Source organism: Mycobacterium sp. URHD0025 (assembly GCF_000426065.1).
GTDB lineage: Bacteria > Actinomycetota > Actinomycetes > Mycobacteriales > Mycobacteriaceae > Mycobacterium.
In genome coordinates, this window is the sequence record NZ_AUEQ01000013.1 from 1 (window position 1) to 230686 (window position 230686).

The following is a 230686-nucleotide window of genomic DNA, read 5'->3' on the forward strand; positions in this document are numbered from 1 at the left end:
CGTATCGACTCATCGGCATGAACGCCGACCTGGATCTCTATACGTTCCTCGAGGGTCAGCCGTGGCCGCGGCCCGCAGATATTCGGTGTGCTTGCACGGGGTTTCACTCCGCCAGCTTCACGGAACCACCGACGACCGCACGTTGCCGACACGCCGGCCGCCTCACCGGCCTCGCCCGCGAGAAGGCCTCGTCGGATCTGCTCCCAAAACAACGGCTTCCTCGACTGGAACAACGATCGCGCCATCACAACACTCCTCAATCAGAAGGGTGTTGCATCGACCCCTTGAAACCGCCACGCCGCGAACGACCTTGAGGTGGAAAACGGCGCAGACAAAGCCGCGCAGCCCTCAGCTGTAGATGGGCTGGCCGTCGGCCCCCAGCCGGTACTCCTCGGTGCCCTCGTCGACGCGGGCACCGTCGGCCCCGAGCGCGACTGCCACCTTGTTGCACGCGTTACGCATGACGTCGAGGGTCAGTTCGACCGCCTCGTCCTGCGAAAAGTGTTGGCGTAGTTCGTCACCTGACACCTGGGCCGGAGTCCAGATCAGCGCGTCGACGTACCGCAGCGCGGCTTTGTGCCGTTCCGAAAGGTTCGAGTTCTCGAAGTCGTCGATGCCGTCGTAGTCCGACTCGGTAGCGCCGGCCTCCAGTGCCCCGGCTTCCCGCAGCGACTTGCACAACCGGCAGTTGTGCTGACGGGCCCCACGCAGCCGCACGATCTCGGACGTCACGGGGTCCAACGCACGCATCCGTCCGACGGCAGGCACGAAGGTGTCCAGCAGATGGTCCCCCGGGTTGGTCCCGTGGTCCCAGGCGACCGGGCCGTCCGGCCAGTCCACTCCCAGCGCGCAGAGCCCGGCCCGCATCCGAGGCACGAAGTCGGCCACATAGATCAGCGTCGCCACCGTGAACACGTCAGCCCCGAGCAGATCGCAGAACGCGGCCCGCTGGGCGGTGTTGATGCCGGTGACGTCGACACTGAACTGCTCGGCGAACTCGGTCACCATCGGATCGACGGCCCCGCCGCGGGTCTCGGTCGGCAGCGGCGCCAACCCCAGCGCCGAAGCACACACTTCACGCACCGCGGCATTGATATCGGCCAGCCGCGGTGGCGACATCGCGACCAGGCCTGTCAACTCATTGAGCACATCGGCAGACACATCGGCAGTATCTACCAACGCGCCCGGCGACGTGTGGTTACCCGGACCCCGATTCCAACACCTCAAGACCGGAGGCGTAGCTCTCCTTGACGACGTCCAGATGTACCCAGCTGTCGACGACACCGACCCCGGGTAGCGCACGCACCGCATCGAGGATCTCGACCAGCTGCGCGGCCGAGAACGCCCGCACCGTGGCCAGCAAGTCGAACCGGCCCAGTGTACGGGCCACGAAGATCACCGAGCGCATGCCGAGCAGGGCCGACACCACTTCATCCCCCGCCCCGGTCAGTCGGATACCGAGGCCCAGCGCACTCTGGCGGTCCTGCCCCGAATGCCGCACGACGGCACCGATGCGCACCACCTGCGACTCGACCAACCGCACCACTCGCCGTCGCGCTCCCGCGGGCGAAAGTCCCACGCACTCGGCGAGATCCACGTAGGACGCTCTCCCGTCATCCTGCAGCGCGCGCAGCAGCGCGAGATCCAGATCGTCGACCTCGACACTGACGTCGCCGACCGGGCCGACGACGTCGCGCAGCACCTCGACGTAAGTGAGCGTGTCGACACCCACGACGCCTGCCATCGCACGCAACTCGGCGATCACGCCGTCGATGTCGCGGATCGACCCGACCCGCACTTCCGCGATCAATCCGTACGCACCGCTCGTCAGGGACAGAAACGCAACGTCGACACGCTGCGCCAGACCTGTGGCGATCGGCGTCACCGGCCCGTCGACCATCACGCTCACATGAGCCAGGGCGCCGCGACCCAGCACGGCGGGATGGACGACACCGCGGATCACTACCTGCCCGCCGTCGATCAGACGCTGTGTCCGGGCCGCCGCGGCCGATCGCGACAACCCCACGCGCTGTGCGATGTCGCGGTGGGTCAGCCGCCCGTCACCTTCGAGGAGGCTGATGATCGCCTCGTCCACCTCGTCCAACGGCCACCGCCTGAAATTCGCTGAAAATTTATTCTCACAAGGCTACCGGCAGAAAGATCGGCATTGCCATCACAGATCGCGCTTTCCGATCTGAATGACACGACGTTCAGGCATATCGAAACTTCACGGCGGTTGATCGCGATCGAATCGATTGCATGCTCCGACCTGTGGGTTTACCGTAACGCACATCACATTCGCCTCGAATGACGACAGACCTGAATGCAGCCCACCGCAGAGGAAGTGACCGCATGACCGCCCCGATCGGCCCCGTCGACGCATCCAAGATCCCGCGTTTCGCCGGTCCGGCCACCTTTGCCCGCCTGCCCCGTCTCGACCAAGTGACCAAAGCCTCCCAGAAAGCAGAGGTTGTCGTCGTCGGAGTGCCCTTCGATTCCGGCGTCTCCTACCGGCCGGGCGCCCGGTTCGGTCCCACTCACGTGCGCGAGTCCTCGCGGCTGCTGCGGCCGTACAACCCCGCCATGGACGTGTCCCCGTTCGAGCTCATCCAGGTCGCCGATGCCGGCGATATCGCGGTCAACCCCTTCAACATTCACGAGGCGATCGAGACCATCGAAGGCGCCGCCCGTGACCTCACCTCCGACGGCACCAAACTGGTGACCATCGGAGGTGACCACACCATCGCGCTGCCACTACTGCGCGCCGCCGCGGCCAAACACGGCCCCGTCGCACTGGTGCACTTCGACGCCCACCTGGATACCTGGGACACCTACTTCGGTGCCGAGTACACCCACGGCACGCCGTTCCGCCGCGCCGTCGAAGAGGGCATCGTCGACACCGAGGCCCTCTCGCACGTCGGCACCCGCGGGCCGCTGTACGGCAAAAAAGACCTCGAGGACGACCGCCGATTCGGGTTCGGCATCGTCACCTCCTCCGACGTCTATTACCAGGGCGTACGCGAGGTCGTCGACAAGCTTCGCCAGCGCCTCGGTAACCGGCCCGTCTACGTGTCGATCGACATCGACGTGCTCGACCCGGCTCACGCACCCGGCACCGGAACGCCCGAAGCCGGCGGCATGACCAGCCGCGAACTGCTGGAGATCCTCCGCGGGTTCCGTGGCTTGAACCTGGTGGGCGCCGACGTGGTCGAGGTCGCCCCCGCCTACGACCATGCCGAGATCACCGGTGTCGCCGCGTCGCACGTCGCCTACGATCTGGTGTCTCTGCTGGCCTTGGGCCCTGATGCGTAACGGCGGCGACCTCGTCGTCGAAACCCTTGCTGCGCTGGGCGTCTCACATGTGTTCGGCATTCCCGGCCAGAACGCGCTTGGCTTGTTCGACGCCATCCGGCGCAGTGACCTGACGTTTGTCAGCTCCCGGGTGGAGAACAACTCCGCGTTCGGCGCCGACGGCTACAGCCGCGTGACCGGGGAGGTCGGCGTGCTGTTCCTGTCCACCGGGCCGGGCGCGCTGACCGCATTGGGCGCGCTGCAGGAGGCCTACGCCACCGGGGTGCCGGTGCTGGTGATCGCCAGCCAGGTGCCGCGATCCGGCATGGGCTTGCGTCGCGGGATGCTGCACCAGCTCGATGATCAGAAGGCCAGCGCGGTCAACGTCACCAAAAGTGTTGCCACCGTGCGGCAGGCCGCCGAGATTCCCAGCCTGATCGCCGACGCCTACGCGTTGGCGCGCTCGGCGCCGGCAGGACCGACGTGGGTGGAGATTCCCCAGGACGTGCTGCTGGAGCCGACGACGGTGCCCCCGGTCGCCGCCCTTGACGCGACGCCGACGCAACGCACCCCGCGTGGCGAATTGGTGCGGGAGGCCGCGACGCTGCTGAATTCCGCGCTGCGACCGGTCATCTTGGCCGGCGGCGGCGTGCGGAGGTCGGTCGGCGGACCGGAGGCGTTGCTGGCATTGGCCGAAAAGCTGTGCGCCCCGGTGGTTTCCACAGTCGGCGGCAAGGGCGCCATCTCCTTCGACCACCCGCTGTCGGCGGCATCCTGGATCGAGGACCGCTACACCACCGAGTTGTTGGAAGATGCCGATGTGTTGGTGGCCGTCGGCACCGCGATGGGCGAGGTCACCAGCAACTACTTCACGTTCGCCCCGCACGGTCGGCTTGTCCACATCGACGCAGAGGCACGTGTGCTGGAGGCCAACCACCCCGCACTGGCCATCCATGCCGACGCCGCGCCGGCCATGCGTGCGCTGGCCGAGCTGATCGAAACACGTGACGACGCGCTGGGCGCCGCACGGGCCGCGGGCTTGCGAAAGGCCGTCGAAGACAGGCTCGCCGGCCAGGACGTGGCCACCGAGCTGCGACTGATGACTGATCTACGGGGCGCGGTCCCATCGGCCACCCACACTTTCTGGGACATGACGATTGCCGGGTACTGGGCCTGGTCGGTCTGGGACCCGCGAGACGGTGCCTTCCACTCCGCCCAGGGTGCAGGTGGTTTGGGTTTCGCTTTCCCGGCCGCGCTGGCCGCGGCGATCGCGACAGGCGAACGCACCTTCGCAGTGTCCGGTGACGGCGGGGGCATGTACTCGATCGCAGAACTGGCCACCGCCCGCCAGCACGACGCCAACATCACCTGGCTGATCGTCGACGACGGCGGCTACGGCATCCTGCGTGAGTACATGACCGCCGAGTTCGGCACCGCGACCGCCACCGAACTGGCCAGGCCCGACTTCGCCCGGCTCGCAGCCAGTTTCGGAATCCCCGCGTACACCGCCACACCCGAGGACGTCGGAGACATGGTGGCCGCCACGTTCGACACCGACGGCCCGGCCGTTGTCGTCCTGCCCGCAGTGCTCAAGATGTTCGCTCCCACTCACCTCTGACCGAAGGAACCACCGTGGGTAAACCAGTCGATATCGCGATCGTCGTCGTCTATCTCGTCGCGATGCTCGCCTTCGGGTTCTGGGGTAAGACTCGGACCAAGGACTCCGCTGATTTTTTGGTCGCGGGCCGGCGGCTCGGGCCCACGCTGTACACCGGCACCATGGCGGCCGTCGTGCTCGGGGGTGCGTCCACCGTCGGCGGCGTCGGACTCGGCTACAAATGGGGAATTTCGGGCATGTGGCTGGTGGTGGCGATCGCCGTCGGCCTGCTGGCGCTGAGCTTGCTCTTCGCGGGACCCATTCAGCGCCTTCGGGTCTACACCGTCGCGCAGATGCTGAGCCTGCGCTACGGAGTCGACGCGACCTCGGCTTCCGGTGTGGTCATGGCGGCCTACACCCTGATGCTGTCCGTCACGTCGACCATTGCCTACGCGACGGTGTTCAACGTGCTGTTCGACACGGGCCGAACGCTTTCGGTGATCATTGGCGGCGTGGTCGTCATGCTGTACTCGTCGATCGGCGGCATGTGGTCGATCACCCTGACCGACATGGTGCAGTTCGTGCTCAAGACCATCGGCGTGTTCTTCCTGCTGCTCCCGTTCACCTGGCACCGGGCCGGCGGATTCGACGGTATCCGCGACCGCGCCGGTGACACGGTCTTCAACCTCACCGCCATCGGAACCGACACCATCATCACGTTCTTCGTGGTCTACAGCTTCGGAATGCTGATCGGACAGGACATCTGGCAGCGGGTCTTCACCGCCCGCTCACCGCAGGTAGCGCGGTGGGGTGGAACAACGGCCGCCGTCTACTGCGTGTTCTACGGGATCGCGGGGGCATTGATCGGCCTGGCGGCATCGACCTTCATGCCTGATATCAAGGCCAAGGATGACGTGTACGCCCAGATCGCGGAAGCGATTCTGCCGGTGGGGATCAGCGGTATCGTGCTCGCCGCGGCCGTCGCCGCGATGATGTCCACCGCCTCGGGCGCACTGATCGCCACCGCCACGGTGGCTCGGACCGACATCAAACCCATGCTGCTGCGCATGCTCGGCCGTAAGCCCGAGCAAGCCGAAAACCCGGAGGTGGACGTGCATTCCGATCGCCGCTATGTCGCGGTGCTGGGTGTCATCGTCATCATCATCGCCGCCTTGCTCAACGATGTGGTCGGCGCCTTGACCATCGCCTACGACATCCTGGTCGGCGGATTGCTGGTCCCGATCATCGGCGGGTTCCTGTGGAAGCGCGCCACCGGCGCCGGCGCGTTGGCGGCGATGGCGGTCGGCACGGTCGTCACCCTGGGAACCATGGCAGTCGTCGGCGATGTGCTGGCCAACGAACCGATCTACTACGGCCTGGTGACCAGCCTGATCACGTACATCGTTGTGAGCCTGGCGACTCCGCGTACCTCCGCGCAGGTGTTGCGGGTGTGGGACGACCGCCTCAGTGGCCGCGAGCCCGTCGACGTTCCCATGGCCACGTCATGAGCGCCCACACGACTGCCACCAAGGCAGTGGCCACCAGCACGTAGACCGGCCACGGACCCATCAGATCGAGCAACGACGCAGTGGAGGGCTTGGCATTGAGGAAGCCGTAGTTGGTCCCCGCGATTCCGTTGAACGCCATGGTGACCACGGCCCATACGGCCGTTACCAACACCACCAATCGATAACTGCCCCAATCGGGACGCATCCCACGCCCCCAGGTCAAATAGATGGCCGCCCAGACCACCAGCAGGTGGATCGACCAGAACGCCAGGAATTCGTAGTGCGGGAAATCCGGGCTCTTGAGCACCGGTGAGATCAGCGCTTGGGTGCTCAGAACCAGACCCCAGTAATACGTGAGGACAAATGCCCACTGCCGCTGCGACCACAGTGCGTACGCCCCGACGACGGTCGCCAGGTCGGTCAATCGCAACGGCACCGACCGTTCGATCGACGGAGGGATGAGCGTGTAGGCGAGCATCGCGACATAAATCGCTGCCGTCAGCGCGCCGAGGATGCGGCCGAATATCCGTGATTGGTGGTCGCTCTGGCGCCGTCCGAGCCAGACCACCAGCACCGCCCCGACGGCAAATACGGCGATGGCGACCCAGTGCGACGGGCCGTACACCGTGAATTGCCGTTGAGACAGAACCACTCCTACATCATTGCGCCTGGCTCACCGAGGACATGTGGAAGTCCGGAATCCGCAGCGTCGGCATGGACGCACGGGTGGCCCAGTCACCCCATTCACGCGGCAGCGTGACCTCGCTGATGCCGGCCTCGGTGGCGCGCCGCAACAGATCCAACGGGCTCTCGTTGAATCGGAAGTTGTTGACGGCGGCGGTCACCTCGCCGTCCTCGATCAGGTAGACGCCGTCCCGGGTCAGGCCGGTGAGCAGCAGCACCGTCGGATCGACCTCGCGGATGTACCACAGTGTCGTGAGGAGCAGGCCTCGCTCGGTGCCGGCGATCATGTCGGCCAATTCGTTTGCGCCACCGGTCATCAGCAGATTGTCGGCAGGCACCGCGACGGGTGTGCCGTATTCGGCAGCCACGGCCCGCGGATACGCCAGCGCGTTGACCGCCCCGTCGCGGATCCAGTCCACCCGGCCGATGTCCATGCCGTTGTCGAAAATCGACATCCGCTCCGATGAGCTCGGCACGGCGACGAACGGTTGGCAGGCCAGCTCTCCCGCGAACGGATCGGAGTACAGCGTCAGTCCCAGATCGGTGAGCTTCTCCCCGACCCGCGTCCCGCCGGGAGCCGACAGGGCCGTGCGCCCCTCCTGCGCGCCGCGTCCGTCCATCGCCCAGGTCAGGTAGATCATCATGTCGGCCACCGTCGAGGGCGGCATGAGCGTCTCGTAGCGACCGGCCGGCAGTTCGACCGTCCGCTGCGCCCAGCCCAGCTTCAGCGACAGCTCGTCCAGCAGTGAATCGACCCGCACATCAACGTAATCAGGGGTGCTCACCCCGGCCCAGGCGCTGGCGCCGTCCCGCTTGGCGTTGATCTCGACCGACCCCGTCGGCTGGGTGTAGCGCCGGCGCAGGCCGGTCGAGGTGGCCAGGAACGTCGTCTCCATGACGTGGCGGGCATACCCGTAGAGCTGGTCGGAACCGGCGAACCCCTTGGCGAGATCGCCGGCAATGCCGGTGAACACCTGCGCGCCGGTACCCACTACCGGCGCATCCCAATCGGCCGGTGTCCCGGTGCCCGGCAACGGCGGAGCGGCGTCGCGAGCCTCGGGCGAGGCCGCAGCGGCGCGCTGAGCGGCGGCCACCAGATCCGGGATCACCGCCGGGTCCACTTCGGTGGAGCGCACCGACCCGACATGCGCCTTGTCCCCGCGGCGCGCGATCGAGATCACCGTGATGGTGCGACTGACCGTCTCACCGTTGGTGGTCATAGAGTTTCCGGCCCACCGCAGCGACGCATCGGCCCGGTCCGTGACCAACACTACGGTTTCTGCCCCCGGATCGGCTGCGGCCAAAGCGATGTCGACGACCTGCTGCGCGCCGATCATCGGCCGCCCTCCGTCCGGGTGTTCAGTACGTTGATGCCGCGGAACAGTGCGCTCGGGCAGCCGTGGCTGACCGGGGCCACCTGCCCCGGCTGGGCCTTACCGCAGTTGAAGGCGCCACCCAGCCGCCAGGTCGTTGGTCCGCCGACAGCGTCCATCGCACCCCAGAACTCGGTGGTGGTGGCCTGGTACGCCACATCGCGCAATTGCCCGTCGAGCCGGCCGTCCCGGATCCGGTAGAATCGCTGGCCGGTGAACTGGAAGTTGTACCGCTGCATGTCAATTGACCACGATTTGTCGCCCACGATGTAAATGCCGTCGGATACCTGCGAGATCAGGTCGTCAGTGCTCAGACCCTCCGGACCGGGCTGCAGTGAGACATTTGCCATCCGCTGAATCGGAACGTGGTGGGGCGAATCGGCATATGAGCAGCCGTTGGACCGGGCGTGTCCGAGTCGCGGCGCGAACACCCGATCCAGCTGGTAGCCGACGAAGACGCCGTCGCGCACCAGATCCCAACTCTGCGCCCGCACCCCCTCGTCGTCGAAACCAACTGTGGCCAAGCCATATTCCACGGTGCGGTCAGCCGTCACGTTCATCACGGGCGAGCCGTAGCGCATGGTGCCGAGCTTGTCCGGGGTGGCGAACGATGTTCCGGCGTAGGCAGCCTCGTACCCGATGGCCCGGTCGTACTCGGTGGCATGGCCGATCGATTCGTGAATCGTCAGCCACAAGTTGGACGGGTCGATCACCAGGTCGGTGGCGCCGGCGACGACGGAGGGCGCCTTGGTCTTCTCGGCCAGCAGCGTGGGCAGCTCCGCCAGTTCAGAGGTCCAGTCCCACACCTCGTCACCGGCGAGTGCCTCCCAGCCCCGCGCTGTCGGCGGGGCCAGCGTGCGCATGGTCTCGAACGACCCGGCGGCGGCGTCGACGGCCACCGCCTCCATCGTCGGCATCACCCGCACCCGCTGCTGAGTGATCGAGGATCCGAAAGTGTCGGCGTAGAAGGTCTGCTCCTTGACTGCATGCACTCCCGCAGACACATGGTCCACGCCATCGGACGCCAACAACCGGCCGGAGTACTCGCCCAGCAGCGCGATCTTGTCGGCGCCCGAGACGACGAAAGGGTCGACGCCGTAGTCGGACACCCAGGTGACATCGGCATAGACCGGTTCGTCGGCCAACTCGATGCGCTCGGCGTTCAACGGAGCCAGCGTCGTGGCCACCCGCACAGCGCGGCGGGCCGTGTCGGCCGCCACCTCGGGTGCCAGTTCGGCGTGGGAGGCGAATCCCCACGCACCGTCGACGATCACCCGCACCGCCAGACCCACCTCGCGGTTGACCACGGACATCTCCAACTCGCCGTCGCGCAATTGGATGATCTCGGTGGTGATGCGATGAATCCGCAGATCGGCATAGCTCGCACCGGCGGCGGCTGCCGCGGAAAGAGCCGCGTCAGCCAACTCGAACCGGGGCAGCTCCAGGAAGTCGGCGTCCACGCGTCGTTGAGCTGTCACGCTCCCACGGTAGCGGCGCCGCGGCGCGACCTGGTTCAGGTGGGAGCAACGCGGCGCACCCATGTCTCGACATCGCGGTGGCGCGTGAACCGGACGATATGCAGGTGGGGTAGATGCGGCCCCAGCGCGGGGAGGGTGTCGCGGAGCTTGTTCCGGGTGCGAAAACCCCAGCGCAAGATGTGATCCGGGTCGCTGAAGATCGTGCGCAGCGGCGGTTCGACATTGCCGTTCCACAACTCGACGCGGCCGAAGCGCCGGCGAAGGGTGCGACGCGTCAACTGACGCATGGACACCGGGGTCGGCAGGTCGAGCCACAGCAGCGTGTCCGCGCGCGCCAGGATCTGGCCCCGCACGGCGCGGTACTGCCATTCGATCACCCAGGAATCTCCCGCGATGAACTGTTCGACGTCGCCGATGAACGTGGGCCGGGGCTCCCACCCCGGTCCGTGATACAGACTGTCGATCTCGACGTACGGGAGGTCGAATTGGTGCGACAGCCGCGTCGCGAGCGTTGTCTTACCCGACCCCGTCGTACCGGCGATGGCGATGCGCCGCGGCTCCCAGGTCACCCGATCTTGAGCCGTCAACACCACACCGATCCTAGCGAGGCCTAACCTGGCTGGATGGCAGAGCTCAGCAGGAGGACAGTCCTGGGCGGCGCGGCAGTGGCCGCCGGCGCGGCCGCGGTGGGATTCGGCGGTTACGAATTGCTGGGCAGGCGCAGCCCGGACGTGGCCGCCCAGCCGAACATCCTTGTCGTGATGGTGGACCAGATGCGGGCGCCGCAATGGTTCCCCGATTCACAGCAACTCGGCGCACTGCTGCCGAACCTCGACCGGCTGCGGACGCGAAGCACCTCGTTCGGCTCGCACTACAGCGCGTCGAACATGTGCACACCGTCGCGCGGGGTACTGACCACCGGGCTGTACTCCCACCAGACCGGGTGCCTGTACACCGGCGAAGGTCCCACGGAGTCGACGCTGGCGGCCCGCTTCCCCACGTGGGGGACGATGCTGCGCGACGCCGGCTACCGCACCTGGTGGTGGGGCAAGTGGCACCTGGGCAGCGCGGCCGACAACACGCCCGACGGCCTGGACGTCCACGGCTTCTCCGGCGGCACGTACCCGTCACCCAACGGTGCGCCGAACCAGGGCCTGCAACAGGACCCGTCGATCGTCGATCAGTTCGCCGGGTGGTTCGACGCCCACGCGAACGAGGGGCCATGGTGCACCACGGTGTCGCTGGTCAACCCGCATGACATCTGCTGGTGGCCGAAAAATGCTCTGCCGGAAGATGTTCCGCGCCGGTTCAGTGCGAAGCCGGTGAACTTCGAGACCGCGGACGATCTGCGTCGTCGTGGGAAACCGCAGTTGCAGATCGACTACATGAACTTCATGTCTCCCCTGATGACCGGCGCGATGGACTACAGCGGGCCGGAGTCAGCCGCGCAGTGGGCGCGGTGCCTGGACATGTACCTGTGGCTGCATCAACAGGTGGACACCCAGATCGGCCGGGTGCTCGACACGCTGGCGACCCGGCCGGACATCGACGACAACACCATCGTCGTGTTCACGTCCGACCACGGCGAGTACGCCGGGTCGCACGGCCTGCGCGGCAAGGGCGCCGCCGTCTATGAGGAGAGCATCCGGGTGCCGCTCTACATCCGTGACCCGTCGGGTCACCTGACACCGGCGCCCGGCGACACCCGCACCCAGCTGACTTCCAGCGCCGACCTGGCGCCGCTTTTGATGACCATCGCCCACGGCGGTGCGAGCTGGCGGTCGGACTCCCGTTACTCCTACCTGGCGAGCCGCGCCGACATCGCCGGGATCGCCGCCGACGCAGCCGCTTCGGGCCGACCGTGGATTGCCCACGCCACCGACGACATGTCAGTGGAGGAGATGGCCGCCTTGATGAAATCGCCGCTGGCGAAGAAGTTCTTCGGCGCTTCCGGCCCACCCACCGAGATCCCGACCTCGGCGCCCAGCCACATCGTCGCCGTACGTACGCCGCAGGCCAAGCTCGGCATGTACACGTACTGGAAGCCCGGCAGTATGGACATCGACGCCTCCCGGCCCATCCATCACGAGTTGTACGACTACTCAACCGATTCCGGTGTTCAAGAGCTCGACAACCAGGCCGGCCGCAGCACCAAGCAGGCCGACCTGCAAGCTCTGCTCGACCACGAGGTGCTGCCCGAATTGCGGGCCCCACTGCCGGAGTTCCTCAATGAGGCGCAGGAGCAGGGGTTGGCGAATATGAAGGAGCTCGCCACTTTGCGCGGAGGCTGAGCCGACCTAACGGCACGGAGGCTGAGCCGACAAATAGGGCACGGAGGCTGAGCCGACCTAACGGAACGGAGCTCCTGCCGTTCCAGACACGGTTGCCGGATTTCGGGACCTCAACGGCTGACGGCCGGAAGCCGTCCCTTTCAGGACCCGCTTCCGGCCGTCGACCCGTATTCAGTTGGTGTCAGTTTCCACCGATCTCGGCTGCCGCCTGGACCACCGGTGCCGAGGGAATCGCACCGCCCAGTTGGCGGGCCGCGAAATCAGCTGCCTGGATTGCCATCCCGTTGTCCTTGTAGGAGCTGTGAGCGGCCCGGTTCAGTCCTCCGGCAGAGCAGATCGGGTCGCCGGGGGCACACAGTTGGATCGTCTTGGCGACGTAGGGCTGGCCGATGGCGATGGGCGGCGCGCTGCGGTCTGCCAAGCCCAGAACCCACTCATCCGGTGTTCCGAACAATGCCACCGCCGCGACGTGAGAGGCGATCGATGCCGGCATCGGTCCGCTGATACCCGCGGGCAGGACGTATCCGGCCGGGACGGCGCTCGAGGTGGTGTAGCCGGCCACCGCGGCGCCCTGCGAATAACCACCCAGGACGATCTTGGTCGCCGGGCACGTCGCCGCGATCGACTGGATCCGGTTGGCGGCGTCGGCGATGCCGTCGGCCGCCTCGCCGAAGTTCAGCGATGCCGGGTAGTTCACCCCGTACACGTCGATCGTCTTGCCGGGCAGGTCGGCGGTGAGTGCGTCGACGAACGCCTGTCCGGTGGCGCCGACACCCGGTGCCTCGTTGGTTCCGCGAGCGAACACCACCTCGACATCGGAACACCCGTCAGCGGCATGTGCCGAGGCGAGCGGGCCCACCAGCGAGCCGAGGACCATGGCGGCCAGGGCGAACACCGTGAAAAGCACGGACTGGGTCACCTTTGTGATCGAAGCGCCCGTTCGCGCTCTCTGCGGTTTGTTCATGGCATTCTCCCCAGTCCCTGTTAGCGGCGATTACCTGCTATAAGCGCTACGCAGCGAATTCGATTCCGGAGCGGTCAAGTGATGTACGTCATCTGAGCAAATTGCGGGTGCCGGGATTTAACACAGACATTTCGGCGTTGACGTTGTCCGCTCCGGTACCGACGTGGCGTACCGAGGTGACGAACCGCTTTAATGGCCCGATGGCCACCTCGCGTGTCCGCACCACTGCGCTGGGGTACGCACTTGTCGCCCCCAGCCTTTTCGGCGTCGTTACGTTCCTGTTGTTGCCCATGCTGGTGGTGATCTGGCTGAGCCTGCACCGGTGGGATCTCCTGGGCCCGATCGAGTATGTGGGACTGGATAATTGGTGGTCGGTTCTCACCGACTCCACGTTTGCCAGGTCGCTCGCCGTGACACTGCTGTTCGTCGTGCTGGTGGTGCCGGTCCAAACCCTGCTCGGGCTGATCGCTGCTTCCCTGCTGGCCCGCGGACTCCCGGGCACCGCGTTCTTTCGCACCGTGTACGTGTTGCCGTGGGTCTGCGCCCCGCTGGCCATCGCGGTGTTGTGGAAATGGATCCTGGCTCCCACCGACGGCGCGCTGAGCACCGTTCTGGGCCGGCAGGTGGACTGGCTCACCGATCCCGGCCTGGCGCTGCCCGTGGTGTCGGCCGTGGTGGTGTGGACCAACGTCGGTTATGTGACGCTGTTCTTCCTGGCCGGCATCCTCAACATCCCCGCCGACGTCCACAACGCGGCCCGCACCGACGGAGCCACCGACTGGCAGCGATTCCGCCACATCACCCTGCCGATGCTGCGCCCGACCCTGTTCTTCGTCCTGGTCACCGGAATCGTCAGCGCTGCACAGGTATTCGACACCGTGTACGCGCTGACGGCAGGCGGGCCGCAAGGTCGCACGGATCTGGTGGCCCACCGCATCTATGCCGAGGCGTTCGGCGCGGCCGCGGTGGGCCGGGCCTCGGTGATGGCCATCGTGCTGTTCGTCATCCTCGTCGGCATCACTCTGCTCCAGCACCTCTACTTCCGTCGCAGGATCAGCTATGACCTCACGTAACGCACTGATCTACGGGGGGCTTCTGCTCGGCGCGGTGATCACGCTGCTGCCGTTCGGGCTCGGCTTACTGACCTCGTTCACCTCGGCCGAGCAATTCGCCACCGATCCCCCGTTGTCGCTGCCCAAGCCGCCGACCTTGGAGAACTACGTCGGGCTGTCCGACGCCGGCTTCGGTCGGGCCATAGCGGTGACAGCGCTGATGACCGCCGTCATTCTGCTGGGCCAACTGGTGTTCTCGGTACTCGCCGCCTACGCGTTTGCGCGGCTGCGGTTTCCCGGCCGCGATGCATTGTTCTGGATCTACATCGCGACATTGATGGTGCCCGCGACGGTGACCATCGTGCCGCTGTACCTCATGATGGCCGAGGCCGGATTGCGCAACACGTTCTGGGCGCTGGTGCTGCCGTTCATGTTCGGCTCGCCCTACGCAATCTTCCTGTTGCGCGAGTACTTTCGGTCCATCCCCGGCGACCTGATCAACGCCGCCCGTCTCGACGGCGCCCACACCCTGGACGTGATCACCCACGTCGTGGTGCCGGCGAGCCGGCCGATCCTGGTCACCCTGGCATTGATCACCGTGGTGAGCCAGTGGAACAACTTTCTGTGGCCGTTGGTGATCACCAGCGGCAGCAAGTGGCAGGTGCTCACGGTCGCGACAGCCGGGCTGCAGACGCAGTACAACGCGCAGTGGACGCTGGTGATGGCGGCGACCACAGTGGCGATCATTCCGCTGATCGTGTTGTTCATCGCGTTCTCGCGCAACATCGTCCGCTCGATCGTCGTTACCGGGATCAAATGATCGCCGACGTCAGCGCCAGGGTTGTGAAATCGCCGCGGCAACAACCATATTGTCGATCTCGTGACGGGAGCCGGTCGTGAGGCGCTCCACCGCGCTGGCCGCGGGTCTGGCGCTGACCATGGCGGTCCTGCTCGTCGCCGCCGCCCTACTCGGCCGGACAACCGAGCCCGAGGGGCGCACCATCGTCACCGTGCGGCTGTGGGATCCGCAGGTCGCGACCGCGTACCGCGAGTCCTTCGCGGAATTCGGCAAGGAACATCCCGACATCGAGGTGCGGGTCAACACCGTCGCCTACTCGGCCTACTTCGACAGCCTGCGCACCGATGTGGCCGGCGGCAGCGCCGATGACATCTTCTGGCTGTCCAACGCCTACCTGGCCGGATATGCCGACAACGGCCGACTCCTCGACATCGGACAGACGTTGGGCGCCGGCGCCGCACAGGCCTGGGATCCCTCCGTGGTCAACCAGTTCACCCGCAACGACGCCCTGTGGGCTGTTCCGCAACTGACCGATGCCGGTATCGCGGTGTACTTCAACGCCGACCTGCTCGACGCCGCCGGCGTAGACCTCGCCGAACTGACGACGCTGCGGTGGTCGAACGGATCCGATGACACGCTGCGGTCGCTGGCGGCCCGGCTCACCGTCGACGAGCAGGGTCGCTCGGCGGGCACCGACGGTTTCGACGCCGGCCGGATCCGGCAGTGGGGCTACAACGCCGCCAATGATCTCCAGGGCATCTACCTCAACTACATCGGCTCGGCGGGTGGCATCTTCAACATCGGCGACCGCTTCGCCTTCGACAACCCGCAGGCAGCCGAAGCCTTCACCTACCTGGTCCGGCTGATCAACGACGATCGAGTCGCCCCACCGGCCTCGGCCACCAACAACAACGGGGACTTCTCCCGCAACACCTTCCTGCAGGGTCGGATGGCCCTGTTCCAGTCCGGCACCTACAACCTGGCCGCGATCGCTAACCAGGCCCGGTTCCGGTGGGGTGTGGCGATGCTGCCGGCCGGCCCCAAGGGCCGGGTCAGCGTCACCAATGGCATTGCCGCAGCGGCTAACTCCGCGACCCGTCATCCCGACGCAGTGCGCGAGGTGTTGTCCTGGATGGGCAGCAAGCGCGGCAACGAATACCTCGGGTCCAAGGGCGCCGCCATCCCCGCCGTTCTGGCCGCCCAGCCCGCCTACCACGACTACTGGAAAGCGCGCGGCGTTGATGTCGCGCCGTTCTTCCGGGTACTGCGCGGGCCACGTATCCCGGCACCCGGCGCGGCGGGGTTCCCCGCCGGATATGAGGCTCTCAAGCCGTATTTCGACGAGATGTTCCTGGGCCGCCGCGACGTCGAGACGTCCCTGGCCGACGCGCAATGGGCGGCAAATACCGCGGCAGCCCGCTGAGGGTGGGCCGCAGATCGCCCCTGATCGCACGGCGCATCGCCTACATTGGGCTGATGCCCCAGCACCCCAGTGCATCCGGCCGCCGTCGCCTGGCGCTGGCCCTGTTCGCCGCAGCCATACTGGCCGCCGCCCCGGCCTGCGCGGCCGGGCACTCCCCCAATTCCTCGGCGCCGCCGGCCGCCCCGCAGAATGACGCCGGATTCGCCCCGTCGGCGCCGGCACCCGAAAGCGGCCCGGGCATGAAGAACGCGCCGATACCGGCTGAGGTCAAGCGCGACATCGTCAAGACCGCGTCGATGTCGATCACGTCCGGCAATCCGGCGGCGGTGGCCGACAAGGCCGTGACGCTGGCAGGAGATGCCGGCGGCCGGGTCGACAGCCGCTCAGAGGATGCCGGTTCCAGTTCCGGCCGCGCGCACATCTCACTGGCCCTGCGCGTGCCGGCCGCCAAACTCGAAGGCACCCTTGACGAGTTCAAGAAACTCGGCACGGTCCAGACCGTCGAGGTCCGCGCCGACGATGTGACGTCCCAGCGGGTCGATCTCGACGCCCGCATCACCGCGCTGCAGACGTCGGTGGATCGACTGCTCGGGATCATGCGCGAAGCCAAGGATCCCGAGGCGCTGATCCAGGCCGAGAACGCGTTGTCGCAACGCCAGGCCGACCTCGACAGCCTGCGCGCTCAGCGCACCCAGCTCGGCGACCAAATCAGTTACAGCACGGTCAATCTCGACATCACCGCCGAGCAGATCGGCGGCCCCGCCCCTCAGTATCAGGGGTTCTGGGGACAGGTCGAGCGCGGGTGGCATGGCCTGGTGTCGGCCGCATCGGGGGCCGTGATGTTGTTCGGCCTGCTCCTGCCGTGGGTGGCGGCCGTCCTCATCGCGGCGGTGATCATCGTGGCCGGTGTCCGGTTGACCACGTCGTCGCGGCGGGTTCGGCGATCAGCGACGGGGCAGGCTGGTCGGCAGGACGGTCAGCTCCAGGGCCAGCGCACTGCCGCAGACCAGAACGAGGACGGCGAAGGCGATCCAATCCCGCCGCCCGGGCCGTGACGGTGCCGCCGAGATCTGACCGGCCCCGCCGCGGGCAGTGATGGCATCGCCCATCTCATCCCCGCGGCGCAACGCCACAGTGACCGCCGCGGCCAGCAGATCGACCAGATTGGCGACGCGCTGCTTGCGCCGGGCCCGAAACGTCTCGGCCGGTTCGACGGGGCGCAGCCGGTGCGCCGCATACAACGTGCGGAACTCGTCGATCAGCATCGGGAAAGCGCGCAGCGCCAACGCAATCGTCACCGCCCAGTCGTGGACCGGGATACGGATCAGGCGCAGCGGGCGGCCCAGCGTCGCCACCGCCGGAGCGACATCGGCGACGTTGGTGGTCCATGACACCAGCGCGCCCAGACCCAACAGCACGATCGACAATGTCGTGATCCGCAAGAAGTTGAGCAGTCCGCCCAGACCCAGCTGCACCGAACCGATGTCGATGAACGGGGATCCACCGGCCAGGGCCGCCAGCGCCCCGCCGATCAACAGCAGGATCCAGATGACGAACGGGATCGACGGCAGCACGCCACGGGGAATGTGCGCCAGCCGCGCGGTCACCAGGACCAGCACCGCGACGAACGCGATCGGCACCCACCCGGGATAGAACGTCAGCAGCACACCGATACCCGCAACAGCGAGCAGTTTCGTGCCGGCCCACAACCGGTGGATGACGGTGTCGCCGGGCACGGGGCGCAACAGCACGACGGGCTTCCGTTGCCCTCCTGTCGGCGCGGTCATCGGGCACCTCCGGCGGGGGTCGGGGCGAGGGCGAGCTCACCCTGATGCAGGTGCAGCGTGCGCGGGCACAGGCTTTCCAGGCCGGTGAAATCGTGCGAGATCACGACCACCGTCAGCCCGTTGTTGTGCCGCAGGTCCTCCAGGAGCCGCAGCAGACCCCGCTGGCTGGCGGCGTCCAGGCCCGCCAGTGGCTCGTCGAGGATCAGCGCGCGCGGCGAGCGCGCCAGCAGTCCGGCCAAAACGACGCGGCGCATCTGGCCGCCCGAGAGTTGGTCGATGCGGCGCTGGGCCAATGCCGCATCCAGCCCGACCATCTCCAGTGCGCGTGCGACGTGGTCATGATCATGCTTGGAGAAGCCTGCGGCCGAGGCGATTTCCCGTCCGACGGTGCTGCGCATCAATTGCAGCCGGGCGGCCTGGAACGAGATGGCCACCGAGCCCACCTGCTGGGCCACGGGAACTCCGTCGAGCAGGCAGGCGCCGTAGGTGGGAACGGTCAGCCCGGCCATGATCCAGGCCAAGGTCGATTTGCCGGAGCCGTTCAGGCCGTGCACCAGGACTCCGTCGCCTTCGTTGACTGTGAACGTGATGTCACGCAAAGCCGTTTTCGCCCATGGGGTTCCGCTGGCGTATTCGTGTCCGACCCCGGTCAACTCCAGCACCGGTGCGGAGCTCGGAGCGACGCGCGTGGTGTCCACCGGCACTGCCGAGGTCTGCACCATGTCCGTGTTGTCGGCGGTTCCGCCGTTGCCGCTGAGTTTCACCGTACGGTCGGCGGAATCGGCCTCGTCGTTGTAATGCGTGATGTGTACCAACGACATCTGGTGATGGTCGGTGAGCCCGGACAGCACATTCATCAAGGTGTCGCGGCCCTGTTGATCGACCATGCTGGTGACCTCGTCCGCGATCAGCAGCGAGGGTTCGCGGGCCAGCGCCGCCGCAACGGCAAGGCGTTGCAATTCACCACCCGACAATCCCCCGGTGTCACGTTCGGCCAGGCCGTCGAGCCCCACTTCGGCCAGGAGCCGCTCGACATCGGCAGTCGTGCCGACCGGCAGTCCCCACACCACGTCATCGGCCACCCGGGTGCCCAATACCTGGCTTTCCGGATGCTGCATCACCACCGCGGTGCCTCCGATGCGGCCCAGCCCCACGGCGCCGGCCCGCTCGATGCTGCCAGAACTGGGTTGGCGCCCGGCCAGCATCAGCATCAGAGTGGTCTTGCCCGAACCGTTCGGACCGGTCACCGCGACATGTTCGCCTGGCCGCAGTTCCATCGAAACCGGGCCAAGGGCGTCGGATTCGACGCCTGGATAGCGGAACCGCACATCGGTCAGCGTGGCCGGCACGGGGGCGATCGTCGATCCCTCGTCCTCGACGTCGGCATCGAGTTTGTGGACGTCCGGGACTCCGAGCAGCCGGGCCAGGATGCGCGACAGCGCCCACCATCCGATCATGCTGACCGAGGTGATGCTGGTGATGCCGAGGAACAGCATGAGCAGTGGCCAGTACTGCAGCATCGTGGCGAAGATCGACCGGAGCGGTTCGGCCGCCACGTCGAGAACCGGGATGCGGTCGAGCACCTTGGCGATCCCCTCGATGCCTGCGCTCAGCGAGTCGAAGATCAAGCTGCGCAGCCTCGTCAAAACCGTCAGCGCCACGACGATCGCCGCGCCGAACAAGGCTCCGGCCACCACGGCTACACCGAACGCTGTCGGGGTGCCACGGCCACGGCGCTTGACCACTCCGGTGAGCCCGCCGATGTAGGCGCAGTCGACGACGGTCATCAATCCGCCCATGCCTGCGATCAGGAAGGCGATCGTGCCGGCGGCGACGGTGGCCGCGAGCAGTACCCGCAGCCGGTACCGGTAGGCCAGCAGACCCATCGGCACGGTTCCCAAGACCGAAAGGCCGCCTGCGAACGGCACCACCACGGCGATGATCGCGGTGGCCGCACAGAGGGCCGCCATCACCGCCGCCTGCGCAAGCTCGCCGGGAGTGAGGCCGCGCCGAGGCGTCGTCGCCGGGGATTTCGCGGTCATCGTTCGATTCTGCCAGCCGCGATCGTGGGCGTAGGTTGCCCGTCGACGCTGGTTTGGCCCGGTGTGAGCGAGAGCACGCCCGGCGACTAGACTACATAGCAAATCTATGTAACATAGTGGCATGTCGACACCGACCGAGGATGCCACGGTATCCGACGACACCGAGCTCGGCGCTGATCTGTTGTCAGTCGTCGCCCGGTTGAATCGGTTGGCCACCCAGCGCGCCCGGCTACCGCTGCCCTGGGCTCAGGCCCGACTGCTGTCCACCATCGAAGACCAGGGCGAGGCACGGATCTCCGACCTCGCCCACCTCGATCACTGCTCGCAGCCGACCATGACCACGCAGGTGCGCCGTCTGGAAGACGCCGGACTGGTGTCACGCACCACCGATCCCGGCGACGCCCGCGCGGTGCTGATCCGCATCACCGAGCAGGGCCGGCAGACCCTGGATCAAGCCAGGGCGGATCGTGCCGCCGCCATCAACCCGAGGCTCGAACGCCTCACCGCCGAGGAGCGCACGACGCTGGCAGCCTCCGTCGACATCATTCGACGGTTGCTCACCGACGTCGATCAGCACCCGCTCGCGCACGAGAACTAGTTAGGAGTTACCGCCCCGATGTGGCGCCAACCCAAGGCCGTATGGGCCGTTGCCTTCGCCTCCGTCGTCGCCTTCATGGGCATCGGACTGGTCGATCCCATCCTCAAACCGATCGCCGACAACCTCGACGCCTCCCCGTCGCAGGTGTCGTTGCTGTTCACCAGCTACATGGCGGTGATGGGCGTGGCGATGCTGATCACGGGCGTGGTGTCCAGCCGCATCGGCCCCAAACGCACGCTGCTGCTGGGCCTGGTGATCATCATCGCCGGCGCCGGCCTGGCCGGGATGAGCGAAACCGTGATGCAGATCGTGGGCTGGCGCGCCCTGTGGGGCCTGGGCAACGCCCTGTTCATCGCCACGGCGCTGGCCACCATCGTCAATTCCGCGAAAGGGTCTGTGGCACAAGCCATCATCCTGTATGAGGCCGCGCTGGGCCTCGGCATCGCGATCGGTCCGCTGGTCGGTGGCGTGCTCGGCTCGATCTCCTGGCGCGGACCCTTCTTCGGCGTCTCGGCGCTGATGGCCTTCGCTTTGGTGATCACCGCCTTCCTGCTGCCTGCCACCCCGCGCGCCGAACATGCCACCACCCTGGCCGATCCGTTCCGGGCGCTGCGGCACCGTGGACTGCTGGGCGTCGCGATCACCGCACTGCTGTACAACTTCGGCTTCTTCACCCTGCTGGCCTTCACCCCCTTCCCCCTGAACATGACCGCCCATCAGATCGGGCTGATCTTCTTCGGCTGGGGTCTGGCCTTGGCGTTCACCTCGGTGGTGGTGGCCCCGCGGCTGCAACATCGCTTCGGCACGGTGCGGGTGCTGATCCTCAACCTCCTGGCCTTCACGGCGGTGCTGGCCGTGATGGCGGTGTGGACCGATTCCAAGACCGTGCTGGCATCGGGTGTCGTGGTCGCCGGCCTGTTCATCGGCATCAACAACACCCTGATCACCGAGACCGTGATGAAGGCGGCCCCGGTCGAGCGCGGGGTGGCCTCGGCCGCCTACAGCTTCCTGCGCTTCGGCGGCGCCGCCGTCGCACCGTGGCTGGCCGGCGTGCTCGGCGAGCAGGTCAATGTGCACCTGCCGTACTGGGTCGGCGCCGCCGCGGTGCTGGCCGGTGCCGGAGTCCTGGCCCTGACCCGTCCGCACCTCGTGCACATCGACGACGAAGAGCCGGCGGAGTCCGATCTCGACGAGCTGACCGACGAAGCGGCTGCGGTCACGGTGGGCAACGACAGCTGACACGACCGGGAATCCACCCCGAGCTGCTCGCCGAGATTGACGTGAGGGCGTGATCGCTCGAGATTCACGCCCCTGGCGTCAATCTCGATGCGCCAATGGCCACGCGCTACAAGGCGAACAGCAGGAACTGCGTCACCTGGGTGGGCGAGAAATTGTCGTCGCTGACAGCGATTACGGACTGCCGGCCGTCGGCGAGCTTGGGCCCCAACGTGATTCCCTCGATGTTGTCCAGCGGTGCCAGGCCGGGCGTGGTGGTCAGGTCTGCCAGCAGGGTCTTGGTCATCTCGGTGGAGCCCTCGACGACGGCAGCCCGGTAGATCCGCACTGCCACGTGGGTGCCGAAGCCGCGCTCGACCATCAGAAAGCTGCCGTCGTCGAGGGCGGCGAGGTCTGACAGTCCGTTGTCGCCGCCCGGCCCGGCAGTCACCCGGTCCAGCGGATAGGTGTACTGCCCCTCGATCGCCCCGGACTCCGCATCCAAGCGCACGACACGCGTCGACGCGCCGTGCTGCTCGTCGGGTGGCGGACCGTCGTCATAGCCGGGCCCCTCCATCGCCACCCACAGGTGCTTACCGTCCGGTGTCAGCGTCAGTCCTTCCAGCGCACTGTTGCGGCGGGCACCGTGCTCACCGGCCGACATCCGCACCGCGTCGGGCAACTCGAACTGCCCGAGGAAGCTGCCGTCGAGGGCGGCGGTCCGTACCCACGGATCGAGCAGAACCGGCGGACCGGGCCCGTCGACCCGCCGCTCCCCCTCGCTGGTCCAGTACAGGTGCTGCCTGCGGATATCGAAGGCGATGGCCTCGGGGTCGGGCGGCACCACGGGTGGCTGCACATCGATGTTCAACGGGCCGAACGGCCGCGCGTCGCGGTCCAGCCACGGATGGGTGCCGACGAATTCGACCTCACCGATACCGTTGTCCGACAGCATGATCCGTGCGGTGTAGAAACGTGCCGGATTCTTGGCAGACCGGTCGTCGCTGACGATGTAGTACAGGTCGGCGGCCGGGTCGTAGCTGATTCCGGACAACCCGCCGATCACCGTGCCGTCCAGTGTCGCGCCGGGCGCAACCAGGCGCTGACCGAGATAATCGAGGCCGGGTGCGGCATGCGCCGGCCCACATGCCGACAGCACAAGGGCGCCGGCCAACAGGATTCGTCGCAGCATCAGGTGATGGCGGCGCCGACCAGGATGCCGACGGCATAGGTGGCCGCAATCGCGACGGCCCCGAACAGCAACTGCCGCAGCCCGGCGATCGCCACGGGTTTACGGGTGAACTTCGCCGCCACGCCACCGACGATCAGCAGACCTATCCCGCCGCAGGCCAGGCCGGCCCACAACCATTCGAAGCCGAGCAGGTAGGGAATGAGCGGGATGATCGCGCCTATCGCGAACATCACGAACGACGAGCCACCGGCGACCCACGGCGACGGCTTCTCCCGGGGATCCACCCCCAGCTCCTGCACGAGATGAAAGTTCACCGCCCGATTCTCGTCGCGGTGGATTTCCTCGCCGGCCTTGGCCGCCGTTTCGGGCGTCATCCCCATTTCCTGGAGCATCGCCACGAGTTCGGCCTGCTCGGCCGTCGGGTTCTTGCGAAACGACCGGCGCTCGACATTGACCTCGGAATCGACCTGCTCGTTGGCGGTGGTCACCGAGGTGTACTCCCCCAGCGCCATCGAGAAGGCACCGGCCAACAGACCGGCCACACCGCTGAGCACGACCGTCTGCGACGAGGCGCTGGCACCGACTCCGGCGATCAGCGCGGTGTTGCTGACCAGACCGTCCATCGCACCGAAGGTCGCCGCACGCAGCCAGCCTCCGGTGACGTCGGCGTGCCGGTGATAAGCCACGTGCGGCAAGCCGGTGGGAGACAGCGATTTACCGATCGAGTCCGGCATTTCGCCAGTCTTTCGCGGCGAGGTCGGGCTTGTCCAGCAAGCGTTACCTTGCCAACCGGCGCACGCAGACCGCCGCACGCGTTACCGTCGGATATGACCTCCACTGCCGAGCACTTGCGAAACACGCTGGACGGCCGTTGGCGCGACGTCAAGAACGCCATGCGGACCACGTTGTCGGACGAGATCTTCCGGCCGCACTACACCCCCAACACCGCAATCGCCCGGGCCAAGGTGACCGAGCAGCTCAAGATCATGGCGGCGGCCGGCGCAGCCGACGACGGCTTCCGCAAAGAACACGGCGGCAACGGCAACGTCGGCGCGGCGATCACCCAGATCGAGATGCTGGCGATGAGCGACCTGTCGCTGATGGTCAAGGCCGGCGTGCAATGGGGCCTGTTCGGCGGCGCCATCGAGAATCTGGGCACCGAACGCCATCACAAGGCCTATGTGCGCCGGCTGATCGACCTGGACCTGCTGGGCTGTTTTGCGATGACCGAGACCGGCCACGGCAGCGACGTGCAATCCCTGGAGACCACCGCGACCTACGATGCGGACACCCAGGAATTCGTCATTCACTCCCCCACGCCCACCGCGCGCAAGGACTACATCGGCGGCGCCGCCGAGACTGCCAGGGTCGCAGCGGTTTTCGCACAGCTGATCACGCCGGATGGCGAAGGGCACGGGGTGCACTGTCTGGTGGTGCCGATCCGTGACGACATGGGCAACGACATGCCCGGCGTGACGACGTCGGACTGCCACTACAAGGGCGGACTGCCCGGCGTCGACAACGGGCGCATCGTGTTCGACCACGTGCGCGTACCGCGGGAGAACCTGCTCAACCGCTATGCCGATGTGGCGCCCGACGGCAGCTACAGCTCACCGATCGAGAATCCGGGACGGCGGTTCTTCACCATGCTGGGCACGCTGATCCGGGGCCGGGTCACCGTGGCGGGCAGCGCCGCGGCCGCCGCGCGGGTGGCGCTGGACATCGCCACCCGATATGCGTTGGAACGCAGGCAGTTCGAAGCACCCAAGAGCAACGAGGAAGTCCTGATCATGGACTACCTGGTACATCAACGGCGGCTGCTGCCGCTGATCGCCAAGTCCTATGCCCTGCAGTTCGCCCAGAACGAACTGGTGGCCAAATGCCATGAGCTACAGACCTCCGACGATCCCGATGCCGAGGAGCAGCGCGAACTGGAGGCCCGCGCGGCCGGGCTGAAAGCCGCCAACACCTGGCATGCCAGCCGTGCCATCCAGGAAGCGCGTGAGGCCTGTGGCGGCGCAGGCTATCTCGCCGAGAACCGGCTGATCGCGTTGCGCGCCGACACCGACGTGTTCACCACGTTCGAGGGCGACAACCATGTGCTCACCCAACTGGTGGCCAAAGAACTGCTCACCGCCTACGCCGACGACATCAAGGGCATGAGCCCGGTCGAATGGGTCCGGTTCGCGGCCAACTTCGCCGGTGAGCGGGTGCTCAAACGCACTGCGGCCGAGACCATCATCCAGACGGTCCTGGACGCCCGCCAGGACAACGAGGAGGAAGGCAGCCTGTTCAACCGGGGCACCCAGGTCAAGATGTTCGAGGACCGCGAGCAGTACATGTTGGCCTCGGTGGCGCGCCGGCTGCAGGGCAAGGCCAAGGAGATGTCGGCCTTCGACGCGTTCAACGCCGTCCAGGACCATGTGCTGCATGCCGCGCAGGCGCACATCGACCGAGTCGTCTTGGAAGCGTTCGTCGCCGGCATCGACGCCTGCGAGGACGAGACGGCCCGCGAGCTTCTCGGCGATGTCTGCGATCTGTATGCATTGTCGGTGATCGAGCAGGACAAGGCCTGGTTCATCGAGCACAGGTTCTTGTCCACCGAACGCGCCAAGGCCGTCACGCGCGGGATCAACGAACGGTGCCGCTCACTGCGCCCGCACGTCGAAACCCTCGTCGACGGATTCGGCATTCCCGAGCAGCTGCGCTACGCGGCGATGCTCGACCCCGCCGAGCTGGTCAACGGCTGAGGTGCCTCACGGTTTCGGAAGCGGGTCGACGGCAACCAGTTTGCCGTCGTCCCCGATCCGGAACCGCACGGTGGCGATACCGGTCGGCGACTTCGGCGAGTCCTGCCCCTGCTGCCACTGGTAGTTCACCACCACGGTGTCGTCGGCGTTGGTGACCACGTTGATGTAGGGCCGCGGCTCCGGAGTGGCCGGGCCGATCGGGGTCTGGCGGTCGAAGAACAGCAGCTGCCCGACGCTGTTGGGCTCGGGGTTGCTCTGCCCCACCTGCACCCAGTACAGCCGGCAGTTGCTGGTGTGGCCGGTGTTGACCTGCGTCCACTGCCGGCCCGCTTCGGGCGCGGGCAATTTGGCGATCTGATCGGCGATCGTGTCGGCGCTGGGACCATCCGACGGAGCGCAGGTATCCGGCTTCGGCGGTGGTGCCGACGGCGGACTCCAGCCGCAACCGACTGCGACGAGACCGACGAATGCGACGATGGCGATCAGCCGTGGGTGCACACCCCGAGGGTAGCGAACTGTTGCGGTTCAGCGACTGGGCTGACGACGGCGCGTCGATAGGTGACACTGTGTGCGGTCCGACGACGGATCCGCTCACTCACCGACCCCAAGGAGACACTGATGGCCTGGTTCCTCGCCATGGAAGGCCCCGCCAACAAGGCCGTGCTGTACCAACTGCAGGAATCAGTCAACGTCCAACAGCTCGCCGAGGAGATGTCCAGCGCGGCCACCCTCGATCGCGCCGTTCCAGTCCCGGCCGTGCTGGCCAACAACAGGCAACAGGTGACGGTGTACGTGCGGCCGGCGGCCTGGGGCGTGTGGACGTTCTATCAATTGTCCGAAGAGGAGCGGAAAGCGCTCGCGTCGGCCTCCAATCCACTGGTGGAGGCGCTCACCCAGGCGGCCCGTCAGGCTCAGGCCCGGTCCCAGCAATAGGCCGGGGTGTTCGAGAACTTGCTCCCCCGGATGGACTCGAACCATCAACCGCCCGATTAACAGTCGGGAGCTCTGCCAATTGAGCTACAGGGGACTACCTTCCGCGGAAGCTCCGCGGCCGAGCGTTGACTCTAGCGTACGCACCGCCGCTGTCGCCAACTCGCTCCCAGACGGGCGCGCCGAGGCTGCGGTGAGGCAGGATGGAACGCACACACCTGCTGTCCGGGAGCCACGCCGCCGTGGGAGGCCCGTGGCTGTGGGAGGCCCGTCGCATTGGGAGGAATACCGTGATCCGCTATGCCGCCGTGATCGCCGTCGGCTACGTGCTGGGCGCCAAGGCCGGGCGACGCCGCTACGAGCAGATCGCCAGTACCTACCGCGCCGTGGCCGCCAATCCGGCCACCAAAGCGGTTCTGGACGCCGGCCGGCGCAAGATCGCCAACCGGGTGTCGCCGGATCCGGAGTTCCTCACGTTGACCCCCATAGACGCGGAAACGTCGGTGTACTCCACGAAGGAGAGCACCGACGTTTCGGAGACCCGCTCGAACAGGTCGAGCTGGTAGGGCTAGCCGATTCCCTGATTGATCGAGGTACCCGGCAGCAGCGGACCGGTGGAGACCCCGATCCCGGGGCCGTTGCTTCCACCGCCGCCGACCCACGGTGTTCCGATCTGGGCGGGCATGCCGTTGGAGTAGGACAGGCACTTGCCGTCCTCCTTGCTGCCGAACCAGGCCAGGCAGGCCGGCTGGGCCGTGACCTGGACACCTGAGGTGGGCGCGGGTGCGGACGTCGCGAGGAACGCCGGGGCGGCCACCGTCGCGCCTGTGGCCAGCGCAAATGCGCCTGCAGCGACGTACCGCCGCGTCTGCGTACTGAACAGTGTCACCAGATTGGTCACCGGGTTGGCCTCTTTCCACGTGTAGGTGCCCGACTCCGGTCACCCTATCGCGATGCGGCCGATCACGCAGTCAGGTCGTCGCCGCTGGCTTGCTCGAGCAGGCTGCGCCGGTAGGACTCCATGGCCACGAGGTCACCGAACAGGGCGTGATACTCGTCTCCCTGCTCCACCGGCGACATGCGTTGCAGCTTGGACTTCACCTCGGCGATCTGACGACCTACCCAGACTTCCTGCAGGCGGGCGAGCACGCTGCTGATGTAGCGCGGTAGGTGCTCGTCGTCCTCGACGTTGATGGCCTCCACACCCAGCTCGTTGATCAGGCTGGCCGCCGCCGGGGAGGTGGTCTGCTCGCGGACCACCTCGATCCACTGGGCACCGGACTGGCCCGATGCCATGCCACCCGCCGCCTCGATCGCCGACCGCACCGCGGCGTACCCGGGGTGGGTGAAGCTCTCCACGGTCAGCGAGTCGAAGACCGGCCCGGCGATCGCCGGATACTGCAGGCCGGCCTTGAGTGCTTCGCGCTGCGGCCACAGCGTCGGATCGGTCGGATTGGGCCGGCCGATGGGTGAGGGTGACGGGGCCGCGGCAGGACGGGCCTGCCGTCCCGCGGGCTGACGCCGGGAGTCCTTGCGGCCCCCGCCGGCTTCCTCCCGCACCCGGCCGATCACCTGTGCGACGTTGTCCCAGCCGACCCAGCCGGCCAGCTGCCTGGCGTACTCGTCGCGCAGGGTCTGATCCTTGATCCGGGCCGCGATGGGCACGCAGCGCCGCAACGCGGCGACGCGACCCTCGGCACTGTCGAGATCGTGTTCGGCCAGTGCACTGCGAATCACGAACTCGAACAACGGAGTTCGTCGTGCCACCAGGTCGCGCACGGCGGCGTCGCCGGACCGCAGCCGGAGATCGCACGGATCCATACCGTCGGGAGCCACCGCCACGAACGACTGTCCTGACAGGTTCTGCTCACCCTCGAACGCTTTGACCGCGGCAGCCTGGCCGGCCGCGTCACCGTCGAACACGTAGATCAGCTCACCGCGGAAGAAGTTGTCGTCCATCATCAGCCGGCGCAGCATCGAGAGGTGCTGCTCGCCGAATGCGGTGCCGCACGAGGCCACCGCGGTGGTGACGCCGGCCATGTGCATGGCCATCACGTCGGTATAGCCCTCGACGACGACGGCCTGATGCCCCTTGGCGATGTCCCGTTTGGCACGGTCCAGGCCGAACAGCACCTGCGACTTCTTGTAGAGCACCGTCTCGGGGGTGTTGACGTATTTGGCCTGGTTCTGGTCGTCGTCGAACAACCGGCGCGCACCGAAACCGATGGTCTCGCCCGAGGACACCCGGATGGGCCACAGCAGGCGACGATGGAACCGGTCCATCGGCCCGCGCTTGCCCTCGCGGCTGAGCCCCGCGGCCTCCAGCTCCTTGAACTCGAAACCCTTGCGCAACAGGTGTTTTGTCAACGTGTCCCAACCCGACGGCGCGAAACCGCACCCGAACTGGGCGGCCGCGGCGGCGTCGAAGTTGCGCTCGGTCAGGTACTTGCGGGCTTCCGCCGCCTCATCGGAGGCCAACGCCTCGGCATAGAACTCCTGAGCGGCGGCGTTGGCGGCCAGCAACCGGCTGCGGCTGCCCCGGTCACGCTGGACATTGGTGGTCGACGAACCGGTGTAGGTGACGGTGTAGCCGACCCGGTCGGCCAGCAACTCGACCGCCTCGACGAAGGTGACGTGCTCGATCTTCTGGATGAAGGCGTACACGTCGCCGCCCTCGCCACAACCGAAGCAATGGAAGTGGCCGTGATTCGGCCGCACGTGAAATGACGGCGACTTCTCGTCATGGAACGGGCACAGGCCCTTCATCGAGTCGGCCCCGGCCCGCCTCAACTGAACGTAGTCACCGACGACATCCTCGATGCGAACCTTTTCACGAATGGCCGCGATATCGCGATCAGAAATCCGGCCGGCCACCGGCATAGTCTATGCGTGCGCCGATGCCGCGCTCACACCGTTCGCGCCACCGGTCCGCGTCGACAGTCCGGACTCAGCCGAGCGGCCGCGGCGAGCGCGCCTCGTGCACGCGTTCCAGCCGGCTCTCGGTGTAGGACGCGATCTGATCGACCACCACGCGCAGCTTGGCGCCGTCGTCGGCCGCCAGATCGAACTCGGGCGCGAACTGCGGGTCCAGGCTGCCAGGGGCCTGCGCCCACAGCGCCAGGGCCACCTCATGGATGAGCGTGCGCTGATCGGCCTGGATCTGCAGGTGCCGGTGGTCGGACATGATGAACTGCAGCGCCAGCATCTTGAGCAGCACCACCTCGGCACGCACCAGCGGCGGCACCGCCAGATCCGCATCGAAACGCCGCAGCGGCTTGTCGCCGGCCACGGCCCGGGTCCGCGTGATCGCCGCATTGGCGAACCGCCCGACGAGTTCACTGGTCAGCGTTTTCAGTGCGACCGAGGAGGCCAAGGTTCCGTCGTACTTGCCCACCGCGGCCACCACCGGCACCTGGGACAACCGTTCCGCGGCCGCCAGCAGATCGTCGTGCGTGACGCTGGGAAAGGACCTGGCGCCCAGATCCGCGAGCGAGGCCGCGGCGTCGCGATCGCCGAGCACCCGCAGGTCGATACGCCCGGAGATGACCCCGTCCTCGACGTCGTGCACCGAATAGGCGACGTCGTCGGCCCAGTCCATCACCTGGGCTTCCAGGCACGGCCGCTCGGCCGGAGCACCGGCGCGCACCCAGGCGGCGGCCTCGGCGTCGTCGTCGTAGAAGCCGTACTTCCTCCGGGTGCCGAAGCTCGGCCACGGATACTTGGCCACCGCGTCCAGCGCCGCCCGTGTGAGATTCAGCCCAGCCGAACGACCCTCGGCGTCAAGAACTTTGGGCTCCAACCTGGTGAGGATCCGGAAGTTCTGCGCATTGCCCTCGAACCCACCGAACGCTTTGGCGATCTCGTCGAGCGCACGCTCACCGTTGTGCCCGTACGGCGGGTGCCCGATGTCGTGGGCAAGCCCGGCCAGATCCACCAGGTCGGGATCGCAGCCCAGCCCGACCGCCATACCCCGGCCGATCTGGGCCACCTCGAGTGAATGGGTGAGCCGGGTGCGCGGGGTGTCACCATGCCGCGGCCCGACCACCTGGGTCTTGTCGGCCAGCCGCCGCAGCGCCGCGCTGTGCAACACGCGGGCCCGGTCGCGGGCGAAGTCGGTTCGGTGCTCGGTGTCGGTCCCGGGCAGCGCAGCACCCTTCGGCGCCTCGACCACCAGACGTTGCCGGTCGAAGTCGTCATACCAGGACTGCGTATCCGCGTTCACCGACGCACAGTCTGCCAGGAACCGGCGCACCGACACCGCAGCGCATTAGATTGACGGTCATGCGTATCGCCCGTCTGCTGTCCATGCTGCTCGCGATCCTGACCACCGGACTCCTGGTTGCCCCAAGCGCCGCCGCCGAACCGCCTCTGCGGCTGGCCACCCAACTGACCGACAATGCCGGGGCGCTGTCGGCGACACAGCGGGCCAATGTGCAACGCGCCCTCGACCGCTTGTACGAGACCAAGCGCATTCAGCTCTGGGTGGTGTTCGTCGACGACTTCTCCAACCAGAACCAGCTCGGCTGGGCCCGCAGCACCATTCAGCTCAGTGATCTGGGCGATGACGACGCGTTGCTGGCTGTGGCCACCAAGGCGCGTGCGTACTCGTTCCAGGTCCCCGACACGGTCCCGGGCGGCAACGCCCGTGCCGACGACATCCGGCGCAACAGCATCGAACCGGCCCTGCACCGCGACGACTGGGCGGGTGCGGCGATCGCCGCGGCCAACGGGCTGAGCTCAGAACCCGAATCCCCCGCCACATCAGGGATCTCGTGGCCGGCAATGCTGATCGCCCTCGGCGTGGTGCTCGTGCTGGTCGGGCTGTTGTGGTGGTGGTCGCGCCGGCGCCGGGCCAAGCGACGTCACGCCGAGTTCGAGGCCGCCAAGCGGGTCGACCCGACCGACGCGAACGCCCTGGCCACCGTGCCGCTGGAGGCGCTCGACGAGCTGTCCCGCTCGATCGTGGTCGACGTCGACAACGCTGTGCGCACCAGTGCGGCCGAGCTCGAACTGGCTGTCGAGGAATTCGGCGACAAACGCACGCAACCGTTCAGCGCGGCCCTGGCGAACGCGAAAAGTGCGCTGGCCCAAGCCTTCACCGTGCGTCAGACCCTCGATGACGATGTGCCCGAGACACCCCTGCAACAGCGCGAGCTGCTCACCAGGGTGGTGGTCTCCGCGGCCAGGGCCGACCGTGAGCTGGACGCGCAGAGTCAGGCGTTCGAGCAGTTGCGCGATCTGGTGATCAACGCACCGGCGCGCCTCGACACCATGACCCAGCAGATGGTCGATCTGACCGCCCGCATCGACCCGTCCCGACAAACGTTGGACAATCTGCACACGCAGTTCGACGCAACGGCTCTCACCTCGGTGGCGACCAATGTGGACACCGCCAAGGAGCGGCTGGCATTCGCCGATCGCAACATCACCGATGCCCGCAGCCTGGTGTCCCGGCCGGCCACCGACCAGACCGCCTTGGTGGACGCCGTACGTTCGGCCGAGTCCGCACTCGATCAGGCCCGCACCCTGCTCGTCGCCGTGGACAGCGCCTCCTCCGACATCAACAGGGCACTGGCCGGCCTGCCCGCGGCCATCACCGATATTCAGGCCGGGATCGAACAGGCGAATTCACTGCTGGCGCAATCGAGTACACCGCAGGCTGACCAGCTCGGCGCGGCCCGCGACGCGGCCAAGGAGGCCGCCGACATTGCCACGGCCAATGGCAAGGCCGACCCACTGGGCACGTTCACCCGATTGACCAAGGCCGACGCCGAACTCGATCAGCTGCTGGCCGGCGTTCACGAACAGCAGGAGGCCGCCGAGCGGCTGGCCCGGGCGCTGGAGCAGGCACTGTTCACCGCGCAGTCGCGGGTCAAGGCGGTGTCGGACTTCATCGAAACCCGGCGCGGGAGCATCGGTCCGGAGGCCCGCACCCGGCTGGCCGAGGCACAACGGCAGCTGCAGGCCGCCGAAGCCAAGCGCGCCTCGAATCCGAATGAGGCCGTAGCGCACGCGAATGGAGCGTCGAGTCTGGCGGCGCAGGCACAGGGCCTGGCCAACGATGACGTCCGGGCCGCGCAGCGGTCCTACACCTCGCAGTACGGCGGCGGAGGCGGGTCCGACATGGGTGCGGTGCTCGGGGGCATCCTGATCGGCAACATCCTGCGCGGCGGAGGCGGTTTCGGCGGCGGATTCGGTGGGGGCTTCGGCGGCGGATACGGGGGCGGCCGCGGCATGGGCCGTCCGACGTCCTACGGCGGATCGTCCCATTCCTCGGGCCGCAGCTACAGCGGAGGTGGCGGCCGGTTCTAGCCGGTTCGTTCCTGAAGGCTGACGTGCCCGCGCGGCACTGCCGAGCCATCCTCTCGCTGGAAACCGATTCCGACGGGTTCCCCGGTGTCCGTTTCGATGAACCGGTACTGACTGCTGTGTGGACGAGCCCGATGAACGTGGCCCCATTGTCCGAGCGCAGCGAGCACGGAGACGAGTTCATGCCCGGCGTCGGTCAGCACGTAGCGGCTGCGTGTCCGGTCACCGGGTTCCTGATAGTCGACAACTTGCAGAACCCCGGCCTCGACCAGTTCGGACAGCCGGGCACTGAGCACGTCGGACGCGACGCCGAGCCGCTGACGGAACTCCGAGAACCGCGACCGGCCCAGCAGTGCCTCCCGGATGATCAGGATCGCCCACCGCTGCCCCAGCACCGACATGGTGCGGGCGATCGGGCAGGCGTCGTCAGTCCACGGATCGGTGCGCATCCTCACATCATAGCTGAGTTGGTAAACCAAACTCAGCTCTGCTAGCTTGGCGACAGTGGGCCCGGCTCGTCGCCGGCCGCAGAACTCGAAGGAGATCGACATGTCCGAGACGACCGGTGGGACGCGGGTGGACGGTGCGGTGGCTGTGGTGACCGGCGGGCAGCGGGGCCTGGGCCGGTCGATCGTGGACGCACTGCTCGCCCGCGGCGCCGCCAAGGTGTACTCCACGAGCCGGCGGCCCGACACCGCGTCCGATCCCCGCATTGTGGTCGTCGAGGCCGACGTCACCGACGACGCCTCCGTCCGCACGCTGGCCGACCTCGCGCAGGACGCTACAATCGTGGTCAACAACGCCGGCCTGCTGGGCGGTCAATCGTTGCTGCGCACCGATTTCGACGAGATCCGCTCGGTCTTCGAGACGAACCTCTTCGGGGCGCTGCGCGTCACCCGCGCCTTCGCTCCCATCCTGGCCGCCAACGGAAACGCAACCGTCGCCAACGTGGCGTCGGTGCTGTCGTGGCTACCGGGATACGGCGCCTACGGATCGTCGAAGGCAGCACTGTGGTCGGCGACGAACTCGCTGCGGGCGGAGCTGAGCGCGCAGGGCACCAACGTGATCGGGGTGTATCTCGGCTACACCGACACGTCGATGGTCGCAGACCTCGACGTACCCAAGAACGACCCGGCCGACGTGGCCCGTCAGATCGTCGACGGGATCGAATCCGGGGCCGCCGAGGTGCTCGCCGATGACCTCACTCGCCAGGCCAGGGCAACCGTCTTCGCCTGATCCGCCAAACATCCGAGGAGAGTGGATATGTCGACCTATCGCGCCTATCAGGTGACCGGACAACGGCAGTTCGATCTGGTCGAACGCGAACTGGTTCCGCCGTCGTACGGTCAAGTGCGTGTGCGCGTGCTCAGCTGCGGGGTGTGCCACAGCGACGTGCTGGCGGTCGAAGGTCAGCGACCGGCGCCGGAACAACCTGTGGTGCCCGGTCACGAAATCGTCGGTGTGGTCGACGCGATCGGCGACGGAGTCCACGCCTGGAAACCCGGCGACCGGGTGGGTTTGGGGTTCCTCGGAGGCCAGTGCAACGAGTGCGAGTTCTGCCGCCGCGGCGATTTCGTGAACTGTACCGATCAGCCCAAGCCGGGCACCACCGTCGACGGCGGCTACGCGGAGGTGGTGTACGCCCGCGCATCGGGCCTCGTCCGCGTGCCCGAGGAACTGACGCCGACTACCGCCGCTCCCCTGTTGTGTGCCGGCGTCACTGTGTTCAACGCACTGCGCGCAACTGCGGCCCCGCCCGGCGCGCTGGTCGCGGTCCAGGGCATCGGCGGGCTCGGCCACCTCGGAGTGCAATATGCCAAGAAGCTCGGATATCGCGTTGCGGCGATCGCCCGTGGAGCCGAAAAAGCCGATCTGGCAAAGGTACTGGGCGCCGACCACTACATCGACAGTGCAGCCGCCGACCCTGGCGCTGAACTCAACGCGCTCGGCGGAGCCACCGCTGTCGTCGCCACCGCGGCCAGCGGCGCCTCGATGAGCCCTCTGACCGCGGGGTTACGGCCGCGGGGACAGCTTGTCGTGGTCGGGGTGGCCGCGGATCCGATCGCGGTCAGCACCGCCGACTTGATCCTCGGCGGGCGCAGCATCATCGGCAGCCTGACCGGCTCGGCGATCGACAACGAGGACAACCTTGCGTTCAGCCTCGCCAACGGCATTTCCCCGATGGTCGAGGTGATGCCGTTCGAAGATGCGCCAAAGGCCTACGAGCGGATGATGTCCGGTCAGGCCCGCTTCCGGGCGGTCCTGGAGGTCGGGGTCCAATGAGTACCACAGTCGATCACGCGAGCCGGCGGCTGTTGATCAGCCTGCCTGACGCCTACGAGGATGCCCGTGCTCGATACGAAACGCTGGTCCCCGCAGTCGACATGGCGGGCTTCGCGGCGGCATCACATTGGGACGATGTGCTGGCCGAAGCCAAAGCGCAGGCCCCGCACGGGTTCCTGCGCTACTTCCGCGGTGATGTGGCCAGCACAATGGCGGGCTCTGGCACCACCTGGCAGTCCACCGAGTACCTGATGGGCAATCACACCATCGCTGAACGCATGTACCGCCACGATCCATCGGTCATGCTGCATGCTCCGTTGCGCACGCTCCTGTACGAAGGCGCTCACGGCTCCGTCTTTGCGGTGGACCAGCCCAGCCTGTTGTTCGCCAGCTATGGCAACCCCGAGATCGCGGCCGTAGGACGGGAACTCGACGCGTTGCTGGCGACACTGATCGGCCTGCTGGGCGGTGATGTCCCCGACGAACTCACTCGATGAGACGCCGCGGACCCTCTACCCGCGAGCAGACACAAAACTGCCCCATTTCGATTGAAATGGGGCAGTTTTGTGTCTGCTCAGCGAGGAAACTCAGGCGCCCTTGAGCCGCACCGCCAGATAGTCCGACACCTTGTCCAGTGCGATGCGCTCCTGGGTCATGGCGTCGCGCTCGCGGATGGTGACCGCGTTGTCCTCCAGGGTGTCGAAATCGACTGTCACGCAATACGGCGTGCCGATCTCGTCCTGGCGGCGGTAACGCCGGCCGATCGCACCGGCATCGTCGAATTCGACGTTCCAGTTCTTGCGCAGTTCGGCGGCCAGGTCGCGGGCCTTGGGCGACAGGTCGGCATTGCGCGACAACGGCAGGACCGCGGCCTTGACCGGGGCCAGCCGCGGATCGAGCTTGAGCACGGTGCGCTTGTCCACGCCGCCCTTGGCGTTGGGCGCCTCGTCCTCGGTGTAGGAGTCGACCAGGAACGCCATCAACGAGCGGGTCAGACCGGCTGCGGGCTCGATCACGTACGGCACGTAACGGGTGTCGGCGCCCTGATCGTAGAAGGACAGGTCGACACCGGAATGCTTTGCGTGCGTGGACAAGTCGAAGTTGGTGCGGTTGGCGACGCCTTCCAGCTCACCCCACGGGTTGCCGGCGAAACCGAACTTGTACTCGATGTCGACGGTGCCGTCGGAGTAGTGTGACAACTTTTCCTTCGGGTGGTCGTACAGGCGCAGGTTGTCGCGGTTGATGCCGAGGTCGACGTACCACTGCAGCCGCGTCTCGATCCAGTACTTGTGCCACTCCGGCGCGGTCGAGGGCTCGACGAAGAACTCCATCTCCATCTGCTCGAACTCACGGGTGCGGAAGATGAAGTTGCCCGGCGTGATCTCGTTGCGGAAGCTCTTGCCGATCTGGCCGATGCCGAACGGTGGCTTCTTTCGCGCGGTGGTGACCACGTTGGCGAAGTTGACGAAGATGCCCTGGGCCGTCTCCGGGCGCAGGTAGTGCAGACCTTCCTCCGACTCGATCGGGCCGAGATAGGTCTTGAGCATCATGTTGAAGTCACGCGGCTCGGTCCACTGGCCCTTGGTGCCGCAGTCGGGGCAGACGATCTCGTCCATGGAGACGGAGTCGGGATCGACTTCAACCCCATCCTTGGCCGCCTTCTTGGCCGCGTATGCCTCCTGCATGTGGTCCTGGCGATGCCGCTTGTGGCAGTTCAGGCACTCCACGAGCGGATCGTTGAACACGTCGACGTGACCGGAGGCCACCCACACCTGACGGGGCAGGATGATCGCACTGTCCAGACCGACGACGTCGTCGCGGCCGGTGACCATGGATTTCCACCACTGCCGCTTGATGTTCTCCTTGAGCTCGACACCGAGGGGCCCGTAGTCCCATGCGGATTTGGTGCCGCCGTAGATTTCTCCGGACTGGTAGACCAGGCCGCGGCGTTTCGCCAGGTTCGCAACGGTGTCGATAATGGATGCCACGGTGCATCAGCGTAGCGACCAGCCCGCCGCCAGCGATAATCCGGCGCGACCGCGGGAGCGGTTGACATGCGATATCGCGCATGTATTCTGACCCGTAATGGAAACGATTTCCAATATCACGGTAAATCAACACGACGACGCACGCGAGCACGGCGCTGCCCCGGCGTCGGAAATGCCGCCGCGCGAGGTCCTCGACACCGCAGGCGAGCTACTGCGCGCCCTGGCCGCGCCGCTGCGCATCGCCATCGTCCTGCAGCTGCAACAGTCGGGGCGTTGTGTGCATGAACTCGTCGACGCCCTCGCCGTGCCGCAGCCGTTGGTGAGCCAGCACCTGCGGATTCTCAAACAGGCCGGGGTGGTCGCCAGCGAGCGCGCGGGACGCGAGGTGCTCTACCGCCTGGTCGACCATCACCTGGCCCACATCGTCGCCGACGCCGTCGCCCACGCCAGCGAGGAACAGCGGTGACAGGCGCAGTCCGGTCCACCCGCCAGCGCGCGGCCATCGCCGACCTGCTCAACGAGACCGAAGGGTTCCGCTCGGCCCAGGAATTGCACGACGAGCTGCGCCGCCGCGGCCAGGGCATCGGCCTGACCACGGTGTATCGCACGCTGCAAACCATGGCCACCACCGGCAGCGTCGACACCTTGCGCACCGACACCGGCGAGTCGGTCTACCGGCGCTGCTCGGAAGACCATCACCACCACCTGGTGTGCCGGGCCTGCGGCGCGACCGTCGAGATCTCCGGTGGCCAAGTCGAGACCTGGGCCTCCGACGTGGCGCGCGAACACGGCTTCTCCGACGTCAGCCACACCATCGAGATCTTCGGGACGTGCGGCGAGTGCAGCGACGGGATCCGGTGAGCACGAGGGCTCGCGCGGTTAACCCGACAGCACGCGGTAACCCAGCGTGTAGCCGATGCTCCCGGGCACCCCGTTCACCGGGATGTCGAGGAACTTCTCGTTCGGCGTGTTGACGTCGACGGCCTCGATGATCTGATCGCCCAGCGCTTGGTTCGCAGGCCCCGTCAGGCCAAAGTGAATCTGCGCGTCGCTGGTGAATCCCACGAACATCTGATTGTCGAACTCGAACAGATTTCGCTCGAGTTCGCCGTTCGGCTCCAGGTGCACGGTGGTTCGCAGGAATCGGTCCCCGTTGGGGAGAAATACGACGAAGTTCACCTGCTTGGGAAACTCCAGCGGTCCGGACAGGTCCATCAGCTTGAGAAGCGGAAACGCCATTTCAAAACCCCCTGTTGGCATTGAGTAGGTTCCTCTCCCATGCTTCAGCCCTCAGAACGTCCACGGCACGAGTAGTCGACTACCCGACTTGCGCACAGGGGGTGATGCCGGAGAAGGAAAGCGCCTGTCCTACAGCGGATTCTCTGGTTTTGACGACGCCGGGATTCAGACCCGATCGCGGGCCAGCGCGAGCACGGTGTCACGGGTCAGCGGCGCGAGTTCGATGTCGCCGGGCGCATGCAGGTCGATCCACGTCATTTCGGCGATCTCGGCCTGTGCCCGCGGCTCAGCGTCGAGACCGACCAGGTACAGCCAGGCATCGACGGAATGACCGGGCTCATTGGCCGCCGGCGCACTGTGGCGGCCGAGCTCTTCGGCTTCGGACAGCGCGAAACCGACCCCGAGCTCCTCACGAACCTCGCGGGCCAGCGCCTCGATGGGCTGCTCCCCCGGCTCGATCTTTCCGCCCGGTTGCATGAACGCCGTCGTGCCGCGCTTGCGGACCACGAGCAGTCGGTCGTGCTCATCGAGCACCACTGCGGCGACGATCCGAATGACCGGGACTGTGCCCGTCGGCTCCTCGCGCAAGCGCTCGTCGGTCATGTCATCAGGTCCCGGCGCACATCTGCACCCGTGGCCAGCACCATGAGGATCAGCGTGCGCAGAGCGTCGTCGGTCAGCCCGGCCGCCGGGAAGTTGTAGCGCAGCATCACGTCGGCGACCTTCTTGGCCGGCCGTTTCCGCGCCGCGCCTTTGGGAGTCGCGCCGTTGGTGGGTACCTCGACCAACTTCTCCACCAGCACCACCGTGCCCAGCATCGTCTTGCTGGCATGGTCGGACACGCGTTCGCGAATCTTGTTGTTGAGCGGCAGATCCCAGGCCAGTGGCTGCGTCAGCGAGACCATCTCCAGGTCCTCGGCGATCGCCACGACCCGCACCGAAGCCACCGAACCGTCGACCGTCACCGTCAGCGCCCCGTCGGGTTCCTCCACGACGGAGGACACCTCGCCGAGCGCCGAGGACAACCGCTGCAGCAGTGACATTCCCCGGTCGCTACGCTCCTGCCCGCCGGACCCCGCCATGTCAGGCCCGCCCGAAGCGACGGTTGCGGTTCACGTACTCCTCGCACGCCGCCCACAGATCGCGCCGGTCGTAATCCGGCCACAGTTTGTCCTGGAACACGAACTCGGCGTAGGCCGACTGCCACAGCAGGAAGTTGCTGGCCCGCTGCTCCCCCGACGTCCGGATGAACAGGTCCACGTCCGGGATGTCGGGGCGGTGCAGATGCTTGGCGAAAGACGCCTCACTGATCCTGTTCGGCTTGATCTTGCCCTCGACCGCTTCGGCGGCCAGTGCTTGTGCCGCCTCGACAAGTTCGGTACGACCGCCGTAGTTGACGCAGTAGTTGACCGTGATGACGTCGTTGCCGACGGTCATCTGCTCGGCGATGTCGAACTCCTTGATGACGCTGCGCCACATCTTGGGGCGTGACCCGACCCACCGCATGTTCACGCCCATGGCGTTCAGGTTCTCCCGGCGGCGGCGCACCACCTCGCGGTTGAACCCCATCAGGAACCGGACTTCCTCGGTGCTGCGCTTCCAGTTCTCGGTGGAGAACGCGTAGACGCTCAGGTGCTTGATACCCAGTTCGATGGCACCGCAGGTGATGTCGATCAACACCGCCTCGCCCATCTTGTGTCCCTCGGTGCGGCCCAGGCCGCGCTGGGTGGCCCACCGGCCGTTGCCGTCCATCACCACGGCGACATGATTGGGTACCTGATCGGCCGGGATCCGCGGCGCGACGGCCTTGGAAGTGTGCTGTGGCGGGCGGGCGAAGCGGCCGTTGGTGCCGGCCGGGATCTCCGGGAAGACGACGGGCCAGGTCGAGGTGTCCGGGAAGACCGGATAGTCCTCAGGCGCCGGGGGCAGCTGTGGGTAGGTCGACTTGCCCCGCTTCCCGTCCTTCGTCAATGCCATGGCCCATATCCTGCCTGACCAGCGTCGCGCGCTGTTCGGCGACTGTCCGATCGATCCGGTACACCCGCTCGACCAGAGGCAATGTCCGCAGCTGACGCTCCAGGTGCCATTGCAGATGCGCCGCGATCAGTCCACTGGCCTGGCTGCGATGCCCCGATGAGGAGGCTTCGGCGTACTCCCAGTCACCCTCGTGCAGCGCCGACATCAGCTCCAGTACGGGCTGCGGCGGGGTGCTGGATCCGCTGGGCCGACAGTGCACGCACACGCTGCCGCCCGCGGCGACGTGGAATGCCCGGTGCGGACCCGGCGTGGCGCAGCGGGCGCACTCGGTCAGCGCCGGCGCCCACCCGGCGATCGTCATCGCCCGCAACAGATAGGAATCGAGCACCAACTCGCGGGCCCGGCGGCCGTCGGCCACCGCACGCAAAGCGGCCACCGTGAGCCGGTGCAGGTCGGGCATCGGCGCGTGCTCCTCGCCGGCGAGCCGCTCGGCGGTCTCCAACATCGCACACGCGCTGGTGTAGCGGCCGTAGTCACTGACGATGTCGGCGGCGAACGCGTCGATGGCCTGCACCTGGGTGACGATGTCGAGGTTGCGTCCCGGATGCAGCTGCACGTCGATGTGGGCAAACGGCTCCAGCCGTGCGCCGAACTTGCTGCGGGTACGCCGAACCCCCTTGGCCACCGCGCGTACCAAACCATGGTCGCGGGTGAGCAGGGTGACAATCCGGTCGGCCTCGCCGAGCTTGTGCTGGCGCAGCACCACCGCCCGGTCCCGGTACAGCCGCATCGTGACAGTGTCGCACCATGGCGTGACAGGTTCCGTTATGCACCGCCGATATCCTCGAAAGTGATGGCCAAATCCGCGACTTCCGACTCGACTTCTCGCCCTTCTCCGACCCTTTTCCCCACCCTGACCAATCAGCTTTACCAACTTGCCAGCGGCGCAGTCACTTCTGACGAGCTGGTCCGTCAGTCCCTGCACGCCATCACCGCGAGCCAGTCCACCCTCAACGCATTCCGCGTGGTCCTCACCGAGCAGGCACTGGCCGACGCCGCGAAGGCCGACACGGCCCGCGCAGCCGGGAAGCAACTCCCGCTGCTGGGAATCCCGATCGCGGTCAAGGACGATGTCGACATCGCCGGGGTGCCCACCCGGTTCGGAATCGACGGCGAGGTGCGCGTGGCCCCCGCCGACGCGGAGGTGGTGCGTCGCCTCCGGGCCGCCGGCGCGGTGATCGTCGGCAAAACCAACACCTGCGAGCTCGGGCAGTGGCCGTTCACCGGCGGGCCGGGCTTCGGGCACACCCGCAATCCGTGGTCGCGCAAGCACAGCCCGGGCGGTTCTTCGGGCGGCAGCGCCGCGGCCGTGGCCGCGGGCCTGGTGACCGCGGCCATCGGATCCGACGGCGCGGGCAGTGTCCGCATCCCCGCGGCGTGGACGCACCTGGTCGGCATCAAGCCGCAGCGCGGACGCATCTCCACGTGGCCGCTGCCCGAGGCGTTCAACGGCATCACGGTCAACGGGGTGCTGGCTCGCACCGTCACCGATGCGGCCCTGGTGCTCGACGCCGCATCCGGGAACGCCGAAGGCGATCTGCACAAGCCGGCCCCGATCCAAGCCGCCGAATATGTCGGCCGCGCCCCGGGACCGTTGCGGGTGGCAATGTCGACGAAGTTCCCGTTCACCGGCTTCCCGGCCAAATTGCATCCCGAGATCCGCGACGCACTGCAGACCGTCGCCGATCAGCTCGGGCATCTGGGCCACACGGTGGTGGCCAAGGACCCCAACTACAGCCTGCGGATGTCGTGGGACTTCCTGGCCCGCTCGACCGCGGGCCTGCTGGACTGGGCCGATCGGCTCGGCGATGTGCCCTTCGACGACCGGACCGTGGCCAACATGCGAATCGGCCGGCTGCTGTCACAGGATGTGCTCCGCAAGGCCCGTGCGCACGAGGCGGCCGTACAACGCCGCATGTCCTGGATTTTCAATCTCGTCGACGTCATCGTCGCCCCGACCACGGCCCAACCTCCGCCGCTCACACACGAATTCGATCGGCGCGGGTGGTCGGCCACCGAACGCAGCTCGATCGCCGCGTGCCCGGTGACGTGGCCGTGGAACCTGCTGGGGTGGCCGGCGATCAATGTGCCCGCGGGCTTCACCGCCGACGGGCTGCCGATCGGCGTCCAGTTGCTGGGGCCGGCCGACAGTGAGCCGCTGCTGATCTCGCTGGCCGCCGAGTTGGAGGCGATCACCGGTTGGGCCGCCAAACAGCCCGAGGTGTGGTGGACCGCCCCGTCGCAGACCGACGCGTCACAGGCGGCCGCGGCGATCAACGCGCTCGACCGGCAGGCAGGTTAGAAGCCCAGCCGGCCCAACTGCTTGGGGTCACGCTGCCAGTTCTTGGCGATCTTGACTCGCAGGTCGAGATAGACCTTTGTGCCGAGCAGCTTTTCGATCTGGGTGCGGGCCGCGGTGCCGACCTCGCGTAGCCGTGCGCCGCCCTTGCCGATCACGATGCCCTTCTGGCTGTCCCGCTCGACATAGAGAATGGCGTGCACGTCGATGAGGTCGTCGCGGCCCGGCCTTTCCTCGACCTCTTCGATGACAACAGCCAGCGAGTGCGGCAACTCGTCGCGCACGCCTTCCAGGGCGGCCTCGCGGATGAGCTCCGCCATCAACACTTCCTCGGGCTCATCGGTGAGCTCGCCGTCCGGGTAATACGCCGGCCCCTCAGGCAGTTTCGAGACGAGGACATTGGTGAGCACGTCAAGTTGCTCGTTCGCGGTGGCGGACACCGGCACGATCTCGGCGTCGGGGCCGAGGAGTTCGCTGACGGCCATCAATTGCTCGGCGACCCTGTCCTTGGGCACCTTGTCGATCTTGGTGACGACGGCGATCAGCGTGGTTCGGGGCGCCACCGCGCGGATCTGCTGATGGATCCAGCGATCACCGGGACCGATGCGCTCATCGGCGGGGATGCACAGACCGATCACGTCCACCTCGGAATAGGTGTCCTTGACCAGGTCGTTGAGCCGCTGCCCGAGCAGGGTGCGGGGGCGGTGCAGGCCGGGTGTGTCGACGAGGATGATCTGAAAGTCCTCGCGGTGCACGATGCCGCGGATGGTGTGCCGCGTGGTCTGCGGGCGATTCGAGGTGATCGCCACCTTCTGGCCCACCAGAGCGTTGGTCAGCGTCGACTTGCCGGTGTTGGGCCTGCCGACGAAACATACGAAGCCGGAACGGAATTCAGTCATCAGTTCTCCTCGAGCGTGCATACAGATCGCGAAATCCGCTGAATCGACGATCTCAGCGCACACTCGACGGTCATGACGGGTTTCCTGCCCGGTCGGTAACGATCACCGCGGCGTCGGCGGACAATTCCCGCACCGCGGCGACACCTGCGTCGTCGGCGGCGCCGCCGACCAGCACCGCGGCCTCAAGCCCGGTGGCACCGCTGGACACCGCGGCAGCCACCGCCGCCTGCAGCGCGGTCAGCTGCAGCGCCGCCAGCGTCACCGGCGCTCCGGCATAGGTGCGTCCGTCCTGATCTCGCACCGCCGCACCCGACGATGCCTCGGCGCGGCCCATCGCACCCCGCGCCAGCACCACGAGCTTGTTGTCTTCCGCGTCGAGTTCAGTCATCGGTTTCTCGGGTCTCCTGTTTCTCGGATTCAGCTGGGCCCACCAGAACTGTGCCGACCCGCACCCGTCCACGGTGGTCGGATCCTCCCTCGGCGCGCAGCCTCAGGCCGTCCCACATGACCTCGGCGCCGGGCAGCGGCACCCGGCCCAATTCGAATGCCACCAGGCCGCCGACAGTGTCCACGTCGAGATCCTCATCGAACTCCATTTCGTAGAGTTCGCAGAGATCTTCGATCGGCAACCGCGCCGAAACCCGGTACTGCCGATCGCCGAGATCTTCGACCGGGGCCACCTCATCGGTGTCGTACTCGTCGGCGATCTCGCCGACGATCTCCTCAAGCACGTCCTCGATGGTGACCAGTCCGGCGATCGCGCCGTATTCGTCGACGAGCAGTGCCATGTGATTGCGGTCGCGCTGCATCTCGTTGAGCAGTTCGTCGAGCGGCTTGGAGTCCGGGACGAACACCGCCGGGCGCATCACCTGCGCCACGTTGGTGTCGCGGCCACCGTTGGTCGAGTAATAGGTCTGCTGGACAAGATCTTTCAGGTAGACCACGCCGACGACGTCATCAACGTTCTCGCCGATCACCGGGATGCGCGAATGTCCGCTGCGGACCGCCAGTGACGTCGCTTGACCTGCTGATTTATCGCTTTCGATCCACACCATCTCGGTGCGCGGCACCATGACTTCACGGGCCGGGGTGTCGCCGAGTTCGAAAACGGACTGGATCATCCGGCGTTCCTCGTCAGCCACGACACCGCGCTGCTGGGCCAGGTCGACCACCTCACGCAACTCGATCTCGGAGGAGAACGGGCCGTTGCGGAAGCCGCGCCCGGGAGTCAGTGCGTTACCGATCAGCACCAGTAGCCGGCTGATCGGCGTGAGCAAGACTGAAATGGCCTGCAGCGGCAATGCGGCGATCAGCGCAATGGAGTAGGCGTTCTGCCTGCCGACCGTGCGCGGGCCGACGCCGATGGCCACGAAGCTCGTCACCACCATGATCGCGGCCGAGGCCACCAAACCCCAGCTGACACCGAGATGCCCGTCCAAGAAGGACACCAGGAGCACGGTGGCGGAGATCTCGCACGTGATCCGCAGCAGCACAACAAGATTGATGTAGCGTGGGCGTTCTTCGACGACCCGGCCGAGCCGGGCGGCGCCCGGGCGTTCGTCGCGGACGAGTTCCTCGATCCGCGCGATCGAGACGGTGGACAGCGCCGCGTCAATGGCGGCGAACAACCCACCGAACCCGACCAGCACCACGGCGCCGAACAGTGGGAGCAAGCCGGTCACGGTTGATCGAAGTATCGGGACTTGTCCAGCAGCCGCTGGTCTTTCTCGCTCTGCCGGTCGGCGTGATACGACTCGACCTGATCAGCCACCCACTCTTCGAGAAGCTGGCGCTGCAACGCGAACATCTCTTTTTCCTCGTCCGGCTCGGCATGGTCATAGCCGAGCAGGTGTAACACTCCGTGCACGGTCAGTAGGGCCAACTCCTGACCGAGCGAGTGCCCGGCCTTGACGGCCTGCTGTTCGGCGAATTCGGGGCACAACACGATGTCGCCGAGCATGGACGGCCCCGGCTCAGGTGAGTCCGGCCGGCCACCGGGCTCCAATTCGTCCATCGGGAAACTCATCACATCGGTGGGCCCGGGCAGGTCCATCCACCGCATGTGAAGGTCGGCCATGGCGGCGCTGTCGACCAGCACCATGGACAGTTCAGCCGCCGGGTTCACGTCCATCTTGGCGATGACGAAACGCGCGACGCTGATCAGTTCATCCTCGGAGACGTCGATGCCCGACTCGTTGGATACCTCGACGCTCATGATCGACGGGGCCGTCCGTTCGACGACCGGCGTTGGGAACGGTTGAGCAATGCCGGCTCCTCATGTCGGGCGTAGGCGTCGACGATCTCGGACACCAGGCGGTGGCGTACCACGTCGGCACTGGTGAGTTCAGCGAAGTGGATGTCGTCGATGCCGTCGAGGATGTTCATCGCCGCCCGCAGACCCGAGATGTTGCCGCCGGGCAGATCCACCTGCGTAATGTCGCCGGTGACAACGACTTTGGAACCGAACCCAAGTCGAGTCAGGAACATCTTCATCTGCTCGGCGGTGGTGTTCTGCGCCTCGTCGAGGATGATGAAGGCATCATTTAACGTCCTTCCACGCATGTATGCGAGCGGCGCGACCTCGATTACCCCGGCACTCATCAGCTTTGGGATCAGCTCGGGGTCCATCATGTCGTGCAGGGCGTCATAGAGCGGGCGAAGATACGGATCGATCTTCTCGCTCAACGTGCCGGGCAGGAAGCCGAGGCGTTCACCGGCCTCCACCGCGGGGCGCGTCAGGATGATCCGGTTGACCTGCTTGGTCTGCAGCGCGCTGACTGCTTTGGCCATCGCCAGGTACGTCTTGCCGGTACCCGCCGGGCCGATGCCGAACACGATGGTGTGCGCATCGATGGCGTCGACGTAGCGCTTCTGGTTGAGCGTCTTGGGCCGGATGGTCTTGCCGCGGCGGCTCAGGATGTCGAGCGTCAGCACCTCTGCCGGGGACTCGTCCTCGGTGCCGGTCAGAATGGCCACGCTGTGGCGGACCGCCTCCGGACTCACCACCTGGCCGCTGGAGGCGACGGCGATCAGCTCGGCGACCACACGTTCGGCCAGCGCAACGTCGGCCGGCTCGCCGGTAAAGGTGATCTCGTTGCCCCGGGCATGAATGTCGGCGGTCAGAAGTGTTTCGAGGGCCCGCAGATTTTCATCGGCGGAGCCGAGCAGGCCCACGATGATGTCGGGCGGAACGGTGATGCTGCTGCGGACGGATTCCGATGCGGTGGCCGACGAGTCAGCGGTCGTGTCGCGGGGCGTCACGTGGAGTTTTTGCCTGCTTTCCGTGTTTTCATGACGGCTGGCTGCCGTCGTACTGTCGCCAGTTTACCGCTGGTCAATGACACGCCCCAATGATTAGGCGGGCGGCCTGCGGCCACCCCTTCATTGCCCGCCGGCGACGCCGCCGAGCCGCCTGAACGCACAGGTCAGCGCAGGGAGACACTGTGACGAGTGTGTAGCCTGCTGCGACGTCGCCGCCGTCTCAGCGCAAAAGCCTGCACATTCGCCACAGTGCGCCGAAATGAGGTGGTCGGCCGCCGGCTCCGATCTAACCAGCGAACGCGTCCACCGCGGCCTGCACCGCATCGTCGTCCGGGTCGGCATACGCTTTTCGTGACCGGCTTTCGTAGTAGAGCAACTGGCCACAGCGCTCGGCGGTACCGGGGACAGTTCCCCCGCTCGTGATCACGTTGCCGGTCTTGGCCTCGCGGAAGGTGATTTCGTATTCGACGGAGTAGTAGTCGACGGTAACTGGATTCCCGTCATCGTCGTCGACGCACGAAAGGGATTTCACCTCGCTGCCCTTCTTTCGCTCCAGGCAGGCAACCACATTGATCTTGGTGGGGTCGCCGGATTTAGCCCATTTGTTGCCGGACACCGAAAACCACATTTCGTCTACGAGCCCAAGGCCCTTGAAGAATGCCGCGACGTTGTACGGCTTGCCATACTCGGCCGCATTGGTGATGCGATCGTTGTCGCACGCATCCGAGAAGTCATGTGCCGACTGTGCGACTCGATCTTGACCCTCTTCACTCACCTTGTAGATCTCGTAACCCATGAATCCGACAAACGAGATGCCTAGAACAGCGATGACGGCGACGATCGCAATACCGAGCCCCGACTTCTTCGGCCGTATAGGCGGTCGTGCCGGGGACCAGTACGGCGGCTGCCCGTACGGGGGTTGCGGCGGCGGCCAATGCGGGGGCTGCTGCCCGTAAGGCGGCTGGCCGTAAGGCGGCTGTTGGCCAAACGGCGGCTGCTGCCCGTAAGGCGGCCGGCCGTACGGCGGTGGTGGGCCTTGCGGCGGAAAACTCACAACTGGAGCGTAATGCCTGGCCAGGCCCTCGGTTGGCGCTAAATGTCCCAGCGCGTAGTCAGTGCACCGATGGCCCCGAGCGCCACGGCTGCCGCCGTGGATGTCCGCAGCACGGTCGGGCCCAACCGGACTGCCTTCGCGCCGGCCCCGGTCAGCGCGGCGATCTCCTCATCGGCGATGCCGCCTTCCGGCCCGACGATGAGTATCAGCGAATCCGCTTGGGCCAGAGGCAGTTCGGCAAAGGGCTCGGTGGCCGACTCGTGCAACGCCAGCACCACCGCTCCCCCGGCCACAGCGTCGGCGACGCGCTGGGTCAACGCAGACGTGGAGACGACACCGTCGACGGTGGGCACATATGCGCGCCGCGACTGGCGGGCCGCCGAGCGAGCCACTGCTTCCCAGCGCCGCAGGCCCTTGTCCACCTTCGGGCCGTCCCAGCGCGCCACGCACCGAGTCGCCTGCCAGGCGACGAAGCCATCCGCGCCGGCCTCGGTCGCCAGCTCGACGGCCAGCTCCGATCGATCGGATTTGGGTAGCGCCTGCACCACGGTGACCGTCGGGCGCGCCGCCGCGATGGCGACCCGCTCGGTCACCCGCGCCGACAGCCGGCCCTTGGCGGTCTCCTCGACGACACAATGCGCCAACGTGCCTGCGCCGTCGCTCAGGTCGATCTGTTCGCCGACGCGGATGCGACGCACGTTGGACGCGTGGAAGCCCTCGTCGCCGTCGACGACGGCCAACTCGCCTGCGCCCGGCAGCGCGTCGACGTAGAAAAGCGCTGCACTCACGCCAGTCAGCTCCGTGTCAGCGGCCGGAGAACGTCTCACGCAGGCGGCTGAACAGACCACCGGAAGCCGCCGAAGCCTGTGTGGTGCGCACCTCCGCCGCGTCGCGGCTGCGGTTCTCCTTCAGCTTGCGCAGCAGTTCGGTGTCGGTGCTGTCGAGCCGCGCCGGCACCACGACGTCGATGTGGGCGTGCAGGTCGCCGCGCACCCCGGAACGCAGATGTGGCATGCCGTGGCCGCGCAACGTCGTCACCGAACCGGGCTGGGTGCCCGGGGCGATGGTCAGCTCGGTCGGCCCGTCAAGGATCGCGTCGACGGTGACGGTCGTGCCCAGCGCAGCGTCGACCATGGGCACCGAGACGGTGCAGTGCAGGTCGTCACCGTCGCGGACAAATATCTCGTGCTGCTTCTCGTGGACCTCGACGTAAAGGTCGCCGGCGGGACCGCCGCCCGGCCCGACCTCGCCCTGGGCCGCCAACCGCACCCGCATGCCGTCGCCGACACCAGCGGGGATCTTGACGCTGATCTCGCGGCGGGCACGCACCCGTCCGTCGCCACCGCACCGGCTGCACGGATCCGGGATGACCTCGCCGATCCCGCCGCAGACGGGGCAGGGACGCGTCGTCATCACCTGGCCCAGCAACGAACGCTGCACGGTCTGAATCTCGCCGCGGCCGTCGCAGGTGTCACAGGTGACGGGCGTGGAATTGCCGTTGGTGCCCTTGCCGTGGCACAGGTCGCACAGAACCGCCGTGTCCACGGTGACCTGTTTGGTCACGCCGGTCGCGCACTCCTCCAGGTCCAACCGCATCCGCAGCAGCGAATCGGCCCCGGGCCGCACCCGGCCGACCGGCCCGCGTGACGCGGTGCCACCACCGAAGAATGCCTCGAACACGTCGCCGAGACCGCCGAAGCCGCTGAACCCACCGGGCGCACCGCCGACCGATTCCATGGGATCGCCACCCATGTCCACGATGCGGCGCTTCTCGGGATCCGAGAGCACCTCGTAGGCGACCTGGATCTCGGTGAACCGAGCCTGCGCCTCCTGATCGGGATTGACGTCGGGATGCAGCTCACGTGCCAACCGTCGATAGGCGCGTTTGATCTCTGAATCGCTCGCGCCTTTGCTCACTCCGAGCAAGCCGTAATAATCGCGTGCCACGCTGACCTTGCCTGACCTTTCCGTGCCGGATGTATCCGGCTGTATTACCGAGTACCTAAGACTTCGCCGATGTACAACGCAACCGCCGCGACATTGGCGATGGTTCCCGGGTAATCCATTCGGGTGGGACCAACCACACCCATTCCGCCGTACACCTTGCCCGAACTGCCGTATGTGGTGCTCACCACGGACGTTCCCAGCATCTGTTCGGCCTCGGTCTCATGACCGATCCGCACGGTCACCTTGCCCGCTTCCTGCTGGGCTGCCAACAACCGCAGCACCACCACCTGCTCCTCCAGTGCTTCCAGCACCGGCCGCAGCGATCCGCCGAAATCAGCGGTGTTGCGGGTCAGGTTGGCGGTGCCACCCAGTAGCAGTCGCTCCTCGGTGTGCTCGACCAGCGTCTCGACCAGGACGGTCGCCGACCGGCCGACTGCATCGGCCAGGGCGCCCTGGCCGTTGAGGTGGGTGGCCAGATCGCTCACCGCGATGGATGCGGCGGAGATCGGTTTGCCTTCGAGTGCCTGCGCCAACATCTCGCGGAGCTTCGACAGGTCATGCTCGTCGATGGCATCGCCGAGCTCCACGATCCGCTGATCCACCCGGCCCGAATCGGTGATGACCACGAGCAGCAGCCGGGCCGGGGTCAGCGCGACCACCTCAAGATGGCGGACCGACGAGGTGGACAGCGTCGGGTACTGCACGATCGCGACCTGCCTGGTCAGCTGTGCGAGCAGCCGAACCGCGCGCCGCAGCACGTCGTCCAGATCCACCCCGGATTCGAGGAAGGACAGGATCGCGCGGCGTTCCGACGACGACAACGGTTTGACGTTGTCGATCCGGTCGACGAACTCGCGGTAGCCCTTCTCCGTGGGTACCCGGCCCGAACTCGTGTGCGGCTGCGCGATGTAGCCCTCGGCTTCCAGCACGGCCATGTCATTGCGCACCGTGGCACTCGACACGCCGAGGTTGTGGCGCTCCACCAACGTCTTGGAGCCGATGGGCTCCTTGGTGGCCACGAAGTCGGCGACGATGGCACGCAGCACCTCGAAACGACGTTCGTCGGCGCTCCCCACCTGTTCACCTACCCTTCGCAGCAGCGATGTCCATATTGCTCGATTCATTTTACTGATCAGCAGCGGGTTTACCGATTGCGCTGTCTCCGGCGGCGGCATTGCGCCGGACGACACCGGCGCGGGCTACGGCCCGCGAGGGTATTAGCCTGGGTAACCATGCCGATGGCAACACCGCGCGACACTGCGACGGACGCGGGCCGGCGATGATCTTCAAAGGCGTCCAGGAGGGCAAGCCGTACCCGGAGCACGGCCTGTCTTACCGGGATTGGTCTCGCATCCCCCCACGCCAGCTGCGCCTCGACGAGCTGGTCACCACCACCACCGTACTGGCGCTGGACCGCCTGTTGTCGGAGGACTCGACGTTCTACGGCGATCTGTTCCCGCACGCGGTGCGGTGGCGCGGCGACATCTATCTCGAAGACGGTCTGCACCGAGCCGTGCGTGCGGCGCTGCGGAACCGCACCATCCTGCATGCCCGGGTTTTCGACATGGACGCACTCGCGCCGAACCAGGCGTAACCGTCGTCGGTCAGTGCCCCGCCTGGCCGGCCATCGCCTCACGCAGGCTGTTGGGCCGCAGATCCGTCCAGTTGGTCTCGACATAGCTCAAGCACTCGGCGCGCCCGGCCGCGCCGAAGACCACCCGCCAGCCGGCGGGTACGTCCGCGAACGCCGGCCACAGGCTGTGCTGGTCCTCGGCGTTGGCCAGCACATAGAACGTGCCGTTCTCGTCATCGAACGGATTGGAACTCATCGAGTCTCCTCATCGAGGGGTGGTCCAGGTTCGCACCCAGCACCCGGTCGGACAACAGGCCAAGACAACTGAGATTGGGGAAGCCCGGCCCCTGCGTGAGGCCGGCCAACCCCGGAAGGAAGAGCTTCGGGTAGACGTCGGTCAGGGCCAGGTCGTGACCGATGTGCTCCTGCAACGCGTCACCGGTGAGCGGGCCGCCGAGGCCGAGCTCGAGCAGGTCCAGAGCGTCCTGGCTGAACAACGGCGCGAACCACAACGCGTCGGCGCCGGACCCGTCGATCACCAGATCGAAGCCGTGCACCGTCTCGACCGCCTCACCGCCCGTGTTCGTCGACAGGGTCAACCGGATTCGCTCGTCGCGGGCCACCGCATGCGCGACGCGCCCACGAAGATGACGGATCCGGTCGTCGGCCAGCAGAGCCTCCTGCACCCGCGCCGAGAACACCCCACGATCGGTGCGGGCCAGGGCATCCCGCCGCTCGGCCAGGGTCAGCCCCGTCCATCCGGTCGGGTCGGAGAACAAAGTGTTCTCGAAGAAACCCTCGCCTCGGGTGAACAGCGTGACCGTCGGAGAGATCACCGTGATGGTCGAGACCCGGTGGCGGAACAGTTCGTTGAGCATCGACGCGGCGGTCTCACCGCCGCCGATCACCGCGACCCGCTCGGCATTGATCAGCTCGTGCTTGCCGGCCTGATGCCAGAACTGCGCGATCGACATCACGCGCGGGTTGCCGGGCAACACCGAACGTTCGGCCTGACCCGGCCCGGTGACCATCAGACCGTCGGCAGTGACGGTGTCCTCGGCGGTGTGCAGGACCCACCGGCGCGCGTCGCTAGAATTGCCGGCACCGCCGGCGTCGGCAGAATTGCCAGCACCGCCGGCGTCGGCAGAATTGCCAGCACCGCCGGCGTCGGCAGAATTGCCAGCACCGCCGGCGTCGGCAGAATTGCCAGCACCGCCGGCGTCGGCAGAATTGCCAGCACCGCCGGCGTCGGCATCCACCGAGATCCGTTCCACCTCACCGGAAACCACGTTCATCCCGATGTCGTCGGCCACCCAGCGCAGGTACTGGCTCCAGCGCTTGTGGGTAGGCGCGGGCCTGCCGCGATCCACCCATTCGGCGAACCCGCCCGTCGCGATCAGGTAGGCCTGCCAACTGTGCCGGGTCATCCGCTCATCGAGCTCGGCGTTGCGCCGCGATACGAGGGACGACCGGTACGGGAAGCCGACATCCTTCTCGGGTCCGGTACCGAGGCGATGGTTGCCGTCGGTCCACCCGCCGACAGCCTGCCAGTTGGCGGCCACCCCGGAACGTTCGATGACGACCACGTCGGGGGCCGGCGCCCCCATCGCCCGAAGCTCGGCGGCCTTGGCGGCCACGGCGATGGCCTTGGGTCCGGCCCCGATGACAGCCAGTGTGGGAGCCGATGGGGAACTCATAGGGTCACCTCTCGCAACACCTCTCGCAACGCGTCCAGCCACATCGCCTGCAGGGTGGCGATGTCCTCGGCGGACAGAATGTCTGGCAGGGTCCGCCACTGGGTACCGAGCACGGCATCCCCGTCGCGATCGATCACCGCGGCCATGATCGTCAGTTCATGGCGCACAGCGACATTCGGTTCCGGAATCGGGGTCACACCGGTTTGCAACGACCGATCCTGCAGCAGGGCATGGTCGGAAGCATCCAGCTCGATCCGGCCCAGGTAGTTGAGCAGCACCTGCGGATCCCGATGAGCTCCCAGGCGTTCGGCGGTGTCTGCACGCAGGTAACGCAGCAGCCCGTAATCGATGGCGTCACCGGGGATCGCGGCCACCTGCGCCGCCACTCCCCGCGCGTCATCGGCGCGGAGCCGCAACGGGAAGATCATGCTGAGCAGACCCGCGGTGTCGCCGGTGTCCACCTCGTCGTGGTCGGACAGCACCGCGTCCGACCGGCCATGAGTCTCCAGCGCCAGCAGCGGCGTCGGGGTCGCCTGGCGTCGGTGCCGACGCCAATCGGTCAGCGCGCGAGCGGTTGCCGCGGCCAGCACTTCGGTCACCGGGACCGCGCCCGTCAACAGTTGGGCCGTCAGCTCGGGCTCGGCGAAGGCCATCACGATCGTCACATCGGCCATCCGGTCGGTGCCGGGATCGATCCGGCGGGCCCCGATATCGGGGTCGTCACCTTCGAACTGCTGCTCCCAGAAGCCGCAGGTGTCCAGCTGGGCCGCCCGCTCGGTCAGCAGACGCGACCACTGACGTAGCGAAGTGTGTTCCCGCACCGGCAGCGGATCACGACCGGCAGACAATGCATGCCAAGCATTTTCGAGCTCACCGACCAGAATGCGCCACGACGCCGGATCCAGGGCCAGCACGTGGGCGGTCAAAATCAACAGACCGCCCTCGGTCAGTGGGTGATGCAACCAGACCGCATCCAGCATCGAACCGCTCTGCGGATCCATGCGCTGCACCGAGAAGTCGGCATGCTCGGCCACAGCGGCGTTGAGATCACCTGAGCCCGTCGCTTCCGACAGCACGTCGCGCGGGGTGTCCGCGACCAGGGCCAGGCTGTCGCGGTCGAGTCGGGTGCGCAGCACCTCATGCCCGTCGATCACATTGCGCAACAGTGCTTCCAGCTGGGCGCGGGTGATGCCGGCAGGCAGCCGGAACACCTCGGTCTGGGCGAGCCGGCGGGGGTCGCCGTACTGGTAGAGCCACCGCCCGTTGGGCAGCAACGGGATAGGGCTCGTCTCGGGTGCGGCGTCATCGATGCACTCGACGGCGACCGCGTCGGAATCGATCGCGGCCGCGAGTTCGCGCACGGTCGCGCAGTCCAGCATCAACCGGGCCCGCAGCGCGATGCCACGGCGCCGCACGGCCTGCACCACCGACAGCGCCACGATGCTGTCCAGTCCGAGGTCGAGGAAGTCCGCCGTGACATCGACACCCGCTCCCTCCGGTGTCCCCAGGACTTCGGCGAGCACCTCGGCCAGCACCTTCTCGGTCTCGGTCGCGGGGTGCTCGACGCCCTCGCCAGAACCACCCGTGGCTACGGCCGCCAGCGCGGCGTCGTCGACCTTGCCGTTGGTGGTCAGCGGGATCTCGTCGACGGCGACGATGTGGTGCGGCACCAGATGCCTTGGCAGCGTGTCGGTCAGCATCCGGCGAAGATCGCTGACCGGGGTCGCGCTGACCACATATGCGACAAGGCGTGGCCCGCTGCGGTGCTGTCGCACCGCCACGTGGGCGTGCCGAACCCCGGGATGGCCGTGCAGTGTCGCGGCCACCTCACCGGGTTCGACCCGGAATCCCCGGATCTTGACCTGGTCATCGCTACGGCCGAGAAACTCAAGAGCATTCGAGTCCACCCGACGGCGCACCACGTCGCCGGTGCGGTACATGCGGGCACCGGGTGTGAACGGATCGGCGACGAACCGCCCGGCTGTCTCCCCCGGCCTGCCCAGGTAACCGCGGGTCAATTGCCCACCGGCCAAATACAGTTCGCCGTAGACACCGTCGGGCACCGGACGCAGCCAGCTGTCCAGCACGTAGGCGGCAGTCGATTCCGTGGGATGCCCGATGCACGGTTGGGGATGTTCGGCGATCGCAGCAACGACAGCCTCCACCGTCGTCTCGGTAGGGCCGTAACAGTTGTGCGCCGACATCCAGCTGCGCTCACACTCGGCCTGGATCCCCTGCCAGGTGGCGGTGTCGATGGCCTCACCGCCAAGTGCGAGCACCGCCAACGGCACTCGGCTGAGCAGGCCCGCGGCCCGCAGCGAGGCGAACATCGACGGGGTGGTGTCGATCATGTCGATGCCGAAGCGTCCGATGGTGTCCACCAGCGCCTCGGCGTCACGCTGCACATCGTCTCCGACGATGTGCACGGTATGTCCGTCGAGCAGGGCCGCCAACGGCTGCCAGGCCGCGTCGAAGGTGAACGACCAGGCGTGTGCCACCCGCAACGGGCGGCCGAGCCGTTTGGCCGCCGGCCGGAGCACCTGGTGGGCATGGTCGGCGGCGTAGGCCAACAGCGCCTGATGGGTTCCGATGACGCCCTTGGGTTTTCCGGTGGTTCCGGAGGTGAACACGATGTAGGCGCCTTGTCCGGGGTACACCGGCGCGGGCTCGAAGTCGGTGTCCGCCTCAGCCGCGACGCCGGACAGCAGCGCGTCGTCGACGACGAGCGGCGCCTGCCCACCTGTGCCGATCTGGCGCAGAATCTCAGCCACCCGTTCATCGGGCATCGCGGGATCCAGCGGCACGATCAGCCCACCCGCCTTGAGCACTGCGAGCATCGCCACCACGTAGTCGGGCCCGCGGCGCAACCGGATGGCGACCCGCGCCTCGGCGCACACCCCACGGTGGACCAGGTCGGCCGCCAGGCGATCGGCGGCGTCATCGAGCTCGCGATAGCTGAGTTCTCCCCCGTCCCAGCTCAATGCCACCGAACCGAGCCGCTCCTCGGCGGTGGCGCTGAAGGCAAGGTGAAAGCCGGTGTGGGATCGGGCATCACCGGCAATGGCCGGCGCGCCGGCCGGCTGCGGTTCGTCGTCGAGAGTGACGGCGACCTCGCGCAGCGGACGTTCCCAGCACTGCAGCAGCCTCTGGACGACGGCCAGCACGCGCAGTCCCAGGGCCTCTGGATCGAGCGATCCCAGTGCCCCGTCGAGGGTTTCGACCAGCACCGTGAGCCGACCATGGGTCGGATGCGCGGCGATGGTGACCGGGAAGTGCGACAGGCTCTCCAGTGCCGACGGCCGCAGTACCGCCCCGCCGAGATCGAACTCGTCGCTGCCGACCAGCCCACCGGGCGGGAAGTTCTCGTACACCAGCAGGGTGTCGTACAGCTCGCCGATGCCGCCGAGCGAACGGAGCTCGGTGTGGCTGAGATAGCTGTGCTCGCGCAGCTCGGCGGCTTCGCGTTGCAGCGCCAGGCATTGATTGCCGACCGGCAGGCTGGGGTCGAGCCGGACCCGAAGCGGCACCGTGTTGATGAACAGACCGACCATCGATTCGACCCCGGCCAACTCGTCCGGGCGCCCCGACACGGTAACGCCGTACACCACGTCGGCGCGGTCGGTGAAGACAGAAAGAATTGCTGCCCAAGCCATCTGGAACAACGTATTGACGGTGACGCCGCGGCGTCGGGCTGCCTCGAAGATGGCGGCCGACTGCTGCTCGTCGAGGGTCACCTCGGTGCGCGCCGGTCGGCCCGGCTCGGTTTCCCGCCCGGACAGCACCGGGGACAACAGTGTGGGCGCATCCATTCCGTACAGATGGGCCTGCCACCGGGCCCGGCCGGCCTGCTGATCGCGTCCGGCCAGCCAGCCGATGTAGTCGCGATACGGGCGCACCGCCGCCGGCAATGCGGTGACATCGCCTTTGGCCCCGTAAAGCGCCAGGAGCTCGCCGACGAAGACCGGCAGCGACCAGCCGTCGATCGCGATGTGATGGGCGACGATCACCAGACGCCAACGCAGCTCAGGCTTTTCGATGAGCAGAAAGCGGATCAGCGGGCCCCGACCGAGGTCGAACCGCCGGGCGCGTTCCTCGGCTTCCAGCGTGAGCGCCTGGGCGTCATCGACCTGCACATGCCTCCAGGGCAGTTCGATCGCGGACGGGACCACCGCCACCGGCCGGCTCAGGTTTCCCTGGAAGAAGCTGGCCCGCAGGTTCGGATGGCGCACCAGCATCGACTCGGCGCAGGTCCTGAGCAGCTCAGGGTCCAGTGCCCCGTCGATGTCGGCAGCCATCGCGATGACATACGGATCGGCCGCGTCGTCACCCTCGGTCAGGCCGGCCAGCGAGTACAGCCCCTGTTGCAGCGGGCTGAGCGCCAGGACGTCCTCGACGCCGGGCGGCGTTCCGGTCGTGGTCATGTCGAAGTCCCCTGGTCCTGACCCCATCCCGCGGTCAGCGAGGCCAGTTCGTCGGGCGACAGGCCCGACGCGGACATCGGCTCGTGGTGCACATCGGCGGCCTCGGCCTGGGTGCCCGCCGCGTCGATCGCTGCCGCGAGATCGGCCAGCCCGGGGTGCTCGAACACCATGCGTGCCGTCATGGCCACCCCGGTGTCGCGTGCCCGCGCCGCGAGCTGGACCGCCAGGATGCTGTCGCCGCCGAGGGTGAAGAAGTCGTCGTACCGTCCGACAGCGGAGACGCCGAGCAGATCCACCAACATGGCTGCCAGGGTCTCCTCGGTGGGGGTGGCCGGCGGTTCCGACGGTCCCGTCGCGGTGACCCGCGGGCGGGTCAGCGTGGCAGGTTCGAGATCCTCGACAACGATGAGCGCCGCACCGGCGAACTCCGCGGGTAGCGCAGACCGCACACTATCCAGAAACGCTTCGGTATCAACGTTTTCCGGCTCGACCGCCACATAACCCGCAAGCGTCGTGGTGCCGCGGGATTCCCAGTGTCGCGTCGCCGCGGCGGCGACCCCGTCGATCGCCTCCAGTGCGGCCTGCAGGCGCGGCTCACCGGCGGTGATCGGCTCGAGCCGGCCGTCGGCGGTCCAGCGTGCGCGTTCTCCGGTGCGATACAGGTGCCCGTCTCCGAAAGGATTGGGCGCGAAGCGTTTCGCAGCGATACCACGTGCTGTGCCGGCGGCCTCGTCGACCGCACCGCCTGCGTAGTACACGTCCCCGGTGACACCGACGGCCACCGGTTGACGCCATTCGTCGAGCACGTAGACCCGCGTTGCCCCCGCGGTCTGGGGCAACCCGGCCGGCGCGACCGCCTTGCGGCTCCAGTCGTCGACCAGCAGGTCACGTTCGACCGCGTCGACCACCGTGATGTCGCGCACCGTCTGCTCAGCGTCGCCGGCGAACGCGGCGAGAATGCGATGTAGCCAGCCGACGAGACGCTGAGCAGTGGCCGCCTCGTAGAGCTCGGTGCGGTAGATGATGGTGCCGCGATATCCGGCGCCGGCTTCGGCGAAGAAATTGAGCGACAGGTCGGCATGGGCCACGTCGAACGTGGGTTCCAGTGCGGTGAACCGGGTTTCACCTGCCGGTCCGGAGTCGATGACCTGCTCGGGCGGCAGATCTTCGCGCACGTGCACCACCACGCCGAACAGCGGGTTGCGCGCCAGTGAACGCACCGGGCTCACCGCGTCGACAACGCGGTCGAACGGCAGGTCCTGATGCTTGTAGGCGGCCAGCGCCATATCGCGGGAACGGCGCAGCACCTCACGCAGTGTCGGGTTCTGCGACAGGTCGTTGCGCAGCACCACGATGTTGATGAAGAAACCGATCAGTCCGTCGAGTTCGGGCGCGGTACGCCCGGCCACCGGGGTACCCAAAGCGATGTCGGTGCCCTGACCGGACTTGTGCAGCGCGATCGCGACGGCCGCCTGCAGCACCATGAATTCGGTGACCCCGAGTTCACGGCAGAGTTCGACGAGCTTGGCCCGGATGGCCGGATCGATGGTGAAGTCCAGGGCTTTGCCCTCACCCGTGGGTACCGGCGGGCGCGGGAAGTCCGGCTGGAGGCCGTTCTCGACGTCCGGATCAGCCGAGAGCCCGGCCAATTGCCTTGTCCAGTAGGTGCGTTGCTCCTCGACCCGCTCGTCGTCGCCCGAAAGGACCTCGGCCTGCCACGCCGCGAAGTCCGCGTACTGCACGGGCAGCGGGGTCCACTCGGGTGCTTTTCCGGCCCGGCGGGCGTGATACGCGGTCAGCAGATCGGTGAAAAGCACCGTGCCCGACCAATGGTCGGCAGCGATGTGGTGCACCACCAGAGACAGCACATGCGAATGCGGTGTGGACAGCATCGCCGCCCGGACCGGCCACTCGTTCTCCAGGTCGAAGCAGTGCCGCCGCTCGGCGTCGAGTTCGTCACCCACCCACTCGTCGCCGGTGCCATCGGCGCGACGTACCGGCACCGGAGCGGCGGGATGGACAACCTGATAAGGCACACCGTCGATTTCGCGGTAGGTGGTGCGCAGGATCTCGTGGCGGGCGACCACATCACCGACCGCCGCGGCCAGTGCCTCGACATCGCAGGGCCCGGTCAGCCGTGCGGCGAAGGGCACGTTGTTGACGGGGTTGGGCCCGTCGATGCGGAACTGGAACCACTGCCGGTGCTGGGCCGCGGACATCTGCGACGGCCCGTCGTGCGTCGTCGCCTCGATCGCCGGCAGGCCGGCACCGAGGCCCGATTCGCGCAGCTCGTCGACCTTGGCGGCCAGGCCGGCCACGGTGGCATGTTCGAAGACATCGGCCACCCCGAGTTCGACACCGCAGCGGGTCCGAACCGCGGCGACGAGTTTGGTGGCCAGCAGCGAGTGGCCGCCCAGGTCGAAGAACGAGTCGTCGGCGCCGACACCATCACGCTCGAGCAACTCACCGAACAGCGCGACGATCTCGTGCTCGGTCTCGGTCTCGGGCGCGCGGAATTCGGTGGCCGACTGGATCTGAGGCTCGGGCAGGGCCCGCCGGTCGATCTTGCCGTGTGCGGTGATCGGGATCTCGGCCAGCTCGACGAACGCCGACGGGATCATGTATTCGGGCAGCGCGGCACTCACCCTGGCCCGGATCCGATCGATCTCGACCCGGTCCGCGTCGGCCGCCGGCGTGATGTAGGCGACGAGGCTCTTGCCGAGCGACGGCAGATCGCTGACGACCACCACTGCCTGGCCCACCGACGGATCGACCGAGATCGCCGCGGACACCTCACCCAGCTCGATCCGGAAGCCGCGGATCTTGACCTGCTCATCGGCGCGGCCGACGAATTCGATGTCGCCGTCGGCGTTGCGCCGAGCGAGATCACCGGACCGGTACATCCGTCCACCGGGATTGAACGGGTCGGCGACGAACCGTTCCGCGGTCAGGCGCGGCCGGTCGTGATACCCATGGGCGACATGTGTTCCGCCGATGTAGATCTCACCGATCACCCCGACCGGTACGGGCTGCAGTGCGTCGTCGAGCAGGTGGATCGTGGTGTTGATCTTCGGCGTGCCGATCGGCACGATCCGCGCACCCTGCTTGCCCTGGACCTTGTAGCGGGTGCAGTTGAGCACGGTTTCGGTGGGCCCGTAGAAGTTGTCGAGCAGCGAATCGAACGTGGCGAGGAACTTGTCGGCGATCTCTCCCGGCAGCGCCTCCCCACCGATGGGTACGCGTTGCAGGGTGCGCCACTCGTTGACGCCGGGCAGTGACAGGAACAGCCCCAGCAACGACGGCACGAAGTGCATCGACGTGATGCCCTCGTTGCGGAGCAGATCGGTCAGGTAGCCGATGTCTCCCAGCCCGCCCGGCTTCGGAATCACCAGGCGGGCACCGGCGGCCAGCATGCCGAAGATCTCGCCGATCGACACGTCGAAACTCTGCGAGGCCACCTGCAGCAGCCGGTCGGCCTCGGTGACCTGGTAGTCGCCGCCGAACCAGACGAAGTACTCCGCGATCGGCCGGTGCGGCACCGGAACGCCTTTGGGCAGACCGGTGGATCCTGACGTGTAGATCAGGTACGCGGTGTTGTCCGGATACAGCGGCCGTACCCGATCGGCATCGGTCGGGTCGGTGGCCGGATAGTCTTCCAAACCGGTGACGGGTTGACGCAGAACGATCTTGGGATCGGAGTCGGAGAGGATGTAGGTGAGCCGGTCCTCGGGGTAGGTCGGGTCGACCGGCAGATACACCGCACCGGCCTTGACGATGCCGAATGCCGTGATGACGAGCTCCGGAGACTTCTCCAGTAGTACGGCCACCCGGTCCTCGGTGCCGATACCCTGCTCGATCAGCCAGTGCGCCACCCGGTTCGCGGACTCGTTGATCTCGCGGTAACTGTAGTGACGGCCCTCGTAGACCACCGCGGTGGCATCAGGGGTGCGCGCGGCCTGCTCGGACACCAGCGCCGTCAACGTGGTTGCCGGCGTCTCGAAATGCTCACCGGTGGACACCGTGCGTACCCACTCGGCGTCGTCGGCGGCCAACAGCTGCAGGTGCGACAACGGCCGGTCGGGCTCGGCGAGCGCACTGTCGAGCAGCACGGCGAAGTGTCGCAGCATCTGTGCGGCCAACTCGGCATCCATCACCTCGGTGAGATGCTCGGCCTCCACGACCGCGCCCGCGCCGTCCAGTTCGACCATGAAACCCAGTGGCAGCTGGGTGTGCTGGCCACGCAGGTCTGCGCGCTCGCACGTGACGCCGTCCGGGCAGAAGCCGCCGCCGTCGGACTCGCGGAACCCGAAACTCACCCGGGTCATCCGTTCCGCACCGTGGCGCCGGTCCGGATTCAGTTCTGCCACCACGCGGTCCAGGTTGACGCGCTGATGCGCGAAGGCGCCGATCGCGGTGTCACGCGTGGCGGCGACCAACTCGCGGAAGCCTTCCGTGCCGTTCGGCCGCAGCCGCATCGCCACCGTGTTGCCGTAGTAGCCGATGGTTTCGTCGGTGTCGCGGTTCAGCACCGGGGTGGCGACCAGGAAATCGCCGGTGTGGGTATAGCGGTAGACGAGCGCACCGAAGGCCGCCAGCAGCACCATGTACGGCGTGGCCCCGGTCTCGCGCGCCAGTGCCCCGACTCGCTCGACCGTGTCGGCGGACAACCGCACCGCGCTGCGCTGCGACCGAAAACCGGTGGGCACCACCGACCCCGCGGGCCCGGGAAGTTCCAGCGGCTCTGGTGGATCGGCCAGCACCTCACGCCAGTACGCCAGGTCGTCCTCACCGTTTCCGGCTCCGGACACCGCGATCCGCGGTGTGTCGGGAAGCGCCTCGCCGGCATAGGCACGGGTGAGGTCGGTGAAGAACACCCGCCACGAGCCGTCGTCCCAGGCGATGTGGTGCGCCACGAGCAACATCACGTGCTCGCTCGGTCCGGTCCTGATCAGGGTGATCCGCAGCGGCGAGTCGCTGCTCAGGTCGAACGCTGCGCCGAATTCCCTCTGGGCCAACACCTCGAGACGCAACTTGCGCGCCCGCTCGGACTTGTCGGAGAGATCGTGAACCGTCCATCCCGGCATCAGGTCATCGTGAACCGTCGCGGTGGGCTCGCCGTTCTCGTCAGCTCGATAGGTGGTGCGCAGGATCGGATGCCGCTGTGCCACCGCGTTCAGGGCGGCGTGCAGCCGCTCCGCGTCGATCAAACCGGCGAGCCGGTAGGACAGGCAGATGTTGAGCAGCACGCCGCTCGGGTCGAATCCCTGCACGAACCACATCCGCCGCTGCCCGTCCGACAGCACGGTCGGATCGACCGGCGAACTTCCGGTGCCCGCCGCAGCTTGCCCCGATTCGGTGCCGGATGCTGAGGCCAGGCCCCGCTCGGCAAGCCTGCGCCGCATCAGCTCCAGACGCGCGTCGGAGGTGCGGGGGGTTGCCGGATCGGCACTAACCATGTCAGTCACGCGAAAATGCTTCCTTTTCAGGTCTTTGCAAATGCTCGATCAATTCGGTGGCGGTCGCGCCTCCGAGGATGGTGGCCAGCGGCACAGATCGGCCGGTGGCCTTCTTGAGCTTCTTGCGCAGATCGATCGCCAACAGTGAGTCGACACCCAGATCCAGCAACGGCGTATCGAAATCCAGTGCGGAGGTGTCGGTGAGCTTCAACACGGACCCCAGTGCGATCCGCATCGCGCCGGTGGCTTCAGTGGCGTCGCCGTCCGGCGCCTCGACGGCATCGCTTACCGCGACGACGCTCTCGTCGGTGCTGCCCAGGAAGGTCCGCAGCCGCTCGGCATCAGCGGCGAACACGAGCGGATCGGACGGGTAATCCCGCAGACCGGCCTCGACCGCGAGGTCGGGCGCCATGGCCCGCAGTCCGGACCGCTCGACTCGGGTCACCTCGGCCGAATCGATGATGCCGTCCCCGGGCCACAATCCCCACCGCACTGCGGTGCAGTGCCGTCCCTCGGCCCGCAGTTGCGCGGCGAGCGAATCCAGTAGTCGGTTGGCCGCGGAGTAGGCAGCATGCCCGTATCCGCCCCACCGGCCGGATACCGAGGAGCACAACACGATCCGGGCATCCGGGCGCAGCGGCCAGGCCGCCGCCAGGTTGGCCAGGCCGCTCACCTTGGCCGCGAACGTATTCCGTGCGGCCGTGCCGGTCAGGTCGCGGCCTGGTGCGAGGGTGGCGGACGCGGCGGCGTGGATCACCAGTGATGCCGGGCCGATCGCCAACTCGGCGACGACCGCGCGGATCTGTGCCGGGTCGGTGAGATCGCATCGGGGCGCGAGGATCTGGGCCCCGGTGCCTGCCAGTGCAGCCATCTGCTGATCGCCGAGTCCGCTGCGGCTGAGCAGCACGATGCGTCGCGCGCCGTGGGCGGCCAGGTGGCGGGCATAGTGCAGGCCCACCGCTCCGGCTCCGCCGGTGATGACCACCTCGTCGAAGATTCCTGACTCCTCGTTCCACGCTCGCGCATCGGAGGTGTCGTCGCGCATCTCACGGCGCCATACCGTGGACCCGGAGCCGCTGTCCCGCACGGCGATATGGTCTGCGTCGGTCAGCATGGCGGTGATCGCCACGACCGCGGCGGCATGGTCGAGCGGGGCCGTCGGCAGGTCCAGGTGCCGGAAGGTCTGGTCCGGATGCTCGTAGCCGAGGCTGCGATGCATCGCGGCCAGTGCGGCCGCTTCCGGTCGCAGGCACTCGTTGCCGACCTGTTCGGCGCCCGCGGTGACCAGCCACACGTCACGGGTCGCGGGCGTGATCGCGCCGACGTAGTCGAGCAGACCCTCGTCGATGTGCCTACTCAACGCTTCCGCGGCGGCCACCGGATCGGCGATATCGGACATCGGTGCCAGCACGACCAACAGATCGGCATCGTCGGGCTCGGCCGGTGTGGCGCCGCCGACCTCGGCGACGGCATGGCGAAGTGCATCGGATGCAGCCTGCCCACCCGACAGGTCGAGCAGCGCTACCCGGCGTTGCCCGGCCGGTTCCGGGCCCCGGGCCGATTCGACCCAATGCTCGACGCCCACGGTCAATCCGGCGACCGGCGGCAGCGGTTGCGGTGTGGCCCAGAGGTGTTCGGCCCGCATAGGTGCGAATGGAAAGTCGCGTAGCCGGGCCGGCGCGTGGTTGGGCAGGTCTTCCCAACGGTAGCCGGGGTCGGCCATGGCCACCGAGACGATGCTGGCGCTGAGCCGCTCGGTGATCGGTTCGTCACGTCGGCCCGATCCGACCATCACCACCGGACCGCCGGTGAGTTCGACTGCATCGTCGAGCAGATCCCCCATGGCGAACAGCAGCGCCGGGTGCGCCGACAGCTCCACGAAGATGCGTGCACCGCGCCGGGCCGCCGTCTCGACAGCCCGGTCGAAACGCACGGTGCTGCGCAGGTTGGTGTACCAGTAATCGGTGAATGCGGTGCCCGCCTCGACCACGTCGGCGGTGGCCGAGCCGATGAACTGCACCGCGGATTCGCCGAACTGCGCCTCGGGCAGTAGCGACTCGAGCTCGGAGTAGGCCGAGTCCAGAGCGGTGGTGTGCGCCGGGAACCACATCTCGATTTCCTTGGCGAACGATCCACGTCCGGCCACAGCCGCGACTGCCGCGGCGACCGCATCGGTTTCGCCCGAGACCGCGACCGACGACGGAGAGTTCACCACCGACAGCTCGAGCCAACCCGGCGTCTCGGCAACCACTTTCGAGGCCTCGTCGGGTGTGATCCCGAGTACGGCGACGCGATAGGGCCCGGTCAACCGGTCGAGGATGGTGGCGCGCACGATCACCACGGCGACCGCCTCCGGCAGCGTGATGCTGCCTGCCACGTAGGCCGCCCCGATCTCGCCGAGACTGTGGCCCACGGTGATATCGGCCGGCACACCGCAGGAACTCCAGACCTGGGCGAGCGCCACACCGTGGACGAACTGGGCGCCCTGAATCTGCACCTGGGAAAAATCGTTGGTGACCGCGCCAGAATCCGGTTCGGCCAGAAGGTAATCCAGCGGGGACGCTGCGTCCGCGGCGTGGAACTCCGCCGCGCATCTGTCTACTTCGGCCCGGTAGACCGGCAACCGGTCGTAGGCTTCCCGGCCCATCGACGGCCATTGGCTGCCCTGGCCGGGGAACACGAAAGCGATGCGGGCCCGAGCCCCCGATGCCGATGGCCCGCCCTGAGCCCTGGTGACCAACGGATGCTCGGCGCCGCCCGCCAGTGCATGCAGGCCCGCGGTGAGTTCGTCACGATCGGCGGCCCGGACCACGGCCCGGTGGCGGCGCAGGCGCCGCGTGGAAAGCAGTGTGGCGGCGACGTCACCGGGGCTCACCTCGGGACGCGAATCGAGGTAGCGCAGGATGGCCGCGGCGTCGGTCCCGATCAATTCCTCGGCATGCGCACTCAGCAGCACGGCGGTGCGCCCGTCCGGCAAGGCGTCGGCTTCACGCGCCGCAACGATGCTTCGCTCGCACGCGTCTCTCATGCCGCCGCCTCAGGGATCTCGGGAACCGAGATGATCGCGTGCGCATTCGTGCCACTCATGCCGAACGCGGAGATGGCACCGATGCGCTGCCCGTCGACGGCGGGCCACGGGGTCAGCTTGGTGGCCAACCGCAAACCCTGGGATTCCCAGTCGATCTCCCGGCTGGCCTGATCGACATGAAGTGTCGCCGGGATGGCCGCATGCTCGGCGGCCAGGATCACCTTGGCCAGGCCGAGCCCGCCCGCGGCGGCCTGCGAATGTCCGACGTTGGATTTCACCGACCCCAGCAGTGCGCCGGCTCCCGGATCGGTGGCCCCGTATGTCTGTGACAGCGAACGTAATTCGGTCCGGTCGCCCAGCCGGGTGCCGGTACCGTGCCCCTCGATCATGCCGACATCCTCGGGTCGCACGCCGGCCTGCTCGATCGCCTTGGCGAACAACCGTTGCTGCGCACCTCCGCTGGGCGCGGTCAGGCCGGTGGTCCGACCGTCCTGATTCACCGCGGTGGAGCGAACCTCGGCCATGACGCGCCTGCCGTTGCGCAGGGCCGTCGATCTGCGTTGTAGCACGAACATCGCGGCGCCCTCGGCCCACACCGTCCCGCTCGCGTGTGCACTGTAGGGCCGGCAGTGGCCGTCGTCGGACAAGGCATGCTGTTTGGAGAACTCGACGAAGTAACCGGGAGTGCCCATCACGCAGACGCCGCCGGCCAATGCCATGTCGCAGTCCCCCGCCCGTACCGCCGCCACGGCGGTGTGAAACGCGGTCAACGCCGACGAACACGACGTGTCGACGGTCAGCGCCGGGCCGCACAGATCCAGCGTGTAGGCGATCCGGCCGGAGATGACGCCGAGCGAGGTGCCGGTGATCAGATGCCCGCTGTGATGCGAGAACTCCGACAGTGCCGGTCCGTACTCCAGACCCGATGCGCCGACGTAGCAGCCCACGTCATGCCCGGCCAGATCGTCGGGATTGATGCCGCTGTTCTCCAGCGCGCGCCACGCGATGCGCAGCCCGATGCGCTGCTGCGGATCCATGGCAACTGCCTCACGCGGCGAGATCCCGAAGAACGCGGGATCGAATGTCGCTGCGCTGGAGAGGAACCCGCCGAGATCGTGGATACGTTTGAAGCCGTCACGGCGGGATCCGTCGAACAGCTCACGTACAGACCAGCCGCGGTCGGCGGGAAAGCGGCCCAGCGCTTCGCGCTGCTCGGCCAACAACGACCAATAGTCCTCAGCGGTGTCGATCCCGCCGGGAGCCTCCAGCGCCATCCCCACGATCACCACCGGGTCAGCGGTGTCGGGTCGGATGTGTTGCCCGCTAGAGCTCATTGACCAGCTCCGCCACATCCTCGAGCTGCTCGTTGAGATAGAAGTGTCCGCCGTCGAAGATCGAGCAGGTGTAGGCCCCGGTGGTGTGGGATTCCCAGCGCCGCAACATGTCTTCACTGATCCGGTGGTCGCGGTCGCCCCCCAGCGCGTAGATGTCGGCAGCGATCGTCACGTCGGCGTCACACGCGTACCGGTTGAACGCGGCATAGTCGGCCCGCACGGCCATCAACAACAGTTCGACGAAGTCGTCATCGGCCAGCAGCGCCGGATCGGTGCCGCCGAGATCCACCATCTCAGCGAGGATCTCGGCGTCGGCGGTGGGCAGTGCGGGTGAGGCGGCCACCGCTGCGGGTGCCTCGCTGGCCGACACCCACAGGGCATCGACGGCCACACCGTTGCGTTCTGCGATACGGGCGAATTCGAAGGCCACGACCGCACCCATGCAGTGCCCGAACAGCCGGAGTGTTGGAAGGGCCGACCAGTCGGCGGCGTCGAACAGATCCTTGGCGAGCGCGCCCACCGTGGGGGCGGCCGGATGGGACAACCGATCGCCGCGTTGCGGGTATTGCATGACGTAGGCGTCGGACCCGGCTGCGGCCAGCGCCATCCCGAATCCGCGGTACGCCACTGCCGCACCGCCGGCATGCGGGAAAACCAATGTGGCTGTTGAGCTTTGGGTCCCTGGATATCGCTTCACCCAGGGCTTGACGATGATCTGGGCAGTGTCCGGCGACGTCACGACGGCACAGCGGTGTCGACAGCGGCCACCGCATCCCGACGCCGTGCGGCGAGGGCGAAGCTGTTCATCCGCCGCTCGGGGTTGCGGCGCGGCGCATCGTCGGCAACGACGATGGCCGCGCCCGCGGTCAGTGCCACCAGCACCATGAGGATCGGTGCCGCGGCACCGGCAGCCGAGAAGGCGCCGATGCGATCGCCGCCGCTGACCTCGAGCTGGGCGCTCAGTTCCACGACCGCTTCGTGAGCGGCGGCGTGAGTCACCACCGAGAATCCGTTCTCGTCGAGCGAACCCAGAAGGAGGGCGGCATCCGTCGGGCCGGAGGGCACCGGGGTGATGTCGCCCGTGCGAGCTCCGATCCGCAGCGCTTCGGAGACGGTGAGTGCAGGTAACCAATTCGGCGGTGCGTCTCCGGTGAACAGCGCCATGCGCACGCCGGTGCGCTCCAGAACCGGCTCGGCCGGGTCGGCGGTGTCGATCGGAACGCAGACGCCGCCGGCCGCGAGGATCCCCAACGTGGCGATCACCGTGTCCAGACCGGTGGGGCCCACGATGGCGACCCGGTCACCCGCGCGTACTCCGGCGACCGCGAGCGCCCCCGACACCGCGAGCGCCTGCTCCCGCAGTTGCCCGTAGGTCCACTGGGTCGTCGGTCCGAACACCGCGGTGTCGTCGGGCGCACCCTGCGCGTGAGTGAAGAAGCCCTGGTGCAGCGGCTGAGCCGCAACTGTGTGCATGGTCTGCGTAGTCGTGCGACTCACGGCGTCCACAACGACCTCCTGACGATAAGCAAAGCCTGCCCTAACTGAAGTAACTCTAACCTTAGTTGCCGAGCGCGGGTTCTGGGGTCGTGCGTGCCAACTCGGAGGCCACATCGGCGCTGTCCATGCCTGCGACCTCGAGGTACAGCTCGGAAACGAGGGCCAGACGGTCGGACCCCGCCTCCCGGCCAGACAGCAACGCAGCCATTTCGGCGACCGTTCGGGCCGCGAACACGTCGGCGACCATGACGGTCGAGGTGTCCAGCCAGTCCCGAATCCGCGCCACCAGCTGCGTCCCCAGCACCGAGTCGCCGCCGAGGGCGAAGAAATCGTCGTCGACGCCGACGCCGGACTTCCCGAGAACGTCGCCCACGATCGAGCACAGGGCCGTTTCCAGCGGACCCGACGGCGCCCGGAAACGGCTCGCCTCAGGAGCCCCGACCGCGGTGAGCATCCGCACCACCGCGGTGCGGTCAGCCTTGCCCCGGGCATAGGGAATCTCGTCGGCGACCAGAAGGACCTGCGGGATCATGTGTGCCGGCACCATCTCGGCCATCGCCGTACGAATGGCCTGAGCGACCGATTCCGCGGCCGTGCCGCCCTGATCCGCGCGCACCACCGCACCCAGAAGATCGTGGCCACCCTGGACGGGGACCAGCACCGCGACCGCCGCATCCACACCCGGAACGCGGCACAATGCGCCCTCGACCTCACCCAGCTCGATGCTGAAGCCGCTCACCTTGATCCGGTGATCAGCCCGGCCGACGAATTCCAGCGTGCCGTCGGGCCAGGATCGCACCAGGTCCCCGGTGCGGTACCACCGGCGCCCGTCGTACTCGACGAAGCGTTCTGCGGTCAGGTCGGGACGTCCGCGGTATCCGCGGGCGATACCGCGTCCGCCGACCCAGAGTTCTCCGGGGACCCAGTCAGGGCAGTCCTCGCCCCTTGCGTCGACGACGCGGCAGCAGTTGTTCGGCAACGGCACGCCGAACGGCACCGAGGTCCAGTGCGGAGGCAACGCGTCGTCACCGAATCCGACTTCGAAGATGGTGTTGTGTGTGGCGGTCTCGGTGGCCCCGCCGAGGCCGGCGAAGCGGACCCGCGGCGCCGCGGCGCGCAGCGCCCGCACCAGGTCCGGACGCACCCAGTCGCCTCCGGTGGGCACCACCCGCAAAGACGAGAGAGGACCGCCGGCGGTATCCGATGTGCCGGCGGCGACCAGCATCTCGAGCCAGCCCGTCAGGAAGTGCAGCACGGTCACCTGGTACTCGTCGATCAGCCTGACCCAGACATCCGGGTCGCGGCGCTGTTCCTCGTCGACGACCACCATCGAGCCACCCGACCGCAGGGTCCCGTAGACGTCGATCACCGACAGGTCGCATTCCAGGTGCGACAACGCCAGGCAACGATCGGCCGGGCCGACCTCGAAATGGTCGTTGATGAACTCGATGGTGTTCATCGCCGCGTCGTGGGTGATCTCGACGCCCTTGGGCTCCCCGGTGGACCCCGAGGTGAACAACACGTAGGCCAGATCGTCCGGGGTGAGGTCTACGGGCTCGAAATGCTCTGGATCACCGATGATCTCGGCATCGGTGACGGTCAGGTGCGGCAGTTCGGGATGATCTGACCCCGAACCACAGATCAGGGCGAAGTCGACGCCACCGGTGTGCAGGATGCGCGCGGCCCGATCTGCGGGCTGGTCGACACCGACCGGCAGATATGCCGCACCGACCATCGAGATGGCCAGTAGCGCGATGACCTGCTCGACACTCTTGGGGCCCAGCACCGCGACCACCTCGCCCCGGCACACTCCGCGAGACTGCAACGCTGCGGCCACGGTCAGCACCTTGTCCCGGAGCTCGCCATAGGTGAGATCGCCTGCGCCGCAGAACACCGCGGGCGCGTCGGGGGTGGCGTCGGCATTGGCGAGGAAACCGGTGTACAGGACATCACCACTGGGTGTCGAGGCCGACGCGTTCAACTCGGCCCGCACCTGGCGCTGTTGCGCGGTGGCCGCCGGCGGATCCGCGGCATCCCAGGCCGCATCATCGGCGGCCAGTCGCCGCAGTTCGTCCAGGTGATAGGCGAACATGGCCTCGGCCACGCCGGGGCGGAACGCCTCGATCCGGACATCCCAGTTGATCATCAGGCCGTCAGCGATCGGGGTGGCCTGCGCGTCGATGAGCACCTGCGGGCCCTGCGAGATGGTCCATACCGGCGCTCCGAACTGATCGGTGACATCACCGGCGAACAGGTCGCCCAGGCCCAGCGCGCTCGTGTAGACGATGGTGGCCAGCGTCTGACTACCGCGGTGGCGACTCATGTCGCGCAGCACATCGAGCCCGGACACCGAGGAATGCGCGGCGGTGGCGTGCAGAGTCTCCTGCACGACCCTGGCCCGGGCGGTGGCGGTGTGGGCGCCCGCGAGATCGATGTCGAGCAACAGCGAGGAGGTGAAGTCACCGACCAGCTTGTCGACATCGGGGTGGTAGGGCTCCCGGCCGAACATCGGCAGGTTGAGCAGGAACCGGGACTGTGTCGACCAGTGCGCCAGTGCATTGGCGTACGACGCCCCGACCGCCATGGCCGGGGTGATCCCACGGCGGTGCGCCGCCGCAAACAATGCGTCGCGGGTAGGCACGTCGAGGATCTCCCACAGCCGGATGCTGCGATGCGGGTTGCGCTGATCGGACAGCGGAACCAGCGGCAGCGCAGGCGGATCCGGTAGATCGGGCACGCGATCAGACCACCACTGCAGATCCTGGTCCGACGGCGACGGCGCCGACGCCGTCAGCCGGGCCCGGTATTCGCGGTAGGTGTAGTCCAGTGCGGGCAGCTCGACGCCGCGGTAGAGCGCGGCCAGATCGGCCATGAAATTGCGGTAACTGATGGCATCGGCGCACTGCATGTCCATGTCGACATGCAGACGCGTGCGCCCACCCGGCAGCAGTGACAAGCTCAGCTGCAGCACCTCGTCGTGCAGCATCTGATGGGATTTGGCATCCCTGGTGATCTCCAGCTGTGCTTGCGCCGCAGGCTCATCCAGGTCGCGCAGATCGTAGACGGTGACCGGCAACGGGCGGTCACCGATCCGCTGGGTACCGTCCGGCAGGATCTCGACGCGCAGCATCGGGTGGCGCGCAGCCAGTTTCGCCGCCGCTGCCTGCAGCCGCTGCGGGTCGACACCGCTCCCGTCGAATTCCACGTAGAGATGCGCGCCGACGCCGCCGAGCTGCTGGTCCTGGTTGCGGCCCACCCAGAAGGCGTGCTGGATCGGTGCCAGCGGGAAGGGTTCGCCATCGTCACCGGCGTCACCGGCGCCGCCCGAATCGGGAACGGGGTCCGCGGCCGAGGTGTCCGGAATGTGTTCGGCCACCAGGTCGATCCAGGCCGAAACGGTGGGATTGGCTGCCAGAGCGGCGAATCCGACGTTGATGCCCTGCTTACGCCAGCGGCCCGACAGCGACATCATCCGGATCGAGTCGAGCCCGGATGCGATCAGATCGGCGTCGGGATCGACATCGTCAGGGCTGACCCCCAGAAGTTCGGCGACCTCGTCGCGGACCGTCTGGGAACTCGTCGCCACCACGCTCACCATCCTCCAAACAATTAGTAAAGGCTGCCCTAACTTAGTGGAGGTTACCCTATATTCGATCTGCCGACACACTTACCCGAGGGGAGCCAGAACACCGATGACCACCGGTTTTGACCGCGAACTGGACGAACTGGCAAATGGATTCACGCCATTCCCCGAGGACCGCGCCGAGGTCTACCGCCAGGCTGGGTATTGGCAGGGCAAACCGCTGGACAGCATCTTGCGCGAGGCCGCGCAGCGCTGGCCGGACAAGCCGGCCGTCGTGGACGCCACCGGTGGCCACACCTTCGCCGAACTGGACGCGCTGGCCGACCGCATCGGCGCAGCACTCGCCGACCGCGGAATCAAACCAGGCGACCGCATCCTGGTCCAGCTGCCCAATACGCGTGAATTCGCCGTGGCCGCTTTCGGTTTGCTTCGCGCCGGGGCGGTCCCGGTGCTGTGCCTGCCCGGCCACCGCGCAGCCGAGCTGGGTCACTTCGCCGAGGTCAGCGGTGCCGTCGGACTCGTGATCCCCGACATCATCGCCGGATTCGACCATCGCGATCTGGCCGCCCAGATCGTCGCCGAACACCCACGGTTGCGCCACGTCCTCGTCGATGGCAACCCGGGCGGCTTCCAATCCTGGTCAGCCCTCAAAGAATTCGAGAATGCCGGCCCGCCGAACGTCGCCGTCGACACGAGCGGCCCGGCCGTTCTACTGGTGTCCGGTGGCACCACCGGGCTGCCCAAGCTCATTCCCCGCACTCACGACGACTACCTCTACAACGCCGCGGCGTGCGCACAAGCGTGCGAAATGGTGCACGACGACGTGTATCTGGCGGTACTGCCCGCCGGGCACAACTTTCCCCTCGCCTGCCCGGGCCTGCTCGGATCGATGACCATCGGCGCGACCACCGTCTACACCGACGATCCCAGTCCGGAATCGGCCTTCGCACTGATCAACGCCCACGGCGTCACCGTGACCGGACTCGTCAACGCCCTGGCCAAGCTGTGGACGCAAGCCTGCGACTGGGAACCGGAGCTGCCCACGTCGCTACGCGTGGTCCAGGTCGGAGGGTCACGGATGTCCCCGGATGAGGCCCGATTCATCCGTGAGGGGCTGAGTTCCGGACTGCAACAGATCTTCGGAATGGCCGAGGGGATGCTGAATTTCACCCGGCCCGGCGACCCGGTGGATGTGGTGGAGAACACCCAGGGCCGGCCGATGTCCCCGCACGACGAGATGCGGGTGGTCGATGAAGATGGTCAGGAGGTCGCGCCAGGACAGGAGGGTGAACTGCTGGTGCGGGGGCCCTACACCCTCAACGGCTACTACCGGGCCGAGGAGGCCAACGCCAGGTCGTTCAGCCCGGACGGTTTTTACCGCACCGGTGACCGGGTCCGGATCTTCACAGACGGCCCGCGGGCGGGTTACGTCGAGGTGACGGGGCGGATCAAAGATGTCATCCACCGTGGTGGCGAGACGGTGTCGGCCACCGACCTCGAGGATCACCTGCTGGCCCACCCATCGGTCTACGCGGCTGCCGCGGTCGCACTACCCGATGACTACCTCGGCGAGAAGATCTGCGCTGCGGTGGTTTTCAAAGGCGCACCGATCACCCTGGTCCAGCTCAACGAGTTCCTCGACCAACGTGGCGCGTCGGCCCATGCCAGGCCCGACGTGCTGGTCCCGATGCCGACCTTGCCGGCCACCGCAGTGGGCAAGGTCGACAAGAAGAAGGTGATCGCCGCGATCACCGGGTGAGGTCCCGTCCACCCGGACAGAATCTTATCGTTTCCATAATTTTCCCTTACTTTTCTTAGAGTTGATGTAGGCTCGGTTCTCGTACGAGGCGCCGATGTCGCGTCTGCGCTCGGAACGGAGGGGACCGTGATGGCCGAATCGGGTTCACAGGCCGTGGTTTTGGGGGCGGGCATCGCCGGCCTCTTGACCGCTCGGGTGCTGTCGGAGTTCTACGGCTCGGTGACGCTGGTCGAGCGGGATACGTTGGCCGATGGTCCGGGCCAGCGCAGAGGGGTGCCTCAGGGGCGCCATCTCCACAACTTCCTCAGCCGCGGCACCCAGGTGCTCGGGGAACTGTTCCCTGGACTCTTGACGGAGCTTGCCACAGCCGGGGCCGTCGTCGACGACGGCGATGACCTGTCGCGCATCTACGTCCACGCCATGGGCTACGAGCTCAGGCCCACAGGACGGTTGGCCGATCCGGGGCCACTGGCGGCATATCAGGGCAGCCGCCCGTTCATGGAGTTTCACATTCGCCGGCGCGTGGCCGCGCTGGGCAATGTCGTGATCCTCGACAACCATGACGTGATCGAGCCCATGATCGCCGGCAATATCGTCAGCGGTGCACGAATCATCAACCGCGACAGCGGCATCGCTACTGTGCTGGACGCGGACGTTGTGGTCGACGCGACCGGACGTGCCTCGCGCAGCAGTCAATTTCTGCAGAGTTGCGGTTTCGGCGTGCCACCCGAGATCCGGTCGCCTTCGGTCGGCGGCTACTCCAGCCAGTTGATGCACATCCCACCCGGACGTATCACCGAGCGGATGGCCTTCGTCAACCGGGGCAGCACGCTGCCCGGATTACTGCTGGTGGCCTACGAACGCGACACCTGGATGCTGGCCATCACGTGTCCGGACGAGTATGGCACCCTCGCAACCGGTTTCACCGAGATGCTGGAAGCAGCCGAGCAGCTGCTGCCCCCCAATATCATGACCGGACTCCGCGACGCGACGCCCGTCGGGCAGGTCTCGATTTCCCGCAGCACCGCCGCCACCTGGCGGCGCTATGACCGCATGCCGCACCTGCCCGAGGGCCTGGTGGTGGTCGGCGACGCCCTGTGCAATCTCAATCCCCTGCACGGACAAGGCATGACGATGGCCGCTCTGCAAGCACTCGCACTCCGGGACTGCCTGCGCACCGGCCACACCGATCTTCCTCGACGGTTCTACTGGCTGGCCGCCGAACAGATCGAGCCGGTATGGGCGGCCAATCGGGCCAATGATCGCGCTTCATCCGCCGGTGCCCCGCGCAGTGCACGTAATCGGTTGCGCAGCCGGGTCCAACACGCGGCGCTGCACGCCGCCACCAACGACATATTCGTGGCCGAACGCCTGTTTCGCGTCCGCGGCATGATCGATCCGCCCGCACATCTGCAGGACCCGGCCCTGCTCCTACGGATCCTGCTCGCCAATGTCCGCCATCCACGCCAGAAGTCACCCCCCGCAGTGAGCCGATCGCGCATCGCTTGTTCCGCGAAGAAGATGCTGAACGTGCTGGTTCCACGACGAGCCCACCGATGAGACGGGACACCCAAGATGTTGGAATCGACGTATCGCGCGGCCCGTGGTCGAGTGAGCGAACTGGCCACCGCACTCAGCGACGAACAACGTCGGACGCTCGTACCCGCGACCCCGCGTTGGACAGTGCACGAGTTGTTGGCACATCTGGTCGGAGTGGCTGCCGACGCCGCCGCCGGGCGGCTGGACGGAGTCACGAGCGACCGGTGGACAGCGCGCCATGTCGCGGAACGACGGCACAACTCAATTGACGAGCTTCTCGCCGAATGGCATCGAGTCGGCCCGACAGCGGGCGCCGGCCTCACGGACGACCAGATTCTAGGACCCAATCTGGCGGCGGACGCGATCTGCCACGAGGGGGATCTGCGTGAAGCGCTCGGACTGTCACCTGTGGACCGCCAGCACTGGCAACCGTTCCTGGAGGCGTTGATGCTGTACCTCGGCAGGCGACTGCGGCACACCACAACCCTGCTGGTTCACGACGAGCGCGGACAGCAATGGAGTTGCGGTTCAGGCCGGCCGATCACGCGGTTGCACACCGACGGCTATGAATTGCTCCGGGCCAGCTTCAGCCGCCGCTCCCGGCGCCAGATCGCCGCATGGAAATGGACTCCGGCTCCCTGCGAGCAGATGGTCGACTGCTTTGGGCTCTTCGGCCCACGCAACGACGACCAGCCGATTCCACCGTCCGTTCCAAATCCCCGACTAGCCTCCGGCTCGAACCTCACGCTCCTCCGCGGGCGCCAGCAGCTCGATGATCCTGGCCGTCACGGCCGCGGCGGTGGGATGCTCCCACAGCAGGGTCGGCGGCAATGACAGCCCGGTCTGCTTTTCGAGCTGACGACGCAGCCGCACCGTCATGATCGAATCGACGCCCAGCTCCACCAATGGCAGGTCCACGTTCACATCCGCCTCTGCGAGCCCCAATTGGCTTGCCACCGCGGTCAACACGTGGGCTGCAAGCTGTTCGGGGTCGAACTCCCCTGCGGCTGGATCGGCGATATCGTCGGGTTCCTCCTCGGGTGCCACATCCGCCAGGATGGGCACCGCCGCAGCCGCGGGCAGGACCGGAAGGACCACGACATTGGCCGTGTCCTCACGCATCGCCAGGTCCAACGCGCGCATCGCGTCGTCGGCTCCCACCGTGCCCATGCCGAGCGCATCGAGCTGGGCCGCCACGAACTCCGATGTCGAGCCCATCCCCAGACCGCGCCATGCGGTCCACGCGACGGCTGTCGTGCGGTCGCCGAGGCTGCGCCGGTGCCGGGCCATGCCGTCCAGGAACGAATTGGCGCAGCCATAGGCACCCTGGCCCGGGAAACCTGCCAGGTAACCACATGAGGAGAACAGCACCATCCAGTCGAGCTGGGCAGGCGGGAACACCTCGTGCAACGCAAGGGTCCCCTGCACCTTCGGATGCATCGCGGTGGCGAACTCGTCGGATGTCGTATTCATCAGCAGCGCACCGGCTTCCACGCCGGCAGCGTGGATGACGCCGCGCACCGGCGGCAGCGGACGCAACACGTCTCGCAGCGCGTCGGCCGATCCGGCTGCTCCGAGGTCTACTGCGGCGACGGTGACCGACACTCCGCGTTCCTCGAGTGCGGTGATCGCACGCACCGCCGCCGACTGTGTGCGGTCGGCCCAGGCCGACCGGTCCCCCAGGCCCGAGCGTGACAGCAGCACCAGGCGGCGGGCCCCCAGATCGGCCAGTCGCTGGGCCATCAGCAGACCGAGAACACCGGTGCCACCGGTGATCAGATAGGTGCCGCCCGGCGCACACTGCATCGGGCTCGCCTGCGCGGCGCCCGTCCCGGACGCGGAAAGGCGGGCGGCCAGGGCCACCCCCTCCCGGACCACCAGCACACCGTGCCCGTCCGTCGATCCCAGCGCCGCCAGCGGCAGGTGTCCGTCGGCCACGTCGACGACACCGCCCCACAGCTGTGGATGTTCGGCCGCGGCGACGCGGCCCAGCCCCCACAGCGGTGCGTGGGTCACGTTGGCTCCCTCATGGACGCCGACGGTGAGGGCCCACAGCCGCGCCGACAGACCCACGCGCTGCTGCAGGGCCAACGTCCTGGTCACCATGTCCACGGCGGCACCGGGCGAGTCATCGTCGCGCGGTAGCACCAGCACGACCGCATTTTCGCCGAGTTCGCTTGGCAGAGAGCCCAAATCGATGATCGATTCCAGCTCCGCCGGGTCTTCCACCGCCACGTACGGCACCGCGGCTGCGGTCAGATCGTCAACCGCGGCTTCCAGCCGGTCGACGTCACCGCCCACCAGTACCACTCCGCTGAGTGGCCGCTCACCACGAGCCGACACGCGATGCCACGACACCCGGTGCACGATGCGGCGGACATCCGTCGCCGACGACTCGCGGCCCGGATTCTCCAGCTCCTCGAAGGCCATTCCCTCGATGGACAACAGCACCGTTCCGGACTCATCGGTGATCGCGACATCGGTGGTGGTGGTACCCGGCCTGCGCCGCACCGACAGCGTCGCCGTCGCCGGCGGCGCGGCGTGTACCTGCACCCGTTCGATCCGGGCGGGCATCCGCAGTCGCGGCGGTCCGTCGAAGCTCGTCGAGGCGGCCGAGGTGGCCGCGTCCATCAGCGATGCCCAGGTGCTCGGCTGCGTGCCGTCGGGCTCGGAGGTGACCCGGGCCAGCAGTTCGCCTTCACCGCGGCGCAGATCCTTGATGTCCCAACCGAATCCCATGGCAGCGACGCCGAGCTCGGCCAGGGTGTCGATCACCTGGCGTGGTGCCAGCAACTCGGTGCAGCGGGCGCGGGCCGCATCGAGGTCGACACCGGCGACCTCCGCGCGGACCGGATCCACCACCGCACTGCTGTGCGTCAGCCATCCGCCGTCCTGATCTTCGGCAGCGTCGGCCAGCCGCGAGGCCAGGGTCAACTCGCGGTCGGTGAGCACCACCTGCAGATCACGGGCGCGCGCCGGCGCCACGGGCGTGCGCAGCAGCACGTCTTTCAGTGCGGCGCCCGCGCCGGAAGCCGCCAGGAACGTATTCAACAGCACTGCGGCAGGCACGATCTCGGTTCCCTGGACCGGATGGTCACCGGGATAGGGCCGGGTGTCGAAGTCGAGCCGGGTCTGCCACATGCGAGTGGCAACGGCCCCCGCCACGTCGGTACGTCCCCCGAGCAGCGTGTGGCCGGTGGCGTCGTGCACCGCACGCCCACCGGGAGCGGCGGTGGGCACCCGCCAGAAGTGACGGTGCTGCCACTGGGTGACAGGGAGGTCGGCGGCCCACGGATCAGCCTGGCCGACACCGTGATCGATCTCGGCACCGTGGCAGTACAGCGAGGCGATCGCGGCCATGACGGCCGGAGACTCGGGCGCGTCGCGACGCAGCAGCGGTACCACCGCATGGTCGTCCATACCCAGGTGCAGCAGCGTCTCGACGATCGAGTGGGACACCACGGGATGTGCGGATATTTCGAGAAACAACCGGTGTCCGTCCTCGGCTGCCGCTGTGACGGCCTCGGCGAACCGGACCTGCCCTCGCAGGTTACGTACCCAGTAGTCGGCGTCACGCGGTGCCGTGGAGCGCGCGTCGGCCAATGCCGTGGTGTACAGCGGGATCTCGGCGTCCCGCGGCGGCTCGAGCCGGGCAACGCTGTCGGCCAGGGCACCGGTCAGATCGTCCATCGCGGGGCTGTGGAATGCCACGTCGGTGTTCACCCGGCGCACCACAATGCCTTGTCCCGACCAGGATTCGCAGACCTGCTCCACCGCGTCGGTCAGGCCCGATATGACACACGATTCAGCCGAGGCGCTGATGGCCGCCACCACGTCGGTGCGTCCGGCGAGCCGCTGCTGCGCCTCGGCGAACGGCAGCCGGACCAGAGCCATCGCACCGCAACCCATCACGGCCCGGAACCCGCGGGCCCGGTAGCACGCCACGGCGGCACCCTGGCGCAGCTCGAACACGCCGGAAACCACACAGGCCGCGACCTCGCCGACCGAGTGCCCGATCACCGCGGCCGGACGCACTCCCCGCTCGCGCAGTACCGCGGCCAGACCGACCTGCATCGCGAAGGTCAGCGCCTGGATCCGATCGGTGCCGCCCAACTCGCCGCTGCTCAACGCGTCGCGCGCGGAGAACCCGAGCTCACGCCCGAAGACCTCGTCGACCTCGTCGATGACGCGGGCGAAAGCTGGTTCGGCCGTGAGCAACTCACGGCCCATGCCGGTCCAGTGCGAGCCATGTCCGGAGAACACCCACACGGCATCCCGCGCCTGGCCGCCGGGAAGTTCTCCGGTGACCAGACCGCCGCCGGACTCACCGCGCGACAGTGCGTCGAGGCCGGCGATCAGTTCATGCCGATGCTCTGCGACGACCGCGGCCCGGACCGGTTCGTGCGTACGCCGAGCCCACAATGTGGCGGCCACCGGCGCCACGTCCTGATGGCCCACGCGCAGGTGATCGGCCAGCGCTTCGGCCTGGCGGGCCAGTCGCCGCCCGGACCGCGCCGAGAGTGGCACGATCACCGGACCGCGCTTCTGTGACGTCGGGACATGTTGCGCCGGAGCCTCTTCCAGAAGAATATGCGCGATCGTGCCGCCGTAGCCGTAGCTGCACACCGCGGCCCGGCGCGGGGTGTCGCCACGCACCCAGGGTTCGACCTCGGTGGGCACCCGAAGCCCACTGTTGGCCCAGTCCACGGCCGCGGTGAGCTGGCACAGCCCGGCGGTGGGCGGGATCGCCTCATGATGCAGCGCCAGCACCGTCTTGATCAGTCCCATCACGCCGGCCCCGCCCTCCAGGTGGCCGATGTTGGGTTTGACCGAACCGATACGGCATCGGTCCTGATCAGCGCGCCCGGCGCCGTACACCTCGGCCAGCGCGCCGACCTCCGTGGGATCGCCTGTGGGAGTTCCGGTTCCGTGCGCCTCGATATAGCCGACGCCGGCTGGTTCGACTCCCGACATCGCGCATGCGCGGCGGAACATGTCCGCCTGCGCGGCGCCGTTGGGCGACATGATGCCCACCGTGCGCCCGTCCTGCGCGGTCGCACCACCACGCACGACCGCCAGGACGCGGTCGCCGTCGCGTTCTGCGTCGGCCAGCCGTTTGAGCACGACGACTCCGGCTCCCTCACCGCGGCCGTAGCCGTCGGCGGCGGCATCGAAGGTCTTGCAGCGGCCGTCGGGGGCTGTGGCTCCGGCCTCGTCGAGCACGCGGGTCAGGCCCGGTCCGATCAGCGCGCTGACGCCCCCGGCCAGGGCCAGCGATGTCTCGCCGGCACGCAGCATCTGACAGGCCTGATGCACCGCGACCAATGAGGCCGCACACGCGGCGTCCAGGGCGACGCTCGGACCGCGAAGATCGAGCAGATGCGAGACCCGGTTGGCGATTCCGCACAGTGACGTGCCGATACCGGTCCACGCGTCGATGCCGGGCAGGTCCTCCATGATCAACTTGCCGTAATCATCAGAGTTGACGCCCATCAGCACGGCGGTGTCGCTACCGGCGAGCGCCCTCGGCGAAACCCCGGCGTGTTCGAGCGCCTCCCAACTGACCTCCAGCGCCAACCGCTGCTGAGGGTCCATCACCTCAGCCTCGCGCGGTGAGACGCCGAAGAACTCGGCGTCGAATCCGGGCAGATCGTCGAGGAAGGTGCCGAGCCGGGTCACCTCGCGCAGGACAGCCGCATTGCGCGGATCACGCCGCAGGTAGGGCTCCCAACGCTCCTCGGGCACCTCGGTGACGTGGCTACGGCCCTCGATGAGGAAATTCCAGAAGTCCGTCGGCGTCGCGACGTTGCCCGCGACGCGGCAGCCGATGCCGATCACGGCGATGGGCTCGGGTGTCGCGGCGCCGGATGCCATGTCAGCAGGCGTCCCATCGGACGAAGTCTGGATAGGCTTGCCTAAATATGCTGCCGACATGCGGACAATACTGGCACACGGCCCGAGGAATCAGGGGTTTTACCCCGCACCAAGCTGTGAACTGGCTGGGAAGCCCCACCAGGGGTGATGACCAGCAGTTTTACTGGCGGAGCTCACTACTCGGCCACCGCTGCCGCCATCTCACCCGGCCCATGTCGGCGTGTTAACTCACTCACATGTCGGCACGGGCTCCTCTGCGGCGACGAGGTAGGGCGACAACGTGCCGAGCTTCTCGCACGTCTCCTCGAACTCACGGTCCGGCGTGGACTCCGCGATGATCCCGGCACCCGCCCGCAGCCAGGTGCGCCCGCCGTCCTCATACGCCGCACGTAGCGCGAGCGCCGCGTCGAGGGAACCGTCGCGCGAGAACATCGCCACCGCGCCCGAGTAGAGACCGCGCGGCAGTTCATCGTGCCGCAGGATCGCTTCGACACCCTCGGCCTTGGGAATTCCCGATGCCGTCACCGCCGGGAAGAGAGCTTCCAATGCGTCCATACGGTCCATCGACGGGTCGAGACGCGCGCCGACCGTCGACCCGAGGTGCTGCACGCTTCCACGCTCCCGGACCGTCATGAAGTCGGTTACCCTCGCCGTGCCGGGTTCCGCCACTTCGGCGATCTCCTTGAGCGAACTGCGCACCGATATCGCGTGTTCGACGATTTCCTTGGAATTGGACTCGAGATCTTCGCGCGCCGCCTGATCGTTGGCGGCGCCGCGCCCGAAGGCCCGCGTTCCGGCCAGTGGCTCGGTTACCACCAAGCCGTCCCGGTGCACTGCGGCGACGAGCTCGGGACTGTAGCCGAGCGCACGAAGAGGGCCGAGCCGCAACAGGAATGAGCGGGCCGGGTTGTTGTGCCTGCGACCCAGCCGGTACGTCGACGGGAAATCCAGCCGAAACGGTACGTCGAATCGCCGCGAGAGGATGACCTTCTGATATCGCCCACTGGTGATCTCATCGATGGCGGACGCCACGCGGTCTCGGTAGGCACTGTCGTCGTGCCGGATGTCGACGACGCTGGGAGTGCGCGTGGGCCGGACGCCTTCGGCGATCAGCCGCCGCACGACCTCCTGGTGGCTCTCGTCGCCGCACCGCACGGTGACCCGTTCAGCGGTGACCTCGATGTGCGTCCGCGGGCTGAACACCCGGGCCAGCGGGGTCTTCGGCGGCAACCGGTCTCCGAGGCCGAACTTGAACGCACCGAATTCGAATGCGACCCAACCGAATGCGGTTTCCGCGCGGGTTTCGGAATCGGCGAGCATCTGATCGACGGCTGCGCCGAGCGCCACACTGGGCCTTCCGGTCCACGAGCGGCTTTCCACCACGGCATTTTCCCTGGTTAGCCGCAGTTCATCGCTGTCCAACTCAACACCGAACTGTGCTCCGAAAGCCAGGATCCACCGGTTCCCCCGCTCGTAGACCACATAGTCCCCGCCTTCGGCTTCGGACAGGGCACGGGCGATCTCGGCGACCACATCGGCCGGGCCGATCGCGTCACCCGCCGGCAGCTCGAACGAGGCGAGAGCGGCCGAAGCGGTGCAGTCAGCTTGGGCATTACTTGTCCGCATTCGCCGAAGCGTAGCCTCGCGTCTTCCATTGCACAGACCTACGTATTTGCTACGTATCTACTACGAAGTCAACAACTTCCGCATCGGTGGCACCGATCACAAGATCACCGTGCACACAGTTGCCTCAAAGATCACTCATAGGAATACCCCCGGGGGGTCGCCCTACCCGAGAAGGTCTCGGACGACCGCGTCGGCGAGCAGCCGGCCGCGGTCGGTCAACACCAGGGCACCTGAATTCGCTTCGAGAAGCCCTTCCCGACAAAGTTTGTCAGCCTGCGCCAGTTCGCCTGCGTCCAGCAGAGCCGTCGGGAGGCCATCACGCACCCGGACCCGCAACATCACTTCCTCGACGTGCCGGTCGCGCGCATCCAGCTCCTCGAAACCGGCGATAGGCAGCCGGTTTTCGCCCAACGCCTGCGCATAGGCATTGGGGTGCTTGACGTTCCACCACCGGGTGGTGCCCAGGAAGCCGTGCGCTCCCGGCCCGGCACCCCACCATTCGCCGCCGTCCCAGTAGCCGAGGTTGTGCCGGCACTCGCCGCCCTCGGTGCTCCAGTTGGACACCTCGTACCAGTGCAGACCGGCCGCCGACAACCGACTGTCGAGCAGCTCGTAACGCTGTGCCAGGACATCGTCGTCGGGCCGGGCGATCTCACCGCGGCGCACCCGGCGGGCCAGTGCGGTGCCGTCTTCGACGATCAGCGAGTACGCCGACACGTGGTCGACCTCGGCACCCACCGCGACATCGATCGACCGCCGCAGATCGTCGTCGCTCTCCCCCGGCGTGCCGTAGATGAGGTCGATGTTGACGTGCTCGAACCCGGCGGCCCGGGCCTCCAGGGCCGCCGCCGGCGCGCGGCCCGGTGAGTGCGTGCGGTCCAGCACCGCCAGCACCTGCGGCGCGGCCGACTGCATGCCCAGGGATATCCGCGTGTAACCGGCCTCACGAAGCGTCGCGAACATCTCCGGTGAGGTGGATTCCGGATTGGCCTCGGTGGTCACCTCGGCATCGTTCGCCAGGTCGAAGTTCTCCCGGACCGCCCCCAATACCGCGGCCAGGCCTGCACCGCCGAGCAGCGAGGGTGTGCCGCCGCCCACGAAGACCGTGTCCACCGGCACGGAACCGACGGTGGCCGCGGCCAGGCGCAGTTCGATGCGCAACGCGGCCAGCCAGCCGTCCGGGCTGGCTCCCCCCAGCTCGGACGCCGTATAGGTATTGAAGTCGCAGTATCCGCACCGGGTGGCGCAGAACGGGACGTGGATGTAGATGCCGAACGCGCGTCCCGGCACGTGTGCCAACTGGGGTTGGCCGGCGAGCTCGGTGCGCATGGTCATCATTTGATTTTCCCAGACTGTCCAGCGACGACTTTTGCTCACCCTGAGCGCAAATATGGCCCGGTTAGGGCAGGTGACGACAATCGTGGCACAATGGCGGGCGTGACTGCCGCCCACAACAGCACCACCCGCATTCAGCTGGTGGCTCGTCGGCATGTCGATTTCAAGCGCGTATGTAGCTGTTGCTGTCTGCCTTAATCATGCGTTGATTTCGGAGCCCGCCCGCCCAATACATTCAGCTGGCCGCCGGATCTGCGCCGCCGGACAGCCCCACCGGCGATAAGCGCATTCCAGCGGTCGGTTCCATAAGAGGAGCCAAGTCATGACCGAGGTTCAAGCCCAGCCACGACCCGCGAAGACTCGCGATGAGGGTCAGTGGGCGCTGGGTAGCCGCGATCCACTGAACCCCAACGAGGTGTTCAAACAGGCGGATGACGCCCTCAACGTCCGCGCCCGCATCCTCGATGTCTACTCCAAGCAGGGCTTCGACAGCATCGACAAGACCGACCTGCGGGGCCGGATGCGCTGGATGGGCCTTTACACCCAGCGTGAGCAGGGCTATGACGGCACCTTCACCGGTGACGACAACGCCGAACTGTTGGAGGCCCCGTACTTCATGATGCGGGTGCGCTCCGACGGCGGTGCGCTGACCGCGAAGTCGCTGCGCACCCTGGGTGAGATCTCGATCGAGTTCGCCCGCGACACCGCCGACATCACCGACCGGGAGAACATTCAGTACCACTGGATCCGTATCGAGGATGTGCCGGAGATCTGGCGCCGGCTCGAAGAGGTCGGTCTACAGACCACCGAGGCCTGCGGCGACTGCCCCCGCGTTGTCCTGGGCTCGCCGCTCGCCGGTGAATCCCTCGACGAGGTGATCGACCCGACGCCCGCGCTGGAAGAGATCGTCCGCCGCTACATCGGCAACCCGCTGCTGTCGAACCTGCCGCGCAAGTTCAAGACCGCGATCTCGGGCCTGCAGGACGTCGCACACGAGATCAACGACGTGGCGTTCATCGGGGTCAACCACCCTGAGCACGGCCCCGGCCTCGACGTGTGGGTCGGAGGTGGCCTGTCCACCAACCCGATGCTGGCCCAACGACTGGGCGTCTGGGTGCCGTTGGACGAGGTGCCCGACGTCTGGGAGGGCGTCACCTCGATCTTCCGCGACTACGGCTACCGCCGTCTGCGCAACAAGGCCCGGCTGAAGTTCCTGGTCAAGGATTGGGGCCCGCAGAAGTTCCGCGAGGTGTTGGAGACCGAGTACCTCAAGCGCAAGCTGATCGACGGGCCCGCGCCCGAGCAGGTGCCCCACAACATCGACCATGTCGGCGTACAGAAGCTCAAGAACGGCCTCAACGCCGTCGGCGTCGCCCCGATCGCCGGCCGGGTGTCCGGCACCATCCTGACCAAGGTCGCCGATCTGGCCGAGGCTGCCGGGTCCGACCGAATCCGGTTGACGCCGTACCAGAAGCTGATCGTGCTCGACGTGCCTGACGACAAGCTGGCCGGACTGCGCGCCGGCCTCGATGCGCTGGGACTGTCCTCGACCCCGTCGCGCTGGCGGCAGAACGTGATGGCCTGCACCGGCATCGAGTACTGCAAGCTGTCCTTCGCCGAGACCCGGGTCCGGGCGCAGAGTCTGGTACCCGATCTGGAGGAGCGCCTCGCCGACCTGAACTCGACGCTGGACGTGCCGGTGACCGTCAACCTCAACGGCTGCCCGAACTCGTGCGCCCGCATCCAGATCGCCGATATCGGCTTCAAGGGGCAGATGATCGACGATGGTAACGGCCCCGAGGAGGGCTTCCAGGTCCATCTGGGCGGCAGCCTCGGCCTGGACAGCGGATTCGGCCGCAAGCTGCGCCAGCACAAGGTGCTGTCGACCGAGCTCGGTGACTACGTCGAGCGGGTCGTTCGCAATTTCGTGAAACAACGTGAGGGCAACGAGCGTTTCGCCCAGTGGGCCGTAAGGGCCGACGAGGCGGATTTGAGGTGAGTGGCAACGTGACGAACGTGACCGAAGCAGAACTGATCGAGCTCGCGGAGCAGGGCGCGGCCGAGCTGGCCGACGCGAGCGCCGAAGAACTTCTGCGCTGGACCGACAAGCACTTCGGTGGCAACTACGTGGTGGCCTCGAACATGCAGGACGCGGTGCTGGTCGAGATGGCGGCCAAGGTGCGTCCCGGCGTCGACGTGCTGTTCCTCGACACCGGCTACCACTTCGCCGAGACCATCGGCACGCGCGACGCCGTCGAGCAGGTCTATGGCGTCAACGTGGTGAACGTCCGCCCGGAGAACACCGTGGCCCAGCAGGACCAACTGCACGGTAAGGACCTGTTCGCCCGCGATGCCGCGGCATGCTGCCGGATGCGCAAGGTCGAACCGCTCGGCAAGGCGCTGGCCGGCTACACCGCCTGGGTCACCGGCATCCGCCGCGTGGAGGCACCGACGCGCGCCAACGCCCCGCTGATCAGCTGGGACGCCGCGTTCGGCCTGGTGAAGATCAACCCGATCGCGGCCTGGTCCGATGAGGACATGCAGGCCTACATCGAGGCCAACGACATCCTCGTCAATCCCCTTGTGTACGACGGCTATCCGTCCATCGGATGCGCACCTTGCACGAGCAAGCCGGTGGAGGGCGCCGATCCGCGCAGCGGCCGGTGGGCCGGCCAGGCCAAGACGGAGTGCGGGCTGCACGCCTCGTGAGGTATCTGTGACGCTCGTTCTCACAGCACACGGCAGCGCGGACCCGCGTTCGTCGGCCAATGCGCATGCCATCGGCGGGCATCTGCGTCGTCTGCTGCCCGACACCGCGGTGCGGGTCGCGTTCTGTGAACAGAACGCGCCCAACCTCACCGAGGTGCTGCCCGATGTCGAACCCGGCGCCGTGGTGGTGCCGCTGCTGCTGGGCAGCGCCTATCACGCCCGGATCGACATTCCCGGGCTGATCGCCGACTCCGGCGCCGAGGTGACCCAGGCCGATGTGCTCGGCGACGATCCCCGGCTGCTTCAGGTCGTGCGAGAGCGGCTGACCGCGGTGGGGGTGTCCCGATTCGACGCCGACCTCGGCGTGATCCTCGCCGGAGTCGGTTCATCACATCCGGCCGCGAATGCGCGCACCGCCGCCCTGGCCGGCGCGTTGGCGGAGGGGACCCGCTGGGCCGGTTCCCAGGTGGCGTTCGCCACAGGGCAGGCCCTGTCCCTGCCGGAGTCCGTCGATCGGTTGTACCGACGCGGCGCCCGGCGCCTGGTGATCGCCCCCTGGTTCCTGGCGCACGGTCGCATCACCGATCGGGTTGCCGAATTCGCCTGCGCCGCAGGCATTCCGATGGCCGAACCGCTTGGCCCGCACCGGCTGGTGGCGGCCACGGTGCTGGATCGCTACGAAGAGGCGCTAGCCGCGCGCAGTGCCGGCTTCGCCGCCTGACCCCCGTCCCCTCAGAGCCATCACGCCCCCGGTGTACCGCCCGGGGGCGTCTTCATCGCCTTGACTCCTATACCCCAAGGGGTATATTTAGGTTTATCGGTATACCCCCCTAGGTATACAGGCCGCCCACAGAGGAGTCGAACAATGAAGTTCATCCAGTACTACCTGGACTGTCTGTCCCACGCGTCGTATCTGATCGGCGACGAGTCCACCGGCCGCGCTGTCGTCGTCGACCCGCAGCGCGATGTCTCCGAGTACGTGACCGACGCCGAGAAACTCGGCATGCAGATCACTCACGTGATCGAAACCCACTTTCACGCCGACTTCCTGTCCGGTCACCTCGAGCTGGCCGAGGCGACAGGCGCCGAAATCGTGTACTCGTCAGTCGCCAAGCCGGAGTTCGACCACATGGGAGTCGAAGACGGCCAAAAGATTTCACTCGGTGAGGTGGCTCTGGAATTCCGCCACACCCCGGGACACACCCCGGAGTCCATGAGCATCGTGGTCTACGAACATACCGACGACGCGGTGCCGTACGGTGTCCTGACCGGAGACACCCTGTTCATCGGCGACGTCGGCCGGCCCGACCTGCTGGCTTCGATCGGTTTCACCCGAGATGAGCTGGCCGACAAGCTCTACCACTCGTTGCACGAGAAGCTGTTGCCGCTGCCCGATGCCACCCGCGTCTTCCCGGCACACGGCGCCGGTTCGGCCTGCGGCAAGAATCTGTCCACCGAGCTGTCATCCACCATGGGTGAGCAGAAGCAGACCAACTACGCGTTGCGTGCACCCGACAAGCAGTCGTTCATCGAGCTGGTCACAGCCGGCCAACCGCCCGCCCCAGGCTATTTCGTGTACGACGCGATCCTGAATCGCAAGGACCGCGCGCTGCTGGACGAGGAGGCGACGCCAGAGGCACTGGCCTACCGTCAAGCCACCGACGCCGTGGCGGGCGGGGCCATGTTGATCGACGGCCGCAGCCCCGAGGACTTCGCGCTGGGCCATTTGCGCAATGCGATCAACATCGGGCTGGCCGGGCGCTACGCCGAGTTCGCCGGTTCGGTGGTCAAACCCGACGCCGACATCGTGTTGGTCACCGACCCGGGCGAGGAACGGGAAGGCAAGAACCGGCTGGCCCGAATCGGATTCGACCGGGTGCTGGGTTACCTCGACAACCCGGAGCGGACGATGTTCGAGCATCAGAACGATGTGACGGTCGCCTCACGGTTGACCGCCACCGCCTTTGCCGAGCGCGCGGCGACGGTCGCGGACCTGCAGATCGTCGACGTGCGCAATCCCGGCGAGACCGAGGCCGGCATGATCCCGGGCGCGGTCAACATTCCGGTCGGTCAGCTGGCCGACCGGACCGGCGAATTGGATCCTGCCCGCCCCACCGTGGTCTACTGCGCCGGCGGCTACCGCTCGTCGGTTGCGGCCAGCCTGCTGCGCCGGCACGGCTTCACCGATGTCAGCGACATCCTCGGTGGCTATGGCGCCTGGTCGGACAGCACCCAGACCGCCTGAGCCGGCACACTGCGGCTGAGCCGCACAAACCGGCACTGCGGCCCAGCCGCACAAACCGGCACGCGCAAACCGTCTGAGAGACAGGAGAACACAACAAGCATGTCCACCCCACCCAAGCACGAGGTCCTGATCATCGGCGGCGGCACGGCCGGGATCACCGTGGCGGCCCGGCTGCTGCGCAAGCATTACACCGACGTGGCGATCATCGAGCCGTCCGACAAGCACTACTACCAGCCGTTGTGGACGCTGGTGGGCGGTGGACAGGCCACGGCCGCCGAAACCGAGCGTGCCGAAGCGTCGGTGATGCCGCGGGGTGCCACCTGGATCAAGAGCGCCGTGACCTCCGTCGACCCGGACGCCAACACGGTCACATGTGCCGATGGCGCGACCTACTCCTATGACGTTCTCGTGGTGGCCCCCGGCATCCAGCTCGACTGGAAACGCACCGACGGTCTGACCGACACGCTCGGCAAAGACGGCGTCTCGTCGAACTACGGCTTCGACCTCGCCCCGCGCACATGGGAATTCATCCGCGACACCCGGTCCGGGACGGCGGTGTTCACCATGCCGTCGGGGCCGATCAAGTGCGCCGGGGCGCCCCAGAAGATCGCGTATCTGGCCTGCGACCACTGGCGGCGCCAGGGTGTGCTCGACAACATCGACGTACACCTGGTGGTCCCGACCCCGCGGATCTTCGGCATCCCCGCGATCGCCGACAATCTGGACAAAGTCATCGCCGACTACGGCATCACACTGCACACCGGAAGTGAAGTGCGGTCCATCGATTCGGCGGCCCGTAAGGTGACCGTGACGAATACCGCCGCCGGTACCGAGACCGCACTTCCCTACGACGTACTGCACGCGGTCCCGCATCAGTCGGCACCGGACTGGATCAAGGCCAGCCCGCTGTCCACGAGCCATGTCGGCGGGGACGCCAACGGGTATGTGGACATCGACAAGCACACGATGCAGCACGTGCGTTACCCGAATGTGTTCGCCCTCGGCGATGCGGGATCGTCGCCGAACTCGAAAACCGGTGCCGCCATTCGCAAGCAGGCGCCCGCCGTCGTCGAGAACATCGGTGCGGTGTTGAGCGCACGTCCACTGCCCGGCGCGTACGACGGCTATGCGTCGTGCCCGATCGTCACATCCTCACGCGACATGCTGCTCGCCGAGTTCGACTACGACTTCGCGCTCAAACCCTCATTCCCCCTGCTCGATCCGGTGAAACCGCACCGGCCGTACTGGTTGCTGAAGAAGTACGGGCTGCCTGCCATGTACTGGAACCTGATGTTGAAAGGCGTGGCCTGATGCCCACATCGTCGATCATCGACGCCATCGAATTGAACGAACTCAGGAAGGCCGGCAACGGCCCGCGGCTCATCGATGTGCGCACCCCTGGCGAGTTCGAAACCGCCCATATCCCAGGCGCTTACAACGTGCCGCTGGACCTGCTGCAGGAACATCGGGACGAGATCGCCCAACACCTCGATGAGAACGTGGTGCTGATCTGCCGCTCCGGGCAGCGGGCGAGCACAGCCGGCGAGACCCTGCGCGGGGCCGGCCTGCCGAATGTCTCGATCCTCGACGGCGGCATGACCGTCTGGCAGGACAAGGGATTCGGCGTGCGCCGCGGCGCGCAACGCTGGGACCTGGAGCGCCAGGTGCGTCTGGTCGCGGGGTCGATCGTGCTGAGCGGCGTGCTCGGCAGCATCGCCGCGCCGAAGCTGAAGTGGCTCGCCGCGGCGATCGGGGCCGGATTGACCACCGCGGCGCTGACGAACACCTGCGCGATGGGCATGATGATGGCGAAGCTGCCGTACAACCGGGGTGCGTCCTGTGATGCCCGCAGCATCGTCGAGCAACTGATCGGGTCCGAACAAACAGCTTCCGGCGCGTTGGCATGATCGCCGTCGCTGTCGCGCTGGCCGTCGTCGTCGGGATGTCCCTCGGGCTTCTCGGCGGCGGCGGCTCGATCCTGACCGTTCCGCTGCTGGCCTATGTGGCCGGCATGGAGGCCAAGCAGGCGATCGCCACCTCGCTTCTGGTCGTCGGGGTCACCAGCGCGGTCAGCACCCTGTCGCATGCCCGCGCCGGCCGAGTGCAATGGCGCAGTGGCCTGCTGTTCGGAGCGGCCGGCATGGCCGGAGCCTACCTGGGCGGTCTGCTGAGTTACGTGGTTCCCGGATCGGTCCTACTGACCGCCTTCACAGTGGTGATGATCGCCACGGGCATCGCAATGATCAAGGGCCGCAGGGCATGCGAGCCGACAGCGCAGACGATGCCGGTCGCCAAGGTGCTGCCGATGGGGCTGGGGGTCGGGGTGGTGACCGGCGCCGTCGGAGCCGGCGGCGGATTCCTGGTGGTACCCGCGCTGGCATTGCTGGGCGGGCTGCCCATGCCCGTCGCGGTGGGAACCTCTCTGCTGGTGATCACGATGAACTCGGCCGCGGGTCTGGCCGGACATCTGAGCACGGTGCCGATCGACTGGACGATCGCCGCCGCGGTCACCGCCGCCGCGGTGCTGGGCAGCCTGCTGGGCACCCGCCTGACCTCACATGTCGACCCGGACGCGGTGCGCAGGGCCTTCGGCTGGTTCGTGTTGCTCATGGCGTCGCTGATCCTCGGCCAGGAGCTCCACCCCGCCGTCGGGCTCACCACGGCCGGCCTGACCGTGCTGGCCGGCCTCGGCAACCTCAGCTGCGCCCGGCTCGGATGGTGTCCGCTGCGATGGATCTTCGGTCCACCCGCTACGACAACATGACCCCACAGATATACCCCCGCGGGTATGATGGACAACAGCTACCGCGGGGAACCGCAACCCCGAGATCCTAGGGAGAAACCATGATCTGCGACGAAGAATCGATCGCCGCCATCCTCAACCGGCTCCGCCGCGCACAAGGACAGCTCGCGGGCGTCATCACCATGATCGAGCAGGGTCGTGACTGCAAGGACGTCGTCACCCAGCTCGCCGCGGTGTCCCGAGCGCTGGACCGCGCCGGATTCAAGATCGTGGCAACCGGTCTGCGCGAATGCATCACCGGCAACAGTGACGAGACCATGGACGTCGCCGAGCTGGAGAAGCTGTTCCTGACCCTGGCCTGACCGACCGGGTGGGCCTGACCGTCAGCTGACGGTCAGCGCCTCATCCTCGTCACTGCTCTTCTCGGAGTCCTTCTGGACTCCTTCGCGGTTCGCCGGAATCTGCTCTCCCCCGGCGATCTGCGGAACCCGTGTCGCCCGCACGTAGACCGTGTCGCCCTCACGCAACCCCAGTGCCTCGGCATCACCGCGGGTGATCTGCGCAGTGAACGGCACATGGGTTGCAGCACTGGTCAATTCGACCCGTACCTCGAAGCCGAGCATCACGATCCGGTCGATGGTCGCCCGCACCACCCCGGTGGCCTCGGCGGTGCCGTCGCCCGCGGCGACAGCCAGCTCCGGATTGCGGCCGACGCGAATGTCATGCGGGCGCACCATGATTCCGTTCAGTTCGGACACCGCACCCAAAAACGACATCACGAACGCGTTGGCCGGCTCGTCGTACACCTCGGTCGGCGAGCCGACCTGCTCGATGCGGCCCTTGTTGAGCACCGCGATCCGGTCGGCCACATCCAGCGCCTCGGCCTGGTCGTGGGTCACCAACACCGTGGTGACGTGCACCTCGTCATGCAGACGGCGCAGCCAGGTACGCAGATCGTCTCGCACCTTGGCGTCCAGCGCCCCGAACGGCTCGTCGAGCAACAACACCTGCGGGTCCACAGCCAAGGCGCGTGCCAGCGCCATGCGCTGACGCTGACCGCCGGAGAGCTGGTTGGGATAGCGGGTCTGGAAACCGGCCAGCCCGACCACTTCCAGCAGATTGTCGACCTTCTCCTTCACCTCGGCCTTGGGGCGCTTGCGGATCTTGAGGCCGAATGCCACGTTGTCGCGCACGGTCAGATGTTTGAACGCCGCGTAATGCTGGAACACGAAACCGATTCCGCGCCGCTGCGGCGGGATCCCGGTGACATCGCGACCATTGATGGTGATGGTGCCGGTGTCGGGCTGATCCAGCCCTGCGATGGCGCGCAGCAGCGTGGACTTGCCCGAGCCGCTCGGGCCCAGCAGCGCGGTCAACGAACCGGACGGCACCTCGAAGTCGATGTTGTCGAGCGCCGCGAAATCTCCGTAATGCTTGTTGGCGCCCCGAACCACGATCGCGTCGGTCATAGCTCTTGTCTCCTTCTCAGGCCTACTGTGCGGCCTTGATTCGGCGTCGGTCGAGGACCACCTGGACTACCAGGACGATCACGGCCACCGCCATGAGCAGTGTCGAGATGGCATACGCGCCGTAGACAGACTCGGCGGTGCCGCGGTTGTAGCGGTCGGCCACCAGCAGGGTCAGCGTCTGGGAGGTGCCCGGCAAGTTCGAGGACACCATGATCACCGCGCCGAACTCCCCCAGCGTGCGGGCGACGGTGAGCACGATGCCGTACGTCAGGCCCCACCGGATCGACGGCAGGGTGATCCGCCAGAAGGTCTGCCACCAGGTCGACCCCAGCGTCGCGGCCGCTTCTTCCTGATCGGTGCCGATCTCGTGCAGCACCGGCTCGACCTCACGGATCACGAACGGGACCGTGACGAAGATGCTGGCCAGCACGATGCCGGGGAACCCGAAGATGATCTTGAATCCGAGGTTGTTCTCGACGAATCCGAGCAGCCCGGCCGAACCCCACAGCAGGATCAGCGCGACACCCACGACCACCGGCGACACCGCGAACGGCAGGTCGATGACCGCCTGCAGGGCGCTCTTGCCGCGGAACCGGTTGCGTGCCAGCACCAGGGCCGTGGGGACACCGAACAACACATTCAGCGGCACCACGATCGCCACCACCAGAAGAGACAGCTGCAGCGCCGAGATGGCCGCGGGCGTACCCACCGACGTGAAGAACGCACCGATGCCCGGACTGAAGGTGCGCCAGAGGATCAGCCCGACCGGTACCACCACCAGCACCGCCACATAGGCCAGTGCCAGAAAGCGCAGCAGGTAACGCACCGACGGTGAGAGCGTCATGCCGAAAGCTCCTCGCGTTTGGCCGCCCGCGAACCCACCGCCCGCAACACGAACAGCACCACGAACGAGATCACCAGCAACACAATGGAAATGGCGGCGGCGCCGGTCCGGTCATCGTTTTCGATCAGCGTCCGGATCCACTGCGAAGACACCTCGGTCTCGCCGGGAACCGCACCACCGATCAGCACCACCGAACCGAACTCACCGATGGCACGGGAAAACGCCAGGCCCGCACCTGACAGCAACGCGGGCAGTAACGCCGGCAGGATGATCTTGGTCAGGATCGTGAAGGAGTTGGCACCCAGAGAGGCTGCGGCCTCCTCCACATCCCGGTCCAGTTCCAACAGCACCGGCTGCACCGAACGGACCACGAACGGCAGCGTGACGAACAGCAGCGCGATGCCGACACCCCACTTGGTGTGCTGCAGGTGCAGCCCGACCGGGCTGGCCGGCCCGTACAGCGCCAGCATCACCAGGCTGGCCACGATCGTCGGCAGGGCGAACGGCAGATCGATCACCGAGTCGACCAGCCGCTTGCCGGGGAACTCGTCGCGGGTCAGCACCCAGGCCACGATCAGGCCGAAGAAGATGTTCACCACTGTCACGCCGGCCGAGATGGTCAGCGTGACCCGGAATGATTCCACCGCCGCATTGGACGTGACGGCCAACCAGAAGGCGTTCCACCCGCCGCCGGCCGCCTGCCACAGAATCGCAGCCAGGGGCAGCAGCACGATGACGCTCAACCAGATCGATGCCGCCCCCACCCGCAGTGAGGTACTGCCGTAGCGACCGTGCCACGCGCCGGGGGTGGAATCCCCCGGCGCGGGCGAGGCCGATCCAGGCTCGGCTTCATCGGTCGGAGCTACAGAAGTCATCCAGTCGCCTGCTTGTAGATCTTGGTGATCGAGCCATTGTCCTTGTCGAACAACGCCGGGTCGACCGCTTTCCATCCGCCGAGATCAGCGATCGTCCACAGCTTCTGCGGGGTCGGGAAGTCCTTGGCGAAGTCAGCCGTGACCGCCGGGTCGACCGGACGGAACCCGGCCTCGGCCCACAGCTTCTGGCCCTCGGGTGTGAATAGGAAGTTCTCCAGCGCCTTGGCCTTGTCGGCGTGCGCACTGGTCTTGACGACTGCCACCGGGTTCTCGATCTTGAACGTCTGCGGCGGGTTGACGTGTTCGACGTCCTTGCCCTGCCGCTCGATGTTGATCGCCTCGTTCTCGTAGCTGATCAAGACGTCGCCGGTGCCTTGCACGAACACGTCGGTGGCCTCGCGACCCGAGCCCGGACGGGTCTTGACGTGCTCGGTCACCAGCTTGTTGACGAAGTCGAGGCCGGCCGCGGAATCCTTGCCGCCGTTGCTCTTTGCCGCGTACGGAGCGAGCAGGTTCCACTTGGCCGAACCGGAGCTCAGCGGACTCGGGGTGACCACCTCGAGCCCGGGCTGCAGCAGATCATCCCAGTCTTTGATGCCCTTGGGGTTACCCTTGCGCACCACCAATGACACCACAGACCCGAACGGGACACCCTTCGTGTTGCCGGCACTCCAATCGTCGGCCACCTTGTCGGCCTTGACCAGGCGGGTGACATCGGGCTCGACCGAGAAGTTGACGATGTCGGCGGGCTTGCCGTCGGCCACGGCCCGGGACTGGTCACCCGAGGCACCGTACGACGTCCTCACCGCGACGCCCTTGCCCTCTTCGGACGCGGCAAATGCGGGGATGATCTTGCTCCAGCCCGGCTCGGGCACCGCGTACGCGACAAGCGTCAGCGTGGTGTCGGCGCCTGCGGCACCCTGGTCACCGCCGGCGACGTCGCTGGCACCGCCACCGCAGCCGACCGCGAGCGCGCCGGTGGTGGCCAGGACTGTGGCAGCACGCCAGAACCTGATGACGTTGGACTTGTAAATGGGCACTGAGGACCTTTCTTGCGGACAGCGGACACTACGAGGTCCGTCATACGGAAAGGCGTGGGTGGCGAGGGAAGCGAGACAAGAGCATCCGGGCACAGAACCGCCACCGACACCAAACCGTGGACGGTTTGGAGTCAGCGACAACAGGCGACGTCAGCAACAGCGCGTGAACCCACGGCAATGAGAGCCAAGACATGGCTCTCAGTCTTGCCGGACGCTGAATGCATGGCGCGAAGAATAACAGAATTCCGCCGTGGTGCCCGTCGAGCGATCTGCGGCCCGGCTAGCGGGTCAGCAACCACATGACGATGACCAGGACAACCAAGATCACCAAGATCAATGTGACACGTGAGCGCGGCATACCGTTCACTCGGATTCCACCTCGTCAGCCGGCACGTGACGCAGCCGGTGCAACCCGGCGCTTCCCCAGCCCAGCGCGCCGTCGAGCACCACTGCGCTGCCGTAGGCCAGCGCCAGCACGACCGGCATCACCACAGCGGTCTGCACGACGAACGGCAGCCCGGTCAGCCACAGTTCGACACCGTCCCACCAGTTCAGGATTGCCGCCATGGGGCAAGCGTAGGCGATTGCCCGGTTCACCAGTTTCGGCGCCGACGTCACCTCCGGTTCCGCCCGTAAGATTCGCCACGCGTGTCCCGGGTAGACGGCGCCTGTATTTGCAGATGATGATGTGCGGATGGTTCTGCAACACACCGAGCCCACGGATGTCGTCGCGGCACTCGCCAAGACGGCTGACAGCGCCAAGGCGCCCGAGTCACCCTTGACGGTGACCGCCCCGGTGCCGTACTCGTCGGGCGGGGCTCTGCGGAACCCCTTCCCGCCGATCGCCGACTATGGCTTCCTCTCCGACTGCGAGAACACCTGCCTGATCTCCTCGGCCGGCTCCGTGGAATGGCTGTGCGTTCCCCGGCCCGACTCCCCCAGCGTGTTCGGCGCGATCCTGGACCGCAGCGCGGGCCACTTCAGACTCGGCCCCTACGGTGTGACCGTTCCCGCTGCCCGTCGCTATCTGCCCGGCAGTCTGATCCTGGAAACCACCTGGCAGACCCACACCGGCTGGCTGATCGTGCGCGACGCACTCGTGATGGGCCCATGGCACGACATCGAGAGCCGCTCCCGCACGCACCGGCGCACGCCGATGGACTGGGATGCCGAGCACATCCTGCTGCGCACCGTGCGCTGCGTCAGCGGCACCGTCGAACTGGTGATGAACTGCGAGCCGGCCTTCGACTACCACCGCGTCAGCGCGTCGTGGGAGTACTCCGGCCCGGCCTACGGCGAGGCCATCGCCCGCGCCAGCCGCAACCCCGACTCGCACCCCACGCTGCGGCTCACCACCAATCTGCGGATCGGCATCGAGGGCCGTGAGGCGCGCGCCCGCACCCGACTCACCGAAGGCGACAACGTATTCGTCGCGCTGAGCTGGTCCAAGCACCCGGCCCCTCAGACCTACGAAGAGGCCGCCGAGAAGATGTGGAAGACCAGTGAGTCGTGGCGGCAGTGGATCAACATCGGCGACTTCCCCGACCACCCGTGGCGGTCGTACCTACAGCGCAGTGCGCTGACGCTCAAGGGGCTGACCTACTCGCCGACCGGCGCCCTGCTGGCAGCCCCCACCACCTCGCTGCCGGAAACGCCTCACGGCGAACGCAATTGGGACTACCGCTATTCATGGATCCGGGACTCCACCTTCGCGCTGTGGGGTTTGTACACACTCGGCCTGGACCGGGAAGCCGACGATTTCTTCTCCTTCATCGCCGATGTCTCCGGCGCCAACAACGGCGAACGGCACCCGCTGCAGGTGATGTACGGAGTCGGTGGCGAACGCAGCCTGGTCGAGGAAGAACTGCACCACCTGTCGGGCTACGACAACGCCCGGCCAGTGCGTATCGGCAACGGCGCCTACAACCAGATGCAGCACGACATCTGGGGCACCATGCTGGATTCGGTGTACCTGCACGCCAAGTCGCGCGAGCAGATTCCCGAGGCACTGTGGCCCGTACTCAAGCATCAGGTCGAGGAAGCCATCAAGCACTGGAAGGAACCCGACCGCGGCATCTGGGAGGTACGCGGCGAACCGCAGCACTTCACCTCCAGCAAGATCATGTGCTGGGTGGCCTTGGACCGCGGTTCGAAACTGGCCGAGTTGCAGGGTGAGAAGAGCTACGCACAGCAGTGGCGCGCGATCGCCGAGGAGATCAAGGCCGACATCCTGGCCCGCGGTGTGGATTCCCGCGGGGTGCTGACCCAGCGCTACGGCGACGACGCGCTGGACGCGTCGCTGCTCCTGGCGGTGCTGACCCGGTTCCTGCCCTCGGACGATCCGCGGGTCCGGGCCACCGTGCTGGCGATCGCCGACGAACTCACCGAGGACGGCCTGGTCCTGCGCTACCGGGTCGAGGAAACCGACGACGGACTGGCCGGTGAAGAGGGCACATTCACCATCTGTTCGTTCTGGCTGGTGTCCGCACTCGTCGAGATCGGCGAGGTCAGCCGGGCCAAACATCTCCTCGAGCGACTGCTTTCATTCGCCAGCCCGCTGCATCTGTATGCCGAGGAGATCGAGCCGCGCACGGGCCGGCACCTGGGCAATTTCCCGCAGGCGTTCACCCACCTGGCGCTGATCAATGCCGTGGTGCACGTCATCCGGGCCGAGGAGGAATCCGACAGCTCCGGGGTGTTCCAGCCCGCCAACGCGCCGATGTAGGCCGGAGGCCGACGTTCCACAGATGTAGGCCGACGTTCCGCAGATGTAGCCGCTAGGCGATGCGGCCCGGCGCCGTAGGGGCGGCGAACTGGACGTCGAACTCGACCTCCAGCTGCGCCGGGGTCACCAGCACCACTGGGGTGAGTGCGCTCGCGGTGCCGCTGTCCGAGGACTGGGCGACCGCGGTGATCACTCGTCCGCCGAATCCGTCGGGGGTGGCCGGGATCCGCACGGTCAGCGTGGCCTGATCGACATCGGGTGCAACCCTCAGAAGGAACTCGCCACCGGGTGGCACCGCGCTGAGTTCCCGGCCGGTGCGATCGACGACAGCTCCGTGCGACACCTCGAGCGCCGCACTGTCGCTGGCCCGCAACCGGAACGGCCCGACGAGCCCCGCCCGAATCACGGCGTCGTCGGCCGACAATGCGGGAGACGTCGTGGCCCGCCGGGCCGCCCGGGCTCCGGCGGTCAGATAGTTGTAGAGGTGTACCACGCGGTCGGAGTTGGCGTACACGCCAGATCCGTTGAGCCAGAACCGGATATCGGTGATCCGGACCGATGCGTCACGGTCGGAAAGGACGGCGAGCCGGTAGTACCGGTAGCCTGTCCCGGCCCGGCCGGGCCGGGTCGAGGATACCGTGCTGCCGACTCCGAGAGTCCTGCGATGGGTGCCCCGGCCCGCGGCGACATTGAGTCCCGAGGCCGCCACGTCCTCCCACCGCACGCCGTCGTGCGACTTCTGCAGCACCAACGACACTGCGGCCGTCGATTCCAATTCGACTGTGTAGCCGCCCAGCTGGGGCGCCCGGTCGAAGTCGAACACGATGGCGTCGCCATCGGGATACGCCCTGGCCGGTTCGTTGCGCGCGCGGTTGTCCAGCGCCAGTCCGTTGGTGAACGACCAAATGGCGGCCTGAGTGGCCGCGATCGCCTCGTGTTCGGCCAGGTTGGCCGTCCCCAGCGGCACGCCTGCCGCCCGTAGCCGGCGGCTCAGTTCAGCTGTGCCGAGGGTGGGAAACGAGTTGCGGACGATCCAGTCCACCTCCGCCTCATAGGACCGGGCCCGCAGGTTGGGCACCGCCGACCACGTCGCGGCCTCATACCGCGACGGCCGGGTCGGCGCGACCCCTGCGAAGTCGAGCGAATAGGCCTCGACGTTGGGATTCAGCCTGATCAGGTCGGTGCGCGCCGAGGTGCCATCGGTGAAGACCACGGTGTCCACGGTGTGCGAATAGGTGCCCCCGCGGTACCGCGTCATCGGCGCAGGGGCGATCCGGCGCGGACGGATCCGGGTGCGCACGGCAATCGGAGCGGACGCCCCCTGGGAATCCAGTGGGAGTTCGCCGCGGACATCAGCAACAGACAGGACAGGCATGACGGGTTGACTTTCTTGAAGGCCGGATACGCGCGCATCAACGCACCGCGAGAAAGCGGGCGGACGACGCAGAGGAGGGCGTCAGAAAATCAACAACAACAACGCACGTCGAGGCAGCGCACGATGGCGACGCGCAGCGATTCGACGTGTTGCATGCGGCCCACCATACGTCAAGTCGGCAGCAATGCCCAGTTCACATCGCGGTGACGGATTTGAATCGTCCGCGTACTAAACACTGTCGTAGACAGGTTTTGGCCGTATCGTTGCGCCCCTCACTCACATTGACCAGTTGGAAGGTAGGACCCGTGACGTCCGCTCAGAACGAATCGCAGGCACTGGGCGATCTCGCCGCCCGCCAGCTGGCGAATGCGACCAAGACCGTTCCCCAGCTGTCCACGATCACCCCGCGGTTCCTGCTTCACCTGCTGAGCTGGGTGCCCGTCGAGGCGGGCATCTACCGGGTGAACCGGGTGGTCGATCCCGACCGCGTGGCGATCCACTCGGAGGAAGGCGCGGGAACCGAAGAGCCGTTGCCCGAGACCTATGTCGACTACGAGACCAATCCTCGCGAGTACACGCTGCGCTCGATCTCGACGCTGCTCGACGTGCACACCCGGGTGTCGGACCTGTACTCCAGCCCGCACGATCAGGTAGCCCAGCAGCTGCGGCTGACCATCGAGACGATCAAGGAGCGCCAGGAGTTCGAGCTGGTCAACAACCCCGAGTACGGGTTGCTGTCGCAGGTGACGCCGGAGCAGACCATCCAGACCCTGCGCGGCACGCCCACCCCCGATGACCTGGATTCGCTGATCACCAAGGTGTGGAAGACCCCGGCGTTCTTCCTGACCAATCCGCTGGGCGTGGCGGCGTTCGGACGCGAGGCAACGCGCCGCGGCGTGCCGCCGCCAGTCGTCAGCCTGTTCGGCGCCCAGTTCATCACCTGGCGCGGCATCCCGATCGTGCCCTCGGACAAGGTTCCCGTCGAAGACGGCAAGACCAAATTCATCCTGGTGCGCACCGGTGAGGAGCGCCAGGGTGTTGTCGGCCTGTTCCAGCCGGGGCTGGTCGGCGAGCAGGCTCCCGGCCTGTCGGTGCGGTTCACCGGCATCAACCGGTCGGCGATCGCGTCCTACCTGGTGACCCTGTACTCGTCGCTGGCAGTGCTCACCGACGATGCGCTCGCGGTCCTCGAGGACGTCGGAGTGGACCACTTCCATGAGTACAAGTGAGTTCCGCTCGCTGGATGCCGAAAGTGACCTTCCGGTCAGTGCGGCCGAGCTGGCCGTGCTGGCATCGCAGTTGTTCGCCACTACCTTCCGGCCGGGACCTGACACTCCCCCGGTGACAACCCCGGTCGCCCCGCGCGGGGTGGCACCGGATACCACCTCAGCGTCGTCAGCGGGCGCCGCTGCGGCCGGCCTGGCACATCCGGCCACTCCCGCCGAATTCGTTTCGGTGCCCGAGGTCTTCGTTCCGGCACCCAGTACGCCTGAGCCAGAAGGCGTTCCGGGTCTGGTTCCGGTCGCGCCCCGAGGTAGTGTGGCCAGCCCCATCGCGGCTACTGGCGGCCTGGAAGCATTCGCTGTTCCGGCGGGCCTGGTCCCGACGGTCCCCGGCGTGCTGGCAGGCGCTGCCCCGTCGGTGCCCGTCGTGCCCCGCGGATCGGTCCCGACCTGGCCGGGTGCCGTCCCGGTGGTGCCAGACCTCGGATGGTCGGATTCCCCGACCGCCTCCGAGGATGCGGACAGCTACTACTTCCTGCGATCCGCCGATCCTGTTGCAACCGAGCCGGTTCCATCTCTGCGCGACAACCACGAGATCTTCGACGTCAGCGCCATCCGCGCCGACTTCCCGATCCTGGGGGAGACTGTCAACGGCAAGCCGCTGATCTGGTTCGACAACGCCGCCACCACCCAGAAGCCGCAATCGGTGATCGACCGACTGGCGTACTTCTACGCGCACGAGAACTCCAACATCCATCGGGCCGCGCACGAACTGGCCGCCCGCGCCACGGATGCCTACGAGGATGCGCGCGAGGCGGTACGTCGGTTCATCGGGGCAGCCAAGGCAGAGGAGATCATCTTCGTCCGAGGTACCACCGAGGCGATCAACCTGGTGGCCTACGCGTGGGGCGGCAAGCATCTGGAGCCTGGGGACGAGATCGTCATCACCCACCTCGAACATCACGCCAATATCGTTCCGTGGCAGCTGATCTCACAGCAGACCGGCGCGGTGCTGAAGGTGGCACCGGTGGACGACGCGGGCAACCTACTGCTGGGCGAGTTCGAGGACCTGCTCGGACCTCGAACGAAGCTCGTTGCCGCCACCCAGGTTTCCAATGCGCTGGGCACGGTGACGCCGGTCAAGACCATCGTCGAGCTGGGGCACCGATACGGGGCCAGAGTGCTGATCGACGGCGCCCAGTCCATCCCGCACATCCCGATCGACGTGGCTGAACTCGGGGCCGACTTCTTCGTGTTCTCCGGGCACAAGATCTACGGCCCCACGGGAATCGGTGCGTTGTACGGTCGGGAGGACGTACTTGCCGAAACTCCGCCGTGGCAGGGCGGCGGGAACATGATCGCCGACGTGACCCTGGATCGGTCGCTGTATCAGGGACCGCCGAACAAGTACGAAGCCGGTACCGGCAACATCGCCGATGCCGTGGGACTGGGTGAAGCGATTCGGTACGTGGAGCGCGTCGGCATCGAACGCATCGCGGCGTACGAGCACGCGCTGCTGGAGTACGCCACCCCACGGCTGGCCGCCATTCCGGGTGTCCGGTTGGTCGGAACGGCTGACGAGAAGGCCAGCGTGCTGTCCTTCGTGCTGGCCGGGCATGAGCCGCTCGAAGTGGGCAAGGCGCTCAACGCCGAGGGCATCGCGGTACGGGCCGGCCATCATTGCGCCCAGCCGATCCTGCGCCGCCTGGGCCTGGAAACCACCGTGCGGCCATCGTTCGCTTTCTACAACACGTTCGACGAGATCGACGTGTTCATCGACGCGGTACGCCGGATCGCCGAGGGCAGCGCCTGACCTCACCGGCGCGAGCAGACGTGAAAACCCCCAAAACCCGCGCCTTTTGGGGGTTTTCACGTCTGCTCGCCGGGAGGAATCATGGTGCGCCGATCTGTGGATTCGGTGATGCCGAGCGAGCACCATCGGAGTATGAGCTACAACCGCCTCAGAGCAGACGACACTTCACGCATCAAGATCGACGTGGCGATCGGCGTTCTGGTCGCTCTGCGCGGTTGTGCACCGGATGAGGCGTTCGCCGAACTGGTGCGGGTCGTCCAGCGCACCGGTATCGGAATAGGCAGCATTGCAAGGGCTTTGGTGGATCTTGCCGGCGGCAGCTCGGGAGCCTCGGCCGAGTATGCCGAAGCGTTCAACGCCTGGGGTGAACTGCTGGCACAGGCTCGACGGAGTCCGGTCGACGCCGCTCGCTGACCACCGCTCTCCGGGGAAGCAATCTCGACAAGTTAGATTCACGGCTGGTTTATCGATTGTCCACGGCCGTCACTGGTGGCAGCGTTGCCAGGCAGATGAGCCTTCACTTGCACTGGTACCTGCCCACCAACGGCGACAGCCGCGACATCGTCGGATCCGGCGACGATTCACACCTGGCGGTCGGTCCGTCGTCGAGCAGAATCCGGCCACCGACGATCGAATACCTGACCGAAGTCGCCCGCACGGCAGAACTTCTCGGTTTCGAAGCGGTGCTGACGCCCACGGGGACCTGGTGTGAAGACGCCTGGATCACCACGGCGGCGCTGAGCCAAGCCACCACGCGGCTCAAATTCCTGGTGGCGTTCCGGCCCGGATTCCTCTCGCCCACGCTGGCGGCGCACCAGGCCGCGACCTTCCAGCGCATCTCCGGTGGCCGGCTCCTGTTGAACATCGTCACCGGTGGAGACCCGGTGGAACAGGCCAGGTTCGGTGACCACCTCAGCCACGACGAACGGTACCGGCGTACCGGTGAGTTTCTCGACGTGGTGCGCGGCGTCAGCGCCGCGCCCGCCGGGTCGACCTTCGACTTCGACGGGAAGTATTACCGGATATCCGGTGCTCGCATCGACTTCGGCGACTGGGATCCGCCACAGATCTTCTTCGGCGGCGCCTCACCGGCGGCCGAGGAGGTAGCCGCCCGGTATGTCGACACCTACCTGGCCTGGGGCGAGACACCAGCCCAGATCTCCGAGCGAGTGGGCCGGCTGAGGGCCCGCGCGGTGGAGCAGGGCCGTACCCTGCGATTCGGGATCCGTCTCCATGTGATCAGCCGGGACACCTCCGCACAGGCATGGGCCCATGCCGAGCGGCTCCTGGGCGCCATCAGCGGGGAGCGCATCAGATCGGCCCAGCAGGTACTGGCCCGCACCGAATCGGTTGGCCAGCAGCGCATGACCGCACTGCATGATGGTCGCACGGCCGATCTTGAGATCTCGCCCAACCTGTGGGCCGGTTACGGCCTGGTCCGTGGCGGCGCCGGGACCGCACTGGTCGGCAGCCACACGGAGGTGGCTGACCGCATAAGCGAGTACCACGATCTCGGCATCGATCACTTCATCCTGTCCGGGCAACCCCACGTCGAGGAAGCTTTCTGGTTCGCCGAAGGGGCGGGCGCCATCCTGCGACAGCGGGGTCTGCTGTGAGCGCGGGCCGCACCACCACCAGAGTGCTCGACACGGATGAGGACCTGACCAAGGCGCTCAACCTGTTTCGAGCCGCGATGGTGGGCTTTGCCCAGCTGGACGGGTTGCCCGCGGGGACCATTCGCAAGATCCTGGAACCGGGCCGCACGTTGGGCGCGTTCGTGGACGGACAACTGGCGGGGACGACGGACTCCGCGACGAGCACGCTCACCCTGCCCGGGGGCAAGACCGTCGGCCACGCGGCGGTGACCCACGTCGGCGTCCTGCCGACCCACACCAGGCGTGGGATCGCCACCGACCTGATGCGTCACCAGCTTCGCGACATTCGCGATCGCGGCGAGTCGGTGGCATCACTGCGGGCCTCCGAAGCCACCATCTACGGGCGCTTCGGATACGCGGTCGCCAGTTTCTTCAACACGGTCGAGGTGCTGACCGGGCGAGCAGACGTGCGGGCCGACGTCGGCCACGGCGGACCGGTTCGGCTGATCAGGCCGGACGAATCATGGCAGCTGCTGCCACAGATCTATGCGGGCAATCGCCCCGAACGGCCGGGCACCATCGACCGCCCATCGGTGTGGTGGCAGTCCCAGCGACTACGCGCCGAGAGTTCGGCCGGGCCGACGTACGTCGCGGTCCACGGTGAACCGGGTTCGGAGACGGGTTTCGTCCGGTATCACCCGCTGGACACCGCCGCGTGGTTCGTCAGCGAGCAACGAACCGTGGTGGTGGACGACCTGTTCGCGCCGACCGAGGACGCCTATCTGAGCCTGCTTCGCTACCTGCTCGACCTCGACCTCATCGACCGCCTCGTCTTCCAGATGCTGCCGACCGACGATCCGTTGCCGTGGCTGCTCACCGACCGGCGCGCGGCCCGGGTGACCGGTACTCGCGACGAGACCTGGCTGCGGGTGGTCGACGCCGCGGCCGCGCTGGGCGGACGCACCTACACCGGCGACGGAGAATTCACCCTCAAATTGAACGATGCACTGCTGCAGGAGAATTCCGGAACGTACCTGATCTCGTCCGGCGGCGTGCAACGAGTGGAGGCGCCTGCGCAGCTGGAAGCCGGGGCCGAGGCCGTGGCAGCGGTGCTGCTGGGCGCCACCTCCTGGCATACCCTCGCGCTCACCGGCTCGGTCAGCGTCATCGACACGCACGCGCTCGCCACCGCGGACCGCCTCTTCGGCGTGCCGGTGCAGCCGTATTCCGGAATCTTCTTCTGATCACGCGTTCGCCTGCCGATAACTTCGGACTGATCGAAACCGTTGTCCAACAGTTGATTCTGGCCAACGATGGTCCTCATGAGATCGGCTACGCAGCGACACCCCAGCAATGACGCTGTTTGACGTCACCGATCTCGCCGTCACACTTCACACCGGGAACCGCGCCCGCGGGCGGCGACGAGTGCAGGCGGTTGAGCGGATCAGTTTCTCGGTCGAGCCCGGCCAGACAGCAGCGATCGTCGGGGAATCCGGTTCGGGCAAGAGCGTTTCACTCCTGGCGGCCACCCGGCTGCTCGGGCCTGACGCTGAGGTGACCGGTTCGGTTCGGTTCGCCGGTCACGACCTACTCACCTTGCCCGGCCGTGACCTACGCCGAATCCTGGGTAAGGAAATCGGTTTCGTCTTTCAGGACCCACAGAGCAATCTGCACCCGTTCAAATCGATCGGGCGTCAGATCGACGAAGTGCTGCGCATCCACACGCGCACTGCCCGCCACGCTCGGCGCCGCCGCGTCGAAGAACTGCTGACCGAGGTCGGCATCCCCGCCGGCGGGTACGACAGCCACCCGGCGCAGTTCTCCGGTGGCATGCGCCAGCGAGCGATGATCGCGATGGCGGTGGCGCTGAATCCAGCACTCCTCATCGCCGACGAACCCACCACAGCGCTCGATGTGAGTGTGCAGGCCGACATCCTGAACCTGCTCAAGCGATTGCAGCGCGAGCACGGCACCGCGATCCTGTTCGTCAGCCACGACCTGGGCGTGGTACACGAGATCGCCGATACGGTCACCGTCGTCAAAGACGGGCTGGTGGTGGAAAGCGGTCCGCGCCAACGGATCTATGAGGAGCCGCGGGAGCGGTACACCCGTGAGCTGTTGTCGGCATCGCTGCTGCACTCCGTGGATGCCGAACACCCGGCGCCGGCTGTCGAATCCATTGATACGGCCGAACCCTTGCTGACTGTGCGCGGTCTGCGCAAGAGCTACCGGACCCGGAGTCGCCGCACGCGCAGGACCGTGGTCGACGGGCTCGATTTCACCATCAAACCCGGTGAGATCGTCGGCCTGGTCGGTGAATCGGGTTCCGGCAAGTCGACGGTCGGCCGGATCGTGGCCGGACTGCAGTACGCCGATGCCGGTGAGATCACGCTGTCCGGAACGCATTACCCGACCGGCACACATGACGGTGTGCCGGCCCTGCCTCCTGCTGCTCGTCGTGACGTGCAACTGGTCTTCCAGGATCCGTACTCCAGCCTCAACCCCCGCCGCACCGTGGCGGGCTCCCTCGCCGAACCGCTACGAGCGCAGCACGTCGACAAGAGCGCCATCGCCGCGCAGGTACACACCGCCGCCGACAACGCCGTGCTGTCCCGTTCACTGTTGGACCGCTACCCCGCGGAACTGTCCGGCGGACAACGCCAGCGCGCCGCGATCGCCCGGGCCCTGGTGTTGCAGCCCCGGTTGATCGTCGCCGACGAGGCCCTGTCCTCACTCGACGTCACCACCCAGAGCGAGATCATCTCGCTTGTCCTGCAATTGGTTCGCGAGCAGCACACGGCCTTCTTGTTCATCACCCATGACCTGGGTGTGGTGTCCTCGATCGCCCACCGGGTGATCGTCCTCGGACCGGACGGAGTCGAGGAAATCGGCGCGACCGCACAAGTCTTCGCCAACCCGCGTTCGGACTACACGCGCAAGCTTCTCGACGCGATTCCCCGGCTGACGGCCTCATGACCGACCTGCTGCTCAAACCCTCAGTCCCAGTTGACGCCCCGGCCCCCGAACGCCGCGGCCGGCTGCGGGCCATCCTGCGCGATCCGGGGCTGGTCGTGGGTTCTGCCCTGGTCGTCTTCGTCCTGCTGGCCGCGCTGGCCGCTCCCGTGATCGCCGCCATCGCGGGCCACGGCCCCAATGAGCAGTTCCCCGACGAAACCCTGGACGCCTCCGGCCTGCCGATCACCGGCGGGCACGGCTTCCTGCTGGGCGCGGACGGCAGCGGCCGCGATGTCCTGATCCGCACGCTCTACGGAGCCCGGGTCTCGTTGGCCATCGGGGTCCCAGCCACCACGATCGCCATGATCGTCGGCGTTGTGGTCGGTCTGGCCGGAGGCTACTTCGGCGGCAGGCTCGACGCGCTGCTCTCGGAGGTGACCAACATCGCGCTGGCCTTTCCCTTTCTGGTGACGGCCCTGAGCGTCGTCACGCTCAACCGCGGTACAGCAGGGACCACCGTGGTCGACCCGGTCGTCGTGGTGATCGGCATCATCGCGCTGTTTTCGTGGACGTATTTCGCACGGCTGGTACGCAATTCGGTGATCGAGATCAAGTCCAAGCCGTTCGTGCTGGCCGCGATCGGCGCAGGTAGTTCACCGACCCGGGTGATCTTGCGTGAGATCCTGCCGAACATCGCACCGACCGTCGTCATCTACTGGGCTGTCCAGCTTCCGGTGAACATCATCGCCGAGGCCTCGTTGTCCTACCTCGGCGTCGGCATCCGGCCGCCCACCCCGAGCTGGGGCACGATGATCGCCAACGCTCAGGATTCCGCGCTCTATCAAACCCAGCCGCTGATGCTCATCGCTCCGGCGGGTGCGTTGTTCCTCACCGTGCTCGGTTTCAATGTGCTGAGCACCGCATTGCGGAATCGCTTCGACCCGAGCGCGGCCCGGTGACGCGCTCCCTGCTCTGGCGTTCGGCCCGCATGATCCTGACGGTGTTCGCCGTGGTGCTGGTGACCTTCGGGCTCACCAAGGTCGCCTATCAGAACCCGGCCCGGATGTTGGCCCCGGAGAACGCATCCCAGCAGACCGTTGACGCCATCGCCAACAGCCTGCGGCTCAACGACCCCTGGTATCTGCAACTGTGGCACTACGTGGTGCGCGGTCCGGAGATCAAGGGAACACCCACCGGGTTGCTGAATTGGCCGCCCAGCCTGGGCTATTCCTATCGCGAACAACGCCCGGTCACCGACCTGATCCTGGAGAAGATCCCGGCCACGCTGAGTCTGGCGGTCGGTGCGCTGGCGCTCTGGATCAGCCTGTCGATCCTGCTCGGCGTCTACGCGGCCCGCAGGCCGGGCGGCGCGTTCGACGCGATCACCTCAGGGATTTCCTATGTGTTCCTGTCGATCCCGACCTTCGTCACCGGCGTGATCCTGCTGTTCGTGCTGTACTACCAGCTCTCATTGGCGGGCCTGAAATGGTTTCCCAGTGGCGGTTACGTGGCGCTGACCACCTCTCCCACCGAGTGGGCTCGGCACCTGCTGCTGCCATGGCTGACTCTGGTCCTCGCCGAGCTCGGACTGTTCCAGCGGGTGGTGCGCGCCTCGGTCCTGGAGGTGTCCAACAAGGACTTCATCCGCACGGCCAGAGCGAAAGGTCTGGCTCCGCGCGCGGTTTACTTCAACCACGCCCTTTCGGCCGCGCTCAATCCGATCCTGACGCTGGGGGCCATCGAATTCGCCGCGATCCTGGGCGGGGCCATCATCACCGAGCAGATCTTCGGCCTCGACGGCATCGGACGTCTCGCCGTCGGCGCCGCGAACAACGGGGACGCTCCGGTGGTGATCGGCTGCACGTTGCTGGGCGCCGTCATCTTCGTCATGTCGACGTTCACGATCGACGTCATCACTGCAGCCCGAAGCGGCAAATAAGCCATTCCCCAACACAATCGAGGAACATCATGAGATCACCACGGAATCTGGTCGGCGCGCTCATCGCGACCACCGCGCTACTGGCCGCCGCCTGCGGCACCGACGCGGGCTCGTCGGGCGGCGACCCCACCCAGCTGTACGGCGGCACCCTGCACATCGCGTCCGTCGGTGACGTCGACGCACTCGACCCGCTGATCGCCTACTCCGCCGAATCCTGGCAGGTGATCCGGGCGACCACCCGCCAGCTGGTCACCTACCCGGGCAGCAAGGAAAGCATCGGCAAAGACACCGAGGTGGTCCCCGATCTCGCCGAGAAATGGGACATCAGCCCCGACGGCAAGACCTACACCTTCCACCTGCGCGACAACATCCACTACTCCGGATCCGCCAACCGCCCGATCACCGCGCAGGACTTCGTGTACGCAGTCAAGCGGTTTCCGGATCCCAACGCCCAGGTCAGCGCCATCACGTATTACAACGCGCTGTTCGACGGATTCAAGGAATACTCCGACGAGTTCGCCAAGGTGCCCACCGGCAACCTGGCCGCGGTCAAGAATTTCATCGACACGCACGACATCCGGGGTTTGAAGGCACTGGACGACAAGACATTACAGCTCACCCTGACGCGTCCGGCCAGTGACATCCTCGACATCCTCACCCTCAACTTCGTCACCCCGCTGCCCGAGGAGGTGGTGTCGAAATACTTCGCCGACAGCCTGGAGTTCCGCAAGAACTACGCTTCCAGCGGCCCGTACTCCATCGAGTCCCTCGACCCGGGCAAGCAGCTGACCCTGGCGAAGGTGCCCGAGTACAACTCCGACGGCGATCCGCGGAAGGCCTACGCCGACAAGATCGTCTTCGACACCACGGTCAGCTCGGCCGACGCGGTGTCTCAACAACTGCAGACCGGCACCGCCGACATCGGGCTGTACGTCCGCGCCTATCCGGCCAATGTCATCGCCCAGTACAAGAAAGCCAACCCGGACCGGTTGCACACGTCGCCCAGCGGTTCGGCGGTCTTCATCAGTCAGAACAACCCGGACGAGCCGAAAACCCCGGCACAGGAAGCATTCAAGGATCTGCGGGTGCGGCAAGCCTTCAACTACTCGCTCAACCGTGCCGACGTGGTCCGGGGGCTCGGTGGCCCGGACTCCGCGATTCCGAGCAACGAGATTCTGACATCGACGATCGTCGGGTACACCGGGAAGAACCCGTACCCGACCCCTGAGGACAAGGGCGACCCGGAGAAAGCCAAGGCGTTGTTGGCCGAAGCCGGCAAGCCCGGCCTGGCGGTCAACGTGGCATACCGCAACAATCCGGAGTTCGAGAAGATCGCCACGTCGGTGCAGACCGCGGCGGCCCGCTCCGGGATCAACGTCACGCTGACACCGATCGCGGCCGACAGCTGGGGCGCGTTCGATGCGTTCCTCAGCGACAAGTCCAAACTCGGACAGTGGGATCTGGCCATCACCAACTGGACCCCGGACTGGCAGGGCAACAGCGCGCGGATGACGTTGGGCGGCTGGCTGGACTCGGACTTCGCCCCGGGCGGCACCTGGAACGGCGTCACCTACAGCAACACGAAACTCAACGAAGCCGTCAACCGGGCGTTCGCCGCCAAGGACCCGACCGCCGACTGGCAGGAAGCCAACACGATCGCGACCCAGGATCTGGCGTGGTTCCCGTTGATCGAGCGGGTGAAGACGGTGCCGACGTCTGACCGGGTCACCAACTGGACCTGGCAGTCACTCGGGAACAACGCCGACATCACCAATATCGCGGTCAACGGGTAGCCGTCAGGCCCGGCGGCGGCGTGCGAGCAACCAGGCCTCGCCGCCGCCCTCACCCTCGGTCATCACGTCGAGGCCGGCGAAAGCTGTGGTGAGTTCGCCTGCGGCAGCACGGAATCGACCGGGCTCGGCACCGACCTCGCTGAGCACATTGATCGCGAGAATGCCTCCGGGCGCCAGCCGTTCGACCATGGCCGGGTACAGGCTGCGGTCGCGGAACCGGTGACAGACGATTACATCGACCGGCGGGCCCGGCGGCAGGCCGTCGTCCAAGTCGATCACGTCGAACCGGCAGCGATCGGCGACCCCATGGTGTACGGCCGACTGCCGCGCCTGGGTGACGGCCACCGGGGACACGTCGAGGCCCCACACGTGCAGCCCCCGCCGAGCCAGCCACACCGCGACCCGACCGGTGCCACACGCGACATCGAGGGCCGAACCGGCCAGCGGAAACACGTCGGCCTGCCCGCTGAACGTCTGCGGCAGGCCCGGCTCCGATACCGGCTCCCGGTCGGCATAGGCCGCGTCCCAGCGGATGCGGTCCTTATCGCTCACGAGCGCCACCCTATGAGAGGGAATAGCGCCACAGCGTTCGGGGTTAGCCCGTGCATGCGAGCCCTCGTCTACGACCCGCAATCCCCCGCCAATCTCCGGTTCGACCAGGTGGCCGAGCCATCGGCCACCGAATCCCAGGCCTTGATCGATGTACACGCGATCGCGCTGAATTTCGGTGAGCTGCACTTCATCGACCACATGCGCCGGCCGGGCGAAGTTCCGGGCTGGGACAGTGCCGGTGTGGTGGCTCAGGCCGCGGCGGACGGATCGGGACCGCCGGTCGGCGCCCGGGTGGTCGGATTCAGCGGGGAGGCCGGCTGGGCTGAACGGCGGGTGGTATCGACCGACAACCTGGCCGAGCTGCCCGAGTTCGTCGAATTCGAGGAAGCGGCCGCGCTGCCGGTGGCCGGGGTGACGGCGCTACAGTCATTGCGCGCGCTCGGCCCGGTGGTCGGCCGTCGGGTGTTGATCACCGGCGCCTCAGGCGGCGTCGGCCGGTTCGCGGTGCAGCTGGCTGCGCGGGCGGGCGCCCACGTGGTGGCCGCGGTCGGCAGCCCGCCACGGGGTGAGGGCCTCGAAGAACTCGGCGCCGCCGAAGTGGTGGTAGGGCTCGATACCGTCACCGAACCGGTGTTCGGTGTGCTCGACAACGTCGGTGGGAAACTCTTGGCACAGGCCTTCAGTCTGGTGTCCGACGGTGGCTCGGTGCAGTCCATCGGGATGGCGTCCAACGAGCCCACCACGATCAACTTCGAGCAAGAGCGGCGCATCGGCAACCGGAAGCGGTTGGAGCCGTTCACCGTTCGGGCCCCGTTCCAGGCCGATCTGCACTACCTGCTGAACCTGTTGGCCGAGGGTGAACTCGATCCGCAGATCGGCCTGCGGGACTCGTGGGAGAACACCGCCGACGCCGCCCTGGCGTTGTTGGGTCGCAAGGTCCAGGGCAAGGCGGTACTGCAGGTCGCCTGAACCACGCTCAGTTGCCCTGGCCGCCACGTCCCCGTGACACCAGATCGGCCACCGGATCTTTGCCGTTGATGAACCAGTCGCCGAGGATGCGCGCCTTGTATACCACAGGGTTGTGCGACGCAAGGGTGCGAGCGTTTCGCCAATGCCGGTCCAGCCCAAGGCCTTCGGACACTCCGGAGGCACCAAGCGCATCGAACAGTCGCGTGGTGGACCGTAATGCGGCACCGATGATCACCAGTTGCGCCTGCGTCACCGCGACCTCGGCGTCGATCAACAGCTCACGCGCATGGTCCTCACCGCCGGCCAGACGGCCGGTCACGATGCGGTCGAGGGTTCGCGCGGCGGCGCCCAGCGCTGCCTCCGCGCCGAAGGCCTCCGCCGAAAGCTCACCGATGACCTGCAGCAGTTGCGGATCATCGGCGGGCACCTCGGCCAGGCCCTGAGGGTAATTGCGCTTGCGGTCCTTGAGCGCTGCCGAAGCATCCCGCTGAGCGGCCTTGGTGATGCCGGTGAGCACGGCGAGCATCGCGATCTGATAGAAGTGCGCCTGGTAGCTGAACCGTTCCGCAGCCGGAAACACATTGCCCTGCTCGGCCCGGGCCCGTTCGTAGTGCGCCGAACCGCTCGCGGTGGTGCGTTGACCGAATCCTCGCCAGTCATCAGTCAGGGTCACCCCCGGATCGTCGGCGCGGACCAGCGCCGTCCACAGCTCACCATCGTCACCGCGGCCGAGCACATCCAGCCAATCGGCGTAAAGACTGCCGGTGGCATAGTATTTCGCCCCGGAAACCAACCAGTGATCGTCTTCGGCCGTGACCGTGGTGGCCAGATTAGCCAACGTGACATTGTTGGCTTCCGTCCAGCCGCCACCGACGAATTCGCCTGCCAGGAAACGCTTGATCCAGGTGTTGTTGTCCTCCGACACCCGGGCGTTGAGCCGGTCCTCGACAAAGGCCAGGTGGTTGCGCCAGATGTGAGCGACATTCGGATCCGCCGCTCCCAGCTCGGCCAGCAACAGGAACGTCTGCTCCAGCGACGCACCGAAACCGCCCTGCTCTGCCGAGATACGCAAGGTGCCGAAGCCGGCGTCGCTCAGCCAGCGCACCTGCTCATGGGGGAACACCCGGTCTGCCTCACGCTCTCGGTTCCCCTCGGCGATCCGCTCGAAGATCGGCCCGAACACCGAGCGCAGTTCGGCGTCATAGCCGGTGGGGCGCTTCAGATAGGTGTTGTCTCTTGTCATTCCGACCTCCCGGCGGCATCGATTCGATATGCGTATTCGTCGCGGACCCTGCGGTATCCCAGCCGGCGATACAGCACATGGGCATTGCTGGCGTTGTTGATGTCGGTGCCGAGCGAGGCGTCGGTGAGCCCGCGGCGCAGTGCCGCCAGCCAGATCTTGCGCAGCAGCAGCTCCCCTGTTCCAGCCTTTCGACGATCACGGCGCACGCCGATGTAATCGGTATGCGCACTGCGGATCTCGTCTGCGCCGGTACCCGAGATGTAGGTGGAACCCAGGACGTAGCCGACCACGACATCGTCGTCGTCAATAGCGGCCAGGCTGAAATCCGGGGTGAATGTGCGGCTGGCCAGATGATGCTCCCAGCGTTGCGGGGTTTTCGACATGTTCCCGAAGTGCTCACTGAACGTGTCGAACTGCACCTGGCGAACCTGTTCGGCGAATCCGCCCGAGATCACCTCGGGCCACGACAGCACCCGGATTCCGTCGATCTGTGCGGCCGCCAGTGCGACCGGATCCTCCTCGCGCAACGATTTTCTGGTGGCGACGAACTCTCGTTCCCGGCGTGCGCCGCGTTGGGTCAGGGCGTCGATCACCACCGCCTGCTCGGCGCCGATGTAAACCCGCAGGTACGCACCCGGGACAGCGACCCGGCCGAACTGCGCGACGCTGTCGCCGACGATCGCCCGCACCGCCTCGGCCGGGGCGTGCGGGCCGAACACGAAGTTGCCCAGCACCTCTGGTTCCGCACCGTCAGGTCGGTGCAGGGCGGCGTATCCGGCCACTGCATCGGCGTCGTCTAGCAGAACGACGGCAGAACCGGGATATACCCCGGCCAACTGTTCGGCCACATCCCGTGAATCGGCGGCGAATTTGCGTCCACCGAGCCCGGGGGAGGTGGCCAGGAAGTCGGCGATCAGTGGGTGGTGTCGCGGAGTTACCTCGGCGACGGCCCAACCGGTCACCTCTGCCACCGCGGTCAACGTGTCCGCTGTCAGCGTCACGGCGTCACTCCCGCATCGAGCAGGCGCTGCTGTTCCTCGGGCGAGACACTCTGAATGGTGCCGATCCGGTTGGCGACCTCAGGCTTGGTCCGCTTGAGGTACCAGTACCACGACAGGCCGGCCAGCAGGATGGCGCCGAACACGAAAGGCAGGATGTTGAACGGGAACTCGGGCACCGGGTAGAAGTTGCTGACGATCACATAGCCAAGACCGACGGTGGCTGCGACAGCAACCGCGGCCCGCACCGGAGTCAACGCGCCGATCTTGCGCAGCCAGATCGGCGTCGCGATCACGACCAGCAGGTAACTCACCAGGAAGCCCCAGTTGGCCACATAGCCGCCATAGACATCGAACACCAGCCGGCCCGCGGAGCTGAACGTGGCCGTGACCGAGAATGCCAGCGCCAGGAGCCCGACGAAAACCACTCCTGCCCAGGGTGTCTTGTAGGCCGGGTGCACCTTGGTGAAGACGTGCGGCAACGCACCTTCATGGGCGAACGTGAACAGCGAGCGTGCCGCCGCGGCGGTGACCGCGGTGACGAACACGATGAAGGCGATGGCGACGGCCCCGCTGACGATCTGGTTCACCCACTCCACCCCGACGCTCGTCGCCAGTTGCGGCAGCACCGCCTTGTCACCGTCGATCTCGCCGAAATGCAGGATCTGCGGGTAGGTCGCGAAGATGTAGAGGGCACCGATCAGGAGCACCACGCGCAGTAGAGATCTGGCGATGTTGCGGTGCGCGTCCTTGGCCTCGGCCCCCAGCGAGGCGACGCTTTCAAAGCCGGCATAGGAACCCACCGCGGTGACGGCCGCGATGAACGTCGCGCTCGAGCCGAGGTGCTGGGGGTTCCACTGCTCCCAGTCGATCCGGAACCCGTAACCGATGTAGGACGCCACGATGATCACCAGGATCGACGCGATGGCCAGCAATTCGAAGGCCAGTTCGTATCTGGCGGCCAGTGAAACGCCGCGGTAGGGCAGGTACACCGCGACACCGACCACCACGATCACCAGAAGCAGGCGGAACCAGACCGCCTGGGAACCAAGGCCGATCGACTCCAGGAACGCATCGAGATAGAGCACGCCGCCGAGGGTGCCGGTGGTCGCGAAACCGATGTAGCCGAACAACAGGCTGAACCCGGCGGCGAAAGCGAAGCCGGGGCCAAGACCGTTACCCGTGTAGGTGCCCAGCGATCCGGATGACACCGTGCGCCTGGCCTGGAAACTGATCGTGATGGCGACCAGCACCACGATGGACAGGCCGATCACCGCGGCCCACGCCGCACCCTTGCCCGCCGCCACGAACAGCGAGAACGGCACCACGGCCAGAGCCACACTGGGCGCGGCGGCCGCGAGGCCCTGGGCGAAGACGCCCCACGGACCCAGTGCCCCGGATTCCAGCCCCGTCGATTCCGCCGAGATCAGCGTGCGGCCTGCAGCCCCCGTGGTCGGGTGGGCCTTCGGATCGTCTGTTGTAGTCACGGCAATGTCCCTTTCTGACCGCGACGCCTCCCGTCCGCGAACCGGTACGGGTGGTTGACATGTCGGTGTGTATTGCCACACTGCCGCAATGGGATTCGCGCCGTCAGCTATGGAATCGGCGGGATTCTATTGCGAATGAACGGAATTCCTGCGGAATGCGGCGCCGGGGTGGCCGCCAGGTAGTAATCCGTCGTCACCGCCGAACAACTTCTGCCGCAACGTGGTCGGATCCGAAGCCTCGCGGGCGCGACCACGCCGGCGCAGTTCGGGGATCAGGTATTCCGCCACATCGGCGAAGCTGCCGGGCGTGACGTGATAGGCGATGTTGAACCCGTCCACCCCGGTCCACTGGGCATACGTGTCCAGAGCATCGGCCACGGTGGCGGCCGACCCGACGAACAACTCGCCGCCGAACCCGCCCAGTCCTCCCACGTAATCCCGCAACGTCAGGCGCTCACGGGCACCGGAATCGGTGACCGAGGCCAGGATGGACCGGCTGGCGTCGGTGTCGAACTGCCCGATCGGACGATCAACACCATACGTCGACCAGTCCACACCGGACAGCGCGGACAACAGAACCAGCCCGCCTTCCAGGTCGTGGAAGGCGGCGAGTTCGCGCGCCTTGGCTTGGGCCGCGGAATCGGTACTGTCCGTGACGATCTCCACCGAGGTGATGAACTTCAACGATTGAGGGTCGCGGCCGTGCCCGGCTGCCCGGCGCCGGATGTCCTCGATGTGGCTGCGCAGCACCTCGGGCCGCGGATCGCTGACGAACACCAGTTCCGCGTTGCGGGAGGCGAACTCCCGGCCGGCCGGAGACGTGCCTGCCTGGAACAGCACCGGAGTGCGTTGCGGCGAAGGTTCGACCAGGTGCGCCCCCGGCACCGTGAAGTACCGGCCGTGATGGCCGATGTCGTGGACCTTGGCCGGGTCGGTGTAGACCCCGCGCTCGGCGTCGCGCAGCACCGCGCCCGACTCCCACGAGCCTTCCCAGAGCTTGTAGGTCACCTCCAGGAATTCCTGCGCCATCGCGTACCGCTCGTCGTGCGGGATCTGCCGGTCGCGGCCGATGATGTTGCGCGCCGCACTGTCCAGCAGCGACGTGACGATGTTCCAGCCGATCCGGCCGCCAGTGAGGTGGTCCAGTGTGCTGAACTTGCGTGCCAGCAGGTAGGGGCTCTCGTAGGTGGTCGAGACCGTGATGCCGAACCCCAACCGGTGGGTCGCCGCGGCCATCGCCGACACCGCCAACAGCGGATCGGTCACCGGTGTCTGCACGGCTCGCGCCAGCGCGGCGCTGGCATCACCGCCGAACACGTCGCTCTGCCCGACCGCATCGGCGATGAACAGCACGTCGAATCCACCGTCATCGAGCAGCTTCGCCAGCTCGACCCAGTACCTGACGTCGGTGTAGTCGGCGGTGCGGTCCTGTGGATGACGCCACAGTCCGAAATTGCCGTGCGACACCGTCGACATGGTGAACGCCGACAGCACATACGGTTCGGTCATGACAGCTGCCGCTGCGGTACGTCGAGCCCGAGATGGGATCGCAGTGTCGTGCCGGCATACTCGTGGCGGAACAGCCCGCGTTTGCGCAGCACGGGCACCACCTGCTCGACGAAAAGCTCGTGCTGGCCCGGCAACCCGGAGTCGCGCAATACGAACCCGTCGGCGGCGCCCGCGGAGAACCACTGCTCGATCTCGTCGGCGATCTGCTCGGGCGTGCCCACCACGGCGGCTCCCCAGCCGTTGACGGTGCGGTACAGGAACTCTCGCACCGTCGGGTTTCCCTCCGTGGCCAGCAGCCGGTAGCCGACCAACGCGGTCTGGTGGGTCTCGGTGTGGGTGGGGAACGCTGATTCCGGTACGGGACCGTCCAGGTCGGCACCGGTGACGTCGACGTCCACCTCGAGCAGCCAACCCGCCTGGTACTGCGGGCTGAAGTACTCATACTCCTGCTGCTGGGCCCTCCTGGCTTCCTCCTCGGTGGAACCGATGATGTAGCGCAACGAGGGCGTGATCAGTGGCGGCGTCGCCCGGCCTGACCGCCGCGACTCCTCGTGGATCTGGGTGTAGAAATCCTGTGCCCGCGTGCGGTTTCCATGACTGGTGAAGATCACCTCGGCGTGCCGCGCCGCGAAACCCCGTCCGGTCTGCGAGGAGCCGGCCTGGAAGATCACCGGCTGCCCTTGCGCCGACCGGGCCGCGCCCAGTGGACCGGCCACATCGAAGTAGTTCCCGTGATGGTTGGTCGGTTGAATTTTGTTGATGTCGTTGAAGATTCCCGCATCCCGGTCCTCGACTATCGTATCCTCGCCCCAGCCGTCCCACAGCTTGCGCACCACCTCGAGCGCCTCCTCGGCAATCCGGTAGCGCTCGTCGTGCGCCACCACCCCTCGGGCGCTGAAGTTGTCGGCGGCGGCCTGCGCGAAGCTGGTGACCAGGTTCCAGCCGGTCCTGCCACCACTGAGGTGGTCAAGTGAAAGCAGTTGACGGGCAAGGTGATACGGATGCGCGAGCGTGGCCGATCCGGTGACCACCAGGCCGATCCGGTCGGTGACCGAGGACAGTGCGGCCGTCGCGGTCAGCGGCTCGAAGTCTTCGGTGATCTTGTACGGCCAGGTCGCCGGCGGGCCGTAGTTCAGGCCGTCGGCGAAGAACAGCGCGTCGAAGGTACCGGCCTCGGCCGTCTGCGCATGGCTGATCAGCCGCCGGCGCACCCCGGCGGTGCTGTTGTCGATGTCGGGATGGCGCCACGGCCCGGTAGAGCGGGTATTGCCGAAAGCGAGCAGGTGCAGTTCTCTGGGCACTGCGCCGACACTACGATCCGCACCGGCCCGGGCCGAGGGTTGCGCTCAGCGCGACCAAATCACCCCACTGACGAGCTGAGTGGCCAGTTGTGACACGCTTCTTCGCGATCTGCGTGCTCTAACTGGCCACTCGTGCAGAAGCTATTTCTTCGGCTTGTCCGCGGCCGCATCGGTGGACAGTGCCGCCACGAACGCCTCCTGAGGGACTTCCACGCGACCGATGGTCTTCATGCGCTTCTTGCCCTCTTTCTGCTTCTCCAGCAGCTTGCGCTTACGGGTGATGTCACCGCCGTAGCACTTGGACAGTACGTCCTTGCGGATGGCCCGGATATTCTCGCGGGCAATGATTTTCGCGCCGATCGCGGCCTGAACCGGAACCTCGAACTGCTGGCGTGGGATGAGCTCCTTGAGCTTGGTGGTCATCTTGTTGCCGTAGGCGGCGGCCGAATCCTTGTGCACGATGGCGCTGAACGCGTCCACGGCCTCGCCCTGTAGCAGGATGTCGACCTTGACCAGATCGGCCTGCTGCTCGCCGGCCTCCTCATAGTCCAGGCTGGCGTAACCGCGCGTGCGCGATTTCAGCGAGTCGAAGAAGTCGAAGATGATCTCGCCCAAGGGCATGGTGTAGCGCAGCTCGACGCGTTCGGGCGAGAGGTAGTCCATGCCGCCGAGCTCACCGCGCCGGGACTGGCACAGCTCCATGATGGTGCCGATGAACTCGCTGGGCGCGATGACGGTGGTCTTGACCACCGGCTCGTGGACTTCGCGGACCTTGCCTTCGGGCCAATCCGACGGGTTGGTCACCACGATTTCCGACCCGTCGTCTTTGACGACCCGGTACACGACGTTGGGTGCGGTGGAGATCAGGTCGAGATTGAACTCGCGTTCCAGACGTTCACGGGTGATCTCCATGTGCAGCAACCCGAGGAAACCGCAGCGGAACCCGAAGCCCAGCGCCACCGACGTCTCCGGCTCGTACGTCAGGGCAGCATCATTGAGCTGGAGCTTGTCCAGCGCCTCGCGCAGTACCGGATAGTCCGAGCCGTCCACCGGGTAGAGGCCGGAGTAGACCATCGGCCGGGGCTCCCGGTAACCGGTCAACGCCTCGGTGGCACCCTTGCGTGCCGTCGTCACGGTGTCCCCGACCTTGGACTGACGAACGTCCTTGACACCCGTGATGAGATAGCCGACCTCTCCGACACCGAGACCGTCGCTGGCCTTCGGTTCGGGAGAGACGATGCCGACCTCGAGCAGTTCGTGGGTGGCACCGGTGGACATCATCGCGATCTTTTCGCGCGGGTTCAGCTTGCCGTCGACAACCCTGACGTACGTCACGACGCCGCGGTAGATGTCGTAGACCGAATCGAAGATCATCGCGCGGGCCGGCGCATCGGCGTCACCGACCGGCGGCGGGATCAACCGGACGACCTCGTCGAGCAATTCGCGGACGCCCTCGCCGGTCTTGCCCGACACCCGCAGCACATCCGACGGCTCGCACCCGATGATGTGCGCGATCTCACCGGCATAGCGGTCGGGATCGGCGGCGGGCAGATCGATCTTGTTGAGCACCGGGATGATCGTGAGATCCCGGTCGAGCGCCAGGTACAGGTTGGCCAGCGTCTGCGCCTCGATGCCCTGGGCGGCGTCGACCAGCAGCACCGCCCCCTCGCACGCCTCCAGCGCGCGGGACACCTCGTAGGTGAAGTCGACGTGGCCGGGGGTGTCGATCAGGTGCAGAACGAAGTCTTCGCCGCCGACCTGCCAAGGAAGGCGCACGTTCTGGGCCTTGATGGTGATGCCGCGTTCGCGCTCGATGTCCATGCGGTCGAGGTACTGGGCCCGCATGTCCCGGTCGGCGACCACGCCGGTGATGCCGAGCATCCGGTCGGCCAGCGTCGATTTGCCGTGGTCGATATGGGCGATGATGCAGAAGTTCCTGATCTGCGCCGGCGCAGTGAACGTCTTGTCGGCGAAGCTGCTGATGGGAATCTCCTGATGAGCGTGGGTGTGCGGCACGTGCTGTGCCCCTCAAGGGTATCGAGCCGGCACCGTCACGACACAATCGCCAGGGGTCCGCTCGCATATGCTCGACAACATGGCGTCGCAGCGGAAGGCGTTCCAACAGGTTCTCAAGGGCGTAGTGGATGGCGCCCAGAACCTGGTGTTCAACGAGGCGCCGAAGTTCGTGCGCCAGTTACAAACCACCGACAACGTCCCGCGGACCGTGCAGCAGGGTATCCAACAGGGCCTTCAGCAGGGCATCAGGCTGGGCCTGGGCGTCCTCGCCGGCGCGGCCGCCCCGCCGCCGCAGGCGATCACCGCCGGCCGGCCGGTATCGAAGCACAGCGTGCCCACCGCGCACCGGGCCCGCAAGATCATCTACTCCCCTGACCTGGACGGGCAGGCCGATCCCGGCGAGATCGTCTGGACCTGGGTGGTCTATGAGGACGATCCGACGCAGGGCAAAGACCGTCCGGTCCTGGTGGTGGGCCGCGATCACCGCACCCTGCTGGGATTGATGCTGTCCAGCCAGGATTACCACCGCGACGATCCGGACTGGATCGCCATCGGCACCGGCACCTGGGACTACGACGGCAGACCGAGCTGGGTCCGGCTGGACCGCGTGCTCGATGTCCCCGAGGAAGGCATCCGTCGCGAAGGCGCGATCCTGGACCGCCACCGATTCGAGGCGATCGCCGTGCGGCTGCGCGCCGAATACTCCTGGAGCTGACCCGCTCAGCGGTCAGCGCGGTGCCCGCCACATCGGCGTCATCGTGGGGCCACCATCTGGCAGCACGATCTCGCCCGTGACTTCGAACCCGAAACGCAGGTAATACGGAACGTTGTCGGGATTGCTCGACTCCAGATAGGCCGGCGCATGCTCGGCATCCACCCGATCGAGTCGCGACTGCATCAGTGCATGCCCAAAACCACCGCCGCGCACCGTGGGATCGCTACCGATCACCGCCAGATACCAGTGCGGCTCCTCGGGGTGATGCTGCTTCATCAACGACGCGACCTGCTGCCCCCGGGCCGCCCGGCGACCGAACGCGCGCGCGAAGCCGGGCATCATCAGCAATTCCTGCAGCCCGGTCTGCCGCCAGTGCCCCGGCGGGTCCCACAGCGCCGCAGCCTCGATGACGCTCTTCCGCGCCGCCACCTCGCAGCCCCCGCCGGCCAGGAAATGGTGACGGGTCATGGTCGCGAACATCCGGGCCAGCCCGCGTTTTCGGCGGGCGGGCTCGGGCAACATCCACACCATCACCGGGTCGTCATAGAACGCGCGCCCCAGGACACCGGCAAGCTCTTTGATGTCGGATCTGCGGGCGGGTTGGACGTCGACGAGTGCCACCAGCCCACGATGGCACATGCGCACCCCGCGTGGCCGCGACAGCACTGCGCCGAGCGTTGAATCGGTGTGAGCGGGTATTCCACGCCCATGACCGCGCTCCCACCCGATCCCGACCCGGCCGAGATACCCGATCTGGAACCAGGTGGTGGTGTCGCTCCAGGGGCCACACCACCGGATTCGGCGCAGACTTCAGGGTTGGGCGAACCCGAACCGCGACCGCGCCACAAGTACACCCCCACCTCGGTGAGCGCGATCATCGGGTTGATGCTGTTGATCGCGGTGTTCGTCGCGGTCGGTGTCCTGTTGATCATGAAGATCTCCGGCGTCTTCGACTGATGACACCGTCGCTACTGCCAAAGCGGCTCAGCGGCCCTGGGTGATGTAGGCCTGCAGCTGTTCCTGCTCGGCCTCCAGTTCTTCCATCCGGGTCTTGACGATGTCACCGATGCTGACGATGCCGGCGAGTCGCCCGCCGTCGAGCACCGGGATGTGGCGCACCCGGTTCTCGGTCATCAGCGCGCTGAGGTGGTCCACGGTGTCACGCGGAGTACAGGTCGCCACGACCGTGGTCATGATCTCCGACACCGGCTGCGCCAACAGGCTGCTGCCCCGCTCGTGCAGCTTGCGCACCACATCACGTTCCGACACGATGCCGGCCAGTCCACCGGGGCCCATCACCACCATGGCGCCGATGTTCAGCTCGGTCAGCCCGGCCAACAGTTCGGTCACCGTGGTCTCCGGCGAAATCGTCACCACCGCCGTGCCCTTGTTTTTCAGCACGTCCGCGATTCGCATCGGCAGCCTCCGATCGTGATCCACCTCACACCAGGCTAGAGCCGAGACGGTCAGTACGAAAGAAGCCACGCCTGTTCGGGCCGGGACGGAGTAGGAATGGGGCCATGATCGAGGTCACGCTGCTCGGCACCGGTAGCCCGATCCCTGATCCGGAGCGGGCCGGGCCCTCAACCCTGGCGCGCGCCGGCGACCAGATGTTTCTCATCGACTGCGGCCGCGGCGTACTGCAGCGTCTGGCCGCCGCCGGCGCCGGCGCCAACCAGCTCAGCGCACTGCTGCTCACGCATCTGCACAGCGATCACATCGCCGACCTCGGCGATGTGATCATCACCCGCTGGGTGAGCACCTTCGCCCCGGAGCCTGGGCCCCTGCCGATCATCGGGCCGCCCGGAACCGCCGAGGTGGTCGACGCGACGCTGCGGGCATTCGGACACGACATCGGCTACCGCATCGCCCACCATGCCGACCTCACGGGCCCGCCGAGGGTGGAAGTCCACGAGCACACCGATGCGGTGGTGTGGGACCGAGGCGGGGTGCAGATCCGGGTGGCACCCACCGATCACCGTCCGGTGACGCCGACCATCGCCTTCAGGATCGAACACAGCGGGGCCTCCGTGGTGGCGGCCGGCGACACCGTGCCGTGCCCCGGCCTCGATGCGCTGGCCGCCGGCGCGGGAGCCCTGGTACACACGGCGATCCGCAAGGATCTGATCGAAATGCTTCCGCAGCAACGGATCCGCGACATCTGCGACTATCACTCCTCGGTGCAGGAGGCGGCGGCCACCGCCACCCGCGCGGGCGTCGGGATCCTGATCCTCACCCACTACGTGCCCGCGATCGCCGCGGGCACAGAGGACGATTGGCGCGACTTGGCCACCTCGGTGTTCGACCGCCAGATCGAACTCGGCGACGACCTGCACCGGGTCGAGGTTCATCCCGGGGTGTGCGCTCGATCGCGCAGCTGATCGGCCGCCCCGGCCGCCACGTCGAGATCCGCACCGGCCCAGGGACGTCCGCGGGTGATCAGCACGACGTGCTGCAGACCGAGCTCGGCGAGGTCCTGGCAACGTCCGACCAGCTGCGCGACGGTTTCGCCGGGTTGCAGGGCGCTGGTCACCGTGCGGTGCACCGCCTCGGACGGTCGTCCGACGTCGGCGCAATGCCGGTCCAGTACCTCGAGCTGACGGCGGATGGCTCGACCGCCGTCGGGCACGTCGAACAGGTTGCAGGCATCGCCGTACTGTGCGACGAGCCGCAGAGTGCGGCGCTCACCGGTTCCGCCGATCAACACCGGAGGATGCGGCACCGTGACGGGGCGCGGCCGGCAGATCGGCCGTTCAAGTGTCAAATGTTGCCCCAGGAAAGCGGATTCGTCACCACGCCACATGTGGTAGGCCAACTGCAGCAGTTCGGTCATCCGCTCGAACCGCTCCTCGGTGTCGGGCAGGAAAAGCCCCATCGCAGTTGCCTCGGCCGCGTTGTAGCCCGCGCCCAGGCCCAGCCAGGCGCGGCCGTGGGAGAGGACGTCGAGCGTCGTCACCGCCTTGACCAAGAGCGCAGGCGCTCGGAACGTGGCTGCTGACACCATGGTGCCCAACCGGATCCGGCTCGTCGCCGCGGCGAGATAGCCGAGCGCGGTGTACGCCTCCAACATCGGCTCGTCGGTCACACTGGCGGGATCGGCCTGCAGGAGGTGATCGGCCACCCACACGGTGTCCACCGCGGTGCCGTCGAGAAAGGCCGCAAGCGAGGCCAACCGCTCGTGGATCGGCTCCGGCCACGAATAGTTCGTGACACTGATACTGAGCTTCACGACCGGCTCCGGGCAGCCCGGCGCGCCGGCAGCAGGGCGCCGGCCACGATCAGCCAGATGAGGCCGGTGAACCGCGCGACCGGCAGGATCACCGCCGATTCGGGCCAGATCAACACCAACGTGGCCAGTTCCGCGAGTACGGCGATCGCCAGGCCGGTCCAGGCCAACCACCGCGGCAACAGGCCGAGCACGAGACTGGGAACCGCAATTCCCGCGAGCAGCAAGCCAAGTGCCACGATGTGTCCCACCCCTCCGGTGAGGAACACCAGGTAGTACAGCGCACGGATCAGCCCGTCGGCGACAACCACTTCGGCCCGGGACATGGTCCAGCAGATCAGCCCGGACAGGGCGAGCGACCCGGCCGCGAGGATGCCGCCGGCCAGGGCGATCGTGGCGCCGGGCGCCGTCACACCGAGTTGCCTCAGGCGGGTACTGACGGTCGCGGCGTAGATCGCCAGCGGCACCGATGCCGCGAACGTGCCCACCGCACTGGCCTGCACCGCGGTGTGGTTGCCGTGGATGTACCGAAGAATCTCGGCCGCCTCGCCGTACGGCAGCGGCATCACGCCGCCCAGCGCCACACCGACGGCCAACCCGGCCAGCAATAGCGCCAGTGAGACGGCGGCCACCGGGGCCAGGGGTGGTCCCCCTTGCCGGCCGGTCGGCCGGACGGAACGCATTCGATTCTCTGCTGAATCATTCATGAGTTGAACGATATGCGCGGACGACGTCGAACTCAACTGCCTGAACGTTTTTTATTTTGAACGATTTCTCCGTGATACGGTCTGAGCGTGGAAAATGGGCGACCCGACACCGTGGCATTTCTGTTGGCACAACTCGGCCACCGCGCCGCCACCCAGTTCGCCGAGCAGATGGCGACCATCGAGCTCACTCCGCCCCACGCCGGCATCCTGCGTGCCATCGGATCTCAACCCGGGCTCAGCCAGCAGTCGCTGAGCACCCAACTGGGCCTGCTACCGAGTCGAGTCGTCAGCTACGTCGACGATCTGGAGGAGCGTGGCTACGTCGAGCGGCGGCGCAACCCCGACGACCGGCGCCTGCACGCGTTGTTCCTCAGCGCCGCAGGCAAGAAGGCGCTACGCCGCATCGGCGAGTTGGCGCGCCGCCACGATGAGGGGATCACCGCCGGGCTGAACGCCAAGCAACGCGGCGATCTCCACGCGCTGCTGCAAATACTCGCCGAGCAACAGGGCCTCACCCCACACGTGCATCCGGGCTTCCGCAATCTGGGCCGCCCAGGCGGGCGCGTCAAGCCAAGCGGGTGATCTCCACGACCACATCGAGATCGGTCGAACCCTCACCCGAATAGATTCCCTTGAGCGGGGCCACATCAGAATAATCCCGGCCCACCCCGACGCTGACGTACTGCTCGGTGATCTCGCTGTCGTTGGTCGGGTCGTAGTGCCACCACCCGCCGGTCCACGCCTGAATCCACGCGTGGCTCTGCCCGTCGATCGTGTCCCCCACACCCGCCTCATGCGTCGGATGCAGGTAGCCCGACACGTATCGGGCCGGAATCCCCATGGACCGCAACATGATCAGCGAGAGATGGGCGAAGTCCTGACACACGCCCTTACCTTCACGCAGGGCATCGAGCCCCGAGGAGTGCACCCCGGTGGTACCCGGCACGTAGTCGAGCTCGCTGCGGACCCACTGCGCCACCGCCATCACCGCGTCGAACGGATCGTGATCCTTGGCGATCTGCTGACCCACCCGCGTGATCCGCTTGCTGCGCGGGGTGTAGTGCGTGGGGCTGATCACCTCGTCGAACCGGTCGATCACGGCCTCGGAGCGCAAGTCCTCCCAGCTCGCCAGCTCTTCGGGTTTCTCGGCGACGTCGGTCTCGACCACCGAGGACCCGGAGACCTCCAATTCGGTGTGTGGGGCGTGCAAGTCGAACGCCGTCACCGCCGTCCCCCAATAGTCCACATAGCGATAGGACCGCGTGGCCGGCACGGTCTCGACCCGGTTGAGGATCACGTTCTGACGCGAGTCCGACCGAGGCGTCAGCCGGGCCTCGTTGAAGGACGCGGTCACCGCCGACTTGTACGCATACCCGGTGGAGTGCACCACCCGTAGCCGCCACATCTAGACCTCGCCCTCCTCGATCACAACCACGTCCCCGCGCCCGGCATCGGTCCAGGCGACCCACGGCGCGGAGTGGAAGTACTGCAGCGCCAATGCTTCTCCGACATCCCGGCAGGTTTTCTGCAAGCCGGCCAGCCGGGTGTCCAGGGATTCCAGCAGCGCGCCAGGCGGCAGGAACTCGAGCTCGCTGCGGGCCCGGCCCAACAGCCGCTGCGCCTCGGCAGTGGCGCCCAGCCGGTCGTGCGGACGGTTGAGCACCTCGTCGAGACTGATTTCGGCCAACCGCAGCGAGAAAAAGATCGACCGGGGAAACAACCGGTCCAGCAACATGAATTCGACCACGCGGCCGGCGTCGAGCACGCCGCGGTAGGTGCGCAGATAGGTGTCGTGCGCGCCGGCTGAACGCAGCAATGTGACCCAGGCCGGCGACGACGCGCTGTCACCGACCCGCGACAACAGCAGCCGGACCATCATGTCAACCCGCTCGATCGCGCGACCCAACAACATGAACCGGTAGCCGTCGTCGCGACTCAGGGTCGAATCGGCCAGCCCGGCGAACATGGCCGCGCGCCCTTCGACATACGACAGAAACTCATGCGGCCCAAGGCGTTTGGCCGCACGTTCACGCTCGGCGAGCGCGTTGTACGTGGTGTTGAGACACTCCCAGATCTCGGTCGAGGTGACTTCCCGTGCGCCCCGGGCATTCTCGCGCGCCGCCGATATCGAATCGACGATCGAGATACCGCTGCCGTCCCGGCTGAAGGCCACGATATCTGTCAACGACCACATATCGAGACGCTGCTCGGGCGGCTCGAGGCCGAGCACCCGCAACAGGGTCCGCGAGGCGACATCCGGATCGACGCTGGAGTCCTCCAACAACTGATGCACCGTGACATCGAGGATGCGTGCGGTGTCGTCGGCCCGTTCCACATAACGTCCGATCCAGTACAACGACTCGGCATTGCGTGCCAGCATCTACGCGCACCCCCTCCTATTGCTGTTGTTGGGACGAACCATCGGGCGCGCCATCGCCTTTGGGCCCTTTCACGGCCTCGGGCAGGGACCTCACCACCTCTGCCGCGGCCAACTCGCGGTCGGCCGCCGACGTTCGCGATGCGAGCACCCAGGTGTCCTTCGAACCGCCGCCCTGGCTCGAGTTCACCACCAGCGACCCTTCCGGCAGCGCCACCCGGGTCAGGCCACCGGGCAGCACCCAGACGTCGTTGCCGTCGTTGACCGCGAACGGGCGCAGGTCTACGTGCCGGGGCGCCAGTGTGTTCCCGATCTGGGTGGGCACGGTGGACAGCTGCATCACCGGTTGGGCGATCCAGCCGCGCGGATCGTTGCGGATCTTCTTGCTGATCGTGGTCAATTCCTTGGCCGAGGCGTCCGGACCGAAAACGATGCCGTAGCCGCCCGAGCCCTCCACCGGTTTGATGACCAGTTCGTCGATTCGGTCGAGCACTTCCTCCCGTTCGGCGTCCAACCAACAGCGGTACGTGTCGACGTTGGCCAGGATCGGCTTCTCTCCCAGGTAGTACTCGATGATGGTCGGCACGTAGGTGTAGACGAGCTTGTCGTCCCCGACCCCATTGCCCACCGCGCTGGAGATCACGACGTTTCCGGCCCTGGCCGCATTGAGCAGCCCGGCCACCCCGAGCACCGAGTCCGGACGGAACTGCATCGGGTCCAGGTAGGCGTCATCGATGCGGCGGTAGATCACGTCGACCTGCCGCTCGCCCTCGGTGGTGCGCATGTAGACGGCGTTGTCGCGGCAGAACAGGTCGCGGCCCTCGACCAGCTCGACGCCCATCTGCCGGGCCAGCAGCGAGTGTTCGAAGTAGGCCGAGTTGTAGACCCCGGGGGTGAGCACCACGACGGTGGGGTCGGCGACGTTGGTGGGCGCCGCGTTGCGCAGCGCACGCAGCAGATGCGACGCGTAGTCGCCGACCGCGCGCACCCGATGAGTGGCGAACAGGTTCGGGAAGACACGCGCCATGGTGCGCCGGTTCTCCATCACGTAGGACACCCCCGACGGCGATCGCAGGTTGTCCTCGAGCACCCGGAAGTCGCCCTTGTCGTCGCGAATGAGGTCGATACCGGCGACGTGGATGCGCACGCCGTTGGGCGGCACGATGCCGGCGGCTTCACGGTGGAAGTGTTCGCAGGAGGTGACCAGGCGGCGCGGGATCACGCCGTCGCGCAAGATCTCCTGCTCGCCGTAGATGTCGTCGAGGTAGCACTCCAGCGCCTTGACCCGTTGGGTGATGCCGCGTTCCAGCCGGGACCATTCCGCGGCGGAGATCACCCGCGGCACCAGATCGAGCGGAAACGGCCGCTCCTGGCCGGACAGCGAGAACGTGATCCCCTGATCGATGAATGCTCGGCCCAGCGCATCCGACCGCGATTGCAGTTCGGAGGCGTCGGACGGAGCAAGCTCGGCGAAGATGCCCTTGTACGGGCCGCGTACGTTGCCAGAGCCGTCGAACATCTCGTCGAACGCCTCCGAGTACCTGCCCAGGCGGTTGTAGCCGCCGAAGATGCCCTGATGTTCGGCACGCCGCGTCGAAGCGGCGCGCTGCCCGGCCGGCCTCGACCCGTTCGGTTCGGCTGCTGGGCTACGGACGGATCTCAGGCTCACCCTCCCCATGCTGCCGCACCGGGCCGTGTTTCGCCGGGTCAACGGAGTAGCGCGTTTCGGCAGGCCAAAGGGCGGTCGAGGTGGTATGCGGACGGAAGGACCAGGCATCGGAGGCCGACGATTCGGCAGCGCCATTTTGGGAGTTCAGATGTCTCGCTGGTACCCTGAACAGTCGCTGCCCGCAGTGCGGGTGTGCGCACCCAGACTTCGGTAACCCCAGCTAGAGAACTACGAAGGAATTTTTACGTGGCCAACATCAAGTCGCAGGAAAAGCGCATCCTCACCAACGAGCGTCGTCGGCTGCGGAACCAGTCGGTGAAGTCGTCGCTGCGTACGGCTGTGCGTAGCTTCCGCGAGGCCGTCGACGCGGGCGAGAAGGACAAGGCCGCCGAGTTGCTGGTGTCGACCAGCCGCAAGCTCGACAAGGCCGCCAGCAAGGGCGTCATCCACGCCAACCAGGCCGCCAACAAGAAGTCGGCTCTGGCCCTGGCCCTGAACAAGCTCTGATCCTTCAGTAGTTCATCCGGTTCACCGGGTGGCGAGTTCCGCCACCCGGCGTACCGCTGTCTCGAGGGCGTAGTCGGCATCCGCCGCTGCGCCCTTTACGTCTGCATTGAGGGTGGCGACCACCCGCATGGCCTCGGCCACCGAGTCGCGTGACCATCTGCGGGCCTGCTTCTGCGCCTTCTGCACCCGCCACGGCGGCATCCCCAGTTCACCGGCCAGCCGGTACGGATCTCCCGACAGCGGACCGACCCGTGCGATCGTGTGCACAGCCTCGGCCAGCGCGTCGGCCAACACCACCTGTGGTTCGCCGGCCAGCATCGCCCACCTCAGCGCTTCGGCGGCGCCCGCGACGTCTCCGGTGACGGCCTTGTCCGCGATATCGAAGCCCTTCACCTCCGCCTTGCCGCTGTGATAGCGGCGCACCGCAATCGCGTCCACCTGCCCGGCGGTGTCGGCCACCAGCTGTGAGCACACCGCGGCGAGCTCGCGGATGTTCGATCCGACCGCGTCGAGCACCGCGGTGACCGTGTCGTCGGACACCTTGGCCCGCAGTGTGCGGAACTCGGCCCGCACGAAATCCGCGCGCTCGGCCGGCTTGGTGATACGGGCACACGGATGCACTTGTGCGCCAAGCTTTTTCAGTTGATCTGCCAACGCCTTGGCCCGCCCGCCGCCGGAGTGGATGACGACCAGCACTGTGCCCGGCGGCAGATCGGCTGCGGCCGAGGCGATCAGGGCCACAGCATCCTTGCCCGCCTCGGCGGCGGCCTCCAGCACCACCAAGCGTTCCTCGGCGAACAACGACGGACTCAGCAGCTCGGCCAGCTCGCTGGTGCTGACCTCGCCGGCGCGCATCCGGTCCAACGGGACGTCGTCCGATCCGGCCTGCTGACGCAGTGCCCGCAGCACCGAGCCCACGGCTCGTTCGACCAGGAGTTCCTCATCACCCAGGACCAGGTGCAGACCGTCGATCTGTTGACTCACACCGATGATCGTGTCACGCCGACCCGACAGCTCCGACCACCTGGCCCGCCAGCGCCCAGGCCAACAGACCGAACACCAGCACGGCCAGTCCACGACGCAGCCAACGCAGCCGCCACAGCACTGTCAACGCCACGCCTCCCAGCGCCACCGACACGACACCGGCCACTCCCGAGGGTGATGGCAGCGCGGCCGCGGGCAATGCCGAAGCCCACCGGGCCACCGAAAGCAGCCACCACAGCTCGGGCCCGGTGAACCGGATCAGCAGCTGTGCCCCGCCCGGCCAGACGGCCGAACACACGGCAGCTGCTGTGCCGAGCACCGTGATCGGCGGAATCACCCCGGCCACCGCGAGGTTGGCGGCCACCGCCACCAGGCTGACGGTTCCCGAGATCCCGGCCACCAGTGGGGCGGTGACCAATTGGGCCACCACCGCGACGCTCACCGCCGCCGCGACCGGGCGCGGCCAACCCCGGCGCCGCAGCCGGGCCGACCACACCGGGGCCAGGACGACGATGCCTGCGGTCGCGCATACCGACAACGCGAACCCGACATCGACCGCGAGTTCGGGCGCCGCGATGATCAACGCGATCACGCTGGCCGCCAGCGCAGGCACGGCTTGCCGGCGCCGATGGGTCAGCACCGCCAGCAGTGTCACCGCGCCCATCACCGCGGCACGCAACACACTGGCCGAGGGCTGCACGACGATGACGAAGCCGACCAGCCCGGCGGCGGCGAGCAGCACGGCCGCCCTCGGCCCGAGCAACGCGGCGCTGAGCAACAGCGCGCCACAGACGATCGTCACGTTGGCCCCCGACACCGCGGTCAGGTGTGTCAGGCCCGCTGTGCGGAATTGCGCCGTAGTCGTACCGGTGACCGCCGAGGTGTCGCCGAGCACCAACGCGGGCAGCATGGCGGCCTGATCGGCGGGCAGCACCGTGCGCGCGGCCTCCGCGAAGCTCGAACGTATCCGCGCGGCGACCCGCTGCACGGCTGAAGAATCCCCCAGCGACGGTTCCCCAGAAGCCGCCAGTACCGCGACGCTGAGGTCCTTGCGGTTCGGATGTCGCACGGCCGCCCGAAACCGCACCGGGCGACCGGGACCGGCCTGACCGAACGACGACGGGCCGAACACCAGGACCCGGCCCGACATCGGCACCTGATCGACCCGTCGCAGAGTCGCGCGGAACATCAGCCGACCGCCGTTCACAACGCGCGGCGTTTCGCCCGGTACCACCTCGACATTCGCATGGGCACCATAGAGCCGGACGACCGGATGATGCTCGACCTGATGCACGCGTAGTCCGATCGCCACGGAAAAACCGGCTGCCACCGCCGCCACCGCCAGAACCGCGGCCGCGATCGGTTGGGGATCCGTGCGATACCTGCCGCCGCACCGCGCAGCCAGCCAGGTCAACCCCACAGCGGCGAGGCCGACAGCGACCGAGGCCCCGGGATTCCACACGATTCCGGCCGCCGACACCGACCACGCGGTCAGGGCCGCCGGGACGATACGTAGGTCCAGGGGCTGCCCCTCGATCCACTCATCGCCGGCCGGCCCGTCAGTGTCCGACTCCTGCCTGCCCGAGCCGACCGTGCCCGAGCCGGCCCTGCCCGGACCGTCACGCCCGGACCAGCTCACGCAGCTTCTCCAGCCGCGCCGGGCCGATCCCGTCGACGTCGCCGAGCTGATCGACGCTGTCGAACCGGCCGTGAGCGGACCGCCAGGCCACGATCGCCTCAGCGGTCACCGGGCCGACGCCGGGAAGTGCGTCGAGGTCGTCGACGGTCGCGGTGTTGAGGTCCACCGGACCCGCCGGGGCGCCGGAGGCAGGAGACGCCGGGCCACCGCGTTCCCCGGCGGCCTGAGCCTGGCCGGCGACCGAGCTGCCCATGGTCGCCGGTTGCCCCGGCGGCGCCTCGATACCGACAACGATCTGCTCGCCGTCACCGACCCGCCTGGCCATGTTCAACCCGATCAGGTCAGCACCATCCAGCGGCCCGCCGGCGCTCTCCAGCGCGTCGGCGATGCGCGCCCCGGGCTGCAGGGTCACCAGGCCCGGTTTGTGGACCAGTCCGACCACGCTGACCACCACCGGCCCCGCGGGCGTGTTGCCGGGCGGAGTGGGCGCGGCCGACGAAACCATCTGTACCGGTGGAAGATTCGCCGAGGCGACCGGCGGCGGTTGCTGCCGGATCAGGGCGAGTACGGTGACCAATATCGCCAGTACTCCGACACCGGCCAGCGCCAGCGCCCCGGCGCGCCCGGGATCGGCACGGACCGCAGCCAACCAACCCCGCCTGTCCCCAGGAGCCGTATCGGGCAGCCATCTCGACAGCGCACTTTCGGATGCGGTGTCGCGGTCCGGGCTGTCATCGCCCTCGGCGTCGCCTTGCTCCCCGCCGGCCACTCCGCCACCACCCAGGCGACGGAGCCGCTCCACCGACAATTCGGTACCCATGCCCGCGACGGTAGGTGCGGGGCGCGACGTTTCCCGGTTCGCGACCGCTCCGTGCGGGCCCGCTGTGGATGAATCTCGTGCTGTGGATCACCTATCCCGCCCCGCCCGCGGAGGGCTGCTGGGGCGTCGCGCGTTCCAGGTAACGCAGCAATTCCACCGGGAACGGAAGCACCACGGTGGAGTTCTTCTCCGCGGCCACCTCGACGACCGTCTCCAACAGCCGCAGCTGCAAAGCCGCCGGCTCGGCCGCCATCACATCGGCGGCCGCAGCGAGCTTTTCGGACGCCTGCAGCTCGCCGTCGGCGGTGATGACGCGGGCCCGTCGTTCGCGCTCCGCCTCGGCCTGGCGTGCGATCGACCGCTTCATCGAATCCGGCAGCACGACATCCTTGATCTCGACGCGGTCGAGGTGAATTCCCCAGCCCACCGCAGGGTTGTCGATGAGTAGTTCGAGACCCTGATTGAGCCGTTCCCGGTTGGACAGCAGATCGTCCAGGTTGCTCTTGCCGATGATCGACCGCAGAGAGGTCTGCGCCACCTGCCCGATGGCCGACATGTAGTCCTGGACGTCGACCACGGCCCGCACTGGGTCGATCACGTTGAAGTAGATGACCGCATCGACCCGGACCGTGACGTTGTCGCGGGTGATGCCGTCCTGTGCGGGCACCGGCATCGTGATGATCTGCATGTTGACCTTCTGCAGCCGGTCGGCGACGGGGATGAGCATCGTCAGACCCGGCTGCCGGACGTCTTCCCTGACCCGGCCGAACCGGAAGACCACGCCCCGCTCGTACTGCCTGACCACGCGGAGGTTGTTCACTCCGACCCAGAGCAGGGCGATAGCGGCGACGCCCCCCGATGCGAGTGCATAGAGCATGTCCATGATCCGACCTCGATCCATGGCGTCCGCGGGACGAACTCGCCCCGCAATTCGATTGTGCGACGCCGGCGTGGCTGCCGCCAGGACGAACCGGGGCCCTACCGCGGGTGAACAAGTCCCCGATAGTGTCTAGGGTCCAGCGCAGGGCTCAGTGACGGAGGCGAACATGACCGCAGCGGACAGGCCGATCCGGGTCATCCAGTGGACCACGGGCAACATCGGGCGGCGCTCGCTGCACGCGATCATCGGCCGCGACGACATGGAACTGGTCGGTGTCTATGCCCACGGTGCGGACAAGGTGGGCGTCGACGCGGCCGAGCTGGCCGGCCGGCCCGAGCCCACCGGAGTTCGAGCAACCAACAGCATCGACGATCTGATCGCGCTCAAGCCGGATGCCTGCTGTTACAACCCGTTGTGGCCCAACATCGACGAGCTCGTCGCACTGCTGGAGGCCGGGGTCAACGTCTGCTCCACCGCTGCCTGGATCACCGGTGGCAAGCAGACTCAGGAGGATCTCGACCGGATCCGAAAGGCTTGCGAGACAGGCAATTCCACTATCTTCGGCAGCGGCGCCCATCCGGGTATGACCAACATGGTCGGCATGGTGTTGTCCGGGTCCTGCGAGCGGGTCGACGAAATTCGGATCACCGAGTCGGTGGACTGCTCGACCTACGAATCGGCAGGCACCCAGAGCGCGATGGGCTTCGGTCAGGATCCGGACACCCCTGGACTGGCCGAGAGCGTGCGCCGCGAGAGCGAGGTGTTCGCCGAATCCGCGGCGATGATGGCCGACGCCATCGGCGCCAAGCTGGACCGCATGACCTTCGACGTGCAATTCACCGCCGCGACCGGCGATTCCGATTTGGGTTTCATGGAGATCCCCAAGGGCACCGTGGGCAGCGTGTACGGCTATCACCGAGGCTGGGTAGGCGACAAGAACGTCGTCAGCGTCGGATTCAACTGGACCATGGGCGATCACGTCACCCCGCCGAAACCGCTTGAGCACGGCCACGTCATCCAGGTGTTCGGGCTGCCCAACATGCGCACGGTGCTGCACTGCCTGCCGCCCAAGGACTGGACCGAGCCCGGCTTCATGGGCCTGGGCATGATCTACACCGCGCTGCCGGTCACCAACGCGGTGCCCGCCGTGGTGGCCGCGCCGCCCGGAATCGTCACGCTCAAGGACCTGCCCCCGATCACGGGCCGGTTCGCCGGCTAGCTCGGGGCTGCTGCCGCGATCGCCGCGTCGTTTTCCACCTGACGGTTGTGCCCGCTGCTGATGCACCGCCCTGACGTAGAAAGCGGCGTCGGCCAAAAGCGGCGTCGGCAATCGCCGGCTAGCTCGAAGCGTCCTCCACGGTGAGGCAGGCGCCCACCGCGCCGCCACCGACGTGCACCGCGAGTACCGCACCCATGTCCGTCACCGAAAGCGACCTCAGGTTGGGCAGCCGGTCGGTGAGCGCTGCGGCGATCTCCGCGGCCCCGTCTGGGTTGTCGACGTGGTGCACGACCACGTTCACAGCACCGTCGCCTGCCGCATCGGCGATCTGATCGACAAGCGCCGCATGCGCTTTCGATATCGTCCGGATGCGTTGTGAGAGCACCAACCGGCCGTCGACATCAAGACGCAGCAGCGGTTTGAGCGCCAGTGCGGTCCCCAGCCACGATGCCGCGGTGCCGATGCGGCCGCTGCGCCGCAAGTTGTCGAGCCGGTGCACGACGATGAATGCCCGTCCGCGCGGTATCGCGGCACGCGCTGCGGCCTCGACCGCGTCGAGTGGCTCGCCACGATGTGCCGCCTCGGCGGCGGCGAGGGCGACGAAGCCCACCCCCATGGCCGCTGCCCGCGAGTTCACCACCCGCACGGCCGGCCCGATCTCACGGGCCGTCGCCGCGGCAGTGCTGTAGGTGCTCGAAAGTGCAGCCGAAATATGCACTGCGACAACACCGTCGCCGTCACTGTCGGCCAGCGCCTGCTGATAGGTGTCGGCGAGGTCGGCCGGCGAGGCCGCCGACGTCGTGACCCGCGCCCGGTCATAGACCTCCGACGGCATCGGATCGACGCCGTCGCGCCAGTCGTTGCCGTCGTCGAGGATGTGCAACGGCACCTGCCGGATTCCCCACTGCTCGCACAACTCGGGTCGCAACCGCGACGTGGAGTCGGTCACCACCACGACCGCCATCGTCAGTCGGTGGAATCCAGTTGTGGCACACCGGCAGCGGCCAGCCCCTTGAGCATCAACTCGGCCACCGCCCGGTGAGCCTCGAAGTTCCAGTGGATGCCGTCGGGATTGCCACGTCCGTTGAGCACCTCGTCGGCCACCGCGGCCTTGAGATCCACCAACGTCACGTCATGTTCCTGGGCCCAGTCCGTGATCGCCTTGACGGTGGGCTCACGCCCGTGATGGGCCTTGCCGTACGTGTCGGCGATGTGCACCGACGGCAGCGAGGCCACCACCGGAATGCCCGGCCGGTTGAAATCGATGGCGTTGCGCGTCATCTCCAGGTATTCGACCGTGAGACTGGGCGGCAGCGCCGAGCGGGCGATCGGCGACAGTCTCGGCTGGAGCCAGCCGTAGCCGTCGCGCGCCCAGCGCCGCAGCCAGGCGGGACGCACATATCGGATCAACTCTCGCAGGGCCGTCGGCAGCGGCGAGGGCAACGAGTCCATACCGCTGGTGGCGAAGATGACCGCACCCGCCCGCGGCAACGCCGCCCATGACCGTGGATCCTGGGTGGCGGCCCACCACACGTCGCGACACGTCCAGCCGATGCGGCCGATGAGCTCGACATCCCAACCCAACTGTTCGGCCACGATGTTGGGCCAGATCCGCGGATCGTCGGACGGCAGGCCGCCGGTCGGACCGAAATACGAAAGAGAATCACAGAACACCAGCAGGGTCGGCCTGCGGTGATGCGAGAGGTCAGAGGACATCGTTGGCCACCTGTGCCGAGGCGTTCCACACATCCAGTCGCCATTTGATGACATCGAACGCGTCACCATCCGCCCCGGTGTCGGCCGAATGTCCGGACAGCTGAACCCAACTGGCGTTGCCCATGCCGCCGAGCACCGGCCAGTTGTCCACCGGCAGACCGAGCAGTCCGGCGGTCAGCGCCGCGATCAGCCCACCGTGAGCGACCAGTACGACCGGGCGTTCCGAGCTGCCCCCGGCCTGCTCCACACCCCACTCCGGTTGCCCGGCAACAAGTTCGGCCACCACCGGCACGCTGCGGTCGGCCACGTCGACGCGGCTCTCACCGCCGTGCGGGGCCCATCGGGCGTCCTCACGCCACGCCGCGCGAGCGCCCGGGGCCAGCGCGTCCACCTCCAGATGAGTCAGGCCCTGCCAGTCCCCCAGATGAGTCTCACGCAGCCGCTCGTCCACCTGAACCGGGACTCCGGCGCGGTCCCCGAGGGTCACCGCGGTGTCCAGCGCGCGCTTGAGATCCGAGGACACGATCAACAGCGGCTGACGCTTGGCCAGCACCTCGGCAGCGGCGGCCGCCTGGTCGCGGCCGAGATCGGACAGTTCGGTGTCGAGCTGTCCCTGCATCCGGCTGCCCGCGTTGTACTCGGTCTGGCCATGGCGCAGCAGCACCAGCCGACGGACCCTCATCGCGTCCTCATTCATCGATCTCCGCCGGCCCACCAAGGTCGACCGGAACCTTCGGGCAGTCACGCCACAGCCGTTCCAGGGCATAGAACTCCCGCTCGTCCTGGTGCTGGATGTGCACCACGATGTCGACGTAGTCGAGCAACGTCCAGCGACCCTCGCGGGTGCCCTCACGGCGCGCCGGCTTGTACCCCGCCAGGCGCATCTTGTCCTCGACCTCGTCGACGATCGCGTTGACCTGACGCTCATTGGAGGCCGACGCGATCACGAAGCAGTCGGTGATCACCAACTGGCCCGACACGTCGATGACCACGACATCGTCGGCCAGCTTGGCCGCGGCGGCGCGGGCGGCCACCGTCGCCATCGCGACGGCCTCTTCGGTGGCGCTCATCGAACCGGCTCCATGGTGTGTTGACCCTTCCCCTCGGCGGAATACAACCCGCGTTTGGCTACGTACTGCACCACACCATCGGGCACCAGGTACCAGATCGGCCGACCTTCTGCGGCCCGGTTGCGGCAGTCGCTGGACGAGATCGCCAGTGCGGGCACCTCGACCAATGTCAATGCTTCCGGCGGCAGCTCACGCAGCGCCGCCTCGATGTGTTCACCGTCCAGCTCATAGCCGGGCCGGCTCACGCCGACGAACCTGGCCATGGAAAACAGATCCTCCCAGTTCTGCCAGGACAGGATCGACGCCAGGGCATCGGCTCCGGTGATGAAGTACAGGTCGGTATCGGCGTTGAGCGCACGAAGGTCGCGCAGGGTGTCCTTGGTGTAGGTCGCCCCGCCCCGATCGATGTCCACCCGGCTGACCGAGAACCGCGGGTTGGACGCGGTCGCGATCACCGTCATCAGGTATCGGTCCTCGGGCGCGCTGACCCGCCGTTCGTGTTTCTGCCAGGGCTGCCCCGTCGGGACGAAGACCACCTCGTCGAGCTCGAACAGGTCAGCCACCTCGCTGGCGGCGACCAGGTGCCCGTTGTGGACGGGATCGAACGTCCCACCCATCACACCTAACCTGCGCCGTGTTGCCACAAAGAGGCAGCTTACGGGAGCGTTGACGGGCGTCGGCACCCGCGCGAACGCTGCCGGTACGGGGCATCGTGCCGCGCGCTGCTCAGACCGGCAGCAACCCGTCGATCACCGTGGCCAGCTGCTTGGCCGACCGGCACTCGTGCATCGGGATGGTTTCGAGGTATCTCGGAACCGCGGAGTCCCCGCTGCCCCACAGATGCTTGGGCTCGGGATTGAGCCAGTGCGCGTGGCGGCTGGCCGACACCATGTGTGCCAACAGCGCCGTCTCGGGGTTGCGGTAGTTGTTGCGGCCGTCGCCCAGCACCAGCAGCGAGCTGCGCGGCGACAGCACATTGGGGTACTTGTCCAGGAACGAGACGAAAGCGTGCCCGTAGTCGGAGTGCCCGTCTCGGGTGTACACGCCCGCCTCGCGGGTGATGCGCTGCACCGCGACCGCCAGATCGGCCTCCGGGCCGAACATGTCGGTGACCTCGTCGGTGGTGTCGATGAAGGCAAAGACGCGCACCCTGCTGAACTGCTGACGCAGCGCCGAGACGAGCATCAGGGTGAAGTGGCTGAAGCCGGCCACCGAACCCGACACATCGCAGAGCACCACGAGCTCGGGACGAGCCGGATGCGGCTTCTTGAGCACCACGTCGATCGGCACACCGCCGGTGGACATCGACTTGCGCAGCGTCTTGCGCAGGTCGATCTCGCCCGACCGGGACCGGCGGCGCCGGGCCGCCAGCCGCGTCGCCAATGTCCGTGCCAGGGGCTGCACGGTCTTGCGCATCTGACGCAGCTGCTCACCGGAGGCGCGCAGGAACTCGACGTTCTCGGCCAGCTGCGGCACCCCGTACATCTGCACGTGGTCACGGCCCAGCTGCTCGGCGGTGCGGCGCTTGGTCTCCGACTCCACCATCTTGCGCAGCTGGGAGATGCGCTGGGCGGCCAGGGCTTTGGCGATCTCCTCCTGGGTGGGCGTGGGTTCGTCGCCGTACGGGGCGAGCAGCCCGGCCAGCAGCCGGCCCTCCAGATCGTCCAGGCTCATGGCCTTGAGCGCCTGATAGGACGAGTACGACGGACCGCGGCTGGAGTTGTAGCGGCCATACGCCTCGACGATCCGGGCGATCATCGCCGCCATGCGGTCATCGAGGTTGGCCAGATCCTCGTTGTCGGCCAGCATCTGCACCAGCGCATCGCGCATCGCCTCGATGTCCTCGGGCGGCAGTTGAGGCCGGTTTTCTGTGTCCTCGGCGCTGTCTTCATCATCCGAGAGCACCGTGCGCGCACCCAGAGCCGCCGGGAAGAACAGGTCGAACATCGCGTCGTAGGTCTCACGATGGTCCGGGCGCCGCAACACCGCGCAGGCGATGCCCTCGCGCAGCGCTTCACGATCGCCCAGACCCAGCACGGTGATCACCCGGCCGGCGTCCACGGTTTCCGACGGGCCGACCGAGATCCCTTGCCCGCGAAGGGCTTCGACGAACTCGACGAGGTGCCCCGGCAGCCCGTGCGGGGCCAGTGGCTGGGACGGTCGAACCCGGCGGGGCACCATCAGTTGCGCTCCATCAGTTCATGCCCCATCAGTTCAGCCTGAGCTCGCCGGCCGCGCGCTGCTGGTCGGACTGGTGTTTGAGCACCACACCGAGGGTGGCGGCGATCATCTCGTCGTCGATGGTGTCCAGGCCCAGGGCCAGGACGGTACGGCCCCAGTCGATGGTCTCGGCGACCGACGGCACCTTCTTGAGCTGCATACCGCGCATCACACCGATGATCCGAACCAGCTCGGTGGCGATGTGTTCGGGCAGTTCGGGCACCCGCGACAGCAGGATGCGGCGCTCCAGATCCGGGTCCGGGAAGTCGATGTGCAGGAACAGGCAGCGACGCTTGAGCGCTTCGGAGAGCTCGCGTGTGGCGTTCGACGTCAGCAGTACGAACGGTGGCCGCTCGGCCTTGATGGTGCCCAGCTCGGGGACGGTCACGGCGAAGTCGGAGAGCACCTCCAGCAGCAGGCCCTCGATCTCGATGTCGGCCTTGTCGGTCTCGTCGATCAGCAGCACGGTGGGGTCGGTGCGCTTGATCGCGGTCAGCAGCGGACGGGTCAGCAGGAACTCCTCGCTGAAGACGTCCATCTTCGTCTGGTCCCAGTCGCCGCCATTCGCGCTCTGCCCGGCCTGGATGCGCAGGATCTGCTTGGCGTGATTCCACTCGTACAGCGCGCGAGCCTCGTCCACACCCTCGTAGCACTGCAACCGCACGAGCTCGGAGCCCGTGGTGGCCGCCACCGCCCGGGCCAGCTCTGTCTTGCCGACGCCAGCCGGGCCCTCGACCAGCAGCGGCTTCCCGAGCCGGTCGGCGAGGAAAACCGCTGTCGCGGTGGCGGTATCGGGCAGATAGCCGGTCTCCGCCAGGCGTCGCGCGACATCGTCGATGTCGGCGAACATCGGAGCGGGGCGAGCGGGCACGCTCATGTGGTCTCCTGGTCTTGAGTCTGGTCGGCGCCTAGGCCGAGCGGGTCTGGCCGTCTCCCCACACGATCCATTTGGTCGAGGTCAGTTCCGGCAGGCCCATCGGTCCGCGGGCATGCAGCTTCTGGGTGGAGATTCCGATCTCTGCGCCGAAACCGAACTGTTCTCCGTCGGTGAACGCGGTGGACGCGTTGACCATCACCGCAGCCGCGTCCACCTGTTCGGTGAAGCGCTGGGCCGCGGCAAGATCCGTCGTCACGATGGCCTCGGTGTGCCCGGTGCCGTACTCGTTGATGTGATTGATCGCCCCGTCGACCCCATCCACGAGGGCGACGGCGATGTCCATCGAGAGGAACTCGGTGTGCAACTCCTCGTCGGTGGGATCGGCGTGCACCGTGACCCCGGCCGCGCGCAGCGCGGCGGTGAGCCTGGGCAGCGCGGTGGCCTCGAGTGTTCGGTCCACCAGCAGCGTCTCGGCAGCGTTGCAGACGCTGGGACGCCGGGTCTTCGAGTTGAGCAGGATCTTCTCGGCCAGGTCGATATCTGCCGAGGAATGAACGTAGACATGGCAATTGCCGACGCCGGTCTCGATAGTCGGCACCTGCGCATCGCGCACCACCGCCTCGATCAGGCCGGCGCCCCCGCGCGGGATCACCACGTCGACCAGTCCGCGGGCCTGGATCAGATGGGTGACGCTGGACCGGTCATGGCTGGGCAGCAACTGCACCGCGTCGGTCGGCAGCCCCACCGATGCCAACGCTGCACGCAGCGCCGTCACCAGCGCCTGATTGGACCGCGCCGCGGACGAGCTGCCGCGCAGCAGAGCGGCATTGCCGGATTTGAGGGTGAGACCGAACGCGTCCACCGTGACGTTGGGACGCCCCTCGTACACCATGCCGACCACGCCCAGCGGCACCCGCTGCTGACGCAGTTGCAGTCCGTTGGGCAGGGTGCTGCCCCGCAGCACCTCACCGACCGGATCGGGCAGCCCGGCGACCTGACGCAGCCCCGCCGCGATGCCGTCGACCCGTTGGGGATTGAGCGCGAGGCGGTCGAGTATCGCCTCGGGGGTGCCCGCTGCGCGCGCAGCATCGAGATCGGCCGCGTTGGCAGCCAGGACCTCGTGGACGTGGGCCAGCACGCTGTCGGCGGCGGCATGCAGCGCGCGGTTCTTGGTTTCGGCACTGAGGGTGCCCAAGGCACGGGCGGCGATGCGGGCCCTGCGCGCGGCCGCGTGCACCTGCTCGCGCAGGTCTTCTGTCGGGGCGCTGACGGGCGGTGTCTGCACGCTCATCGCCCCAGGGTATCGGAGGTGTTGACGCGGTTCGACACGTGTCAGCACCCAGCAGGATTAGCGTTGTGAACTATGGCGGCTTCGCGGGTGTGCGTGGTTGGGAGTATCAACGCTGACCAGACGTTCGTCGTCAACAGTCTGCCCCGGCCGGGACAGACCATCCTGGCCTCGTCACTCACGTCGTCACCGGGCGGCAAGGGCGGTAACCAGGCGGTGGCGGCCGCGCGGGCCGGCGCCGAGGTCGCCTTGGTGGCAGCCGTCGGCGACGATGCCGCGGCCACCATCCTGCGGGAGCACCTCCGGGCCAACGGCGTCGGGACCGACGCCGTGACGTGCGTTCCGGGAGCGAGCGGATCGGCCGCGATCCTGGTCGACACGGTCGGTGAGAACTGCATCGTGGTGGCACCGGGCGCCAACGCCCGGCTCGAGGTGGATTCCGAGGCTGCGCGCACGGCCATCGTCTGGAGTGAGGTGGTCTTGATCCAGTTGGAGATCCCGGTGACGACGGCGATCGCGGCGGCCAAGCTGGCGCGGGCGGCCGGCGCCGTGGTGATGCTCAACGCATCGCCGTCCGGCACCGCAGCACACCAACTGCTGGCCTTGTCGAACCTGGTCGACGTGGTGGTGGTGAATGAAACCGAGGCCGCCGGATGGCACTGGCCGGTCCGGCATCTGGTGATCACCCGCGGCTCGCAAGGCGCCAGCTATCTGGGCTCGGACGAGCGTTTCGACGTGCCGGCTCCCGCGGTGCAGGCGCTGGACACCGCCGGGGCCGGTGACGTGTTCGCCGGGGTGCTCGCCGCCGGGTGGCCCGCCGGCCACGAGCAGGCCCTGCGCCGCGCCTGCGCCGCCGGAGCGCTGGCCACCTTGGTTCGCGGGGCGGGCAACTGTGCCCCGTCGGCCGCGGACATCGACGCTCTCCTGACTCGGCGAGACGCCAACTGACGCCGATACCGTTGCCGTTATAGTCGCCAGCATGACCCAGGTAGAGACACCGCGACCCCCTGATGGCGACTGGCTCGGCACGCCGTACCTGAGGTTCGACCGGCAGGGGCCGTTCGGCGTGGTCACACTGGATCGGCCCGAGGCACGCAACGCGATGACACCGGCGATGTACTTCGGCATCCGCTACGCGGTGACCCATGTCGAGGCTGACCCGGATCTGGCCGGCCTGCTGATCACCGGCACCGGGGACGTGTTCGCACCCGGCGGTGACCTCGGCGGCGGCAACGGCGTCGACGACTGGATGAGTTTCGGTGCAGCGCTGTCGATGGACGTCACGCCCTTCGAAACGCTGCGCCAATCGGTCAAGCCGGTGGTGAGTGCGGTCAACGGGTTGTGTCAGGGCGGTGGTTTGCAGATCGCGATCTGCAGCGACATGGCCGTGGTGAGCGACCGCGCCACGTTCCGGGTGCCGGAGTTGTACCGCGGCATCGCCGACACCTACTACAGCCAGATGCTGGCCCGCCTGATCGGCCCGGTCCGCACCCGCGACCTGATGTTCACCGGCCGCACGCTGAGTGCGCAGGAGGCGGTCGACTGGGGCATGGTCGCCCGGGTGGTGCCACACGACGAATTGCTTTCCGCTGCAACAGAAGTGCTCGCCCAGTGCTGCCGGACCGCACCCCGGGCGCGCGGTGTGGTCAAGTCCAGCTTGGACAGCTACATGGGCCTCTACGACCGGATCGGCATGAAGGCCAGCTACAGCGGCGACGAGGCCGCGGAGGGCTTCCGCGCCTTCAAGGCGCGGCGCTCGCCCGAGTGGGTCCATCCCGACCTGCGTATCGAGGGCCGCATCTAGCCAGAGGCGAAGATGCGGCCCCCGCATCGCTAGACGCTCACCGCTTCCCGAGCGGCGTCGGCCGCCGGCTGCGCGTGGGCGCCGGCACCCACGGTCGGCAGCGACACCGCGACGCCGGAGATGTCGACGGCGCCGAACTGGGTGAAGTTGAGGAACGGCGTGGCCGAACTGGTGATCTGCACGGTGGCGGTGTGCCCGGGTTCCAGCGTGTAGGCCACCGCCTCCATCGGGATGGTGACGGTGTGCTCCTTGCCGTCGAGGGTGACCGGGATCGGAGTGACCACATTGCCGATCACCTTCCCGGTCTGGTCGTCGACGATCTGGGCGTAGACGTGGCGGCTGGTGCCGATGCCCGAATACGTCATCGTCAGTTCGGGCGCACCGACGATCTGGGTCGCCGTATCCGACGGCGCCGCCACCGTGACGTTCACCGCGTTGGTGGCCTTGGTGCCGTCGCCGAGCCCGAACGGAATCCCAGCCGCGCCCGGTCCCGAGCCGCCGAGGATCGGGACGATCCCGAGCAGACCGCCGCTGCCCGACGCCGTAACCGGGGCCCCGGCGAAATCGGGATCCGACGGCAGCAGATCGGACGTGTAGTGGGCGCCGTTCTGGTCGATCCACTGGAACGTGGGAAGAGTATCGGCCAGGCCGCCATCGACATTCTCGCCCTTGTGCTTGACGTAGGTGTCCAACCAGCTCAGCGTCGCGGTCTCGACCATCTCCGTGCTGTCGCCGGCCGGTGTCTCGCAGTTGCCGTGGCCGCCGCAGAACCACACCATCTTCACCGGAACACCGTTGGCGTCCAGAATCGTCGCGTTGTCGATGGCCTGCTGCAGCGGGAACAAGACGTCGACCGTGCCCTGGATGATCAGCGTGGGAGCGGTGATCTTGTTGACCAGGGAGGTCGGGCCGCTGCCGGCCAGTACGGCCTGTTGCTCCGGGGTGAGGACACCCAGCAGCGCTCCGGTGAAGATGCCTGCGTACAACTGGTTGTTGATGTGGGCGCCCGATGTCACGAGCGAAAGCAGCAGCAGCGCAGCGTAGGACGTCTTGAACGCCTCGTTGGGGTACAGCGAACTGTTCAGCGAGTTCCACGAGATCGTCGGGACAATCGCGTCGATCCGGTTGTCGGTACCCGCGGCCACCCACTGGATGCCGCCGCCGTACGACGGGCCGACCATGCCCATTCGCGGGTCATTCGCGGCGTCGAGCTGCGTTCCGGGACGTTTGGCGACGTAGTCGATCATGGCCGACACATCGCGGCCCTCGTAGAACGGGTTGTCCAGCTGCAGTATCCCGCCCGAGGCGTGCTCACCCCGGGAATCCCAGGTGACGACGTTGTAGCCGGCGTCGCGGAACGTGCCGACACCGGTGGCGCCACCGGTGTACGGATTCGTGTCACCCGCGCTGGACAGGCCCGCACCGCTGAAGATGGTCGGCGCTTCCCCGCCTGCCTGCAGGCCCGATGCCGGAAACCAGTTCATGCTGATCTCGGTTCCGTCGAACGAGGTGACCTTGTAGGTGTAGGCCACCGGGGTGCCCGCGGGCGCCAGCTGACCGACGTTGACGTCGACGTCGACCATCTCGGAATCGCCGATGAGCGGGGCCAGCAGGTCGTTCACCACGGGCACCTGGTGAACGATCACCAGCACCTGCGGCACGAACGAACCCACGATCGGGATCTGTTGCAGCGCAGCGTCGAACGCCGTGGTCTCGGCGACCAGGACGGTGAACTTCTCTGTACCGCCGCTGTCGACCACGGTCGCGTACGGCAGGAACGTGAACGAGCCGTTGGCCGAGTCGAGCCGAACCTTGCCACCCGCGCTCGGATCTCCGATCACGGTGTAGGTGAGCGGCAGCCCGCTCGTGCTCGTCGCCCCCGTCGCGCCGTGGATGATGCCGTCGGTGATGCCGACCGAAGGGGCCGCGGTGATGCCACCGGTGGCGGTGACCGAGGGTGAGACGGCCGCGGTGGAGAACTCCCGGCGCGCGGCCGCCAACAGAACCCACTCGGCGGGCGAATCGGGCGTCGGTGCGGTCGGCGAATTTCCGGCCAGCGTCGCGGCGATGTCGTTGACGACGCTCGCGAGCAGGCCCCGCACGGGAGCCAGGACAGCAGTCGGCTGTTCGGCCTTCGCGGTCGCTGTCACGCCCGGTTTCGCCGCGGGTGCGTCGGCGGCGTCGGTTTCGACAGCCTCGAGCGTGAGGTCTTCCACGGCCGGCGGCTCGGAATCCTGGGCGTGATCGCGAAGGGGCCGCGGCAGTTTCGGCGTCGCGAGCGACGGGACCCGCGGTGTCTCGGCGACCCCGGCCGCAGTCGCCTGCTTGGCCGAATCGGCACTCTTGGTGCCCTCGCCAACCGAGGGGGCCGATGCCGCGCCGTGACGGGTCAGGCGGGCCTCGATCGTGGCCTGGGCGTCCGAGAGTCGGTCGGCGATCGTCTGAACGGAGTCCGACTTCGGCGTTGCCGGACTCACGCGGTGACGGCCGGATTCACCGGCTTTGGCCACCCGGTCTCTGATCGCCGCGCGCACCGCCGCCTGCCGCACCGAGCGAGCGTTCTGCCGGTCCTTCGCCGGCCCCTTGGCGGCCGGGGCGGACACCGACTCCGACGACGTGTCGCCGGACCCGGGTGATGCCGAGGCGACCGGGGTACCCAGTGCCTGACCACCGAGAACGACAGCCGACCCGACCCCGAGCGCGACCGCCAATCCCCCTACCCGACCGACGTACTTTGCAGCACCCAACCCAACCTCCTAGACCGACATCCGGCGACGCCGGACTGTGACCTGCCGCACATTAGCGTGCCGACGTGAGGCAGAAGGTTAGCTTGTCAATTTTTTTCGACGTCAATTGGGTGGAGCGGTCCGTTGGCCGGAGGTGGCCTATTGCTCGGGAATGTTCCGCTCGATCTCGTCGAGCCAGATCCGCGCCGACATGTCCGAGGGCGCCCGCCAGTCACCACGCGGAGACAAGGCGCCGCCGTGCGACACCTTGGGACCGTTCGGCAGCGCCGAACGCTTGAACTGGGAGAACGAGTAGAACCGCTGCGCGAACACCTGCAGCCAGTGCCGGATCTCCTTGAGGGAGTACGCCGGGCGCTTGTCTTCGGGGAACCCGGCCGGCCAGTCACCGAGAGCCGGATCATGCCAGGCGTGCCAGGCCAGGAAGGCCACCTTCGACGGGCGGAAACCGTAACGCAGCACCTGGAACAACGAGAAGTCCTGCAGCACATACGGTCCGACCTTGGCCTCGCTGCTCTGGATCTCCTCGTCCTCCCCCGTCGGGACCAGCTCCGGGGTGATCTCGGTGTCCAGCACGGACTGCAGCACCTCGTTGACTTCCGAGTCCTGCGCGCCGAATTGACCCGATGAGATCACCCATCGGATCAGGTGCTGGATAAGGGTTTTCGGCACCCCGCCGTTGACGTTGTAGTGCGACATCTGGTCGCCGACACCGTAGGTCGACCAGCCCAGGGCCAGCTCGGACAGGTCCCCGGTGCCGAGCACGATGCCGCCACGCTGATTGGCCAGCCGGAACAGGTAATCGGTACGCAGACCGGCCTGCACGTTCTCGAAGGTGACGTCGTAGACCTTCTCGCCGCGGCCGAACGGATGGTCCATCTCGGTCAGCATCAGCTCGGCCGTCTTCTTGATGTCGATCTCTTCGAACGTCACACCGAGGGCACGGCTCAACCGGATGGCGTTGTTCTTGGTGCGGTCACCGGTGGCGAACCCGGGAAGCGTGAACGCGAGAATGTCGCTGCGCGGACGGTTTTCGCGATCCATCGCCCGCGCCGCCACGATCAGGGCGTGAGTGGAATCCAGCCCGCCGGACACCCCGATGACCACCTTGGGGTAGTTCAGGGCACGCAGCCGCTGTTCCAGACCCGACACCTGGATGTTGTAGGCCTCATAGCAATCCTGTTGCAGCCGTGCGGGGTCCGCCGGCACGAACGGGAACCGCTCGATCTCGCGCAACAGCCCGATGTCACCCGTCGGCGGATCGAGCTGGAACTCGATGCGCCGGAACGAATCCACCTGGGCACCGTGGTTTCTGGCGTTGTCGTCGAACGTTCCCATGCGCAGTCGCTCGGACCGGATCAACTCCAGGTCCACGTCGGCCACCGACCGTCGTTCACCGTGCGGGAAGCGCTCACTGTCGGCGAGCAGTAACCCGTTCTCCCAGATCATCGTCTGACCGTCCCAGGCCAGGTCGGTGGTCGACTCCCCCTCTCCGGCAGCGGCATAGATGTATGCGGCCAGACAGCGCGACGAGGCCGACCGGGCCAGCAGACACCGGTCGTCGGCGCGGCCGACGGTGATCGGACTGCCCGAGAGGTTGGCCAGCACCGTCGCCCCTGCCAGCGCGGCCTGCGCACTGGGCGGCACCGGCACGAACATGTCCTCGCAGATCTCGACGTGCAAGACCAGTCCGGGGAGGTCCGAGGCGACGAACAGCAGGTCCGGTCCGAACGGCACCTCCGCACCGGCCACCCGGATGGTGCCGCGCATGTCGGCGCCGGGCGCCATCTGCCTGCGCTCGTAGAACTCGCGGTAGGTCGGCAGATAAGACTTGGGGGCCACGCCCAGCACCGCCCCGCGGTGGATGATCACGGCGGTGTTGTAGATCCGGTGCCGATGCCGCAACGGCGCGCCGACCACCAACACCGGCGTCAACACCACCGAGGCCGCGACGATCTCGATGAGCGCCTGTTCCACCGATTCCAACAGGGTGTCCTGTAACAGGATGTCGTCGATCGAATAGCCCGACAAGGTCAGCTCGGGGAACACGGCGACTGCCACACCGTCGTCGTGGCAGGCCTGGGCCAGGCGGAGCACCGATTCGGCGTTCGCCGGCGGATCCGCCAGCGCAGTGTGATGAGTGCAGGCGGCAACCCGCGCGAAACCGTGGTGGTAGGCGCTGTAGAAGTCCATCAGGCCCATTGTCACCCGAAAAGTGTCAAGATCGGGGCACTGGGTACCAAATGACGCATGAGTGATACCGCGCTCGTGGTTGTGGACATGCTCAACCATTACCGGCACGAAGATGCCGAAAAGTTGGCTCCCAATGTGGCCCCGATCATCGACCCGCTGGTCGGACTGATCGAAGCCGCGCGCAGCCGCGACGATGTCGACCTGATCTATGTCAACGACAATTACGGCGATTTCGCCGCCCAGTTCAGCGATATCGTCGACGCCGCGCTGGCCGGCGAGCACCCGGATCTGGTGCGCCCGATCGTGCCCGCGGACGACTGCCTGCTGCTGACCAAGGTGCGCCACAGCGTGTTCTATGCGACCGCGCTGCACTACCTGCTGGGCCGGTTGGGCAGCCGGCGGGTGGTACTTGCCGGTCAGGTCACCGAGCAGTGCATTCTCTACAGCGCGCTCGACGCCTACGTCCGGCATTTCGACGTGGTCGTACCCGCCGACGCCGTTGCCCACATCGACGCCGGGCTGGGTGACGCGGCGTTGGAGATGATGCGCAGGAACATGAGCGCGAAGGTCGTTCCTGCGTCTGAATGCCTGGGCTGACGGGCGGCCTATCCTGGCGAGGGTGGATGCCCCCGAACTCGTCGCCCTCCTGCAGGGACGCCGCGTCGCGGTGCTGACCGGGGCCGGGATGTCGACCGACTCCGGAATCCCCGACTACCGCGGTCCCGATTCCCCGCCGAGCAATCCGATGACCATCCGGCAGTTCACCTCCGATCCCGTCTTCCGGCAGCGGTACTGGGCCCGCAATCACATCGGCTGGCGCCACATGGACGCGACTCTGCCCAATGCCGGGCACCGTGCGCTGGCCGCGCTGGAATCCGCTGGTGTGGTGAGCGGCCTGATCACCCAGAACGTGGACCTGTTGCACAGCAAGGCCGGTAGCCGGACGGTGGTCGATCTGCACGGCAGCTACGCGCAGGTGATCTGCCTGGATTGCGGTGCGACCATGCGTCGCGACGAGCTGGCGGAATTGCTGGAAGCAGCCAATCCCGGGTTCCTCGAACGGGCGGAGTCGGTCGGGGGCATCGCGGTGGCCCCGGACGCCGACGCCGTGGTGCGCGAGACGCATTCTTTCACCATCGTGGACTGCGAGGCCTGCGGCGGCATGCTCAAACCCGACATCGTCTACTTCGGTGAGAGTGTTCCCAAAGACCGTGTCGAGCAAGCATATTCGATGGTGGAGGACGCCGAGGCGCTGTTGGTGGCGGGCTCCTCCCTCACCGTGTATTCGGGTTACCGATTCGTCCGGCATGCGGCCGCGCACAACATCCCGGTGGGCATCATCAACCGCGGACCCACCCGCGGCGACGACCTGGCCACGGTCAAGGTCGAGGCCGGCTGTTCGGAGATGCTGGCGCTGCTGAGCGGTGAACTCAGGACGACGTCAACGGCACCGGCGTCGGCATACCAACCGGGCCTGACGGCGTAAGCTCTGACCTGTCGGCGGTACTTCGAGCACGCGACCTTTCGACGTGTCATCGCTGATTTGCGGGATAGGGCCGGATCCGGCCAAGACGGGAGCGTCGCCATGACGCCACAGCAGACACGTAAGAATGACCAGAACTCCACCGTGCCGGCGCGCACGCCACGGCTGCGGCTGAAACCCAAAGCTCCCCAAAGCGGATATGTGGACGGGGCGTGGTGGCCCCATTCCGACGACCTCACCGAAGAACTGCCGGATCTGCTGGCGGTGCTCTCGGTCCGTCTGGGTCGCATCGAGCGGGTCCTCTATCACTTCCCGGCATGGGCCAGTGCACCACGCAAATTCGTCACCGGTGGGCGGACCGTACGCCTGGACGGGTACCGGCTTCAACCGCTGAACACCGTCGAGATTCTCGGCCTCGATGGCGACCGGCTCACCCTGATGGTGATTCCGCCACACACCGACGCCGACGACGCCCACACCGCCATGATGACCGCGGCCGAACCCGACAACGCGGCCAGTGTCGACGGATTGCTCGTGACCAGTGAGCGCGACCGGGCATGGCGCACGCAGGTGTCCATCGCCCAAGAACGCTGGGAATCAGACAGCGAAGCCACCGCATCCCGGGAGCGGGTACAGACGCAGGCCTGATCGCGTCAGGAGAACGTGCACGGCATCGACCGGATGGCGTGCACGAAGTTGCCTTGCAGATATGCCGGTTCTCCCGCGGCGATATCGGGCAGTTGACGCAGCAGCTCGCCGAAGACTGCCCGCAGCTGCGTCCGGGCGACATGCGCGCCCAGGCAGAAGTGGCGTCCACCGCCGCCGAACCCCAAGTGCGGATTGGGCTTTCGGTTCAGGTCGAAAACGTCGGGCCGGTCGAACACGTCGGTGTCCCAGTTTCCCGACGCATAGAACATCACCACTTTGTCGCCCGCGGAGATCTGCCGGCCACCGAGTTCGACATCGACGGCCGCCGTCCGGCGGAAGGTCATCACCGGGGTGGCCCACCGGACGAACTCCTCGACGGCACCGCCGATCCTGTCGTCGAAATCCTCCATCAGCCACGCCCGTTGACCTGGGTGGTCGGTGAGCGCCTTGAGCGCATGGCTGCTGGCCTGCCGCGTGGTGTCGTTGCCCGCGACCGCCAGCAGCACGAAGAACGCGGCCACCTCGGCATCGGTGAGCCGGTCTCCGTCCACCTCGGCAAGTACCAGCGCACTGATCAGATCGTTCCCCGGATTCTCCCGACGTTGTGCGGCAAGCGCATTCGCCACCTGGTGCAGGTACATCTGGCTTTGCAGCAGCACCTCCAACGGGTTGCGCCCCGCCAGGTACACCGGGTCAGACCAGGAGACCATCGCGTCGGCGGCATGCGCCACCTGCTGGCGTTCGGACTCGGGAATCCCGACCATGTCCGACAACGTGCGGATGGGCAGTTCCTTGGCGCACTGCTCGACGAAATCCACCCCGCTGCCTGCGTCTCCGAGCTCGGCCACGATCTGACGGGCGTTGTCCTGGATCGAGGTTTCGATGCGGGCCACCTGCCGAGGCGTGAAAGCCGAATGGACGAGTTTGCGGATCAGCGTGTGCCGCGGCGCATCCATCGCCAGGAATGACTGTGAGGCCTCCAGCAACTCTTCCGGAACCGTCTCGAACAACACCCCTTTGCCCGACAAGAACGTCTCACTGTCGCGGCTGATGGCCACGATGTCGGCGTGCCGGGTGACGGCCCAGAATCCTCGATCGTCGGGATCCTCCATGAGGGAGTCCTCGACCGGCGGATGCCAACTGACCGGGCGTGCGGCGCGGAGCTCGGCGAAGGTGTTTTCCCGCTCGGCTGCCGTGGTGGCCCAGAACGCCCGCGAGGACAGGTCGATCGGGTCGTAGGGGCGCGCACCGGCAGCGGAGGCAGATGTGATGGGCGACACAGTCATGTTGCTGACGATAAGTCTAGACACTATGTCTAGTCAAGGTGTGGCGATAACCGATACCCTGGGCCCATGCCATCGGTAACGCGAAAACCGCAGGCCAACCGGGAAGAACGGCGCGAGCGGATCGAAAGGCAACTGCTGGACGCCACCGACCGGCTGATGGCTGACGGCACCAGCTTCACCGAGCTCAGCGTGGACAAACTGGCCACCGAGGCCGGGATCTCGCGGGCCAGCTTCTACATCTATTTCGAGGACAAGGGCCATCTGCTGCGCCGGCTGGCGACACAGGTGTTCGGTGACCTCAGCGACGCCGCACAGCAGTGGTGGGGCGTCGCGGCCCGGCGCGATCCCGCCGACGTCCGCACCGCCATGTCAGGCATCATCGCCAGCTATCGGCGGCATCAGCCGGTGTTGATCGCGCTGAACGAGATGTCCGCCTACGACCCTCTCGTCGGACAGACCTACCGCGAGCTGCTGGCCGGGATCTCCGAAAGACTCACCGAGGTGATCGAGGACGGCCACTCCGACGGGTCGATCCGACGACAATTGCCGGCCGCTGTCACCGCGAGCACACTGACCTGGATGGTGGAGCGAACGTGCCACCAGAATCTGCCGTCACAGCCGCCGTCGTATGACGCCGAGCTGGCCGATACCCTCACCGAAATCATCTGGGGCGCGCTCTATCTGGAGTCTCCCAGCCAGTGATTTGTGGAGTCTGGGCCGCCACCAGCACGGCTCGCACTCCACAAATCGCCTAGGTGGCGACCAGATCGTCGGCGTGCACCGCGGGCCGGCGCAGCTCGGCAGGCAGGTCGGGTGTCGAGCGGCCGATGATCGCCGCCAACTCCGAAGCCTCGTAGGCCACCACGCCGCGCGCGACGGTTTGGCCGTCGAGCGACCGCAGATCCACCACGTCGCCGCCGTGGAATCGCCCCGTCACCTCGGTGATGCCGGCGGGCAGCAACGAACGGCGCTGTTTGACGACCGCACGCACCGCGCCGTCGTCGAGAGTCAACGCCCCGTGGGACTCCGCGGCGTGGCGAACCCAGAATCGCCGCGCCGACATCCGCTCGGGCCGCGGCGCGAACACCGTGCCCACCGAGGCATCGCTGAGCGCCGCAGTCGCATCGGCCGCGGCCGCCAACAGCACGGGCACGCCGGCGTCCGCGGCCAACAGCGCCGAGGACAACTTCGAGGCCATGCCGCCGGTACCCAAGTTGCTGCCTCCGCCGGCCACCACGCCGTCGAGATGCTCTCGCGCGGCGACCTCGGGGATGAAGCGGGCCGGTTTGTCCGAGGGCGCCTTCCGCGGGTCACCGTCGTAGAGACCATCGATGTCGGACAGCAGGATCAGGGCGTCGGCGCCGACCAGTTGGGCTACCAGCGCCGAGAGCCGATCGTTGTCACCGAACCTGATCTCGTTGGTGGCCACCGTGTCGTTCTCGTTGACGATCGCCACCGCGTGCAGTGCGCGCAATCGGTCCAGTGTGCGCTGAGCGTTGTTGTGCTGCACCCGCATCGAGATGTCCTGTGCGGTCAACAGCACCTGCCCGACGGTGCGGTCGTAGACCCCGAACGCCGAACTCCAGGCATTGACCAGGGCCACCTGTCCGACGCTGGCCGCCGCCTGTTTGGTGGCCAGATCTGTTGGGCGCTTGGAGAGTCCGAGGGGTTCGATGCCGGCGGCGATGGCGCCGGAAGACACGATCACCAGATCGGAGCCGGCTTTCATGCGACCTTCGATGGCCTCCACCAGCACGGCGAGCCGTCCGGCGTCGAACACACCGGACGGGGTGGTGAGCGCAGTCGTGCCGATCTTGACGACGACCCTGCGTGCCGTCCGAATCGCATCGCGATGTGGTGAGTGCGCGGACTCCACGCTCGTCACTCGTCTTCGCTTCCCGGATGGCGGCGCTCCTTGCGCGCGGCCTTGCGCTCGGACGCGCCGATCCGGTCGGTCTGCTCGAGCCGGATGTCGGTGCCTCGCCCGGTCAGCGGCATATCCACACCGGCAGGCGTCTGCGGTTCCCAGTCGAAGGTCATGTCGCCGATGGTCACGGCGCAGCCGGGCTTGGCGCCCTTCTTCCACAGCTCGTCCTCGACACCCAACCGCGCCAACCGGTCACCCAGGTAACCGACGGCCTCGTCGTTGTCGAAGTTGGTCTGGGCGATCCAGCGCTCGGGACGGGTACCGCGCACGATGAATCCGCCGAATCCGTCGGTCTCGACGGTGAAGCCGCTCTCGTCGACGGCGATCGGCCGGATCACCGGACGCCTCGGCACCACGACAGGCTGCGCATCGCGGTAGGCCTTCACCATCTCCCACAGCGCAAAGATCAGGGGGCGCAAGCCATCACGGCTGACCGTCGAGATCTCGTACACCGGCCAGCCGAACTGCGACTCCACCTCTTCCCGCACGAAGTCGGCCAACTCGCGGGCATCGGGAACGTCGATCTTGTTGAGCACCACCGCACGTGGCCGCGACGCCAGGTCGCCAAGGGTGGAATCGCCCTGCAGAGTCGGGGTGTAGGCGGCGAGTTCGGCCTCCAGCGCCTCGATATCGGAGATCGGGTCACGCCCCGGCTCCATGGTGGCGCAGTCCACGACATGGACGAGCACGGCGCAGCGCTCAAGGTGCCGGAGGAATTCCAGACCCAGGCCCCGACCCTCGGAGGCGCCGGGGATCAGACCGGGAACGTCGGCGACGGTGAAGGTGTTGTCTCCCGCCGACACCACGCCCAGGTTGGGCACCAGCGTGGTGAACGGATAGTCGGCGATCTTGGGCTTGGCCGCCGAGATGGTCGACACCAGAGATGATTTACCCGCAGAGGGAAAGCCGATCAGGCCCACATCGGCGACAGTCTTGAGTTCCAGGGTGAGATCTCGGGACTGGCCCTTCTCACCCAGCAGGGCGAAGCCGGGAGCCTTACGAGCCCGGGAGGCCAGCGCCGCGTTGCCGAGCCCGCCGCGACCACCCTGTGCGGCTTCGAAGCGGGTGCCTGCACCGACCATGTCGGCCAGCATGCGACCGTTCTCATCGAGCACGACCGTGCCATCGGGCACGCGCACGATCAGGTCATCGCCTGCGGCGCCGTCACGATTGCTGCCCGCACCCTGCTTACCCGAGGGTGCGACGACATGGGGATGAAAGTGGAAGTCCAGCAAGGTGTGAACCTGCGGATCCACCACCAGCACGATGCTGCCGCCACGACCGCCATTGCCGCCGTCGGGCCCGCCGAGGGGTTTGAATTTCTCGCGGTGCACCGACGCGCAGCCGTGGCCGCCGTTTCCGGCACTCGCATGGATGACGACGCGGTCTACGAACCGGGGCATCGGACATCCTCTCCGTCGAATGTGAAGCTATCTCGAAAGTTCCTTCGAGAACTCGCAGCAGCTTCACATTCGCGGAGAATCCTCGAAGTCTCAGGCCTCCGGGCGCGGCACGGGAACGATGTTCACGTGCTTGCGGCCACGCTTGGAACCGAACTCCACTGAGCCGGGGGCCAGCGCGAACAGCGTGTCGTCGCCGCCACGGCCGACGTTCACGCCGGGGTGGAAGTGGGTGCCGCGCTGCCGGACCAAGATTTCGCCCGCCTTGACGACCTGACCACCGAAACGCTTGACGCCGAGCCGCTGTGCTGCGGACTCACGACCGTTGCGCGAGCTGGAAGCGCCCTTCTTGTGTGCCATGTCCGAACGTCTCCTACTTGATTCCGGTCACCTTGAGCACGGTCAGCTGCTGACGGTGCCCTTGGCGCTTGTGATAGCCGGTCTTGTTCTTGAACTTGTGGATGCGGATCTTGGGACCCTTGGTGTGCTCCAGCACCTCGCCGGTCACGGCGACCTTGGCCAGGTCATCGGCCTTGCTGGTGACGTTGGCACCGTCGACCACCAGGGCGACCGGCAGCGATACCGACGCGCCCGGCTCGGATTCGAGCTTCTCAACCTTCACCACGTCACCGACGGCAACCTTGTACTGCTTGCCGCCGGTCTTGACGATTGCGTATGTCGCCATCGTGTCCTCTGCTGCTCTCTGCGGGCGCGCGCTACCGGTCGGTGCGTGCGCGGGTCTTGGGTGGCGGGGTACCCCGCCGTCACCGGCCTGGACTACAGGCTCTGGAGACAACTGGTCAAGGGTACTTGACCAGCGGGTAGAGGGTCAAACCGCCCGGAAGGCCGCCATCTTCTACTCGCGGACGGGCGGTCCGGCGGGCCTGGCCGCGGCGCGCCGACGGACCCGGCCGCCGCTGGGCGGCGTCACCACGACCGCCATCGGAGGCTGGTAGGCGTCCTCGTCCGAATCATCCTCGGACTCATCGTCGTCTGAATCGTCCTCGGACTCATCGCCATCAGATTCATCGTCGGCGTCGTCGTCATCAGCGTCGGAGTCGTCGTCGATGTCTTCCAGGTCATCGTCTTCGTCGTCCGCATCGAGGTCATCGTCATCGAGATCGATCTCGTCCTCGTCGGATTCGTCCTCCGGCTCGGTGTCGTCGTCGGACTCCTCGACATCCTGCTCGTCGAACTCGCCTTCGCGTGCCTCATCGGTCACGTCGGCGTTCTCGGGCGCACCGTGCTCTTCGTCTTCGGCCTCATGCGCGTGACCCACAGCATGCTCGTGTTCGTCGAAGCCCTCGTCGCCTTCGTGGTCCTCATGATCGCGACCGTTCGCCGCGGCCATCGCCTTGAACATCGGATGCTCGCCGGCCGCATGGGCCGGAACCTTGGGAATCTGAACCTCTTCGGGCTCGGGACGGGCAGCGCCCTTCTTGCCCCGCTTACTGCGCCGTCCGCTGCCGCTGCCGCCGTTCGATTCGGTCTTGCGTCCGCCGCCCGCACTCGCCGAAGCGGTGTCGACGGGGTCGCCGTGCAGCACGATGCCGCGGCCCGCGCAGTGCGTGCACGTCGTCGAGAACGCCTCGACCAGACCGGTACCCAACTTCTTCCGGGTCAACTGCACGAGTCCCAGCGAGGTCACCTCGGAGACCTGGTGGCGGGTACGGTCGCGGCCCAGCGCCTCGGTCAGCCGGCGCAGCACCAGATCACGGTTCGATTCGAGCACCATGTCGATGAAGTCGATGACCACGATGCCGCCGATATCGCGCAACCTCAGCTGCCGCACGATCTCCTCGGCGGCTTCGAGGTTGTTACGGGTGACGGTCTGCTCGAGGTTGCCGCCGGCTCCGGTGAACTTGCCGGTGTTGACGTCGACGACGGTCATCGCCTCGGTGCGGTCGATGACCAGGGTTCCGCCCGAGGGCAGCCACACCTTGCGGTCCATCGCCTTGGCCAGCTGCTCTTCGATGCGGTGCACGGCGAAAACGTCGGGAGCATCGGCGCCACCGGCGGGCTCGTACTTGGTGAGCCGCCCCAGCAGATCGGGAGCGACCGTGTTGACGTACGAGTTGATGGTCTCCCAGGCGTCGTCACCGGAAACGATCAGGCCCGAGAAATCCTCGTTGAACAGGTCGCGGATGACCTTGACCAGCACATCGGGCTCTTCGTAGAGCGCGACGGCGGCGCCGGCCTTCTTGGCCGTGACCTCGGCGGCCTTGGCATCGATCTCGGTCCAGCGCTGCTGCAGCCGCTCGACGTCGGAGCGGATGTCCTCTTCTTTGACGCCCTCGGACGCGGTGCGGATGATCACACCCGCATCGGCAGGCACGACCTCTTTGAGGATCTCCTTGAGGCGCTGGCGTTCGGTGTCGGGCAGCTTGCGGCTGATCCCGGTGGACGACGCGCCGGGTACGTAGACCAGGTAGCGGCCGGCCAGTGACACCTGTGTGGTGAGTCGGGCACCCTTGTGCCCCACCGGGTCCTTGCTGACCTGGACCACCACATAGTCGCCCGGCTTGAGCGCCTGCTCGATCTTGCGGTTGGACCCGCCGAGCCCGGCGGCCTCCCAGTTCACCTCGCCGGCGTAGAGCACACCGTTGCGGCCGCGACCGATGTCGACGAACGCGGCCTCCATCGAAGGCAGCACGTTCTGCACGATGCCCAGGTAGATGTTGCCGACGAGTGACGCCGAGGCCGCTGACGTGACGAAGTGCTCGACGACGACGCCGTCTTCCAGCACCGCTATCTGGGTGTAGCGGGCACCTTCGTGCGGGGGCTCGGTGCGTACCTTGTCGCGCACGATCATCGTGCGTTCGACGGCCTCGCGGCGCGCCAGGAACTCTGCTTCGCTCAGGATCGGCGGGCGACGACGGCCCGCGTCGCGGCCATCACGGCGGCGCTGACGCTTGGCCTCCAGGCGGGTCGATCCGCTGATCCCCTGGATCTCCGAATCGTCGCTGCCCTTGCTCGACCGCTCGGCGCGGGGCGCGCGCTCGTGAACGACCGTGTTGGGCGGGTCGTCGGGCGAAGCCGCGTCATCGTTGTCACCGGAGCCGGACTTGCGCCGGCGGCGACGACGCCGGCGACGGGTGCCGCCGTCGCTGCCGGTGGAGTCCTCGTCGCTTCCCTCGTCCGACTCGTCGGAGTCCTCATCGGAATCCTGGTCCGACTCGTTCTGGTCGTCGGCGTTGTCGGAGTCGGAATCGGGGCCGGATTCAGGCCCGTTGTCGTCCAGCTGCTCGCCGCGGCCACGACCGCGCCCCCGGCGACCACGGCGGCGCCGGCGCGCGGCGGGACGGTCCGCCTGCTCGTCGTCCGTCTCGGAGTCGGTGTCGCTGGTGTCGCCGTCATCGTCTTCGTCGTCGTCATCCTCGTCGACGTGCACCTGCACGAAGCTGACGGGCTGGGGCGCGACGAACAGTGGCAGGTAATCGGCGCGCTCGGCGTGCGGCTCGCGGGCCGGCGGGATGTTCGCCGTCTCCAGGATCAACCGCGACTCGGGCTCGTCGCCGACCAGGACGGCGTCGGCGTCAGACTGCGCCTCGGCAGCGGGCTGGGCGCCGACGGATTCGGTGACGGTAACGGTGACCGCCTCGACCTGGACAGGTTCTGGCTGCGCTACTTCGGCCTGTTCAGTGGCTGCTTCGGTGGCCGTCGCTTCGGTGGCCGTCGCTTCGGTGGCCGTCGCCTCGGTGGCCGTCGCTTCGGTGGCCGCAGCCTCGGTCGAACCGACGGCGAGCGCCTCGCGGACCCGCTCGGCGTCGACCTTGTCGATGGTGGAGTGCGCGCTGCGCTGACGCCCGTCGAACTCGGCAAGGGCATCGAGCACGCGCCTGCTGGTGGTGCCGAGCACCCGCGCCAGAGAGTGGACTCTCAGCCGCTCGGGCAGTCCCTCCTGTTGCGGAGTCTGGGTTGATAGGTCGTCATTCTGGGCATCTTCGGCCACGAATTCTCCTCAAGCCCCCGGGCGCGTCTAAACGACGCGGCCACGCGAGGGCTTCCGCTATTGGCCCGGGCACTTTCCCCGGACTTGTTGTGGTCTCGCTCCGGGCGGTTCGCTAGGGAACCCACCCGGTGCCTGGCTGAATGATGGCTGGACGGCCCGCGCCGCACCGGATTGCGGTGGTCGCGCTCGTCGAAGTCTTCATTCGGGTGTTCAGCCTCGGTTGAGGCCGGCTACCCGCACCCAGTATCCCACATCACTGACGCGGTACTGACCAGACTGCGAGAAGGTTTATCGAGAAGAGGCTTCGCCAGGGAACCACAGGGCGATCTCGCGGGCCGCCGACTCGGGCGAGTCGGACCCGTGCACGAGGTTGTCCTGTGTGACAAGTGCCAGGTCACCACGGATGGTGCCGGGCACAGCCTTCTCCACCGGATCGGTGCCACCGGCGATCTGCCGGAACGCCGCGATGGCGCGCGGTCCTTCGACGATGGCGGCGACCACGGGTCCTGAGGTGATGAACTCGAGCAGCGAATCGAAGAACGGCTTGCCGTCATGCTCGGCGTAATGCTGCCGGGCCAGCTCTTCGCTGACGTTCTTGAGTTCGAGCGCCGCCAGGGTCAGACCCTTGCGCTCGATCCGGCCGAGGATCTCCCCGACCAGGTGGCGCTGCACGCCGTCGGGCTTGATCAACACAAGGGTCTGCTCAGTCACGGCTGAGAGCGTACCGGTCGGTAACAGCACCGCGCGATGGCGGTCCCTCACAGCGCGTGCGGCGCGGCCCGGCTACCGCCCCGCTATTCGCTGGGCGCTTGCTGTCCGGGCAGCAGGCCACGATCCTGCCGGCGTTTGACCTCGCGACGCAGATACACGATCAGTAACCAGACCACGGCGAAGATGACGCCGATGAACCCGATCGCCCCATGGACCAGCGCACCGGCGATCACGATCAACTGGATGCCCAGGTTCGCCCAGATGGCCCATGGCCGGCCCTGCAGCCCCGACATCAGGATGAGCACGACGGCCAGCCCGACCACGAATCCACCCGACGTCCAGGTCAACCCGGCGGCACTGGTGCCCACCACCGGAAGCGCCAGCAATACGACGATCGCTTCGAGGATCAGCGTCCCGGCCATCACGCCGCGAAAGCTCTTCCAGGGGTCCGGCGGTGCCGGCCTTTCGCTCGGTGTCTGGTCACCGGGGGTCTGATCGGTCACTGCGGGTCCCGTCCGAACAGGGTCCGGGCCACGCCGGCGGTCACCACCGAACCGGTGATCACCATGCCCGCCCCGGACAGTCCTTCGTCTTCCCCGGATTCTTCGACCAGGGCGGTTGCGGTTTCGATGGCATCCGGCAGCGTCATCGCGGTGATCACCCGATCCTGTCCGAAACGCTCTTCGGCAAGCGAGGCCAGCATCTCGACCTCCATCGCGCGGGGTGAGCCGTTGTGGGTGACCACGATCTGGTCGAACACGGGCTCCAGTGCGTTCAGGATGCCTGCGGCGTCCTTGTCCCCCATCACCGACACCACCCCGACCAGGAAGCGGAAGTCGAACTCCTGCTGCAGGGTCTGTGCCAATGCCGCGGCACCGGCGGGATTGTGCGCCGCATCGATGAAAACTGTTGGTGCACTGCGCATCCGTTCCATACGGCCGGGGCTTTGCACGGCCGCGAAGCCGGCTCGAACCGCATCGACGTCGAGCTGGCGGTCCGCCCCGGCGCCGAAGAACGCCTCCACCGCGGCCAGTGCGAGAACGGCGTTGTGGGCCTGGTGCTCGCCGTGCAGGGGCAGGAAGATCTCGGAATACACCCCGCCCAGCCCCTGCAGCTCCAGCACCTGCCCGCCGATGGCGACCTGCCTGGACAGCACCGCGAACTCGGAGTCCTCGCGGGCCACCGCCGCGTCGGCGCGCACCGCCTCTTCCAGCAGCACCTCCATGGCCTCGGGAACCTGCTTGCCGATGACCGCAACGGTGTCGGTCGGCACCAGTGCGTCAGGTTGCCTGGTGATGATGCCGGCCTTCTCCCCCGCGATCGCGGCGATCGTGTCACCCAGATAGTCGGTGTGATCGATGCCGATCGGGGTGATCACCGCGACCGGGGCGTTGACGACGTTCGTGGCGTCCCAGCGCCCGCCCATCCCGACCTCGACGACCGCGACGTCGATGGGCGCGTCGGCGAAGGCCGCGAACGCCATCGCGGTGAGGACCTCGAACTTGCTCATCTTGGGGCCACCGGCAGCTTCGGACTGCTGGTCCACCAGGTGCACGAACGGTTCGACCTCGGTGTAGGTGTTCACGTATTGCGCTGGGGTGATTGGCTTTCCGTCGATCGAGATGCGTTCGACCGCGGATTGCAGATGCGGACTGGTGGTGCGCCCGGTACGCCGGTGCAGCGCGATCAGCAGCGCATCGATGAGGCGCGCCACCGACGTCTTGCCGTTGGTTCCCGCGACATGGATCGACGGGTAGGCCAGCTGCGGTGAGCCCAGCAGCTCCAGCAGGGCGGCGATACGCGCCGTGCTGGGGTCCAGCTTGGTCTCGGGCCAGCGCTGATCGAGCAGGTGCTCGACCTGCAGGAGCGCGGCGATCTCATCCGGCGTGGGAATCGGGTCTGTCACCTGGATTCTCGGCTCTTCGCGCAGGCGCTCATCGCAGCGCCGCCAGGCGGGCGGTGATCCGCTCGACCTCTTCGCCGGCCAGCTGCTGACGGCCCCGGATCTTGTCGACGACATTCTCCGGCGCCTTGGACAGGAACGCCTCGTTGCCCAGCTTGGCCGTGGTGGTGGCCAGCTCCTTCTGCGCCGCGGCCAGATCCTTTTCCAGTCGGCGTCGCTCAGCCGCGACATCGACGGTGCCCGAGGTGTCCACCTCGACGAGCACCGTGGCCTGCGTCAGACGCACCTCGACCGAGGCCGAAGGGGTGAACCCGTCCGCGGCATCGGTCAGCCAGGCCAGGGCCGTGACGGCCGGCAGTTGCTCGGTCAGGCCGGCCTCACCGATGGCCGACAGCCGCGCCGGAACGCGCTGCCGGTCGGCCAGCCCCTGATCGCTGCGGAAGCGGCGCACCTCGGTGATGAGCTTCTGCATGTCGGCAATGTGTTGTGCCGCAAGCGAATCCGATGCCATGCCAGAAGCCTGCGGCCACTGCGCGATGACGATCGACTCGCCGTCGGTGAGCGTCTTCCACAACGTCTCGGTGACGAACGGCATGACGGGGTGCAACAGCTTGAGCAGCGCGTCGAGGACGGCGGCCAGCACCGCAGTCGTATGAGTGACGCCCTCGTTCAGCTGGACCTTGGCGAGCTCGACATACCAGTCACAGAACTCGTCCCAGGCGAAGTGGTACAGCGATTCACAGGCCCGGCTGAACTCATAGCTGTCGAGTGCGGCATCCACCTCGCCACGGACCTCTTCGAGCCGGCCCAGGATCCAGCGGTCGGCGTCGGTCAGCTCGGCGGAAGAAAGGAGCGCGAACTGGGCTTGATGCTCTTCACCCGAGGGGCTCATCGCGGCCCCGTTCATCAGCGCGAAGCGGGTCGCGTTGAACAGCTTGGTCGCGAAGTTACGCGAGGCCCTGGCGTGGTCCTCACCGATGGACAAGTCACCGCCGGGGCTGGCGCCGCGGGCCAAGGTGAACCGCAGGGCGTCGGCCCCGAACTTCTCCACCCAGTCCAGCGGGTCGATGCCGTTGCCGCGGGACTTGCTCATCTTGCGGCCGAACTCGTCGCGGATCAGCCCATGCAGGAAGACGTTCTCGAACGGAACCTGCGGGCCCCGCGCACCATCGAACGTGATCGCCGGGTCGTCACCGACGAAGGTGCCGAACATCATCATCCGGGCCACCCAGAAGAACAGGATGTCGTAGCCGGTGACCAGCACCGAGGTGGGGTAGAACTTCGCCAGATCGGGCGTGTGGTCGGGCCAGCCCATGGTGGAGAACGGCCACAGTGCCGAGGAGAACCAGGTGTCGAGGACGTCGGGGTCTTGCTCCCAGCCCGCCGGCGGGGTCTCGTCGGGTCCCACGCACACGGTCTCGCCGTTGGGGCCGTGCCAGATCGGGATGCGGTGGCCCCACCACAGCTGCCGGGAAATGCACCAGTCGTGCATGTTGTCGACCCAGGCGAACCACCGCGGCTCCAGGCTCGGCGGGTGAATCACTGTGTCGCCGTTGCGCACCGCGTCGCCTGCCGCTTTGGCCAGGCCGTCCACCTTGACCCACCACTGCAGCGACAGCCGGGGCTCGATGGGCTCGCCGCTGCGCTCGGAGTGCCCGACGCTGTGCAGATAGGGACGCTTCTCCTCGACGATCCGGCCCTGCTCGGCCAGTGCCTCGCGCACTTTGACGCGCGCCTCGAACCGGTCCATGCCGTCGAATTGCGTTCCGGTGTCGGCGATCCGGCCCTTGGCGTCCATGATCGTGGGCATCGGCAGCTGGTGACGCAACCCGATCTCGAAGTCGTTGGGATCGTGCGCCGGGGTGACTTTCACTGCGCCGGTGCCGAATTCGGGATCGACGTGGGTGTCGGCCACAATGATCATCCCGTGTTCGACGAACGGGTGCGGCAGGGTTTTGCCGACCAGGTGGCGGTACCGCTCGTCGTCGGGATGCACCGCGATCGCCGTGTCACCGAGCATGGTCTCGACCCGGGTGGTGGCCACGATGATGTGGGGCTCGTCGTCGTTCATCGAGCCGTAGCGGAACGAGACCAGCTCGCCCTCCACGTCTTCGTACTTGACCTCAAGATCGCTGATCGCGGTCTCCAGCACGGGTGACCAGTTGACGAGGCGCTCGGCCTGATAGATCAGCCCGGCATCGAAGAGCCTCTTGAAGATGGTGCGCACCGCCCGCGACAGGCCCTCGTCCATGGTGAACCGGTCGCGGCTCCAGTCCACGCCGTCACCCAGGCGGCGCATCTGCCCGCCGATGGTGCCACCGGACTCGCGCTTCCAGTCCCACACCTTCTCGACGAACAGCTCGCGGCCCATGTCTTGCCGGCTCAGCCCCTCAGCGGCGAGCTGCTTTTCCACCACGGTCTGGGTGGCGATGCCGGCGTGGTCCATGCCGGGCAGCCACAGCACCTCGAAGCCCTGCATGCGCTTGCGGCGCGTGAGGGCGTCCATGAGCGTGTGGTCGAGCGCGTGCCCCATGTGCAGGCTGCCGGTCACATTGGGCGGCGGCAGCACGATCGAATAGGGCGGCTTTTCGCTGGCCGGATCGGCGGTGAAGTATCCGGCATCCACCCAGCCCTGGTACAGGTCGGCCTCTACCGCAGCGGGATCCCAGGATTTGGGGAGGGCATCGGCACGATTGTCAGGGGTGGGGGTCACCGAGCCATTCTAAGAAGGACGGGCCCCGATAAGCGAAAGCCCCCGATGCCCGGTGGGTTCGCTGGGCATCGGAGGCTGTCGGAGGCCGTCGCGCCGGCCTGCGGTACCGCTTACTTCCTGCCGCCGAGCAGACCGCCGAGGATCTCACCGATGGCATTGCCCTGGCCACCACCGCCGCCGCCACCGAGCACGCTGCCCAGGATGCTGCCCAGCGGGTTGTTGGCGGCCGCACCGCCGCCGCCGACCGCACCGCCGAGGATGCTGCCGAGCACGTCACCCAGCCCACCGCCGGAGGCCTGCGGCTGCGGCGCCGACTGCGCGGGCGCGTTCTTCTGGGCAAACTGCTTGCCGATGTAGGCCAGCACGATCGGCGCCAGGATCGGCAGCAGCTGCTTGATCAAGTTGCTGCCGCCGGCACCGGTACCCGCCAAGGCCGACGCGACCTGGTTGCTGTCGTTGCCGCCGAAGATCTTCGACACCATCTGGTTGCCCTCGTTGGCATCGACCTGATCGACACTCACTCCGCCGTCCAGCAGGCCGCTGGCGCCTTGCGCGGTGACAGTCGACTCAAGATCGCTCGAGTCGATGGTGTCTGCATGTACGTTCTCCGCCACACCGCCGACCAGGGCCGGAACCAGGGTCTTGATGGCGGCGTTCACCTCGCCTTCATCTGCGCCGAGCTTGTTGGCGATATCCGCCACCGGGATCTGCGCGAAAAGTTCGTCGAGACCGGCCATAGTTCATCCCACCTTCGTTTGCTGGCGTACTGGAAGTCCTCGGCAACGACACTAGTCGAATGTGATCTTGTCCCACAGGTGTTCGACGCAGGCGGATCGATTCATGTTGTGCCGGCTCAGCTCAGGGCGGTCGTCGCCAACGACACCCCGGCAGCCGGTAGCCGGGTCAGGAGCACGTCGCCCATCGCGGCCACCGGTGTCAGCACTCCACGCCGTTCCGACAGCGCATCGCGGTCGGTTGCCAGGGCGAGCCCACACTCGCCGAGCAACACCGCCGTCGACTTGTATCCCGGATCGCCTTGCTGGGCCATGCTTGTCACGTACCGGGCACCCGATGTCGTGGTGGTGTAGGTCTCCACGCGGTAGTGACCCCGCTCGCGGGCCCGCTCGCTGGGACCGGTTCCCGGTTTGGGAACCAACTTCGCGACCAGGCCGCCCGGCAGCCGGTTGAAGTACCGCCCGCCGACACCGAGCGTCAGCGCGTTGGCTCCGGTGACGGCTGCAGCAGCCAACGGTGCAACAGGCGAACGCCCCAGGCTCATCTGCTCGGCGTACTCGAAACGGCGCCCATAGGGATAGCCCAGTAATGCGTTGCTGCGCCGCACGATTCGGGTGTTCGGCGCCGCCATCGCAAACGCACCGGTCCAGTAACCGGACAGCTCGGGCGCGATCTCACCACCCCGGCGCCACCGCACGTCGGGCTGGGCACCGAGTTCGGGCTCCGCCCCGCGGTCGGGGCTCAACGTGTACGGGTCGTTCATCAGCGCCCGGGCTTCCGGATCGGACGACAGCGTGTCGAGCAGTTCCAGCATCGAGGCCACGGTGCCGCCCGACACGCCACCGGCGAAACTGCGTACCACCAGGTTGGTGTCGCCCAGCTCGCCCGCACCGTCCGCGAGCGCCCGCTGATACAGCGCATAGACCGTGAGATCGGATGGCACCGAATCGAATCCACACGAATGCACGATGCGCGCCCCGGTATCGATCGCCTGCTTGTGATGGAGGTCGATGCTGTCGCGGATGAACGTCGTCTCACCGGTCAGGTCGGCGTAGTCGGTGCCGGCCGCAGCACATGCCGCCACCAGCGGCATGCCGTAGCGGGCGTAGGGGCCCACCGTCGTCACCACCACCTGCGTGCGCGCTGCCATCGCATCGAGAGAATCCTGGGCGGTCGCGTCAGCGGTCACCAACGGCCACGACTGCGCGCCCGGCCCCAATCCGTCGCGCACAGCCCGCAGTCGCTCCTCGGAGCGGCCTGCCAGAGCTATTCGGGCCTGTCCCCCGGCCCTGGCCAGGTATTCGGCGGTCAGCTTTCCGGCGAAACCCGTGGCGCCGTACAGCACCAGATCAAACTCACGCTGCGTCACGATCTCGACGCTACCCGAGCAGTTGGGGCAGCTGTCCTGGTTCGCCGCGCAGGTGCTCCCCCAGGAATGCCGTGACCACCTGGTACCAGATCTTGGCGTGCTGGGGAGACAGCACCCAATGGTTCTCCGTCGGGTAGTACAGGAACCGGTGCGGGCTTTCGCCGTTCCCGTCGGCAGGCAAACCGGAATGGCTGAGCAGCTCGTACCACAGCCGCAGCGCTTCGCCGATCGGAACCCGATAATCCTTGTCGCCGTGGATGACCAGCATCGGGGTGGCGATGTCGCCGACGAACCGGTGTGGTGAATTGCTTTGGGCCATCTCAGGTGTCATCTCGCGAGCCCACCAGTACGCGCCGTCGGTAGTGGGGCCGAACTGATCGAGCGCCCACAGGCTGGCATGCGTGACGATCGCATCGAACCGGTTTGTCTGTCCGGCGATCCAGTTGGCCATATAACCGCCGAACGATCCGCCCATCGCAGCGGTTCGTGAGGCGTCGACCCGCGGATGTGCACAGGCGGCGTCGGTCGCGGCCATCAGGTCGGTGTAGGGATCGCCGCCCCAGGAGCCCCAACCGCGCGCGATGAAGTCCTGGCCGTAACCGGTGGACAGTCCCGGATCCGGCATCAGCACCGCGTAGCCCTGCGCGGTGAGCAGCCACGGGTTCCACCGCCAGTGCCAGCTGTTCCAGCTGCCCAACGGACCGCCGTGGATCCACAACACCAAGGGCGCCGGCTCGTCGCCGGCCGGCAGGGTGAGCCAGGAACGGATCGGCGTGCCGTCGGCCGCGGTCGCGGTCACCTCCGTCAGCGTTCCGGGCAGTTCGGGTTTCCCGACGCAGGGCAGCTCGGTGACGGTGCCGTCCGGATCAATGCGGACCGGATGGGGCGGCCCGGCGTACGAACTGCGCAGCGCGTAGATCATCCCGCCGGGCGCGGGCCGGACATCGCTGTAGGTGAAGTCATCGTCGGTCAACCGGGTTACCGCACCGGATACGGGATCGACGGAGAAGATCGGGCCACGACCGCCGTCATCAGCGGTCACGATCAGCGCGGTCGAATCCGCCGTCCAGGCCACCGACGACGGCCACCGATCCCAGGCCGCGGTCAGCTCCACTGGCTCCTCACCGAACCGCATGCAACACAGCGTGATCCGCGGCGGCGATGTCGGGGACGAATGGGTTTCCCGGGTAAATGCCACGGCGCTGCAATCCGGCGCGATCGCAGGGTGTTCGAGATCCACTCCGGGTTCTTGGGCGATCGTGATGCGCTCACCGGTGGCCCGATCGATACGCACGAGCACCAACCGGACCGCCGCGCCCGGGCCCGGCACCCGCCAGGAGGTCACCAGGAATCCGCCGTCGGCGCTGAGGTCGAACGAGGTCTCGCGCAATGCCACGCCCGGCTCGGCAGTCAGGTCCCGCCGCCCGTCTGCGTCGAAGAGGTGGGGTTGATCCGGGCCGAGGTCATGATCCCACTGTCGGACCGGGTAGCCGGTGTGCAAGATCGCCGACACTTTGTTGTCCTTGCGCGCCGCGCGCCGGGTCTTGTCGTCATCGACGGAGGTCGACGACGGCAGCAGAGGCGCGGTCACCACGATGGCATCCGCCGCACGGGCGCTTGCGGCGCCGGTGACCCCGCCAGGCATCGCCATCACCTCGAATGCCTCGCCTCCGGTCGCGGGGAGACGCCACAGGGCCGCGGGCGGTTTGTCGTCGGCCTCGCCCGGACGCACCGCGAGGAACAACACATCGCCGTCGGCAGTGAACACGGGCGCGGACTCCCCTTTGACGCCACGGGTCAGCCTGCGCGCGGGCGCGGATCCGGCTGGGTCCAATTCCCATATGGCGCTGAGGAATTCGGTGCGCTTGTCGTCCAGTGTGCTCAGCGTCGTGACCACGCGGGACCCGTCGGGCGACACCGCCAGCCCTGACACCCGAGGCACCGCGAGATAGTCGTCGAGATCGTCGAACACCGTCATGGCTCCCCACCGTAACGGCGCGGCCCGCACCGGAGTCCGGTACGGGCCGCGGGATGCGCGTCGGTCAGACCACCTCGGTGACCTTTCCGGTGACGTCGGCCCGCACCTGCTTGCTGCTGCGCTCGCCCTGGACGTTGATGAACATGATCACGTTGGAGTCGAACGGGATGTTGCGCTTGATGCTCACCGTCTGGACTTTGCCGTCCTTGACCTCACTGGCTGCCGCCGCGCCGTCGATCGCCGCAGCGATGGCGGCGGAGGGCACATCGGCGGTGGCGAAGAGATTCTGCTGCAGCGCCTCGGTGTCCTCGTCGTAGTCGATGGGACGCGACGGTCCGACCGCACCGGATGTGTAGCTCCACTGATTGAGCTCGGTGGGGGCCTTCGGATCGACGGCTTCGACGGTGAGCACGCCCGGTGCGATGTTGACCTCGACCACCTGCATCGGGTTGGCGCCGACCTTATCGGCGATGGCGGCATAGGCGTTGTCGATGCCCTCGGCGGTGAACAGGTTGCCGGAGACTGCTTCGGTGATCTTCTCCGTACCCGATGAGACAACCTTCTCGGCCGCGCCGGCAGCCGCGTCCCTGAGTTCGGTGGCCTTCGAGCAACCGCTCAATGCGGAGGCGGCCAAGGCGGCTGCGCCAAGCGCAACACCGAAGCGGGTGAGTTTCATCGGGGTCCTCTCCATCGTTATATCCCGGCGATTCGGCGCGGGAACCTGTACAGACACTGTGCAGGCGCTGGAAGGCTACCGATCCCAACTTCGGTGATGGTGGGTCACCTCACCCGGTGCCGGTTAGATTCGAGCGATGGCACAGAACGTCCTGGTCGTCGGCGGCGGCATCACCGGCCTGGCGACTGCGGTCGCATTGCAGCGGCACGGGTTTGACGTCGCCGTCGTCGAAACCCGCTCGGACTCCAACACCGGCGCCGGTATCAGCATCTGGCCCAATGCCCTGGCCGCACTCGACGAGATCGGGCTCGGTGATGCGGTGCGCGGGTCCGGCGGCCAGGTCACCGCGGGAGCCCTGCGCTGGCGCGACGGCACCTGGCTGCGCCGCCCGGCGGCCGACCGGATGGTTCGCGCGCTGGGCGAACCGCTGGTGGTGATTCGTCGAACCGCGTTGACCGAAATTCTCACTTCGGGGCTTCGGCCGGGCACAGTCGAATACGGAGTCGCGGTGCAGGCACTCGATGTCCACGACGGCGGGGTGCGCGTGCGGTTGTCCGACGGATCCGTGCGCGAACCCTCAGCGGTCGTCGGCGCCGACGGCGTCGACTCCGTGGTTGCCCGCCACCTGAATGGATCCCTGCCCCGGCGCTACGCGGGATACACGGCCTGGCGCGGAGTCGCCGAGTGCACCATCGACCCCGAGCTCTCGGGAGAGACGATGGCCGCCGGGATGGAAGCCGGGCATGTCCCGCTCGGTACCGATCACACCTATTGGTTCGCCACTCAGCGGGCTCCGCAGGGCCACGCCAACCGCGACGGCGAGCTGGGCCATCTGCGGCGAACCTTCGGCACCTGGGCGGAGCCGATCCCGACGCTGCTGGCCACGACCGATCCCGATCAGATCCTCCGAAACGACCTCTACGACCGAACGCCTGCACGCTGCTGGGCGCGGGGACCGGTGGTGATCGCCGGGGACGCCGCCCACCCGATGCGCCCGCATCTGGGCCAGGGCGGCTGTCAGGGGCTGGAGGACGCGGCAACGCTCGCCGGCCTCGCGGTCCGAGAGCCGGATCTGCCGACTGCCTTCGCCCGATTCGCAGCCCTGCGCCGGAGGCGAGTCATGACCATCGTCCGGGAATCACAGTTGATCGGTCGGGTCGTGAATCTGCGCCCTGCGGTTCTCAGCGCCGCGGCCGCCCGAGCGACGGTTCTCGTTCCCGAGTACGTGCTGACGCGCCACCTCGCCTCGATCGCTGCGCGCGGGGCATTCACGCCCGTGCGCTGAGCTCAGTGCGGTACGCCGAAGGCGGAAAGCGGATCGAGGAACGTCGTGCAGATCCGGCGTAGGTCGAAGATGCCCAGCACCGCACCGGAACGCACGGCCTGGCAGCCGGTCGGAGCGCTGGGCGCCGCCCAGCCAGTCGGCATCCCACCCTGAACCCCGCATTTCGGCCAGGCTCCGATCCCCTGGGTGGCCAGGACGTTCTCGGCCACCCTGATCTGCTCCTCGCGCGATGCCGAGGCAGGTGATCCGATGCCACCGTGCGAGGCCCAGGTGGCAGGCTTGAACTGCAATCCGCCGTAGTGGCCGTTACCGGTGTCGATGGACCAGTTGCCGCCCGATTCGCAATCGGCGATCGCGTCCCAGTTCACCGTGTCCGCGCCGGCCGTTGGCGGCGCGGCGAACATCGGTATCAGCATGACGCCCGCCGATGTCGCAACTAGCCAGAAAACCCTGCTCAAAGCCCTTCGTATGGTCATCTCACGGCCCTTCCCCGACCTTTGACACCAGGACCGCGGCAGATGCCGATCACGTTCGTGCAACTGTGCGGTCACTAATGAGTTCGTGTGACCAACGTCACCCGTTACAGACGAGGCTGAAGTTATTTCGGAGGTTGCCGAGACTGGAGTAACCGGAGGGCCTGCTGATGAAACAGAAGCGGTGCCGGACAATTGCCCGGCACCGCTCCCATATCGAGTTGTCGGTAGCGCTAGCCGCGCTTGCCGCACACCGGCCACGCGCCGATGCCCTGGCTGTGCAGCACGTTCTCCGCGACCCGGATCTGCTCGGCACGCGAGGCCTGGTGCGGCGAGCCGGAGCCGCCGTGGGCCCGCCAGGTGCCCATGTTGAACTGCAGGCCGCCGTAGTAGCCGTTGCCCGTGTTGATCGACCAGTTGCCGCCCGACTCGCAGGCAGCAACGGCGTCCCAGTTCACGCTGTCCGCATTGGCGGTACCGGCACCGAGTGCCACGGGAGCCACAGCGAGCGCTCCAGCAATGATGCCCAGCCCAAACGTCTTGCGGATGTTCTTCACTTCGTTCCTCTCGCCAAGCGCGCGCCATCGGCACCCGCACAGGCGGGTGCTGCAGCCTGAATTCAGGCCGGAGGGGGATGGTTCGTGCCGTCTCGGTCAGGCACGAAAGGGAGGGCCACAGTGCCCGGCCCGGGATCAGACCCGGGCCCCGCGGGCGATATCGCCTACCGCGGCCCCACTCACACGCAGGTTCTTGGTGTTGAAATTATTTGCTCCTGTGGAGACGCTTTGGACCGTACAAAGGTCTCGCAGAGAAGTCATATCGATGTAGAAGTGATAGCGGAAAGATCACGGACAGATAACGACCCGTTGAACGAATCATTTGTGCAGGTCAGCGACGGACCGCATCCGTTACCGTTTCGTGATCCGCGCAAACAATACGTGAGCGAGATCACGCATTATTTGTGAGCTGGCCCACTTGATGGCGCTCAGCCGTAGGCGTCGCCCCCGCCCAGCATGGTCGAAAAGCGCTGGTAGATGCCATCGGCGAGTGTCACACCGGGTCACAGCAAGAGAATCTGTTCGCTACAGACACCCGACTCCCCGAGCCCCGGCCGGCATCCGAACATGCTGGCACACAAGGGATATCGCCTCCGGCGGCCACCGTAGACAGGCCGAACCGCCCCGTGTGAGACACCCGCAGAGTCGGTAGCCGAATCACCAAATAGACTGAGCTACAAGCTCTTTCACCACAAAGACTCGAATCGTCAGCCATCCCGGCCAACCCTGCGGCACGAATCCGAATCGCCCGGTTCTGACAAACCGAGCGGTCAGGGGTCTTTTGGTACAACTTAGACACACTGAACACATGCCGCAGCGAATAGCGAGCGAAGTTCCCGCACTGCCCCACAAGTCGAATGATCTTGAACGCCAGCGACTTTCGCGTACACCCGACGACCATCAGCGGATGACGTTTTCCGAATTGATCCGACTTCTAGGCGCTCAAATACGGTGAAATACCCTGTCAATTATTTCGAAACGATAAATAGAGCGCGGTTTGGGTGCTAATTCGCAATTTGCTGGCGGCGATTCCACGCTATACGCCGGCTCCAGGTAGATCGGCCGTGGTGTTGACGTTGGTCAGCGCGCGCTGCGGAGCCATCACGATCCGTTGCGTGTCGACGGACTCGGCGAGGGCACGCATGCTGCGCCGGCCGTCACGCACCAACGCGGTGATCTTCTCGGTGAGCCCGCTGCGATAGATCGCCGCCAGATAGTGGTCCCTGCCGTCCCACGGCAGCACGATGTCGGCGGGTAGTCGCTGGGCGGTGGCCGCCAGCTCGTCGATCAGATCGCACGACAGGTAAGGCATGTCCACCGCGCACACGAACGCTCGGTCCACGCCCGCCTCCGCGACGGCACGCAGCCCGCGACCCGTCGCCACCAGCGGCCCGACTCCCCGCACCTCGTCGCGCAGCACCTCAGCGTTCAGTGTGGGCAGGGGCTGGCCGGGTGCGGCGATGACGAAAACCGGTGAGCAGCGGTTACTTACCACCGCGACCACGCGCTCGACCATCGTCGCGCCGTCGAACAGCAGCGTCGCCTTGTCGCGCCCCATACGGCGCGAAGCCCCGCCCGCCAGAACTACGGCGGCGAGCGGGGCTGTGCTCAGGTCGTTTTGGTCAGTGGGTTCGGCGCGATTACTCCACGGTCCAGGTGTCTTTGCCACGCAGCAAGGATTGCAGAGCCGCGGTGTCATGGGGCTTGGATTCGATCGCCGTGTTGACCTGCTGGCGCGCGGCGTCGTCATAGGTGGGTCGGCTGATCTTGCGGAAGATGCCCATCACCATGTGATCGAGGTTCTGCTCGCTCAACCGCGACAGCGCGAAAGCGTAGGCCGGATCGTCGATTTCGGCGTTGTGGACGACGATGTCGGTGGCCGCGACGTCGGCGGTCTTGGCGACCTCCAGACCGTACCCGGACTTGACCACGCAATACTCGCCATCCGTGCCGAACTTGATCGGCTCACCGTGGCTGACATTGATCAGCCGCTCCTCGGCGCCTTCCTTGCGCAGCGCGTCGAACGAGCCGTCATTGAAGATCGGGCAGTCCTGCATGATCTCCACCAGTGCCGCCCCGCGGTGCTCGGCAGCACCGCGCAGCACCTCGGACAGGCCCTTGCGGTCAGAGTCCAGTGCCCGGCCGACGAAGGTGGCCTCGGCACCCAGCGCCAGTGACACCGGGTTGAAGGGGTAGTCCAGCGAGCCCATCGGAGTCGACTTGGTGACCTTGCCGACCTCGGAGGTCGGCGAGTACTGCCCCTTGGTCAAGCCGTAGATCCGGTTGTTGAACAGCAGAATCGTGATGTTGATGTTGCGGCGCAGCGCGTGGATCAGGTGGTTACCACCGATCGACAGCGCGTCACCGTCACCCGTGACGACCCACACCGACAGATCCGGACGTGCCAGCGCCAGACCGGTGGCGATGGTCGGAGCGCGACCGTGGATCGAGTGGAAACCGTAGGTCTCCAGGTAGTACGGGAACCGGCTGGAGCAGCCGATGCCACTGACGAACGCGATGTTCTCGCGCTTGAGGCCCAATTCCGGCAGGAAATTGCGGATGGTGTTGAGGATGACGTAGTCACCGCAACCCGGGCACCAGCGGACCTCCTGGTCACTGGTGAAGTCCTTGCCCTTTTGTGGTTGGTCGGTCGTGGGCACCAGGGCGTTCTTGCTCAACGGGGCTTCGCTCAGCCCGAGATCGGCGCCGATCAGGTCAGTCATGCGTTCGCTCCCACAGCATTCGACTCAGTTGGTTCCTCGATGGTGGCCGCCGCCAACCTCGCGAACTTGGCCTTGTCCGCTTCCTTGTCGGCCAGTGTGCCGTCCAGGGCCGCGTCGATGATGCCTTCGACCTCGTCGGCCAGGAAGGCCATGCCCTCCACCTTGGTCACCGACTGGACGTCGACCAGGTACCTGCCGCGCAGCAGGAGGGCCAGTTGTCCGAGGTTCATCTCCGGCACCACCACCTTCGGGTAGCGGCGCAGCACCTCCCCGAGGTTGGCCGGGAAGGGATTGAGGTGACGCAGATGGGCCTGGGCCACCTTGATGCCCTTGCGCCGGGCTCGCCGGCAGGCCTCACCGATGGGTCCGTAGCTGCTCCCCCAACCCAGCATCAGCAGTTCCGCATCACCGGTGGGGTCGTCGACCTCCAGATCCGGCACCGTGATGCCGGCGATCTTCTCCTGGCGCAGCCGCACCATGAGGTCGTGGTTCTTCGGCTCATAAGAGATGTTGCCCGAACCGTTGGCGGCTTCGAGGCCACCGATCCGGTGCTCCAGACCCGGAGTACCGGGCACCGCGAACTGGCGAGCCAGAGTCTCGGGATCACGCGCGTACGGGGCGAACGGCTCGCCGGTCTTGGCGAACTTGTGCTCGATCGCCGGGTAGGCGCTGATGTCCGGGATCTGCCACGGCTCAGAGCCATTGGCCACCGCACCGTCGGACAGGATGATGACCGGGGTGTGGTAGTCGATCGCGATGCGCGAGGCTTCCACGGCGATGTCGAAGCAGTCCGATGGCGACTTCGGGGCGAGGATGGCGACCGGCGACTCGCCGTTGCGCCCGAACAGCGCCTGCAGCAGGTCGGCCTGCTCGGTCTTGGTCGGCAGACCCGTCGAGGGGCCACCACGCTGCACGTCGATGACGACCAGCGGAAGCTCCGTCATCACGGCAAGGCCGATCGCCTCGGACTTGAGGGACACGCCCGGACCCGAAGTGCTGGTGACGCCGAGCGCGCCGCCGTAGGAGGCGCCGATGGCCGCGCCGATGCCGGCGATCTCATCCTCGGCCTGGAAGGTCAGGATGTTGAAGTTCTTGTGCTTGGACAGCTCGTGGAGGATGTCCGACGCCGGGGTGATCGGGTAGGTGCCCAGCACCACCTGAATCTGGGCCAGGTGTCCGGCGGCCACGATGCCGTAGGCCAGCGCGGTGTTGCCCGAGATCTGACGGTATTCACCCGACTTGAGCTTGGCCGGCGACACCTCGTAGGTGGTGGCGAAGGCTTCGGTCGTCTCGCCGTAGTTCCAGCCGGCCTTGAGCGCCAGGACGTTGGCCTCGGCCACGTCGGGCTTGCGGGAGAACTTCTCCCGGATGAATGCCTCGCTGTGCTCGAGCTCGCGGCCGTACATCCACGACAGCAGGCCGAGGGCGAACATGTTCTTGGCGCGCTGGCCGTCCTTCTTGGTGGCACCGATCGCCTCGACGGCGCCCAGGGTCAGCGTCGTCATCGCGACGGACGTCACCACATAGTCGGACAACGTGTCATCCTCTAGCGGATTGTTGTCGTATCCGACCTTGGCGAGGTTGCGCTTGGTGAACTCATCGGAGTTGGCGATGATCAGACCGCCGCGGGGCAGGTCCGAGACGTTGGCCTTCAGCGCGGCCGGGTTCATCGCCACGAGCACGTCGGGACGGTCACCGGCGGTGAGGATGTCGTAGTCGGCGATCTGGATCTGGAACGACGACACACCGGGCAGGGTGCCCTGTGGTGCGCGGATCTCCGCCGGGTAATTCGGCTGGGTCGCCAGGTCGTTGCCGAACAGCGCAGCTTCAGAAGTGAAGCGGTCACCGGTCAGCTGCATGCCGTCGCCGGAGTCACCGGCGAAGCGGATGACGACCTTTTCGAGCTTCTGCCGCGGCGCGGCGCCATTGCCGTTGCCGTTCTCACCCACGGCTACCGCCTTTCACACGTTCTTTGACCACGTCTTTCCTGGCCGCTGTCATGTGACGCGCCGCCGGATCGAACGTCCACCGAATTTTGATGTCACTACCAGTACCGATTATTGCACTGCTCTTAGGCTGCACTTCACCGCGCTGACCCCCGACACGCGGGTCGGATCGCAATGAAGGCGCTGCTCGTCGACGTGAAGGAGTCCCTTTTGAGACAAAACTGTGGTTTTCGTCACGTTTAGGAGAATGTCATTCTCTAAGGAAAAAGCTACCGGCCGGTAGCTGTCCGCTAGCACTGGCAAGCACATACTTGACACCTGTCGAGTGTAGACCTCGGCAGGCGGCCGCCGGCGATCAGCCGACGTGCACCCGCTTGTCCAGCTCACGCGCCACGAGCGCACTTGCCGACTGCGCGGCACGATGCGGATCGTGGCCTGCCGCGCGGTGTGCGACATAGCAAGCGGTGAACATGTCCCCCGCCCCCGTGGTCTGGACGTCGAGAACCCGCCAGGCCGCCGGCACGCGTTCCACTGCGCCCTCGACATAGATGTCGCAGCCCTCCGAGCCGTAGGTCACCAGGATCTCGGCGACGCCGAGTCGTTCCGCCGTCGACGCATCGAATGCACCGTCGGCCACGATCACCGCCTCGTCCTCGGCAAGCTTGAGTACGTCGACGTTGGCCAGCAGGTCCGGCGGGAAGTGCCGATCCTCGACCAGAGGGCCCAATCGGTCGGCACGCACCAGCCCCTGCCCGTCGTAGGCGATGCGGTGACCACGGGCCGCCAGGGCTGCCAGCGTCGCTGCCGGGAAATCGGTACGCAACAACGGAGCCAGGTGCACCCATGTCGTCGCCGGATCGGCGGCTTCGATGTCACCGGCGGTCCACACCGGACCGATCGCCTGCACACCCATGTGCCGGTGATCGGTGTCGTCATAGTCAAGGCTGAACGAACTGGTCGTCTCCGCCGCCAGGACGTGCACCAGCGACCCGAACCGCGCACACAGCTCGTCGAACAGGGCGTGATCACGTTCGGCACCCATCGCGACGATCCGGCCGGATCCGCCTGCCGCCTCCAGTGCCACCCCGGCAAACGATGCGCATCCTCCCGGGCTCGGCGGCGCCCCATTGATGATGTCGATCGCGAGGTTGCCGAGCACGGTCACGCCGGGCACTAACTCTCGTGGCATGACTGAAGTCTCCCGGTCAGGGCGACCGCCACGCTTTCCGACCCCGAAAAATCTGCAACCTGAACCGAAATGTGACTCACGTCATACCACCTGATGTGGAATGTCCGGCGGCCCCTTCCGCATTCAAACCACATAGGTAGCCAATGTTGTAACGAAGGGTATTTGCGAAATGCGCACGGATCCGAAGGCCAAACTTCTCCTCTGTACGGCGGGCTTGGCAGCCGCGGCAGTCATGACGGTGCTCGGTGTCCAGGCAACGCAGGAGCACGGGACAACCGAAATGTCCGTGCCCGCGGCCGAACCCACCATGAACTTCGGCGAGACGGTCACCCAATCCACACCGCCGTCGGAGCCCGACACCCCCGCCGCCAAGCCGCCGGTCAAGGCTCAACCCGCACCCACCGCAGAACCCGGATAAGCCGGCAGGTTGTACGGCGTGATCACCTGAATGGGCACGGGGCGGACCGGCTCACCCGGCAGTGCGCCGTGCTGCTGCAGGATCAGCCGCATCGCCAGTCGCGCGTCGGCCCGCAGGTCGTTGTGCAGAACCACCGAGATCCTGCCGTCCCTCAGGAGTCTTCGGTTGTCCACATCGAGATCGTGGGCGACAAAGACCCGGCACTCTCGTCCGAGCTTCTCGAACGCCGCGACCGTGGCTGCGTTGCCGCCACCTGGTGAATAGACCGCCTCCACGGAAGGGTGACGCCGCAGCGCGTCGAGCACCAGCCGTTCGTTGGTCGCATCGATGCCGTCGCTGTCGGTGACCTCGACGACCGCACGACCGGAACCGCGCAAACCCGACCGGAATCCCACCTCACGCTCGCCCTCACCACGGAATACCGTGCGGCTCAAGGTGATCAGCACCGCGGACGGAGTGGGCCCCAGCCATTGCTCGATCAGGTAGGCCGCCGTCGCACCGGCCCCGTGATTGTCGATGCCGACGTATGCGCTGCGGGCGCTGGTGGGGATGTCGGTCGTGTACGTCACCACCGGGACACCGGCGGCCACCAGGTGGTCGACAGCCTCGGCCACTTCGGGTTCGTCGGCCGCCTTGAGCACCACCCCGTGGCTGCTGCGGATACTTGCGAGAGTGTCGACCATCTTGGCTGTGGAGCCGGATTCCCACAGGTGGAAGCGAGCTCGCATCATGGCCGGGGCGAACGTGGGCAACTCCGCCTCGACGGCCGCGCGGAACGCATCGGAGAACCGCTGCGGGGTCTGCATGACCACGTCGATCAGATAGCGACGTCCGTTGAGCCGCAACTGCGCCCGTTGCTTGTCCAGATCGGCGATCGCTTGTCGCACCTCGGCTCGGGTGTTCTCGCGCACGCCCGGGCGTTCGTTGAGCACCCGGTCCACCGTGGCCTCGCTCAAACCGCACTGTTGGGCGATCTCACGGACCTTGTATCGGTGCGCCACCGGTGGACCTCTCTCGCGTTGATGGTTTTTTGATGGCTTTTTGCCGTTGATTGTGCCACAGGACACAGCAAGACTGTCAGCCATGACCACGACATTGCGGACATCGCGTGGAGGGCGCCGGGCCTGGATCGAGGACTCCGACTGTTCCCTCGACGAGTTCCGCGCCCTGGTGTCCCGCAGCACCGACGCCGCCGACTACCCACTGGCCGCCGACATCCGGCACAACGTCCCTGTGTACTCGGCCGCCGCCATCGCCGGCGCCGACCGCCGCGGGCTGCAGGCCGAGTTGATCAGTGCGCTGGCCGACGGCCCGGGCGTCGTGGTGTTCGAAGGTGCCTTCGACGAGGCTGTGGTGGATCGTGCCGGCGCCGCGTTCAACGCGCTGATCGAAGCCCAGCGCCGCGAAGGCGCCGCCGCCGGTGACCATTTCGGCAAGGCCGGCGCGAACGACCGCATCTGGAATGCCGCGCAGAAGCTGGCCCTGCATTCCCCCGACGTGTACGCAGACTATTACGCCAACGACGCACTGGCCGTCGTGTCGCAGGCCTGGCTGGGCCCTCGGTACCAAGTCACCTCGCAGGTCAATGTGGTCAATCCCGGTGGCGCAGCGCAAGTTCCGCACCGCGACTATCACCTCGGTTTCGTCACCCCTGACCAGCTGTCCGACTACCCCGTGCATCTGCACCGGCTGTCACCGGCGATGACGCTGCAGGGCGCGATCGCGCACTGCGACATGCCGCTGGCCAGTGGGCCGACCATGCTGCTGCCGTACTCGCAGACGTTCGAGGCCGGCTACATCGCGTTCTACCGGCCGGAGTTCATCGAGTACTTCGCGGACCACCAGGTTCAGGTGCCGCTGGGCAAGGGCGATGCCGTCTTCTTCAATCCGGCGCTCTACCACGGCGCGGGCACCAACACCTCGCCCGACATCCGGCGCATGGCCAACCTGCTTCAGATCTCGTCGCCGTTCGGACGCGCGATGGAAGCACTCGACCGCACCGCCATGGTTCGCGCCGTATACCCGGCCCTGCTGGCGATGAAGGCCGCGGGCCGCTCCGAGCGGGAGCTGGCCAACGCCGTCAACGCCACCGCCGAGGGTTACGCGTTCCCGACGAATCTCGACCGGGACCAACCCATCGGCAGCCTGGCCCCGCCCAGCCAGGTCGACACCGTGCTGGCCGCGCTGGCGGGCGATCTGTCCGCCGAAGAACTCGGCGCCATCCTCGATCAGCAACAAGAACGGAGAATTCCATGACCACGCTCGGCGTTATCGGACTGGGCCGCATCGGCGCATTCCACACCGAAACCCTTTCCGCCCTAGATGGTTTGGACGGGCTGGTGATTACCGACGAACGCACCGACGTGGCCGCAGCGGTGGCCGCCAAGCACGGCGTCAAAGCGGTCGACACCGTCGAGGAATTGCTGTCCTCAGGCGTGGACGGCGTAGTGGTGGCGGCCGCCACCCCGGCACATGCCGAGCTGACATTGGCCGCCGTCGAACGCGGCATCCCGACATTCTGCGAGAAGCCGATCGCCTCCACCGCCGCGGAGAGCGCGCGGGTCGCCGAGACCATCGCACGATCCGGTGTCCCCGTGCAGGTTGGCTATCAGCGCCGCTTCGATGCCGCCTTCGCCGCGGCCAAGCGTGCAGTCGACGATGGTTCGTTGGGCATCCTGCACACGGTGCGCAGCACCACGATGGACCCTGCTCCCCCGCCGCTCGACTACATCAAGGGCTCCGGCGGAATCTTCCGCGACTGCGCCGTACACGATTTCGACATAGTCCGATGGATCACCGGCCAGAACGCGGTCGAGGTGTACGCCACCGGAACCGTCCAGGGTGACCCGCTGTTCGCGGAGTACGGCGACGTGGACACCGCGGCGGTGGTCGTCCGCTTCGACGGCGGCGCGCTCGGGGTGATCTCGAACGCCCGCTACAACGCCCGTGGATACGACTGCCGCCTTGAGGTTCACGGGTTCGACGACAGCGTGGCCGCCGGCTGGGACCAGGGTGTGCCGATGCGAAATATGGATCCCGCCAACACATTCCCGGTTGGCCCAGCGCACGATTTCTTCATGGACCGCTTCACCGAAGCGTTCCGCACAGAGCTGGCCGGCTTCGTGGAAGTGGCCAAGGGCGCGCCGGTCTCCGGCGCCACGGTGGCCGACGCCGTCGAGGTGGCCTGGCTGGCCGAGGCCGCCACCGAGTCCCTGCGCCGGGGCACCCCGGTGCGCATCGAGGAGGTTCGCAACGCATGAGCGCCACGATCAAAATCGCCGGAGCGCCGATCTCCTGGGGCGTGTGCGAGGTTCCCGGCTGGGGTCATCAGCTCGACCCCGAACGCGTGCTCACCGAGATGCGCGAGACCGGCCTGACCGCCACCGAGCTCGGCCCGGAGGGCTTCCTGCCCGCCGACACCGCCGACCTTCAATCCGTACTGAACCGGCACGGGCTGGCCTGTGTAGGTGGGTTCGTCCCGGTGGTGTTGCACAACGCCGATCACGATCCCGCCGATGACCTTGCCGGACCGCTTGATTCGCTGGTGGCAGCCGACGCCGGGGTGGTGGTGCTGGCCGCGGCCACCGGGTCCGACGGGTACGACTCCCGACCGACGCTCGACGACCGGCAATGGACCACACTGCTGTCCAACCTCGACCGTCTCTCGCACATCGCCGAACGGGCCGGCCTGCTCGCCGTGCTGCACCCACACGTCGGCACCATGGTGGAAACCCGCGCGGATGTCGACCGGGTGCTGGCCGGCTCGGCGATCCCGCTGTGCCTGGACACCGGGCACCTGCTGATCGGCGGTACCGATCCACTCGAGTTGGCCAAGGCCGTGCCGACGCGGATCAAGCACACGCACCTCAAGGATGTGGATGCCGCGCTGGCCGCCAAGGTGCAGTCTGGCGACATCAGCTACACCGACGCGGTGCGCGCCGGGATGTACACCCCACTGGGCACCGGCGACATCGATATTGCCGGAATCATCTCCGTGTTGCGGGACAACGGTTTCGACGGCTGGTTCGTGATGGAGCAGGACACGATCCTGGATGGCGCACCGGCTGGTGACGGTCCGGCCGCCGACGTGCGGGCCAGCGTGGCGTACCTGAAGTCTGTGACCTCGTGACCGGATTGCGCATCGGTGTTCTGGGTGCTTCCCGGATCGCGGAGAAGGCCATCGTGGGGCCGGCGCAGGAACTGGGTCACCGACTGGTGGCGGTCGCCGCGCGCGATCCGCAGCGCGCGGCGGCTTTTGCACAGAAATACGGCGTGGAACGCGTCGTCGGCTCCTACGCCGAGGTGATCGACGACGCCGAGGTTGATGTCATCTACAACCCCCTGGCCAACAGGCTGCACGCGCCGTGGAATCTGGCGGCGGTCGCCGCTGGGAAACCCGTGCTCAGCGAGAAGCCTTTCGCACGCAACAGTTCCGAGGCCGCCACGGTAGCCCGGGCCGCCGAGGCCGCCGGGGTCACGGTGCTGGAGGGGTTCCACTACTTCTTCCACCCCGTGACCCAGCGGGCCTTCACGCTTGCCGCCGGTGGCGAGATCGGTCGGCTCACCCGGGTCGAGGTGCGGATGGCAATGCCCGCCCCGGACGACGATGACCCGCGCTGGTCCCTGGAACTGGCGGGCGGGGCCCTGATGGACCTCGGCTGCTACGGCATGCACGTCCTGCGGTCGTTGGGCCGGCTGGACGTCGACGGGCTTCGCGGCGCCCCGTCCATCGTCACCGCCCATGCCGAGCAACGATCGACCGATGTCGATGCGACGTGCGATGTCGAGGTCGGTTTCCCGGGCGGCGCCACCGGATTGACCGCCAATTCGATGGTGGCGCCGGAGTATTCGTTCACCATCAGGATCGTCGGCAGCGACGGTGAGTTGCTGGTTCACGACTTCATCCGGCCCAACGACGACGACCGGATCACTGTGCGGACGGCTGCCGGTGAACGCGTCGAGCGACTCGGCACCCGGGCCAGCTACACGTATCAACTGGAGGCGTTCGCCGACCACGTCCAGAACGGCGCGGCGCTGCCGTTCGGACTCGCCGACGCGGTGACCAACATGGCCCACGTCGACGCCGCGTACCAGGCCGCGGGACTACCCACGCGATAGTGCCGCGGTTGAATCCCGCACGATGACGACCGCATTGCCTTTGTCAGACCCGAAACGTTCTAGTGAATCAGGAGTCCTCATGCCGGATCAGCTGGCCTTCGGCCCCATCGGAACTGGTGGCGCACCGGTCGCGCTCGCGGATGCGGTGCGCTCATGACGTTCGAACTCGCGATCTGCTCGGAGATGGTGTTCACCGATCTCGACATCGTCGAGCGGGCCCGGCGCATATCCGAACTCGGCTTCTCAGTGGAGATCTGGAGCTTCCACGACAAAGACCTCGATGCGCTCGCGTCGACCGGGGCCCGCTTCTCGTCGATGACCGGGTACCTGCACGGAGATCTCTACGACCCGGCGGGCGCCCGCGAGGTGGTGCGTACCGCACAGGAGGCCATCAAAGCCGCTGAGGTACTCGGGGTTCCGCGACTCGTCGTTCATCCGGGCGAGCTGGTCGATGGTCAGGCCGCACGCCCCCGGCACCGCGTCACCGGCGACATGTGGTTCTCGACGCTGCGCGGGCTGGAACAGCTCGGTGAACTGGGCGCCGAGGCAGGCGTCACGTTCTGTCTGGAGAACCTCAACACCATCGTCGACCATCCCGGGGTCCCGCTGGCGCGGGCCAAGGACACCCTGGCGCTGATCGAGGCGGTCGACCATCCCAACGTCAAGATGATGCTCGACCTCTATCACGCGCAGATCGGCGAGGGAAACCTCGTCGACCTGGTCCGCCGGGCCGGGTCTGCGATCGGCGAGATCCAGGTGGCCGACGTGCCAGGTCGCTGTGAGCCGGGCACGGGTGAGATCCACTACCCCGCCATAGCAAAGGCGCTGCGCGACGGCGGCTACACCGGAACCGTCGGCATGGAGGCTTACGCCTCCGGCGACAGCGTCGTAGCACTGGAAGCCTTCCGCGCCGCGTTTTCCTGAGGCACCCCCAGCAGCGCGAGCGTGCGTGTCTGATGGTCGGGCGCCGAAAAACATGGGCATTGTGGGCACGCTCGCCGCTGGCGGGCGTGCCCATTTTGGCGATGCGCCGCATCCCCATTCGGCTCCAAGGTGATTCTCGCGATCGCGCAGATAGCGCAGCGCCCCGCCGGCCGGGCGGCCGACGGGGCGCTGACGCAGTGATCAGCGGCGGAGCTCGTGGCTGAGCGCCTCAAGTTCGTTGCCGCCGGCCATCTCCTGGGTGAGAGTTTCCAGGCTGATCTCGTCATAGGAGCAATCCAGCTTCTGGCGACCGCGGTTGAGTAGGACGAAGTGGTCACCGACCATGTGCGCATGGTGCGGGTTGTGAGTGATGAAGATGACCCCGAACCCCTGCTCCTTCGCAGCGGTGATGTACCGCAGCACCATGCCGGACTGCTTGACGCCGAGCGCCGCGGTCGGCTCGTCGAGAATCAATACGCGAGCGCCGAAGAAGATCGCCCGCGCGATCGCCACACACTGACGCTGGCCACCCGACAACGACCCGATCGGCGCATCGACATCCGGCAGGTCGATGCCCATCTTGTTGAGTTCCGAGATCGTGGTCGCCCGCATCGCGTTGATGTCCAGGGACTTGAGGATGCCCTTCTTGCACAGTTCGTTGCCGAGGAAGAAGTTGCGCCACACCGGCATCAGCGCGACCACCGCCAGGTCCTGATACACCGTGGCGATGCCGGCCTTCAGCGAGTCCTTGGGAGAATCGAACACCGTGGCCTTGCCGTCGATCAGCAGGTCACCCTCGGTCGGCTTGTGCAGACCGGCAATGATCTTGATCAGCGTCGACTTGCCCGCGCCATTGTCACCGAGCACACCGGTGACCTCACCGGCACCCACCCGCAGGCTGATGTCCTTGAGCGCGATGATGTTTCCGTAGCTCTTTCCGACGTTCTTGAGTTCGACGACGGGCGGGGCGCCGCCTGACGGAGACTCTGCGATCGGTGCTTCGGCAGTTGTGCTCATCTACTTACCTTTTCGCTGCGTAGTTGCGGACGACGTTGTTGGCGATCACCGCGAACAGCAGCATCCCGCCGAGGAAGAACTTGAACCAGTCGGGGTTCCAGCCGGCGTAGACGATGCCCTGGTTCGTCATGCCGAAGATGAACGCGCCGATCAGGGTTCCGATGGCGGTGCCATAGCCGCCGGTGAGCAGGCAGCCGCCCACAACAGCCGCGATGATGTAGAAGAACTCGTTGCCGATGCCCTGCCCGGACTGCACGGTGTTGAAGGCGAACAGCAAGTGCATTCCCACGAACCATGCGCAGAAGCTGACCACCATGAACAGGCCGATCTTGACCTTGGTGACCGGTACGCCGACCGCGCGGGCACTGTCCTGGTTACCGCCCACGGCGAAGATCCAGTTGCCGATCCGGGTCTTGAACAAGACATAGGTGGCGATCGCGGTGAACAGAATCCACCACACCATGGTGATCCGCACCGAGACCCCGAACAGTGTGAACGATGACGCGAAAACCGCTTTGCCGGAATCGAATCCCTGCATATCCGAGACGCTCGGGGTGGCGACCTGACCGGACACCAGCTTGGTCACCGCCAAGTTGATGCCGGTGAGCATGAAGAACGAACTCAGGGTGATCAAGAATGACGGAATCTTGGTCTTCATCACCATGTAGCCGTTGAAGAAGCCGACCGCCAGGGCGATCACGAGGGCCAGCGCCGCGCCGGTCCACAGGTTCAGGTGCAGGTTGTAGGACAGCATCGACGCCGCCAGTGAGGCCGTGGTGACTGCGACACCCGAGGACAAGTCGAATTCTCCGCCGATCATCAGCACGCCCACACCGACCGCCATGATGCCGATGGTCGAACTCGCGTAGAGCACCGTTGCCAGAGCTTCGGGGGTCCGGAATGGTGGGGCCACGATGAGGAACAGCACGAAGATGCCGATCGCCCCGATGCCGGCCCCCATCTCGGGGCGAATCAGTAAGCGCTGCAGCTTGTTCTGTTCTTTGACCCGTTCATCGTGGACGACTTTGTGAGTCTCGAGATTGAGATCGGCCTGAGTACTCATGTCTAGCGGGTTCCGTTCTTGGCATATTCGGCGACGGCGTCGATGTTCGACTTGTCGATGAACGATGGGCCGGTCAGCGTGGGCTGGTTACCGCCGATCACGTTGCCGTTGTTGAGGTAGAGCCACAAAGAGTCGACGGCCAGATAGCCCTGCAGAAACGGCTGCTGGTCGACCGCCCACTGGATGTCGCCGTTCTGGATCGCGTCGACCAGCGCCGCGTTGGTGTCGAACGTGGCCACCTTGGCCGCGCTGCCCGCGTTCTTGACCGATTGGACGGCGGTCATCGCGAACGGCGCTCCGAGCGTGAGAACGGTGTCGACGGACGGATCTTGTTGCAGCTTGGCGGTGATCGTCGACTCGACCGAGGGCATGTCCTTGCCGTTGACATTGAGGATCTCAACGCCGGGGAACGTGTTCTTCACACCTGCGCAGCGGGCCTCCAGATCTACGTGACCCTGTTCCTGGATGACGCAGATGGCTTTCTTGGTGCCCTCGGACTGCAAGCGCTTACCTGCTTCCTGACCGGCGATGTAACCGTCCTGGCCGAAGTACTCCTTGACGCCCAACTTCTGCCATGCGTCGAGACCGGCGTTGAATGCCACCACGGGAATGCCCTTTGCCGTGGCGTTTTCGATGGCACCCTTCATCGCGTCAGGCTTGGCCAAGGTCACCGCGATGCCCCTGACACCACTGTCCACGGCAGTCTGGACCAGGTTGGCCTGGTTGGGCGCCTCTGGATCGTTGGAGTACCGCAGCTCGATGTTGTCCTTCTTCGCCGCGGTCTCGGCACCCTTCCGGACCAGGTCCCAGAAGGAGTCACCCGGCACCTCGTGGGTGATCATCGCGATGGTCATCCGTGGAGTGTCGGCTGTTCCCGCACCCATGCCGCCGCCGCTGCTGTCGGGTTTGCCGCCGGTGGCCGAACATGCGCCGGTTGCGAGTACGAGCACACTCGCCCCGGCTGCAGCCGCGAGCCGACTGAACCTCATTAGTTCTCCTTGTCCTCGACATCACCGGTGCTTGTGTGTTCTGGACTCCAGTGGCAAGCGACACGGCCTCGCCCACGATGTAATACCGCTCACATTCGAATGTCAAGACTTTGTTCTGACATTAGGACTGCATATCAAATCCGAAGGAGGGTGGCGACTCGACCGGAGCCGCCACCGCGCGTGGGCAGCACCGGTACGAAACCGTAAGGGACAGAAGACTTTTGACTACGTCTCAGCGATCAACGAGGGTGGTGTCGAAGTAATAGCGCGATGCGCGGTACGCGTGGCTGCCGTACTCCACGATGCGTCCGGAGTCGTCGAACGCGGTCCGTTCCATCACGAGCAGCGGGGCCTTCGGCTTCTCGTCGAGCAGCCGTGCCTCGTCCCGGCTGGCCGCCCTCGCGCCGATCCGCTGACGAGCCAGCCGGATGTGAACGCCGCGCGAACGCAGTGACCGGTACAGGCCGGATTGTTCGAGTTGCTCCTCGTCGGGCGCGAGCGCCGCGGGCAGGTAGTTGGTCATCAGGGCCAACGGCTGGCCACTCGATGTGCGCAGCCGGCGCATCATCGCGACCTCACTACCGGGCGAGAGGTTCAACCATCCCGCGATCTCATCGGAAGCCGGCCCGATCGTGTACTCCAGCACCTTGGTGGCGGGCTCCTGACCAGCCCGGGCGAGGTCGTCGTACAGGCTCGTCAGCTCGACGGGACGGTGCACGGGAGTCTGGACCACCTGGGTGCCGACACCCCGCTTGCGGACCAGAAGCCCCTTGTCTACGAGTTCCTGAATGGCGCGCCGAGTCGTCGGCCGGGACAGGTTGAGCCGGCTCGCCAGTGCCAGTTCGTTCTCGAAGCGGTCCCCGGGCTTGAGCTTTCCGTCGAGGATCGCCTTTTCGAAAACCTGAGACACCTGGAAGTACAGCGGCACGGGGCTCGAACGGTCGAGTTCGACGGACAGTGTCGGGGTCACTCTCTCTCCGATCCTCCTGTGCTCCGCGCCAAGACTGTGCGCGACGAATTTTCAGCGTACCTGCTTATGACTGAAAGTAAGAATGTCCGAACAAAGTCTTGACACCGCGCGGTGACGGGGCGCACAGTCGACATCGAGAGCGCCAGGACTCGTCGCCGCTCGAATTCATGCCACTCGCATACGCGCCGCAGTTGGGAGCCAATCGTGACCGATACCGCCAACCAGGCATTCGATGTCCTCGCCATCGGACGCAGCGGCGTCGACGTCTATCCGCTGCAGGTAGGGGTAGGGCTTGAAAACGTCGAATCGTTCGGCAAATTCCTTGGTGGCAGTGCGGCGAACGTCGCGGTCGCGGCGGCCCGGCTGGGCAACCGCAGCGCACTCATCTCAGGCGTCGGTGACGATCCGTTCGGCCGATACGTGCGCAGTCAGCTCGCTGCCCTCGGCGTCGACAACCGGTTCGTCCACACCCACGACGAGTATCCGACTCCGGTGACGTTCTGCGAGATCTTCCCGCCGGACAACTTCCCGCTGTACTTCTACCGCAAGCCGTCGGCACCCGACTTGCAGATCCGGCCGGACGAGATCGACACCGAGGCCGTGCGCAACACGCGACTGTACTGGTCTACGGTCACCGGACTCTCCGAAGAGCCAAGTCGCAGTGCGCACTTCGCTGCCTGGAAAATCCGGGGCCGCGCTCCCCTCACCGTCCTCGACCTCGACTATCGGCCGATGTTCTGGGAGACCCCAGCCGCGGCCACCGAACAGGTGCAGCGGGCTTTGCAGCACGTCACGGTAGCGGTGGGCAATCGCGAGGAATGCGAGATCGCCGTCGGTGAGAGCAACCCGCACAAGGCTGCCGACGCCCTGCTCGATTCGGGGGTGGAGCTGGCGATCGTCAAGCAGGGCCCGCGCGGCGTGCTGGGCAAGACCAGGCGCACCTCGGTCACCGTGCGACCGAACGAGGTCGACGTGATCAATGGGCTGGGAGCCGGAGATGCCTTCGGTGGCAGCCTGATTCATGGCCTGCTGCACGAGTGGCCGCTGGAGAAGACCCTTCGCTACGCCAATGCGGCCGGGGCCATCGTCGCTTCCCGGCTCGAATGCTCGACCGCGATGCCGACCGCCGCCGAGGTGGCCGACCTCGCCGAACAAACCGCCGTGGAGGCAGCCAATGTCTAAACCCACCGTGTGCAGGGACTACGCCGCGATCACCGAGGTCCGCACGACTGCACCGGCCGCGATCGGCGCGGCCTGGCAGCACCGCACCACTCGTCCGACAGTCCGCGGGGACGGCAGGCTGATGATCGTCGCAGCCGATCATCCGGCTCGCGGGGCCCTCGCGGTCGGGCCGCGAACCACCGCCATGAACAGCCGTACCGACCTGCTCGACCGGTTGTGCACCGCACTCTCCGATCCAGGAGTCGACGGCGTCCTGGCCACCGCTGACATTCTCGACGACCTACTGTTGCTCGGCGCACTGGACGACAAGGTGGTTTTCTCCTCGTTCAACCGTGGCGGGCTGGCCGGTTCGACATTCGAGCTGGACGACCGGATGACCGGTGCGACCGCGGCCTCGACGGCCGCGGCCCGGATGAACGGCGGAAAGATGTTGTGCCGCATCGATCTCGATGATCCAGGCACGGTGTCCACGCTGGCGTCCTGCGCAAAGGCCGTCGATGAGCTGGCGGCGCACGGTCTGGTCGCGATGCTGGAGCCATTCATGTCCAGCCGGGCCGACGGCAAGGTGCGCAACGATCTGAGCCCCGACGCGGTGATCAAATCAGTACACATCAGCCAGGGGCTGGGCTCGACCTCGGCCTACACCTGGATGAAGCTGCCTGTGGTCGACGAGATGGAGCGCGTCATGGAGTCGACCACCATGCCCACCCTTCTGCTCGGCGGTGACCCGACCGATCCCGACGAGGCGTTCGCCAACTGGGAGAAGGCGTTGGAGCTGCCCTCGGTGCGTGGCCTGATCGTGGGCCGCACCCTGTTGTACCCGCCTGACGACGACGTCGCGTCGGCCGTCGCAGCAGCCGTGAAGCTGGTGAGGTGACGAATGAACAGCAAGTGGTACATCCCCGCCCGCAGCGCCGAGCTGCCGTTCACCGTCAACGTCACCCCGGAGTCCGCAGGCTGGTCCGAATCCTCGTTGCAGGTCTTGGAAATAGGCGAGCATTGGATGTCGAATCACTTCGAACTGCACACCGGCCACACCGAGGTCATGATCCTTCCGCTGACCGGTGGCGGCACCGTCGAATGTGGCGGAGCGACCTTCGAACTGTCACCGCGGTCCTCCGTCTTCGACGGTCCCGCCGACATGGTCTATCTCGGTATCGGTCAGGAATATCGACTTTCCGGCGAGGGCCGCTTCGCGATCTGCGGTGCGCGGGCAACGCGCTCGTTTCCGAACCGCAGGCGCGCCGCGGCCGACGTGCCCGTGGAGCTTCGCGGCGCGGGCAACTGCAGCCGCCAGGTGCACAACTTCGGCACTGCAACAACATTCGAGGCCGACTCGCTGATCGCATGCGAGGTGATCACCCCGGGTGGCAACTGGTCCAGCTATCCCGCGCACAAGCATGACGAGAACACCGAGGTGGAAACCCAGCTGGAAGAGATCTATTACTTCGAGATCGACGACAGCCCGGCCGGTACACCAGGATTCGGCTATCACCGGGTCTACGGCACCCCTGAACGCCCCATCGAGGTGCTGGAAGAGGTCCGATCCGGGGACGTCGTGCTGGTACCACACGGCTATCACGGACCGTCGATCGCGGCACCGGGCCACGACATGTACTACCTCAATGTGATGGCCGGCTCCGGACCGGACCGGGCCTGGTTGATCTGTGACGACCCGAACCACACCTGGCTCCGTGACAGTTGGGAGCACCAGGACGTCGATCCGCGTCTCCCGTTCCCTACATCCACTTCTCGCCAAGGAGCCTGATCCCGTGGTATCCACCGCACCGAAGTCGACCGAGAAGCTCGTCGATACCGAGGCTACTGTGCGACTTACGGTGGCACAGGCCACCGTTCGATTCCTCGCCAATCAGTACGTCGAGCGGGACGGCGAACGCCACAAGTTCTTCGCCGGCTGCTTCGGCATATTCGGTCACGGCAACGTCGCCGGTCTCGGTCAGGCGCTGTTGCAAGACGAGGTTGAGGCTTCGGAGGCCCCAGAAGGGCACAGGGAACCCGGGCTCAAGTATGTGCTGGGCCGCAATGAGCAGGCCATGGTGCACAGCGCGGTGGCGTATGCCAGGCAGAAGGACCGGCTGCAGGCGTGGGCGGTCACCGCCAGCATCGGTCCCGGCTCGACCAACATGCTGACCGGCGCCGCGCTGGCCACCATCAACCGGTTGCCGGTGCTGCTGTTGCCCTCCGACACGTTCGCCACCCGGGTCAGTTCGCCTGTGCTGCAGGAGCTCGAACTGCCCTCCTCCGGTGATGTGACGGTCAACGATGCGTTCAAGCCGCTGTCCCGGTACTTCGACCGAGTCTGGCGACCCGAACAGCTCCCGGCCGCTCTACTGGGTGCCATGCGGGTGCTGACCGATCCCTGCGAAACAGGTGCGGTGACCGTCGCTTTGCCCCAGGACGTGCAGGCCGAGGCGCACGACTGGCCGGAATCGCTGTTCGCCGAACGCACCTGGCATGTGGCTCGCCCGCTGCCAGAGCGCTCCGCCATCACGCGGGCCGCCGAGATCATCGCGTCCGCCCGCAAGCCGCTGATCGTTGCCGGCGGCGGCGTGCACTACTCCGGCGCCGAGAATGCACTCGCGGCGTTGTGCCAGCAGACCGGAATCCCGGTCGCCGAGAGCCAGGCCGGCAAGGGTTCACTTCGCTTCGACCACCCGCAGTCTGTCGGCGCGATCGGGTCGACCGGCACCACCGCAGCCAACGCGCTGGCGTCGGAGGCCGACGTCGTGATCGGCATCGGCACCCGGTACAGCGATTTCACCAGCGCCTCACGGACCGCGTTCAACAATCCCGATGTCCGGTTCGTCAACATCAACGTCGCATCGCTGGATTCGGTCAAACAGGGTGGCGTCAGCGTCGTCTCCGACGCGCGAGAGGCGCTCGTTGCGCTGAGTTCCGCCATGGGCGATTACCGCGTCGGTGACGAATACCGCTTCCGCACCGCCGAACTCGCTGCGGAGTGGGAGGCCACGGTGTCTTCGGTCTATGCGACCGAGGACGGTGCTCAGCTCAACCAGAACCAGGTGATCGGCCTGGTGAACATGCTCTCAGATCCGCGCGATGTGGTGGTGTGTGCCGCCGGGTCGATGCCCGGCGACCTTCACAAGCTGTGGCGCACCCGGGATCGCAAGGGCTATCACGTCGAATACGGATACTCCTGTATGGGGTACGAGATCGCCGGCGGCATCGGCGTGAAGATGGCCGACCCAGACCGGGACGTGTTCATCATGGTCGGCGACGGCTCGTATCTGATGATGGCGACCGAACTGGTCACCGCGGTACAGGAGGGCGTCAAGGTCATTCCGGTGTTGGTGCAGAATCACGGATTCGCCTCCATCGGTGGTCTTTCGGAGTCACTGGGTTCTCAGCGATTCGGTACCGCCTACCGCTACCGCGGTGCCGACGGCCGCCTCGACGGCGCGAAGCTACCGGTGGATCTGGCGGCCAACGCGGCCAGTCTGGGCGCCGACGTCATCAGGGTCGGCACAGCCGCGGAATTCACCGACGCGGTCAAGACCGCCAAGGGTGCCGAGAACACCACCGTCATCTACGTCGAGACCGATCCCATGGTCTTCGCCCCGGACAGTCACTCCTGGTGGGACGTTCCGGTGTCGGAGGTCTCCACGCTGGAGTCCACCCAGAGCGCCTACGAACGCTATACGGACTGGAAGAAAGTTCAACGCCCCCTGATCAATCCGGCAGATCGTCAGAAGGACTCGTAGTGAGCAAGATTCTCGTTGGTTCGGCTCCTGATTCCTGGGGTGTGTGGTTTCCCGACGATCCGAACCAGACGCCGTACACCCGCTTCCTGGACGAAGTTGCCGCGTCGGGCTACCGGTGGATCGAGCTGGGGCCATTCGGTTACCTGCCGACCGACCCTGAGCGACTCGCCGACGAACTCGCCGAGCGCAATCTGAAGCTTTCGGCCGGCACCGTGTTCGAGCATCTGCACCAGTCTGAATCCCACGGGGACGAAGCGTGGAACTCAGTGTGGACCCAGGTCGAGGACGTCGCCAGGCTGACCGCTGCAGTCGGCGGTAAGCACGTCGTGGTCATCCCCGAGATGTGGCGTGATCCCGCCACCGGGGCGGTGCTGGAGGACCGCAACCTCACGGCTGAGCAATGGCGCAAGAAGACCCAGGGCATGAACGAGCTGGGCAAGGCCATGTTCGAAAAGTACGGCGTGCGTGCGCAATACCATCCACATGCCGACAGCCATGTCGACACCGAAGAGAACGTGTATCGATTCCTCGACGGCACCGACGGCGAATTCGTCAACCTCTGCCTGGACACCGGTCACATCAGCTACTGCGGCGGCGACAACGTCGCCATCATCCGCCACGCCCCCGAGCGCATCGGCTATCTGCATCTCAAGCAGGTCGATCCCGAGGTGCGGGCCAAGGTCGAGGCCGAGGACCTGCCATTCGGTGAGGCAGTCAAGCTGGGCGCGATGATCGAACCGCCGCTGGGTATTCCGGAGATGCCGCCGTTGCTCGCCGAGATCGAGAAACTCGGTATCGACGTGTTCGCGATCGTCGAGCAGGACATGTACCCCTGCGAGGCGGATGCTCCCCTACCCATCGCCCAGCGCACCCAGAAGTACCTGGGGTCCTGCGGTGTCCCGTCCGTTCGTTTCAGCTAGGAGCAGCATGTCTGATCTTCGTGTCGCCGTCCTCGGCGTCGGCATCATGGGCGCCGACCACGTCGCGCGCCTGACCAGCCGGATCTCCGGGGCCCGCGTCGTCGTGGTGAACGACTTCCTCACCGAGAAGGCCGAAGCGATCGCCGCAGGCATCCCGGGCTGCCGGGCAGTGACCGATCCGCTCGACGCCATCGCCGACCCTGAGGTCGATGCCGTCGTGCTCGCCACGCCAGGGCCCACCCACGACAAGCAACTGCTGTCCTGCCTGGAACACGGCAAGCCGGTGTTGTGCGAGAAGCCCCTGACCACCGATGTCGAATCGTCCCTCGAGGTGGTCAAGCGCGAGGCCGAGCTCGGAAAGCGGCTCATCCAGGTCGGTTTCATGCGCCGTTTCGACGAGGAGTACATGCAGCTGAAAACCATGCTGGATGCCGATGAGTTCGGACGCGCGCTGGTGCTGCACTGCGTGCACCGCAACCCGGCCGTGCCGCCGAGCTTCGACAGCTCCATGATCGTCAAGGATTCCCTGGTCCATGAGGTCGATGTGACCCGGTTCCTGTTCGACGAGGAGATCGCCTCGATTCAGATCATCAAGCCGGCCGTCAATCCGGGTGCCCCCGAGGGCATCCAGGACCCGCAGATCGCCATCATGCGCACCGGTTCCGGCAAGCATGTGGACGTCGAACTGTTCGTCACCACCGGCGTGGCCTACGAGGTGCGCACCGAACTGGTCGGCGAAAAGGGTTCGGCGTTCATCGGACTCGATGTCGGGCTGGTGCGTAAGGGTGCACCAGGAACCTGGGGTGGCACCATCACCCCAGGTTTCCGGGAACGCTTCGGCCGGGCTTATGACATCGAGTTCCAGCGCTGGGTCGACGCGGTTCAGCATGGCACCACCACCGGGGACTACACAGATGGCCCCACCGCGTGGGACGGCTACGCTGCTGCGGCGGTGTGTGCGGCCGGTGTCGAGGCACTGGAGACCGGCCTGCCGATCGAGGTGAAGATGGTGTCGCGCGAGTCGATCCCGGGGGCGTGACATGAAGATCGCACTGGATCCGACGCCGTTCCACCACGACTACGGACTGCTCGAATTTCCGCGCCTGGTGGCCGAACTCGGTTACGAGTATCTGCAGCTGACCCCGCACCGCGACTTCATCCCGTTCTTCAACCATCCGCGCGCCGACGACGATCTGGTGGCCAAGTTCCGCGAGGCCTGTGCCGACGCCGGCGTCGGGATCGCCTCGGTGCTGCCGGTATTGCGCTGGTCCAGCCCGGACCCCGATGCCCGCGAAGCCGCGGTACGCAACTGGAAGCGTGTCATCCAGATCACCGTCGACCTCGGCGTCAACGTGATCAACACCGAATTCTCCGGACGTCCCGAGAAACCCGAGGAATCCGAACGGGCGTTCTTTCGATCGATGGAAGAACTGCTCCCGATATTCGAACGTGAAGGCATCGATGTCCGGATCGACCCGCACCCCGATGATTTCGTCGAGGATGGTCTCGAAGCGGTCCGGATCATCCGCGGGGTCAACTCCGCCAATGTCGGCATGGTGTATGTGGCATGCCATACGTTCCACATGGGCTCGAACATGACCGAGATCATCCGAGCCGCCGCCGACTTCCTGCGCCTGGTCCACGTCGCCGACACCATGGACCACCACCGCAGCCATGGATTGCGCTACATCACCAACCCGCCGGGCAACCCGGTACGGGTTCACCAGCATCTGAAAATCGGTGACGGCGACATCAACTGGGACGAGTTCTTCGGGGGCCTGGCCGAGATCGGCTTCTACGACCGCGACGACACCGTCATGGTGTCCTCGGTATTCGCCGAGGACGAAACCGCCCATGACGTATCGCGGTACCAGCTGAAGACGATGGCCGAGTACGTCACGAAGTACCGCGGGTGATCGTCGGGTGTGGAGGCTGCGCGGTTACCAGGATCCGGACGGATCCAGCCTCCACACCCGACGACGTCTATCTCAGAGGATGTAGAGCATCTCCTGATAGGTCGGCAGCGGCCACAGGTCGTCGGCCACGATGCCCTCCAGTGCGTCGGCGGCAGTGCGCACCGCGTCCATCGCCGGCAGCAGCACATCTCGGGCATGCGCCGCCTCATCGAAGGCCGTCTCCGCGGAGTGATCTGCCAGCGCCGCCTTCAGGCTTGAAAGCGCAGCCGACAAGTCGGCGATCGGGGCCGAAACCACTTCCAGCAGAGTCATACTCGGCTCTACGCCGGCCGCTTTCAGCGCGGCGATGTTCTGCGCGAGCTCGGTCTGGTACCGCATCGCGGCGGGCAGCACCACCGTGGAGCCGACCTCCAGGGTCAGCTTCGCCTCGACGGCGATCGTGAGCGCGTACTGCTCCAACCGGACCTCGTAGCGGCTGTGCAACTCCCGCTCGCTGAACACGCCGTACTTCTCGAACACCTCGATGGCCTCGGGCTTGATCAGTTCCGGGATGGCGTCGAGAGTGGTCTTGAGGTTCGGCAGTCCCCGCTCGGCGGCTTCGATCTGCCAGTTCTCCGAGTACCCGTCCCCGTTGAACACCACCGCACCGTGCTCGGTGATGATCTCGGTCAGTAGTGCCTGAACCGCGGAGTCGAAATCCTCGCCGTCCCCGACTGCCTTCTCCAGGACCGTGGCCATGTAGTCGAACGAGTCGGCGATGATGGTGTTGATCACGATCATCGGCACGGCGACGGTCTGTCCCGAACCGGGCGCGCGGAACTCGAATCGGTTGCCGGTGAACGCGAACGGGCTGGTGCGGTTGCGGTCGCCCGGGTCGGTCGGCAGGCTCGGCAGGGTGTCGACGCCGATGTGCATGACGCCCTTGCCCTTGGACGAGGTCGCGGCACCCTTGGCGATCTGCTCGAAGACGTCGGCCAACTGCTCGCCGAGGAAGATCGAGATGATGGCCGGGGGCGCCTCGTTGGCGCCAAGGCGGTGGTCGTTGGTGGCCGAGGCGACCGACACGCGCAGCAGCCCACCGAACTTGTGCACGGCCCGGATGATCGCCGCGCAGAACACCAGGAACTGAGCGTTCTCGTGCGGGGTGTCGCCGGGCACCAGCAGTGATCCCAGCTCGGCATTGCCCACCGAGAAATTCACATGCTTACCCGACCCATTGACACCGGCGAACGGCTTCTCGTGGAACAGGCACTCCATGCCGTGTTTCTTGGCGATGGTCTTGAACACCGTCATCAGCAGCTGCTGATGATCGGAGGCGATGTTGGCCCGCTCGAACATCGGCGCGACCTCGAACTGCGCCGGAGCCACCTCGTTGTGCCGGGTCTTGGCGGGGATGCCGAGTTTGAACAGCTCCCGCTCGGTGTCCATCATGAAGCCCAGCACCCGCTCGGGCACCGCACCGAAGTAGTGGTCGTCGAACTCCTGCCCCTTCGGCGGTTTGGCGCCGAACAGGGTTCGGCCGGCGTTCACCAGGTCCGGACGTGCCAGGAAGAAGTGCCGGTCCACCAGGAAGTACTCCTGCTCGGGGCCGCAGAACGACACCACCTTCTCCAGGTCGGTGTGGCCGAACAGCTTCAGGATCCGCTCGGCGTGCACGCCCATCGCCTGCTGACTGCGCAGCAGCGGGGTCTTGTAGTCCAGCGCCTCGCCGGTCATGGACACGAAGACGGTCGGGATGCACAGCGTATTGCCGTTCGGGTTCTCCAGGATGTAGGCCGGGCTGGTGACATCCCAGCCGGTGTAGCCGCGCGCCTCGAAGGTGCTGCGCAGGCCGCCGGACGGGAAACTGGATGCATCGGGTTCGCCCTGGATCAAGGTTTTGCCGGCGAACTCGGCCAGCGCCTGGCCGTCGGAGACCGGTTCAAGGAAGCTGTCGTGCTTTTCGGCGGTCAGCCCGGTCATCGGGTAGAAGACGTGCGCATAGTGGGTGGCGCCCTTGGACAGCGCCCAATCCTTCATCGCCGAGGCGACAGCGTCGGCAATCGCGGGGTCCAGTTTCGCGCCCTTCTCGATGGTCGCGACGACTGATTTGTATACGGACTTCGGCAGCCGCAGCTGCATCTCGGCCTTGGTGAAAACGTTGGCACCGAAGATCTCGCCGGGCGCTTCGGTGGGGTCGAAGCTGATGGCCGGCGGCACGTAGGCCTCGACGTTGTTGATCGCCTGCAAACGAACTGCGTTTCCGCTCATAGTGTTCCTATCACCACGTGGGCTTGACCGGCCAACCGTAGGGGCATCCTGTGGCAAACTTGTTACGGCCGCGTCAACGGTTCAAATCACCGGTAACGGGCCGGGCATCGATCCTGGTGCTCAGATCCAGATCGGAGGCCACCTCGACCAGCGCAGCCGCCACGATCGAGGCTGGCGCACGGTCGAGCACCACCAGGCCGATCGCCGGGCGCGGACCGTGCTGCACCATCGGCCGCGCGGCAAAGCCTGGAGGCATTCCGAGCTGTGGCAACCATGCGGTGGAGGCGATGGTCGCGCGCGACGAGTTCGTCAGGTGCGCATACAGCGCGTCGACCGAATCCGCCTCCACCACAGGGCGATAGCCCACTCCTTCAGCGGCCATGTTGGCGTCGATGATGCGCCGGTTGCGCATCGTGGTGGTCAGCACGCAGAGTTCCAGTCCGGCCGCATCCGACCACGCGATCTCCGGTTGACGCATCAGCACATGGTCGGCCAGTGCCAGCAGGACATATCGCTCCCGGTACATCTCTACCGACCTGGTTCCGGGAGGGGCCTCGTCATCGAGATAGGTCAACCCAGCGTCAATCTCGAAGTCGGCCAGCCGGCGGGCGATCTCTCGTGAGGACAACGCCTCGATGCGCACCGACGCCGCCGGGTTGCGGCGCAGAAACTCGGTGGTGATGAACGGGCCGACGGGCACCGCCGTCGGGATTGCACCGATCCGGGCCGTGACCGTCAACCGTCCGCGCATCCGGTCGATATCGGCGAGCATGTCATCGCGTTCTGCGACGATCCGCTGGGCCCACGTCACAACCCGATGCCCCTCTTCGGTGAATCCTTCGAACCGATGCCCCCGCTGCACGATGACGATGCCCAACTCGCGCTCCAGGCGGCGGATCGCCACCGACAGCGTCGGTTGACTCACGTGGCACCGCGCGGCCGCTCGGCCGAAATGCCGCTCGGCCGCGAGCGCCAGAAGGTAGTCGAGTTGCTGCAGCAGCACGTCACTTGCCATGGCTCTCCGCCTTCGTCCGGTTCGATAGAAAGCATCTATCACTGCATGTGAAATATCGAATGCCGACCGCCGCCATGCGACACGGCCCGCCGTTTCCGGGGACTAGATTGGGTTCATGACCACTGCCAAGGACATCGATGCCGACTACGACGAGCACAACGTCGTCAGTACCGGCGCCGAGCACGAAGCAGCCGGGGTCAAGGCTGTCATGGTCAGCATGCAGCGTGGGTTCGAGCAGATGGGGTTGCTGCGGACCGCGGCCGCGCTCACGCGACTCAACCAGCGACACGGCTTCGACTGCCCGGGATGCGCGTGGCCCGAGGAACACGGCGGCCGCAAACTCGCCGAGTTCTGCGAGAACGGCGCCAAAGCGGTCGCCGAGGAGGCCACCAAGCGGGTGGTGACGCCGGAATTCTTCGCTCGGCACACCGTCGACGAGCTCGATGCCAAACCCGAATACTGGCTGTCCCAGCAGGGCAGACTCACCCACCCGGTGGTGCTGCGCCCCGGTGAAACCCACTACCGGCCCATCGAGTGGGACGAGGCCTACCGGCTGATCGCCGACGAGCTCAACGGCCTGGCCTCCCCTGACGAGGCGCTGTTCTACACGTCGGGGCGCACCAGCAACGAAGCCGCGTTCCTGTATCAACTGCTGGTCCGCAGCTACGGCACCAACAATCTGCCGGACTGCTCGAACATGTGCCACGAATCCTCGGGTACCGCACTGACCGAGTCGATCGGCATCGGCAAGGGGTCGGTCACCGTCGAGGACGTCACCGAGGCCGATCTGATCCTGATCGCCGGACAGAATCCGGGCACCAACCATCCCCGAATGCTGTCGGTGCTGGAAAAGGCGAAAGCCAACGGCGCCAAGATCATTGCCATCAATCCGCTGCCCGAGGCCGGGTTGATCAGGTTCAAGGATCCGCAGAAGGTCAACGGCGTCGTCGGGCACGGCATCGCCATCGCCGACGAGTTCGTGCAGATCCGCATCGGCGGGGACATGGCCCTGTTCGCCGGGTTGGGCCGGCTGTTGTTGGAAGCCGAGCAACGTGCTCCTGGCACCGTCGTCGACCACGAGTTCATCGCCACGCACTGCGCCGGGTACGAGGAGTACGCCGCGCAAACCCGGGCCGTGGACCTGGACACCGTGACCGCGGCCACCGGAGTCGACCGGGCCCAGTTACAGCGCGTCGCAGACCTGCTCATCGCCTCGCAGCGCACCGTGGTGTGCTGGGCGATGGGTCTGACTCAGCATCGGCACGCCGTGGCGACCATCGGCGAAGCCACCAACCTGCTGTTTCTGCGCGGCATGATCGGCAAGCCCGGTGCCGGGGTATGCCCGGTGCGCGGCCACTCCAATGTGCAGGGCGATCGCACCATGGGCATCTGGGAGAAGATGCCCGAGTCGTTCCACGCCGCGCTGGACAAGAGGTTCGGCATCACCACCCCCCGCAAGCACGGTCATGACACCGTCGACGCCATCCGCGCGATGCGCGACGGCCGCGCGAAGGTGTTCATCGGGATGGGCGGCAACTTCGTCTCGGCCACCCCTGACACCGAGGTCACCGAGGCTGCGCTGCGCAGTTGCGCTCTCACCGTTCAGATTTCGACGAAACTGAACCGCAGCCACCTCGTGCACGGCCGCACCTCGCTGATCCTGCCCACCCTCGGCCGCACCGACAAGGATTACCAGGCCGGCGGGAAACAGCTCGTGTCCGTGGAAGATTCGATGTCGATGGTGCACCTGTCACGGGGCAACCTGACCCCGCCCAGCGACCACCTGCGCAGCGAGGTCGCCATCGTCTGCCAACTGGCCCGCACCCTGCTCGGCCCAGAGCACCCGGTGCCGTGGGAGCTGTTCAACGCCGACTACGACCGCATCCGCGACGCGATCGCGGACGTGGTGCCCGGCTGCGAGGACTACAACACCCGCGTGCGCCGGCCCGACGGCTTCCAGCTGCCCCATCCCCCGCGCGATTCCCGCGAATTCCGCACCAGCACAGGCAAAGCCAACTTCTCGGTGTATCCACTTCAGTGGGTCCCGGTCCCGGAGGGGCGGCTGGTGCTGCAGACGCTGCGCAGCCACGACCAGTACAACACCACCATCTACGGCCTCGACGACCGCTACCGCGGGGTCAAGGGCGGTCGCCGCGTCGTGTTTGTCAACCCCGTCGACATCGACCGTTTAGGGCTCGACCCCGAGGACCGTGTCGACCTGGTGTCGGAATTCGAAGGCCAGGAGCGGCGCGCCGACGACTTCCTGGTGGTGCCCTATTCCACCCCGGTCGGCAACGCCGCCGCGTACTACCCCGAGACCAATCCGCTGGTGCCGCTCGACCACACCGCGGAGAAGTCGAACACCCCGGTTTCCAAGGCCATCGTCATCAGACTGGAGAAACGCTGATGGGCCGCGTGACCGCCCGTCGCCGCGCCCACCACCTGACCGGCGCCACGGCTGAGGCCCGCCCGGAAACACTGGCGGTCGAGGAGCCGCTGGAGATCCGGATCAACGGCACCCCCGTGACCGTCACCATGCGCACTCCGGGCTCCGACGTCGAACTGGCGCAAGGGTTTCTGCTGACCGAAGGCATCATCCGGCACCGGGATGACGTGCTCACGGTGCGGTACTGCCGCGGCGCCACCGACGACGGCTCAGGCCTGTCACAGAACACCTACAACGTGCTCGACGTGACGCTGGCCTCCAACGTACCGAAGCCGGCGGTGGATGTGACCCGCAACTTCTACACCACCTCGTCATGCGGGGTGTGCGGCAAGGCTTCCCTTGAGGCGGTCCGGCTGATCAGCCAGCACTGCCCGGGCGATGATCCGTCGGTCGTCACCGCCGAGACCCTCTCGGCGATGCCGGCCCAATTACGGGCTGCCCAGAAGGTTTTCGCCTCGACCGGTGGTCTGCACGGTGCGGCGCTGTTCACCACCGACGGCACCATGCTGGTGGTGCGGGAGGACATCGGCAGGCACAACGCGGTCGACAAAGTGATCGGCTGGGCCCTGGAGCAGGACCGGATTCCGCTGACCGGAACCGTCCTGCTCGTCAGCGGCCGGGCGTCATTCGAACTCACCCAGAAAGCGGTGATGGCGGGCATACCGGTGCTGGCCGCGGTGTCGGCGCCGTCGTCGCTGGCCGTCGACCTGGCCAGCCAGTCCGGTCTGACCCTGGTCGCCTTCCTGCGCGGCGAGTCGATGAACATCTACGCCCGGCCCGATCGAGTCACCAACTAACGCCCAGCAGACGCAAAACTGCCCCTTTTCGAGTGAAAAGGGGCAGTTTTGTGTCTGTTCGCGAGAGGACTCAGGCGGTCTTGTCGCGACGCTCGGAACGCGACGGCTTACGCGGCACGATGGTCGGCAGCACGTTGTCCTGCACGGTCTCCTTCGTGACGACCACCTTGGCGACGTCGTCGCGGCTGGGGATGTCGTACATCACCGGCAGCAGGACTTCCTCCATGATGGCGCGCAGGCCACGGGCGCCGGTACCGCGGTGGATGGCCTGATCGGCGATCGCCTCCAGCGCCTCCTCGGTGAACTCCAGCTCCACGCCGTCCATGTCGAACAGCCGCACGTACTGCTTGACCAGGGCGTTCTTCGGCTCGGAGAGGATCTTGACCAAGGACTCCTTGTCCAGATTGGTCACCGAGGCCACGACCGGCAGACGGCCGATGAACTCGGGGATCAAACCGAACTTGATCAGGTCCTCGGGCATGACCTCGGCGAAATGGTCCTGGGTGTCGATCTCGGCCTTGGACCGCACCTCGGCGCCGAAGCCCAGACCGCGCTTGCCGACCCGGTCGGAGACGATCTTCTCCAGGCCCGCGAACGCACCCGCCACGATGAACAGCACGTTGGTGGTGTCGATCTGGATGAACTCCTGATGCGGATGCTTACGGCCGCCCTGCGGGGGAACCGAGGCCTGCGTACCTTCCAGGATCTTCAGCAGGGCCTGCTGCACGCCCTCGCCGGAGACATCGCGGGTGATCGACGGGTTCTCGCTCTTGCGGGCGATCTTGTCGACCTCGTCGATGTAGATGATGCCGGTCTCGGCGCGCTTGACGTCGTAGTCGGCGGCCTGGATCAGCTTGAGCAGGATGTTCTCGACGTCCTCGCCCACATACCCGGCCTCGGTCAGTGCCGTCGCATCGGCGATGGCGAACGGCACGTTCAGCATCTTGGCCAGCGTCTGCGCCAGATAGGTCTTACCGCAGCCGGTGGGGCCGAGCATCAGGATGTTGGACTTGGTCAGCTCGACCGGCTCGGTACGCGAATCGCGGGACTTCTCCCCCGCCTGAATCCGCTTGTAATGGTTGTAGACCGCCACGGCCAGCGTCCGCTTCGCGGTGTCCTGACCGATGACGTAGCCCTCGAGGAAGTCCCGGATCTCCGCAGGTTTGGGCAGCTCGTCGAGCTTGACGTCGTCAGCGTCGGCGAGTTCCTCCTCGATGATCTCGTTGCACAGATCTATGCACTCGTCGCAGATGTACACGCCCGGGCCGGCAATGAGCTTTTTGACCTGCTTTTGACTCTTGCCGCAGAACGAGCACTTCAGCAGGTCACCGCCGTCTCCAATGCGCGCCATGTGGGGGGGTCCTACTTCCTGTTAGCAGTCTGTCGATTCGCCAGTTGCTGAGTAAACCTCGGGCGTAAACCCGACGCTACCCGTTCGTTCCGTTGCGGTGCGACCGATAAGGCCGAATCGCCCCGGTGGTATTTGTTCGTGTGCAGGAGAACATATCTCTCCTGGCGGCCGGCCACCCGTTGGCACGCTGACTGTGACCCTGGCGTGTCGTCACGGATCGGCGACGAATGGCCGAGCGACGTGGCCGGTGTGTGGCATTCGCCGCGACCGACGTTACCGCGACCGCTCGAAGGCCGTCGCCGACGCAGGTCAGCGCGATTTCCGCAGTCCCGCTGACGACGCACGCCCCGCGCCGGAGGTGACCGGGCAGGGCGTGTGTCATCGGGCTGTGGTTGCGCGGGATATGCCGGCCGTGGCTAACTGCCCTGCGCGGACAGCTTGCGGTACTCCAGGACCGTGTCGATGATCCCGTAGTCCTTGGCCTGCTCGGCGGTGAGGATCTTGTCCCGGTCGGTGTCCTTGCGGACCTGCTCGGGATCCTTTCCGGTGTGGCGGGCCAGGGTGGTCTCCATCAGGGTGCGCATCCGCTCGATCTCGGCGGCCTGGATCTCCAGATCGGAGAACTGCCCCTGGATCACGCCACCCAGCGACGGCTGGTGGATCAGCACACGGGCGTTGGGCAGGGCCAGACGCTTACCGGGCGTGCCGGCGGCCAGCAGCACCGCGGCGGCCGAGGCGGCCTGCCCGAGGCACACCGTCTGGATGTCGGCGCGCACGTACTGCATGGTGTCGTAGATCGCCATCAACGAGGTGAACGAGCCACCGGGCGAGTTGATGTACATGGTGATGTCACGGTCGGGATCCAGGGACTCCAGCACGAGCAGCTGGGCCATGATGTCGTTGGCCGACGCGTCGTCCACCTGCACGCCGAGGAAGATGATGCGTTCCTCGAACAGCTTGTTGTACGGGTTGGATTCCTTGACACCGAAGCTGCTGTGCTCGATGAACGACGGCAGGATGTAGCGGGCCTGCGGCTGGAGGCGGGCGTCCAACGACGGATGAGTGAGGTCGGTCATTTGTCTAGTCCTGCTCCCGGTCCGGTGCCGTTGACATTGGCGCTGGTGATGATGTGGTCGACGAACCCATACTCCAGGGCTTCGGGCGCAGTGAACCAGCGGTCGCGGTCGGAGTCCGCCTCGATGCGCTCCATCGTCTGTCCGGTGAACTCGGCATTGAGCCGGAACATTTCCTTCTTGATGACCGCAAACTGCTCGGCCTGGATGGCGATGTCCGCGGCGCTACCGGTGACACCACCCAACGGCTGGTGCATCAGGATCCGGGCGTGGGGCAGGGCGTAGCGCTTGCCCTTGGTGCCCGCGGCCAGCAGGAACTCACCCATCGAGGCCGCCATGCCCATCGCATAGGTGGCGATGTCGCACGGCGCCAGCACCATAGTGTCGTAGATGGCCATACCGGCGCTGATCGAACCGCCCGGCGAGTTGATGTAGAGGTGGATGTCCTTGGTCGGATCCTCCGCCGATAGCAACAGGATCTGCGCGCACAGCTTGTTGGCGATGTCGTCGTCCACTTGGGAACCCAGGAAGATGATCCGCTCGGCAAGCAAGCGCTCATAGACGGAGTCGACGAGGCTGAACCCGCTCCCGTTCGAACGCATGTCAGTCACGACTGGATACCTGCTTTCTTCTACGTCTTCGGTAAACGCGTTGGCACTACGACGACACTAACGAAACTGGGGCGCCACGCACTCCCGTACGGGGGCACGTTCGCTCACAGCGTCATTCGGCGGCGTCGGCGGTCTTTTCGGCCGCCTCGTCGCCCTGCTCGTCCTCGGCCTGCTCACCCTCGGCCTCCGCGGCCTCGGCCGGACCGAAGAAATCCGTGGTGTCGATCACGGTGCCGTCGGTGTCGGTCACGGTGGCGGCATGCACCACAGCGGCGATCGTCAGGCCGCGACGGACATCGGCGAACATGGCCGGCAGCTGGTTGTTCTGCTGCAGGATCTGGATCAGCTGCTGGGGCTCGATGCCGTACTGACGCGACATCAGCACGAGCCGCTCGGTGAGGTCGTTCTGGCCGACCTGGATGTCGAGCTTGTCCGCGACGGCATCCATCAAAAGCTGGGTCTTGACGGCCTTTTCGGCGTTCGCCTTGTTGTCGGCGTCGAATTCCTCACGGCTGCTGCCCTGTTCGGTCAGCTGCTCGGCGAACTTGTCCTCGTCGTGGTCGAGGCCGTGGATCGCGTTGTGCAGGGCGTCGTCGATCTGCGCCTGAACGATCTTCTCCGGCAACGGGACCTCGGTCTGCTCCAGCAGCGCCTCGACGGCCTTGTCGCGGATCTGCTCGGCCTGCTGGACGCTCTTGACCCGGCGCACCTGCTCGATGAGGCTCTCCTTGAGCTCCTCGATGGTGTCGAATTCGCTTGCCAGTTGAGCGAATTCGTCGTCCGCCTCGGGAAGCTCGCGCTCCTTGACCGACTTGACGGTCACCGTCACATCGGCGTCCTTGTCGGCGTGCTCGCCCGCGGCCAGCTTGGTGGTGAAAATCTTGGACTCGCCGGCCTTCAGGCCGGTGATCGCCTCGTCGAGGCCCTCGATCAGCTGACCGGAACCGACCTCGTGCGACAGGCCCTCGGTGGCGGCCTCGGGCACCTCGGTGCCGTCGACGGTGGCCGACAGGTCGATCGAGACGAAGTCGCCTTCCTGAGCGCCACGCTCGACGCCGGTGAGGGTGCCGAAACGGGCCCGCAGCGACTGCAGTTCCGCGTCGACCTCGTCGTCGTCGACCTGGATCGGGTCGACGGTGATCTTCAGCGCGTCGAACTCCGGCAGGGTGATCTCGGGACGCACGTCGACCTCGGCGGTGAACGCCAGCTCCTGGCCGTCCTCCAGCTTGGTCACCTCGATCTCGGGCTGACCCAGCGGCTTGACGTCGGACGCCGTGACGGCCTCGCTGTAGCGGGCCGGCAGTGCATCGTTGACGACCTGCTCGAGCACGGCACCGCGGCCGACCCGCGCCTCCAGCAACTTGCGCGGGGCCTTGCCCGGACGGAAGCCGGGCAGACGGACCTGCTGGGCGAGCGCCTTGAAGGCGCGATCGAAATCGGGCTCAAGCTCGGTGAAGGGCACCTCCACATTGATGCGCACCCGGGTGGGGCTCAACTGCTCGACCGTGCTCTTCACTGTTCTGTGCTCCTAGATAGTTCTTTCATACTGGTGGTGAGTCGGGGTGACAGGATTTGAACCTGCGGCCTTCCGCTCCCAAAGCGGATGCGCTACCAAGCTGCGCTACACCCCGTGGTGGTGCTCGATCCGCTGCGGTAAAACCCACGAACGGACCACGCGAGATACTACGTGCTCACGGCACAGAGCATTCAATTGGCTTTGATCGGGGGCACACCGGTACAGTGCTGATGCTGCACATGCGGGCGTAGCTCAATGGTAGAGCCCTAGTCTTCCAAACTAGCTACGCGGGTTCGATTCCCGTCGCCCGCTCCACAGAGACCGCCCTGATGGGGCGGTCTTCTTGTTTCTCCGGACCGCCATCGCAGGTCTTGACGGGGAATCCGGCACAGGCGCTGATCACCGCGCCGGCCCAGGTGGCGGGGCGACGGGCGTGATCGAAATCGGCAGCCAATGGGTGCCTGGCCCCTCGCCGGGGCATCCGGCTCCCCCGATCACGAGGGTCCGCTCTCCGAAGAAGCTGCCGTCAGCATTCGGGATCCAGTAGTCCGAGCGTTGGGCCGTCACGGCGCTGCCGGGATCGTTGCGATCGCAGAAGTAGGGATACTCACCGCTGGTTTCCCAACGGTCGTTCATCCACGTGTACTGGTAAGCCACGGGCGCGCCTGGGTTGCGGGCATGGTCGTCGGTGTTGTCCATACGCGCGACGCAGCCGTTCACGTCGCACTGGGTGCTGAATTCGACGGGCACCGTCAGCGGATTCATCGGTGTCGGCACTCCGTTGAATGTCTGCTTCGAGAAGTCGATGAGCAAGTCGTAGTGCCCGTACAGCGGCGGTGGTTCGACACGATCCGCGTGAGCGACCGGAGCCAGGACGGATGCCGTGCTCGCAGCGGTGGCAGCGAGGGCGCCGGCCAGGGCGATTTTCATCATTGCGCCTGGTTAACACATCTACCCATCCGGCGTGCGCAATTGGTTCGAACCGATGGATTCGGGTATGCCCTTGGTCGGCTCAGTGCGAATAATGCACCGATTTGGTATCGCGCGAATTTCGGCAGTGGCAAGCGGCCGCAAACCGGAGGAAAGTGGGAACTACCACATCAACGTTGCAGAAAGGCAGCGACATGATTGGAGCAATTATCACCGCAGTCGTCGTCGGCGCGATCATCGGCGCTCTCGCACGACTGATCATGCCCGGTCGGCAGAATCTGAGCACGCTGATGACGGTCGTGCTCGGTATCGCAGGAGCCCTCATCGGCTCCTGGCTCACCGCTGCCGTCGGATACACCAACTCGAACGGCGGATTCGCCATCGTCCCGTTCGTGGTCGGTGTCGTTGTCGCGATTGTGTTGATCGCGATCTACACAGCCCTGTCGGGCCGACGCGGCACGCCCGTCGGTCACTGAGCAGGACAACCACTGGCTCCGCCGACCCCTGTCCCCCGGTCGGCGGAGCCACTTCTGCCGGCGGCAGCTACCGAGCAAATACGCATACCGCCGAAATTGTCAGTTTGTTCAATTCAGCGCCGGCGCGATGTGACGGCAATATTCCTAGCCCCGAAATGATTTCTCCAACGGGATGATCAGCGTCCGCGCACTGGCGCGCCGAGAACGCCAGGAATTCGCCGATCTGCTCGACACTCTGAGCCCGCAGCAGTGGCAGGCGCCGACACTGTGTGGCGACTGGACTGTCCGCGACGTCGTCGCCCACACCATCGCGTACCTCGGGCAGACCCGGCTGCAGCTCACCACCGCGATGGTGACCGCTCGCGGGCAGGTAGACCGGCTCAATGAATCTGCGCACAAAGCCAACAAGGGGCTTACGCCCCATGAGTTGCGCGCGATGATGCGTTCCGGCGCCGACCCGTCTGGCGCAGGCGCGCTCTACGGCTGTCGCGTGGCCCTCATCGAATGCCTGATCCACCAACAGGACATCCGGCGCCCGCTGGGGATGCCACGCACGATTTCAGCCGATGCGCTGCTGGCCTCGCTGGTTTTCGCGCGCACCAGCCCGGTGATCGGTGGGGCCTGGCGCACCCGCGGTCTGCGACTGGTCGCCGACGACCTTGACTGGTCAGCCGGCCGCGGCGCCGAGATCCACGGGCCGGGCGAGGCGCTGCTGCTGGCGATGGCCGGACGCGTCGAGGCCGTCGTCCACGAACTCGAGGGCCCGGGGCTGGCCGCCCTTCGCAGTCGATGAGGTCTGGCCCGACCGCCTGGCCCGCCGCCTGGCCCGCCGATTTCTACCAGATGGTCGTTGCCAGGTCGGCGGCACGACCCTGAGGTAGGAGACGACGCGCGCCCTGCCACGATCCACGACCCCTGGCGTAGAAATCGGCGCGCGATCGGCACGCGCGATCGGCAATGGGCAGGACACTCCCCGATCATCACGGCCCCGTCTCGAATGGTTTTCGATCCGTACTTCGGGGGTGCTTCGCGGTTGCGGCCCACCTACCGTGAGTAACGGGTGGGTTAGACCGACCGATCTTGAAGATGACATGGCCGCGCGCTGAGGCAGGTTCTCGCACCGCTGCCGTAGAGCCCCACCTGTGCAGGAGTCGCATGCCCGTACTGACCGCCATCGCAGGCACGTGCGCACCGGAATTCGACAACGTGCGCGGTGCCTTCGAAACCAACTTCGCCGAGCGCGGCGAGGTCGGGGCCGCTGTCGCGGTCTGGGTCGAGGGCGATCTGGTGGTCAATCTGTGGGGCGGATCCGCCGACGCCGCCGGCAGCAGGCCGTGGCAGCAGAACACCCTGGCCAGCGTCTATTCAGGGTCCAAAGGGCTGTTGAGTACCTGCATCCATCTGTTGGCCGATCGCGGCGAGATCCACCTGGATGTACCGGTGGCCCGCTATTGGCCCGAGTTCGGCCAGGCCGGCAAGCAGGACGTCACCATCGCGATGGTGTTGGGGCACCGTTCGGGCGTGATCGGCCCCCGCGAGCCGATGGACTGGCGCGAGGTCACCGATTGGGACGCGGTGTGCTCGAAGATCGCGGCCGCGACACCGTGGTGGCCGCCGGGCAGCGCGCAGGGCTACCACGTCGTGACGTTCGGATTCATCCTCGGCGAGGTCGTTCGCCGTGTCACCGGCCGGACCATCGGTCAGTATCTGCGCACCGAGATCGCCGAACCGCTGGGCGCCGACATCCACATCGGATTGCCCGCCTGGCAGCATCACCGATGCGCGGAGATGGTGAACAAGCCGTCGGTGCGCAGCTTGCTGGCCGACAACGGGGTCAGGCAGCCGCCGGGCTCTCTCGGTGAGCATCCGATGGCCGGCTGGGCAGTGTCGATGGACTTCGTGCCCGACGACGAGTTGGGCGTACAGGCACTGGACGCTTGGCGCTCGGCGGAGTTCCCGAGTACCAACGCGCACGTGTCGGCTCTCGGCATGGCGACCTTCTACAACGCGCTGGCCCAGGAGAAGTTGCTCACCCGCGGACACATGGAGCGGTGCCGAATCTCCCAGGGCGGATTCGACTCCGACGTGGTGCTGGGTCCGCGGGTCGCCGATCACGGCTGGGGTCTGGGCTACATGCTCAACCAACGCGGTGTGGCCGGGCCGAACACCGGCATCTTCGGGCACGGCGGGTCGGGCGGCTCGTTCGCGTTCGTAGACCTGGAGCACCGGATCGGCTACGCGTATGTGATGAACCGCTTCGACGCCACCAAGTGCAACGCCGACCCGCGGACCGTCGCGCTGTCCAACGAGGTGTACTCCGCTCTCGGCGTAATTTGAGTTCTCTACGAGGACCCGGAAACACCATTTCCCGTCGGTACGCTGGACGCCATGAACAGCGTTTTGCTGGTACTCATCGTCCTGGTCATCGCCGCGATCGCATTCGTCGTCTACAGCTCGTCGAAGGCGAACGGCCGCCGCTCCGCGGAGTCACTGGCCGACGCCAAGGCTGACGCCCGCCGCCTCATCGAGCGCCTGGGCGGGCAGGTCCTGAACCTCACCGGCTCCGACGATGCGTCCAAGCAGGCGCTGGCCGACGCCTCCGAGCGCTACACCGCGGCGTCCTCGCAGATCGATCAGGCCACCACGGCCAAGCAGGCTGCCCTTGCCAAGGAGAGCGCCATCGAGGGGCTCTACTACGTGCGCGCGGCCCGTACCGCCATGGGGATGGATCCCGGCCCCGAGCTGGAATCGCTGACCGGGCAGCGGGCGGCCGGCGCCGTGACCGAGGACCGCCGGATCAACTTCGACGGCCGCGAGATCGAGGCATCCCCCTCGCCCTCGGAGCGCACCCCGAACTACTACCCGGGTGGCCGGGTCGCCGGACGCCCGGTGCCCGCCGGCTGGTACTCCGAGCCGTGGTGGAAGCCGGCCCTGGTTGCCGGCGCCTGGGGCCTCGGGTCGGTGCTGCTGTTCGATGCGATGTTCTCCGGAATGCACGGAGTCGACTACGGCGCACAGGGTTTCGAAAACGGTTACGGTGACGGCTATTCCGACGGTCTCGCCGCGGGCCAGGACACCGGTGGCGACGGTGGCGGTTTCGACGGCGGGGACGCCGGTGGTGGCGACTGGGGTGGTACCGACGCCAGCGGCTGGGACGGTGGCGGCGACTTCGGTGGCGATTTCGGAGACTTCGGCGGCTTCTGACGCGCTCGCGTGACGGGCGTGCCGAGCCCACTCACACCTGGCAGTCGGGACACCAGAAGAGGTTGCGCGCCTCCAGTTCTGCGGTGCGCACCCCTGCCCCGCATACCCGGCACGCTTCCCCGGCCCGGCGGTAGACGTAGGTGCGGGGGCGGCCCGGGCCATAGGACGGGGCGCCGTGATCGTGCTCGGGGCGGACGACGACGATCTTGCCCCGCCGTACGCCGACCTTCATCAACGCGACGAGATCGGTCCACATGTCACTGAATTCGGCCTGCTCCATGTGCGTCCCCGGCCGGTAAGGATCGATGTGGTGACGGAACAGCAATTCACTACGGTAAACATTGCCCACCCCGGCGATCACCGACTGGTCCATCAGCAACGCCCCGATTGACCTGCGGGACTTGCTGATTCGCCTCCAGGCCAGCGCGGGATCGGCATCCTTGCGCAACGGGTCGGGCCCGAGGCGGGCCACCACATCGGCGATCTCGGGCTCGGCGATCACCTCGCACACGGTGGGGCCGCGAAGATCGGTGCCGTAATCGGTGCCCACGATCCGCATCCGCACCTGGCCGACCGGAAGGCCCAGTGGCACAGGCGCTTCGGTGAATGCCCCGTACAGGCCGAGGTGGATGTGCACCACGTGGCCACCGTGGTAGTGATGGAACAGGTGCTTACCCCAGGCGTCGGCCTGTTTGAACACCTGGCCGCTGACGGCGGCCGCACCGTCGGCGAATCGGCCCTGCGGGCTGGACACCACCACCGGTGCCCGGCCGAACCGCTTCTGGTGCAGCCGGGCCAGCCGGTGCAGGGTGTGCCCTTCGGGCATGGGTCAGGCAGGCGCGCCGGGAACCGGCGGGGCCACGTGGTCCTTCTCGTACTCGGCGAGGATGTCGATGCGGCGCTGGTGCCGCTCGGCCTCCGACCACGGCGTCGACAGGAACGCGTCGACGATGGCCAGTGCCTCCTCCTCGCTGTGCATGCGTCCGCCCAGGCCCATCAGCTGCGCGTTGTTGTGCTCGCGGGCCAGCTTGGCGGTCTCGACGCTCCAGGTCAGGGCACAGCGGGCGCCGGGCACTTTGTTCGCGGCGATCTGCTCACCGTTGCCCGAGCCGCCCAGCACGATGCCGAGGCTGCCCGGATCGGCGACGGTCTTGACCGCCGCGTCGATGCAGAACGCCGGGTAGTCGTCATCGGCGTCGTAGGCGTAGGCACCGCAGTCGATCGGCTCGTGGCCGGTCTTCTCGAGGTGCTCGATGATGGTCTGCTTGAACTCGAATCCGGCGTGGTCGGCACCGATGTAGACGCGCATGCGGGTAACCCTAACTGGTCGGTAACTCCGCCTGGCCATAGCGCAGGATGACGGTATGGAGATGAGCGGTTGGCTCCGACGTCGGCGGGGCAAGGCACCGTCGACGATCCACCTCGATCAGATCTACCCGTATCTGGTTCCCGACGACTATCCCGACGCACTGTCGACCCGTGCGCATTCTCAGCGCCGGATCGGTCACGGTCTCTCCCTGGCATTGGTGACCCCGACCGGCCCCGCTGAGGCGCAGATCCTGGCAGCGGTGGACGCGGAGGCTGTGGCCGGTGCCGGAATCGATCTGCCGACTGCCTACCGGCATGCCGACGGAGCGTTGTCCACGGCGTTGTCGGCCGGACAGATAGCGCTGGAGTTCTTCGATCGGGGCCCTGCCGGAGCGCCGACCGTCGTAGCGGGCGGAAGTTGGCTCGCGGCAACCACACTGGTGGCTTCGGGGCTCTACGAGCGCATGACCCGGTTCCTCGGCGACGACATCGTCGCAGCCGTGCCGCACCGTGAGTTGATGTTTCTGTTCGCGCCGCAGGCTGCCCCGGCGATGGCCGAGGTGGTGGCGTCCGAACACCGTGACGCCAGGAAACCCTTGACGACGGGATTTTTCACCCTCAATCACGCCGGCCCGACGCCCACGTCCTAGCGCGTCAGTCCCTTATCGGCCTGGATACCCGCCAGGAGCAGGTCGAGCATTCGCTGGGCCTGCTCGGCCGAGCCACTGGCGAGGAAGATTCCGAGCATGCTGGAGACGATGTCCTCGGCCAGCACGTCGGTGCGCAGGCTGCCGTCGGCGACACCGGCGTCCAGCAGTGTCTGCACCGCTCCGACGACGCTGGCCCTGGTGTCGCGGTGGTCGACCGCGCCGGATTCGAAAATGGCGCGCAGCGATTCGGCCATGCCCTTCTTGGCGGCGACGAACGCGGCGTAGCGATCCATCCACCGGCGCAGGGCCACCGGCGGTGAATATCGGCCGACCAGGTCGGCGGCGGTGGCAGAGACCTCGGCGAGCTCGGCGCGGTAGACGGCCTCGATGAGCGCCTCACGGTTCGGGAAATGGCGGTAGAGCGTGCCGATTCCCACCCCGGCGTCGCGCGCGATGGCCTCCAGCGAGACCGGTCCGTCGGACATGGCGAAAGCCGCCGCGGCGGTTGCGAGCAGCCGTTCGCGGTTACGGCGCGCATCAGCCCGTTCGGCCATAGCGGAGGCTCCTCCGTTTTGCTACGCTGCAGAAGCGGAGGGTCCTCCGCATCACCTCCGATTATGACATTCCTGGAGCGCAACGATGACGACATCGCACCCCGGCGGCACCGCCGCCCTCGGCGGACATACCGTCGCACGGATCGGATACGGCGCCATGGGACTCGGGCACGCCGTGTCCGATGACGACGCCGTGGCGGTACTGCGCCGCGCGGTCGAACTCGGTGCCGATCACATCGACACCGCATCGTTCTACGACGACGGCGTGGTGAACCGTCGGATCCGGGACGCACTCGCACCGTACGGCGACGACATCGTGCTCGTCAGCAAGGTCGGAGCCCGCCCGGCGACAGGGCCGGTCCCACTGGCGCTGGCCCAGCATCCTGCTGATCTACGAGCCGCCGTCGAACTCGACCTGGCCGGCCTCGGCCTGGAGCAGATACCGGTGGTGAATCTGCGCCGAGCCGACATCGGCCCGGGATTGACCGCCGAGGGCGATCAGGTCGTCGACCTCGACGACCAGTTGGCCGAGATGATCGCGCTGCGCGACGAGGGCAAGATCGGCGCGATCGGGATCAGCAATGTCGACCTCGACACCCTGCGGCGCGCACTGCCCGCCGGGATCGTGTGTGTGCAGAACGCCTATAACGTGCTCAACCGCAGGCATGAGGACGAACTGGCGCTGTGCCTGGAACAGGACATCGCCTGGGTACCGTTCTTCCCCCTGGGCTCGGGGTTCCCTGGCCTGCCGAAGGTCACCGAAAATACTGTGGTGCAACGGATTGCGAGCCAGGCCGAGGCCAGCGCCGCGCAGGTCGGGCTGGCCTGGTTGCTCGCCCACTCACCCAACACGCTGCTCATCGCCGGTACTGCGTCGATCAGCCATCTGCAGGAGAATCTGGCGGCCGGTGAGCTGACGCTCAGTGCCGATCAGCTCGCCGAACTCGACGCGGTCCGGGTCGAGCTAGCCGATGGTGATGGCATCCAGGCGTTCCTTGATGAAGGTCGATGACGTCACCGGCTCCAGGCCTGCGACCTTGCCGATGGGTGGCTCCAACGGCGTGACCAGCGCATCGTGGTTGGCCTCGTAGAAGTAGATCAACGAGACCAGGTCCTCTTCGGGAGCGTGCGGCTGCGGCGGCAGTACACGATGGCGACCCGACGGCCAGCGCCGGCCACTCCAGTACTCCAACAGATCACCGATGTTGACCGTGAGCGATCCCGGCTCCCACGGCGCATCCTCCCAGCCCTCTTGCTCGGAATACACCTGCAGCCCACCGGCGCCCGGCTCGCGGTCCAGGACCGTCACGGTGCCGAAGTCGGTGTGCGGGCCGATCCGGAACTGCCCCGGCTCCGGCTCGCCGACCACACTCACCGGCGGATAGTGGTTGATGTTCATCGTCCACGTCGGCCGGTTCGCCAGGGCCACAAAGGGATTGACCGGCAGCCCGAGGGAGTGGGCAAACAACGCCAGCAGGTCGTCGGAGACCTTCCGCATCGCGGCGGTGTACTCGTCGACGAGTGTCTGCAGCGCGGGTACCTCGGCCGGCCACACATTGGGCGCAAACCAGATCCGGTCGACCTCGGAATCTCCGGTCGCGGTCTCGGCGCCCAGGCTGTAGCTCTCCTTCAGATCGGGCGGGGTCTCGGTGCCCTCCGCGTAGCCGTTGGCTTCGGCGCCCGGCCCGATCCAGCCGTGCCCGCCGACCGGCACCGAGTAGTCCTGCTTGACCTCGTCGGGCAGCGCGAAGAACTCCCGGCTGGCCGCACGAACCTTCGCCGCCAGATCCGGGTCCACACCGTGGCCGGTGACGACGATGAACCCGGCTCGCTGAAGTCCGGCGTCGACCTCGGCGGCAACCGCGTCAGCCTCGGCCCCGCCGGCGTACCACCGGGACATGTCAACAGTGGCTATGGCGCTCATTCGCCGATGTCCTCCGCCCACAGATCGGGCCGCTCTGCGATGAATTCCTCCATCATCGCCACGCAGCGTTCATCGTCGAGCAGAGTAACCGCCACCCCGTGCTCGGCCAGCCAGTCATGGCCGCCGGTGAAGGTGCGGCTCTCCCCGATCACCAGCGCGCCGATGTTGAACTGACGAACCAGGCCGCTGCAGTACCAACACGGCGAGAGCGTCGTCACCATGACGGTGGACCGGTAGCCGCGCTGGCGCCCGGCGGCGCGGAACGCGTCGGTCTCGGCGTGGGTCGACGGGTCGTCGTTCTGCACCCGCCGGTTGTGGCCGGATCCGAGCAATGTCCCGTCCGAGCTGAACAAGGCGGCGCCGATGGGAATACCGCCCTCGGCCAACCCTTTCCGTGCCTCTTCGACAGCGACGTCGAGCATCTGTTCCGGGGTCACGCCGGCACCCTTTCGGTCTGGATTCGAGAACGGCAAAACACGAGGTAGCACGCACCGGCGATGAGGAACCCGACGAAGAACGTGATATCGCCCAACTGCGGCAGCTCCCGCGCGATGTAGCCGATGAACTTCGTCTGGTTGCAGAACAACGTCACCGATACCACCAGACCGATCAGGAACGACGCCAGCCCGGGCCAGTTGGTGTAGGACCGGTCGTAGAGGAAGTGTGCGACGGGCTGGTCACCGCGCAGGTACTCATCGGCGAACACCACGCCGAGCCACGGCCCGATCCAGTAGGCGATGATCAGCAAGAAGGCTTCGTAGCTCGCCGCGGCGTCGGCCAGCGCCCACCAGGCGATGAGGAATCCGACGATCCCGAAGAAGGCGGTGGCCAGCGCCCGGGCAATGTGATGCGGCAGCTTGATCCCGATGGTCACGAAAGCCATTGCACCCGAATAGATGTTGATCGCATTGGCGGCGACGGCGCCGATCGCGATGGCCAACAGGGTCAGGCTCGCCAGCCACGGGGCCAGCTCCGAGGTGAACGCAGTGGTCGGATTGTCGGAGACCGCCGGGCCGATGGTCACCGAGGCCGCACCCACCGTCTGCAGCAGCATGCAGGACACGAACAGCCCTGCGGCAGCGAAGAACCCGGTGCGCGGACCGGCCGCCGAACGCGGCAGGTACCGCGTGTAATCGGCGGCATAGGGCGCCCACCCCGCCACATATCCGAACGCGGTGCCCACCGTCAGCAGGAACCCACCCGTGCCGCCGACACCGCCGGTGACAGCGGGGGCGCCGAGATCGGCTTTGGTCAGTATCACCACAGAGGTGATCGCGAAGATGACCGCGAGCACCGGGAACGCCCACCGCTCGAAGGCCTGAACCAGGTTGTGCCCGAACACCGCCAGTGCGGTCTGGACCACCACGACCAACACCAGGGCCAGTACCGGCGCGATGCCGAACAAGGTGGACAACGCGAACGCACCGCTGACGCTGTTCGTGGCGAACCATCCGATGCCCGCCGTCACCGTCATCAGCAGCGACGGCACGGCATTACCCCTGAAGCCGAACGCCAGCCGGCCCAGCACCATCTGCGGAACACCATGCAGCGGCCCACGCTTGGACAGGAAATAGTGCGCGAGTGCCCCGAGCCCGGTGCCCAGCGCCAAGCCGGCCACCGCCTGCCAGAACGTCATGCCGTAGACCGAGACCGCCAGCACGCCCAGGAAGATCGTGGCGAATTCGAGGTTCGGCGAAGTCCAGGTCCAGAACAACTGGCTGGGTTTGCCGTGCCGGTCGGCCTCGGCGATGAACTCGTTCCCGCCCGGTTCGACCGCCGCGATCCGGTCGCGATAGGAACCGTCGGTACTGGGCTCAGCCGCTGTCATCCGTACACCGTGGCGTGAGCCGCGGTGTTACGCAAGCGGAACGGGGAGATTGATTGACGTTCAGTCGGGCTCGGCGACGGAAAGCAACTCGCGGGCGCTGGCGACGATGTGGGCGTCGAGCGCAGAGCGGCGCACCTCCGGCCCACCAGTTCTGATCGCGTGCAGTAGCGCGCGGTGCTCTTCGGGGATCGCGAACGGGCTCTCGTGGCGCCTGGCGAGCCGGTGGATCTGCATCCGGATGCGCGGTTGCACACTGGCCCACAGCTGCATCGCGTGTTCAGAGCGGGCGCTTTTGACGATCGTCTCGTGAAACAGCACGTCGAGTTCGTTGAGCTGATCCAGGTCATCGGCCGCCGCGGCATCGTCCATGAGCGCCACCAGCCGCTCCAGCTCGGCCAGCACGGTCGGATCGACGCTTGCCTTCTCGACCGCGAACTGCTCGATGGACAACCGCACCGGAAGCAACACCCCCAACAGTTCGTCGGCGCTCACCGTCGCCACGAATGCCCCCCGGTTGGGGATGTGATGCACCAAGCCTTCACTTTCCAGCTGCCGAAGGGCTTCTCGCACGGGACCGGGGCTGGTGCTCAGGTGCGCGGCCAGCACATCCTGCTTGAGCTGCGCACCGGGCGCCAAGCCGCCTTTCACGATCTGCTCTCGCAGCCAGTCAGCGATCTGATGACGTCGGGACGCGGGCAACGGGACGACCGCCAGTGGTTCCAGCGCCTCCGTCAACGGTCGTTCTCCTTTACAAATGGTCGCCAGGGTTGCCCAGTGGGGTCAATCCTAGGCAGCCGTCTGCTCCCGTTCGGCGCAGACGATGCCACGTGCGACTGTTGCGTAGATTACAGATTATAGATAATCTCTGATTTATCCAAACGGGGCGCGGTGTCTATCCGGCCTCAACCTGAAAAATCTTCTGAACAAAGGACATTCATGCGTAGAGCCCTCCGCGCCGTGTTCGCCGCCCTTGCCGCCATCACCGCGCTGGTGCTGGCCGGGTGTACGTCGTCGGGTCAGACCGGCACCTCCCAGAGCAGCGTCCTGAGCAAGGTGCTGACCTCGAAGAAGATCACCATCGGGGTCTTCGCGGATGCCCCTCCATATGGCGTGATGAACAGCTCTGGCGAGTACGAAGGCTTCGACATCGACAAGGCCAGAGCTCTCGCCGACTCACTCGGTGCCAGGGTGGAATTCGTCAGCGCCACCAACGCCAGCCGAATTCCCATGCTCGAGACCGGAAAAGCCGACGTCATCATCGCCGCGCTGACCAACCTCGACGAGCGGGCCCAGGTGGTCGCACTGACGCGGCCATATGCGTCAGAGGGACAGCTGGTCGTGGTGCCCACGGACAGTCCGATCCGGCGCTACGACGACCTTGCCGGCCGAACCGTTGCCTCGACCCGCGGCAGTGTGCCGGCCACCATCTTGGAAGCCGAGTTCCCGCAGGCCAAGCCCAGCCTGTTCGAAGCCGTTGCCGACTCCATCCAAGCCCTGCGTAGCGGAAAGGTGGACGCGCTGATGGAAAGCACGGCGGTGGTCGCCGGAGTCCGCGCGAGCCAGGGCGATGCAGTACGGGTGCTCGATGCTCCCCCACTGGCGCCGTCGTTCGTGTCCTTCGGCATCAAGATGGGCGACCAGCTGTGGCTCAACTACCTGAACAACTTCATCATGAACTACAACATCAGCAAGGCCGCCTCTGAGTCCTACAACCGGTGGCTCGGCATGGACGTCCCCGCCCTCATCAAGTAAACCGCTGCATCCCAACACTTCTCAGGAAAACACATGCAGCTCTACTACGGGGACCTGATCCCCTATCTCGTTCCACTGCTCAAAGGCCTTTTGGTCAGCATCGGGGTGAGCCTGTTCGCCGCGCTGGTCGGCGGCACATTCGGAATCCTGCTCTACATCGGGCGCACTTCGCAGGTGAGCTTCGCGCGCGTCGCGTCGTCGGCCTACATCGAGGTCATCCGCAATACCCCACTGCTGCTGCAGCTTTACCTCGTCTACTTCGCACTGCCGCAAGCAGGTGTGAACCTCGACCCGGTCGCCGCGGGCATCCTCGCGCTCAGTGTCAACAACGCGGCGTACATGGCCGAGATCTATCGCGCGGGCTTTCAGTCTGTGCCGGCCGGCCTGCGCGAAGCGGGCGCGGCACTCGGGCTCAGCCGGCGCGACACTTTCTGGCGCGTGTTGCTCCCACCAGCGATGCGAAATGTCCTGCCGGCCATCACCAATCAGACCATTCTGCTGTTCCTCGCCTCGTCGATCACATCGGTTGTATCCCTGCCCGACCTCATGCACGTGATGATGGGAATCACCTCGACCACATTCCGCACCATCGAGGCGTTCACCGTCGGCGGCCTCCTCTACTTCGCGGTCGCCTTCCTCATCGCGAGCCTGTCGCGAATCGTCGAAACCCGGTTCATCAAATGGAAGGTGGCCTGATGTTCGAAGGACTCGGCACCCAACATCTCTCGCTGTTGTGGCACGGAGCTGTCGTGACTCTGCAGATATGCGCGCTGTCAGTACTTTTCGGCGGCGTACTCGGAGTCGTCATCGGCCTCGTGTCCACCGGAACGATCCGTGCGCTGCGGTGGGCGGCCGCGCTGTACGTCGCGCTGATCCGCGGCATCCCGGTGCTGCTGATCATCTTCTTCGTCTACTTCGGCATACCGCTGATGGCCCCGGGCAGCAGCCTCTCGGAGTACTGGGCCGCGGTGATCGCGCTGTCGGTGTTCGCGTCCGCCTACATCGGCGAGCTGGTCCGTGGCAGCATCCAAGCGGTTCCTCGCGGGCAGTTCGAGGCCGCCGAGGCGCTCGGGCTGTCCTACGCGCAACGCATGCGCTGGGTCGTCCTGCCGCAGGCGGCCCGGATGATCGTGCCACCCGGTGTCGGTTTCCTGGTGGTCCTGATCAAGGACAGCTCCCTGGTCGCGGTCATCGGTCTCATCGAATTGACCCGCGCAGGCAACGTGGTCAGCTCGCTGACCGCCGATCCGATCACCACCTACCTCATCGTCGGCGCCGGCTATTTCGTCATCTGCTACGCGCTCTCGGCGCTTGGGCACCGTTACGAAAGAAGGCTCGGCGTCCACGTCAAGGCGCCCGAGGTCGGCGACACCCTCACCCTCACCCCAGGAGCGAAGAAATGATCGAGGTCGACGGACTACGGCTGAGCTTCGGCGACACCGAAGTGCTGCACGGCGTTTCGTGCCAGGTGGCCGAGCGCGAAGTGGTGTGCATCATCGGCGCCTCGGGCTCGGGCAAGAGCACGCTGCTGCGCTGCATGAACGGCTTGGAACGGCCGTCGCACGGCACGATCGTGATCAACGGCCACACACTGGGACCCCAGGAAAAAACCGCCGACCTCGCCGTGGTGCGCCGCGATGTCGGCATGGTGTTCCAGCATTTCAACCTCTTTCCGCACATGACCGTCACCGAGAACATCGCGCTGGCGCCGCAGCGGGTACTGGGTCGCACCAGGAGCGAGGCCGAGGAACGGGCGCGCACCCTGCTGGGTCGAGTGGGATTGGCAGACAAGGCCGGCGTCTATCCCGATTCGCTGTCGGGTGGCCAGAAACAACGCGTGGCGATCGCGCGTGCACTGGCCATGGATCCGAAGATCATGCTGTTCGACGAGCCCACCTCGGCGCTGGACCCTGAGATCGTCGGCGAGGTGCTGGCTGTGATGAAAGACCTCGCCGCCGAGGGCATGACGATGGTGGTGGTGACCCACGAGATGGGCTTCGCCCGGGAGGTCTCCGACCGGGTGATCTACATGGACAAGGGCATCATCGTCGAAACCGCCAGCCCGGCATCGATGTTCACCGCACCGGAGGAGACCCGTACGCGGGAGTTCCTCAGCAAGGTGCTCTGAGATGCCGGCACTGGACTACCTGCTGACGGGCGCACACATCGTCGACGGCACCGGGACACCCGCACGACGAGCCGATGTCGGTCTACGCGGAAGCCGCATCGCATTCGCCGGGTTGTCGCCCGACGTCCGAGCAGTCACCACGCTCGACTGCACCGGCATGATCATCACGCCAGGGTTGATCGATCCGCACAGCCACAGCGACTGGTCGGTGCTGGGCAACCCCGACGCCTTCAGCACGATCCACCAGGGCGTCACGACCGAGGTGGTCGGCAACTGTGGCCTCACCTATGCGCCGATAGCCGACGACGATGCCGACACGGCTGCGGCTGCCCTGCGCGCCATGGGCTACGACGGTCTGGTCGACTGGCGCAGCTTCGGCGATTTCGTGCAGCGGGTGCACTCCGGTCCGACAGCGCAGAACCTCATGTGGTTCGTGGGACACACCGCGATCCGCAGCGCCGCGCGGTCAGCCACCGACCCACCGCGCGCGCAGATCCGTCTGCTCGAGGAGGCGATGGAGGCCGGCGCGATCGGCTTCTCCAGCGGACTGGAGTACGGCTCAGGACGTTTCGCCGATACCGAGGAACTCGTGGCACTCGCCCGGGCGGCGGGCCGGCGTGACGGCATGTACGCCAGCCACATCCGAAATCGCGACGCCGATCTCGACTCCGCCGTGGACGAGTTCTTCGCCGTCGTCGACGGCGGGCAGGTGCGTGCACAGCTGTCTCACCTGAATGTGCGTCATGGCACCGGCGCCGAGTCCGGCGCCTGGGAGCGCGCGGCCGAGCGCGTTGTCACCGAACGTCAGCGCGGAACCGATGTGCTGGCCGATATGACCCCCTACCCGCACGGTATCGGCATGGCCACCGGATTACTGCCCGCATGGTTGGCGGAACGTCCCGGTGCCGAAGCTGCCGAACTGCTCAAGGATCGGGAAGTTCGGGAGCAGGTGCGCCGGGACAGCGACCGCTACTGGCGCTTCGTCCACCGCGGACAGTGGCACCGCGTGCGGCTCGGTGTCAGCCCGACCCACCCGTACTGGGAAGGATTGTCCTTCACCGAGATCGCCGAGAAACACGGCGCCGACGAGTGGGAGTGTCTGTTCGAGATCCTCACCGCGGCAGGCGCCGACATGGGCAGCGTGCAGCTGATCGGCGAACTGTTCACCGCGGACCACCTCGCCGAGGCGATCGCCCACGACCACTTCCTGCTCGGGGTCGACGCCTTCACCACATGCCGGCACGGCGATCTCGACGGCCGAACCCGCAATCCGCTGTTCTACCACGGGCATACGCACTACCTGGCTCACCACGTTCCGTCGGGCACCCTGTCGCTGGAAACCGCCATCCACAAGATGACCGGCATGGTCGCCGAACATTTCGGCATGCGGGACCGGGGTCAACTTCGCGAGGGCGCGTTCGCCGATGTCGTCGTGTTCGACCCTGCGGTCATCGACCGCACCGATACCTGGACGCTGCCAAGCCGGTACGCCGATGCGGCGCGCCATGTCTGGGTGAACGGCGTGCCCGTCGTCACCGACGCCACCCACACGGGCCGCAGGCCCGGACTCATGCTCACCCACCGGCCGTGACCGCACGGCCACATCAACCTGAGGAGCTCCAAAACACATGAAGATCACCGGTATTCAGACGTGCGGGCTGCGCGGCGCCACCCCGGAGGGTGGCTGGTCCAACGAACTGCGTCCCGACGACGTCGTGCACACCCTGGTCGCCGTCCACACCGACAGCGGCCACGTCGGCATCGGCAGCGCCTTCACGACCGAAGGTTTGGTCGCCGCCGCCGTGGATGTGCTTGCGCCGCAAGTTATCGGGCAGAGCGCACTGGAGGCCGAGCGTCTGACTGAGACTCTGCACCAGAGCGCGTTCTGGATGGGGCGCGGCGGCTCACTCACCCATGCCACCAGCGCCATCGACATCGCGCTGTGGGACCTGGCCGGCCAAGCACTCGGTCAACCGGTAGGGCGCCTGCTCGGCGGCCGTTACCGGGAGCGGGTGCGGCCGTACGCCTCAGTACTCATGGATGAGGCGCCGGTCATGACCGAAAACCTTTCGCAACTGGCAGATCAGGGATTCACGGCATTCAAGATCGGCTGGTGGAAATTCGGCCGGGTCGACAGCGAGACCGATGAGCGGACTGTGGCTGCGGCCCGCGAAGCGGTCGGCGACCACGCGCTGGCCGTCGACGCAGGCGGTTCTGAGGCGTTCTTCCCCGGCGGATTGTCGTGGGCCAAGCGCACAGCCGACATGCTGGCCGATTACGACGTGGCATGGTTCGAGGAGGCGCTGGCGCCCGACGACGTCGACGGGTTCGTGGAGTTGAGGCGGCATTCCAAGGTGCCCATCAGTGGCGGTGAGGTGCTGACCCGTCGGCAGACGTTCTTGCCTTTTCTCGATGCGGGGGCCTTCGACATCGTGCAGCCCGACACCACCAAGGGCGGTGGCCTGAGCGAGTCCCGCCGCATCGGCTGGGCCGCGCAGGATCGCGGGGTTCGGCTGATCCCGCACGGCTGGAACACCGCGATCGGGTTGGCCGCCGATCTGCATCTGGCGTCGGCGCTGGCGGCCACCGATTTCGTCGAATACAAGACCGGATCGGCCTATATCGACGAACTCGTCAACGGCGGATGGGATCTCGACAGCGATGGCATGCTCACGGTGCCGGACGGACCCGGGCTGGGCGTCACCCTGGACCGAACCGCGCTGGAGCGCTACGGCACCCGCCCGACGTTCGCCGACGCCCGGTGAGCGAGGTGTTCGAGCACCGCGTGATCCCGCTGGCGACCGTGCGGGATCCCGACCACGTCGATGCCATCGGCGACGGGCTCGTCAACGGCGGTCTGCCGGTGGTCGAGGTGGCATTGCGCGGCGAGTACGGCCTGGCCGCGATTCGCCGGCTCGCTGCCCGCGGTGATCTCCTGGTCGGCGCCGGCACGGTCCGCTCGGGTGCGCAGGCCCGCGATGCCATCGAGGCGGGCGCGCGGTTCGTGGTGTCTCCCGGGCTGGATCCGGAGGTGGTGCGATGTGTCGAGCAGGCCGGGCTGGCGGTCATTCCGGGCGTCCTCACGCCGACCGAGGTAGAAACCGCGGCCCGGCTTGGACTGCGCCGGGTCAAGTTGTTTCCGGCCGCCGTCATCGACGCATCGGCTCTGCTGTCGGCCTACGCAGCGGTGTTCCCGGAGATGCTGTTCATGCCGTCGGCCGGTGTCACCGCCGCGAGCATGGCTGACTTCCTCACTCAGCAGGCGGTTTTCGCCGTCAGCGGCAGCTGGATCGCCGCCCGCGCCGATGCCGGTGCCGACGCGGTGGCCGATGCGGCACGCGAAGCCGTCGCCGTCGCGGCGCAGGTGCCGCGATGAGCCCGACCTTCGACGTCGTCACCCTCGGGGAAAGCCTCGGCCTGCTTACAGCGCCGCAGCCTGGGCGCCTGCACCACAACCCCACGCTGCGGCTGGGATTCGGCGGCGCCGAGAGCAATGTGGCCATCGGGGTGGCCCGGCTCGGCGGCACAGCGGCCTGGATCGGCCGGCTCGGCGCGGACAGTCTCGGCGAGTTGATCCTGCGTGAACTGCGGGCTGAAGGTGTGCAGCCCTACCCCGTGTTCGATCTCGACACCGCGACGGCGCTCATGGTCAAAGAACACCCGCACCCCGGTACCGCCCGCGTCACCTATTACCGCCGCGGGCAAGCCGGTAGCCGGCTGCGACCGGCCGATGTCCCCGTCGCCGTCGTCGCCGACACGAAAATCCTTCATGTCACCGGCATTTCGGCCGGGTTGGGTGACTCCGCCCGATCCGCGGCCCACGCCGCAATCGACGCCGCGACATCGGCGGGCGTATCGGTGTCGTTCGATGTCAACCACCGCACCACCCTGTGGAGTGACCAGCGGGCGGCAGCGGCGGCCTACCTCGAGCTTGCCCAGCGGGCCGACATCGTGTTCGCCGGAGAAGCGGAGGCGCAGCTGCTCACCGGAGCCGATACCCCGCAGCGGCAACTCGACGCTCTGCTGGACCTTGGCATCGGTTGCGCCGTGGTCAAGCGCGGCGCCGGCGGCGCGATGGTCGCCACGGCCGATGGCCGGTTATCGGCTCCGGCCGTCGCGGTCCCGGTGATCGACACCGTCGGTGCCGGGGACGCATTCGTCGCCGGCTGGCTGGCCGACCTCGCCCGTGGTGCGACGTTGCGCCAGTGCCTCGACACCGCGCTGGCGTGTGGTGCGTTCGCATGTACCGGCGAAGGTGACTGGGAATCGGCGCCGAGCCGCGACGACCTGGAGTGGCTGGGTCGCGGGCCGGTCGATCCGGTTTCGCGCTAGTCGAACTGCGGCGGCTCGCTGCGGGACCGCTTGAGCTCCCAGAAATGCGGGTACGACGCGAACGTCACCGAGGCATCCCAGAGCTTGCCGGCCTCTTCACCGCGCGGGATCTTCGAGAGCACCGGGCCGAAGAAGGCGACACCGTTGACGTGAATGGTCGGGGTGCCCACGTCGTCGCCGACGGCGTCCATGCCGGCGTGGTGGCTCTTGCGCAGTTCTTCGTCGTACTTGTCGGTGGTGGCCGCCTCGGCCAGTTCGGCGGGCAGCCCGACCTCGTCGAGCGACTGCGCGATGACCTGATCGAGGTCCTTGTTGTCCTGGTTGTGGATCCGGAAGCCCATCGCGGTGTAGAGCGGGCCGAGGATCTCCGAGCCCTTGAGCTGTTCGGCGGCGATGGCGACGCGGACCGGGCCCCACGCCTTCTTCATCAGTTCCTGGTAGTTCTCGGGCAGGTCGCGCCCTTCGTTGAGCACCGCGAGGCTCATGACGTGGAACTGCACGTCGATATCGCGCACCTTCTCGACTTCGAGAATCCAGCGGGAGGTGATCCAGCACCACGGGCACAGCGGATCGAACCAGAATCCTGCCGTGTCTTTTCGGTCTGTGGCCTTCTGATCTACGGGGGCCATCTACGCGTCCTCTCGATGTGGTTCAGGGCACAACTGCTATCAGCACAACTCTGGGTGCGCACTGAGATGTTCCCGATACCCGTAACTATCCGCGGACCAATCACGACAACTATGAAGACTGGCGTGTCGACATGCATGCTGAAGTCACGGCAGCAGCACAGGAAACGCATAGTGGGCGAACCTTTATCGAAACGTGTTGTCCCTGTGACCCTGGTAAACCACTGTTGCCCAAGTGAGCAGAGCGATCAAAGGGTTCTGCGTGATAGCTGAGGAGCTCAATATGGCCGCTCGTGCCTTCCTGGCGACCGCTGGTGCCGTCGCCGCTGCCCTCGCGCTGGCAATCCCTGCGCAGGCCGACCCGGTGCCCGCCCCGGGCGATCCGACCGACAGCTCGTTCCTGAACGCGCTGAACAGCGCGGGGGTTGGTTATGGCGACCCCAACACGGCTGTCCAGATGGGCCAGGACGTCTGTCCGATGTTGGTCGAGCCCGGTAAGGACTTCGCGTCGGTGGCCTCCCAGATGCGCGGCGACGGCGGCATGTCCCCACAGATGGCGTCGTTCTTCACCGGCATCGCGATCCAGATGTACTGCCCGCAGATGATGTCGTCGATCAGCGACGGTTCGATCCTGAACAACCTGGGTGCGCTGAACGGACTCGCCGGGATGGCCGGCTTCCCCCAGTAGCCCGGGTCCGGCCGACGTCCAGCCACTAGGTTGGACGCGTGGCACTTCCCAATCTCACTCGCGACCAGGCCGTCGAGCGCGCCGCTCTGGTCACTGTCGACAACTACCGCGTCGTCCTCGACCTCACCGACGGCAACGGCAAGCCGGGCGACCGCACCTTCCGGTCCACCACGACTGTGACATTCGACGCACTTGCCGGTGCCGACACCTTCATCGACCTGGCGGCCGACACGGTCCATGGCGCGACACTCAACGGCAACGCCCTGGATGTGTCCGCTTACGACGAATCCACCGGCATCGCGCTGACCGGCCTGGCCGAACACAACGTCCTGGTGGTCGACGCGGACTGCCTGTACTCGAACACAGGTGAGGGCCTGCACCGCTTCGTCGACCCCGTCGACAACGAGGTCTACCTCTACTCGCAGTTCGAGACGGCCGACGCCAAGCGCATGTTCGCCTGCTTCGACCAACCCGACCTCAAGGCCACCTTCGACGTGCAGGTCACCGCGCCCTCGCATTGGCAGGTGATCTCCAACGGGGCCACCACCGCCACAGAACCCGGCGGCACGGCGACGGTGCACACCTTCGCCACCACCCCGAAGATGAGCACCTACCTGGCGGCGCTGATCGCCGGACCGTACGCGGTGTGGCGCGACACCTACTCCGATCCCCACGGTGAGATCCCGCTCGGCATCTTCTGCCGTGCCTCGCTGGCCGAGTTCATGGACGCCGAGCGGTTGTTCACCGAGACCAAGCAGGGATTCGGCTTCTACCACAACAACTTCGGCGTGCCCTACGCCTTCGGCAAGTACGACCAGCTGTTCGTGCCCGAGTTCAATGCGGGTGCGATGGAGAACGCGGGCGCGGTCACGTTCCTGGAGGACTACGTCTTCCGGTCCAAGGTGACCCGCGCCTCCTACGAACGCCG

At 66.8% G+C, this 230686-nt stretch carries 205 protein-coding genes, 3 tRNA genes and 2 pseudogenes (1 of these 210 cut by a window edge); 89 read left to right on the plus strand and 121 right to left on the minus strand.

The features are described from left to right. The 3 genes and pseudogenes from H977_RS36255 to H977_RS0120370 all read right to left on the minus strand — a co-directional run. A pseudogene (locus tag H977_RS36255) lies at positions 1-245 on the minus strand (IS30 family transposase); the annotation flags it as partial. 103 nt (positions 246-348) lie between these two features. Then, the gene (locus tag H977_RS0120365; RefSeq protein ID WP_051288988.1) at positions 349-1119 is read right to left on the minus strand and encodes a carboxymuconolactone decarboxylase family protein; all 771 of its coding nucleotides are present in this window, start codon (positions 1117-1119) and stop codon (positions 349-351) included. A gap of 79 nt (positions 1120-1198) precedes the next feature. Further along, complete coding sequence (locus tag H977_RS0120370) at positions 1199-2104, minus strand: Lrp/AsnC family transcriptional regulator (protein WP_029109593.1); 906 nt, start codon at positions 2102-2104, stop codon at positions 1199-1201. 248 nt (positions 2105-2352) lie between these two features. On the opposite strand from H977_RS0120370, the gene speB reads away from it, so the two are divergent. Genes speB through H977_RS0120385 form a run of 3 tightly spaced genes read left to right on the plus strand, consistent with a single transcriptional unit; the run spans position 2353 to position 6396 of the window. Further along, on the plus strand, positions 2353-3312 hold the full coding sequence (gene speB / locus H977_RS0120375; RefSeq protein WP_029109594.1) for an agmatinase: 960 nt from the start codon (positions 2353-2355) through the stop codon (positions 3310-3312). After that, complete coding sequence (locus H977_RS0120380; RefSeq protein WP_036476590.1) at positions 3305-4909, plus strand: thiamine pyrophosphate-binding protein; 1605 nt, start codon at positions 3305-3307, stop codon at positions 4907-4909. The genes speB and H977_RS0120380 overlap by 8 nt, the downstream gene beginning before the upstream one ends. A gap of 14 nt (positions 4910-4923) precedes the next feature. After that, positions 4924-6396 carry a sodium:solute symporter family protein gene (locus H977_RS0120385; protein WP_029109596.1) on the plus strand — a complete coding sequence of 491 codons (1473 nt, stop codon included), beginning with the start codon at positions 4924-4926 and terminating at the stop codon, positions 6394-6396. On the opposite strand, the gene H977_RS0120390 is transcribed toward H977_RS0120385, so the two are convergent. From H977_RS0120390 to H977_RS0120405, 4 genes are read right to left on the minus strand one after another with little or no spacing between them, the layout of a single operon-like run. Next, positions 6353-7048, minus strand: coding sequence for a YwaF family protein (locus H977_RS0120390; protein ID WP_036476594.1), 696 nt, complete (start codon positions 7046-7048; stop codon positions 6353-6355). The two genes, H977_RS0120385 and H977_RS0120390, sit on opposite strands and share 44 nt — an antisense overlap. Positions 7049-7055: 7 nt before the next feature. Beyond that, complete coding sequence (locus H977_RS0120395) at positions 7056-8417, minus strand: metallopeptidase TldD-related protein (RefSeq protein ID WP_029109598.1); 1362 nt, start codon at positions 8415-8417, stop codon at positions 7056-7058. Next, positions 8414-9931: a TldD/PmbA family protein gene (locus H977_RS0120400; RefSeq protein WP_029109599.1), complete on the minus strand. Its 1518-nt coding sequence runs from the start codon at positions 9929-9931 to the stop codon at positions 8414-8416. Before H977_RS0120400 ends, H977_RS0120395 begins: the two co-directional genes overlap by 4 nt. A gap of 35 nt (positions 9932-9966) precedes the next feature. Then, the gene (locus H977_RS0120405; protein WP_029109600.1) at positions 9967-10521 is read right to left on the minus strand and encodes a P-loop NTPase family protein; all 555 of its coding nucleotides are present in this window, start codon (positions 10519-10521) and stop codon (positions 9967-9969) included. Positions 10522-10554: 33 nt separating this feature from the next. Between H977_RS0120405 and H977_RS0120410 the strand changes: the two genes are divergently transcribed. Further along, on the plus strand, positions 10555-12222 hold the full coding sequence (locus H977_RS0120410) for a sulfatase-like hydrolase/transferase (RefSeq protein WP_029109601.1): 1668 nt from the start codon (positions 10555-10557) through the stop codon (positions 12220-12222). A gap of 181 nt (positions 12223-12403) precedes the next feature. Here H977_RS0120410 and H977_RS0120415 read toward each other — a convergent pair whose 3' ends face one another. Continuing rightward, a complete protein-coding gene (locus tag H977_RS0120415) occupies positions 12404-13099 on the minus strand; it encodes a cutinase family protein (protein WP_502691193.1) in 696 nt (231 codons plus the stop codon). A 287-nt stretch (positions 13100-13386) separates the two neighbouring features. On the opposite strand from H977_RS0120415, the gene H977_RS0120420 reads away from it, so the two are divergent. The 4 genes from H977_RS0120420 to H977_RS33585 all read left to right on the plus strand — a co-directional run bounded on the left by H977_RS0120420 (position 13387) and on the right by H977_RS33585 (position 17515). Next, positions 13387-14259: a carbohydrate ABC transporter permease gene (locus tag H977_RS0120420; RefSeq protein WP_029109603.1), complete on the plus strand. Its 873-nt coding sequence runs from the start codon at positions 13387-13389 to the stop codon at positions 14257-14259. Then, positions 14246-15058, plus strand: a complete 813-nt coding sequence (locus H977_RS0120425; RefSeq protein ID WP_029109604.1) for a carbohydrate ABC transporter permease — start codon at positions 14246-14248, stop codon at positions 15056-15058. The genes H977_RS0120420 and H977_RS0120425 overlap by 14 nt, the downstream gene beginning before the upstream one ends. Before the next feature lie 118 nt (positions 15059-15176). Next, positions 15177-16460: an ABC transporter substrate-binding protein gene (locus H977_RS0120430; protein ID WP_051288989.1), complete on the plus strand. Its 1284-nt coding sequence runs from the start codon at positions 15177-15179 to the stop codon at positions 16458-16460. A gap of 53 nt (positions 16461-16513) precedes the next feature. Then, complete coding sequence (locus H977_RS33585) at positions 16514-17515, plus strand: DUF4349 domain-containing protein (RefSeq protein WP_036476640.1); 1002 nt, start codon at positions 16514-16516, stop codon at positions 17513-17515. Here the strand turns inward: H977_RS33585 and H977_RS0120440 are convergent. Together H977_RS0120440 and H977_RS0120445 are read right to left on the minus strand one after the other, a co-directional pair. Then, the gene (locus tag H977_RS0120440) at positions 17405-18247 is read right to left on the minus strand and encodes a CbiQ family ECF transporter T component (RefSeq protein ID WP_029109606.1); all 843 of its coding nucleotides are present in this window, start codon (positions 18245-18247) and stop codon (positions 17405-17407) included. The genes H977_RS33585 and H977_RS0120440 overlap by 111 nt on opposite strands. Further along, the gene (locus H977_RS0120445) at positions 18244-20289 is read right to left on the minus strand and encodes an ABC transporter ATP-binding protein (RefSeq protein WP_029109607.1); all 2046 of its coding nucleotides are present in this window, start codon (positions 20287-20289) and stop codon (positions 18244-18246) included. Before H977_RS0120445 ends, H977_RS0120440 begins: the two co-directional genes overlap by 4 nt. Before the next feature lie 121 nt (positions 20290-20410). Here H977_RS0120445 and H977_RS0120450 point away from each other — a divergent pair, with 121 nt between their 5' ends. Together H977_RS0120450 and H977_RS0120455 are read left to right on the plus strand one after the other, a co-directional pair. Next, positions 20411-20887, plus strand: coding sequence for a MarR family winged helix-turn-helix transcriptional regulator (locus H977_RS0120450; protein ID WP_029109608.1), 477 nt, complete (start codon positions 20411-20413; stop codon positions 20885-20887). Between the two features lie 18 nt (positions 20888-20905). Further along, positions 20906-22126: an MFS transporter gene (locus H977_RS0120455; protein WP_029109609.1), complete on the plus strand. Its 1221-nt coding sequence runs from the start codon at positions 20906-20908 to the stop codon at positions 22124-22126. Positions 22127-22232: 106 nt separating this feature from the next. Here the strand turns inward: H977_RS0120455 and H977_RS0120460 are convergent, their stop codons facing one another. Both H977_RS0120460 and H977_RS0120465 read right to left on the minus strand, forming a co-directional pair. Next, positions 22233-23294 (minus strand): esterase-like activity of phytase family protein, encoded by a 1062-nt coding sequence (locus H977_RS0120460; RefSeq protein ID WP_029109610.1) that lies wholly within the window; start codon positions 23292-23294, stop codon positions 22233-22235. Further along, entirely contained in the window at positions 23294-24028 is a 735-nt protein-coding gene (locus tag H977_RS0120465; RefSeq protein ID WP_029109611.1) for a VIT1/CCC1 transporter family protein, read from the minus strand. The genes H977_RS0120460 and H977_RS0120465 overlap by 1 nt, the downstream gene beginning before the upstream one ends. A 93-nt stretch (positions 24029-24121) precedes the next feature. Here H977_RS0120465 and H977_RS0120470 point away from each other — a divergent pair, with 93 nt between their 5' ends. Further along, positions 24122-26044 (plus strand): acyl-CoA dehydrogenase family protein, encoded by a 1923-nt coding sequence (locus H977_RS0120470; RefSeq protein ID WP_029109612.1) that lies wholly within the window; start codon positions 24122-24124, stop codon positions 26042-26044. Positions 26045-26050: 6 nt separating this feature from the next. Here H977_RS0120470 and H977_RS0120475 read toward each other — a convergent pair whose 3' ends face one another. Then, complete coding sequence (locus tag H977_RS0120475; RefSeq protein WP_029109613.1) at positions 26051-26542, minus strand: LppP/LprE family lipoprotein; 492 nt, start codon at positions 26540-26542, stop codon at positions 26051-26053. Between the two features lie 120 nt (positions 26543-26662). Here H977_RS0120475 and H977_RS0120480 point away from each other — a divergent pair, with 120 nt between their 5' ends. Then, positions 26663-26977: a hypothetical protein gene (locus tag H977_RS0120480; protein ID WP_029109614.1), complete on the plus strand. Its 315-nt coding sequence runs from the start codon at positions 26663-26665 to the stop codon at positions 26975-26977. A gap of 21 nt (positions 26978-26998) precedes the next feature. Here the strand turns inward: H977_RS0120480 and H977_RS0120485 are convergent. After that, positions 26999-27071, minus strand: a tRNA-Asn gene (locus H977_RS0120485). A gap of 193 nt (positions 27072-27264) precedes the next feature. Between H977_RS0120485 and H977_RS0120490 the strand changes: the two genes are divergently transcribed. After that, a complete protein-coding gene (locus H977_RS0120490) occupies positions 27265-27540 on the plus strand; it encodes a hypothetical protein (RefSeq protein ID WP_029109615.1) in 276 nt (91 codons plus the stop codon). A gap of 2 nt (positions 27541-27542) precedes the next feature. Here H977_RS0120490 and H977_RS0120495 read toward each other — a convergent pair whose 3' ends face one another. From H977_RS0120495 to H977_RS0120505, 3 genes are all read right to left on the minus strand, one after another. Then, the gene (locus tag H977_RS0120495) at positions 27543-27875 is read right to left on the minus strand and encodes a DUF7155 family protein (RefSeq protein WP_231396019.1); all 333 of its coding nucleotides are present in this window, start codon (positions 27873-27875) and stop codon (positions 27543-27545) included. A gap of 62 nt (positions 27876-27937) precedes the next feature. After that, entirely contained in the window at positions 27938-29848 is a 1911-nt protein-coding gene (dnaG, locus tag H977_RS0120500; protein ID WP_029109617.1) for a DNA primase, read from the minus strand. 73 nt (positions 29849-29921) lie between these two features. Further along, positions 29922-31196 carry a deoxyguanosinetriphosphate triphosphohydrolase gene (locus tag H977_RS0120505; protein WP_029109618.1) on the minus strand — a complete coding sequence of 425 codons (1275 nt, stop codon included), beginning with the start codon at positions 31194-31196 and terminating at the stop codon, positions 29922-29924. Between the two features lie 59 nt (positions 31197-31255). Here H977_RS0120505 and H977_RS0120510 point away from each other — a divergent pair, with 59 nt between their 5' ends. Continuing rightward, positions 31256-33286, plus strand: coding sequence for a TPM domain-containing protein (locus H977_RS0120510; RefSeq protein ID WP_029109619.1), 2031 nt, complete (start codon positions 31256-31258; stop codon positions 33284-33286). Here H977_RS0120510 and H977_RS0120515 read toward each other — a convergent pair. Beyond that, positions 33283-33732 carry a winged helix-turn-helix transcriptional regulator gene (locus H977_RS0120515; protein ID WP_029109620.1) on the minus strand — a complete coding sequence of 150 codons (450 nt, stop codon included), beginning with the start codon at positions 33730-33732 and terminating at the stop codon, positions 33283-33285. The two genes, H977_RS0120510 and H977_RS0120515, sit on opposite strands and share 4 nt — an antisense overlap. 100 nt (positions 33733-33832) lie before the next feature. Between H977_RS0120515 and H977_RS0120520 the strand changes: the two genes are divergently transcribed. From H977_RS0120520 to H977_RS0120530, 3 genes are read left to right on the plus strand one after another with little or no spacing between them, the layout of a single operon-like run. Then, the gene (locus tag H977_RS0120520) at positions 33833-34519 is read left to right on the plus strand and encodes an SDR family oxidoreductase (protein WP_036476601.1); all 687 of its coding nucleotides are present in this window, start codon (positions 33833-33835) and stop codon (positions 34517-34519) included. A gap of 27 nt (positions 34520-34546) precedes the next feature. Further along, on the plus strand, positions 34547-35566 hold the full coding sequence (locus H977_RS0120525; RefSeq protein WP_029109622.1) for an alcohol dehydrogenase catalytic domain-containing protein: 1020 nt from the start codon (positions 34547-34549) through the stop codon (positions 35564-35566). Next, entirely contained in the window at positions 35563-36063 is a 501-nt protein-coding gene (locus tag H977_RS0120530) for a DUF302 domain-containing protein (protein WP_029109623.1), read from the plus strand. Before H977_RS0120525 ends, H977_RS0120530 begins: the two co-directional genes overlap by 4 nt. Positions 36064-36153: 90 nt before the next feature. On the opposite strand, the gene H977_RS0120535 is transcribed toward H977_RS0120530, so the two are convergent. After that, positions 36154-37554: a glycine--tRNA ligase gene (locus H977_RS0120535; protein WP_029109624.1), complete on the minus strand. Its 1401-nt coding sequence runs from the start codon at positions 37552-37554 to the stop codon at positions 36154-36156. Positions 37555-37726: 172 nt separating this feature from the next. Here H977_RS0120535 and H977_RS0120540 point away from each other — a divergent pair, with 172 nt between their 5' ends. Together H977_RS0120540 and H977_RS0120545 are read left to right on the plus strand one after the other, a co-directional pair. Beyond that, the gene (locus tag H977_RS0120540) at positions 37727-38020 is read left to right on the plus strand and encodes an ArsR/SmtB family transcription factor (RefSeq protein ID WP_231396030.1); all 294 of its coding nucleotides are present in this window, start codon (positions 37727-37729) and stop codon (positions 38018-38020) included. Continuing rightward, on the plus strand, positions 38017-38415 hold the full coding sequence (locus H977_RS0120545; RefSeq protein ID WP_029109626.1) for a Fur family transcriptional regulator: 399 nt from the start codon (positions 38017-38019) through the stop codon (positions 38413-38415). The genes H977_RS0120540 and H977_RS0120545 overlap by 4 nt, the downstream gene beginning before the upstream one ends. Positions 38416-38433: 18 nt before the next feature. Here the strand turns inward: H977_RS0120545 and H977_RS0120550 are convergent, their stop codons facing one another. The 5 genes from H977_RS0120550 to recO all read right to left on the minus strand — a co-directional run bounded on the left by H977_RS0120550 (position 38434) and on the right by recO (position 41560). Further along, positions 38434-38793 (minus strand): hypothetical protein, encoded by a 360-nt coding sequence (locus H977_RS0120550; RefSeq protein ID WP_029109627.1) that lies wholly within the window; start codon positions 38791-38793, stop codon positions 38434-38436. Positions 38794-38958: 165 nt separating this feature from the next. Further along, on the minus strand, positions 38959-39396 hold the full coding sequence (locus H977_RS0120555) for an NUDIX hydrolase (protein ID WP_051288974.1): 438 nt from the start codon (positions 39394-39396) through the stop codon (positions 38959-38961). Beyond that, positions 39393-39836: a hypothetical protein gene (locus tag H977_RS0120560; RefSeq protein WP_029109629.1), complete on the minus strand. Its 444-nt coding sequence runs from the start codon at positions 39834-39836 to the stop codon at positions 39393-39395. The genes H977_RS0120555 and H977_RS0120560 overlap by 4 nt, the downstream gene beginning before the upstream one ends. A 40-nt stretch (positions 39837-39876) precedes the next feature. After that, on the minus strand, positions 39877-40770 hold the full coding sequence (locus H977_RS0120565) for a decaprenyl diphosphate synthase (RefSeq protein WP_029109630.1): 894 nt from the start codon (positions 40768-40770) through the stop codon (positions 39877-39879). Continuing rightward, positions 40706-41560, minus strand: coding sequence for a DNA repair protein RecO (recO, locus tag H977_RS0120570; protein ID WP_029109631.1), 855 nt, complete (start codon positions 41558-41560; stop codon positions 40706-40708). Before recO ends, H977_RS0120565 begins: the two co-directional genes overlap by 65 nt. Before the next feature lie 63 nt (positions 41561-41623). On the opposite strand from recO, the gene H977_RS0120575 reads away from it, so the two are divergent. Beyond that, positions 41624-43132 carry an amidase gene (locus H977_RS0120575; RefSeq protein ID WP_029109632.1) on the plus strand — a complete coding sequence of 503 codons (1509 nt, stop codon included), beginning with the start codon at positions 41624-41626 and terminating at the stop codon, positions 43130-43132. On the opposite strand, the gene era is transcribed toward H977_RS0120575, so the two are convergent. From era to hrcA, 9 genes are all read right to left on the minus strand, one after another. Further along, positions 43129-44028 (minus strand): GTPase Era, encoded by a 900-nt coding sequence (gene era / locus H977_RS0120580; protein WP_029109633.1) that lies wholly within the window; start codon positions 44026-44028, stop codon positions 43129-43131. The genes H977_RS0120575 and era overlap by 4 nt on opposite strands. Positions 44029-44098: 70 nt before the next feature. After that, positions 44099-44416, minus strand: coding sequence for a cytidine deaminase-like protein (locus tag H977_RS0120585; protein WP_029109634.1), 318 nt, complete (start codon positions 44414-44416; stop codon positions 44099-44101). Next, complete coding sequence (locus tag H977_RS0120590) at positions 44409-45710, minus strand: hemolysin family protein (RefSeq protein ID WP_029109635.1); 1302 nt, start codon at positions 45708-45710, stop codon at positions 44409-44411. Before H977_RS0120590 ends, H977_RS0120585 begins: the two co-directional genes overlap by 8 nt. After that, positions 45707-46243: an rRNA maturation RNase YbeY gene (ybeY, locus tag H977_RS0120595; RefSeq protein WP_029109636.1), complete on the minus strand. Its 537-nt coding sequence runs from the start codon at positions 46241-46243 to the stop codon at positions 45707-45709. Before ybeY ends, H977_RS0120590 begins: the two co-directional genes overlap by 4 nt. Further along, a complete protein-coding gene (locus tag H977_RS0120600) occupies positions 46240-47289 on the minus strand; it encodes a PhoH family protein (protein WP_029109637.1) in 1050 nt (349 codons plus the stop codon). The genes ybeY and H977_RS0120600 overlap by 4 nt, the downstream gene beginning before the upstream one ends. 286 nt (positions 47290-47575) lie before the next feature. Next, the gene (locus H977_RS0120605; RefSeq protein ID WP_155946745.1) at positions 47576-48343 is read right to left on the minus strand and encodes a hypothetical protein; all 768 of its coding nucleotides are present in this window, start codon (positions 48341-48343) and stop codon (positions 47576-47578) included. A 38-nt stretch (positions 48344-48381) separates the two neighbouring features. Then, positions 48382-49131, minus strand: coding sequence for a 16S rRNA (uracil(1498)-N(3))-methyltransferase (locus H977_RS0120610; protein ID WP_029109639.1), 750 nt, complete (start codon positions 49129-49131; stop codon positions 48382-48384). 16 nt (positions 49132-49147) lie between these two features. Beyond that, positions 49148-50290: a molecular chaperone DnaJ gene (dnaJ, locus tag H977_RS0120615; protein WP_029109640.1), complete on the minus strand. Its 1143-nt coding sequence runs from the start codon at positions 50288-50290 to the stop codon at positions 49148-49150. A gap of 44 nt (positions 50291-50334) precedes the next feature. After that, a complete protein-coding gene (gene hrcA / locus H977_RS0120620; protein ID WP_029109641.1) occupies positions 50335-51366 on the minus strand; it encodes a heat-inducible transcriptional repressor HrcA in 1032 nt (343 codons plus the stop codon). A 203-nt stretch (positions 51367-51569) separates the two neighbouring features. Here hrcA and H977_RS0120625 point away from each other — a divergent pair, with 203 nt between their 5' ends. Then, a complete protein-coding gene (locus tag H977_RS0120625) occupies positions 51570-51884 on the plus strand; it encodes a type II toxin-antitoxin system VapB family antitoxin (protein ID WP_029109642.1) in 315 nt (104 codons plus the stop codon). 10 nt (positions 51885-51894) lie between these two features. Here H977_RS0120625 and H977_RS0120630 read toward each other — a convergent pair whose 3' ends face one another. The 9 genes from H977_RS0120630 to H977_RS0120670 all read right to left on the minus strand — a co-directional run bounded on the left by H977_RS0120630 (position 51895) and on the right by H977_RS0120670 (position 72894). Beyond that, positions 51895-52119: an MbtH family protein gene (locus H977_RS0120630; RefSeq protein WP_029109643.1), complete on the minus strand. Its 225-nt coding sequence runs from the start codon at positions 52117-52119 to the stop codon at positions 51895-51897. Then, complete coding sequence (locus H977_RS35885) at positions 52097-53560, minus strand: SidA/IucD/PvdA family monooxygenase (protein WP_029109644.1); 1464 nt, start codon at positions 53558-53560, stop codon at positions 52097-52099. Before H977_RS35885 ends, H977_RS0120630 begins: the two co-directional genes overlap by 23 nt. Then, positions 53557-57981, minus strand: a complete 4425-nt coding sequence (locus H977_RS0120640) for a non-ribosomal peptide synthetase (RefSeq protein WP_029109645.1) — start codon at positions 57979-57981, stop codon at positions 53557-53559. Before H977_RS0120640 ends, H977_RS35885 begins: the two co-directional genes overlap by 4 nt. After that, positions 57978-63446, minus strand: a complete 5469-nt coding sequence (locus tag H977_RS0120645; RefSeq protein WP_029109646.1) for a non-ribosomal peptide synthetase — start codon at positions 63444-63446, stop codon at positions 57978-57980. Before H977_RS0120645 ends, H977_RS0120640 begins: the two co-directional genes overlap by 4 nt. Beyond that, entirely contained in the window at positions 63439-66465 is a 3027-nt protein-coding gene (gene mbtD / locus H977_RS0120650; RefSeq protein WP_051288975.1) for a mycobactin polyketide synthase MbtD, read from the minus strand. Before mbtD ends, H977_RS0120645 begins: the two co-directional genes overlap by 8 nt. Beyond that, positions 66462-67799, minus strand: a complete 1338-nt coding sequence (locus tag H977_RS0120655; RefSeq protein ID WP_051288976.1) for a beta-ketoacyl [acyl carrier protein] synthase domain-containing protein — start codon at positions 67797-67799, stop codon at positions 66462-66464. The genes mbtD and H977_RS0120655 overlap by 4 nt, the downstream gene beginning before the upstream one ends. Next, the gene (locus H977_RS0120660; protein ID WP_029109649.1) at positions 67789-68538 is read right to left on the minus strand and encodes a thioesterase II family protein; all 750 of its coding nucleotides are present in this window, start codon (positions 68536-68538) and stop codon (positions 67789-67791) included. The genes H977_RS0120655 and H977_RS0120660 overlap by 11 nt, the downstream gene beginning before the upstream one ends. Beyond that, positions 68535-69296 carry an AMP-binding protein gene (locus H977_RS0120665; protein WP_196808282.1) on the minus strand — a complete coding sequence of 254 codons (762 nt, stop codon included), beginning with the start codon at positions 69294-69296 and terminating at the stop codon, positions 68535-68537. Before H977_RS0120665 ends, H977_RS0120660 begins: the two co-directional genes overlap by 4 nt. Before the next feature lie 61 nt (positions 69297-69357). Continuing rightward, positions 69358-72894 (minus strand): non-ribosomal peptide synthetase, encoded by a 3537-nt coding sequence (locus H977_RS0120670; RefSeq protein WP_029109651.1) that lies wholly within the window; start codon positions 72892-72894, stop codon positions 69358-69360. A gap of 94 nt (positions 72895-72988) precedes the next feature. On the opposite strand from H977_RS0120670, the gene H977_RS0120675 reads away from it, so the two are divergent. The 3 genes from H977_RS0120675 (at position 72989) to H977_RS0120685 (ending at position 77011) form a co-directional block, all read left to right on the plus strand. Then, the gene (locus H977_RS0120675; protein ID WP_029109652.1) at positions 72989-74638 is read left to right on the plus strand and encodes a (2,3-dihydroxybenzoyl)adenylate synthase; all 1650 of its coding nucleotides are present in this window, start codon (positions 72989-72991) and stop codon (positions 74636-74638) included. A 129-nt stretch (positions 74639-74767) separates the two neighbouring features. After that, positions 74768-76198 carry an FAD-dependent oxidoreductase gene (locus H977_RS33590; RefSeq protein ID WP_231396020.1) on the plus strand — a complete coding sequence of 477 codons (1431 nt, stop codon included), beginning with the start codon at positions 74768-74770 and terminating at the stop codon, positions 76196-76198. Positions 76199-76213: 15 nt separating this feature from the next. Then, positions 76214-77011 carry a maleylpyruvate isomerase N-terminal domain-containing protein gene (locus H977_RS0120685; protein WP_353588712.1) on the plus strand — a complete coding sequence of 266 codons (798 nt, stop codon included), beginning with the start codon at positions 76214-76216 and terminating at the stop codon, positions 77009-77011. On the opposite strand, the gene H977_RS0120690 is transcribed toward H977_RS0120685, so the two are convergent. The 3 genes from H977_RS0120690 to hemW all read right to left on the minus strand — a co-directional run bounded on the left by H977_RS0120690 (position 76901) and on the right by hemW (position 85012). Beyond that, positions 76901-82051, minus strand: a complete 5151-nt coding sequence (locus tag H977_RS0120690; protein ID WP_029109654.1) for a type I polyketide synthase — start codon at positions 82049-82051, stop codon at positions 76901-76903. The genes H977_RS0120685 and H977_RS0120690 overlap by 111 nt on opposite strands. Before the next feature lie 228 nt (positions 82052-82279). Then, positions 82280-83677: a salicylate synthase gene (locus tag H977_RS0120695; RefSeq protein WP_029109655.1), complete on the minus strand. Its 1398-nt coding sequence runs from the start codon at positions 83675-83677 to the stop codon at positions 82280-82282. A gap of 162 nt (positions 83678-83839) precedes the next feature. Continuing rightward, positions 83840-85012 (minus strand): radical SAM family heme chaperone HemW, encoded by a 1173-nt coding sequence (gene hemW / locus H977_RS0120700; RefSeq protein WP_029109656.1) that lies wholly within the window; start codon positions 85010-85012, stop codon positions 83840-83842. 93 nt (positions 85013-85105) lie between these two features. Here hemW and H977_RS36150 point away from each other — a divergent pair, with 93 nt between their 5' ends. The 9 genes from H977_RS36150 (at position 85106) to H977_RS0120740 (ending at position 93071) form a co-directional block, all read left to right on the plus strand. Next, the gene (locus tag H977_RS36150) at positions 85106-85210 is read left to right on the plus strand and encodes an Ms4527A family Cys-rich leader peptide (RefSeq protein ID WP_353588717.1); all 105 of its coding nucleotides are present in this window, start codon (positions 85106-85108) and stop codon (positions 85208-85210) included. A 124-nt stretch (positions 85211-85334) separates the two neighbouring features. Next, complete coding sequence (locus H977_RS0120705) at positions 85335-87011, plus strand: nitrite/sulfite reductase (RefSeq protein WP_029109657.1); 1677 nt, start codon at positions 85335-85337, stop codon at positions 87009-87011. Between the two features lie 8 nt (positions 87012-87019). After that, complete coding sequence (locus H977_RS0120710; RefSeq protein WP_029109658.1) at positions 87020-87721, plus strand: phosphoadenylyl-sulfate reductase; 702 nt, start codon at positions 87020-87022, stop codon at positions 87719-87721. 7 nt (positions 87722-87728) lie between these two features. Beyond that, positions 87729-88442, plus strand: coding sequence for a sirohydrochlorin chelatase (locus tag H977_RS0120715; protein WP_029109659.1), 714 nt, complete (start codon positions 87729-87731; stop codon positions 88440-88442). Between the two features lie 144 nt (positions 88443-88586). Next, on the plus strand, positions 88587-89966 hold the full coding sequence (locus H977_RS0120720; protein ID WP_029109660.1) for an MBL fold metallo-hydrolase: 1380 nt from the start codon (positions 88587-88589) through the stop codon (positions 89964-89966). 99 nt (positions 89967-90065) lie between these two features. Further along, a complete protein-coding gene (locus tag H977_RS0120725; RefSeq protein WP_029109661.1) occupies positions 90066-91277 on the plus strand; it encodes an NAD(P)/FAD-dependent oxidoreductase in 1212 nt (403 codons plus the stop codon). Continuing rightward, positions 91277-91873 carry a rhodanese-like domain-containing protein gene (locus H977_RS0120730; RefSeq protein WP_029109662.1) on the plus strand — a complete coding sequence of 199 codons (597 nt, stop codon included), beginning with the start codon at positions 91277-91279 and terminating at the stop codon, positions 91871-91873. The genes H977_RS0120725 and H977_RS0120730 overlap by 1 nt, the downstream gene beginning before the upstream one ends. Next, positions 91870-92730, plus strand: coding sequence for a sulfite exporter TauE/SafE family protein (locus H977_RS0120735; RefSeq protein WP_029109663.1), 861 nt, complete (start codon positions 91870-91872; stop codon positions 92728-92730). The genes H977_RS0120730 and H977_RS0120735 overlap by 4 nt, the downstream gene beginning before the upstream one ends. Positions 92731-92810: 80 nt before the next feature. Beyond that, on the plus strand, positions 92811-93071 hold the full coding sequence (locus H977_RS0120740) for a metal-sensitive transcriptional regulator (protein ID WP_029109664.1): 261 nt from the start codon (positions 92811-92813) through the stop codon (positions 93069-93071). 21 nt (positions 93072-93092) lie between these two features. Here the strand turns inward: H977_RS0120740 and H977_RS0120745 are convergent, their stop codons facing one another. The 6 genes from H977_RS0120745 to H977_RS0120770 form a co-directional block, all read right to left on the minus strand. After that, positions 93093-94178, minus strand: coding sequence for a sulfate/molybdate ABC transporter ATP-binding protein (locus H977_RS0120745; protein WP_029109665.1), 1086 nt, complete (start codon positions 94176-94178; stop codon positions 93093-93095). 22 nt (positions 94179-94200) lie between these two features. Then, on the minus strand, positions 94201-95022 hold the full coding sequence (gene cysW, locus H977_RS0120750; RefSeq protein WP_029109666.1) for a sulfate ABC transporter permease subunit CysW: 822 nt from the start codon (positions 95020-95022) through the stop codon (positions 94201-94203). Further along, complete coding sequence (gene cysT, locus H977_RS0120755) at positions 95019-95897, minus strand: sulfate ABC transporter permease subunit CysT (protein WP_029109667.1); 879 nt, start codon at positions 95895-95897, stop codon at positions 95019-95021. The genes cysW and cysT overlap by 4 nt, the downstream gene beginning before the upstream one ends. Further along, positions 95894-96937, minus strand: a complete 1044-nt coding sequence (locus H977_RS0120760) for a sulfate ABC transporter substrate-binding protein (RefSeq protein WP_155946747.1) — start codon at positions 96935-96937, stop codon at positions 95894-95896. The genes cysT and H977_RS0120760 overlap by 4 nt, the downstream gene beginning before the upstream one ends. 131 nt (positions 96938-97068) lie before the next feature. Next, a complete protein-coding gene (locus H977_RS36155) occupies positions 97069-97161 on the minus strand; it encodes an Ms4533A family Cys-rich leader peptide (RefSeq protein WP_353588723.1) in 93 nt (30 codons plus the stop codon). A 139-nt stretch (positions 97162-97300) separates the two neighbouring features. Further along, a complete protein-coding gene (locus H977_RS0120770; protein WP_029109669.1) occupies positions 97301-97504 on the minus strand; it encodes a hypothetical protein in 204 nt (67 codons plus the stop codon). Positions 97505-97631: 127 nt separating this feature from the next. On the opposite strand from H977_RS0120770, the gene H977_RS0120775 reads away from it, so the two are divergent. Further along, entirely contained in the window at positions 97632-99662 is a 2031-nt protein-coding gene (locus tag H977_RS0120775) for a glycoside hydrolase family 15 protein (RefSeq protein WP_029109670.1), read from the plus strand. A gap of 52 nt (positions 99663-99714) precedes the next feature. Here the strand turns inward: H977_RS0120775 and H977_RS0120780 are convergent, their stop codons facing one another. Further along, positions 99715-101037 (minus strand): thioester domain-containing protein, encoded by a 1323-nt coding sequence (locus tag H977_RS0120780; protein ID WP_081681792.1) that lies wholly within the window; start codon positions 101035-101037, stop codon positions 99715-99717. A 305-nt stretch (positions 101038-101342) separates the two neighbouring features. Between H977_RS0120780 and H977_RS0120785 the strand changes: the two genes are divergently transcribed. The 9 genes from H977_RS0120785 to H977_RS0120825 all read left to right on the plus strand — a co-directional run bounded on the left by H977_RS0120785 (position 101343) and on the right by H977_RS0120825 (position 112355). Further along, positions 101343-102266, plus strand: coding sequence for a family 2A encapsulin nanocompartment shell protein (locus tag H977_RS0120785; RefSeq protein WP_029109672.1), 924 nt, complete (start codon positions 101343-101345; stop codon positions 102264-102266). Continuing rightward, positions 102253-104073 (plus strand): family 2A encapsulin nanocompartment cargo protein cysteine desulfurase, encoded by a 1821-nt coding sequence (locus tag H977_RS0120790; RefSeq protein WP_029109673.1) that lies wholly within the window; start codon positions 102253-102255, stop codon positions 104071-104073. The genes H977_RS0120785 and H977_RS0120790 overlap by 14 nt, the downstream gene beginning before the upstream one ends. A gap of 132 nt (positions 104074-104205) precedes the next feature. Then, positions 104206-104487, plus strand: coding sequence for an ANTAR domain-containing protein (locus H977_RS0120795; protein WP_029109674.1), 282 nt, complete (start codon positions 104206-104208; stop codon positions 104485-104487). A gap of 95 nt (positions 104488-104582) precedes the next feature. Then, positions 104583-105689: an LLM class flavin-dependent oxidoreductase gene (locus tag H977_RS0120800; RefSeq protein WP_029109675.1), complete on the plus strand. Its 1107-nt coding sequence runs from the start codon at positions 104583-104585 to the stop codon at positions 105687-105689. Beyond that, positions 105686-106912 carry a GNAT family N-acetyltransferase gene (locus tag H977_RS0120805; protein WP_029109676.1) on the plus strand — a complete coding sequence of 409 codons (1227 nt, stop codon included), beginning with the start codon at positions 105686-105688 and terminating at the stop codon, positions 106910-106912. The genes H977_RS0120800 and H977_RS0120805 overlap by 4 nt, the downstream gene beginning before the upstream one ends. Before the next feature lie 109 nt (positions 106913-107021). After that, positions 107022-108644 carry a dipeptide ABC transporter ATP-binding protein gene (locus H977_RS0120810; protein ID WP_029109677.1) on the plus strand — a complete coding sequence of 541 codons (1623 nt, stop codon included), beginning with the start codon at positions 107022-107024 and terminating at the stop codon, positions 108642-108644. Then, positions 108641-109582: an ABC transporter permease gene (locus tag H977_RS0120815; RefSeq protein ID WP_029109678.1), complete on the plus strand. Its 942-nt coding sequence runs from the start codon at positions 108641-108643 to the stop codon at positions 109580-109582. Before H977_RS0120810 ends, H977_RS0120815 begins: the two co-directional genes overlap by 4 nt. Then, complete coding sequence (locus tag H977_RS0120820; RefSeq protein WP_029109679.1) at positions 109579-110562, plus strand: ABC transporter permease; 984 nt, start codon at positions 109579-109581, stop codon at positions 110560-110562. The genes H977_RS0120815 and H977_RS0120820 overlap by 4 nt, the downstream gene beginning before the upstream one ends. A 29-nt stretch (positions 110563-110591) precedes the next feature. After that, on the plus strand, positions 110592-112355 hold the full coding sequence (locus H977_RS0120825) for an ABC transporter substrate-binding protein (protein WP_029109680.1): 1764 nt from the start codon (positions 110592-110594) through the stop codon (positions 112353-112355). 3 nt (positions 112356-112358) lie between these two features. Here H977_RS0120825 and H977_RS0120830 read toward each other — a convergent pair whose 3' ends face one another. Continuing rightward, entirely contained in the window at positions 112359-112907 is a 549-nt protein-coding gene (locus H977_RS0120830; RefSeq protein WP_029109681.1) for a class I SAM-dependent methyltransferase, read from the minus strand. A 54-nt stretch (positions 112908-112961) separates the two neighbouring features. On the opposite strand from H977_RS0120830, the gene H977_RS0120835 reads away from it, so the two are divergent. Continuing rightward, positions 112962-113876: a zinc-binding dehydrogenase gene (locus H977_RS0120835; protein ID WP_029109682.1), complete on the plus strand. Its 915-nt coding sequence runs from the start codon at positions 112962-112964 to the stop codon at positions 113874-113876. Between the two features lie 7 nt (positions 113877-113883). Here H977_RS0120835 and H977_RS0120840 read toward each other — a convergent pair whose 3' ends face one another. From H977_RS0120840 to lepA, 6 genes are all read right to left on the minus strand, one after another. Next, a complete protein-coding gene (locus H977_RS0120840; RefSeq protein ID WP_029109683.1) occupies positions 113884-115119 on the minus strand; it encodes an acyl-CoA dehydrogenase family protein in 1236 nt (411 codons plus the stop codon). Beyond that, complete coding sequence (locus H977_RS0120845; RefSeq protein WP_081681793.1) at positions 115116-116120, minus strand: GNAT family N-acetyltransferase; 1005 nt, start codon at positions 116118-116120, stop codon at positions 115116-115118. Before H977_RS0120845 ends, H977_RS0120840 begins: the two co-directional genes overlap by 4 nt. Next, complete coding sequence (locus H977_RS0120850; RefSeq protein ID WP_029109685.1) at positions 116117-117604, minus strand: APC family permease; 1488 nt, start codon at positions 117602-117604, stop codon at positions 116117-116119. The genes H977_RS0120845 and H977_RS0120850 overlap by 4 nt, the downstream gene beginning before the upstream one ends. A gap of 126 nt (positions 117605-117730) precedes the next feature. Continuing rightward, the gene (locus H977_RS0120855; RefSeq protein WP_029109686.1) at positions 117731-119113 is read right to left on the minus strand and encodes an LLM class flavin-dependent oxidoreductase; all 1383 of its coding nucleotides are present in this window, start codon (positions 119111-119113) and stop codon (positions 117731-117733) included. Beyond that, positions 119110-120414, minus strand: coding sequence for an NtaA/DmoA family FMN-dependent monooxygenase (locus H977_RS0120860; RefSeq protein ID WP_029109687.1), 1305 nt, complete (start codon positions 120412-120414; stop codon positions 119110-119112). Before H977_RS0120860 ends, H977_RS0120855 begins: the two co-directional genes overlap by 4 nt. Before the next feature lie 141 nt (positions 120415-120555). Beyond that, on the minus strand, positions 120556-122430 hold the full coding sequence (gene lepA / locus H977_RS0120865) for a translation elongation factor 4 (protein ID WP_029109688.1): 1875 nt from the start codon (positions 122428-122430) through the stop codon (positions 120556-120558). 79 nt (positions 122431-122509) lie between these two features. Here lepA and H977_RS0120870 point away from each other — a divergent pair, with 79 nt between their 5' ends. After that, entirely contained in the window at positions 122510-123145 is a 636-nt protein-coding gene (locus tag H977_RS0120870) for a type II toxin-antitoxin system PemK/MazF family toxin (RefSeq protein WP_029109689.1), read from the plus strand. A gap of 12 nt (positions 123146-123157) precedes the next feature. Here the strand turns inward: H977_RS0120870 and H977_RS0120875 are convergent, their stop codons facing one another. Continuing rightward, positions 123158-123766 carry a GNAT family N-acetyltransferase gene (locus H977_RS0120875; RefSeq protein WP_231396021.1) on the minus strand — a complete coding sequence of 203 codons (609 nt, stop codon included), beginning with the start codon at positions 123764-123766 and terminating at the stop codon, positions 123158-123160. 87 nt (positions 123767-123853) lie between these two features. Here H977_RS0120875 and H977_RS0120880 point away from each other — a divergent pair, with 87 nt between their 5' ends. After that, positions 123854-124102: a DUF6480 family protein gene (locus H977_RS0120880; protein WP_029109691.1), complete on the plus strand. Its 249-nt coding sequence runs from the start codon at positions 123854-123856 to the stop codon at positions 124100-124102. Positions 124103-124129: 27 nt separating this feature from the next. On the opposite strand, the gene H977_RS0120885 is transcribed toward H977_RS0120880, so the two are convergent. Continuing rightward, positions 124130-124561, minus strand: a complete 432-nt coding sequence (locus tag H977_RS0120885; RefSeq protein ID WP_029109692.1) for a CBS domain-containing protein — start codon at positions 124559-124561, stop codon at positions 124130-124132. Between the two features lie 104 nt (positions 124562-124665). On the opposite strand from H977_RS0120885, the gene H977_RS0120890 reads away from it, so the two are divergent. After that, positions 124666-125526: a ribonuclease Z gene (locus H977_RS0120890; protein ID WP_029109693.1), complete on the plus strand. Its 861-nt coding sequence runs from the start codon at positions 124666-124668 to the stop codon at positions 125524-125526. Here the strand turns inward: H977_RS0120890 and H977_RS0120895 are convergent. Together H977_RS0120895 and H977_RS33595 are read right to left on the minus strand one after the other, a co-directional pair. Beyond that, positions 125493-126374, minus strand: coding sequence for a TIGR03560 family F420-dependent LLM class oxidoreductase (locus H977_RS0120895; protein WP_029109694.1), 882 nt, complete (start codon positions 126372-126374; stop codon positions 125493-125495). The genes H977_RS0120890 and H977_RS0120895 overlap by 34 nt on opposite strands. Continuing rightward, positions 126371-127078: a hypothetical protein gene (locus H977_RS33595; protein ID WP_196808284.1), complete on the minus strand. Its 708-nt coding sequence runs from the start codon at positions 127076-127078 to the stop codon at positions 126371-126373. Before H977_RS33595 ends, H977_RS0120895 begins: the two co-directional genes overlap by 4 nt. An 87-nt stretch (positions 127079-127165) precedes the next feature. On the opposite strand from H977_RS33595, the gene H977_RS0120905 reads away from it, so the two are divergent. Then, on the plus strand, positions 127166-127660 hold the full coding sequence (locus H977_RS0120905; RefSeq protein WP_029109696.1) for a MarR family winged helix-turn-helix transcriptional regulator: 495 nt from the start codon (positions 127166-127168) through the stop codon (positions 127658-127660). On the opposite strand, the gene H977_RS0120910 is transcribed toward H977_RS0120905, so the two are convergent. From H977_RS0120910 to H977_RS0120920, 3 genes are read right to left on the minus strand one after another with little or no spacing between them, the layout of a single operon-like run. Further along, positions 127644-128483, minus strand: coding sequence for a transglutaminase family protein (locus H977_RS0120910; RefSeq protein ID WP_029109697.1), 840 nt, complete (start codon positions 128481-128483; stop codon positions 127644-127646). The two genes, H977_RS0120905 and H977_RS0120910, sit on opposite strands and share 17 nt — an antisense overlap. After that, on the minus strand, positions 128484-129458 hold the full coding sequence (locus H977_RS0120915; protein ID WP_029109698.1) for an alpha-E domain-containing protein: 975 nt from the start codon (positions 129456-129458) through the stop codon (positions 128484-128486). 16 nt (positions 129459-129474) lie between these two features. Next, the gene (locus H977_RS0120920; protein WP_231396022.1) at positions 129475-131133 is read right to left on the minus strand and encodes a circularly permuted type 2 ATP-grasp protein; all 1659 of its coding nucleotides are present in this window, start codon (positions 131131-131133) and stop codon (positions 129475-129477) included. A 237-nt stretch (positions 131134-131370) separates the two neighbouring features. Between H977_RS0120920 and rpsT the strand changes: the two genes are divergently transcribed. Then, the gene (rpsT, locus tag H977_RS0120925; RefSeq protein WP_029109700.1) at positions 131371-131631 is read left to right on the plus strand and encodes a 30S ribosomal protein S20; all 261 of its coding nucleotides are present in this window, start codon (positions 131371-131373) and stop codon (positions 131629-131631) included. 21 nt (positions 131632-131652) lie between these two features. Here the strand turns inward: rpsT and holA are convergent, their stop codons facing one another. The 4 genes from holA to H977_RS0120945 form a co-directional block, all read right to left on the minus strand. After that, the gene (gene holA / locus H977_RS0120930; RefSeq protein WP_196808293.1) at positions 131653-132603 is read right to left on the minus strand and encodes a DNA polymerase III subunit delta; all 951 of its coding nucleotides are present in this window, start codon (positions 132601-132603) and stop codon (positions 131653-131655) included. 25 nt (positions 132604-132628) lie between these two features. Further along, positions 132629-134152: a ComEC/Rec2 family competence protein gene (locus tag H977_RS0120935; RefSeq protein WP_029109702.1), complete on the minus strand. Its 1524-nt coding sequence runs from the start codon at positions 134150-134152 to the stop codon at positions 132629-132631. A gap of 82 nt (positions 134153-134234) precedes the next feature. Continuing rightward, on the minus strand, positions 134235-135074 hold the full coding sequence (locus H977_RS0120940) for a ComEA family DNA-binding protein (RefSeq protein WP_029109703.1): 840 nt from the start codon (positions 135072-135074) through the stop codon (positions 134235-134237). A 91-nt stretch (positions 135075-135165) separates the two neighbouring features. Further along, positions 135166-135957 carry an SPFH domain-containing protein gene (locus tag H977_RS0120945; RefSeq protein ID WP_029109704.1) on the minus strand — a complete coding sequence of 264 codons (792 nt, stop codon included), beginning with the start codon at positions 135955-135957 and terminating at the stop codon, positions 135166-135168. Positions 135958-136120: 163 nt separating this feature from the next. On the opposite strand from H977_RS0120945, the gene H977_RS0120950 reads away from it, so the two are divergent. Continuing rightward, the gene (locus H977_RS0120950) at positions 136121-137173 is read left to right on the plus strand and encodes an NAD(P)H-dependent amine dehydrogenase family protein (RefSeq protein ID WP_029109705.1); all 1053 of its coding nucleotides are present in this window, start codon (positions 136121-136123) and stop codon (positions 137171-137173) included. 118 nt (positions 137174-137291) lie between these two features. Here the strand turns inward: H977_RS0120950 and H977_RS0120955 are convergent, their stop codons facing one another. The 8 genes from H977_RS0120955 to H977_RS0120990 all read right to left on the minus strand — a co-directional run bounded on the left by H977_RS0120955 (position 137292) and on the right by H977_RS0120990 (position 144347). Further along, positions 137292-138137 carry a DegV family protein gene (locus H977_RS0120955; RefSeq protein WP_029109706.1) on the minus strand — a complete coding sequence of 282 codons (846 nt, stop codon included), beginning with the start codon at positions 138135-138137 and terminating at the stop codon, positions 137292-137294. 2 nt (positions 138138-138139) lie between these two features. Beyond that, positions 138140-138889: a diglucosylglycerate octanoyltransferase gene (gene octT / locus H977_RS0120960; RefSeq protein WP_029109707.1), complete on the minus strand. Its 750-nt coding sequence runs from the start codon at positions 138887-138889 to the stop codon at positions 138140-138142. Then, positions 138879-139571 (minus strand): glucosyl-3-phosphoglycerate phosphatase, encoded by a 693-nt coding sequence (gene gpgP, locus H977_RS0120965; protein ID WP_029109708.1) that lies wholly within the window; start codon positions 139569-139571, stop codon positions 138879-138881. The genes octT and gpgP overlap by 11 nt, the downstream gene beginning before the upstream one ends. A gap of 7 nt (positions 139572-139578) precedes the next feature. Continuing rightward, positions 139579-139959: a ribosome silencing factor gene (gene rsfS / locus H977_RS0120970; RefSeq protein WP_029109709.1), complete on the minus strand. Its 381-nt coding sequence runs from the start codon at positions 139957-139959 to the stop codon at positions 139579-139581. Beyond that, positions 139956-140603: a nicotinate-nucleotide adenylyltransferase gene (gene nadD / locus H977_RS0120975; RefSeq protein WP_081681794.1), complete on the minus strand. Its 648-nt coding sequence runs from the start codon at positions 140601-140603 to the stop codon at positions 139956-139958. The genes rsfS and nadD overlap by 4 nt, the downstream gene beginning before the upstream one ends. Positions 140604-140685: 82 nt before the next feature. After that, positions 140686-142140, minus strand: coding sequence for a vWA domain-containing protein (locus tag H977_RS0120980; RefSeq protein WP_029109711.1), 1455 nt, complete (start codon positions 142138-142140; stop codon positions 140686-140688). Between the two features lie 28 nt (positions 142141-142168). After that, entirely contained in the window at positions 142169-143056 is an 888-nt protein-coding gene (locus H977_RS0120985; RefSeq protein ID WP_029109712.1) for an AAA family ATPase, read from the minus strand. A 31-nt stretch (positions 143057-143087) separates the two neighbouring features. Next, positions 143088-144347, minus strand: a complete 1260-nt coding sequence (locus H977_RS0120990; protein WP_029109713.1) for a glutamate-5-semialdehyde dehydrogenase — start codon at positions 144345-144347, stop codon at positions 143088-143090. A gap of 72 nt (positions 144348-144419) precedes the next feature. Between H977_RS0120990 and H977_RS0120995 the strand changes: the two genes are divergently transcribed. Beyond that, positions 144420-145292 (plus strand): PfkB family carbohydrate kinase, encoded by an 873-nt coding sequence (locus tag H977_RS0120995; protein ID WP_029109714.1) that lies wholly within the window; start codon positions 144420-144422, stop codon positions 145290-145292. Between the two features lie 31 nt (positions 145293-145323). After that, a complete protein-coding gene (locus H977_RS0121000) occupies positions 145324-146148 on the plus strand; it encodes an enoyl-CoA hydratase/isomerase family protein (RefSeq protein WP_029109715.1) in 825 nt (274 codons plus the stop codon). 29 nt (positions 146149-146177) lie between these two features. Here H977_RS0121000 and H977_RS0121005 read toward each other — a convergent pair whose 3' ends face one another. Together H977_RS0121005 and H977_RS0121010 are read right to left on the minus strand one after the other, a co-directional pair. After that, on the minus strand, positions 146178-148895 hold the full coding sequence (locus H977_RS0121005; protein ID WP_029109716.1) for a S15 peptidase family protein: 2718 nt from the start codon (positions 148893-148895) through the stop codon (positions 146178-146180). Between the two features lie 138 nt (positions 148896-149033). Further along, a complete protein-coding gene (locus tag H977_RS0121010) occupies positions 149034-151085 on the minus strand; it encodes an NAD(+) synthase (protein ID WP_029109717.1) in 2052 nt (683 codons plus the stop codon). Positions 151086-151142: 57 nt separating this feature from the next. Between H977_RS0121010 and H977_RS0121015 the strand changes: the two genes are divergently transcribed. From H977_RS0121015 to H977_RS33605, 3 genes are all read left to right on the plus strand, one after another. After that, on the plus strand, positions 151143-151682 hold the full coding sequence (locus H977_RS0121015; RefSeq protein WP_029109718.1) for a cysteine hydrolase family protein: 540 nt from the start codon (positions 151143-151145) through the stop codon (positions 151680-151682). A 22-nt stretch (positions 151683-151704) separates the two neighbouring features. Then, complete coding sequence (locus H977_RS33600; RefSeq protein ID WP_051288978.1) at positions 151705-152571, plus strand: NAD-dependent protein deacetylase; 867 nt, start codon at positions 151705-151707, stop codon at positions 152569-152571. Between the two features lie 99 nt (positions 152572-152670). Next, positions 152671-153216, plus strand: a complete 546-nt coding sequence (locus H977_RS33605; RefSeq protein ID WP_036476608.1) for a DUF5994 family protein — start codon at positions 152671-152673, stop codon at positions 153214-153216. Positions 153217-153221: 5 nt separating this feature from the next. Here the strand turns inward: H977_RS33605 and H977_RS0121030 are convergent, their stop codons facing one another. Continuing rightward, on the minus strand, positions 153222-154502 hold the full coding sequence (locus H977_RS0121030; RefSeq protein ID WP_029109720.1) for a cytochrome P450: 1281 nt from the start codon (positions 154500-154502) through the stop codon (positions 153222-153224). Between the two features lie 66 nt (positions 154503-154568). On the opposite strand from H977_RS0121030, the gene H977_RS0121035 reads away from it, so the two are divergent. Further along, on the plus strand, positions 154569-155204 hold the full coding sequence (locus H977_RS0121035) for a TetR/AcrR family transcriptional regulator (protein WP_029109721.1): 636 nt from the start codon (positions 154569-154571) through the stop codon (positions 155202-155204). Between the two features lie 49 nt (positions 155205-155253). Here H977_RS0121035 and proB read toward each other — a convergent pair whose 3' ends face one another. The 13 genes from proB to H977_RS0121100 form a co-directional block, all read right to left on the minus strand. Further along, positions 155254-156378, minus strand: a complete 1125-nt coding sequence (proB, locus tag H977_RS0121040) for a glutamate 5-kinase (protein ID WP_196808294.1) — start codon at positions 156376-156378, stop codon at positions 155254-155256. A gap of 5 nt (positions 156379-156383) precedes the next feature. Then, on the minus strand, positions 156384-157832 hold the full coding sequence (gene obgE, locus H977_RS0121045) for a GTPase ObgE (RefSeq protein WP_029109723.1): 1449 nt from the start codon (positions 157830-157832) through the stop codon (positions 156384-156386). Between the two features lie 90 nt (positions 157833-157922). Further along, entirely contained in the window at positions 157923-158189 is a 267-nt protein-coding gene (gene rpmA / locus H977_RS0121050) for a 50S ribosomal protein L27 (protein WP_003879727.1), read from the minus strand. A gap of 13 nt (positions 158190-158202) precedes the next feature. Then, entirely contained in the window at positions 158203-158514 is a 312-nt protein-coding gene (rplU, locus tag H977_RS0121055; protein WP_029109724.1) for a 50S ribosomal protein L21, read from the minus strand. 171 nt (positions 158515-158685) lie between these two features. Next, positions 158686-161781 carry a ribonuclease E gene (rne, locus tag H977_RS0121060; RefSeq protein ID WP_029109725.1) on the minus strand — a complete coding sequence of 1032 codons (3096 nt, stop codon included), beginning with the start codon at positions 161779-161781 and terminating at the stop codon, positions 158686-158688. Between the two features lie 288 nt (positions 161782-162069). Further along, a complete protein-coding gene (gene ndk, locus H977_RS0121065) occupies positions 162070-162492 on the minus strand; it encodes a nucleoside-diphosphate kinase (RefSeq protein ID WP_029109726.1) in 423 nt (140 codons plus the stop codon). Between the two features lie 83 nt (positions 162493-162575). After that, positions 162576-162914: a DUF4233 domain-containing protein gene (locus tag H977_RS0121070; protein ID WP_081681798.1), complete on the minus strand. Its 339-nt coding sequence runs from the start codon at positions 162912-162914 to the stop codon at positions 162576-162578. 77 nt (positions 162915-162991) lie between these two features. Beyond that, entirely contained in the window at positions 162992-164512 is a 1521-nt protein-coding gene (gene folC, locus H977_RS0121075) for a bifunctional tetrahydrofolate synthase/dihydrofolate synthase (RefSeq protein ID WP_502691190.1), read from the minus strand. After that, a complete protein-coding gene (locus H977_RS0121080; protein ID WP_029109729.1) occupies positions 164427-167108 on the minus strand; it encodes a valine--tRNA ligase in 2682 nt (893 codons plus the stop codon). The genes folC and H977_RS0121080 overlap by 86 nt, the downstream gene beginning before the upstream one ends. A 110-nt stretch (positions 167109-167218) precedes the next feature. Continuing rightward, entirely contained in the window at positions 167219-167845 is a 627-nt protein-coding gene (locus tag H977_RS0121085; RefSeq protein WP_029109730.1) for a DUF937 domain-containing protein, read from the minus strand. 116 nt (positions 167846-167961) lie between these two features. Next, positions 167962-169212, minus strand: coding sequence for a saccharopine dehydrogenase family protein (locus H977_RS0121090; protein ID WP_029109731.1), 1251 nt, complete (start codon positions 169210-169212; stop codon positions 167962-167964). A 10-nt stretch (positions 169213-169222) separates the two neighbouring features. Further along, complete coding sequence (locus tag H977_RS0121095) at positions 169223-171190, minus strand: S9 family peptidase (protein ID WP_029109732.1); 1968 nt, start codon at positions 171188-171190, stop codon at positions 169223-169225. A gap of 64 nt (positions 171191-171254) precedes the next feature. Continuing rightward, complete coding sequence (locus H977_RS0121100; RefSeq protein ID WP_029109733.1) at positions 171255-171866, minus strand: hypothetical protein; 612 nt, start codon at positions 171864-171866, stop codon at positions 171255-171257. Between the two features lie 136 nt (positions 171867-172002). Here H977_RS0121100 and H977_RS0121105 point away from each other — a divergent pair, with 136 nt between their 5' ends. Beyond that, on the plus strand, positions 172003-173151 hold the full coding sequence (locus H977_RS0121105; RefSeq protein ID WP_029109734.1) for an FAD-dependent oxidoreductase: 1149 nt from the start codon (positions 172003-172005) through the stop codon (positions 173149-173151). A gap of 2 nt (positions 173152-173153) precedes the next feature. On the opposite strand, the gene H977_RS0121110 is transcribed toward H977_RS0121105, so the two are convergent. The 6 genes and pseudogenes from H977_RS0121110 to H977_RS0121135 form a co-directional block, all read right to left on the minus strand. Then, positions 173154-173627, minus strand: a complete 474-nt coding sequence (locus tag H977_RS0121110; RefSeq protein WP_029109735.1) for a transglycosylase family protein — start codon at positions 173625-173627, stop codon at positions 173154-173156. Between the two features lie 230 nt (positions 173628-173857). Continuing rightward, a pseudogene (locus H977_RS0121115) lies at positions 173858-174091 on the minus strand (transglycosylase family protein); the annotation flags it as partial. A 1126-nt stretch (positions 174092-175217) separates the two neighbouring features. Further along, positions 175218-175793, minus strand: coding sequence for a molybdenum cofactor guanylyltransferase (mobA, locus tag H977_RS0121120; RefSeq protein ID WP_155946764.1), 576 nt, complete (start codon positions 175791-175793; stop codon positions 175218-175220). 28 nt (positions 175794-175821) lie between these two features. Continuing rightward, positions 175822-176904 carry a 2-oxoacid:ferredoxin oxidoreductase subunit beta gene (locus H977_RS0121125; RefSeq protein ID WP_029109738.1) on the minus strand — a complete coding sequence of 361 codons (1083 nt, stop codon included), beginning with the start codon at positions 176902-176904 and terminating at the stop codon, positions 175822-175824. Continuing rightward, positions 176901-178853, minus strand: a complete 1953-nt coding sequence (locus tag H977_RS0121130; RefSeq protein ID WP_029109739.1) for a 2-oxoacid:acceptor oxidoreductase subunit alpha — start codon at positions 178851-178853, stop codon at positions 176901-176903. The genes H977_RS0121125 and H977_RS0121130 overlap by 4 nt, the downstream gene beginning before the upstream one ends. Before the next feature lie 352 nt (positions 178854-179205). Then, positions 179206-180015 carry a PfkB family carbohydrate kinase gene (locus H977_RS0121135; protein ID WP_029109740.1) on the minus strand — a complete coding sequence of 270 codons (810 nt, stop codon included), beginning with the start codon at positions 180013-180015 and terminating at the stop codon, positions 179206-179208. A 193-nt stretch (positions 180016-180208) separates the two neighbouring features. Between H977_RS0121135 and H977_RS33610 the strand changes: the two genes are divergently transcribed. Further along, complete coding sequence (locus H977_RS33610; RefSeq protein WP_036476614.1) at positions 180209-180457, plus strand: hypothetical protein; 249 nt, start codon at positions 180209-180211, stop codon at positions 180455-180457. Here H977_RS33610 and H977_RS0121145 read toward each other — a convergent pair. Beyond that, positions 180427-181458 carry a LacI family DNA-binding transcriptional regulator gene (locus H977_RS0121145; RefSeq protein WP_029109741.1) on the minus strand — a complete coding sequence of 344 codons (1032 nt, stop codon included), beginning with the start codon at positions 181456-181458 and terminating at the stop codon, positions 180427-180429. The genes H977_RS33610 and H977_RS0121145 overlap by 31 nt on opposite strands. Positions 181459-181540: 82 nt before the next feature. Between H977_RS0121145 and H977_RS0121150 the strand changes: the two genes are divergently transcribed. The 5 genes from H977_RS0121150 (at position 181541) to H977_RS0121170 (ending at position 186499) form a co-directional block, all read left to right on the plus strand. Beyond that, the gene (locus H977_RS0121150) at positions 181541-182713 is read left to right on the plus strand and encodes a phytanoyl-CoA dioxygenase family protein (protein ID WP_029109742.1); all 1173 of its coding nucleotides are present in this window, start codon (positions 181541-181543) and stop codon (positions 182711-182713) included. Beyond that, on the plus strand, positions 182710-183717 hold the full coding sequence (locus tag H977_RS0121155; RefSeq protein WP_029109743.1) for a Gfo/Idh/MocA family protein: 1008 nt from the start codon (positions 182710-182712) through the stop codon (positions 183715-183717). Before H977_RS0121150 ends, H977_RS0121155 begins: the two co-directional genes overlap by 4 nt. Then, positions 183714-184586 (plus strand): sugar phosphate isomerase/epimerase family protein, encoded by an 873-nt coding sequence (locus H977_RS0121160; protein WP_036476616.1) that lies wholly within the window; start codon positions 183714-183716, stop codon positions 184584-184586. The genes H977_RS0121155 and H977_RS0121160 overlap by 4 nt, the downstream gene beginning before the upstream one ends. Next, positions 184583-185575 (plus strand): Gfo/Idh/MocA family protein, encoded by a 993-nt coding sequence (locus tag H977_RS0121165; protein ID WP_029109745.1) that lies wholly within the window; start codon positions 184583-184585, stop codon positions 185573-185575. The genes H977_RS0121160 and H977_RS0121165 overlap by 4 nt, the downstream gene beginning before the upstream one ends. 153 nt (positions 185576-185728) lie before the next feature. Continuing rightward, on the plus strand, positions 185729-186499 hold the full coding sequence (locus H977_RS0121170; protein WP_029109746.1) for a TIM barrel protein: 771 nt from the start codon (positions 185729-185731) through the stop codon (positions 186497-186499). A gap of 201 nt (positions 186500-186700) precedes the next feature. Here H977_RS0121170 and H977_RS0121175 read toward each other — a convergent pair whose 3' ends face one another. The 4 genes from H977_RS0121175 to H977_RS0121190 form a co-directional block, all read right to left on the minus strand. Beyond that, positions 186701-187516 (minus strand): ATP-binding cassette domain-containing protein, encoded by an 816-nt coding sequence (locus H977_RS0121175; protein WP_029109747.1) that lies wholly within the window; start codon positions 187514-187516, stop codon positions 186701-186703. Between the two features lie 4 nt (positions 187517-187520). After that, positions 187521-188579, minus strand: a complete 1059-nt coding sequence (locus H977_RS0121180) for an ABC transporter permease (protein ID WP_029109748.1) — start codon at positions 188577-188579, stop codon at positions 187521-187523. Positions 188580-188581: 2 nt separating this feature from the next. After that, positions 188582-189568: a substrate-binding domain-containing protein gene (locus tag H977_RS0121185; RefSeq protein ID WP_029109749.1), complete on the minus strand. Its 987-nt coding sequence runs from the start codon at positions 189566-189568 to the stop codon at positions 188582-188584. A gap of 232 nt (positions 189569-189800) precedes the next feature. Continuing rightward, positions 189801-190538 carry a GntR family transcriptional regulator gene (locus H977_RS0121190; RefSeq protein WP_029109750.1) on the minus strand — a complete coding sequence of 246 codons (738 nt, stop codon included), beginning with the start codon at positions 190536-190538 and terminating at the stop codon, positions 189801-189803. Between the two features lie 204 nt (positions 190539-190742). On the opposite strand from H977_RS0121190, the gene iolC reads away from it, so the two are divergent. Genes iolC through H977_RS0121225 form a run of 7 tightly spaced genes read left to right on the plus strand, consistent with a single transcriptional unit; the run spans position 190743 to position 198299 of the window. Beyond that, positions 190743-191720, plus strand: coding sequence for a 5-dehydro-2-deoxygluconokinase (gene iolC / locus H977_RS0121195; RefSeq protein WP_029109751.1), 978 nt, complete (start codon positions 190743-190745; stop codon positions 191718-191720). Next, complete coding sequence (locus tag H977_RS0121200) at positions 191713-192597, plus strand: Cgl0159 family (beta/alpha)8-fold protein (protein WP_029109752.1); 885 nt, start codon at positions 191713-191715, stop codon at positions 192595-192597. Before iolC ends, H977_RS0121200 begins: the two co-directional genes overlap by 8 nt. Positions 192598-192600: 3 nt before the next feature. Continuing rightward, positions 192601-193488, plus strand: coding sequence for a 5-deoxy-glucuronate isomerase (gene iolB, locus H977_RS0121205; RefSeq protein ID WP_029109753.1), 888 nt, complete (start codon positions 192601-192603; stop codon positions 193486-193488). 4 nt (positions 193489-193492) lie between these two features. Then, positions 193493-195463, plus strand: coding sequence for a 3D-(3,5/4)-trihydroxycyclohexane-1,2-dione acylhydrolase (decyclizing) (iolD, locus tag H977_RS0121210; protein ID WP_029109754.1), 1971 nt, complete (start codon positions 193493-193495; stop codon positions 195461-195463). Further along, entirely contained in the window at positions 195463-196383 is a 921-nt protein-coding gene (locus H977_RS0121215) for a sugar phosphate isomerase/epimerase family protein (RefSeq protein WP_029109755.1), read from the plus strand. Before iolD ends, H977_RS0121215 begins: the two co-directional genes overlap by 1 nt. Positions 196384-196390: 7 nt before the next feature. After that, positions 196391-197422: a Gfo/Idh/MocA family protein gene (locus tag H977_RS0121220; RefSeq protein WP_029109756.1), complete on the plus strand. Its 1032-nt coding sequence runs from the start codon at positions 196391-196393 to the stop codon at positions 197420-197422. A 1-nt stretch (position 197423) separates the two neighbouring features. Beyond that, a complete protein-coding gene (locus tag H977_RS0121225; protein ID WP_029109757.1) occupies positions 197424-198299 on the plus strand; it encodes a sugar phosphate isomerase/epimerase family protein in 876 nt (291 codons plus the stop codon). Between the two features lie 72 nt (positions 198300-198371). On the opposite strand, the gene H977_RS0121230 is transcribed toward H977_RS0121225, so the two are convergent. Together H977_RS0121230 and H977_RS0121235 are read right to left on the minus strand one after the other, a co-directional pair. Then, on the minus strand, positions 198372-200549 hold the full coding sequence (locus H977_RS0121230) for a glutamine synthetase III family protein (protein WP_029109758.1): 2178 nt from the start codon (positions 200547-200549) through the stop codon (positions 198372-198374). Between the two features lie 73 nt (positions 200550-200622). After that, complete coding sequence (locus H977_RS0121235; RefSeq protein WP_029109759.1) at positions 200623-201564, minus strand: LysR family transcriptional regulator; 942 nt, start codon at positions 201562-201564, stop codon at positions 200623-200625. A 115-nt stretch (positions 201565-201679) separates the two neighbouring features. On the opposite strand from H977_RS0121235, the gene H977_RS0121240 reads away from it, so the two are divergent. Then, the gene (locus H977_RS0121240; RefSeq protein ID WP_029109760.1) at positions 201680-203971 is read left to right on the plus strand and encodes an FdhF/YdeP family oxidoreductase; all 2292 of its coding nucleotides are present in this window, start codon (positions 201680-201682) and stop codon (positions 203969-203971) included. Then, complete coding sequence (gene fdhD / locus H977_RS0121245) at positions 203971-204807, plus strand: formate dehydrogenase accessory sulfurtransferase FdhD (RefSeq protein WP_029109761.1); 837 nt, start codon at positions 203971-203973, stop codon at positions 204805-204807. Before H977_RS0121240 ends, fdhD begins: the two co-directional genes overlap by 1 nt. A 70-nt stretch (positions 204808-204877) precedes the next feature. Here the strand turns inward: fdhD and clpX are convergent, their stop codons facing one another. The 5 genes from clpX to H977_RS0121270 all read right to left on the minus strand — a co-directional run bounded on the left by clpX (position 204878) and on the right by H977_RS0121270 (position 209473). Next, positions 204878-206158 (minus strand): ATP-dependent Clp protease ATP-binding subunit ClpX, encoded by a 1281-nt coding sequence (gene clpX, locus H977_RS0121250; protein WP_029109762.1) that lies wholly within the window; start codon positions 206156-206158, stop codon positions 204878-204880. 416 nt (positions 206159-206574) lie between these two features. Next, the gene (locus H977_RS0121255) at positions 206575-207234 is read right to left on the minus strand and encodes an ATP-dependent Clp protease proteolytic subunit (RefSeq protein ID WP_029109763.1); all 660 of its coding nucleotides are present in this window, start codon (positions 207232-207234) and stop codon (positions 206575-206577) included. Further along, complete coding sequence (locus tag H977_RS0121260) at positions 207231-207833, minus strand: ATP-dependent Clp protease proteolytic subunit (protein ID WP_029109764.1); 603 nt, start codon at positions 207831-207833, stop codon at positions 207231-207233. The genes H977_RS0121255 and H977_RS0121260 overlap by 4 nt, the downstream gene beginning before the upstream one ends. Positions 207834-207954: 121 nt before the next feature. Beyond that, complete coding sequence (gene tig / locus H977_RS0121265; RefSeq protein ID WP_029109765.1) at positions 207955-209358, minus strand: trigger factor; 1404 nt, start codon at positions 209356-209358, stop codon at positions 207955-207957. A gap of 41 nt (positions 209359-209399) precedes the next feature. Continuing rightward, positions 209400-209473, minus strand: a tRNA-Pro gene (locus H977_RS0121270). A 126-nt stretch (positions 209474-209599) separates the two neighbouring features. Between H977_RS0121270 and H977_RS0121275 the strand changes: the two genes are divergently transcribed. Then, a tRNA-Gly gene (locus H977_RS0121275) sits at positions 209600-209673 on the plus strand. An 84-nt stretch (positions 209674-209757) separates the two neighbouring features. Here H977_RS0121275 and H977_RS0121280 read toward each other — a convergent pair. Beyond that, a complete protein-coding gene (locus H977_RS0121280; protein WP_029109766.1) occupies positions 209758-210288 on the minus strand; it encodes an MBOE_33420 family protein in 531 nt (176 codons plus the stop codon). 194 nt (positions 210289-210482) lie between these two features. Between H977_RS0121280 and H977_RS0121285 the strand changes: the two genes are divergently transcribed. From H977_RS0121285 to H977_RS0121300, 4 genes are all read left to right on the plus strand, one after another. Further along, entirely contained in the window at positions 210483-210764 is a 282-nt protein-coding gene (locus H977_RS0121285) for a GlsB/YeaQ/YmgE family stress response membrane protein (protein WP_029109767.1), read from the plus strand. A gap of 172 nt (positions 210765-210936) precedes the next feature. Then, positions 210937-211557, plus strand: coding sequence for a maleylpyruvate isomerase family mycothiol-dependent enzyme (locus tag H977_RS0121290; protein ID WP_029109768.1), 621 nt, complete (start codon positions 210937-210939; stop codon positions 211555-211557). A gap of 362 nt (positions 211558-211919) precedes the next feature. Further along, entirely contained in the window at positions 211920-213101 is a 1182-nt protein-coding gene (locus H977_RS0121295; RefSeq protein WP_029109769.1) for a serine hydrolase domain-containing protein, read from the plus strand. Positions 213102-213152: 51 nt separating this feature from the next. Then, positions 213153-213968 carry a hypothetical protein gene (locus H977_RS0121300; RefSeq protein ID WP_029109770.1) on the plus strand — a complete coding sequence of 272 codons (816 nt, stop codon included), beginning with the start codon at positions 213153-213155 and terminating at the stop codon, positions 213966-213968. 31 nt (positions 213969-213999) lie between these two features. Here the strand turns inward: H977_RS0121300 and H977_RS0121305 are convergent, their stop codons facing one another. Both H977_RS0121305 and H977_RS0121310 read right to left on the minus strand, forming a co-directional pair. Then, positions 214000-214794, minus strand: coding sequence for an Fpg/Nei family DNA glycosylase (locus H977_RS0121305; RefSeq protein WP_029109771.1), 795 nt, complete (start codon positions 214792-214794; stop codon positions 214000-214002). 3 nt (positions 214795-214797) lie between these two features. Then, entirely contained in the window at positions 214798-215277 is a 480-nt protein-coding gene (locus H977_RS0121310; RefSeq protein WP_029109772.1) for a ribose-5-phosphate isomerase, read from the minus strand. A 61-nt stretch (positions 215278-215338) separates the two neighbouring features. Here H977_RS0121310 and H977_RS0121315 point away from each other — a divergent pair, with 61 nt between their 5' ends. Next, the gene (locus tag H977_RS0121315; RefSeq protein ID WP_155946749.1) at positions 215339-215926 is read left to right on the plus strand and encodes a hypothetical protein; all 588 of its coding nucleotides are present in this window, start codon (positions 215339-215341) and stop codon (positions 215924-215926) included. On the opposite strand, the gene H977_RS0121320 is transcribed toward H977_RS0121315, so the two are convergent. Next, positions 215923-216480, minus strand: a complete 558-nt coding sequence (locus H977_RS0121320) for a TetR/AcrR family transcriptional regulator (protein ID WP_029109774.1) — start codon at positions 216478-216480, stop codon at positions 215923-215925. The two genes, H977_RS0121315 and H977_RS0121320, sit on opposite strands and share 4 nt — an antisense overlap. An 85-nt stretch (positions 216481-216565) precedes the next feature. On the opposite strand from H977_RS0121320, the gene H977_RS0121325 reads away from it, so the two are divergent. After that, positions 216566-217492, plus strand: a complete 927-nt coding sequence (locus tag H977_RS0121325; protein WP_029109775.1) for an aldo/keto reductase — start codon at positions 216566-216568, stop codon at positions 217490-217492. On the opposite strand, the gene H977_RS0121330 is transcribed toward H977_RS0121325, so the two are convergent. The 4 genes from H977_RS0121330 to H977_RS0121345 are packed head-to-tail and all read right to left on the minus strand — an operon-like array spanning position 217445 to position 220967. Beyond that, positions 217445-218404 (minus strand): isopenicillin N synthase family dioxygenase, encoded by a 960-nt coding sequence (locus H977_RS0121330; RefSeq protein ID WP_029109776.1) that lies wholly within the window; start codon positions 218402-218404, stop codon positions 217445-217447. The two genes, H977_RS0121325 and H977_RS0121330, sit on opposite strands and share 48 nt — an antisense overlap. Then, positions 218401-218841 carry a nucleoside deaminase gene (locus tag H977_RS0121335; protein ID WP_029109777.1) on the minus strand — a complete coding sequence of 147 codons (441 nt, stop codon included), beginning with the start codon at positions 218839-218841 and terminating at the stop codon, positions 218401-218403. Before H977_RS0121335 ends, H977_RS0121330 begins: the two co-directional genes overlap by 4 nt. Further along, a complete protein-coding gene (locus H977_RS0121340) occupies positions 218838-220232 on the minus strand; it encodes a purine-cytosine permease family protein (RefSeq protein WP_029109778.1) in 1395 nt (464 codons plus the stop codon). Before H977_RS0121340 ends, H977_RS0121335 begins: the two co-directional genes overlap by 4 nt. 60 nt (positions 220233-220292) lie before the next feature. Next, positions 220293-220967, minus strand: a complete 675-nt coding sequence (locus tag H977_RS0121345; protein ID WP_029109779.1) for a GntR family transcriptional regulator — start codon at positions 220965-220967, stop codon at positions 220293-220295. A 201-nt stretch (positions 220968-221168) separates the two neighbouring features. Between H977_RS0121345 and H977_RS0121350 the strand changes: the two genes are divergently transcribed. The 8 genes from H977_RS0121350 to H977_RS0121385 are packed head-to-tail and all read left to right on the plus strand — an operon-like array spanning position 221169 to position 228444. Continuing rightward, positions 221169-221984, plus strand: a complete 816-nt coding sequence (locus H977_RS0121350; protein ID WP_029109780.1) for a transporter substrate-binding domain-containing protein — start codon at positions 221169-221171, stop codon at positions 221982-221984. 33 nt (positions 221985-222017) lie between these two features. After that, the gene (locus H977_RS0121355; protein ID WP_029109781.1) at positions 222018-222680 is read left to right on the plus strand and encodes an amino acid ABC transporter permease; all 663 of its coding nucleotides are present in this window, start codon (positions 222018-222020) and stop codon (positions 222678-222680) included. Beyond that, entirely contained in the window at positions 222680-223387 is a 708-nt protein-coding gene (locus H977_RS0121360) for an amino acid ABC transporter permease (protein ID WP_036476671.1), read from the plus strand. Before H977_RS0121355 ends, H977_RS0121360 begins: the two co-directional genes overlap by 1 nt. Continuing rightward, positions 223384-224112, plus strand: coding sequence for an amino acid ABC transporter ATP-binding protein (locus H977_RS0121365; protein WP_029109783.1), 729 nt, complete (start codon positions 223384-223386; stop codon positions 224110-224112). Before H977_RS0121360 ends, H977_RS0121365 begins: the two co-directional genes overlap by 4 nt. 1 nt (position 224113) lies before the next feature. Continuing rightward, positions 224114-225703: an N-acyl-D-amino-acid deacylase family protein gene (locus H977_RS0121370; protein ID WP_029109784.1), complete on the plus strand. Its 1590-nt coding sequence runs from the start codon at positions 224114-224116 to the stop codon at positions 225701-225703. Positions 225704-225740: 37 nt separating this feature from the next. Continuing rightward, the gene (locus tag H977_RS0121375) at positions 225741-226877 is read left to right on the plus strand and encodes a mandelate racemase/muconate lactonizing enzyme family protein (RefSeq protein WP_029109785.1); all 1137 of its coding nucleotides are present in this window, start codon (positions 225741-225743) and stop codon (positions 226875-226877) included. Continuing rightward, positions 226874-227488, plus strand: a complete 615-nt coding sequence (locus tag H977_RS0121380; protein ID WP_029109786.1) for a bifunctional 4-hydroxy-2-oxoglutarate aldolase/2-dehydro-3-deoxy-phosphogluconate aldolase — start codon at positions 226874-226876, stop codon at positions 227486-227488. Before H977_RS0121375 ends, H977_RS0121380 begins: the two co-directional genes overlap by 4 nt. Further along, entirely contained in the window at positions 227485-228444 is a 960-nt protein-coding gene (locus H977_RS0121385) for a sugar kinase (RefSeq protein ID WP_029109787.1), read from the plus strand. The genes H977_RS0121380 and H977_RS0121385 overlap by 4 nt, the downstream gene beginning before the upstream one ends. Here the strand turns inward: H977_RS0121385 and H977_RS0121390 are convergent. Beyond that, complete coding sequence (locus H977_RS0121390; RefSeq protein WP_029109788.1) at positions 228441-229073, minus strand: mycothiol-dependent nitroreductase Rv2466c family protein; 633 nt, start codon at positions 229071-229073, stop codon at positions 228441-228443. The genes H977_RS0121385 and H977_RS0121390 overlap by 4 nt on opposite strands. A 280-nt stretch (positions 229074-229353) precedes the next feature. Between H977_RS0121390 and H977_RS0121395 the strand changes: the two genes are divergently transcribed. Together H977_RS0121395 and pepN are read left to right on the plus strand one after the other, a co-directional pair. Further along, entirely contained in the window at positions 229354-229758 is a 405-nt protein-coding gene (locus H977_RS0121395; RefSeq protein WP_029109789.1) for a DUF732 domain-containing protein, read from the plus strand. A gap of 38 nt (positions 229759-229796) precedes the next feature. Next, a protein-coding gene (pepN, locus tag H977_RS0121400; RefSeq protein WP_029109790.1) for an aminopeptidase N crosses the window boundary here: on the plus strand, positions 229797-230686 show its 5' end (the start). Its footprint extends 1702 nt past the window's final position; only the first 890 of its 2592 coding nucleotides appear in the window; it begins with the start codon at positions 229797-229799; its stop codon lies beyond the right edge, outside the window.

Coding starts and splice junctions, on each gene's coding strand:
- H977_RS0120365 (WP_051288988.1), bottom strand. CDS start 1,119: ATGTCGCCACCGCGGCTGGCCGATATCAATGCCGCGGTGCGTGAAGTG.
- speB (WP_029109594.1), top strand. CDS start 2,353: ATGACCGCCCCGATCGGCCCCGTCGACGCATCCAAGATCCCGCGTTTC.
- H977_RS0120380 (WP_036476590.1), top strand. CDS start 3,305: ATGCGTAACGGCGGCGACCTCGTCGTCGAAACCCTTGCTGCGCTGGGC.
- H977_RS0120395 (WP_029109598.1), bottom strand. CDS start 8,417: ATGATCGGCGCGCAGCAGGTCGTCGACATCGCTTTGGCCGCAGCCGAT.
- H977_RS0120410 (WP_029109601.1), top strand. CDS start 10,555: ATGGCAGAGCTCAGCAGGAGGACAGTCCTGGGCGGCGCGGCAGTGGCC.
- H977_RS0120415 (WP_502691193.1), bottom strand. CDS start 13,099: ATGGTCCTCGGCTCGCTGGTGGGCCCGCTCGCCTCGGCACATGCCGCT.
- H977_RS0120420 (WP_029109603.1), top strand. CDS start 13,387: ATGGCCACCTCGCGTGTCCGCACCACTGCGCTGGGGTACGCACTTGTC.
- H977_RS0120425 (WP_029109604.1), top strand. CDS start 14,246: ATGACCTCACGTAACGCACTGATCTACGGGGGGCTTCTGCTCGGCGCG.
- H977_RS0120430 (WP_051288989.1), top strand. CDS start 15,177: ATGGCGGTCCTGCTCGTCGCCGCCGCCCTACTCGGCCGGACAACCGAG.
- H977_RS33585 (WP_036476640.1), top strand. CDS start 16,514: ATGCCCCAGCACCCCAGTGCATCCGGCCGCCGTCGCCTGGCGCTGGCC.
- H977_RS0120440 (WP_029109606.1), bottom strand. CDS start 18,247: ATGACCGCGCCGACAGGAGGGCAACGGAAGCCCGTCGTGCTGTTGCGC.
- H977_RS0120445 (WP_029109607.1), bottom strand. CDS start 20,289: ATGACCGCGAAATCCCCGGCGACGACGCCTCGGCGCGGCCTCACTCCC.
- H977_RS0120450 (WP_029109608.1), top strand. CDS start 20,411: ATGTCGACACCGACCGAGGATGCCACGGTATCCGACGACACCGAGCTC.
- H977_RS0120455 (WP_029109609.1), top strand. CDS start 20,906: ATGTGGCGCCAACCCAAGGCCGTATGGGCCGTTGCCTTCGCCTCCGTC.
- H977_RS0120460 (WP_029109610.1), bottom strand. CDS start 23,294: ATGCTGCGACGAATCCTGTTGGCCGGCGCCCTTGTGCTGTCGGCATGT.
- H977_RS0120465 (WP_029109611.1), bottom strand. CDS start 24,028: ATGCCGGACTCGATCGGTAAATCGCTGTCTCCCACCGGCTTGCCGCAC.
- H977_RS0120470 (WP_029109612.1), top strand. CDS start 24,122: ATGACCTCCACTGCCGAGCACTTGCGAAACACGCTGGACGGCCGTTGG.
- H977_RS0120480 (WP_029109614.1), top strand. CDS start 26,663: ATGGCCTGGTTCCTCGCCATGGAAGGCCCCGCCAACAAGGCCGTGCTG.
- H977_RS0120510 (WP_029109619.1), top strand. CDS start 31,256: ATGCGTATCGCCCGTCTGCTGTCCATGCTGCTCGCGATCCTGACCACC.
- H977_RS0120515 (WP_029109620.1), bottom strand. CDS start 33,732: ATGCGCACCGATCCGTGGACTGACGACGCCTGCCCGATCGCCCGCACC.
- H977_RS0120520 (WP_036476601.1), top strand. CDS start 33,833: ATGTCCGAGACGACCGGTGGGACGCGGGTGGACGGTGCGGTGGCTGTG.
- H977_RS0120525 (WP_029109622.1), top strand. CDS start 34,547: ATGTCGACCTATCGCGCCTATCAGGTGACCGGACAACGGCAGTTCGAT.
- H977_RS0120530 (WP_029109623.1), top strand. CDS start 35,563: ATGAGTACCACAGTCGATCACGCGAGCCGGCGGCTGTTGATCAGCCTG.
- H977_RS0120540 (WP_231396030.1), top strand. CDS start 37,727: ATGCCGCCGCGCGAGGTCCTCGACACCGCAGGCGAGCTACTGCGCGCC.
- H977_RS0120550 (WP_029109627.1), bottom strand. CDS start 38,793: ATGGCGTTTCCGCTTCTCAAGCTGATGGACCTGTCCGGACCGCTGGAG.
- H977_RS0120555 (WP_051288974.1), bottom strand. CDS start 39,396: ATGACCGACGAGCGCTTGCGCGAGGAGCCGACGGGCACAGTCCCGGTC.
- H977_RS0120560 (WP_029109629.1), bottom strand. CDS start 39,836: ATGTCACTGCTGCAGCGGTTGTCCTCGGCGCTCGGCGAGGTGTCCTCC.
- H977_RS0120565 (WP_029109630.1), bottom strand. CDS start 40,770: ATGGCATTGACGAAGGACGGGAAGCGGGGCAAGTCGACCTACCCACAG.
- recO (WP_029109631.1), bottom strand. CDS start 41,560: ATGCGGCTGTACCGGGACCGGGCGGTGGTGCTGCGCCAGCACAAGCTC.
- H977_RS0120575 (WP_029109632.1), top strand. CDS start 41,624: ATGGCCAAATCCGCGACTTCCGACTCGACTTCTCGCCCTTCTCCGACC.
- era (WP_029109633.1), bottom strand. CDS start 44,028: ATGACTGAATTCCGTTCCGGCTTCGTATGTTTCGTCGGCAGGCCCAAC.
- H977_RS0120585 (WP_029109634.1), bottom strand. CDS start 44,416: ATGACTGAACTCGACGCGGAAGACAACAAGCTCGTGGTGCTGGCGCGG.
- ybeY (WP_029109636.1), bottom strand. CDS start 46,243: ATGAGCGTCGAGGTATCCAACGAGTCGGGCATCGACGTCTCCGAGGAT.
- H977_RS0120625 (WP_029109642.1), top strand. CDS start 51,570: ATGATCTTCAAAGGCGTCCAGGAGGGCAAGCCGTACCCGGAGCACGGC.
- H977_RS0120630 (WP_029109643.1), bottom strand. CDS start 52,119: ATGAGTTCCAATCCGTTCGATGACGAGAACGGCACGTTCTATGTGCTG.
- H977_RS35885 (WP_029109644.1), bottom strand. CDS start 53,560: ATGAGTTCCCCATCGGCTCCCACACTGGCTGTCATCGGGGCCGGACCC.
- H977_RS0120640 (WP_029109645.1), bottom strand. CDS start 57,981: ATGACCACGACCGGAACGCCGCCCGGCGTCGAGGACGTCCTGGCGCTC.
- mbtD (WP_051288975.1), bottom strand. CDS start 66,465: ATGAGAGACGCGTGCGAGCGAAGCATCGTTGCGGCGCGTGAAGCCGAC.
- H977_RS0120655 (WP_051288976.1), bottom strand. CDS start 67,799: ATGAGCTCTAGCGGGCAACACATCCGACCCGACACCGCTGACCCGGTG.
- H977_RS0120670 (WP_029109651.1), bottom strand. CDS start 72,894: ATGGTGAGCGTGGTGGCGACGAGTTCCCAGACGGTCCGCGACGAGGTC.
- H977_RS0120675 (WP_029109652.1), top strand. CDS start 72,989: ATGACCACCGGTTTTGACCGCGAACTGGACGAACTGGCAAATGGATTC.
- H977_RS33590 (WP_231396020.1), top strand. CDS start 74,768: ATGGCCGAATCGGGTTCACAGGCCGTGGTTTTGGGGGCGGGCATCGCC.
- H977_RS0120685 (WP_353588712.1), top strand. CDS start 76,214: ATGTTGGAATCGACGTATCGCGCGGCCCGTGGTCGAGTGAGCGAACTG.
- H977_RS0120690 (WP_029109654.1), bottom strand. CDS start 82,051: ATGGCATCCGGCGCCGCGACACCCGAGCCCATCGCCGTGATCGGCATC.
- H977_RS0120695 (WP_029109655.1), bottom strand. CDS start 83,677: ATGCGGACAAGTAATGCCCAAGCTGACTGCACCGCTTCGGCCGCTCTC.
- hemW (WP_029109656.1), bottom strand. CDS start 85,012: ATGACCATGCGCACCGAGCTCGCCGGCCAACCCCAGTTGGCACACGTG.
- H977_RS36150 (WP_353588717.1), top strand. CDS start 85,106: ATGGCGGGCGTGACTGCCGCCCACAACAGCACCACCCGCATTCAGCTG.
- H977_RS0120705 (WP_029109657.1), top strand. CDS start 85,335: ATGACCGAGGTTCAAGCCCAGCCACGACCCGCGAAGACTCGCGATGAG.
- H977_RS0120720 (WP_029109660.1), top strand. CDS start 88,587: ATGAAGTTCATCCAGTACTACCTGGACTGTCTGTCCCACGCGTCGTAT.
- H977_RS0120725 (WP_029109661.1), top strand. CDS start 90,066: ATGTCCACCCCACCCAAGCACGAGGTCCTGATCATCGGCGGCGGCACG.
- H977_RS0120730 (WP_029109662.1), top strand. CDS start 91,277: ATGCCCACATCGTCGATCATCGACGCCATCGAATTGAACGAACTCAGG.
- H977_RS0120735 (WP_029109663.1), top strand. CDS start 91,870: ATGATCGCCGTCGCTGTCGCGCTGGCCGTCGTCGTCGGGATGTCCCTC.
- H977_RS0120740 (WP_029109664.1), top strand. CDS start 92,811: ATGATCTGCGACGAAGAATCGATCGCCGCCATCCTCAACCGGCTCCGC.
- H977_RS0120745 (WP_029109665.1), bottom strand. CDS start 94,178: ATGACCGACGCGATCGTGGTTCGGGGCGCCAACAAGCATTACGGAGAT.
- cysW (WP_029109666.1), bottom strand. CDS start 95,022: ATGACGCTCTCACCGTCGGTGCGTTACCTGCTGCGCTTTCTGGCACTG.
- cysT (WP_029109667.1), bottom strand. CDS start 95,897: ATGACTTCTGTAGCTCCGACCGATGAAGCCGAGCCTGGATCGGCCTCG.
- H977_RS36155 (WP_353588723.1), bottom strand. CDS start 97,161: ATGCATTCAGCGTCCGGCAAGACTGAGAGCCATGTCTTGGCTCTCATT.
- H977_RS0120770 (WP_029109669.1), bottom strand. CDS start 97,504: ATGGCGGCAATCCTGAACTGGTGGGACGGTGTCGAACTGTGGCTGACC.
- H977_RS0120775 (WP_029109670.1), top strand. CDS start 97,632: ATGGTTCTGCAACACACCGAGCCCACGGATGTCGTCGCGGCACTCGCC.
- H977_RS0120780 (WP_081681792.1), bottom strand. CDS start 101,037: ATGCCTGTCCTGTCTGTTGCTGATGTCCGCGGCGAACTCCCACTGGAT.
- H977_RS0120790 (WP_029109673.1), top strand. CDS start 102,253: ATGAGTACAAGTGAGTTCCGCTCGCTGGATGCCGAAAGTGACCTTCCG.
- H977_RS0120795 (WP_029109674.1), top strand. CDS start 104,206: ATGAGCTACAACCGCCTCAGAGCAGACGACACTTCACGCATCAAGATC.
- H977_RS0120800 (WP_029109675.1), top strand. CDS start 104,583: ATGAGCCTTCACTTGCACTGGTACCTGCCCACCAACGGCGACAGCCGC.
- H977_RS0120810 (WP_029109677.1), top strand. CDS start 107,022: ATGACGCTGTTTGACGTCACCGATCTCGCCGTCACACTTCACACCGGG.
- H977_RS0120815 (WP_029109678.1), top strand. CDS start 108,641: ATGACCGACCTGCTGCTCAAACCCTCAGTCCCAGTTGACGCCCCGGCC.
- H977_RS0120825 (WP_029109680.1), top strand. CDS start 110,592: ATGAGATCACCACGGAATCTGGTCGGCGCGCTCATCGCGACCACCGCG.
- H977_RS0120835 (WP_029109682.1), top strand. CDS start 112,962: ATGCGAGCCCTCGTCTACGACCCGCAATCCCCCGCCAATCTCCGGTTC.
- H977_RS0120840 (WP_029109683.1), bottom strand. CDS start 115,119: ATGACAAGAGACAACACCTATCTGAAGCGCCCCACCGGCTATGACGCC.
- H977_RS0120855 (WP_029109686.1), bottom strand. CDS start 119,113: ATGACCGAACCGTATGTGCTGTCGGCGTTCACCATGTCGACGGTGTCG.
- H977_RS0120870 (WP_029109689.1), top strand. CDS start 122,510: ATGGCGTCGCAGCGGAAGGCGTTCCAACAGGTTCTCAAGGGCGTAGTG.
- H977_RS0120880 (WP_029109691.1), top strand. CDS start 123,854: ATGACCGCGCTCCCACCCGATCCCGACCCGGCCGAGATACCCGATCTG.
- H977_RS0120885 (WP_029109692.1), bottom strand. CDS start 124,561: ATGCGAATCGCGGACGTGCTGAAAAACAAGGGCACGGCGGTGGTGACG.
- H977_RS0120890 (WP_029109693.1), top strand. CDS start 124,666: ATGATCGAGGTCACGCTGCTCGGCACCGGTAGCCCGATCCCTGATCCG.
- H977_RS33595 (WP_196808284.1), bottom strand. CDS start 127,078: ATGAATGATTCAGCAGAGAATCGAATGCGTTCCGTCCGGCCGACCGGC.
- H977_RS0120910 (WP_029109697.1), bottom strand. CDS start 128,483: ATGTGGCGGCTACGGGTGGTGCACTCCACCGGGTATGCGTACAAGTCG.
- H977_RS0120915 (WP_029109698.1), bottom strand. CDS start 129,458: ATGCTGGCACGCAATGCCGAGTCGTTGTACTGGATCGGACGTTATGTG.
- H977_RS0120920 (WP_231396022.1), bottom strand. CDS start 131,133: ATGGGGAGGGTGAGCCTGAGATCCGTCCGTAGCCCAGCAGCCGAACCG.
- H977_RS0120940 (WP_029109703.1), bottom strand. CDS start 135,074: ATGGGTACCGAATTGTCGGTGGAGCGGCTCCGTCGCCTGGGTGGTGGC.
- H977_RS0120945 (WP_029109704.1), bottom strand. CDS start 135,957: ATGGACATGCTCTATGCACTCGCATCGGGGGGCGTCGCCGCTATCGCC.
- H977_RS0120950 (WP_029109705.1), top strand. CDS start 136,121: ATGACCGCAGCGGACAGGCCGATCCGGGTCATCCAGTGGACCACGGGC.
- H977_RS0120955 (WP_029109706.1), bottom strand. CDS start 138,137: ATGGCGGTCGTGGTGGTGACCGACTCCACGTCGCGGTTGCGACCCGAG.
- octT (WP_029109707.1), bottom strand. CDS start 138,889: ATGTCCTCTGACCTCTCGCATCACCGCAGGCCGACCCTGCTGGTGTTC.
- gpgP (WP_029109708.1), bottom strand. CDS start 139,571: ATGAGGGTCCGTCGGCTGGTGCTGCTGCGCCATGGCCAGACCGAGTAC.
- rsfS (WP_029109709.1), bottom strand. CDS start 139,959: ATGAGCGCCACCGAAGAGGCCGTCGCGATGGCGACGGTGGCCGCCCGC.
- H977_RS0120980 (WP_029109711.1), bottom strand. CDS start 142,140: ATGGTGCCCCGCCGGGTTCGACCGTCCCAGCCACTGGCCCCGCACGGG.
- H977_RS0120985 (WP_029109712.1), bottom strand. CDS start 143,056: ATGAGCGTGCCCGCTCGCCCCGCTCCGATGTTCGCCGACATCGACGAT.
- H977_RS0120990 (WP_029109713.1), bottom strand. CDS start 144,347: ATGAGCGTGCAGACACCGCCCGTCAGCGCCCCGACAGAAGACCTGCGC.
- H977_RS0120995 (WP_029109714.1), top strand. CDS start 144,420: ATGGCGGCTTCGCGGGTGTGCGTGGTTGGGAGTATCAACGCTGACCAG.
- H977_RS0121000 (WP_029109715.1), top strand. CDS start 145,324: ATGACCCAGGTAGAGACACCGCGACCCCCTGATGGCGACTGGCTCGGC.
- H977_RS0121010 (WP_029109717.1), bottom strand. CDS start 151,085: ATGGACTTCTACAGCGCCTACCACCACGGTTTCGCGCGGGTTGCCGCC.
- H977_RS0121015 (WP_029109718.1), top strand. CDS start 151,143: ATGAGTGATACCGCGCTCGTGGTTGTGGACATGCTCAACCATTACCGG.
- H977_RS33605 (WP_036476608.1), top strand. CDS start 152,671: ATGACGCCACAGCAGACACGTAAGAATGACCAGAACTCCACCGTGCCG.
- H977_RS0121030 (WP_029109720.1), bottom strand. CDS start 154,502: ATGACTGTGTCGCCCATCACATCTGCCTCCGCTGCCGGTGCGCGCCCC.
- H977_RS0121035 (WP_029109721.1), top strand. CDS start 154,569: ATGCCATCGGTAACGCGAAAACCGCAGGCCAACCGGGAAGAACGGCGC.
- obgE (WP_029109723.1), bottom strand. CDS start 157,832: ATGCCCCGGTTCGTAGACCGCGTCGTCATCCATGCGAGTGCCGGAAAC.
- rpmA (WP_003879727.1), bottom strand. CDS start 158,189: ATGGCACACAAGAAGGGCGCTTCCAGCTCGCGCAACGGTCGTGAGTCC.
- rplU (WP_029109724.1), bottom strand. CDS start 158,514: ATGGCGACATACGCAATCGTCAAGACCGGCGGCAAGCAGTACAAGGTT.
- H977_RS0121070 (WP_081681798.1), bottom strand. CDS start 162,914: ATGGCCGGGACGCTGATCCTCGAAGCGATCGTCGTATTGCTGGCGCTT.
- folC (WP_502691190.1), bottom strand. CDS start 164,512: ATGTCGTCGACAAGATCCGGGGCCGTCAGCAGCTGGCCGGCGAAGAGG.
- H977_RS0121085 (WP_029109730.1), bottom strand. CDS start 167,845: ATGGCCGGTCTCGACGAACTTTTCGCGCAGATCCCGGTGGCGGATATC.
- H977_RS0121095 (WP_029109732.1), bottom strand. CDS start 171,190: ATGACGGTGTTCGACGATCTCGACGACTATCTCGCGGTGCCTCGGGTG.
- H977_RS0121100 (WP_029109733.1), bottom strand. CDS start 171,866: ATGAAACTCACCCGCTTCGGTGTTGCGCTTGGCGCAGCCGCCTTGGCC.
- H977_RS0121105 (WP_029109734.1), top strand. CDS start 172,003: ATGGCACAGAACGTCCTGGTCGTCGGCGGCGGCATCACCGGCCTGGCG.
- H977_RS0121110 (WP_029109735.1), bottom strand. CDS start 173,627: ATGACCATACGAAGGGCTTTGAGCAGGGTTTTCTGGCTAGTTGCGACA.
- H977_RS0121125 (WP_029109738.1), bottom strand. CDS start 176,904: ATGACTGACCTGATCGGCGCCGATCTCGGGCTGAGCGAAGCCCCGTTG.
- H977_RS33610 (WP_036476614.1), top strand. CDS start 180,209: ATGCGCACGGATCCGAAGGCCAAACTTCTCCTCTGTACGGCGGGCTTG.
- H977_RS0121150 (WP_029109742.1), top strand. CDS start 181,541: ATGACCACGACATTGCGGACATCGCGTGGAGGGCGCCGGGCCTGGATC.
- H977_RS0121155 (WP_029109743.1), top strand. CDS start 182,710: ATGACCACGCTCGGCGTTATCGGACTGGGCCGCATCGGCGCATTCCAC.
- H977_RS0121160 (WP_036476616.1), top strand. CDS start 183,714: ATGAGCGCCACGATCAAAATCGCCGGAGCGCCGATCTCCTGGGGCGTG.
- H977_RS0121170 (WP_029109746.1), top strand. CDS start 185,729: ATGACGTTCGAACTCGCGATCTGCTCGGAGATGGTGTTCACCGATCTC.
- H977_RS0121175 (WP_029109747.1), bottom strand. CDS start 187,516: ATGAGCACAACTGCCGAAGCACCGATCGCAGAGTCTCCGTCAGGCGGC.
- H977_RS0121180 (WP_029109748.1), bottom strand. CDS start 188,579: ATGAGTACTCAGGCCGATCTCAATCTCGAGACTCACAAAGTCGTCCAC.
- H977_RS0121185 (WP_029109749.1), bottom strand. CDS start 189,568: ATGAGGTTCAGTCGGCTCGCGGCTGCAGCCGGGGCGAGTGTGCTCGTA.
- H977_RS0121200 (WP_029109752.1), top strand. CDS start 191,713: ATGTCTAAACCCACCGTGTGCAGGGACTACGCCGCGATCACCGAGGTC.
- iolB (WP_029109753.1), top strand. CDS start 192,601: ATGAACAGCAAGTGGTACATCCCCGCCCGCAGCGCCGAGCTGCCGTTC.
- H977_RS0121220 (WP_029109756.1), top strand. CDS start 196,391: ATGTCTGATCTTCGTGTCGCCGTCCTCGGCGTCGGCATCATGGGCGCC.
- H977_RS0121225 (WP_029109757.1), top strand. CDS start 197,424: ATGAAGATCGCACTGGATCCGACGCCGTTCCACCACGACTACGGACTG.
- H977_RS0121230 (WP_029109758.1), bottom strand. CDS start 200,549: ATGAGCGGAAACGCAGTTCGTTTGCAGGCGATCAACAACGTCGAGGCC.
- H977_RS0121235 (WP_029109759.1), bottom strand. CDS start 201,564: ATGGCAAGTGACGTGCTGCTGCAGCAACTCGACTACCTTCTGGCGCTC.
- H977_RS0121240 (WP_029109760.1), top strand. CDS start 201,680: ATGACCACTGCCAAGGACATCGATGCCGACTACGACGAGCACAACGTC.
- fdhD (WP_029109761.1), top strand. CDS start 203,971: ATGGGCCGCGTGACCGCCCGTCGCCGCGCCCACCACCTGACCGGCGCC.
- clpX (WP_029109762.1), bottom strand. CDS start 206,158: ATGGCGCGCATTGGAGACGGCGGTGACCTGCTGAAGTGCTCGTTCTGC.
- H977_RS0121255 (WP_029109763.1), bottom strand. CDS start 207,234: ATGACCGACCTCACTCATCCGTCGTTGGACGCCCGCCTCCAGCCGCAG.
- H977_RS0121260 (WP_029109764.1), bottom strand. CDS start 207,833: ATGCGTTCGAACGGGAGCGGGTTCAGCCTCGTCGACTCCGTCTATGAG.
- H977_RS0121280 (WP_029109766.1), bottom strand. CDS start 210,288: ATGAAAATCGCCCTGGCCGGCGCCCTCGCTGCCACCGCTGCGAGCACG.
- H977_RS0121285 (WP_029109767.1), top strand. CDS start 210,483: ATGATTGGAGCAATTATCACCGCAGTCGTCGTCGGCGCGATCATCGGC.
- H977_RS0121290 (WP_029109768.1), top strand. CDS start 210,937: ATGATCAGCGTCCGCGCACTGGCGCGCCGAGAACGCCAGGAATTCGCC.
- H977_RS0121295 (WP_029109769.1), top strand. CDS start 211,920: ATGCCCGTACTGACCGCCATCGCAGGCACGTGCGCACCGGAATTCGAC.
- H977_RS0121300 (WP_029109770.1), top strand. CDS start 213,153: ATGAACAGCGTTTTGCTGGTACTCATCGTCCTGGTCATCGCCGCGATC.
- H977_RS0121305 (WP_029109771.1), bottom strand. CDS start 214,794: ATGCCCGAAGGGCACACCCTGCACCGGCTGGCCCGGCTGCACCAGAAG.
- H977_RS0121310 (WP_029109772.1), bottom strand. CDS start 215,277: ATGCGCGTCTACATCGGTGCCGACCACGCCGGATTCGAGTTCAAGCAG.
- H977_RS0121315 (WP_155946749.1), top strand. CDS start 215,339: ATGAGCGGTTGGCTCCGACGTCGGCGGGGCAAGGCACCGTCGACGATC.
- H977_RS0121320 (WP_029109774.1), bottom strand. CDS start 216,480: ATGGCCGAACGGGCTGATGCGCGCCGTAACCGCGAACGGCTGCTCGCA.
- H977_RS0121325 (WP_029109775.1), top strand. CDS start 216,566: ATGACGACATCGCACCCCGGCGGCACCGCCGCCCTCGGCGGACATACC.
- H977_RS0121330 (WP_029109776.1), bottom strand. CDS start 218,404: ATGAGCGCCATAGCCACTGTTGACATGTCCCGGTGGTACGCCGGCGGG.
- H977_RS0121340 (WP_029109778.1), bottom strand. CDS start 220,232: ATGACAGCGGCTGAGCCCAGTACCGACGGTTCCTATCGCGACCGGATC.
- H977_RS0121350 (WP_029109780.1), top strand. CDS start 221,169: ATGCGTAGAGCCCTCCGCGCCGTGTTCGCCGCCCTTGCCGCCATCACC.
- H977_RS0121355 (WP_029109781.1), top strand. CDS start 222,018: ATGCAGCTCTACTACGGGGACCTGATCCCCTATCTCGTTCCACTGCTC.
- H977_RS0121360 (WP_036476671.1), top strand. CDS start 222,680: ATGTTCGAAGGACTCGGCACCCAACATCTCTCGCTGTTGTGGCACGGA.
- H977_RS0121365 (WP_029109783.1), top strand. CDS start 223,384: ATGATCGAGGTCGACGGACTACGGCTGAGCTTCGGCGACACCGAAGTG.
- H977_RS0121370 (WP_029109784.1), top strand. CDS start 224,114: ATGCCGGCACTGGACTACCTGCTGACGGGCGCACACATCGTCGACGGC.
- H977_RS0121375 (WP_029109785.1), top strand. CDS start 225,741: ATGAAGATCACCGGTATTCAGACGTGCGGGCTGCGCGGCGCCACCCCG.
- H977_RS0121385 (WP_029109787.1), top strand. CDS start 227,485: ATGAGCCCGACCTTCGACGTCGTCACCCTCGGGGAAAGCCTCGGCCTG.
- H977_RS0121390 (WP_029109788.1), bottom strand. CDS start 229,073: ATGGCCCCCGTAGATCAGAAGGCCACAGACCGAAAAGACACGGCAGGA.
- H977_RS0121395 (WP_029109789.1), top strand. CDS start 229,354: ATGGCCGCTCGTGCCTTCCTGGCGACCGCTGGTGCCGTCGCCGCTGCC.